The organism is Bradyrhizobium sp. 1(2017), assembly GCF_011602485.2.
In the GTDB taxonomy this organism is placed as follows: Bacteria; Pseudomonadota; Alphaproteobacteria; order Rhizobiales; family Xanthobacteraceae; genus Bradyrhizobium.
The window spans coordinates 5,382,795-5,612,881 of sequence record NZ_CP050022.2; the positions used below are offsets into that span (position 1 = coordinate 5,382,795).

The following is a 230,087-nucleotide window of genomic DNA, read 5'->3' on the forward strand; positions in this document are numbered from 1 at the left end:
AGTTGGGTTATAGGCTCACTCAGGACTGGCCGCGGATCGTCGCGGCCGGCCGGGATTGTTGGGGAGACGGGAATGGCCGTAGACGGCAACTGGAATCTGACCATGACGACGCCGATGGGCGAGCGCCAGGCGACGCTGACCTTGCTGAGCTCCGGCGGCACGCTGACCGGCACGCAGGGCGCCGATGGTAATTCCGCCGAGATTTTCGACGGCACCATCAGCGGCGACGCCATCAACTGGAAGGTCTCGATCACCAATCCGATGCCGTTGACGCTCGAGTTCATCGGAAAGGTATCCGGCGACAGCATGAGCGGCGAGATGGGCATCGGCCCCATGGGCAGCTTCCCGTTCACGGGCGCGCGGGCGTAACGCCTCACGCCGAATGACCATGCGTGCGCTCCGCCTCATCGCGGCGACGATCCTGTCTGTCGCGACACAAGCGGCGTACGCGGACGACATCGAACCGGCGTGGCGCGCAAGCGCGCTCGCCCTGGTGCCGGTGGGCTATGCCGCCGGCACGGCCTATCGGACCGAAAGCGCGACCGGTTACCTCGCCATCTATCCCGCGACATCGAACGATCCGAAGATTCCGGCCAGCGTGTTCGCTACGCGTCAGAGCCTCGTCGTAGCCCTCACCTCGGATGCGACGCGCGCGGTCACGGCCGAATTGAAGCCGCGCACCGAGCCGGCTCCGGACGGCGACGACACCGATTTCGCTGATCTGCACGCCGATCTCGCAGCAAAGCGCTCCAGCCTGCCCGAGGGCACCGAGCCCTGCGCGCTCGGCGCCTGGTCCATCGACAAGGACCCGCACGGCCTCAACGTGCGCGCCGAGCCCTCGGTGAAAGCGCGCGTGCTCGGCACCCTGCCGCCGCCATACCGGCTGAAGCTGGGCGGAGCCGAGAACACACCCGAGGGCGGCTGGCTGACGGAATTCCGCATCATCGGCTTTCGGGACGGTTGGTTCTTGATCGAAGGCGCGAAGCCACCGGGCCAGGACTACGAGGACGAGAAAAGATACCCGCGCAATGCGCCAAAGCCCTATGCCGGGCGCGGCTGGGTCGCAGCCAACAAGGTCGGCGCGAGCTATGCCAACGGCTCGACACGTGCCGGCGGCTTGTTTCAGGCCCCCTTCGTCGACGCCAAATGGATGCCCGCCCAGCGCGAGCTCGGCGGCCCGATCGACACCGACGGCGGACCGAAGCGGCTTCTCGCCTGCAGCGGATATTGGGGCCTCGTCGAGAGCCATGACGGCGTCCGCGGCTGGTGGCGCGCGCTGTGCTCGAACCAGGTCACGAATTGCAGCTAGAGCGGACGGATGCGTCCCCGATCACTCTGCGTCATACGCGGGGCTTGACCCGCGTATCCATCTTCTCACGAGCGATGGATGGCCGGGTCAAGCCCAGCCATGACAACTCAGCCCAGGTTCAACTCCTTGAAGAAGTCGTTGCCCTTGTCGTCGACGATGATGAACGCCGGGAAGTCGACGACCTCGATGCGCCAGATCGCTTCCATGCCGAGCTCGGGATATTCGAGCACCTCGACCTTCTTGATGCAGTGCTCGGCGAGGTTTGCCGCGGCACCGCCGATCGAGCCGAGATAGAAGCCGCCATACTTCTTGCAGGCCTCGCGCACGGCCGGCGCGCGGTTGCCCTTGGCCACCATCACCATCGAGCCGCCGGCGGCCTGGAACTGGTCGACGAAGGAATCCATGCGGCCGGCAGTGGTCGGACCGAACGCGCCGGAGGCATAGCCTTCGGGAGTCTTGGCCGGGCCGGCGTAATAGACCGGATGGTTCTTGAAATAGTCCGGCAGCGGCTCGCCCTTCTCCAGCCGCTCGCGCAGCTTGGCGTGCGCGGAGTCGCGCGCGACGATCATGGTGCCGGTCATCGAGACCCGCGTCTTGATCGGGTATTGCGAGAACGTCGCCAGGATGTCCTTCATCGGCTGGTTGAGGTCGATCTTGACGACCTCGCCGCCGAGCGACTGCTCGACCTCAGGCAGATATTGTGCCGGATTGTGCTCGAGCTCCTCGAGATAGACGCCGTCCCTGGTGATCTTGCCGAGCACCTGGCGGTCGGCCGAGCAGGACACGCCCAGCCCGATCGGTAGCGAGGCGCCGTGGCGCGGCATGCGGATCACGCGCACGTCGTGGCAGAAATATTTGCCGCCGAACTGCGCGCCGACGCCGAGCGACTGCGTCATCTTGTGGATTTCCTTCTCCATCTCGACGTCGCGGAAGGCGTTTCCGTCCGGCGAGCCCTGCGTCGGCAGCGCGTCGAGATAGCGCGCCGAGGCGAGCTTCACCGTCTTCATGCAGAGCTCGGCCGAGGTGCCGCCGATCACGATGGCGAGATGATAGGGCGGGCACGCCGCGGTGCCGAGCGTGAGGATCTTCTCCTTCAGGAAGGCGAGCAGCCGGTCCTTGGTCAGCACCGAGGGCGTGGCCTGGAACAGAAAGCTCTTGTTGGCGGAGCCGCCGCCCTTCGCCATGAACATGAACTTGTAGGCGTCATCACCCTCGGCATAGATCTCGCACTGCGCCGGCATGTTGTTGGCGGTGTTCTTCTCCTCGTACATCGAGAGCGGCGCGACCTGCGAGTAGCGCAGATTGCGGCGCAGGTAAGCATCGCGCGCGCCTTCCGAGAGCGCCGCCTCGTCGTCACCATCGGTGATGACGTTGCAGCCCTTCTTGCCCATGATGATCGCAGTGCCGGTGTCCTGGCACATCGGCAGCACGCCGCCGGCCGCGATGTTGGCGTTCTTCAAAAAGTCCAGCGCGACGAATTTGTCGTTCGGGCTCGCCTCGCCGTCCTCCAGGATCGCGCGGAGCTGCTTCAGATGACCCGGCCGCAGATAGTGGTTGATGTCGCCGAAAGCCGCCTCCGACAGCGCCCGCAGCGCCTCGCGCGACACCACCAGCATGTCCTTCCCTAAGACCTTCTCGACCCTGACGCCCTCGGACGTGATCTTCTTGTAAGGCGTCTCGTCCTTGCCCAACGGGAACAGCGGGGTGTGCTTGTAGGGCGGAACGGGTTTTGACTGGTCGGGAAAGGCGGTGGGAGCGTTCATGGGCAAATCTCGGGTTCTGGGGCCTCGCGGGCCCTCGGCATAGAAACGTTCTAAGCCCATTTTGGACGGAAAAGGAAGGGAGCGGTGCGCATGGGAGAGGTTGGCCAGGGCTTGGGAAAGCATTGGCACAGCACGTGGAAAGGCCGGTCCCCACCCTTGCGCTTCGCGCTCGCCGACGCTTGAATGTGCGCCCTAAGGGGCTTTTCATCATGACATTGAACTCGAACGTCCGCGGCGCGATCCTGGTCGCCGCCGCCATCACCGGCCTTGTGACCCTCGCCTCACCCGCGCGCGCCGACCGCTGCGACGACAGCGCGAAGGAGCTCGCGAGCCAGATCGATCGCCTCAAGGTGAATTTCCGTGCGGCCAACGTCGTTTACCTGACGCATCCGGCGGCCAAGGAGCTGTCGGTCGGCTGCCGCGGCGACAAATATTCCATCGAGCTTTTTGCCAAGGGCGATCGCAAGCCCAAGCCGGAGTTCTACGCGCTGGTGGGATCGATGGCGGCGATCGTCTTCACCGTGACGAAGGACGACACCACGACAGGCGCGACACGCTGCCTGAAACGGATGGGCCTGTTGCGCGGCGACAAGGTCACCATGCGCTACCGGCGGCTCAACATGGAATGCACGCGCACGAAGACGGATGCGTCCATCGCGATCACGCGCGGCAAGGACGAATAGGCGGAGCACTCGCTCTTTCTACGCGCTGGCAGCGTGCGTGTCGCAATGCCGTCCGCCCCACACTCCGTCATTGCGAGCGAAGCGACTTGTCCGCCGAAGCCTCGGCGAAGGCGGAAGCAATCCAGTCTGTTTCCGCGGACGGATTCTGGATTGCTTCGTCGCAAGGGCTCCTCGCAATGACGAGGTGAGAATCTCGTCTCTCCGACGCGCTGCGATGAGCACGAAACAGCGCCGCCCGCACCAAATCCCTCGCATTTTAGCGATTGCCTTGAAGGAAACTTCGTTCCTTGCAGGGCAGGCTCAATTGTTTCCATGTGTGAGGATTTGTGGATGAAAGTTTCCACCGTTGCGCCTCCGCCGATCGCGATCGTGGTTCCGAACTACGATACGACCAAGCAGCAGGACGAGCAGACCAAGGTCAAGGACGAGAATCCGACCTTCAAACCGCAGCCGGCCGCGCCGCTGCCGCCGGGTCAGGGCACGCGGATCGATCAGCTCGCCTGATCGCACCTGCCGAAGCTGAAGCGCCCGATCCGATCGATCGGGCCTTTCGCGCGTCCGGCCGCATCTTCGCCGGATAGCGGGACCAGTCTCGTGCGAGGCCATCCCGGGATCTGCGCATGATCGCACGCCTTCTGCTGCAGAACACGATCTTCGTCGTCGGCATGGGCGCGCTGCTGTTTGCGTCCGCCGGAACGCTGCACTGGCCATCGGCCTGGGTGCTTCTCGCCACCTCCGCGCTGCTTGGTCCGCTCTGTGGCTGGTGGCTCTACCGGATCGATCCGGCGCTGCTCGCCGAACGTCTGCGGCCGGTCCTGCAAAAGGATCAACCCGCCGCGGACAAGATGTTCATGGCGGTCTTCGTCGTGGCGATGCTGGCCTGGCTGGTCGCGATGGGCATCGACCGGCGCATTCGATCCTCCGAGATGCCGGTTGCGCTGCAGGTCCTCGGCCTCGTGCTGTTCCTGGCCTCGACGCTGTTCACGATGTGGGTCTTCCGCGAGAACTCGTTCGCCGCGCCGGTGGTGAAGCTGCAGGCCGAGCGCGCACAGCGCGTGATCTCGACGGGACCCTACGCCCATGTGCGCCATCCCATGTATAGTGGCATGGTCCTGTTCTTCACGGGCATGCCGCTGCTGCTGGGCTCGTGGTGGGGCCTTGCGATGGCGCCGCTCTTCGCCGCCCTGTTTGCGGTCCGCATCGGGATCGAGGAGCGCATGCTGCGCGAGGGCCTGCCGGGCTATTCCGACTATGCGGCGCGCGTGCGCTATCGCCTCGTACCGGGCGTTTGGTGAGGACGGATCACTCTGCCGTCCGCACCCGCTGACGCCCTTTTGTCTGGCGTGTTTTCTTCACGCGAACCGTTATCCACTTCGCTCGAGAACGCTCTAATCCAGCTCGCGATAGTGGCGGAAGATGCCCTGCTCGTTGAAGGGAATGCGGCGCTTGCTGTCGAGATAGGCCTTGATGTTCGGCCGCGCGGCGACGCGGTCATGCAGGCCGACGAGGCTCGGAATATCGGTCTCGAACGCCTTCATGCGCTTGGGGAAGGCATAGCGCAGGCCATCGACGATCTGAAACAGCGAGAGGTCGACATAGGTCAGCCTGCGGCCGGTGACAAAGCTGCCGCCATTGTCGATGAGAAGCTGCTCGAAATAGCCGAGAAATTTCGGCACACGCTCGCTCCAGAAATCGGCGGTGCGCTTCTTCGCCGGCGGCTTCTGGTCCTCGTAATAGAGCGAGGGCCCGAGCGGATGATGGGTGTCGTGGATCTCGACGACGAGATCCGTGATCGTGAGCTGGAGCTGGTGCACCCAGAGCCGGCCGGCTTCCGTCTTCGGTGCAAGCCCGTGGCGGCCGCCGAGATAGAGCAGGATGTTGGCGGTCTGGCCGATGACGAGCTTGCCCGCCTTCAGGAACGGGGGTGCAAAGGGCGGCGTGCCCTTCGCCTCCATCATCTTCATCATCATGGCTGTCCCGCGCGGTCCGCGCGCCACGTCGACGTAAGCGGCCCCCGCCTCCTCGAGCGCCAGCCGCACATATTCGCCGCGGCCCTGGATCTCGGGCCAGTAGTAGAGCTCGTATTTCATGGGACAGTCCTTTGAGACGCGCGCAGGACAAGCCTATCACGCGACGCAAGTTCCGTCGTTGCGGGGTGCAACACCGGCTCCACACGCGTCATTGCGAGCATAGCGACTTGTCCGCCGAAGCCTTGGCGAAGGCGGAAGCAATCCAGACGGCCGCCGCGGGACCATACTGGATTGCTTCGTCGCTCCAGCGCAAAATTGCTTCGCAATTTTGTCGCGGGCTCCTCGCAATGACGGCGGAGAGAACTCAGCGCTTCAATTCGCGGCAAAGCAATAGAGCAAGCCGTCGCCGCCGGTGCTCTTCAGATCAGCCTGCGAGCAGCCACCGTCGGGACCGCGCGAGGGGTGCGAGCTATTCCAGGACTTTGACGGCTCGTCGTCACGCAGGCCCCGGCGATCGAAGTGTCCGACCATCGCGGCGCCCTGCGTGCTCGACGTCCAGTTCTTGCAGGTGCGATCGTCCGGCCCGGCAAACGCGGTGCCGTCCGATTGCGATCCCGTGAGGATGTCATGGCGGTTCGGCTGGTCGCCGGCACCGGTGATCCCCTCACCCTTCTCGCTGAGCGCGGTCTGCTTGGTGAGGTTGTTGGCCGCGCCGTGCAGGTCGGCCACGTCCTTGGCGACCACCGTGCCCTTGGCGTTCTGCCACGGTCCCTTGCCGATGCGGTCCTTGGCGTTGACGGCCGGCTTGCCGTCGGCGGCCTGCGTCGAGAGATAGGCGCGCCAGGTCTTGGTGCCGGCACCAGCCGCCTGTGCAAGTTTCTGGCATTGCGCGTCGGCTCCCTCGAGGCCGCCGAGATCGGCGCCCTTCCCCGGACCGTTGGAGGTCACGAAGAACGTCATGTCGGCCGATTGCGCTTGGGCCGATGGCGCCGCCAGCAAGGCCATTGCCAGTGCGAGGCCTGAAATCGTCACGGATCTCTCGATGCGGATCATGTTGTCCTCCCGTTGTGCTTGTCGTTGGCCGCCTCATGTCAACCCGACGCGGGCCAGCTTATTCCGATGCGGCGATGCGAGATGCCCAAAAGAAAAGGGCGCCGTGCGCAAGCACGACGCCCTGATTTCTCATGTCGCGAGCGATCAGTTGGTCTGCTGGATCGCCGACAATTCCCAGCCGGCGCCCGGCCGGCGGGCGAAGGTCCAGATCTCGGTCGCCTCGCCCGGCTGCTCGCTTCCGGCAACGACGGCGCCGGTGTTGCGATCGAGCGTCTTGTCGGTGAGCGCGAAGCGCAGCGCCACCGTGGCGTAGTCCGTTTCGCCTTCGCGCCAGGATTCTGCGAGGTCGCCCTGCAACAGCTTGATGTTGGTCACCTTGTTGACGACATTGCGCGCGCGGTTCTGGGCGAGATCCTGCTCGAAATACGAGACCATCTCCGGCGTCGCGAGGGTGTGCAGCTTGGCCACGTCCTCGTTCGACCACGCCGCCTGGACCTCGCCGAGCAGGCGCTCGAACGACTCATAGTCGTCCGGCTTGATCTCGAGCGGTGCGTTGTTGGCGCCGAAGCCGAAGCCACCGAGACCGCTGCGATAGTTCGTCTGCGGTCCGGGACCCGGGCCCGCATCGGCGTTGGCATTGGCGTAGGCCGCCTGCGGGGTATGGCGGCGCTGCCACCAGGACATCGCCAGTCGCACCACCAGCACAACGAGCGCGATCTGGATGATCAGGCCCAGGATCGACGACAGGCCGCCGAGGCCGCCGAACAGGCCGCCGCCGAACAACATGCCAAGCAGGCCGGCGCCGAGGAAGCCGGCCGCAAGGCCGCCCATGAAGCCGCCGGCGCGGCCGAACATGCCGCCGCGCGCGGGCGCGGCTGCGGCCGAGTTCATGCCGGCGCCGGGCTGGGTGTAGCTGCGGTTGAACTGCGAGGTCGAGCCCGGCGCGGTCGTGGTCGACGGCGGGGCCGAATAGGTGCGCGAACCGCGCGAACCCGACGACATGCCGCCACCGGCGCGGGCGTCGGCAGCCGAGATCGTCAGCGCGGTCGGCAGCGCAAGCGCCAGCACGACGGCGATCGTCTTGAAGACACTGCGGGAGCGTTGCGAGAAAGTCATGTGCGTTTCCCAAATCCCCGGCATGGGGACGTGCCCCTAACATGGGCAGACTTCCCGAAAAGTGAAGCCGGTTTCGGAACTTGTGACTGCGGCCCTCAGTCGCGGGGATGTGGCAAAAGCCCATATTTGACGGAGGTTTGCCGGGAACCATGGCTCGCTGGTTACCGGCGGGTTTACGATCCGATTTCCGCTTTTCCCCGCGTCATCGCAAGCCCAGTTCGCTCTCACCACCCGTACTGCGAGGAGCCCTCGCGACGAAGCAATCCAGCGTCTTTTCGCGGAGAGATTCGGACAGAGAGGCCTTCACCCCTGCTTGGTCATCGTCTCCTTCACCGCCGCCACGAGCTGGCTGAGCGTGAACGGCTTCGGCAGGAAGTCGAACTGCTGGCCCTCCGGCAGGCTCTTCTCGAAGGCGTCCTCGGCATACCCGGACACGAAGATGAACTTGATGTCGGGATTCTTTTCCCGCATCGCCTTGAGCAGCGTCGGGCCGTCCATCTCCGGCATCACGACGTCGGAGACGACGAGATCGATCGCGCCGCTCTGCTCCTCGAGCACCTCCATGGCCTCGACGCCGTTCTCGGCCTCGACGACGGTGTAGCCGCGCGAGCGCAGGCCGCGCGCATTGAGGGCACGCAGGCCCTCTTCGTCCTCGACCAGCAGGATGGTGCCCTGGCCCGTGAGATCGGTGCGCGGCTTGGCTTCCGCCGGCGCGGCCTCCTTCGCGGCGCCATTGGTCGCGCTGACCACGGCTGCGGGCTGCTCGACCTGCGCCTCCGGCTCGGCATGATGGCGCGGCAGGAAGATATGGAACGAGGTGCCCTGCCCCGGCTCGGAATCGACGTAGATGAAACCGCCGGTTTGCTTGACGATGCCGTAGACGGTGGACAGCCCGAGCCCGGTGCCCTTGCCCACCTCCTTCGTCGAGAAGAACGGCTCGAAAATCTTGTCACGGATATCGGCGGGGATGCCGGTGCCGGTATCAGCGACCTCGATCCGCACATAGTCCGCCGCCGGCATACCCTTGTAGGCGAGCCTGGCCGCCTCCTCTGCGGTGACGTTCGCGGTGCGGATGATCAGCTTGCCACCGTCGGGCATGGCGTCGCGCGCGTTGACCGCGAGATTGACGATCACCTGCTCGAACTGGGAGACGTCGACCTTGACCGGCCAGAGGTCGCGGCCGTGGATGGTCTCGTGCTTGACCTTCTCGCCGATCAGCCGGCGCAGCAGCATGGCGAGGTCGGAGAGCGCATCGCCGAGATCGAGCACCTGCGGCCGCAGCGTCTGCCGCCGCGAGAAGGCGAGCAACTGCCGCACCAGCGTGGCGGCGCGGGTCGCGTTCTGCTTGATCTGCATGATGTCCTGGAACGACGGATCGGTCGGCTTGTGCGCGTTCAGCAGGAAGTCGTTCGCCATCATGATGGCGGAGAGCACGTTGTTGAAGTCGTGGGCGATGCCGCCGGCGAGCTGGCCGACCGTCTCCATCTTCTGCGACTGGTTAATCTGGTTCTCCAGCGCGCGACGCTCGGTGGTCTCGAGCATGTGAACGATGGCGGCTTCCGCCTCGTTCTCGGCCGCATCGACCGGGGTGACGAAGAACTGGCCCCAGCGCTCCTTGGTCCCTTCCAGCGCCACCTCGACGGGAGCGATGTCGGCCTGGCCCTCGGCGGCCTGGTTGATGGCCGCGATCAGCAACTGGCGGTCGCGCGAACTGACGGCGCGGAAGATCGACTTCGAGGCGCTGTCGAGCCCGAGGGCCTGTCCCAGCTTGGCGTAGCGTGCATTGGCGCGCACCACGTTGCCGCCGCGATCGACGGTCGCGATCGCCATCGGCGTGTGGTCGAAGAAGCGCATGAAGCGCACTTCGGCGGCACGATCGGGATCGCTGCGCTCGTCGCGCGCGCGGCTGATCACGAGCGTTCGCGACGGCCCGGGCGCGCCGTCGGCGCCGAAGGCGAGCTTGTGATAGAGCCTCACCGGCATGGTCTTGCCGGTGCGCATGCGCAAATCGATGTCGAAGACCTCGGTCTTCACCTCGCCCGGCACCGCCACGATCGAGGTCAGCAGCGAGGCGCCGTCGCCGGAGACAATGTCGGTCAGCTTGAGGCCGCCCGAGCCGATCTCGGCGAGGTCATAATCGAGCCAGTTCGCCAGCGTCGCGTTGACGTAAGCGAGCTCTCCGGCCGGATTGACCGAGAAGAAGCCGCAAGGGGCGTGATCGAGATATTCGATCGCGTGCTGGAGTTCCTGGAACACGTCCTCCTGGCGCTCGCGGTCGCGCGTGATGTCCGCAATCGACCACACCGCATATTTCGCCTCGCGTTTCCCGCTGCCGAGCGGGCGCACCCGCATGCGCAGCCAGCGGCCCTGGTTGCCGTCCTGGCCGGAGATGCGCACCTCCTCCTGCTGCCGCTTGCCTTCGCGGGCGGCCTTGAGCAGGCGGAACACGGCTTCGGAGACGTCGGGGTTGCCGATGAAGACCCGCTCGACGGGACGCACATCCTGTGGGCCGGTCGCGCCGGTCAGGGTCAGATAGGCCGCGTTGGAATAGACCACATGGCCGCGGGTGTCGGTGACCGCGAGCCCGTCGAACGCGTGATCGGAGATGCGGCCGATGACGGGATCATCGAGATTGCGGTCGGCGAAGCGGATGATGCCGGCGGCGAAGGCAAACAGGTTGAACAGGCCGACCATCGCCAGCACGGCGAGGATGCCGAGAATATAGGGCTGCGCCTGCGCACGGCCGAGCGTCATCAGGCCGACGGCGACCGCAACGAGGGCGGCGGCCACCAGCAGCACCAGCGCGATGCTGCCCGAGCGCGGCGACGGCTCGTGCGCCGCAACGGGCTCGCGTGACAGGTCGTGGTCGGTCTCAGCAGTCATTTTACGCTGGCGTAGCCTGTCGGCGGAGAATCACCGCGCCACGGGGCGCGCAGGGTCTTCCCTGCCTGAATCGGACCCAAGGGTGCAAGGGCGGCAGACGCGAAAGGTATGCTGATTCCCAGATTACGGCCATTTCCGGTACTTTCCGGGCATTTTATTCCCGCCCGGCGCCGAATCCGCGCTTCAGCCGCATGACGTAGCCGATCACCTCGGCGACCGCATGGTAGTGTTCGGTCGGGATTTCCTGGTCGATGTCGACGGTGGCGTAGAGCGCGCGCGCCAGCGGCACGTTCTCGACGATCGGAATGTCGTGCTCGCGCGCGATCTCCCGGATCTTGAAGGCGAGATTGTCGACGCCCTTGGCGACGCAGATCGGCGCGGACATGCCGCGCTCGTAGGACAGCGCCACCGAATAGTGGGTCGGGTTCGTAATGATCACGGAGGCCTTGGGAACCGCCGCCATCATGCGCTTCTTGGCGCGCTGGTGCCGCAGTTGCCTGATCTTGCCCTTGATGTGCGGGTCGCCTTCGGACTGCTTGTATTCTTCCTTGATCTCCTGGAGCGACATCTTCTGGCGCTGGAACCAGCTTCGGTACTGGAAGAAATAGTCCGCGATCGCGACGATCGCGAGCGCCGCGACCACTGCGCCGAGGAGATGGATGGTCATGCTGGTGGTGGCGCCGAGCATCGCGGCCGGATCGAGCCTGACCATCGCCTCCATGCGATGCCGCTCGGGCCACAGGATCATGGTCATGACCACGCCGAGCAGGACCAGCTTGCCGACGCCCTTGAGAAAATTGGCCGCCGCCTGCTTGCCGAAGATGCGCTTGAAGCCGGCGCCGGGCGAGATCTTGTCGAATTTGGGTTTCAGGGATTCCGCCGACCACACCAGCCGATGCTGGAGCATGTTGCCCGCAATGGCCGCCAGCATCAGCATCAAGAGGGGCACGCCGATCGCCGCGAGAATTGCGACCTCGATCTGCTGCATCAGCGCGAGCAGGGCCTTGCCGTCGGTCTTGATCATCCAGGAATTGGCGAGCAGGTTGCGCATCGGCGCCAGCAGGCCGCTGCCCACCGAGCCCGAGAAGGTCGACACCACGAGCGTGCCGCCCGCCATCATGAACCAGGTGTTGATCTCCTGGCTCTTGGCGACGTCGCCGCGTTCGAGCGCATCGTCGAGGCGCTTTTGCGTCGGGTCTTCTGTTTGACTCTCGGGATCGTTGTCTTCCGCCATCGGTCGATCCCCGTCACTTGAGCGGTATCATCTGGTGCATGACACCGATGAAGTAATCCAGATACGTGCCCATCATCGCCGCGAGCACCACGGCGAGGACCAGAAAGCCCGCGAAGATCGAGAGCGGCACGCCAACGAAATAGACCTGCATCTGCGGCATCAGCCGTGCCAGCACGCCGAGCCCGATATTGAAGACGAGGCCGAACACCAGAAACGGTCCGGAGAGCTGCAAGCCCAGGCTGAACGCGGCTGCGAAGGCGCGCGTTGCGAGCGAGGCGATGTCGCCGCTCGATACGGTCTCGCCCGGCGAGAAGATCCTGTAGCTATCGTTGAGCGCCGCGATCACGAGGTGATGGCTGTCGGTGGCAAACAGCAGCGTCACGCCCAGGATGGTCAGGAAGTTGCCGACCAGCACGCCCTGCTGTCCCTGCGTCGGATCGACCGAGGTGACGAAGCCGAGCCCCATCTGCTGCGCGATCACGGAGCCGGCGACCTGCAGGGCCGAGAGCGTCACGCGGGCGGTCGCGCCCAGCACGATGCCGATCGCGATCTCGTGCAGCATCAGGACCAGGAGCGGCGCGAGCGAGCCCATGTCGACCTGATAGGCGTTGCGGTGCAGGGGCAGGATGATGAGCGTGAGCAGCAGCGCGATCGACAACTTGATCCGCGTCGGAATGTTGGTCTCGCCAAGGCCCGGCAGCAGCATCACCATCGCTCCGACCCGGGCGAAGGCGAGCATGAAGGAAGCGGCAAGCGCCGGCAGCAGCGAGACGTCGATGCGCATGGTCGAATGCCCCGGCTCCAACATTCGCACGCCATCGCGGCAGGCGCTTTGCGAATGTCGGAGCCAAAGGGGCATTCGCAAAATATCAGTGGTCGTGCGGCCATCGGATTTGACATTCGCCATCGCAGGCCGCGGAAACGCCCTGGCGAATGTCAAATCCACCGCACGACGCATTGTGCCTCAGCCGCCGATGATTCGCGACGAGATCCGCATCATGTATGCGTGGAGCGAATCGGCCATGAACGGCAGCGCCAACAGCATTGTGGCGAAGATGGCCAGGATCTTCGGCACGTAGATCAGCGTCTGCTCCTGGATCTGCGTCAGTGCCTGGAACAGCGACACGATGACGCCGACCACGAGGCCGACCACCATCAGCGGCGACGACACGATCACGATGGTCCAGATCGCATCGCGCGCGACGTCGAGGGTTTCGGGTCCGGTCATTGCTTAGTTCCTACTCTGATTGTCTTTCGTCATTCTGGGGCGCGCGCAGCGCGAGCCCGGAATCCATCCAACGGCATCATCGGAGCACCATGGATTCCGGGCTCGCGCTGCGCGCGCCCCGGAATGACAGCACCTATCAGATCGGCATCTTCATGATGTCTTCATAGGCCGCGATGACCCGGTCGCGGACCGAGACCAGCGTCGACACAGCGACGTCGGTGTCGGCGACCGCCGTCACGACGTCCATCACGTTGGCCTTGCCGGAGGCCATCGCCACCGCCTGCGCGTCGGACTTGCGGCCGGACTCCATGACGCTGCCGACGGCGTCTTTCAGCAGAGCAGCGAAGGATTGCCCGTTCGGCTCGCTACCCTTGGCGGCGCCGCTGTTCTCCAGCACGCGGGCGAGGTTGGCGTAAGCATTGGCGGCGATTGTCGGTGATGCCATGGCTCAAATGTCCTGTTCAGCTCTTGAGGATGTCCAGCGTGCGCTGGATCATCCGGCGCGTCGCACTGATGATGTTGAGATTGGCCTCGTAGGACCGCTGAGCGTCGCGCATGTCGGTCATCTCGACCACCGAGTTCACGTTGGGATATTTGACGTTGCCGCTCGCATCCGCGGCCGGATTGTTCGGCTCAAATCTGACGCGGAAGGCGGACTCGTCGGGCTTGATCCTGCCGAGGGTGACGACCTGCGCGTCGAGCGTGCGGTCGAGCGCGGACGAAAAGGTCGGCACCTTGCGGCGGTAAGGATCGCCGCCGGCCGTCTGCGAGGTCGAATCCGCGTTCGCGATGTTCTCCGAGATCACCCGCATGCGCCCGGCCTGCGCACGCAGGCCGGAGGTCGCGATCGCCATCGAGCGGGTAAAGTCGCTGCTGTCATTCGCCATGAGCCGCCTCCTCTAACTCTCCTGGTTGCGATTGGTCTGGTCGCCTTTTCCGGATCATGCTCTAGGCCTTCCCGATCGCGGTCTTGAGCAGATGCAGGCTCTTCGAATAGAGCGAGGTCGCCGCCGCGTAGTCCATCTGGTTGTTGGCCGCCTTCATCATCTCCTCTTCGAGAACGACCGCGTTGCCCGCGGGGCGGGTTTCGAAACCCACGTTCTTGTTCTGGTCGAATGCGGAGGCAGCGCCTGACGGCGTCATGTGGGAACCGCTGGTGCGGGTGAGCGCCAGGGGCCCCATCGAGCCCGTGACGGCGCCGGAATTGTCGAGCTTGGGCTCGACCAGGTCGCGCGGCCGGAATTTGGGGGTATCGGAGTTGGAGACGTTCTCGGACAGGACGCGCTGGCGCTCCTGGTGCCACTGCATCTTGGTCCGAAGCGCCGACAGCAGCGGGAGGTCGTTGATGGACATCGTTGCGGCTCCTTCCGCCCCTTGCGGACTGTGAGGTCCGAAGCTAGGCAGAATTTGCCGCGTGTATGGTTAACGGGTGGTTAAGATAAGACGGGCACGTGTCCCCCGACGGGACACGAAAGCATGCCCCCCGTGATTCTACGCATCCAAAAGCAGCATTAACCCAACCGCTTGGCGGCCCATGCTCAGGGCAAGAAGTCGTTTTGGATCGGGCGATTCATGGGTTATTAAGAGTTGGGGACGGCAAAACTTGCCGTGGGACATTAAGAGATCGCAGTTTGGGGCATCGTCCGCCGGTGGTCGGCGCATCTGACCATGGGCACGAGAAAAGCGCCATTTGTCGGGGACAAGTATGCAAGGCAGCCCTATCACCTTCATCGTCGCGTTCATCGTCGTCCTGGCGTTGATCGGCGTCGCTGCATGGCTGGTTCGCCGATTCTCCAACAGCCGCCTGGGCGCCAACACCCAGCGTGGCAGGATGCCCCGGCTCGCCGTGATCGATGCGGCCGCGGTCGACGGCCGGCGGCGCCTGGTGCTGGTCCGGCGCGACAATGTCGAGCATCTCCTGATGATCGGCGGCCCCACCGACATCGTCGTCGAGCCCAATATCGTTCGCGCCGCGTCCGGCCGCGACCAGCTCCCGCAGCGTTCCAACGCCGCCGAGCCACCGCGCCTTGCCCCCATGCCCGATGCAGGTGGCTGGGCAGACGAAGCGCCGCGGCCCGAGCTGCTCGATCATCCCGAGCCGCAAATGCCCGAACCGCCACCGCGGCCCGCCCGTCCCTCCTTCGCCGACGAGGTGCGCCGGCCTGCGCCGGCGCTGGCCGAACGCCGCACCGAGTCGCCTTTGCCAGGCTTTCCGCCCGAGCCCCGGCCCGAGCGCGAACCGCGGCCCGAGCCCCTGCCGCCGCGCATTGGCCGCAGCGAGCCGCCGCTGATGCCGCGTCCGCCGCGCAACAGCGATCCCGTCAAGGTGCCGCCGGTGCGGGCCGAGCGCGCAGCAGCGCCGCCGCCTCCCCCCATTCCGCAGGCTCCGCCTGTTTCACCGCCGGCCCCGGCCGCCATCCCGTCGAGCGCCGAGCAGAATCTCGCCGAAATGGCCCAGCGGTTAGAGGCTGCCCTGCGCCGCCCGGCCGGTGAAACGGTCGCGCCTCCTGTTGCACCGGAGTCGCCGGCCGCGCCTCCGCGCGCGGCACGCAGCGAGCCGCCGGCACCACCGGCCCCGCCCGCAAAGCCGGCCGCGGAAAAGACCAGCTTTGAAAACCTTGAAGACGAGATGGCCTCCCTGCTCGGCCGTCCGAAGCCATCTTCGTGAGATTGCCGGCCCTCCCGCGTAGAGTTCTTTTCACTTCTGTCCTGATCGGCGCGGCTTCGTTCGCGGGCCTTGCGCATGCGCAGGACATCAGCATCAATCTCGGCGGCGGTCCGGGCGGCGGCGGCGTCACCGAGCGCGCCATCCAGCTCATCGCCCTGCTCACGGTGCTGTCGATCGCGCCGTCGATCCTGATCATGATGACGTCGTTCACGCGCATCGTGGTTGTGCTGTCGCTGCTGCGCACGGCATTGGGAACGGCGACCGCTCCGCCGAACTCGGTGATCATTGCGCTTGCGATGTTCCTCACCTTCTTCGTGATGGGCCCGGTCCTGCAAAAATCCTATGACGAGGGCATCCGCCCCCTCGTCGCCAACCAGATCGGCGTCGAGGACGCACTTCAGCGCGCCTCGGTGCCCTTGCGCGGCTTCATGCAGAAGAACGTGCGCGAGAAGGACCTCAAGCTGTTCCTGGATCTCTCCGGTGAGCCGCCGCCGGCCACGCCCGACGAGCTCGCACTTCGCATCCTCGTTCCCGCCTTCATGATCTCCGAGCTGAAGCGCGCCTTCGAAATCGGCTTCCTGCTGTTTCTCCCCTTCCTCATCATCGACCTCGTCGTCGCCTCGGTGCTGATGTCGATGGGCATGATGATGCTGCCTCCGGCAACGATCTCGCTGCCGTTCAAGCTGATCTTCTTCGTGCTGGTCGACGGCTGGTCGCTGGTGGCGGGCAGCCTGGTGCAGAGCTACGGGGGGTGAGGCGGACTCGAGGACAGCGTCAGCGATGCATCCTCTCCGCTCCCGGCGATCGCCTCCAGCCCCTCCCCGTCATTGCAAGGAGCTCTTGCGACGAAGCAATCCAGACTGCCGCCGCGGAGAGATTCTGGATTGCTTCCGCCTTCGCCAAGGCTTCGGCGGACAAGTCGCTTCGCTCGCCGGAGCACGAGCCGCGCCTCTCGCGGCACCGACGCCCTACCGCGTCATCTTGATCTGACGCACGACGGGAATCGTCGGTAGCGAGCCGGTGTGGTCGGACTCGTCCTTCGCCTGCGGCGCGGCCGGCGCGCGCGCGGTGGCGTCGGGGAAGCGCTGCTTCATCTCGCGCAGGAAGCCGTCGAGCGTATCGACGCTGGCAGCCAGCTTGGCGATCTCCGCGAACTCGGCGCTGGAGGCTGCGGCCGGCTTGCTCGCGATGTCGAAGGCGAGACGGTCGGCGCTCTCGCTCATCAGCGGCGCGTATTTCTCGCGGAAGCGTGACAGGCCGATCGAATCGTCGGCGAGTGCGTAGCCTACGGCCGCGCGGATGATGTCGCTCTTCTCGACCGCGTTGAGCGGCTTGAAGTCGCGGAAGCGCTCGCCGTAATAGAGCTCGATCTGCTCGGCGGATTCGCGCCAGCGCCGCGCCGCCCAGAAGATGTCGGAGCGCAGGCGCAGCACCTCGCGCCCGGAGACGTTGGAGACGATGTCGAGCGCGAGATCGTGACGGCCGACGTCGCTCTGCGCCCGCGCTTCCAGGAGCAAGCGCTGCTGCCTGAGCTCCCCGGAGAGGTCGCTGATACGGCTCGCGCGCAGCGCGGTGATCGCCATGTCGGGTCTGCGGTTGGCGAGATAGATCATGGCAAGGCGCGCGGCGACCTGGGCACGGGCGGCGCCTTCGAGGCGATGATCGACCTGATATTGCAGCAGCTCGGCAGCCTGGTCCAGCAGGTCGATCGAGGCGAGACGATCGGCGAGACGGCGGATCAGCTCGTCGCCGCGGCGGCCGATCGGCGTCAGCTCGCGGAATTCGTAGAACATCCCGAGTGCCTCGACCGGCGGCAGCTCGTCACCCTTCGGCCCCAGGAAGATCTGCGTGAACAGTTCGGAGGCGAGATCCTGCGCCTGGCGCGAGGCTTCCGCGTTCGGCTGGAGTTTCGTCGCGGTGCGCGCGGCCGTCAGCGCGTCCCGGTAGCGTCCGTTCTCGGCATATAGCCGCGACAGCATCTGCAGCGTCCTGACCTCGATCGCGTCGCCGCGCCAGGTCATCGAGAGCGTCTCGAGCTCGTGCAGCGCCTCGTCCTTGCCGATCTCGTCGCGCTTCTGACGCAGCGCGACCTCGAGCTGCTTGGCCTCAGCCGCCGCTGGCCGGTCGCTCGAGGCGACCGCGAGCTTGTAGTCGTCGAGCGCATCCTTGTCGTGACCGAGCGCCTCGGCGAGCCGGCCACGCAGCACGGCAAAGCCGGGCGCGGCCTCGGGCGAGACGCCCACCACCTCGAGCTCGCCGCGCCGCTTCGAGGCGCCGGCATAGTCCTTCACCTCGAGGGACGCCCGCATCGCATCCATCGTCACGATGCGCTGGATGTCGAGCGGCAGCGAAGCGATGGCGAACTCGACGTTCTTGAATTTCTCGCGCGCATCGGCCCATTTGCCCTGGCGCGCATAGGCCAGCGCCTTCCAGAGCTGGGAATCGTGGCTGTTGCCGATCACGGGATTGGCGAGGTCCTTCAGTCCCTGCGCCGGACGGCCGATCAGGATGCTCGCGATCGCATGCATGATCAGCGCGCCGCTCTCCTCCTTGTTGAGGGGATCGCTCAGCATCAATTCGGTGACGGCCTTGGCCTCGTGATACATGGCGCGCGACATGTAGAACTGCGCGAGGTCGAGCCGCGGCAGCGAACGCAGCGCGGGTTCGACGGCCGAGATCGCCGCGATCAGATCGCTCTGACGCGCCATGAAGTTTTCCGACTGACCCTTTCGCCAGCCTTCGGGGCTGAAGACCGGGCGCACCGCGGTCGGGGCGCGCTCGGCCGAGATGTCGACCGGTGACAGTGTCAGACCGCCCTTCTTGCCGAGAATGACCTTGTCGGCGCCGACCTCGACGCCGATCTCGTCGGAGTTCGGCCGGATCGCGATGCCGTGCGCGGATTCCAGCAGCGAGAGATCGACGAGATCCTGCCGCTTGATGAAGCCACGCACCGGCCGCTGCCCGGTAACGACATAGAGCGTGTCGCCGGCATCGGGATCGGTGAGCTTGTGCAGCAGGCCCGGATTGGCGAAGGGAATTGCGATGTTGGCAAGGGCAGGATCGGTGATGTTGCGCGACATCATCAGCGGCAGCGGCGTCGCCTGGATCTTGTCGGCGAGCGTCAGCAGCCAGTTGGTCTCCTTGCCGACCTCCTCGCTCGTCAGCGAATAGACCAGCGGACGGGTGAGACGGATGCGAACCGCCTGCCCCTTGTCGAGCGGCACGCGACCGACCTCGCCGATCATCGCGCCGCCCCTGCTGCGGATCGCCTCGACGTCGACCGGCTTCGGCGTGTCGAACACCAGCCAGACCGTGTCGCCGCGGCGGAACGCCGCCGCAGGGGTCGCGACCTGAATTGGAAACGTGACACGCAGGCCGTCGCTGTCCCGGCGCGCATCGACGCTGGCAATCGCAGGCTGCGGCGCGGCCGGCACCTCGGCGGGCGCGGCTTTGGCGGTTTCCTTGACCGGCTCCTTGACCAATTCCTTGGGCGCCTCGGCGATTGCGGGCTTGGCTGGCGCAATTTCGGCGACGGCTGGCGCTGGCTTTGGAGCGTCCTTGAGCGCCTCCTTGGGCCCTTCTGCGGCCGGCGCGGCTTCAGTGGCGGGAGCCGGCGCTGGCTTCGGTGCTTCGGCCGCCGGCATCACGGCCGGCGTTTCCGGCTTCGCGCCCGGCTTGACGTCGATCTTGGCCTCGCGCGCGATCGTCTCGGATGTCGGCGGCGCGATCTCGCGCTGGGCTTCCTTTGGTTTTTCAGGCGCGGGCAGCGGCACAGGTCCTTGACCTGCGGGCTTGAGCTGCGCGATCGCCGCCTCGGGCGTTGCGGCGGTCTTGCCCCTCTCCGGCTGGAAGGCAATGTCGACGACATAGTTCTTGTCGTCGCGGAAGGAGTGCACGTCGGAATCGCCGATCAGGGCGATCTCGACGCTGGTCTGGTCGATCTCGGCCTTCTGCTTGATCGAGACGACGTTCGGCGGCGCCGCGACGACCGCGTCGGCCAGATCGAAATTGAGGTTGGCGTTGAAGGCGAGCGTGAGCTTCTGCTCATTGAGCACGGAGGAGACGCCGACCCCGTCGGGCATCTCGAATACGAAACGCACGAAGGTCGGCTGCACCGAGGCGCGCACGCGGATTTGCGGACGCTTTTTGGCCTCGGCTGCGGCGCGCTGGGCGCGCAACGCCCGTTCGGCCACGCGTGCGCGTTCGGCCAATTCCTTGACGACGTCCATCGGCAGGCTCGGCGGCGCCCCCTTCCATCCCTCCGGCAGGAGGTCGATGAAGGTGCGCTCGCCCGCATTCATGGTGTTGACGGTGACGCGCCGCGCCAGCGACAGGCGGATGGCGCCGCCGTCGGGATCGCGCCGGGCGGAGTTGACGTAGTCGGGCGCGCCTTCGGGAACGCGATCAACGGGAACGTCGACGGGCCGGTCGAAACGGATGACGAGAATGGAGCCGGCCGTCGTCACCTCGGAGGGAACGTCCTCGCCGAGCTTGATCACGAGTCGGGCAAAGCCGCCGCCGGCGGAGAAAGTCGCCTCGCCCCTGACGGGATCGGCCGCCCGGGCAGGCGCGGCGAAGCCGATCACCAGGCAGGCCGCCAGCAGCGGCGCCTTGCGGACATGACGCTGTAACCCCTGCGCAAAGGCGCGGGCTCGCGACACAAATCCAGCGGCAGCCTCTCGCGCCATTGGCGGCATTTCTTCCGGTTCGGCGGTGCATGCCGGCACTGCTGCCGGCCCTGCCATCGATTTTAGGGTTTTGCCAATTAAGGACTTCTTAAGTATGAGCCCTCAATTCGGCTTTTGCGTCGGCCTGCCGTCGATCTTGGGCAGCTCGCCGGCCGAGGCGGACTGATCTCCGCCACCATTGGCCCGGCGGGCCATCTCGACCGTCAGCTTCTCGGCGGCCTCGGGCGACATCAGCCCCAGGATGTCCGACATCTTCCGCGGCGCGATGGCCGAGGCGATCTCGATCAGCACGCCCATCTCGAGCCGGTCGAACACCCGCGCGGCATCCTTCGGCTTCATGCCTTCATACATCGTGACGAGGCCCTTCATGCGCTGGGCTTCGGCGGCCTTCTGCTCGGCCTGCGTCGCGGTGATGCGGGTTTCCACCGCCTTCATCTCCTCGACCTTGTTCTCGATGCGCTTCTCGGCCGATTTCAACAGGCTCTCGCGGATGTCGATCTCGCGCTGGCGGGCCTCGATCTCCTGGCGGCGCGCCTGCAACCGCTCGAGGATCGCGCGCTCGGCGGCCGAGACCTGCGGCTGGGTTTCGTCGATCTTGACGACGGTGCCACCCTCCATCTTGGTCTCGGGCGCAGCCGGCTTCGGCGCCTCCTTCGGCGCGCCATGGGTCGATCCCGTGATATCGGGGTCTTCCCGTCCGGTCGGGAAGTTCAGATTCTCCTGCGCCCAGGATTTCTTGGCCTGGTTCTGCTTGTAGTCGAACACGTAGCCGCCATTGATCGCGAGCCCCGCCACCTTGAGCGTGGCGAGGCCTGCGACGGCCACCAGGACGACCGGAATGACGCGGATGTTACGAAACGACTTCATATCCCCGACTTCATGCGGCAAGACCGTTGGACCGTCGGCGCTCGAAGGCTTCGGCCGCAGCCGCCACCGCCTTCGCGGTGGAGGGCTGGGCCGCGGGGGCGGCAACCATTTCCGGATTCGCGACGGGGCGCGCGGCGATCGCGATCTTGGACAGGCGCCGCACCACGTTGTCGGCCTCGCCGAGCTGCTTGTAGAGCTGGTCGGACATCTGGGTCGCCGCCGCAAGCTGGCTGCCGAGGTTCTCGTTGACGTCGCGCACGGCGAGCTTCAGACCGCCGATCGCGCGCTCGGCGATCTCGGTCGCGGTGATCAGCTCGCCGATGACCGCCTTCAGCGAATGCTCGTCCGCCTTGAGTCGCCTCAGGCGCTTGTTGAGCATGACGCAGTAGACGATCGTCAGCATCAGCAGGATAGCCACCAGCGACTCGATCGCCATTCCCAGAGAGTGGTTCATGGGGCCTCCATCATCTTGTTCTGCTCGTCGACCTTTTCGAACATCGCAAGTGTCGTACTTGGCTTGCGCAAGGGTTTCGTCACGCGGATCGCGACGCGGTCGCCGACCCGGCCCATCCGTCCCTCGGTGAGCAAGACGTCGCCGCAGCGCACGGTCACGTTGGCATCGGCGCGCATGTCCAGCGGCAGCGTGTCGCCGACCTTGAGCCGCATCAGCTGCTTGAGCGGAATGTCGGCCTCGTAGAGCACGGCGTCGACGGCGATCTCGGCCTGCACGATCTCGGTGGCGAAATGGCCCTCCCAGATCGGGTCGCGGCCGAACTTTTCGCCCATGAACATCTGGAGCAGGACGCCCCTGATCGGTTCGATGGTCGCATAGGGCAGCAGCAGCTCGATGTTGCCGCCGCGGTCCTCCATGTCGATGCGCAGGCGCACCAGGATCGCGGCGTTGGCCGGACGGCTGATCGCGGCGAAACGCGGATTGGTCTCGAGCCGGTCGATCGTGAAAGTCACCGGAGAGAGCGGCCGGAACGCCTGCTCGGCGTCGGCCAGCACCACCTCGACCAGCCGCTTGACCAGTTCCGTCTCGATAGTGGTGTAGGGCCGGCCCTCGATGCGGAGCTGGCTGGTGCCGCGGCGGCCGCCGAGCAGCACGTCGATCATCGAGTAGATCAGGTTGGAATCGACCGTTGCCATGCCGAAGTTTTCCCACTCCTCGGCCTTGAACACCGAGAGCACGGCCGGCAGTGGGATCGAGTTCATGTAGTCGCCGAAGCGCACCGAGGTGATGCGATCGAGCGAGACTTCGACGTTGTCGGAGGTGAAATTGCGCAACGAGGTCGTCAGGAGCCGCACCAGGCGGTCGAAGACGATTTCGAGCATCGGCAGACGCTCGTAGGAGACCATCGCCGAATCGATGATCGCGCGAATGCCGGAATGGTCGTCGAGCGTGACGTCGCCGACGGTGAAGCCGAGGAGATTGTCGATCTCCTCCTGCGACAGCACCCGCTCGCCGGAATTCTTGCCGCTGCCGAGATCGCGGCTGCCGTCCTCGACCATGGCCGCCCATTGCAGGGCCATGGTCTCGGACAGTTCGTTCTCGGCGGCGGCCTTCGCGGCCTCCGCGGGATCCTCGGAATCGAGCGACGCCTCCCATTGGGCGGCAATCGCATCCTGGTCCATCTGCTCGTTGCCGGCCATGGCGCTAGCCCATTCCCCTCACTGCACCACGACTTCCTTGAACAGCACCGCGCTGACATGGACCGGAGCGACCGCCGCGTTGACGCGCTTGGTCAGCTCCTCCTTGAGGCGGAAGATGCCGGCGGAGCCGTTGAGGTCGGAGGGGCGCAGCTCGCGCACATAGGTCTGGAAGATGTCGGTGACACGCGGCATCGTCGGCTTGATCGCCTCGATCTGCTTCTCTTCCTTCAGTTCCAGCACGATCTTCAGCCGCAGATATTGCACGCGCTCGCCCGGTGAGCCCGCGAGGTTGACCATCAGGTCGGGGACGTCGACGAAGGCCGGCGGCTTCGGGGGCGGCGCCACCTCGGCGTGGTGCTCGTCGTGGCCGTGACGGAAGACGAAGAACCAGGTCGCGGCACCGCCGCCGAGAATGGCCAGCACGCCGACGGCGATGATGATGAGCTTGAGCTTGTTCTTCGGCGGAGCGGCTTCCGCGCCTTCGGCGGCTGCGCCGCCTTCTGCTTCATTCTCTGCCATAATCGCCGCGCCCGGATCTCTCAAAGGGGTCGAAAGAGCGAAGCCTCAGACAAAGACGCGATACAAATGCCCCGGCGCAATGCGCTCCTCTTCATGGCAAACGCTACGGTAATAATGGTTAACGGAACCTTTCGATTGGGCCTCCGCTAGGAAAAATCTGCCGGGCAAACATGGCTAACAGAACCTTTCTGCCGCCTTCCCGCACCCCTCCAGATTATTCAAACCATTGAAATTACGGTATTTTTTGAGTTGGCACGGCTTTCGCTGAGAAAGGGCCGAGACCCGACGGTTTGGGAGAACCAGACGGTCTCGTTCACGGGATCCGCCAAGGCGCTTGGGAGAGCGAGGTGGCAGATCCCACTCAGGGGAGATTTCCGATGCAGAACGCGCTTCTGATCGGCTTGTCACGGCAGATGACGTTGGAACGGCAGATGGATGTCATCGCCAACAACGTCGCCAATGCGAATACCAACGGCTTCAAGGCCGACCATTCGATGTTCGAGGAGTACCTCAACACGAATGCGCGCGAAGACAATTTCAGCGGCGCGGACCGGCGCGTCTCCTATGTGCAGGACCGCGGCACCTTCCGCGACATCGGCCAGGGTCCGATGGAGCCGACCAACAACCCGCTCGACGTGGCGATCGACGGCAACGCCTATTTCGCTGTGCAGGCCGCCGGCGGCGAGCGCTACACCCGCGACGGCAAGTTCTCGCTCAACAGCACCGGCCAGCTCGTCACCTCCGACGGTGCCCTCGTGCTCGGCACCGGTGGCCCGATCACCTTCCAGCCGACCGATCACGACATCAACATCGCCCCCGACGGCACCGTCACGGTGCTCGAGGGCACGGCAAGGACCGACTCGATCCGCGGCAAGATCCGCATGGTATCGTTCGACGATGCGACCAGGCTGACCAAGCTCGGCGCCAACCTCTACGACATCGGCTCCGCCGCCCAGCAGGCCGACACCAAGTCCACCGTGCGTCAGGGCTATGTCGAGAAGTCGAACGTCAATGCGGTCGGCGAGATGACCCGCATGGTCGAAGTCATGCGCAGCTACGCCTCCATCGCCAGCCTGCTCCAGCAGCAGAGCGACCTCCACAAATCGGCGATCGAGAAGCTCGCCGACGTTCCGGCCTGATTGAAGGAGAACTGACATGCAGGCGCTTCACACCGCAGCGACCGGAATGGCGGCACAGGAACTCAACGTTCAGGTGATCTCCAACAACATCGCGAACCTGCGCACCACCGGCTTCAAGAAGCAGACCGCGGCGTTCCAGGACCTGATCTACGAGCACGTCCGCCGCGTCGGCGCGCAGGCCTCCGACCAGGGCACCATCGTGCCCGTCGGCGTCGACATCGGCGGCGGCGTCAAGACCGTCGGCACGCCGCGCAGCATGACGCAAGGAACGCTGTCGCAGACCGGAAACGATCTCGACCTCGCCGTCTCGGGCGACGGCTTCTTCAAGATCCTGATGCCCGACGGGACATATCAGTACACGCGCGACGGCACCTTCCAGATGGACAATCAGGGCCGCGTCGTCACCGCGCAGGGCAACCCGGTGCAGCCGACGATCACCGTCCCGAACAACGCGTCCGGCCTTGCCGTCAACGAGCAGGGCCAGGTCTCGGTGACGCTGCCGGGCTCCTCGACCTCGACCATTCTCGGCCAGATCGGCCTGACCCGCTTCATCAACAAGGCCGGCCTCCAGCCCGTCGGCAGCAATCAGTTCACCGAGACGCCCTCGTCCGGCCCGCCCCAGGACGGCACGGCGACCGCCGAAGGTTACGGCAAGATCACGCAAGGCAGCCTCGAGCAGGCCAATGTCGACGTCGTCTCGGAGATGAGCGACCTGATCGCGGCCCAGCGCGCCTACGAGATGAACGCCAAGGTGATCAGCGCCGCCGATCAGATGATGCAATCGACCACGGCCCTGTTCCGCTGAGTGATGACGATGATCCGGACCACCCTCGCCACCATCTCCGCTCTGCTCGCGCTGGCGCTGCCGGCCGCGGCGGCCGACGATGTCATCGCAACGCCGACGCTGCGCGCGAGCGTTGCCGTGAGCTCGGACGTGGTGCGGGTCGGCGACCTCATCGACAACGCCGGATCGGCCGCACTGATCCCGGTCTACCGCTCGCCTGATCTCGGCACCACCGGCACGTTGACGGTCGGACAGGTGCTGTCGGTGCTGCGCGCGAAACAAGTGATCGGCGTGATGACCGGCGACATCAAGGAGGTCCAGGTCACCCGCCTCGCCCGCACACTCGCGAGCAAGGACCTCGAAACCGCGGTCGCCTCCGCGCTCGAGCGCCGCTTCGGCCTGGGGGACGCCGCCAACATCACGGTCACGTTCGATCGCGGCATCGCCGACATGCGGCTGGATGCCTCCAACACCGGCGCGCTGCAGCCGGTCGCAACCCGCTATGACGCCCGCGGCGGCCGGTTCGACGTCACCTTCGAGATCAACAACGACAACAGCCCGACGCCGACCAAGCTCCGCTTCACCGGAACCGCGATCGAGACGGTGGAAGTGGCCGTGCTGACGCGCGACATCGACCGCACCGAGCTCCTGAAAGCCTCCGACGTCTCGCTGGAGCGCCGGCCCAAGGCCGAGGTCTCCGGCGAGCCCGCCTCGCGTGATCGCACTCTCGGCATGCAGCTGCGCCGGCCGATGCGGGCGGGCATGCCGATCCGCGTCGCCGACATCGTCAAGCCCGACTTCGTGGTGCGCGATCAGGCCGTCACCATCATCTACCAGGTGCCCGGCGTCTACCTCACCACGCGCGGCAAGGCGATCGAGAGCGGCGCCGAGGGCGACACCGTCAGCGTGATCAATCTGCATTCCAAGCGCACGTTGACCGGAATCGTCACCGGCCGCGGCCAGGTGACGATCCAGGGAGCCAGCCAGTCCGCGCCGATGGCGCCTGCGGTCGAGCAGACCTCCTCGCTCAAGCGTGACGAGGTGCCGGCGGCCGCGGCCCTGGCGCAGAGCCTGATCCAGGCGCCGGCGTCTGGCGCCCACGTCGCACAAGCCCAGATCCCGCAAGTTCGCGTCTCGCAAGCTCCAGCCAAGTCAGAGTAAGTCATGTCCACGTTCAGTTCGGCTTTCCGTCTTCGTCGCATCGCGATCTCTGCCCTGCTGCTTGCAACTTGCGCGCTGGCGAGCGGATGCTCCTCGATCGACCGCCTGTCGCAGATCGGCGAGCAACCGAAGCTGTCGGCGATCGACAATCCGACGACGCAGCCCGGCTACAAGCCGGTGCAGATGCCGATGCCGAAGCCGGAAGTCGCCTCCTACAATCCGAACTCGCTGTGGCGCAACGGCAGCCGCGCCTTCTTCAAGGACCAGCGCGCCCGCCAGGTCGGCGACCTCCTGACCGTGACCGTGAACATCACCGACAAGGCCAACCTCTCCAACGAGACCCAGCGCAGCCGCACCGCCTCGGAAGATTCGGGCATTTCGGATTTTATCGGCAGCCAGACGATCACGCAGCCGCTCAAGGTCCTGCCCGGTCGCCTTCTCACCACAGACTCGACCTCCTCCAGCGACGGCAAAGGCTCGGTCAATCGGCAGGAAGCTTTGCAGACCAACGTCGCTGCCGTCGTGACTCAGGTGCTGCCGAACGGCAACCTCGTGGTCGAAGGGAAGCAGGAGATCCGCGTCAACTACGAGATCCGCGAGCTCATAGTTGCAGGCATCGTCCGCCCCGAAGACATCCAGAGCGACAATACCATCGACTCCTCCAAGATCGCCCAAGCACGCATCGCCTATGGCGGCCGCGGCCAGATCATGGACGTGCAACAGCCACGCTACGGCCAGCAGGTCATGGACGTGCTGCTGCCCTTCTAATTCTCTCCCGAGCTCCCACATCGTGTTCGCGAACCTAGGCGCGAACGACGATGTACTACGCGGCCCTCGCTAGCTCCCCTGGCGCGGGCCGCATGTATTTTGCAGTCGATGATCGCGCGGCCGTAGCAGGCTCGGTACAGACGCGGTTGCCCCAACCTCCGTCATTGCGAGCGCAATGAAGCAATCCAGATTCTGGATTGCTTCGTTGCATCAGCGCAAAATTGCTATGCAATTTTGTCGCGAGCTCCTCGCAATGTCGGCAGGCGCCGAAGCGCCGTACGCCCTCACGTAAATTTCGCCTCCACCACTCCCAGCCCGTCCAGCTCCATCCGCACCTTGTCGCCGGCCTTCAGCCAGAGCGTCTTGACCAGGCTACCGGTGAGGACCAGCTGCCCCGCATGCAGGCCCTTGCCCTCGGCGGCCAGATGGTTGGCGAGCCAGGCGAGCGCGTTGTGGGGGTGGCCGAGCACGTCGGCGCCGGTGCCGTGGCCGACCTCCTCGCCGTTGACGATGGCGCGGCCCTTCACGACCTTCAGATCCGGCACGGACGAGCGCGGAACCAGGGGTCCCAGCACGCAGCCGGCGGCGAAGAAATCGTCGGCGATCAGCGTTGGCGCGCCCATCGTCTCCCACTTCACGTAGCGATCGTCCACGATCTCGATCGCGGGATGGTAGGCCTCAACCGCCTCGCCGACCCATTCGGCCGTGAACGGCGCCTCGCCGGCGGCAAGGTCGCGCTTCAGCCGCACCGCGATCTCGCATTCGACGCCGACGCGGACATAATTCGAGGCGGCGAGCTTGGCTCCGCTCTGATGCACGCCCTTCTGGAACACGCCGCCGCCGCAGGGATGCGGGATGCCGATGTAATCCTGCATCACCTGGCTGGTACAGCCGATCTTGTAGCCGACGAGCGGCCCGAGATGGGGCAGCAGGAGATCGTGCAGGGCGCACTGGACCTGATAGCCTTCGTCTTCATCGGCGGGGGGACGCTCAAGCACCGCGAGCGGCGCATGGTTCCGCCGCGCCAGCGCGATCGCCTTTGCGGCTTCGAGAATCTTGTCCATCGGCCCCGCCTCCCACGCTACGCATTCAGGGACGGCACTTCAGCATCCCCGCTCCGGCCTGACAAGCGCGGGGGGGATTAGGCTCCGGCCTCCCGCCCGCGTTTAAGGAAATGTTGAGCTGGTCCGGGCTTTATGGCGAGGCGCCTTTTCATGGAGAAGCGCCTTGCGGTCTCGAAAACCTCGCGCGAGGCATGATTACAGCGACGCTTGATGCGGCTGTATCGATGCCTCAACAGTCGAGTCGATCCCGTTGATGCGACTCGCGAAATCTCCCGGACCTGAAGTTAAGGCTGCTTCTCATCGGAACTCACGTGAGCTCGAAGAAATAGAGTCTAGGTCCTTGATCGCGATTCGCTTTTCGCGATCAGGCTCACGCGCCGTCGATGCGCGGCAGCAAGCGGCAGGCAAAATGCCGATTATGGCGCCGAAAGGGCGCCTTGCGTTCCAAAAACAAAGAGCCGCAACTCTGCGGCTCGGGCTCTATTCGTCGCGGTAGACCTTCTCGCGCTTCTCGTGGCGCTCCTGCGCTTCCACCGAGAGCGTCGCGATGGGCCGGGCCTCGAGCCGCTTCAATGAGATCGGCTCGCCGGTATCCTCGCAATAGCCATAGGTGTTGTCCTCGATGCGCTGGAGCGCGGCGTCGATCTTGGCGATCAACTTGCGCTGGCGGTCGCGGGCGCGGAGTTCGATGGCACGGTCGGTTTCGGACGATGCCCGATCGGCGAGATCGGGGTGGTTCACGTTCTCCTCCTGCAGGGCTTGCAGGGTGAGCTTGGACTCTTTGAGGATCTCATCCTTCCAGGCAAGGAGCTTCAAACGGAAGTACTCCTTCTGCCGGTCGTTCATGAAAGGCTCTTTTTCGGTCGGTCGGTAGTTTTTCAACTTTTCCAAGGGCGGCCTATCTGTCTAAGCAACGACTCGCGAAACGGAACGAGGTCCGTTGAGCGGGGCCTTATATAGCGGCCACCTGTGACAGACAATATTTCCCTCACCGCTCCATCGCCGCCCCCAAGCCCTTGCACAGGAAGGTTTATCCGCAAAGGCCCGGGGGTGGCTGAAGGCTCAGTATCCGACCGTGAAACGCTGCCTCTGATGGGCCGGCCGCTCGATCTCGTCGGCGAGCGCAATGGCGTAGTCGGCGAAGGTGATCCAGCTCTTTCCGTTCGCATCTGCGAGAAGCTGATCGGTCCCGAGCCGGAACTTGGCCGTGCGCTCACCCTCGACGAACAGCGCGGACGGCGAGATGAAGGTCCAGTTCAGGTCCTTTTCCTGCCGCAGCAGGTCCAGGAAGGCGGAACCCTTTTCGGCCTCGGCCTTGTATTGGGCCGGAAAGCCCTCGGTTGTGACCAGCTTCACGCCCGGGGCGACCCCCAGGCTGCCGGCGCCGCCGACGACGAGGTAACGGGCCACCTTGGAGTCCTTCGCCGCGCCGATCAGCTTGATCGGGTCGCTAGCGAGGAAATGCACGGAACTGACGGCGACGTCGTGCCCGGCCCACAGCTTGGCAAGGCCCGCCTGATCGAGCACGTCGCCCCGGATGGGCGTGACATTGGGCAGCGCCGCGATCTTTTCGGGGTTGCGGGCTATGGCGGTGACGCTATGGCCGCGACGAGACAGTTCCTTGGTGATTTCCGACCCGGCCCGGCCTGAGGCGCCGGCGACTGCGATTCTCATGGAAGGCTCCTTTGCTCCTATAGTAACCAAAGGTGACTAGATATCGCAAAGAATGCTGGTGTTAAGAGAGCACTTTGTGCTTACCTGATAACGCTGGAGTAACCGGCATGCTTGTTGGCAACCGAGCCGAACGGAATCCGAGGCCCCGATGATGAGACCCGACGTCTACGCAGCGAACTGTCCGACGCGCCAGATCCTGGATCGCGTCGGCGACAAATGGGCGGTGCTGATCCTTCTGCTGTTGCGCGAGGAGCCGATGCGCTTCAATCAGTTGCGCCGCACGATCGAAGGCATTTCACAGAAGATGCTGAGCCAGGTTCTCAAATCGCTCGAGCGCGACGGCCTGATCAGGCGTCGCGCCATCGCAACCGTGCCTGTCACGGTGGAATATTCGATCATGCAGCTTGGAGTGACGCTGGCGGCAGCGGTCGATCCCCTGCGCGATTGGGCCGAGGAAAATCTGAAGGACGTGCTCGCCGCCCAGCGCCGCTACGACGCCCAGCAGAAGGTGGAAGCGGCGTAGGGGCATCGTTCGCAACGCGCGACTACGCCTGTCCGGCCTTCGCCAGTTCGACCTCGACGCGCAGCTCGATCTCGGAGAGCACGGCATCGAGACCAGGATCGCCGGAGGACGATTTCAGGTTCGCCGCCGCATCGCGCAGCCGCATCACCGTCGAGGCGTCGAGATTACCGGACAGAAGGCCCATCTTGAGATCGTCGAGCACGTCGAGCGCGGTCTTGCCGCGGGCGACCGAGCGCTTGCGGCGCTCGACCAGATCCTCCTCGACGCCTTGCAGCGCAAGCAGTGCATCGATGTTGGCAGCGGCCTTCGGCGCAGCAGCGCTCCGCGTCTCCTGCGCCGACGAGGTGTCGGGCAGGACGAAGGTGCCGGAGCCGGTTCGCTTGGCCTGGCTGGCCGGCGCTCCAAGCGTGGTGCCGTTCGGTCCGTAGATGCGCATCGCAGCAATCCGGGTGATCGATGCCTCACCTTCGCCGCTTTATGGTTAACGGGGCGTAAACAGCCCGGCAAAAACTGCCGACAGGCGGCAGTTTCGCTCCTCAGGGCGAACGCCCGCTGACACCAGTCGAAACAGATTTATTCAACCTATTCAGCCACCTACCCTTGCTGCCCTGGGTTGGCACAGCGCTCGCAAGGAAAGCGCCGGACCAGCTCGTCATGGGAGTGTCGCAGCCGGTCCTTCGATTTGAGGAGCCCTTTCGGGTACCCTTGGGGAGCAGAGGATGCCAGGCGTTCGTTGGGTGAGGATTGTTGGGGTGGCCTGCGCTGCGCTGTCAGCGCTGGCGCTCTCGGTCACGTCAGCGGCTGCGACCTCGCGCATCAAGGATCTCGCCAACATCGAGGGCGTGCGGCAGAACCAGCTCATCGGCTACGGCCTCGTCGTCGGCCTCAACGGCACCGGCGATACGCTCAACAACATCCCCTTCACCAAGCAGTCGCTGCAAGCGATGCTCGAGCGCATGGGCGTCAACATCCGCGGCGCCACCATCCGCACCGGCAACGTCGCCGCCGTGATGGTCACCGGCAACCTGCCGGCCTTCGCCACCCAAGGCACGCGCATGGACGTCACCGTCTCCGCGCTCGGCGACGCCAAGAACCTCCAGGGCGGGACCCTGCTCGTGACCCCCCTGCTCGGCGCCGACGGCAACGTCTATGCGGTCGCCCAGGGCTCGCTCGCAATTTCGGGTTTCCAGGCCGAGGGCGAAGCGGCGAAAATCGTCCGAGGCGTCCCGACCGTGGGCCGCATTGCCAACGGCGCCATCATCGAGCGCGAGATCGAGTTCGCGCTCAACCGCCTGCCGAATGTGCGCCTGGCGCTGCGCAATGCCGACTTCACCACCGCCAAGCGCATCGCTGCCGCCGTCAACGACTATCTCGGCGTCAAGACCGCCGAGCCGATCGATCCCTCGACGGTGCAGCTGTCGATCCCGCCGGAGTTCAAGGGCAACGTCGTCGCCTTTCTCACCGAGATCGAGCAGCTCCAGGTCGATCCCGATCTCGCCGCCAAGATCATCATCGACGAACGGAGCGGCATCATCGTGATGGGCCGCGACGTCCGCGTCGCCACCGTCGCGGTCGCGCAGGGCAATCTCACCGTCACGATCTCCGAGAGCCCCCAGGTGAGCCAGCCCAATCCGTTGTCGCGGGGCCGGACCGTGGTCGCACCGCGCAGCAGCGTCACCGTCACCGAGGACGGCAAGAAGCTGGCGGTCGTCAAGGACGGCGTGTCGCTCCAACAGCTCGTCGACGGCCTCAACGGCCTCGGCATCGGTCCGCGCGACATGATCAGCATCCTCCAGGCGATCAAGGCCGCCGGTGCGATCGAAGCCGACATCGAGGTGATGTGATGCAGACCAATGCGATCAACACTCCGCGCCTCGCCACCTCCTCGGCCTTCTCGGTCGAGAGCCGCAACGGCCGGCCGGACTTCGATCTCGCCGCCGCGTTGCAAAAGGTCTCGCCGCAGCAGCAGACCAAGGCGCAGAAGACCGCCACCGACTTCGAGGCGATGTTCCTCAACAGCATGTTCTCGCAGATGACCTCCGGCCTGAAGGGCGAAGGCCCGTTCGGCGACACGCCCGGCACCGGCGTGTGGCGCTCGATGCTGACCGAGCAATATTCCAAGAACTTCGCCAAGGCCGGCGGCGTCGGCGTCGCCACCGAAGTCTACCGCACCCTGATCATGCAGCAGGCGAAAACGATCCGCACGGCATAAGGTCAAACGAGATGAATCATTCCAACCTCTCACGTCAGCCGATGCAAGCGCAGCGCCCGAACACCGCGCCCGGTAGCGCCGAGGCGCGCAAGCTCGCCGAGGACCTGATGGATGCGATGAGCGCCCTGCTCGGGCTGATCGAGCGCGAGACCGAGCTCGTTCGCGCCGGCAAGGTCCGCGACGCCATGATGCTCGAGGGCAGGAAGCAGGAGCTGTCGCGCAACTATGTCGGCGCCGTCAGCCAGCTGAAGGCGAACCAGGCCCAGCTCGCGAAATCCGCGCCCGAGCTGCTCTCGACCCTGCATCGTCACCACGATGCATTTCGCGCGATGCTTCAGGTCAATCTCACCGTGCTCGCCACCGCGCACGCGGTGTCCGAGAGCGTCGTGCGCGGCGTCAATGCCGAGATCCAGAAGCGCAACGTACCGAACACCTATACGGCCGCAGGTCGTCGCGCCGCTCCCGGACCGCGCCACATCACGCCGCTCGCGGTCAGCCGCTCGCTCTGAGCGCGCTCGAGAACAAGAGACAATTTGACGAAAAACCGCGCGGCGAAATCGCCGCGCGGTTAGGCACGTTTCGTTACCAGGTCTTCAGTCCTGGTGTTCCATGCTTGCGCGATTAGAGGGGTTGGGATTTGACTCACGTGAGGCAACCAGGAGGCTGCCATGAGTACAGATTTCAGCATCAGGCCGGTGGGGATCCCGGCCCCCGTGCAGATCGTAGCGACGCCCAACGCGGCGGCGAACGAGGCCGTGCAAACTGATCTTCCGGTGAGGCAGACGGTCGCCGCGAGCGATACGAGCGCGCCGGTGCGCAATGATTTGCCGAACCACGAAAACATTTCGCGCCAAGTCGTGTTCGACCAGGCGGCCGCATCCTTCGTCTTCCAGGTCGTCAACGAGAGGACCGACGCGGTGGTCAATCAATTTCCCGACGAGGCGATGCTGCGCCGGAGGGCCTATTTCCACGCCCTGGATATGAAGTCCGAACCCTCGCGTCCGCTCAGCACCGACCGCAGCGCCTGACCATCAACGTCGCAACGGCAGTATCGGTTGCGCCGTTGCGCCCTGCCCTCTTCAGCGTGAACCTCTTGCGTGATCTACAACATGCTCGACCACGACGGAAGGCCGTTCACGGCCGTCCGGACAGACCCGCAGCGATGTTGCGGTTGATCTCGATCAGTGGGCGGAAATGATCGAACTGTGGGCTCATCTGGAGCGCCGCGGTCTGGCTCAGCACGAACACGCTGATGTTGGCGATCTTCTGCCGGACGTCGATCGGCTGCGGATTGTTGTCGCGCATCGCCTCGCTCAGGAAGATGGTCCAGAGCTTGCGGTTGAACATCAGGGCCTGCATGGTCTGCTCGCTGAGCGGATCGGCGTTGTTCACCGCATCCTGGAGCTTGTTCGCGGCCTTGAGCAGGGTCTGCGCCTCGATGTCGCGAGGAGATGCTGTGGTCGTTGCAACACGCGCGTAGGCCGAGGCAGCAGAATTCGACATCAATCACACCCTGGAAGTTTCCTAGCCCGTTGAAAGAGCTTAAGGATTTCTTTCCCAACCCTAGGCAGCACCGCTTAAGATTTGCTTACATGTGTGCTTGGAAGCACTCCGGATAAGTACGGGTCGCGGAGCTCTTCGTCAGCGCAAACGTTAGATCCACGCACACACGGTGTAAACGCACATCGCATGAGGCGTGTCGATCTGAGCTAATCTCGAGTTAGCGATCTCCCTCAAATGAACGGCGGAGCATTAGCCCCGCCGCGAAATCTCGAATAGCGATTCTGCACCGCGCGATTAGCGGAGCAGCTGGAGCACGCTCTGCTGCGACTGGTTGGCCAGCGACAGCGCGGAGACCGCGATCGACTGGCGCGTCGACAGCGCCTGGCTGTTGGCCGCTTCCTCGTTGGTGTCGGCGAGCGTCAGGTTGGACGAGCCGGTCTGCAGCACGTTGATCAGGTTCTTGGAGAAATCCTGACGCACCTGCACGATCGACAGATTCGAACCGAGCGTCGAACCTTGCGAGCGCAACGTGCTCGAGGCCGCGTTCAGGCTGGCCAGCACCTTGTTGGTGGCGCCGTTGTCGATGAAGTCGACGCCGTTGACGAGATTGCTGAGTCCGAGGCCCGCCGCGTTGAACACAACGCCGTTGATGCTCAGCGTGGAACTTCCGGTCTCGTTGAAGACGAGCTTCAGCGTGTCGCCGTTGAGCAGGTTGACGCCGTTGAAGGAGGAGTCCTGCGACGTCGTGTCGATCTGGGCCAGGATGTTGTTGAACTGGTTGACCAGGTTGGAGCGCGCGGTCTGCGCGACCGGATCCTGGACCGGCGGCTGCGCCGTGGTGAAGGCCAGAACACCGGTGATCGTGCCGCCGACTGCGCCGCCCGCGACGCTCGAGCCGAGCGTCGAAGAGGCGTATTCGTTGACGGTCGTCACCGTGAGCACGCCGTTGGCATCGATCGTCGCCGTCAGGTGATTGGCCTGAAGCTGCGCGTTGAGCTGGTCCAGCGTCTTGACGGTGCCGTTGGTGCCGTCGCCGAAGGTGACGTTGACCGGCGTGCCGCCGTTGAAGGAGGTGAAGGTCAGCGTCTTGCCGCTGATGCCGCCGACGCCCGAGGTGCGCGCCGCGGTGAAGGCGGTCGCCGTCCCGGTGTTGCCGCTGAGGCCGAAGGCGCTGAGAGCGTTGCCGGTGCCGGTGATCGACAGGTCTGAGTTGATGCCGGTCGAGAGCGCAAGCTGGCCGCTGCTGTTGACCGAGGACGGAATCTGGCCCGCGGTGGTCGACAGGGCCGCCGCGCCGTTGAAGATGCTGGCGGTCTTGACGCCGGTGGCAAGGTCGACTGCGTTGAGCAGGTCGGTCAACGTCGCGCTCTGGATATAGACCGTCGAGTTGCCGTTGCCGTCGGTGACGATGTTGCCGCTGACGCCGCCGGAGGTGACGCCCGCCGCCGATTGCGGCGTCTGCGCGTTCTTGAAGGTGATGGTCTTGCCGTCGATGTTCAGCGTCGAGCCGTCCTGGACCAGGGAGCCGAGCGAGCCGGCCGTGGTCGACCGGTTCGCGGTCACGTTCGCGTTGCCCGCGCCGGTCGCGGATGTCAGGCCGAGCGCCTTGAGGAAATCGGCCTTGCCCGTCACGCTGAGATCGGCGCCGGTCGAGCTCTTCAGCGTCACGGCGCCCGCCGTGATCGAGGATGCAACCTGAAGCGTGCCGACGGGACCCGCCGAACCGCTGACCGCGATGGTCGCCGCGCCTGCGCTGATGGTTGCGGTCTTGACGCCGCTGGCGAGGTCGATCGCAGTGAGGACGTCGTTGACCGTCGCCCCGGGCGCAGCCGCCGTTCCCTCGTAGACGATCGAATTGCCGTTGCCGTCCGTGGCAATGTGCCCGCTGGCATCGAGGCCCCAGCCGGTCGGCTGCGTGCTCGGAGCAACGCCGGTGCGGAAAGTGATGGTCTTGCCGTTCACCGTGATGGTGTCGCCGTCCGCGGGCGGCGTGCTGAAAGTGGCCGATGCCGTGGTGCCGAGCAGCGTGGCGGTGCCGGACAGTGCGGTGGTGCCGTCGGCGGCGAGCGCTGCCGTGCCGGTAAAGGTGCCGGCGCTCGAGCCGAGCGATGCGCCGAGCGCGGCAGTTCCGGTGACCGGGGTCGTGCCGCCGGCCGCACCGGTATAGAGCACGTTGCTCTTGGCGGTCGCGCTCGCATAGGAGGTCGTTCCGCGCAAATCGGCGGGCGTCGCCCCGGGAATCGTGGTGGAGACGTTCGACTTGGTGGAATAGCCGACCGTGGTCTGGAGCGCCTGGTTGGCGATCGATTTCGCGCTGTCGATCAGCTTCTGGAGCGAGGTGATGCCGGTGTTGGCGGCCTGGAGCACCTGCACACCGTTGTTGATGCCGTCGAGCAGGTTGCTGATGTCGCTCGCCCGGTTGTCCAAGCCCTGTGCCGTGAAGAAGTTGGTGGGATTGTCGAGCGCTGTATTGACCTTCTTGCCGGTCGACAGCCGTTCCTGCGTCGTGGCCAGCAAGTCGGCCGTCGACTGCAGCGACAACAGGTTCTGGCGAACGGACGCCGAGAGAACGATGTTGGACATTGGCGAGTCTTCCTCTTGAACCGGGTACGAATCGGCCGCGCGGTCTGGAGAGCGGGCTTTTGTCCAGTTTTAGGACGTGTCCTTTAAAGTATGGTTAACGCCGGTTTAAGCGATAGGGTTAATGGCGGGTGAAGAGCCCTGCCCGCCTCCGAACGCAAAAAAGAGCGGCGGGGCAAATGGCCCCACCGCTCGATTTTATTGAGTGATTTCAGTTACTTGTTAGCGGAGCAGCTGGAGCACGCTCTGCTGCGAGGTGTTGGCCAGCGACAGCGCAGAGACCGCGATGGACTGGCGGGTCGACAGCGCCTGGCTGTTCGCCGCCTCGACGTTGGTGTCGGCCAGCGTCAGGTTGGACGAACCGGTCTGCAGCACGTTGATCAGGTTCTTGTTGAAGTCCTGACGGATCTGCACGACCGAGAGGTTCGAGCCGAGGCTGGAGGCTTCCGAGCGCAGCGTGCTCGACGCCGCGTTCAGGTTGGTCAGCACCCTGTTGGCCGCGGCGTTGTCGATGAAGTCGACGCCGACGGTCAGCGCCGCGAGGCCCAGACCCTTGGAGTTGTAGGTCACGCCGGTGATGTTCAGGCTCGACTTGCCGGTCTCGTCGAACACCAGCTTGAGCTGATCACCATTGAGCAGGTTGACGCCGTTGAACGAGGAGTCCTGCGAAGTCGTGTCGATCTGGTTCAGGATGTTGTTGTACTGAGACACCAGGTTCGCACGAGCCGTCTGCGCAACCGCATCCTGGACGGGGGTGGAAGCCGTCGAGAAGGTCAGTGCCGAAGTGAGCGTGCCGCCGATTGCGCCGCCGGCGGCCGTCGAGCCGAGCGTCGAGGACGCGTAGTCGTTCGAGGCCGTGATCGTCAGCAGGCCGTTGGCGTCGATCGTCGCAGCCAGGTTGTTGGCCTGAAGCTTGTTGTTGAGCTGATCGAGCGTCTTGACCGTGCCGTTGGTGCCGTCGCCGAAGGTGACGTTTACCGCCGTGCCGCCATTGAAGGAGCTGAAGGTCAAGGTCTTCCCGGCGATGCCGCCGATGCCGGAGGTGCGGGCCGCGGTGAAGGCCGTTGCGTTGCCGGTGTTGCCGGCGAGGCCGAACACATTGAGCGCGTTGCCGGTGCCGGTGATCGACAGGTCGGCATTGACGCCGGTCGAGAGCTTGAGCTGACCGGACGTATTGATCGTGGAGTTCGACTGGCCCGTCGCGGTCGCAAGCGTCGCAGTGCCGTTGGCATTGATCGTCGCCGTCTGCACGCCGGTGGCAAGGTCGATCGCCTTCAGGACGTCGTTCACCGTGCCGGACTGCAGATAGACCGTCGAGTTGCCATTGCCGTCGGTGACGACCGCACCGTTCGCACCATAGCCGCTCGCAACGCTCGGAGCACCGGTCGTACCCGGGGTCGGCGCATTCTTGAAGGTGATGACGTGACCGTTGACGTTCAGCGTCGAGCCGTCCGTGAGGGTCGCCCCCAGCGAGGACGCAGTCGTGGTCCGGTTGACGCTCAGGCTGGCATTGCCCGCACCCGAGGACGTCGTCAGGCCGAGAGCCTTGAGCAGGTCGGCCTTGCCGGTGAGGCTGAGATCCGCACCCGTCGAGCTCTTCAGCGTGACGGCGCCCGCAGCAACGCTCGAAGCGGTCTGGTTGACGCTCGTGGCGATCGTCGCAGCACCCGAAGTGATGGAAGCGGTCTTCACGCCGCTGGCGAGATCGACCGCGGTCAACAGATCGTTGACGGTCGCAGCCGGGGTGCCGGCGGTGCCGAGATAGACGGTGGTGTTGCCGTTGGCATCGGTGACGAGGTTGCCGCTGACACCCGAGCCGGACGGAACCGCCGTCGACGCCGGCGCCGAGCCGCTGCGGAACGTGATGGTCTTGCCGTTCACGGTCAGCGTGTCGCCGTCGGCGGGCTGCGCGTTGCCGACGAGGCCGGTTGCGGTCGTGCCCGAGGTCGCGATCAGGGTGATGGTGCCGGTCAGGGCCGTGGTGCCGTCGCCGGCCGTTGCCGCGGTGCCCGTGAACGTGCCGAGGGTGGCGCCGAGCGAGGTGGTGCCGTTCGCCGCCGTGGTGCCGCCGGCCGTGCCGTTATACAGCACGTTGCTGCTCGCGGTCGCGCTGGCAAAGCTCGTCGTGCCGCGCAGGTCCGCCGCGGTCGCGCCGGCGATGGTGGTGGAGACGTTCGACTTGGTGGAGTAGCCGACGGTGGTCTGCAGCGCCTGGTTGGCGATCGACTTGGCGCTGTCGATCAGCTTCTGCAGCGAGGTCAGGCCGGTGTTGGCAGCCTGCAGCACCTGCACACCGTTGGCGATGCCGTCGAGCAGATTGTTGATGTCGCTGGCGCGGTTGTCGAGCGACTGTGCCGTGAAGAAGTTGGTGGGATTGTCCAGGGCCGAGTTGACGCTCTTGCCGGTCGACAGACGGTTCTGTGTGGTGGCGAGGAGATCGGCGGTGGACTGGAGAGAGAGCAGGTTCTGACGAACCGACGCAGAGAGAACGATACCGGACATGACTCTTACCCTTCTGGCTTACGCGTCTTCGTTCGATCGCTTCTGGATCGAGTGACGGGCACAGGGTGAGCTGACATGGCTAACAAAGGGTGAAACGAACATCGCCTGCCTAAGCGCCGGTTCACCATAAGCGCCTGGACGCGCTTGCAGCGTCAGGCAATCGCCCTGGAATCATTGGCTTTTCTCAGCGCTTACGCTCCATTAACCATAACCGCTGGTTACTTTCCCGGACCGTCGCCTGCGCTCTCGAACCTCGACTGACGAACGAAAAAAGACGGCGGGGCCAAGGCCCCGCCGCCGGATCTTGCTTGCGATGTCGTCCGCCAGTTAGCGGAGCAGCTGCAGCACGCTCTGCTGCGACTGGTTGGCCAGCGACAGCGCGGAGACCGCGATGGACTGGCGGGTCGACAGCGCCTGGCTGTTCGCCGCCTCGACGTTGGTGTCGGCCAGCGTCAGGTTGGACGAACCGGTCTGCAGCACGTTGATCAGGTTCTTGTTGAAGTCCTGACGAACCTGAACGATCGTCAGGTTCGAACCCAGAGCCGAGGCTTCCGAGCGCAGCGTGCTCGACGCGGCGTTCAGGTTGGTCAGCACCTTGTTGGTGGCAGCGTTGTCGATGAAGTCGACACCGCTGGTCAGCGCAGCAAGGCCCAGACCCTTGGAGTTGTAGGTCACGCCGGTGATGCTCAGGTTCGACTTGCCGGTCTCGTCGAACACCAGCTTGAGCTGGTCGCCGTTCAAGAGGTTGACACCGTTGAACGAGGAGTCCTGCGCCGTCGAGTCGATCTGGTTCAGGATGTTGTTGTACTGAGACACCAGGTTCGCACGAGCCGTCTGTGCAACCGCATCCGCGATGGGAGTGGAAGCCGTCGAGAAGGTCAGTGCCGAAGTGAGCGTGCCGCCGATCGCGCCGCCGGCGGCCGTCGAGCCGATGGTCGAGGACGCGTAGTCGTTGGTGGTCGAGATCGTCAGCAGGCCGTTGGCGTCGATCGTCGCGGACAGGTTGTTGGCCTGCAGCTTGGTGTTGAGCTGATCGAGCGTCTTGACCGTGCCGTTGGTGCCGTCGCCGAAGGTGACGTTGACCGCCGTGCCCGCGTTGAAGGCGGCGAAGGTCAAGGTCTTGCCGCTGATGCCGCCGACGCCGGAGGTACGGGCCGCCGTGAAGGCGGTCGCGGTGCCGGTGTTGCCGGCGAGGCCAAGCGCGTTCAGCGCGTTGCCGGTGCCGGTGATCGACAGGTCGGCATTGACGCCGGTCGAGAGCTTGAGCTGACCCGAGGCGTTGATCGACGAGTTGGTCTGGCCGGTGGCCGTCGCAAGCGTCGCGGTGCCGTTGGCATTGACCGTCGCGGTCTGCACGCCTGTGGCAAGGTCGATCGCCTTCAGGACGTCGTTGATCGAGCCGCCCTGCAGATAGACCGTCGAGTTGCCGGCGCCGTCGGTGAGGACGTTACCGCTCGCGCCAAAGCCGGTCGGAACGCTGGGAGCACCGGTCGTACCCGGGGTCGGCGCGTTCTTGAAGGTGATGACGTGACCGTTGACGTTCAGCGTCGAGCCGTCCGTGATCGTCGCACCCAGCGAGGTCGCGCTGGTGGTGCGGTTGACGCTCACGGTGGCGTTGCCGCCGCCGACTGCGCCGCTCACGCCGAGGGCCTTGAGCAGGTCGGCCTTGCCGGTGAGGCTCAGATCCGCACCCGTCGAGCTCTTCAGCGTGACCTGGCCACCAGCAACGCTCGAGGCGGTCTGGTTGACGCTCGTCGCGATCGTCGCAGCACCCGAGCTGATGGCGACCGTCTTCACGCCGCTGGCGAGATCGACCGCGGTCAACAGGTCGTTGACGGTCGCAGCCGGGGTACCGGCGGTGCCGAGATAGACGGTGGTGTTGCCGTTGCCGTCGGTGACGAGGTTGCCGCTGACGCCCGAGCCGGACGGGACCGCCGTCGACGCCGGCGCAGAGCCGCTACGGAACGTGATGGTCTTGCCGTTCACGGTCAGCGTGTCGCCGTCGGCGGGCTGCGCGTTGCCGACGAGGCCGGTTGCGGTCGTGCCCGAGGTGGCGATCAGGGTGATGGTGCCGGTCAGGGCCGTGGTGCCGTCGCCGGCCGTTGCCGCGGTGCCCGTGAACGTGCCGAGGGTGGCGCCGAGCGAGGTGGTGCCGTTCGCCGCCGTGGTGCCGCCGGCCGTGCCGTTATACACCACGTTGCTGCTCGCCGTCGCACTGGCGTAGGAGGTCGTGCCACGCAAATCGGCCGCCGTCGCGCCGGAGATGGTGGTGGAGACGTTCGACTTGGTGGAGTAGCCGACGGTGGTCTGCAGCGCCTGGTTGGCGATCGACTTGGCGCTGTCGATCAGCTTCTGCAGCGAGGTGATGCCGGTGTTGGCAGCCTGCAGTACCTGCACGCCGTTGGCGATGCCGTCGAGCAGGTTGTTGATGTCGCTGGCGCGGTTGTCGAGCGACTGTGCGGTGAAGAAGTTGGTGGGATTGTCCAGGGCCGAGTTGACGCTCTTGCCGGTCGACAGACGGCTCTGCGTGGTGGCGAGAAGATCAGCGGTGGACTGGAGAGAAAGCAGGTTCTGACGAACCGACGCAGAAAGAACAATACCGGACATTGAGTGTTACCCTTCTGGTACGCAACGCAACAAACTTCGATTAGGATTAATCGATGCCGGGACGGTGAACGCAGACGGCTAACAAAGCATGAAGCGTGTCGCGCCGAACCGTGCGCGGATTCACCATGCGAGCGATCGGAGCCGGATCGAGCTCGCTCATATCGCCATGATAGGATGATGCTTTTTCGCGCAGCGACCAGATGTTTGCGACTTGTCAACCATAACTCAGAGTGAGCAATTGGCTGCATCCGAATGCATCGTTCCACTTTGCCGATCGGCACTCTGAGGCCGGCGCAAAAAGAAAGCGGCGGGGCCGAAGCCCCGCCGCCGGATCTTGCTTGCGATGTCGTCCGCCAGTTAGCGGAGCAGCTGCAGCACGCTCTGCTGCGACTGGTTGGCCAGCGACAGCGCGGAGACCGCGATGGACTGGCGGGTCGACAGCGCCTGGCTGTTGGCCGCTTCGGTGTTGGTGTCGGCCAGTGTCAGGTTGGACGAGCCGGTCTGCAGCACGTTGATCAGGCTCTTGTTGAAGTCCTGACGAACCTGCACCACCGAGAGGTTCGAACCGAGGCTGGAGGCTTCCGAGCGCAGCGTGCTCGACGCCGCGTTCAGGTTGGTCAGCACCTTGTTGGTGGCAGCGTTGTCGATGAAGTCGACACCGCTGGTCAGCGCAGCAAGGCCCAGACCCTTGGAGTTGTAGGTCACGCCGGTGATGCTCAGGTTCGACTTGCCGGTCTCGTCGAACACCAGCTTGAGCTGGTCGCCGTTCAAGAGGTTGACACCGTTGAACGAGGAGTCCTGCGAGGTCGTGTCGATCTGGTTCAGGATGTTGTTGTACTGAGACACCAGGTTCGCACGCGAGGTCTGTGCAACCGTATCCTGGACGGGGGTGGAAGCCGTCGAGAAGGTGAGCGACGAGGTCAGCGTGCCGCCGATCGCACCACCCGCGGCGCTCGATCCGATGGTCGAGGACGCGTAGTCGTTGGTGGTCGAGATCGTCAGCAGGCCGTTGGCGTCGATCGTCGCGGACAGGTTGTTGGCCTGCAGCTTGGTGTTGAGCTGATCGAGCGTCTTGACCGTGCCGTTGGTGCCGTCGCCGAAGGTGACGTTGACCGCCGTGCCGCCATTGAAGGAGCTGAAGGTCAAGGTCTTGCCGCTGATGCCGCCGACGCCGGAGGTACGGGCCGCCGTGAAGGCGGTCGCGGTGCCGGTGTTGCCGGCGAGGCCAAGCGCGTTCAGCGCGTTGCCGGTGCCGGTGATCGACAGGTCGGCGTTGACGCCGGTCGAGAGCTTGAGCTGGCCCGAGGCGTTGATCGACGAGTTGGTCTGGCCGGTGGCCGTCGCAAGCGTCGCGGTGCCGTTGGCATTGACCGTCGCGGTCTGCACGCCGGTGGCGAGGTCGATCGCCTTCAGGACGTCGTTGACCGAGCCGCCCTGCAGATAGACCGTCGAGTTGCCGTTGCCGTCGGTGAGGACGTTACCGCTCGCGCCAAAACCGGTCGGAACGCTGGGAGCACCGGTCGTACCCGGGGTCGGCGCGTTCTTGAAGGTGATGACGTGACCGTTGACGTTCAGCGTCGAGCCGTCCGTGATCGTCGCACCCAGCGAGGTCGCGCTCGTGGTACGGTTGACGCTCACGGTGGCGTTGCCGCCGCCGACTGCGCCGCTCAGCCCGAGAGCCTTGAGCAGGTCGGCCTTGCCGGTAACGCTCAGATCCGCACCCGTCGAGCTCTTCAGCGTGACGGCGCCCGCAGCGACGCTCGAAGCGGTCTGGTTGACGCTCGTGGCGATCGTCGCAGCACCCGAGCTGATGGCAGCCGTCTTCACGCCGCTGGCGAGATCGACTGCGGTCAACAGGTCGTTGACGGTCGCAGCCGGGGTGCCGGCGGTGCCGAGATAGACAGTGGTGTTGCCGCTGCCGTCGGTGACGAGGTTACCGCTGACGCCCGAGCCGGACGGGACCGCCGTCGACGCCGGCGCAGAGCCGCTGCGGAATGTAATGGTCTTGCCGTTTACGGTCAGCGTGTCGCCGTCGGCGGGCTGCGCGTTGCCGACGAGGCCGGTTGCGGTCGTGCCCGAGGTGGCGATCAGGGTGATGGTGCCGGTCAGGGCCGTGGTGCCGTCGCCGGCCGTTGCCGCGGTGCCCGTGAACGTGCCGAGGGTGGCGCCGAGCGAGGTGGTGCCGTTCGCCGCGGTGGTGCCGCCGGCAGCGCCGCTAAACACGACGTTGCTGCTCGCCGTCGCGCTGGCGTAGGAGGTCGTACCACGCAGGTCGGCCGCCGTCGCACCGGAGATGGTGGCGGAGACGTTCGACTTGGTGGAATAGCCGACGGTGGTCTGCAGCGCCTGGTTGGCGATCGACTTGGCGCTGTCGATCAGCTTCTGCAGCGAGGTGATGCCGGTGTTGGCAGCCTGCAGCACCTGCACGCCGTTGGCGATGCCGTCGAGCAGGTTGTTGATGTCGCTGGCGCGGTTGTCGAGCGACTGTGCGGTGAAGAAGTTGGTGGGATTGTCGAGAGCCGAGTTGACGCTCTTGCCGGTCGACAGACGGTTCTGCGTGGTGGCGAGAAGATCGGCGGTGGACTGGAGGGAGAGCAGGTTCTGGCGAACCGATGCGGAGAGAACGATACCGGACATGACTCTGTTACCTTTCTGGTAAACGACGCTACTGTTACACGTCTGCTTGGATCGAGCGTGATCCAGCGACCGGCGGACCGTGGCGCTGAGACCTCTAACGAAGCATGAAATGAAACCGGCGCTTTTGCCCGGTCGCGCGTGATTCGCGCCGGGAAGCCGCTCGCAGGATTGCGCCCTCGCACAACGACAACTTTGAAAACGTTGAGCTTTTCCGTGCAAAGCCCGAGAATTTACGACTCGTTAACTCATTCCGAGCGAGAATCCTGCTTTGACGGACCGCAACGAACGCTCGGTTACGAAAGCGTTGATGGAGAACAGGCATGGCCCTCAAGGTCGAGCTCAGACCGCACGAGCGCATCATCGTCGGTAACTGCGTGATTACCAACACGGACCAGCGCGCCCGCCTCCTGATCGACGGCGACAACGTGCCGATCCTGCGCGAGCGCGACATCCTCACGCCGGAGACCGCGGACACGCCCGCCAAGCTGGTCTACCTGGCGGTCCAGCTCATGTACATCTCGCCCGATCCGCAGACCCAGCACGGCACCTATTTCAACCTGGTGCGCGACATCGTCACCGCGGTGCCGAGCGCCTGGCCAATCATCGAAGCCATCAACAACAACATCCTCAACGGCGACCTCTACCGGGCGCTGAAGGACGCCCGCAAGCTGATCGCATATGAAGAAAAGCTGCGCGATCAGTTCGAGGCCACGCAGCCCAAGGCGGAGAGCACCGCCGCCTGACCACACGCGATCGCAACGGCCGCGCGAGCGGCCGAGCCGCACAACGACAACAGCCCCGGATCATCTCCGGGGCCGTTGTCGTCTCAGGCCTGCATCGGCGCTACTGCGCGGCGAGCGGCGGCGCTTCGACCTCGATCACTCCGTCGCCGGCTCGGCGCCCGCCGAACTCCAGCACGGCCGCGACCAGCGCATCGATGTCGGTCTCGTCGGTGCGGTGATTGACGATCGCGGCGCGGATCGCGAACTTGCCGTCCAGCGTCGTGCTCGACGGGGCCGCGACACCGGCCTCCTGGATGTCGGCGACGATCTCGCGATTGACCGCATCATCGGCGCGGTAGCGGAAGCAGACGATGTTGAGATTGACCGGCGCCAGCAATTCCAGCCGCGGCTCGGCGACAATGCGCGCCTCCAGATATTTCGCGAGCGCGCAGCTTCGCGCGACCACCGCACCGAGCCGATCGGTGCCGAACGTCTTCAACGTGAACCAGGTCTTCAGCGCACGGAAGCCGCGCGACAGATCTGGACCGAGATCGCAGGGCCAGACTGCGCCCGCCGCAAGTCCCCTCGCCTCGCGGCGCAGATAGGCCGCGGGCTGTGCAAAAGCCTGCCGGTGCTGCTCGCCGTCACGCACCAGCAGGAAGCCGGCATCGTAGGGCACCTGCCCCCATTTGTGGAAGTCGAGCGCGATGGAATCCGCAAGCTCGATGCCGCCGAGCAGCGGCGCGAGTTCAGGCGAGAGGATGGCGAGCGCACCGAAGGCGCCGTCGACGTGAAACCAGATCCCTTCCTCGTGGCACAGCTCCGCGACTGCCTTGAGATCGTCGATCGCGCCGACATCGACCGTGCCGGCAGACGCGACCACCAGGAACGGCTTGAAGCCGACCTCGCGGTCAATAGCGATCTGCGCGCGCAACGCGGCAACATCGATGCGATGATCGGCATCGACACCGATCTTGCGCAGCGCATCCGTGCCGAACCCGGCAATGTCCATCGCCCTCGAGATGCAGCCATGTGCGGCGTGCGACGTATAGGCCGTGAGCACCGCGCCGTCATTGCCGAGGCCGTGTTGCCGCGCCAGCGTGCCGAGCGCGTTCGTACGGGCCACCAGCACCGCCATCAGATTGGCCATCGACGTGCCCGTGACGAAGATGCCGCTCGCACTATCCGGAAAGCCGAACAGGCAGCGCATCCACGCCACGATCTGGCGCTCGACCTCGATCGGCATGTGGTCGCGTCCGCCGAGATTGGCATTGAGGCCGGCTGCGAGCATTTCCGCGAGCATGCCGACCGCGGTGCCGCCGCCATGGACCCAGCCCATGAAGCCTGGATGGACGTTGCCGGTCGCATAGGGTGCGACATGCTCGCTGAATTCGCGATAGACGTCGGCGAGATCGTTTGCCTCGCGCGGCACGTCGGCCTTCAACGCCGCACGGGTCGCATCGGGGATCGGCTGCCACACCGGGCGCGCACGAACATTGGCGATGCCGTCAATCGCATCATCGAGCATACGATGAGCCAGTGCACGCAACTCGCTCCAGTCCTGCGGGTCGAGCGAGCTGTGGGTGACGGAGCTTTGCGCGTTACGGATGATCTCGTTCATGTCGCGCTTCCCTCGCCCGCTCGTGCATGCCGCGACAGCATCGCCGTGAACGCCGCAAATATCTTGCGCATCTGCGGCGGCTTGTACGGAAACACGACCGGCGAATCCATGTTGTGCACGACGGCGGTATTGTCGGCCTCGAACACCAGGAGCTCGCCATTCTGGTTCTCGGCGCAATCGACAATGAAATAGTCGAGGCCGACGCGCCTGCTCAGCTCATCGAGCGCGTGCTCGTGCCGAGCTGCGAAGGCGTGATCGAAGTCGAGCATGAAGACGGCCTCTTCAGCCCGCTTCTCCTCGCTGAACGCCATGTAGGCGTTGAGGTACCAGATGTCCCAGCGATCGGCGATCGCCATGTGGCAGGCGTAAGGTTTGCCGTCGACCATGGCGAGACGATATTTGCGGTAGAGTCCGTCGGGGCTGGCATAGTCGACGAAGCGTGCGACGAAGAAATCCTGCTCTTTGCGTGCGGCGAGATAGGCCTCGAGCGCCGCCGCGTCGTCGAGCTTCGCGAGCCCGACGCCGGCATGTGAGCCGCGCGGCCGCGCGATCATCGGAAAGTGCAATTCGTTCGCGATCGTCCCGCAGGCGATCCGCCCCTGCGCGAGATCCGACAATTGCGTGCGCGTAGCGTGGACGGTCGCGGGAATGTCGAGGCCGGGCACGCCCGCCAGCAGCCGATACAGCTTGTCGCGATCGAGGTTGCCGATCAGATCGGGGCGATTGAGCAGCGGACGGGGCCAGTGTGGCGCGGCCTTCTCGATCAGCGCGAGCGCGTCCCGGCACTCCTCCGAGTCGGACGCAACCACGATCGCAACGTCGTGGTCGGGCAAGCTCTCGGGCAGACCGACGCCCTTGACCACGTAGAGCGTCAACAGCTCGATGTCGGAGCCTTCGAGCAGGAAATCGATCGGCGTGTTGCCGCCCATGTCGATGTCGGCCGCAAGCGCGAGCAAGCGCAAGCCCGGCTTCGCGGCCGCGCTCGGCGTACGAAACAACTGATGGAAGGTGAGCACCTCCGACTGGATCGCAAGCCCCGCCTCCTTGTCGCCAAGGAGCTGGACGATCAGCGACAGATCGAGACCCTCGCCCGCCTGCGCCGTCCCCTCCGTGATCCGGACGACGAGTTGATCGCGCAAGGGCTGCAGATCGACACCTTCGAAGGCCTGGCGCGTCAGCTGCGCGAAGCCGATGCGGTCGGCATAATTGGCCGCGGAAACTGGCTGCTGCATCTCACACCTCGGACGCGGACGTTACCTGCACGGGCGCCGCGGCGCCGCGCCCGAGCAACAGCTCGATCTTGACCAGAACATGCGCAACGCGATCGAGGACCTCCTGCAGATTGCGTTGCGCTTCCACCGGGTCCGGGGACCAGGCCTCGGTCACGAGCCGTGCGCCGACGCAAAGGCGCAAGACGGCGAGCGGTGCCTCGTCCTGCCGTTCCAGCCGGACCGGTTGGCCGATCAGACAGCGCTGTGCGGCGACGTCCCGGTCGGCCGTGCTGCCGCCGATCTCCTCGTTCACGTCACGCGCGAGCGCCTGATGAACGGCACCGGTCTCCGCGATCGAGACCGGCTTGCCGTCGCGCAGCAGCAGAAACGGAAAGATCGTCCGCTGCGCGAACTCCTCGTCGTCCGCACCGGCCTTCTCCATCCCGGTTGGAGCGGGGAGAAGCGACGACGACAACGCGATCATGCTGTCGATGCCGGCGGCAAGCTCGGTCAGCGCCCTGGCGCGGAACGCGCCCGGCACCGCATGGTAGCTACCGATCTCGGCCAGCGCTGCCTCCCAGCGCAACCATTGGCCGAAATTCGGCCGGCGCGCGAAGCGCGAACGCAGCGCCGTCCACGCCATCGGCCAGTCGCAACGGCCGGCATAATCGAAGAAGCCCGGCGCGATCGCCTCGACCCGGTCGAGCGATCGGGAGAAGCCCTTCGGCACCAGCAGCGCGCCGCTGAAGGCCGGGCCGCCGAAGAATTTCGAGCCGGTGATCAGCACCAGGTAACCGCGGTCGAGATGGGCACGCAATCGGCGGCGGCCGAGCCGGGCCTGACAGGCATCGACGACGATCTGAACCTTGCGCGGCCAGCGCCGCGCGATCTCGTCGAGACAGGCTGCGCTCGGTGCGCGCCAGCCGAGCTTCGACATATCCATGATCTGAAGCAGCACCGGCGCGCCCTGCGCGATCGTGGCCTCGATTGCGCGCAGCACCGCAGCATCGATGTCCGCACGCATCGCGATCCCGGCCCCCGCCTCGCGCAACGGCAGCGCGATGCTGGCGCCGGCGAGACCCGCAACCGCTCCGTCCTTGCGGACGGCAAGGCCGTTCGCCGTCATGGAGCTGAAATGATGTCCACGCGCGGTATGGGTCGTCCCGCTTCCGGTCTGATCAGACCCGACCACGATCGTCACCGGCGGCGCGCCGAGCATCGTGCGCGCCACGAACAGGGCGTGGAGCTGGGAGTCCGTGCCGGACGGGGAGAACACGACATCGACGCGCGGCGGGAGCTGGAGCTGGCCGCGCAGCTCGTCGCGCATGTCCTCGCAGCGCGCATCGAAGACGAGCTCGACCTCGTCGAACAGGCATTTGTGCACCAGCTCTTCGCGCGCCAGCGCGGCCCGGTCATAGGCCGCTTGCGAGATCGTCGAGGCGGTCGAGGAGGCGAAATTCCAGACCGCAGGCTCGGGCGAGGCCGCGCAGCCATAGGCGTTGACGCGATTGCTGGCATCGAGCGTCAGCCGCGGATCTCCGCCGGAGACGAGCAGCGTGTCGAGCGGCGTGAAGAGGTCGCGCAGGCCGTAACGCGAGCCGTGGTCGGATGCGCGTTCCGGTTCCGACAGACGGGATGCGCCGCTGCTCATCCCGAAGGGCTCACGCCGCATCGGCCGCCGCCGCTGCGGGCGCCGGCGCGAATTGCGAGGCGATGTCGCCGTGGAACACCGACGGGCCGACGTGGTCGAGCGAGCTCTGGATGTCGGCCCAGATCTCGCCGCCGATGTCGGTCCAGCGCTTGCAGAAGGCGAAGTCCTCGGAAAGGTACGTGCCTGTCACGGGATCGATCATGCATTCGAACAGCGCGAACCGGTTCGGGCTCGCCGCCAGCGTATCGTGCGAATGCTCTCGGAAGAATTGCAACGCTGCATAGTCCGGGTAGCGGCACATCGCTTCCAGCACGTGGCGCCGGATCATCAGGAAACCCGTGCCCGCATACCGCACGCGGGTAAAGCCGTTGACGACCACGATGCGGTCGGGGTCCTCGATCTCGAGCACGTAGTCGAGCGAAGCGGCCGGCACGTCGGCGCGACCCGACTGGATGGCACGCGCGGCCTTGTCCCAATTGATCCGCTTGATCGGATAGCAGCCGGCGACGACGTCCGCGCCGCATTCGATCAGCCGGAACACCTGCTCCGGCTTGAAGCCGATGTCGGCATCGATGAACAGGAAGTGCGTCGCCTTGGGATCGTCCAGGAACATCGCGGCCAGATTGGCCCGCGCCCGCGTGATCAGTGCGTCACCGTCGCGCAAGAGCACCTTGAGCTCGAGATTGGACATGCCGTGCACGGCGCGCTGGAGCGCGAAGATCGAGCTCGCATAGATGCTCGACACCTGCCCGCCGAAGCACGGCGTGGCCACCACCAGTTGCATCTTGTCCGACATCGGCAGCTCCGCCCCGCTCCAATCCTCACCAAGAGGTAAAGAGGCATGGTTAACGGCGACTTAACGCGGCCCTACAGGAACTTGACGAGCGAGAGCTGTGCCAGGTTCGAGGTCACCTGGTAGGAGGCCTGGAGCGCGTTCTGGAGCGCCAGGATCTCGCTCGCGACCTGGTCCGGCGAGGCCGATTCCGCCTGGTCGATGATCGACTGGAGCTGCGCCTTGGCCTGGGTCTGGCGCGTGCTCGCGTCCTGCATCGTGTTCTGGGCCATGGCGATGTCGGTCTGGATGTCCTCGATGCGCTGCTGACCGGGCTGCTGGGTCAGCGCCTGCGTCACCCGCAGGCTCAGCGCGGACACCTGCCCGCCCGAATATTGGCCGGTCGGCGAGGTCGAGAAGGTCCCGAACACCGCGATCGCCTGCAACTGGCGGCGGATCGCATCTTCATTCGCCTGGGCGCCATACTGCACCGTGACGGCGTCGTCGACCCGCGCCATCGCGGTCGCGCGCGGCGAGCCGGGCCCGTCATTGCCCAGATACCATTTCACCGTGTTGGCCGAGCCGTTCACCAGCGTGGTCGCCGAGCTCGCCGGCGAGGTGCCGACGCGCAGCGGCGGTTGCGTGGCGGTCACGGGCGTCGAGCTGAAGCCGAGCGAGCTCAGCGCGCCCGTATTCGAGCTCGTGATGTTGAGGCTCGCCGCATCGTCGGTGTTGATCGTGATCGAGCCGCCATGGACGGTCGAGGGCTTCGACGTCCCCGTGATCGCGTCGATCTTGCTCATCAGCGTCTGGATGCTGTCGGTGACGTTGAGCTGGTTGCCGGTGGCGCCGGAGCTGACGAAAGTCAGCGTGGTGCCGTTGACGGTGATGGTGTCGCCGGCCACGAAGCCCGGCGAGATCGAGTCCGAGGGGCTTGCGCCGGACAGCGCCGTCGCGCCGCTGATCGGTGCGGGTGGCGCCGCCTGGTTGTTGACGGGCGTACCGATCGCCGAGCTCGCGCTGTTGAAGAAATTGTCGCCGGCGACGACCGCGGATGCCGCCACCATCGAGGTGTTGGCAACCTTCTGGATCGCTGTGTTCAGCGCCGTGTTGAGGTTCGCGGCCGTGTTGTCCGGGTTGACCGGAGTGCTCGCATCGATCGCGAAGCTGCCGAGCGGCGTCGGCGTCGCCGTCGAGGCGGTCAGGTCGATCTGCTCGGTCGTGCCGTCCGGCAGGGTGAACTGGACGCTCAGCTTGTCGCCATTGTTCGGGTTGACGCCGTTGAGATCGACCGAGAACGACACCGGCGAGCCGCTCGGGCCGGTGACGGTCGCGCCCGTCAGGGTCGAGGACACCGCCTTGAGCTTCAGCCCGAACGGCGATCCGGCGACGTCTTCCGACACCTGCACCGAGCTCGGCGTCGGCTGCGTCTGCACCAGGCGGCCCATGCCGTTGGCCCCAAGGTCGGCGGCCTGACGCTCCGCCATGACGGTCTTGAACCCCGCCTGCGTCGTGGTGCCGTTGATGATGTCGCCGGCATCCGCGACCGACTGGGTGTTGACCGCCGTTCCGGAGAACAGATAGCGGCTGCCGGTCTGCGTGTTGAGAACGCCGACCATCGAGCCGAACTGGGCGGCGGCGGTGTTCTGCGCGACCGTCTGGCCATTGACGTTGAGATCCTGCGCGGTCGAGGCCGAGCCGGTCTGCACGGTGTTGCGAATCTTCGTCAGCGACTGCAGCGCGGTGTTGGCGAGGTTGATGCTGACGTTGACGTTGGTGATCGTGTCGGTATAGGCGGCGATGTTGGAGAGCTGCGCGCGCCCGGCGATCGCAAAGCCCTCGTTGGTGCCCATGCCGGCATAGTTCTGCGACAGCTTGCCCGTCGAAAGCTGCGTCGACAGGTCGGTGAGCTGCTGATTGATGTTGCGAATCTGCGCGCCGAGAACCGACGAGGAATAGTTGATGCTGCTGATCGACATGTTTCAGAGCCCTGTTACTTTTTACCCTTGAGCCTGGAGCAACGTGTTCATCATGCTCTGCACCACCGACATGACGTGGGCGTTGGCGGCATAGGCATTCTGAAGCTGGATCAGGTTCGACATCTCCGAGTCCAGATTGACGCTGGAGGTCGAGTCGAACTTGGCCTGGAGCGTCGAGACCACGACGCTCTGGCCCTGCTGGAGCTGGGTCGCCTGGGTCGCGGCATTGGCCTGCACGCTCAGGAACTGCTGGAGATAGTTCGAGACGCTGCCCGTGAAAGGCTGGTTCGCCGAACCGAGACCGCTCTGCGGGGAATAGGAGAACACCGCATTGGTGAGCTGCGAATAGAGATAGTCCGAACGCGTGGTGTCGCCCGCGGGCGTCACCGGCGAGGTATTGTAGACCGACAGCCGGGTCGGATCGGAAACCAGCTGCGTGTTCACGGCGATGCGCCCGGCAAGGCCGGTCATCTGCGAGCCCGATCCCGTGATCGCGCCGGTATAGAGCGCTTGCCCGCCGTCGGTGAACACCGCCAGTTGCGGATTGCCCGAGGCCAGCGACGACATCGTCTTGGTGGTCGAGGCTGAATTGATCTTGGTGAGGCCGGTATTGTCGTCGGTCACCCGCAGCGTCGTCGCCGTCGCCGGCGACGGAGCCGCGGCGAACGACAGATGCGTGCCGGCAAGTGCGGTATTGAGCGCGGACGCGATCGCGCTCATGCCGCCGGCGAAGTCGACGCCGATCCGCATCGGGTTGGCGTTCGTCGCGTTCTGGAGCGGCAGCGCCGCCGGATCGGTGACGTTGACCAGCGTGATCTGGCGCTGGGTGTTGGTGGTCGTGTCGGTGTAGGTGATGTTGACCGTGTTGCCCGGCGCCGCCCCGGCGAGGTCGAGATCGAACCCGGCCGGCGGACCGGAGACCGTGCTGCCGGCCGTGGTCTTGTCGGACAGCGCGCTCGACATGGTGGCGGCGAGCTGATCGATCTGGTTCTGCGCCTGCACCAGCAGGTCGTCGCGCAGCTTCAGGTCGGCCGCGATCTGGCCGGACGACACCACGTTGTTGGCGACGACGTCGACCTGCGAACCGTTCGGAAGCTTGATGTTGAACGCGCCGACGCCGGACTTGGCCGGATCGATGTTGTAGAGCGAGGTCGCCGACAGCGCGCCGGCGGACGCAAAGGAGAATTCCGAGGCGAGCCCGGCGCCGACGAGCTGAATGCCGGTCGTGGTGTAGATGTTGGCCTGGTTCGAATTGTCGGTGGTGACGCGGACGTCGACATATTTCGACAGCGTGTTGATGGCCTGGTCGCGCTGGTCCATCAGCGTGGCCGCCGACGGGTCGTTGGCCGACAGGCCCTGGAGCTTGGTGTTGATGTCGGCGATCTGCTTCATCGCCGCATTGGCGGCTTGCGCCGAGTTGCCGAGATCCTGCTCGACGTTGGAGCGCAGCGACTGGATACCCGTCGTGGTGACGTTGAGCTGCCGCGCCAGCGCCTGCGCCGCGCCGAGCGCGACGGTCTGCGCCGAGGACGCGCCGGAACTGGTCGACAGCGCCTGCAGCGCGGTGGTGAATTTGTTCAGCGCATCTTCGAGCGTGCCGGAATTGCCGGGCGTGCCATAGACGTTCTGAAGCTGCTTCAGAATGTTGGCCATCTGGTCGGCGTAGCCGCTGCCGCCGACCTCGGTGCGCAGCTGGTTCAGCACATAGGTGTCGAGCTGGCGGCTGACGCCGGTCGTCATCGCCGTCGAGCCGAACTCGCCGGTGGTGACCTCGATCTGGTTCGGCGTCTGGACGACGTAACCCGGCGTCTGCGAGTTCGCGACGTTCGAGGAGACGATCGAGAGCGCGGCCTGGTTGGCACGCAGGCCGCTCATCGCACTGGCGAGGGCTGAACTCAAACCCATGTTACTTGCCGCCTTTGGTTATGTCACGCGCCGATCAGCGCAACACGTTCAAGAGGTCCTGCACCATCGAATTCGCGGTCGTGATCACCTTGGTGTTGGCCGAGTAGGCCTGCTGGGTCACGATCAGCTTGGTGAATTCGTCGGCGATGTCGGTGTTGGATCCTTCCAGCGACGAGCCGCTGATGGTGCCCGAAGCGCCATCGATGGCTTCGCCCGACTGCTCGGTCGCGGCATAGGCGCCGCCGTCCATCGCCTTCAGATAGTTGGTGCCGTTGAAGTGCGACAGCTGCACCTGGGCGAGGTTGAGGTTCTGGCCGTTGGAGAAGGTGCCGACCACGACGCCGTTGTTGTTGACGGCGACCGAGCGGAGCTGGCCGGCGGCATAGCCGTTCTGGGTGATGGTGTTGATCGTCACCGCGCCGCTGGTGCTGGCATATTGGGTCAGCCCGCCCGAGGAGATGTTGAAGGCGACGGAGCCGAGCGACTGGCCGCTGACGCTGACGTTGTTGATGGTGATGCCCGAGCCGCTGGGCGTGGTCAGCGAGCCGTCGGCGGCAAAGGTGAAGGTCTGACCGGTGTTGACCCAGCCCACCGTCGTGCCGGTCGCGTTCGGATCGGTCTGGTAGAACAGGTTCCAGCTGTCGGAATGACCCGCGCCCAGCGAGGCGCTGTCGGTCTTGGCCCAGCGCAATTGCAGGTTCACCGGCGTGCCGGCGGCATTGTAGGCGGTCACGGCGCCGCCGCTGATCGATTCCTTGGTGAAGGTGGCGATGTCGTTGCCGATCACGCCGCCGGTGCCGGCGGTGCCGCCGCCGTCGCGATTCCTGGTGATGGTCGAGGTGAAGCCGAGCGCCGAAAAAGCGGCGCTGTTGGAGCTCGACACCGACAGGTTGGAGACGGTGCCGGTGTTCAGCGTGATGACGCCGCCGCTGCTGATCGACGATCCCGACGCGCCCGACAGCGCGTCGATCTTGCCGAGCAGGGTCGTGATGTTGTCGGTGATGTTGATCTGGTTCGGCCCCGCCGCGCCCGAGGCCATGAAGGTCAGCGTCTGGCCGTTGACGGTGATGGTATCGCCCGCGGCGAAGCCCGATGTGAGCACCTGTGCGCCACCGGCGGTCGCGCTGCCGCTCAGCACCGTCGCGCCGGAGATCGCCGGCGAAGAGAGCACGTTGCCGCCGCGGGTCACGCTGCTGATGCCGAGCGCGGTGGCGGCCGTGCCGCTGCCAATCGCGACGTCCGTGCCGGTGCCGCTGGCAATCTGGATATTGCCGCTGACCGAGAGCGACGCGGTGACGCCCGCGCCGCCGGCGGTCTGGATCGCGTTCAGGATGCTGGCAACCGTGGCCGTCGTACCCGCACCGAGACCGATCGTGGTGTTGTTACCGGCCGTCGAGACCGTGGTGCTGCCGTCGAAAGTGATGGTGTTGCCGTTGATGGTCAGCGTCTGGCCGCTCAGGGCGGTGAGGATGCTGGAGGCGAGATGCGTGCCGGCGGCATTGTCGAGGGACGTGGTCGTCGAGGCCGCAGCCGAGGAATTGTTCTGGAGCGCAACCGTACCCGTGGCCGTCGTCGACGAATAGGCCGAGCGGATATTGCCGGTGGCGGCCGCGCCCGAGACCGTTGCGTTGGCATAGGGCGCAGGCGGTGTGCCGACCGGCAGCGGGTTGGCGCTGAAATCGGACGGGTTCAGCCCGCCGGCCGCCAGCAGCGTGCCGGTCGCCGCGGTCGCTTTCGCCACCGTGTTCGGCTGGGTCGGCAGGTTCGCGGCATACTGGATCGAGGTGGTCGCCTGCGCCGGAATGAAGTTGTTCTGGAACTGCAGGACGTTCGCGACGCTGCCGGTCGGGTTGCCGGTCTTCGGGTCGACCGTGACGCCCATCAGGTAATAGCCGGCGCCGTTGACCAGATTGCCGTTGGCATTGAGCTGGAAGTCGCCGCGCCTCGTGTAGTAGGTGACCCCGGTGAACACCGGCACGTTGTCGACGACGCCGCTCGCCTTCTGGATCGAGAAGAAGCCGTCGCCGGTGATCGCCATGTTGGTGGCGACGGTGGACGATGAGATCGTTCCCTGCGTCGTGATGGTGGCCTTCGCGTTGGCCGTCACGCCGCCTGCGACCTGCTTGCTCGGAACGGATGAGTCGGGGATGAGATCGACGAAGCTGGTGCCGATGCCCTTGTAACCGGTGGTGGACGAGTTCGCGATGTTGCCGGAAATGTTCTGAAGCGCGAAGGACTGCGCCTGCAAACCACCCACCGAGGTGTTCATTGCATCGAAGATACCCATAACTTTGTCTCCAAATCCGATCTCGGCGGCGCCCGAACCGTGGCCGCAATCGGCAGAGACAGTCGCAAGGGCCATGCCAATGCTTGTATCTTCGGGAAATCAATGGCTTAAACAAACATGCCCCGGCCGAATGACCGGGGCACAATTGCCGGGCCGGCAACAATTGCCGGGACACATCGTCGTTCCGGAGCGATGCGAAAGCATCGAACTCTGGTGCGCAATTGCGCGCCCGAGAACCTCGCGATTCCGGGTTCGGTCCTGCGGACCGCCCCGGAATGACGAGGAGAATGGCCTACGTCGCCGACGCCGCCGCCGGGTGGAATACCAGACCGAAGCCGTCGATGCAGTAGCGCAGGCCGGTCGGCTTCGGACCATCGTCGAAGACATGGCCGAGATGGCCGCCGCAGCGCCGGCAATGCACCTCGGTGCGGACCATGCCGTAGGCGCGGTCTTCGGTCTTGCCGACATTGCCCTCGATCGGCGCGTAGAAGCTCGGCCAGCCGGTGCCGCTTTCGAACTTGGTCTCGGAGGCAAACAGCGGCAGGTCGCAGCCGGCGCAGGCGAAGATGCCCTTGCGGTGTTCCTTGAGCAGCGGGCTGGAGCCGGGCCGCTCGGTGCCGTGGTTGCGCAGGATCTCATATTGCTGCGGCGTGAGCTGGGCACGCCATTCAGCCTCCGTCTTCACGATCTCGAATTTTTGCGCGGCCTTCTCGCCCGCCTCGGCCGGGGATGCTCTCAGCCAGCGGAAGGCCGAAAGGCCGAGCAGGCCGGCGGCAGTCGATAGCAGGATGCGACGGTCAAACATCTCATTCTCCGTGCATGGGGGTCCACGCCTGAGATACGTGCTCCAACGGCCGACGTTACACGTCCGGGCGGAATTTTTCTCAGGGTTATTGCGGGACGCCGTCCTCGTGCGAGGCCGGTTCCGCCGCCCGTTGCGGTCGCGGGGCCGCAGCTCTTGGCGGCGGAGCCGGCCGCGGCCGGACGCCGGGCGGCGGCCGGCGCGGGCCCGTGCCGGCCGCCCGGTTGGCTTCGGCGAGGCGCGCCTCGCGTTCCCTGTCCTTGGCCCTGGCACGCTCGCGGTAGCGGGCAAGCGAGCCGGCTGCGGCGGAACTCGCCCTGCCCCAGATCCCGACCAATTGTCCCGCAACGCGCCCGGTGGCCCCGCCCGCCCAGACCAGTTCGAACGGCGAGAACAGGCGCCAGCGATCGTCGCCCCACAGGATGCTGCGCGCGATCATCTGTCCGGCCATGGCGGAGGTGTTCATGCCCCGGCGGCCGAACCCGCTCGCCACCCACAGGCCTTTGCGCAACTGGCCGATCTGCGGCATGCCGTGCACGGTCTGGCCGGTGGCGCCGCCGAACGTCTCGGTGATCTCGACATTGCCGAGTTCAGGGAAGATCGTGCGGATCCGCCGCTTGACGGCGCCGCCGAAGCGCTGCGGCCGCGCCGCCCAGGTGGTCTCCGGACTTTCCCACATCAGCCGGTCGCCGTCGACGACACGGAAATGGTCGACGCCGTCGGAATCCATCACCGAGCCCTTGAAGGCGATGATCTCATGCAGGCGCTCGCCGAGCGGCGCGGTGATGCCGGCATAGCGCCAGACCGGCAGCAGCGTCTCCGACAGGCGCTTCAATGGCGCACCGAGATGGATGTTGCCAGCGAGTACGATATGGGTCGCGCGCAGCCGCGCCGAGGGCGTCACGATGCGCTTGCGGATGCCGGAATGATCGATGCTCACCACCGGCGTATCTTCGAAGATGCGGGCCCCTGCCCGCCGCGCCAATGCCGCAAGGCCGTGCACATATTTGCGGCCGTCGACCTGAAACGCTCTGGGGTAATGGACGCCATGGAAATAGCGATCGGTCTTGAGCGCCTCGCGGACGCGATCGACCTGCCAGCCCTCGACCTCGGTGTCGAAATCCTCGTTCAGCATCTGCAAGCGGCTGATCAGCCGGTCGCCCGCATCGACATTGGAGACCTCCAGCACGCCGTCGCGAAGGTCGATCCCCGGCATGTTCTCTTCCGTGGCGTTGGCGCGGACGAGCTCGGCGCCCTCCTTGGACAGCATCCACAATTTGCGCGCGTCCACGAAGCCGATGCGCTCGATCAGGTCCGCGAGCGGCAGCGCAAAGCCCGGCATCACGGTGCCGAACTGGTTGCCGGAGGCGTTCCAGCCGATATGGCGTCCCTCGAGCACCGCGACGCTGGCGCCGAGCCGGGCCGCCTCCAGTGCGATGGAGAGGCCGGCAAGCCCCGCCCCGATCACACAAATGTCGGCATCGAGATCGAATGACAGCCGCACGCGTTCGCGAAAGCCGGGTTCTTCCTGGGACACGCTTGTGAAAGTCTCGCTCATGTCGTTTCTTAGAGCATGATCCGGAAAACTGTGCAGCGGTTTTCCCAAAGGATCATGCTCGAAATAACAACCTAAAGCGCGATGACGATTCGTTCTAATCTCGGCGCGCTTCATCCCCAACTGGGCGCCTGTCACCTTGTCCTCAACGGGCGCCTGTAGATTATCCTGAACGTGGAACGATTCGAGAATGCCATGCGCCGTTTGATGCTGCTGCGTCACGCCAAGACCGAGACCGACGCGCCGAGCGGCCGTGACCAGGATCGCCGCCTCGACGACCGAGGCCACAAGGACGCGGCGCGGATGGGCGACTGGATCGCCGCCCATCCGCCCTTCCCCGAGACCGTGCTGGTGTCGCATGCCGTTCGGGCCCGGCAGACCTGGGACATCGCCTGGGGGGCGATGAAGGACCGCGTCGCAGCGCCGCAGGTCGAGGTCTTGCCGGAACTCTATGGCGCCGATCCAGCGCAGATCCTGGACTCCATTCGCACCGCAACAGCACCGGCAGACCCGAAGCAGTTGCTGCTGGTCGGCCACAATCCGGGCATGCACGAGATCGCGCTGATGCTGATGGGCGGCGGCGATCCGGCCGGGGCCAGGGCGCTCGGCGACAACCTGCCCACGGCGGGGCTTGCGATCTTCGACTTTGACGTGAAGGATTGGGATGACGTGGCCTACCGCCGCGGCAAACTGGTGCTGTTCATCAGCCCCAAGCTGCTTCGATCGGGATGAGACGCGCGGGCGCCGTCTCGACCGGTTGATTGAGCTTGGTCAATAGGGAGGCGCAGATGTTCAAGTCCATTCTCGTGCCCATCGACCTCGCCGATACCGATCTCGCCAAGCCGGCGATCGCGACCGCGGCGACGTTGTCGCAGACCTGGAGCGGCGCCGTGCGCCTGCTCAACGTGCTGCCGATGACGCCGGTGATGCTGGCCGAATACGTGCCGGCCGATTTCGACGAGCAGCAGCGCCAGACCTCCGAGGAAGCCCTCGCCATCGTCGCGCGCGAATCGGGCATCGAGGCGTCTCGCATCTCCAGCGTGGTGCGCCAGGGCGGCATCTATCACGAGATCCTGGAGGAAGCGGTGCACATGAAAGCCGATTTGATCGTGATGACCTCGCACCGGCCGGCGATGCGCACCTATTTCCTCGGCTCCAACGCCGGCCACGTCGTGCGCTATGCCAAGTGCTCCGTGCTGGTGGTCAGGCACTGAGGGTCATTCGTAGCCCGGGTGAGCGAAGCGATATACGGGACCGCTCGCGCCGGGAATCCCGGATATCGCTTCGCTCATCCGGGCTACAAGCCATTGTGCTACCCGTCGGGCAAAACACGCCAGCAGCGGGTCAATGCACGCCGTCGAAAATATTCCACTTTACCGAAATTCGGAATTGGCGGATAGTGCACGCACTCCGGCCCAAGGAAGAGGGGCGCATCGCGATCGTCACGAACGCGGGCCGGGCGGCGGTGGACGCGGGCCACATCGGCGCGAAGCGCTTCGCAGGGCGGGCAACCGTGAGCGAACGCGTCGCGCCAACGACAAATGGGGTTCGCGTACGGTCAAATCGTGTCGTCCTGGCGCCCGGGGTCTGTGCGCCAAGTCTTGCGGTGATGTCGCGGCCCGGCCGGGTTCGCAGCATCAGCCATCCGCAAGGCGACGGGGGCAATAGTGCATCGCTCCCCGGGGAGAGCACGACATAAGCCGTAAAACCACTGCGCAGGGAAGGCCGGATGTTTGGCTTCACCTGTATGCCGCTGTGCAGATTCTTGTTGCCACCTTTCGCACAGTGGACCGTGGGTGCCCGGCCGGCACCCGGTCTTCCCTGCGCCCTCTTTCAATCGAGGGTGAGGCGTTGAGGCAAAGCTCGGGCGAAACAAGCCGCGAGGATGAGCAGCCATGCTTATCGTTGAACAACAATCTCGTGCCCCGGACGCAGCGCATCGCGAAGCGGTGCGCTGCAGAGCCGGGGCCCATCTCGCCGCATCGTACTGTGCTGCTTTCTGGGTCCCTGTGTCTTGGAAGTCTGTCAGAATGGGGTTGGGCGGGAAGCCGTTGGGTCCTTGGCGCTTGACGCCGTGAGCCGGCTCGGCCTCCCGCCCGTTCCATTACCAACCTGAACAGTTGCACGAGGCTGCGCCAACAGACCTCGCATCACAGGGACAGGCATCGTGATCATACCCCTTCGTTGCGTCGGAATCGACGTCTCCAAACAATATCTCGATATCTTCGATGAAGGCTTGGCCTTTCCGGAGCGCATCGCCAACGCGACGCAGGCCATCACACAGATCGCGGCGCGTTGGCGATGCGATGTGCTGGTCGTCTTCGAGGCCACGGGCGTCTATGACCTCGAACTTCGCGAGGTGCTGAGCCAGGCCGGAATCCGCTTTGCCCGGATCAACCCGGCCCGGGCGCGCGACTTCGCACGTGCCAGCGGCCAGCTCGCCAAGACTGATCCGATCGATGCGCGGATGCTGGCAGCTTTTGCGCGAGCCATGCAGCCGGCCACCGAGCAGGTCGCCAATCCCGCCCGCAATGCCTTGGCAGGGCTTGCAAAACGGCGAGACCAGTTGGTCCTCATGCGCGCGCAGGAGAAGAACCGGCGAAGCGAGGCCGATAGCCACGCCATGGCCGATCGGATCGGCCGCCTCATTGAGGTCCTCGACAGCGAGATCGCCGAGATCGAGGCCGACATCAGCGCACTGATCAAGGCCGAGCCGGAGATCGCGGACGATGCGCGATTGATGCGCTCACTGCCTGGCGTGGGTCCCGTGGCCTGCATGCAGCTCATCGCGAAGATGCCGGAACTCGGGCATGTCGGAGCCAAGCAGATCGCGGCGCTCGCCGGCCTCGCCCCCTTCAACGTCGATAGCGGCGCTTTCCGTGGCAAACGCAAGATCGCCGGCGGCCGAAAGCGCGTCCGGGATGCCCTCTACATGGCCGCTCTCAACGCGGTCCGCCGGGCCGATCCGTTCAAGGTCTTCTACGCACGACTGCGACAGGCCGGCAAACCAGCCAAGCTCGCCCTCATTGCCGTAGCCAGGAAGCTGCTAACCGTGCTCAATGCCATGATGCGAGACAGGAAACCCTATCTGAAGGCCAAGCCGACATAACAGTTGCCGGCTCTGCGCCGCAACGCTTGCGCGATGCGTCGCGTCCGGGACACGAGAAGGACCCCTACAAATACCGCGACAACTCGGCCTTGAACTGCCCGTACACCGCGTCCTCGATCTGGCTGCGGTTGATCCCGATGTCGCGCAGGGCGCGGTCGTCGAGCTCGTTCAGCGTCTTGACGGCGGAGCGGCGCTCGAGGCGGTCGAACAGCGCCTGGACGGCATTGGCGAGCGTGCTGAAAAATCCGCCCGGCGAGGATGGGCGTAAACTCCGCCCGGCAGTTTGAGAAATCGTGGTCATTTTTCTTCTCCGGCCTGTTGTCCCGCGCGGCGAAGCCGATGCCGTTGGCGCGGACGCTGTCAGCGTCTGCACCTCATTTGCCGTCGGATTGCTCTCGCTCACCTCGGCTCAATCGCGGACCTTGATGGAACTTAAATGCTCCAGTACATTGCTCGGAGCAAGGAAAACATTGCTCTCGGTGCAATAATGTCCAAGTTCGAGTACGTGAAGCTTGCCGATGCCATTGCAGTCGATATCGCTAACGGCACGTTAAGGCCCGGCGACCGGCTGCCGCCGCAGCGCAATTTTGCCTATGACCGTGGCATCGCGGTCTCGACCGCGAGCCGGGTCTATACGGAGCTGCTCCGTCGCGGCCTCGTGGTCGGCGAGGTCGGCCGCGGCACCTTCATCTCCGGCGACATCAGGCGCGAGGTCGAGACGCTGAGCGAGCCGGCTGAGGCGCGCATCAATTTCGAGGTCAATTATCCGCTATTGCCACAGCAATGGACGATGATCGCCAAGAGCCTTGCCGGGCTCGAGCGCGTCGACGCGCTCGAATCCGCGCTGCGCGTCTCGACCAGCACCGGCACCAAGAGCGCGCGCAACGCGGCCGCCGCCTATCTGGCACGCAAGGATTTCGCGCCGCCGGCCGAGCAGATCGTCTTCACCGCCAACGGCAAGCAATCGCTCGCGGCAGCCCTCGCCGCGCTCGTTCCCGCCGGCGGCCGCTGCGGCGTGGAAGCGCTGACCTATCCTTACGTCAAGAGCATCGCCGCGCGGCTGGGCGTGACGCTGGTGCCGATTCCGATGGACGAATTCGGCGCGCGTCCCGACGCGATCCAGAAGGCGCATCGCGAGGCGCATCTGTCGGCGCTGTATCTGCAGCCCATCATCCAGAACCCGCTCGGCGTCACCATGAACGCGACGCGGCGCGCCGACATCATGCGCGTCGCCGAGAAGCTCGATCTCACCATCATCGAGGACGCGGTCTACGGCTTCCTCGCCGACGACACGCCGCTGGCCGCGCTGGGGCCGGACCGCTGCGTCGTGATCGACAGCCTGTCCAAGAAGGTCGCGCCGGGCCTCGCACTCGGCATTCTCGTCGCGCCGCCGCACTTGCGCGAGAGCGTGATGAGCGCGGTCCGCACCGGCGGCTGGATCGCTTCCGGCCATGCGCTCGCATCCGGCCAGCGGCTGATGGCCGACGGCACCGTCGCCGAGCTGACGCGCCTGAAGCGCATCGACGCCGTGCGCCGCCAGCAGACCGCGGCAAGGCTTTTGGCCGGCTACCAGCTCGCCGCCGATCCGCGCTCATACCATTTGTGGCTGACACTGCCGCCGCATTGGCGCTCGCAAACCTTCGTCGCGGCCGCAGCGAGGCGCGGCATCGCGCTGACGCCGTCCTCGACCTTCGCGATCGCCCATGGTCATGCACCGAACGCGGTGCGGCTCGCGCTCGCCCCGCCCTCGCCCGAGCAGCTCGATTCCGGCCTGCGCACGATCGTGTCGCTGCTCGGCACCAAGGAAGAGGATTTCGACTCGACGGAGTAGCGATCGCTCTATGGCAGCAGGGACCGGGGCAATTGATCGAAGCTGTAGCTCCGCGGCTGGTTGCGCCGGACGAAGCCGCCGACCTGCCAGGTGAACAGCGCGGCAAAGCCGAGGATGAACAGCACGCCGGCGAACTCCCCGGTCAGAAGCGCGCGGATCAGCAGCCCCGACATCGCCACCGTCAGCAGCGCCAGGCACGCCAGCACTGCCGCATAGGTCTTGCGGCCGAGGCCTGCGGTCAGCGTCGCCCGGCTACCCGCCTTCGCCATCCGCTCATGAAGCGCGACGATGAACTGGCGGAAGCCGTTGTCCTGCGGCGCCATCAGCGCCGCGGTCTGCCAGCTCGTCGACAGGATCGCGATGCGCCCGCCGCCGGTGTGGCTGATGTCGGCGCGAAAGCGGTGCTGCTGCATCGACGACGGGCGGAACGAGAGGCGGATCGCACTGATTTCGTCATAACGCCACAGGCCCGAGCGCCCGCCGATGTGCCAGGACAGCCCGTCCTCCGTCAGCTCGAAGCGACGCGCCGAGCCGATCAGCGACGCCTTGTAGGCATAGCTCGTGACTGGCTCAGCATCCAAAACCTGCATCTCGACGATCAATCCCGTGCGCGCAATCCCGTTCGCGATCCGCTTGCGCGAACGCCCTCGCCCATCCTACAAGCGTGGCATGGCTGAGACGACCTTTTTTCCGCGCCACCTGATTCTCGGCGCCGCAATGATCTCGGGCGTGCTGCTGGCGCTCGCGGTGCACATGCTGGGCGCGCGCTACGGGCTCGACCTCGGCGGCCTCTGGCGCTCCGACACGCACGAGTTCATGCCGGCTGGCGCGGCGATCGCCTGGTGGCTGATCGCGACCGTCGGCTTTTCCGGCGGCTATTTCACGGCGACCTTGATGCAGAGCGCCGTCTCCGGCCAGATCCCGCGACGGATGCGGCAATTCCTGATCGCGGTCGGCGTGCTCTTGCTGGCCGGCGCGGGCCAGGCGGCCTCGGCACCGAGCCCGATCCCGACCATCTCCGGCGTGCTCGCCGGCCTTGCCGCGCTGTGGCTCGGCGCGGTGATGGCATTCTGCGGTGCGCATTTCGCGCTGCGCCGCGGCTGACCCTTAAGCGGACACGCGCAGCCGCGGACCTTCCAGCATCATCGCCACTTCGGAAGCGGGCCGCGGCTTGCTGAACAGATAGCCCTGCGCCTGGGTGCAACCCTCGCGCCGGAGCAGCTCGAGCTGCGCGTCGTTCTCGACGCCTTCCGCGGTGGTGACGATGCCGAGGCTGCGGCCGAGGCCGGTCACGGCGCGGATGATCGCCATGGAATCCTCGCGCGTCGCCAGCTCCGACACGAAGGAGCGGTCGATCTTGATCTTGTCGAACGGGAAGCTGCGCAGATAGCTCAGCGACGAATAGCCGGTACCGAAATCGTCGAGCGAGATCCTGACGCCCATGGCACGCAGCTCGTGCAAGGTGGTCAGCGTCGCCTCGCTGTTCTGCAGCAGCACCGATTCGGTGATCTCGAGCTCGAGCCGGCGCGCATCAAGTCCCGAGACGGCCAGCGCCTCGGTCACGGATGCGATCAGGTTCGGGCTCTTGAACTGCACCGGTGACAGGTTGACGGCGACGTCGACATCGTCGGGCCAGGTCGCCGCGTCGGTGCAGGCACAGCGCAGCACGAATTCGCCGAGCTGGACGATGAGCCCGGTCTCCTCGGCCACCGGAATGAAGTTGATCGGCGCGATCAGCCCGCGCTGCGGGTGATTCCAGCGCAGCAGCGCCTCGAAGGCGACGACGCGACCGCTCGCGACGTCGCGGATCGGCTGATAGTAGGCTTCGAACTCGTCACGTTGCAGCGCCGCGCGCAGATCCATTTCCAGGAGGCGCCGCGCCTGCGCGCGCGCATCCATGCCGGTCTCGAAGAAGCGATAGGTGCCACGGCCGTCCGCCTTGGCGCGGTAGAGCGCGAGGTCTGCGTTCTTCAACAGCTCGTCCGGATTGTTGCCGTCCTGCGGCGACAGCGAGATGCCGATCGAGACGCCGATCACGATCTGATGGTCGTCGATCTCGTAAGGCGCCGAGACCACCTCGACGAGGCGCCCGGCGAGGGACCTCGCAGCGGTTTCCTCGGAACGTCCGATCTGGACCACGGCGAACTCGTCGCCGCCGAGCCGCGCCACCGTATCGTGCTCTGCGACGGTCGCCTTCAGCCTGCGGCCGACCTCCTTGAGCAGCGCATCGCCGATGGGATGGCCGAGCGAGTCGTTGATGTCCTTGAAGTGATCGAGATCGAGACAAAGCACCGCGAGCTGATCGCCCGACTTGGTCCGGCGCAGCCCCTGCTCGAGTTGTTCGTGGAACAGCACGCGATTCGGCAGGCTGGTCAGCGCGTCATGGCGCGCCATGTGCGAGATCTTGGCCTGCGCCTCCAGCCATTCGGTGATGTCCTCGAAGGTCGCGACCCAGCCGCCACCCTGCATCGGCTGGTTGACGACCCGGATCGAGCGGCCGAAGCGGTTGACGATATCGGTCGTGGTGCGGCCCTCGCGCGCGTCGGCAACGAGGCGCGCGAAGAATTCATCGGCGTCGCCCTGCCACTGGCCCTTGGCCTGCTCTTCCCTGAGCACGTCGACCAGCAGGCGGCCGGTGAGCAGGATGTCCGTGCGGCGGAGCATCGCGGCGTAGCGTTCGTTGAACAGGATGATCTTGCCGTCCGCGTCGAACATGCACAGCCCCTGCGACATGTTCTCCAGCGCGCTGTCCAGCACGATCTGCTGGCGGCCCAGTTCGCCCTTGGCGCGGCGGTCGAGCAATGCGGCCACGAGCGCAATCGCGATGATCGCGACCGCAGCGCTGGCGGTGAGGAAGGACAGCGAGGCCGGCGGGATGGAGAGCCCGCTGATCGCCAGCGTCGGATCCGGCGTCAGCAGCACCGCGCCCATGGCGGTAAAGTGATGCGCGACGATCGCGACCGTCAGCAGGGTCGTCGCCGTCAACGCGTGGAAGAGGTCGTCGCGCCGCGCGGCGACGAACAATGCGGATGCCGCAAAGACGATTCCGAACAGCACCGAGGCAACAACCGTGCTTGTAATCCAGTGCACCCGTGCCGGCATCTCCAGCGCCGCCATGCCGGTGTAATGCATCGCCGCGACACCCATGCCGACGACGGCGCCGCCGAGAATGATCCACAGCGGGCGCGAGGACGATACCGCGATGCTCAGCCCCACGAAGGTCACGGAGATCGCGAGGATCAGGGAGAGGATCGTCACCGGGATGTTGTAAGCACCGGCGCCGCCCGGCCCGTAGGCGAGCATCGCGATGAAATGCGTCGCCCAGATGCCACATCCGCTGACGGCGGCATCCAGGGCGATCCAGGACAGACGCCCGGGGCCATGCGTCGCGCGCGCGCGTTGAAACAGGCTGATCGCCGCCGCGCTGGCGAGCAGACACACGGCGCCGCCAAGGGCGACCAGTCGCCAGTCGTGCTCGTCGGTCAGACAGAAGAGAACTTGATACATTACCGGCCCCTATCGACCGGCACTTGACCCGACAGAGATGGACGATCGGTAACCGACTACAAACCCATTCCGGGAATGGTGAACGGGAGATGTGTGCGTTCGCTCACATTCACATTGTTCATCCGCGCGCCGGCGCGCCGAGGCCGATCGCACCGGCGGCGAGCAGCAAAACGGCCGCCGAAATGACCAGCGCCAGGTGCAGGCCCGTCATGAAGGCACGGTCCGACGCCACCAGGGAACCGAACAGGGCAACGCCGAGCACGCTGCCGGTCTGCCGCGTCGCGTTCAGGACGCCGGCCGCGATGCCGGAACGCCCCTTCTCCACGCTGCCGAGCAGGGTCGAGGTCAACGGCGGCACCAGGAGGCCGAGCCCGCCGCTGATCGCGATGGTCTGCGCGCAGATCGCCCAATAGCTGGTCCCTGCCTCGATCCAGAGCAGGCCGAGACAGCCGAGGGCCGAGATGCAGGCGCCGACGACGATGGTCGGGCACGGGCCGATGTGCTCGGCCAGGTGTGGCGCCAGCAGGTTGACCGGCAGCACCGCCGCCATCATCGGCACGAAGGCAAGCCCGGTCCACCACGCCGACAGCCCGTTGATCCGCTGGAAGTACAGGCTGAGCACGAAGATCAGGCCGTAGATCGCGATGTTCACCAGCAGTCCCACGAACGAGGTCAGCGTGAACAGCCGGTGGCCGAACAACGACAGCGGCAACATCGGCTGCGCCGCGCGATTCTCGCGCCAGACGAAGAGCAGGGCGAGAACGGCGGCTCCGACGAAGGCTGCGATCACGGCCGGATGATCCCAGCCGAGCGCCCCGCCTTCGATGATTGCGCCGGCGAGCGCGCCCAGCGCGCCGATCGCGGCCAGCTGGCCGGGCAGATCGATCTCGCGCGAGCGCGCCCGCGTGGTCTCGCTGGCATAGCGACAGCTCAACCACAGGCCGGCGAGCCCGATCGGCAAATTGACCAGGAAGATCGCGCGCCAGCCGACCAGCGTGATCAGCGTGCCGCCGACGAAGGGACCGGCGGTGAGCGCAAGGCTCGCGCCCGCGGCCCAGACCGCGACGGCGCGGCCGCGCTCGCGGTCATCCGGATAGGCATGATTGAGCAGCGCAAGCGAGTTCGGCACCAGGATCGCCGCCGCCAGGCCCTGAACCAGCCTTGCGGCGATCAGCACGACCGCGTTGGGCGACAGCGCGCAGGCGAGCGAGGCCGCGGTGAAGATGGCGAACCCCGCCATGAAGACGCGCCTGGCGCCGATCCGGTCGCCCAGCGCACCGGCGGTCAGGATGAAGGCCGCAAACGCGATGGTATAGGCGCTGACCACCCATTGCAGCTCGGCAACGCCGCCGCCGAGCCACTTTCCCATCGCGTCGAGCGCGGTGTTGACGATGGTGACGTCGAGCTGCACCACGCCATAGCCGAGGCTCATCGCGGCCAGCGTGAGAGAGGTTGCCAAACGCGAGCCGGCGCGCGGGCTCGATCGTCGAAGGCTTCATGTTTGATGGTATTGGCTCGCATGCAGCATCTCGATTGCAGCTCCATGCGAAATATACTCGTCCGGCCCGCCGTCATGTTTCGACAATGACCGAATGATGGATGTGTTATCGCCCGCAGGCGAGCGATCCAGTACTCCGAGACGGCAATGGTTGAACCGAAAAGCCGCGGAACACTGGATGCCCCGCCTTCGCGGGGCATCACAACTGAGAGAAGGCCCCGCGCGAATACCCCGCGCGCGGCCTTCGTCGTTACACCCTATCTAGCTCGCCGCGCGCAGATTCACCTTGCTCTCGGCGAGTGTCGTCAGCTTCTTGTCGGTCGCCTTTTCCTCCTCGAGTGTCTGGGCGAGCACGCTGGCGCAGTCGTTGCGGCCGAGCTGCTTGGCCCAGGCGATCAGGCTGCCGTAGCGAACGATCTCGTAATGTTCAGCGGCCTGGGCCGCATTGATCAGCGCCGCGTCGAGCACGGCCTTGTCGGCGACCTCGCCGGCGGTCTCGTCAGCTTCCTCGATGATGCCGTCGATGGCCGGGCAATCGACCGCCTTCACGGGGACGCCATGCATCTTGAACACTTCCTCCAGCCGCTTGACGTGCTGCTTGGTTTCTTCGAGGTGCGTCAAAAAGCCCTGTTTCAGTTGCGGATCGGTGGCCTTGCTCGCCATCTTCGGCAGCGCCTTGGTCAGCTGCTGCTCGGCGTAATAGATGTCCTGGAGTTGATGCACGAACAGATCGTTCATGGTCTTGATGTCTTTTGTGAACAGTCCCATCGTTCCGATCCTCTCGGTTTCGGGAACACGACGACACCGGCCCGCACGAAAAGGCCGTGTATTCCGTCATGTTCGATTGTTGATGGGGCGCTAACGGAGACGCGGCATCGACGTTCCAAAAGTGCACGTCTTGCTTGCGCTGGAACAACGCGGCGGCGCTGGAATTCCGCCATCATGTCAACACGTCGGCACGTCATCCGGGCTGGCCCATGCGACTCATGCTTAACGCGTGCCCGATGTGAACGACGTATGACGAAAGTAGCCGGTCCAGCGCAGAAGCTATCGTTGTCAAGGGCTGCACAAGTCGCCGTTTTTGCCTTAAATGAGCGACATCATGTCTAGCGATCGACGCCAACCTCTGGCGTGATCGGACCCGATCGGCCAATGCCTGGCTGGATCGGTCTTGCCCCCCGCCGGGAGGATGAATGCACGGACTGCTGCCCGCGCTGAAACGCGGCTTCAATAAATGGATCGGCTGGCGACGGCTCGGCATTGCCGCGAGCCTCTTCATCATCGCTTTCGCGATCGCCACGCTTGTGCGCACCCTCAACGGCATCGATACTGGCGTCATCCTGACCGCGTTAACCGAGATTCCGCGCGGGAATATCGGGCTGGCAGCGATCTGCGTCGTCTTCGCGTTCTGTACGCTGACCTTCTACGACTATTTTGCACTGCGAACGATCGGCAAGAAGCACGTGCCCTATCGCATCGCAGCGCTGTCCAGCTTCACATCTTATTCGATCGGCCACAACATCGGCGCCACCGTTTTTACCGGCGGCGCAATCCGTTTCCGGATCTATTCGGATTACGGGCTGAACGCGATCGACGTCGCAAAAATCTGCTTCCTGTCGGGCCTGACCTTCTGGCTCGGTAACATCTTCGTGCTCTCGATCGGCATGGCCATTCACCCGGATGCGGCGTCCGCGATGGATCAGCTCCCGTCGTCGCTCAACCGGCTGATCGCGCTCGGCGGCCTCGCCTCGATTGGCGCCTATCTGGTCTGGCTCTGCATGGGCGAGAAGCGCCGCGAGCTCGGCCAGAAAGGCTGGAAGGTGGTGCTGCCCTCGGCGCCACTGACGCTGGTGCAGATCCTGATCGGCGTGGTCGACCTCGGCTTCTGCGCCACCGCGATGTACCTTTTGATGCCGGCCAATCCGCCGATCGATTTCATGTCGCTCGCCGTCGTGTTCATCCTGGCGACGCTGATCGGCTTTGCCAGCCACGCGCCCGGCTCGATCGGCGTGTTCGATGTCGCCATGCTGGTGGCCTTGCCCCAATTCGGCCGCGAGGAGCTTCTGGCGACGCTGCTGGTGTTCCGCATTCTCTATTTCGTGATCCCGTTCGGCCTTGCCATCTCCATCATGGGCGCGCGCGAGCTCTGGATGAATGTGGTCGCGCCGTGGCAGGAGCGGCGGCGGCTGGCGGAAGCCTGCGCCCAGGGCAATCTGCCCACGCAAGTGGCCGCGATGGAGCGCGAACGGTCGCTGCGGCAGGCCGGGAAGCGGTAGGGCGGATCCCCAAACCCGTGAGACAAAGGTTGCAGGCGGGGGACTAATCCTCTCTTATTTCCGCCTCAACTTTGCCGTTGAACACGCGGGCCATGATCCCTCTCCCCCTTCGTACATTTTCCGCAGGCGCCCTGCTGCTTGCCGGGATTCTGACCGTCCTGGCGCCCGAGCGCGCTGCCGCGCAGGACGCCGGCGCCATGCGGATCAGCTGGGAGGTACGTAACCGCTTCCGCCTGTTCCGTGAAGAGCGCGACTTCCTGCTCCATGTCGAGAATGCGCGCAACCGCAACATCCTGGCCGCCGAGCAGTCGCTGGAGCTCCAGAGCGAGGGGCGCGGCTGGGCCCGCAACATGGTCAACCGGCTCTGCATCGACCTGCAGGGACGGGTCAACCAGCCCTGCACCCGCGACAACGTCAAGGAAAACTACATCACCCCGATCGACCACCCCGTCACCGTGCGCCTTGACGGCGCAGTGCCGGTCGGCGCCACCTGCGCCTGGTCGTTCGACGACGGCGACGGCCCGCAGACTTCGACCTTCGACTGCGCCGAGCCGATCAATCTGCGCGTCCGCTACGGCAAGCAGACGGTCGCGACCGTCGACGTCTCCTCCGGCTCCGATCCGACCCAGCGGGTCCAGACCGAGATCCAGGTCCGAGACATCTTCGTCGCCGGTCTCGGGGACAGCATCGCGTCCGGCGAAGGCAATCCGGACCGGCCGCTGGCGCTCTCGGACGAAGGCTTCTGCTTCCGCTCCTATCTCGGCACGGCCGGCGCGCAGTATTACCGGCCGAGCCGTCACGGCTTCAAGGGCGGCCGCGCCTGCGAGGCGCCGGATACGCTCGCCAACTGGCAGCGCTACAGCGCGCTCTGGTTCAACGCGCCCTGCCACCGCTCGCTCTACAGCTATCAGGCCCGCACCGCGCTGGCGCTCGCTGTGCGCTATACTCATATCGCGGTGACCTTCCTGCCGCTTGCCTGCACCGGCGCCAGCATCGGCGACGGGTTGCTCGGCTCGCAGCGTGCCCGCGAATGCCCGCCCGGCAAGACCGGCGTCTGCAACACCAGCGTGAACGCGCAGGTCGCCGAGCTGCGCGAAGCCCTCACTGCGGCGAAGAAGCGCCAGCCCGACCGCACGCTCGATCTCGTGCTGCTGTCGGTCGGCGCCAATGACGTCTACTTCTCCGGTCTCGTTGCCGACGTCATCGTCGACACCGCGACCGAGCGCGCGCTATTCCGCCGCTCCGGCGTGATGGCCAGCGTCGACGATTCCCGCGATGCGCTGACGCGCGAGCTGCCGCAGAACTTCGTCAAGCTGCGCGAGGCGCTCAAGCCGCTGGTCGGCGGCGACCTCTCGCACGTGGTCTATGTGTCCTACGCCAATCCGGCGCTCGCCGACGGCGGCGTGCCGTGCCGCGGCGGACGTGCCGGCTTCGACATCCATCCTTCCTTCAATGCCGATCCGCAACGCCTCGCCCGCGTCTCGACCTTCGTCGACACCGAATTCCTGCCGCAGCTGAAGGGGCTCGCCACCTGCACGCGCGGGGCGCTGTGCCGCGATCCGGAAGCCGACCGCATGACCTTCGTCGATGCGCACCAGAGCGCGTTCGCCGATCACGGCTTCTGCGCCCATTCGGGCAACGATCCCGAATTCGACCGCACCTGCTTTGCCGAGAACGGCCAGAGCTTCAATCCGGACATCGTGACGGCGGCGAGCCAGCCGATGCTGTGCGGCCGCGGGGCCTCGGAATACCGCGCCTATCTGCCGCGCGCGCGCTGGATCCGCGATGCCAATGACAGCTATTTTGCTGCGATGACTTATCCGCAAGGCCTGCCGGCCGCGAGCCAGCCGACCGACATTCACGACGCGACCTGGGGCGTGCTGTCCGCCGTCTATGGCGGCGCCGTGCATCCGAGCGCCGAAGGTCATGCCGCCATGGCGGATGCCGCACTGCCCGCCGCGAGCGCAGTGCTCGGCCTCGATGCCGTGCCACCCAACGTGACGCGCGGATTTCTGCCGCAGCTATTGCCGAGCGCGCGGCAGTAGCGCGGACGTCGTAGCCCGGATGAGCGCAGCGACATCCGTGACCGTTCTCCCCGCATATCGCTTCGCTCATGCGGGCTACGCGCTACCGCCACACCGTCACTCCGAGTGCAGCGAAGCAATCCAGACCGTCTCCGCGGTCCAGTACGCCGTGACCGCGGTGATCGAATCGAGACGCCTCGGCGGACTGGATTCCCCGCCTTCGCGGGGAATGACAATTGAGTGCGTCCCGCCAGCGCACTACCGCGTTCGCGACCTCAACGTATCGTTCCCCACACCCACCGTTCCATCAATCCAAAAACGGCATCGATCGATACTGCCTTGAACTTGGACACTTCGCCGCGCGCGCCTCTAGGACTCGTCTCGGGGAAACGGGGCGAGACTCAAGGGAGGCGCGTGATGAGCGCAGTGGTGTCCGCAGCGGATGTGAGGAGGTCTCGCGTCAGGCTGCTCATCGTGACCATGTTGTTTCTGGTCACCACCGTGAATTATGCCGATCGCGCCACGCTGTCGATCGCAGGCCCCGCGCTCTCCAAGGAGCTGCATCTCGATCCCGTCGCCATGGGCTGGATTTTCTCGGCCTTCGGCTGGTCCTATGTGCTCGCGCAGGTGCCGGGCGGCTGGCTGCTCGACCGCTACGGCTCGCGTCTCGTCTACGCCTTCAGCATCATGGTCTGGTCGCTGTTCACGCTGATGCAGGGCTGGGTCGGCTTCCTCAGCGCCGGCGCTGCCGTCGCTGTGCTGTTCGCGCTTCGCCTGCTCGTCGGCGTCGCCGAAGCACCCTCCTTTCCCGCCAACGCCCGCATCGTGGCGGCCTGGTTTCCGGGCAATGAGCGCGGCACCGCTTCGGCGTTCTTCAATTCGGGACAGTATTTCGCCACCGTGATCTTCGCGCCGCTGATGGGCTGGATCGCGCATGCCCATGGCTGGCGCTTCGTGTTCTTCGTGATGGGCGCGCTCGGCATCGTCATGGGCCTCGTCTGGCTCAAGACCATCTATGGCCCGAAGGAGCATCCGTCGATCAACGACGCCGAGTTCGAGTACATCAAGGCGGGCGGCGCGCTGGTCGATCTCGACGCGCCCAAGGACGTTCTGAGGCAGGCGCACGCGGCTCAATCCGGCTCCGGCTGGGACCACATCCGCCAGCTGCTCTCCAACCGCATGATGCTCGGCGTCTATCTCGGCCAGTACTGCATCAACACGCTGACCTATTTCTTCCTGACCTGGTTTCCGGTCTACCTCGTCAAGGAGCGTGGCCTGTCGATCCTGCAGGCCGGTTTCGTTGCAACGCTCCCGGCGCTGTGCGGCTTCATCGGCGGCGTGCTCGGCGGCGTCATCTCCGACGCGATCCTGCGCAGCACGGGCTCGCTGACCATGGCGCGCAAGATCCCGATCGTCGGCGGCATGCTGCTGTCGATGTCGATCATCGCCTGCAACTATGTCGATGGACAGGCCCTGGTGGTCGGCTTCATGGCGCTCGCCTTCTTCGGCAAGGGCATCGGCGCGCTCGGCTGGGCGGTTGTCTCCGACACCTCGCCGAAGGAAGCTGGCGGCGTCTCCGGGGGTCTGTTCAACACCTTCGGCAACCTTTCCTCGATCACCACGCCGATCGTGATCGGCTACATCCTGGCCGCGACCGGCTCGTTCAACGGCGCGCTGGTGTTCGTCGGCCTCAACGCGCTGGTGGCGGCGTTCGCCTACCTGGTGATCGTCGGCAAGATCGAGCGGGTGACGCTCAAACGTTCCTCCTGAGGGCTCCCATGGGAGCTTGACCAGGCAACTCAACGGCGGCTCACAAAGCCGCCGTCTTTGTTTTGGGGGTGATCGATGCTAGAAGTGCCGGGGAAACGCCTTATCCATCTAAGGCATGTATCGATGTTCGACCTCAACCAGCTCCGCTGTTTCGTCACGGTGGCGGAGGAACTGCATTTCGGCCGCGCCGCCGCGCGGCTGAACATGACCCAGCCGCCGCTGTCCCGGCAGATCCAGGTGCTCGAGCACATCATCGATGCGCCGCTGCTGGAGCGCACCAGCCGCTCGGTGCGCCTGACGCCCGCGGGGCGCAGCTTCCTGCCGGAGGCGCGGCGCATCCTCAAGCTTGCGGAAAGCGCCTCGCAGGTCGCCCGCCGCATCGCGCTCGGCAAGACCGGCTCGCTGAAAATCGGCTTCACCGCGGCCGCAGCCTACGGCTTCCTGCCCGAGCTCGTCGCCGCCTGCCGCGCGAAACTGCCGGAGGTCGATTTCTCGCTGAAGGAGATGGTGTCGGGCGACCAGTTCGAGGCGCTGACCTCCGGCCAGATCGACGCCGGCCTGCTCAGGCCGCCGATCGCGCGGCCCGAGCTTGCCAGCCGCCGCGTCGTTGCCGAGCCGCTGCTCGCGGCAATTCCCAAGAAGCATCCGCTGGCGAGCGCCGACAACATCACCATCAAGGATTTCGACGACCAGCCCTTCGTGATGTATTCGCCCTATGAGAGCCGCTACTTCCACGACCTCCTGGTGGCCCTGTTCACCCGCGCCGACGTGCTGCCGCGCTACGTCCAGCATCTCAGCCAGATCCACTCGATCCTCGCCATGGTCCGCGCCGGCCTCGGCCTTGCCATCGTGCCGGCCGCCGCGGCGAGCCTGAAGATCTCCGACGTCCGGCTGCGGCCCTTGAGGTTGCGCACGCGCGTTCCCGTCGAGCTGTTCATGGTCTGGCGCCGCGACGACGAGAACCCGCTGCTGTCTGCTCTCGTCAAAATCGCCGGTGAGCTGTCCTCTGCGGAGATCGCGGAGGATTGATGCTCAATCCGCATCGGTCGATATAGGCTTTGGCTTGGACGCGCATCGAACCGTCTCCTAAACCACGGCGCATGGACGCGCAGGCTTTCAGCTCGTGTCCTCCACAACACGCAAGAAGGGAGCCGCGCCCATGAGCAAGATGACCCCGCAGGAGATGGCCCAGAAGATCGGATCGGGCCTCCTGTCCTTCCCCGTCACGCCGTTCAAGGCTGACTATTCCTTCGACGAGCCGACCTATCGCGCCAACATGGACTGGCTGTGCGGCTATGACGTCGCGGGGTTGTTCGCCGCCGGCGGCACCGGCGAATTCTTCTCGCTGACGCCGACCGAGGTTCCGCAAATCGTCAAGATCGCCGTCGAGGAGACCAAGGGCCGCGTGCCCGTCCTCGCCGGCACCGGCTACGGCACCGCGATCGCCCGCGAGATCGCTGTTGGCGCCGAGAAGGCCGGCGCCGACGGCCTGTTGCTGCTGCCGCCCTATCTCACCCATGCCGAGCAGAACGGCCTTGCCGCCCATGTCGAGGCGGTCTGCGCCGCCGTGAAGATCGGTGTCATCGTCTACAACCGCGACAACGCCATCCTCCAGCCCGACACGCTCGCGCGCCTCGCCGAGCGCTGCCCGAACCTCGTCGGCTACAAGGACGGCATCGGCGACATCGAGCTGATGACCCGCGTCTACACCAAGCTCGGTGACCGCCTGACCTATATCGGCGGCCTGCCGACCGCGGAGACCTTCGCGCTGCCCTATCTCGACATGGGCGTGACCACCTATTCCTCCGCCGTGTTCAACTTCGTTCCGGAGTTCGCCACCCATTTCTACGCCGCGGTGCGCAAGCGCGACCATGAGACGATCCATGCCGGCCTGAAGAACTTCATCCTGCCGCTGATCGCGATCCGCAACCGCAAGAAGGGCTATGCGGTCTCGATCATCAAGGCCGGCATGAAGGTGATCGGCCGCGACTCCGGCCCGGTCCGCCCCCCGCTGACCGATCTCACCGAGCAGGAGATCGCGGAACTGACCGCGCTGGTGAAGAATCTGCCTGCCATCCGATCGACACAACAGGCGGCAGAATAACGGACGACAACCGGGAGAAGCTGCGATGGCCCAGACTGATCTTGCCGGCGCGCCAGTCGCCGGCGCACCGGTCGTCACGGCGATGCAGGTGATCCCGGTCGCCGGCCGCGACGGCATGCTCCTCAATCTGAGCGGCGCGCATGCGCCGTTCTTCACCCGCAACATCGTCATCCTCACCGACAATGCCGGTCACACCGGCGTCGGCGAGGTGCCGGGCGGTCAGAAGATCTGGCAAACGCTGCAGGACGCCCGCGATCTCGTGATCGGCAAGACCGTCGGCGCGATGAACAACATCCTCGCCGATATCCGCACCGCCTTCGCCGACCGCGACGCCGGCGGCCGCGGCAAGCAAACCTTCGACCTCCGCGTCATGATCCATGCGGTGACAGCGATCGAATCCGCGCTGCTCGATTTGCTCGGCCAGCATCTCGACCTGCCGGTCGCGGCCCTGCTCGGCGAAGGCCAGCAGCGCAAGAGCGTCGAGACGCTCGGCTATCTCTTCTTCGTTGGCGATATCAGCAGGTCAAAGCTCGACTACGTCAGCGGCGAGACCGGCAAGGCAGAATGGTTCAACCTTCGCCACCAGGAGGCGATGACACCCGAGACGGTGGTGCGGCTCGCAGAAGCCACCCACGACCATTACGGCTTCGCCGATTTCAAGCTCAAGGGCGGCGTGCTGCGCGGCGAGCAGGAAATCGCGGCCGTGACCGCCATCGCAAAACGCTTCCCGAACGCGCGCGTGACGCTCGACCCCAACGGCGCCTGGTCGCTCGACGAGGCTGTCGGGCTTTGCAAGGACATGCACGGCATCCTCGCCTATGCCGAGGACCCCTGCGGCGCCGAGGCCGGCTTCTCCGGCCGCGAGATCATGGCTGAGTTCCGCCGCGCCACGGGACTGCCGACCGCGACCAACATGATCGCGACCGACTGGCGCCAGCTTTCCCATGCGCTGCGCCTCGGCGCCGTAGACATTCCGCTGGCCGATCCCCATTTCTGGACGATGCAGGGTTCGGTGCGCGTCGCCCAGACCTGCCGCGACAACGGCCTGACCTGGGGCTCGCACTCCAACAACCATTTCGATATCTCGCTCGCCATGTTCACCCATGTCGGCGCCGCTGCACCGGGCAAGGTCACCGCGATCGACACCCACTGGATCTGGCAGGACGGCCAGGCGCTCACCAGGGAGCCGCTCCAGATCAAGGGCGGCAAGATCGCCGTCCCCGACAGGCCGGGCCTGGGCATCGAAATCGACAGGGCCGCCATCGACGCTGCGCATGAGCTCTACAAGCAGCATGGACTTGGCGCCCGCGATGACGCTATTGCCATGCAGGACCTGATCCCCGGCTGGACCTTCGACGACAAGCGTCCCTGCCTCGTGCGTTAGAAACTATCTCGGAGGACAACATGACTGCGATCCTGAAGAACTTCATCGGCGGCGAATGGGTCGACGGCTCCGGCGTCACCAGGAACATCAACCCCTCCAACACCAACGACCTCGTCGGCGAATACGCCAAGGCCGACAAGGCGCAGACCGAAAAGGCCATCGCCGCCGCCAAGGCCGCCTTCCCCGCCTGGGCGCAGTCGACGCCGCAGGTGCGCTATGACGCCCTGAACAAGATTTCTCTCGAGATCCTCGCCCGCAAGGAAGAGCTCGGCCGCCTGCTCGCACGCGAGGAAGGCAAGACCTTGCCGGAAGGCATCGGCGAGGTCGCGCGCGCCGGCCAGATCTTTGCGTTCTTCGCCGGTGAAGCGCTGCGGCTGATCGGCGAGAAGGGCGCCTCCGTCCGTCCCGGCCTCGACGTCGAGCTCACGCGTGAGCCGATGGGCGTCGTCGGCATGATCACGCCCTGGAATTTCCCGATCGCGATCCCCGCCTGGAAGATCGCGCCCGCGCTCTGCTACGGCAACACCGTGGTGTTCAAGCCGGCCGAGCTGGTGCCGGGCTCGGCGCATGCGCTGTCCGAGATCATCACCCGCTCCGGCATCCCCGCCGGCGTGTTCAACCTCGTGGTCGGCTCCGGCTCGGTGGTCGGCCAGACCCTGCTCGATCACCCGGATGTCGCGGCGATCTCCTTTACCGGCTCGGTGCAGACCGGCCGCAAGATCGCGCAGGCCTGCGTGCTGTCGAACCCGATGAAGAAGTTCCAGCTCGAGATGGGCGGCAAGAACCCGCTGGTCGTGCTCGACGACGCCGACCTGAAGACCGCCGTCGAGGTCGCCGTCAACGGCGCCTATTTCTCGACCGGCCAGCGCTGCACCGCCTCCTCCCGCCTGATCGTCACCGAAGGCATCCACGACCGCTTCGTCGCGGCGATGGCCGAGCGCCTGAACAGCCTGTCGGTGGACGACGCGCTCAAGGCCGGCGTGCATATCGGCCCTGTCGTCGACCAGAGCCAGCTCGACCAGGACCTGCGCTACATCAAGATCGGCCAGGACGAAGGCGCCAAGCTCGCCTTCGGCGGCGAGCTGCTCAAGCGCGAGACGCCCGGCCATTACCTGCAGCCAGCGCTGTTCACCGAAGCCAACAACAACATGCGCATCGCGCGCGAGGAGATTTTTGGCCCGGTCGCTGCCGTCATTCGTGCGAAGAATTACGAAGAGGCGCTGGCGATTTCCAACGACACCGAGTTCGGCCTCGCCTCCGGCATCTGCACCACCAGCCTGAAGTACGCCTCGCACTACAAGCGCAACAGCGAGTCCGGCATGGTCATGGTCAACCTGCCGACCGCCGGCGTCGACTATCACGTGCCGTTCGGCGGCCGGAAGGGCTCGAGCTACGGCGCCCGCGAGCAGGGCTCCTATGCCCGCGAGTTCTACACCACGGTGAAGACGGCCTATACGTTTCCCGGCTGATAGGCCGATATCGTAGGGTGGGTTAGCGCAGCGTAACCCACCTGTTCTGCCTCCAAGGATAAAGACATTGGTGGGTTACGCTGCGCTAACCCACCCTACAAATCCCGGAGTCCAGCATGGACCAGGACGTCGCAGCGAAAGAGCAGCCCCGCTACATCAAGCTCAACGAGCGCGACAATGTCGCGATCGTGGTCAACGATTTCGGGCTTCCCGCCGGCTCCCGCTTTGCCTGCGGGCTGACGCTGCGCGCCTTCGTCCCCCAAGGGCACAAGACGGCCCTGGTCGACATCGCACAGGACCAGCCGATCATCCGCTACGGCGAAATCATCGGCTACGCGCTCGCGCCGATCCTGGCCGGCGAATGGGTCGATGAAGCCCGCATCCGCATGCCGGAGGCCCCTGCCCTCGACAAGCTTGAAATCTCGACCGCCGTCCCTGCACCACTGCCGCCGCTCGAAGGCTTTACCTTCGAGGGCTACCGCAATCCGGACGGCTCGGTCGGCACAAAAAACATTCTGGGCATCTCCTCCTCCGTGCAATGCGTCAAGGGCACGATGGAATATGCGGTGAAGCGCATCCGCGCCGAGCTGCTGCCTAAGTACCCCAACGTCGACGACGTCGTGCCGCTGACGCACGCCTATGGCTGCGGCGTCGCCATCACTGCCTCCGACGCGGTGGTGCCGATCCGCACGCTGCAGAACATCGCGTTGAACCCGAATTTCGGCGGCGAGATCCTCGTCGTCGGCCTCGGCTGCGAGAAGCTCGCGCCCGAGCGGCTGGTGCCGGAAGGCATCAGTGACGCCATCGTGCGCATGCAGGACGAAGCCTTCGACGGTTTTGGCGCGATCGTCGATGCCATCCTGACCCAGGCCGAAGCGCGACTGAAGGTGCTCAACACCCGCAAGCGCGAGACCTGCCCCGCGTCCGAACTCGTCATCGGGCTGCAATGCGGCGGCAGCGATGCCTTCTCCGGCGTTACCGCCAACCCCGCTGTGGGCTTCGCCGCGGACCTACTGGTGCGCACTGGGGCCACCGTGATGTTCTCCGAGGTCACCGAGGTGCGCGACGCCATCCAGCTGCTCACGCGCCGCGCCATCAACGAGGACGTCGGCCGCGCGCTGGTGCGCGAGATGGCCTGGTACGATTCTTATCTGGCCCGCGGCGGCGCCGACCGCAGCGCCAACACCACGCCCGGCAACAAGAAGGGGGGCCTCGCCAACATCGTTGAGAAATCACTGGGCTCGATCGTCAAGTCGGGCTCGTCAGCCATCACCGGCGTGCTCTCGCCCGGCGAGAAAGCGACGCAGAAGGGCATGCTGTTCGCGGCAACGCCCGCGTCCGACTTCATCTGCGGCACGCTCCAGCTCGCCTCCGGCATGACGCTGCAGGTGTTCACCACCGGCCGCGGCACGCCCTATGGTCTTGCGGCTGCGCCCGTGATCAAGGTTGCGACCCGCAGCGAGCTCGCCCGCCGCTGGAAGGATCTGATCGACTTCGACGCGGGCGGCATCGCCACCGGCGCAAAGACCATCGAGGAAACCGGCTGGGACCTGTTCCGCCTGATCCTCGACGTCGCCTCTGGCCGCACCAAGCCGTGGTCGGACCGCTGGGGCATCCACAACGACCTCACGCTGTTCAATCCGGCGCCGGTGACCTGAGGCGACAAGCAGGCGGATCTGCAGGAGCGCCAAGCGCAGCGCATCCGCTCTTCCGCGAAACCGTCCGGAAACATTGGGACGAAAAACTTCGTCCTCGTTTCGCCCTTTCGCATCAGGCAACCAATATGTTCGCCGAAGGCGATGAGAATGTTCGTACACGAGCGAACCTGCTCCGGGATCGACGCGACCAAACCTCCGATTGACATCTTCCACGGAGATTTTCCAATGCGTGTCCTATCGATGATTGCCGTTGCCGGCGCCATGCTTGCGAGCTCCACGGCCGCCTTCGCCACCGAGCTTCCCTCTTACGAAGTGACGTCGTTTCCGATCTCGGCGACGCAAGTGCAGCTGCTCGGCGGCGCAGGCGTCGAGGAGCAATCGGCCATGCCCGCGATGATCGTCGCCGGCATGCCTGCCTCGCCCGCGCAGGTCTCTGTGCTGTCGCCGCGGGTCAAGCGGCTCGCGAGCGCGGGCTCGGACAGCGAAGCGCGTTGAGCGCCATCGTGTCATTCCCGGTTCGGCGCTCCGCGCCGACCGGAATGGTGCGCGTTCACGTCATGCTGCCCGGCATGAAGCAGCGCACGCGCGGATGACCGTCGACATAGTGCTTCCACACCATGGTACGGCCGATCTTGTTCGGCTCGGTGATGACGGCGCCGTCGGGCACCACGACCCACTCGTCGTCGAGACGCACGCGGTAGCGACCGCGGTCGGACTCCCAGTCGACATCGGCAATGACGTAGCCGTCGGCGTCCGAGCAGCACTGCCCGAATTGGCTGTGCAGGCTTTCGAACCAGGGTTTCAGCGGCGAGTTGGCGTAACGCCCGTCGTCGCGCGCCAGCGCCGATGTCGCCACGAGCGCTGTCAGGGCCAGCAATGGTGCCGTACACAATCTTGCAAGTCGCATGTCGTCTCCGCGGATCGATGTGATCGCCGCGAGGGACAACGCGCGCCGCCGCCTTCCGCGGCTCGGCGAAAGGCTTGAAGGACAGCGACTCGTTCCCCCAGCGGCTTTGCGGGTAGCTATGCAAATACGACGCCAGCACGCATTCCGGGCAACTACTGGAGCGGGCCCGCGGCGCGTTCGTCTTTCGGCGGATATGACCGCCGGAACTACAGCCGATCAGGTGCGCGACATGCGCCCTTACTGCTTGGGCGCCGGCGCCATCATCGCGCCGCCCTTCTTCGCCGCAGGTGGCGCCGGCTTCGCGGCGGCGGCGTGGGCGGGGAGATATTTGGCGACGATGGCGGGGTCGACCTGGGCGATGTTGGCATCCGGCAGGCGCGTCCAGGCCTCGTCCTTGCCGAGGAGCGAGATGCCGAGATAGCCCCGCAGCGTCAGGGTCTGGCCGTCAGGACTGACCTTCATGTTGGCCTTCCAGATCTGACCGTCACGCGGATTGAGCACGTTGCCGCCTTCGTACTTCAGGCCTTCGCGCTTCATGTTGCGGACGAAGGGGATGCCGAGCACCGGCGCGTTCTTGCGGTCGTCGGTGCATTTGGAGCAGACCTCGTTCGGATCATCGCCGGGGCGCGGGAAGGTCTTGGCAATCACGCCTTCGAAGACGCCGTTGCGGTCGACGAAGAGGAACCATCCGACCGTCTTGCCGTCTTCGACCTTCTGCCAGAGACCCGCGGCCGTGGGCTCTGCGGTTTGCGCCACGGACGGCGTTGCCGCGACCAGCGACAGCGCGAGGGCGACGAGGGGGAGCTGCCGAAAGCTGGAAATGAGAGTCCGCATTATCATCACCTTGCTGAGCCAATCACCTTGCCAAGCCGCGACCGGAATGGCCGCAGACTACGGCGATTTCGCGAACAGCTCCAGCACCAGAAACATGGGGCATCGCCTCCCCGCCTGGCGCCGTCAGCTGACACCGAGCTTCTTTTGCAGGCTGGAGGACGAGGTCGTGTACTGGAACACCAGCCGCTTATCCGGATAGACGTAACGATGGGCTTTTTGCGACATCAGCGCCCCCTCGTGGAAGCCGCACAGGATCAGCTTGATCTTGCCGGGATAGGTGTTGATGTCGCCGATCGCGAAAATACCGGGGACGTTGGTCTCGAACGCCGAGGTCTCGACCGGCACCAGGTTGTTCTCGAGCGCAATGCCCCAGTTCGCCACGGGGCCGAGCTTCATGGTCAGTCCGAAGAACGGCAGCATGGTGTCGCAGGAAATGTCCGTCATGGCGTTGTCGTTGCCCTTGACGGTGGCGCCGGTCAGCTGGCCGTTCGCGCCTGACAGCGCGGTGACCTGGCCGAGCCGCAAATCCATCTTGCCGTCCGCCACCAGCGCTCGCATCTGCTCGACGCTGTGGGGCGCAGCGCGAAAATCGTCGCGACGGTGCAGCAGCGTGATGCGCTTCGCCAGCGGATGCAGATTGAGCGTCCAGTCGAGCGCTGAATCGCCGCCGCCGACGATCAGCACGTTCTTGTCACGGAACGTCTCCATCTTGCGCACGGCGTAGTGCACAGAGCTGCCTTCATAGGCTTCGATCCCCGGCACCGGCGGACGCTTGGGCTGGAACGAGCCGCCGCCGGCTGCGATCACCACCACCTTGCACTCGAACACCTTGCCGGCATCGGTGGTGCAGCGAAAGCCGGGATCGCCGATCCTCTCCACCGTCTCGACCATCTCGCCGAGATGAAAGGTCGGATGAAACGGCTTGATCTGCTCCATCAGCGCGTCGGTCAGCCCCTGACCGGAGACCTGCGGAATGCCGGGAATGTCGTAAATCGGTTTTTCCGGATAGAGTTCCGCGCACTGGCCGCCGACCTTGTCGAGGATGTCGACGAAATGCGCCTTCATGTCGAGAAGGCCGAGCTCGAAGGCGGCGAACAGACCGCAGGGGCCGGCGCCAATAATCAGCACATCGGTTTTGATCACGTCGCTCATGTCGTCTCTTTATCGGTCGTTATCGGTTGGACGGCGCCCTTTGGGCAGAGGTGACCCTGCCTGTCTAGCCAACGGGGATGGATCAGGGAAGGCATAAAAGCGGGAGCGCCCCGCGGCCGTTCCCACTTGCCGGGTCAAGATAACTGGGCTGTAACGAGGAAGGATATGACGGAGATCAATCGGTGAACGCACCAAGCCGCCTCGACACGCCGCCGCGCCTGGAGGACTACCCCTACCGCCTCCGCGACAACGTCCGCTTCGGCGATCTCGATCCCAACCAGCACGTCAACAACGCCGTCTACGCCACCTATTTCGAGACCGGCCGTGTGACGCTGATGAAGCTTCCGGAGTACGGGCTGACGCCGCCGGGTCTGGCCTGGATCATGGTGCGGCTCGACATCCATTTCCGCGCCGAGCTGCACTGGCCGAACACGATCGAGCTCGGCCTCGGCGTGGTGAAACTAGGGCGAACGTCAGTGACCTTCGAGCAGGTCGTGTTCTCGCAAGGCAAGTGCATCGCGTCGGCGAATTCGGTCGGCGTGATGATCGACGAGGTGTCGCGGCGGCCGACGCCGCTCACTGCGGACGTGCTTGCGAAGCTTAGACCCTGGCACAAGCGCGGCATCGAGGTCGCACCGCCGAGCACGTAAGTTCAATCAGGAAGGATCAGGCCGGCAAGAACCAGCCTTGTCAGGATCAGGCCTGGCGTTCGGGCGTTGCGACGACGAGACCGTCGAGCTCGTCGGAGATCTTGATCTGGCAGGACAGGCGCGAGTTCGGGCGCACGTCGAAGCCGAAGTCGAGCATGTCCTCTTCCATCGGCGTCGGGCTGCCGACCTTCTCGCGCCAGGCTTCGTCGACATAGACATGGCAGGTCGCGCAGGCACAGGCGCCGCCGCATTCGGCCTCGATGCCGGGAATGCTGTTGCGGATGGCCGCTTCCATCACGGTTGCGCCGTTCTCGATTTCCACCGTGCGGGTTTCGCCCTTGTGGTCGACAAAGTGAATTTTGGCCATGTGTGCTCGTGCTGCCGCGGTGCTGGGAATGAAGGAGGGTCCGGGCTGTCCTATAACGGGTCGGTCAGCCCGGCGCCATAGCGTTTTGAAGCGATGTAGATCCCGCTTTGCGGGAAGAAAACCCATCAAAACAAACGCGTAGAACCCAGTTCTGACAGTCCGCGCTCAAGACTTCAGGATCGCCTCGATGGCGGCGCGGGTTTCGGTCACCGCCTCTTTCAGGGCTGCGAGGGCGTGGGGCCGGTCGTCGCCGGTCCGGATCGCGGCTTCCAGGTGCGCGGCGGCATCGGCCACTACAAAGGCGCCGATCCCGCGGGCCGACCCCTTGAGCTTGTGGGCGAGTGCGCCGGCCTCGGCCGGCACCGCCGCGATCGCCGCAATCAGGCGGACCGCCTGCTCGGCGAACATCGCCAGCACTTCCTGTTCCAGCTCGGCATCGCCGAGCGTCATCCGGGAGAGGTGATCGAGGTCGAGCGGGCTGTCGACGGGTGCAAGCGGGGGCGAGGGCATCCAGTCCATCCGTTGCAGTTCAGGCGTCATGACCCAAGGCCCCGGCATCGCGCGATGGTCCGCCGGTCCGGCGGTCAGGTTCCTCCCACCCAAGCATGGAAATGGTTAACGAAATGTTGGGGTTGCTTGACGCAGATATGCCCGCTTATTGACGAAAAGTTGCCGCAATCAGCCGAGTCCAGTGGAGAATTGCATTTATTGCTAAGGCGTTACGCCGTGATCCTGTTAACGATGATTAAGAATGTCTTAATCGCGGGCATTTCATTCGCGACGCTCTGCCAATAGGATGTTGCAGAAATTGGCGGACAAGCCGTTCGGGTGGGGACGGCTCGGAGATCCGCGCAAGCGGCATGATCCGGTCTGTGGGCTTGCGCAACGCGCAGGGCTCGCGGTGGGACGCGTACAAGTAACGAGGGCTCGGACTGAACATGGCGAACACTCCGAAGAAGGTCAAAGACCCCACAGAAGTTGCGCTTTCTGCGATCCAGGAAGCCCTCAACATCAGCGACACCACTGCGGATACCAGCCGCAACGCCGCGATGCGCAACGAAACGCCGCCTCCGGTGGCGCCGCCCGCGCCTCCGATCTTCGACGAGCCGAGCTTCGAGCCGCGACCCGCCGCCAACGAGCGCGCGAACGTGTTCGACCCGATCGAGGAGCCGCGCACCTCGCGCCGCGCCGCCAATGACGACCGCGAGACCATCGGTCAGCTGCTCCAGGCGCTTCAGAAGGGCCGCCCTGCCCGCAGCGTCTACACCTTCGCCACCATCTTCGCCGGCGTCTGGCTCGCCGCCTGCGCCGCGCTGACCTTCGGTTTCCTGCCCTCGATCCAGGCCGCCATGGGCCAGAGCGGCGGCGTGCTCGTCATTGCCGGCCTGATCGCGATGTTCTTCGCGCCGATCATGCTGTTCTACTTCCTGGCGAGCCTCGTCTGGCGCGGTCAGGAAATGCGCATGATCGCGCAGGCGATGGCGCAGGTCGCGATCCGCTTCTCCGAGCCGGAAGGCTCGGCCTCCGATTCCATGGTCACCGTCGGCCAGGCCATCCGCCGCGAGGTCGCGGCGATGGGCGACGGCATCGAGCGCGCCATCGCGCGCGCCGGCGAGCTCGAGACGCTGGTCGCCAACGAGGTCGCCGCGCTCGAGCGCGCCTATTCCGACAACGAGGTGCGCATCCGCGCCCTGCTCCAGGACATCGCGCATCAGCGCGACAATCTGGTCGGCCAGGCCGAGCAGGTCCGCAGCGCCATCTCCGGCGTGCAGATCGACCTGCGCCACGACATCGCGCTGATCTCGGACGCGATCGCCTCGCGCGTCGACGAGGTCGCCAAGTCCATCACCGGCGCGCTGGAAGAGCGTGGCGCGCACATCACCAGTGCCTTGAGCAATGCCGGCGACAACATGATCCTGGCGCTCGGCGAGCGCGGCGGCGACCTGCTCGACCGCCTCGAGGAGGCCAGCAACGAGACCACGCGCGCCGTGCTCGACGCCAGCGAGCGGCTGACCACCAGCCTCAACTTCAAGACCGGCCACGTCCACGACGAGTTCGTCGACCTCGCCGACCGCGTCCACGAGATGCTGAACGAGCGCATCGACCGCATCACCGGCGAGTTCGAGCAGCGCTCCGCCGCGATCGTCGACGGCATCTCCGAGCGCACCGAGCAGGTGCACGATTCCCTGAAGAATTCGTCGGACTCGCTGCTGCTCGAGCTCGAGCTGCGGTCCAGCGACATCTCCGCCAAGATCGACGACGCCGGCAACCGGCTCGCCGGCCAGATCCTGACGAGCGGCGACAAGGCGAGCGAGGCGCTCGACGCCACCGTCAACACGCTCGTCGCCAAGGTCGTCAGCCAGACCGAGACCGCGCACGATTCGCTGTCGCTGCAGATGAGCGCCTTCGACGAGCTGGTGCGCAACCAGGGCACCGAGCTGGTCGAGAAGTTCGCCCGTGACTCCGGCACGCTGGGCGCGCTGATCACGCGTCACATCTCCGAGTTCGACCGCACCGTGAAGACCTTCGGCGGCGAGATCGTCGAGCGCATGGGCCAGCGCACGCAGGACATCGCCGAGAGCCTGAAGACCTATGTCGACAATTTCGACACCCGCTTCACCGCGAACGGCGGCGCCATCACGGGCGTGCTCGACCAGCGCCTCGTGCACTTCGAGACCACCATCGGCGAACGCGTCAGCAACCTCGACGCCTCGCTGGACAATAAGATCGCCAGCCTCGACGGCACGATCGAAGGACATATCAGGAGCTTCGACGAGCAGCTCATCGGCCGTGTCGAAGCGCTCGAACAGTCGTTCGATACCCGCGCCAGGTCCATGAACGAGACCATCGACGGCCGTATCAACACGCTGGCGACGACGCTGACGGACGGCGCCGCGCAGGCGATCCAGTCGATCGACAACCGCCTCACCCACCTCACGACGTCGCTGACCGACGGCGCCTCGCAGGCCATCGAGACTATCGACGCGCGCCTCAACCACCTGACGAGCTCGCTGACGGACGGCGCATCCCAGACCATCCAGTCGGTCGATACACGGCTGACGCACCTCACGATGACGTTGACCGGTGGCGCAACGCAGGCGCTCGAATCCATCGACAGCCGCCTCACCCACCTGACCACCGCCGTGACCAGCAGCGCCTCGCAGGCCGTGCAGTCGATCGACACGCGCCTCACGCTGCTGACCTCGACGCTCACCGACGGCACGGCGCAGGCGATCGAGGCCGTCGACCGCCGCATCACCGGCGTCACCGAGATCATCGACGGCCGCAGCACGTATCTGACCGACACGGTCACTGCGCGTTTCCAGGAGATCCACCACACCATCGAGACCAAGGTGGGCTCGGTCGCGAGCGACATCGACGTGCGCGTGGCGCAGTTCGAGGACCTGCTCGGCTCGCGCGTCGAAGCCGTCGCCGGACGCATCGAGAGCAGCGGCCGCCAGGCCAGCGAGGACATGATGTCCCGCGCCGAGATGATCTCGACCGCGATCCGCTCGCATGTCGAGGACGCCGAGCGTTCGCTCACCAACCTCGTCGTCAATACCAGCGAGACCATCCAGACCGGCGCGCGCACCGCCCAGCAGTCGCTGATGACGGTCTCCTCCGACGTCAACGCCCAGCTCAAGATGACCTCCGCGGAGGTCGAGCAGGCGCTGACCGCGGTCGGCACCGGTGCCGCGAACTCGATCCTGACCAGCGCCCGTGAGGCGCAGTCGACCCTCGTCGCCGCATCGGGCGATGCGTCCAACCAGCTCAAGGGGCTCGCCTCCGACGTCGAACGCACGCTGTCCGCGGCGGGATCGGCGACCGCCGCCTCGATCCTGGCCGGCGCCCGTGAGGTGCAGACCACGCTCGTCACCGCCTCTTCGGATGCAGCCAACCACGTCAAGACGCTCACCACCGACGTGCAGCGCTCGCTGACGCTGGTCGGCACCACCACGGCCGAGTCGATCGTCGCCGGCGCCCGCGACGCGCAGGGCGCTCTCATCGCGGCCTCGGCCGAGACCGCTAACCAGATCAAGGCGCTGTCGTCGGACGTGCAGCGTTCGCTCACGATGGCCGGCACCTCGACCGCCGAGATCCTCACCAGCGGCGCGCGCGAGGCCCAGAACACGCTCGTTACCGGATCCACCGATGCTGCGGCGCAGGTCAAATCGCTCGCGGCCGACGTGCAACGCTCGCTCTCGATGGCCGGCACCTCGACGGCGGAAACCATCACCGCCGGCGCTCGCGAGGCCCAGAACATGCTGGTGACGGCGTCATCCGAGGCGGCGAACCAGGTCAAGTCGCTCGCGACCGAGGTTCATCGTTCGCTCTCGCAGGTCGGCCAGTCGACCGCCGAGACGATCACCACCAGCGCCCGCGACGCCCAGAGCACCCTGCTCACGGTTTCGGCCGAGCAGACCAGCCAGGTCCGTTCGCTCGCAGCCGAGATGCAGCGCGCACTGGCGACTGCCGGCGGCGCCACCATCGAGGCGCTCACCAGCGGCGTGCGCGAGGCTCAGGGGTCGCTGATCTCCGCCTCGACCGACGCGGCCAGCCAGATCAAGTCGCTGACCACGGACATCGAGCGCACGCTGACCGCGGTCGGCGCCGACACTGCCTCGACCATCCTCAACAGCGCCCGCGAGGCGCAGACCTCGCTGACCTCGACCTCGGCGGATGCCGCGAGCCAGATCCGCACCATCTCGACCGAGATCGAGCGTACGCTGAGCGCGGCGACCACGAACGCGACCAACGACATCCAGACCAGCGCGCTCAACGCCCAGAACGCGCTGATCTCCGCCTCCAATGAGGCGAGCTCGCGGGTCAAGACGAGCTCGGCCGACGTCGAGCGCTCGGTGCTCGCCGCCAGCAGCAGCTTCGGTCAGGCCATGACCGGCAAGACCGACGAGATCGTCACCTACGTGCAGCAGCAGGCCGACCGTCTGGCGAACATGATCGACACCAAGCGCGGCGCGCTGGTCGATGCGATCGGCTCCAAGACCAGCCAGCTCACGCTCGACATCGACCGCGTCACCTCCGACGCGCTGAAGTCGATCGAGACGCGCGGCCAGGCCTTCTCGCAGACCATGATGGGCAACGGCTCGGAAGTCGCCCGCGCCATCAATACGGCGAGCGAGATCGCCACCGGCGCGGTCGGCAAGTCGCTCAAGGATCTCGAGCAGGCCTCGCGCTCGGCGATCGACCAGTCGCGCCAGGTCTCGATCGCGGCCGTCACCGAGATGCAGGAGACCAGCAAGATCCTGCGCACCGACACGGTCGCCCTGTTCGAGCGTCTGCGCGAAGGCAACATCCTGCTGCAGGAGGTGCTGACCGGTGCGCACGACAACCTCAACTCGCTCGAGCGGGCGCTGGTGACGCGCGTTGCCGACTTCGTCTCGGCGATGAACGACGTCACCTCGCGTAACGGCGCTGCGACGCAGGGCCTCGAAGACCAGCTCAACGTCTTCAACAGCAAGACCACGAAGGCGCTGCAGGATCTCGGTGAGCTGTCGACCCAGTTCGATATGCACGGCAAGGCGCTCGTCGATGCCGCGCAGGTCGTCGAGCAGAGCAACAAGAACACCACCGCCTCGCTCGCCGAGCGCAAGCAGGCGCTGGAATCGCTCGTCACCACGATCGACCTGCGTACGGCCGATCTCGACCAGCGGCTGTCGCGCTTCACCGGCCTGCTCGATGAATCCCTGGCCGCCGCCGAAGAGCGTGCCCGCGACATCGCCCGCGTCGTCGCCGAGACCGCCGGCGCCGGATCGGCCGCGATCACCCGCCAGTTCGAGGCGGTGCGCGCGGCCTCCGAGGAGGAGCACCGCCAGACCATCGAGGCCATGCACGACATCTACCGCCAGACCACCGACGAGGCGGATACGATGTTCAAGCAGTCGACCGAGCGCTTCACCAACCTCGTCTCCAGCATGAAGCAGATGGCGCTCGAGATGCACAACGAGCTCGAGGCCACCCGCAACGAGCTGCGCCGCGGCGTGCTTGAGATGCCGCAGGAGGCCGCCGAGAGCACCGCGCAGATGCGCAAGGTGATCGTCGACCAGATCGAGGCCCTCGCCGAGCTCAACCGCATCGTGGCCCAGCACGGCCGCGGCCTCGACGTCTCCACGGCGGGCCGCACCAGCGTGCAGCGCCAGGACGAGCCGGTGCTGGCAGCCGTCGGCGGTCGCGCCACCGAGACCCGCGTGCGCGACACCGGCAGCGCCTCGACGCTGCCCCCGCCGGACCTCGGCATGCCGGCCGCCCGCCGCACCGAAGCGCCGCCGGTTGCCCCTGCCGGCAACGACCAGAGCCGCGACGGCTGGCTGTCGGACCTGTTGAACCGCACGGACGCCAACCAGGGCGCTCCGACCGGCCGTGAGGCTCCCCGTGGCCGCGTTGCCCCCGCTCCGCAGCCCGAGGCCGCGCAGGCCAGCAGCAATCCGCTGGAATCGCTGTCGCTCGACATCGGCCGGCTGATGGACCGCAACCTTGCCGCCGAGATGTGGGACCGCTACCAGCGCGGCGAGAACAAGGCCTTCACCAAGCGCCTCTACACGCCCGCCGGCCAGAAGGCCTTCGACGAGGTCGCCCGCAAGTATCGCGCCGACCGCAACTTCAAGAGCACGGTGGACCGCTATGTCGCCGAATTCGAGCGCCTGCTCGACGAAGTCGCCCGCGACGGCCGCGGTCCGCAGGAGCTGCGCAGCCACCTCACCTCGGAGACGGGGCTGGTCTACACGCTGCTCGCGCATGCGGCGGGACGGCTGGGATAAGCGAGAGAACGAGACGAATGGAAAAACGGAGGCCTCACGGCCTCCGTTTTTGTTTGAGCGCCGTCGCGCAATCAAGTTACTGCGCGCTGGGAAATTATGCGACCTCCACAAGCACCGTCATTGCGAGGAGCGAAGCGACGAAGCAATCTCCGCGGGGGCAGACTGGATTGCTTCGCTACGCTCGCAATGACGGAAGAGAGACGTCCGCATCCGACTAGGTGAATGCGCCCGGCCCACCCCAAGCGAATATCATTGACCGCAACTCTTCAAGGACAGATTCAAGTGTCAACAGCGTCGCACGACGCTCTTCACGCTGTCCCCATTTGGTCGGGCTGGAGGAATCAAGCGCACACGCGATCACAGTCACGTCGCCCTGAGCATTCGGTAGATCAAGCCACATCTGAGCCCGCGGATCGCCACGTCGGTCGAATACCCAGACCGAGCGCACATGATATTCGCGGTCCAGCTTAGCCACGCGTATGCCGTGCTTCCTTGCCCACGGCCCTAGGACGGGGTCCACAACAGCGTAAGGATCGTGCTGAGACTCAAATGGATCGCCGCCGTGCATCATTCTGCCCTATACGGCTGGCAATCGGAAACGGTCGCATCGAGACCTACTACTACCGCCTAGGCGCTGCTGCCGGCTTCGGCGGCTCGGGCGGCGGGGCTGCTTGCGATGAATTGCTGGCGCCGAACAGCACGCGGGTCGGGTTGCGGTCGAAATTGTTCACGGCGCGGCTGATGTCGCCGAGGGTGCGGCGGCCGTCGGCCATCAGCGCGCCGGAGCGCTTGTCGAAATCGTCGGCGAGCTCGCGGATCGACTTCACCGCCTGGAACAGCTCGCCGCCGTCCTTGCCACCGGCGAGCGTATTGAGGCCGAGCATGAGATTGTCGGCCTTGAGCATGACGCCGTCGACCTTGGCCATCACCCCGTCGATCTTCTCGGCGTTGCGCGCGAGCGAATTGGTGAAGGTCTCGAGGTTCTTCAGCGAGTTCTTCACCGATTCCTGATTGTCGGCGACGATCTTGTTGATGTTCTGCAGCGTGCCGCGGATCGCCTCGGTGACGTCCTGGAGCTTGTTGGGATCGGCCGTCAGCGTCGGAATGCCGTCCTGATCGAGCGGCGGCGGGGCCGCCGCCTCGTCGCCGCCCTTGAGCGAGATTGCGGCAACGCCGGTGAGGCCCTGGAACTCGAGGCCGACCAGCGTGTCCTTGCGGATCGGGGCGTTGTTCTCGATCATGGCGAGTGCGACAACCCGCCGCGGGTTGTCCAGCTTCACCGAGACCACCTCGCCCACCCTGATACCGTTGAAGTTGACGCTGCCGCCGTTGCGCAGGCCCGCCGCCGGGCCCTCGAACACGACGCGCAGGGGGCTGCGCTGCTTGGTGGTGTGCAGCGACTGAAACCACAGCACGAAGCCGATCGCGGCGGCGATCACCGCCAGCGTGAACGAACCGATCAACACGTAATTTGCCCGCGTTTCCATCAGGTGCTCCGGCTACTCAACCCATTACCGCGCGGGCGCGCTTGCCATGGAAATATTGCCTCAGCCAGGGATGCTGCGAGGCCTGCATGTCGGCGATCGACCCTGCCGCAATGATCTTACCGTTCCCTAAAACGGCGATGCGGTCACATGCTGTGTAAAGGCTGTCGAGATCGTGGGTTACCATGAAAACGGTCAGCCCCAAAGTGCGCTGCAGCGTCCTGACCAGCTCGTCGAAATCGCCGGCGCCGATCGGGTCGAGGCCCGAGGTCGGCTCGTCCAGGAACACCAGGTCCGGATCGAGCGACAGCGCGCGCGCGAGCGCCACGCGCTTGATCATGCCGCCCGAAAGCTCCGAGGGAAAACGCTCGGCGACCTCGGGTTTGAGGCCGACCATGGTCAGCTTGGCCATGGTGATCTCGTCCATCAGCCGCTGCGAGACGCGCAAATATTCGCGCATCGGAAACTGGATGTTCTGCCGCACCGTGAGCGAGGAGAACAGCGCGCCCTGCTGGAACAACACGCCCCAGCGCCGCTCGACGTTGCGGCGCTGCGCCGTGCTGGAAGAATCGAGATCGACGCCGAACACCTCGATGGAGCCCGCGACCTTCGGAACGAGGCCGATGATGGTGCGCGTCAGCACCGACTTGCCCGCGCCCGAGGGCCCGACGAAGCCGAGGATCTCGCCGCGCTTGACGTCGAGGTTGAGGCCGTCGAGCACGCGCGTTGCGCCGAACTGCACGGTGATGTCGCGGACGCGGATGATGGGATCCTGAATTTCGCTTTGAGCTTCTTTTGCCATCGTCACATCCCGATCGCGGCGAAGAAGATGGCGAACACGCCGTCCATCACGATGACGAAGAAGATGCCCTTCACGACCGAGGCCGTGGTGTGCTGTCCGAGCGATTCCGCGCTGCCTTGAACGGCGAGCCCCTCGACGCAGGCGACGATGCCGATGACGGCGGCCATCACCGGCGCCTTGACGATACCGACGATGAAATGATCGATCGAAATGGCGTCGCGCAGCCGCAGCAGGAAGGCCTCCGGCTGGACGCCGCCATAGAGCCAGGCGACCAGACCGCCGCCATAGAGCGCGGCCATCGCACCGAGGAAGGCGAGGATCGGCAGCGCCAGCACCAGCGCCATCATACGCGGCAGCACCAGCACCTCGATCGGATCGAACCCCATGGTGCGCAGCGCGTCGATCTCCTCGCGCATCTTCATCGAGCCGAGTTCGGCGGTATAGGCGCTGCCCGAACGGCCCGCGACCATGATGGCGACCAGGAGCACGCCGATCTCGCGCAGCACCAGGACGCCGAGCATGTCGACGACGAAGATGTCGGCGCCGAACCTGCGGAAATGGAAGATGCCCTGCTGGGCGATGATGCAGCCGATCAGGAAGGTGATCAGCACGATGATCGGCACCGCGCGCCAGCAGACCTGCTCCATGTGGTGCACGGTCGAGGTCAGGCGGAACGAGCGCGGATGGATCAGGACGCGAAAGCCCGCTGCGAGCACCGCGCCGAGCATGTCGACGAGGCCCGCGACCGTGCCGGCAACGCCGGCCACGGCCCGGCCGATCTGCTCCAGCATGCCGGTGATGGTGATGGGGCTGCGGTCGATCACGGGCGTCGCCCGCACCCGCCGCACCTCGTCCACCAGGCTCGAATAATTGGCCGAGAGGCCCGCGATCTGCGGCTCGACCGAGCCGCTGGTCAGGCTACGCCGCAGCCGCTCGATCAGCCAGGCGCCGAACGTGTCGAGCTTGGCGACCTCGGAGACGTCGATGAAGATGCTCTGGGGGCTGCCGGCGAGCTTCTCGGCATCGGCCACGATCCGCTCCAAAACCGGCGCGAAGCTCGCGGTCCAGGTTCCGGTGGCGCACAGTGCCAGCGCGTTGCCCTTGGCAATCCGCTCCAGCTTCGGATCGCCGGTCAAGATGTCCGCTCCCGTGCCGAAGCGCAGGAAACGGATGGAATCGGATGGTTGCGCACGCGCCCTTACCTAGAGAAGGTATCCCCAACTGGCCATTGTTAGTTGCTAGAGGTAACCAGCAGGTTCAGATTTCGCCAGAGTTCAAAATGACTTCCACGAAACTTGTGTCCCTGGCGGCGCGAATCGAGCGCTTCCCGATCGCCGGCAGCTTCACCATCAGCCGGGGCGCCAAGACCGAGGCCGCGACTGTCGTGGCGGAGGTCAGCCGGGACGGCCTGACCGGACGCGGCGAGTGCGTACCCTATCCGCGCTATGGGGAGACGCCCGAGGCGGCGCTGGCCGCTATAAACGCCATGCAGGAGGCCGTGACGGGTGGGCTGACGCGAGCCGCCCTCCAGGCCGCCATGCCGCCCGGTGCGGCCCGTAACGCGCTGGATTGCGCCCTGATCGACCTCGAGGCCAAGGCGGCCGGGTTGCGCGCCTGGAACCTGCTGGACCGATCGGCCCCGGGGGAGCGCACCACGGCGTACACGATTTCGTTAGGTACCCCCGCGGTCATGGCCGCGGCGACCGCCAAGGAAGCGCACCGGCCGCTGCTCAAGATCAAGCTCGGCGGCGACGGCGATCCCCAGCGGATCGCGGCGGTGCGCGAGGCTGCCCCGGAATCCGAGCTGATCGTCGATGCCAACGAGGCGTGGACCGAGGCCAATCTCGAGCACAATCTCGCCGCCTGCGCCGAGGCCGGCGTCACGCTGGTCGAGCAGCCGCTGCCCTCAGGCAAGGACGAGGCACTGGCGCGGATCAGGCGCCCGCTCGCGGTCTGCGCCGACGAGAGCGTGCATGACCGTTCCTCGCTCGCGCCGCTCCGCGCGCGCTACGACGCCGTGAACATCAAGCTCGACAAGACCGGCGGCCTCACCGAGGCGCTGGCCATGGCCGATGCGGCCCAGGCGCTCGGCTTCGAGATCATGATCGGCTGCATGGTCGCGACCTCGCTGTCGATGGCGCCGGCGATGCTGGTGACGCCGCAGGCGCGCTTCGTCGACCTCGACGGTCCCCTGCTGCTCGCGCGCGACCGCGATCACGGGCTGCGTTATGACGGCAGCCTGGTCTATCCGCCGGACGCTTCGCTCTGGGGCTGAGCCTTGAGCCGGTGCCGCGACGACCAGATCAGAAGCGCGCCCGCTGCAGCCATCGCCGCCATCACGTAGTACAGGCCATCGCCGATCCGGGCGTAGATCGCGCCTGACGCGATCGAGGTCGCAGCGCCCAATAGTCCGCTGCACGCGGCGTAATAGCCCTGCCCCCGTGCGATCTGGTGCGAGGGCACGCGCTGCACCAGAAGATTCATGGTGCCGAGGATGGTCATGCCGAAGGAAAGGCCATGGCCGAGCTGCACGACCGCGAGCAGCGCCAGCGGCGGCTCGCTCGCGGTGACGACCCAGCGCACCACGGCGCTCAGCCCGCCGATCGCGATCATCGTGGACGGATGCAGCGAGAAGCGCGGCGACAGCGCGAACACGACGATCTCGGCGATGACGCCGAGCGTCCAGAGCCCCGCGATCGTCAGCCCGCTGATGCCATGGAGCTGCCAGTTGATGGCGGAGAAGGTGTAATAGGCGACGTGGCTGCCCTGGATCAGCGCGGCCGAGGCGATGATCGCCCAGAAGCCGGCATCGCGCAGCAGCGCCTTGCCGGCATGCGTCTCGGCGCTTCTGCGCCTGACATCGTCGAGCGGCTGGAGCAGCAGGCTGGCAGCGACCGCGACGACGGCCCATGCGACGATGACCCAGATCAGATCGCGCGGCGCAATGACATCGACGAGATAGCCGCAGGCGAGCGAGCCGGCGGCAAAGGCCGCCGAGCCCCACAGCCGCAACGGTCCGTAATCGAGCCCGTAGCGCGCAACGCCGCGCAGCGCATAGGCGTCGGTGAGCGGGGTCGTCGGCGTCCACATCATGCAGGTCAGCGCATAGATCAGGAACAGCGCCAGCGGCTGCTGCTGCAAGCCGACGGCCGCAAAGCCGATCGCCGTCGCCAGCACCGACACCATCATGGCGCCGCGAATGGCCTGTCGCTTTTCGGCAAAGGCGGTCACCTGCGGCAGCGTGGTGAAGCGCGTGATCGCCGGCAACGCGTTGATCAGCCCGATCCACGCCGCGTCGATGCCGATCGCCTTCAGCCAGAGCGGAAAGAACGGCAGATGCGTGCCCGCGACCGCGAAGACGGCCGAATAGAACACGGCGAGGCTGACGGCGAATCGCCGCTTCTTCGCTGCTGCGATGGGGATTTGTGATTCGCCTGCCATCAAACCAATTGCGATTCGGTCGATATCGTGGTGATCGTTACAGTAACGCGCTCTGATTTGCGCGACGAGATTGTCATGGCCAACGAAGCATTCGCCCTCTCGCCCATGTCTGCCCGCGCGGCCGAGCCGAACGAGCAGGATTACGACGCGATCCGCGAAGCCTTCATGGAGACCGCGCGCGGCCGCTGGTTCCTCGGCGAATATGCCAAGCGCAACCGCAACGCCGACACGCGCATGGTGCTCGACGCGGTCGCGAAAATCGAAGAAACCCTTGCGGCACAGCGACAACCCGTCGTCGAGGACCGCCTCCCCGAGGCGCTGGTAGAGATCCGGCGCGCCATCCGCGAGGCCGAGACGATCGCGATCGCGGCGTTCGATCCCGCGGCGATCGAGGCGAGCCTCGCGCCGATCCCGCGCGGCGTGCGCATCATCAAGGAGATCTCCTGGCGCTGGCGCGAGATCGGCGCCGACGGGCGAATCTGCGACCTCATTGATTCGCAGCTGGCTTCGATCGAAGCCGCCTGCGGACAGATTTCGACCGTCGACCCTCGCGTCGAGCTCAAGGCCGCCTTCGATCTGCTGAGGGATCGGGTCGAGCAGCTCGACGGCGACGCAACGCCGCAGGCCGCGTCCGACGCGCCGGCTCCGAGGCAAGAGGCACCGTCGACGGCGGACGTGCTGCCTGCGGAGGTTGCAGCTGCGGAGGCCGGGCTTGGCGCGATGGCGAGCGAAGCCCCCGTGGCTTTCACGGAGACGTCGCCGGACAGCGCCGCAGTTCCCGAGATTGACGCGGCTGGCGTCCCCGATGCGTTCGCCGCTGCCGAGCAGGCCATGGACGCCGCCGTCGCGCCGGACATCGCGGCCGGAAGCCAGGCCGCTACTGAAAATACCGCGCGCGACAATGCCACGGGTGAAGACGTCGCGCTCGAAGCGCCGCTCGCTGAGCCCGAGCCGGCCGCCTTCGCCGAAGTGACCGACGAGGTCTCGCTCGACGCCGCCGCGGAAGCCGAAGACGAAGCCATCCTCGATGCGATCGCGCTGGAGATGGCCGCGCCCGATCCGGAGTTCGACGAGATCATCGAGCCGGTGGAGATGGAAGCGGTCGCCCCGGGACCGATGGCCGCGGAGATCGCAGCTCCCGTTGCAGCGGAGCCGCCGCAGCCGATCGCAGCTCGGCCGGTCGCCGCAGCGGTCGCAGACGAGCCCGCCGCGGACGCGCCGATCGCGATGGACTCGCTCGCGCGCCTCACCGATGCCATCGCGGAGGCCGCTGCCGAGGTGATGGAGCAGCAGGCGCCGGCCATGGCCGCGACGGCAGCGCTCGGAGCCGCGCCGAGCGCGACTCTGCCGATGCCTTCGCCCCTGTCCTCGCCCGAACCCTCGCTCGGCGCCACCATCCTCGCCAGCGGCATTTTGCAAAGGCCGCGCGCGGCGGCCAACGACCCGCTCGCACCGATCCGCCGCATGACCCAGGCCGAGAAGATCGCGTTCTTCTCGTAAGGCGGGCGCTGCGTACTCGCTCTCGCGTCCCGGACAAGCGAAGCGCAGATCCGGGACCCAGGAGCCACAACCTCATTCGCAACATGGGCCCAGCGCAGGGCTGCGTCCGAGGCACGAGGGCGAGATGCGGCGCGCGCTCGCTCCACGTCGTCATTGCGAGCGTAGCGAGGCAATCCAGAGTGTCTCCGCGGTGACATTCTAGATCGCTTCGCTATGCTCGCAAGGACGGCCCCTCGTGCATCGGACTTCGCGAACCATGTCCCCCACCGAAGACACCCTCACCCTCTGGCGTCCCGTCGGCCCGAAGGAGCTGGATCGAGCGGTCGGGCATGCGCGCGTTTCCGCCGCGCCTGCCGGACCAGCCGATCTTCTATCCGGTGCTGACCGAGGACTACGCCGTCAAGATCGCACGCGACTGGAATGTCCCGGCGAGCGGTTCGGGCTTCGTCACACGCTTTGCGGTCAAGCGCAGCTTCATCGGAAAATACGACGTGCAGGAGGCCGGCGGACGCTCACATCTGGAGTACTGGATTCCGGCCGAAGACCTCGATGCCTTCAACGCCGCAATCGTCGGCTTGATCGAGGTGGTCCGCAGCTTCCCGTAACCGCGCGAATGATCGCGGACTGAGCTTGCTCTAGTCGTCCAGCTTTTCAGACGTAACCAAACCGGTCCTGGGATCGGCGCGAAACTCCATCTTCCTCCCGTTGTTGAGGCCTTCTCCCTCCCAGTGACCCATCATCAGCCTCAAGCTTTCTCACTTCGGTTCGGTGTCGCCCGATCGCGTGAGCTTTGCCCTGACTTGCTCATTGGCATCCAGTCTGAGCGCGGCTGATCCGCTCTCGCTCCGGCCGATGCTGCAGTCAGTGCGCCAAGAACCACTGCGATTATCAGGGTGGCGGAGTGAGTTTATTCTGGCTGAGAATCAAGCAGTTCGATTCGCGACAGGAAAGGCCGGAAGAATCATGACTCGTGCGATCTTTGGTGCGATTTTGCTGCTGGCAGCAAACGGCTCGGCTGTAGCGGGCAGCGAAGTTGGGGATCCCCGTTTCTACGATAGCTTGCGAAGGCTTGATCCGATGACACGGCTCGACCAGATTTGCGACTACGAAGCCATGCTTCGCATCGATCGAGATCCAAATCCCTATCATCCGGATCGCGCCAAGGCGGAAGTTCTTTCAACGCCTCGCCGGACCGCCGATATGGTTGCGACCGATGGTGGCGCGTTCCGAAGCGACGGGCGTTGGTACGCGCTGTCTTACACCTGCAAGACAAGTCCCGATCATCTCAGAGTGACCCACTTCAGCTACCAGATCGGCAAGCTGATTCCGTCGTCTGAGTGGTCCAAATACGGTCTGTGGCGCTAGACGGGTACGTTCCAAAGCAACTCGATCCGCGACACCGGATCGAGAAGGTTCAATGCGATGATCGAGCTATGCTCGCTTATCGCACGAAACCACCCATCACCCGCAATTCCACACCGCCCCGATCGGCGTCCGCGTCCAGCACGGGCCGAAGCTGCCGCCATTGTAGCGGCCGCCGCCGAAGCCGGGACGGCCGAAATAGCGCCACTCGCCATTCCAACGGTAATACTGGGGAACTGGGTCGATGTACCAATGGCGGCGGTCGTTTCGCGCAAGACGCCGCATCGCGTCCTTCTGCTTGTAGAGCGGAATGCTGTTGCTCAGCGGCTGCCGATAGCCCGGCAGGAAGCCGTAGCCTTTCCACACCGGCTTCGGACGCTTCTGAACGGGCTCGGCGGGCGCGACTGCGGGCAGCAGAGACAGAAAGACAGCAACGAATAGACACATAAGGCGGGACATGGATCGACCATAGACAGGCGGATGCGAGAAGGCCACTCAAATCCGAGTGCGGGGCTTTTCGCCGCCTCGATCAATATTTCGCACACGCAGCCACGCCGGCTTTCGCGGAATCATTATGCTTGGCTCGCGGCGATCGTGCGGCTGGACCGATCCTGACGACGTCCCCGGCTGATCACGCCCATCCGAAACGCGGGGAAGCCCGACCATCGCGCAATAATTGATCCGACCTATCAGCACTCCGTTGCTGTACTGTCGCCCTGTCGGAAGGAGCGCGCATGTCCACGGCGATCTCGACACTCGGCGGGGTGGGTCTCTTCCTGCTCGGCATGACCGTGATGACGGAGGGCCTGAAGACGCTGGCCGGCTCTGCGCTACGCACGGTGCTCGGCAAGGCTGCGTCGACGCCGCTGCTTGGCTCGTTTTGGGGGGGCGTGGTCACGCTGCTGGTGCAGTCCTCCAGCGCAACGACCATGACAACGATCGGTCTCGTCAGTGCCGGCCTCTTGACCTTCCAGCAAGGGTTGAGCCTCGTCTTCGGCGCGAATATCGGCACCACCGGGACCGGCTGGCTGGTCGCGCTGATCGGCGTCCGCGTCTCGCTCACGGCCGCGGCGCTGCCGATGATCTTCGTCGGCGCGTTGACCAAGCTTCTCGGCAAGGGACGAATCTCCGGGGTCGGCGCCGCGCTCGCCGGCTTCGGACTTGTGCTGTTCGGCTTGACGACCCTGCAGCAGGGCATGAGCGGGCTGGCTGAACGATTGCACCCGGCGGACCTGCCCACGGTCCTCGGCAGTCCCGGGGTGTCGTGGTTGTCGGGGCTCTTCGGCGTGCTGGCGCTGGTCGTGATCGGATTGGTCATGACCGCGCTGATGCAATCGTCGACGGCCGCGATCGCGGTGACCCTGTCCGCCTATTTCGCAGGTGCGGTCGGGTTGGACCAAGCCTGCGCCCTGATCATCGGCCAGAACATCGGAACAGCGACGAGTTCCGCCCTGGCCGCGATCGGCGCGAGCCCGACCGCGAAGCGGCTGGCCGTCGCCTACGTTCTTTTCAAGCTGATTGCCGCACTCATCGCGCTGGTGGCTTTTCCCGTCGTAACGCCCTTGCTGCTGCGCGCCTCGGACACGATCGACGGCGTCACGCTGCTGGCCGGCTACCACACCGCCTTCAACGTCGTCGGCGTCGCGGTCCTGCTGCCGTTGATCAACCCGTTCACGCGATTGGTCGAACGGATTCTGCCCGAGCGCGGCTCGGCGCTGACGCGATGTCTCGATCCTTCGGCGCTGGCGACCCCGATCGTGGCGGTGGAGGCGGTACGGCGCACGATCGCGCGCGTGCTCTTGACGGTGTGCGGTTCGGTCGAAGCGAAACTGGCCGGCGACGCTGGATCGATACGCCTGGGAAAGGACGCTGTATCCGTAAAGGAGGCGGCCGATGCCGTGCACCAAGCACAAATATTCCTCTCGGATGTAGCTGGACCGCCTGACACCGACGACGAGCAACAGCGTCTGACGAGCACGCTGCACGCCCTCGACCACGCGTCCCGGCTGACGGACCTCGCAGGTGGAGGAAGCAATTTCGCTACGGTGGCAGGCGGACCGGAGGACATCCGCGCCGCAGAGCTATGTGCCGAAGTCATGCGAAGCGCGGCCGCGATTGCGCGCGGCGTGGCGGCGCCGCCCCGCGTCGACGGATCGCCGCACTCCGTACCCGCCTTGCGTGCCGGCGACGCCATGGCCGGTCCGCGCGCCGACCCAACCGACGAGGCGATCGCAGAGCTCGAGCGTTGTACGACACAGCTCGCCGAAATGCTGCGCACCCATCGCAGTGCGACGCTCGGTGCGGTGGCCAATGGTACCCTGACCGCCGACACTGCCCTGCTTCGTGTCGAGGCGGTGCGAAACCTCGAAGCTCTGTCGCAGCACGCCTGGCGCTCGGCGGCTCATCTGGTGGGACGGGGCTAGCGCGGAGATATGTTCAAACAGCAGCCTAAAGCGCGATCACCGTTCGCCCCATTCTCATCGCGATTCAGATCACACCCTTCCTGATCAGGAAGCACCCATAACCCCTGCTGTCGCCGACCTGCACGACGCCAAAGCCCGCTGCCGCCGCGCGATAAAAATCCGGCCGCGAGAGTTTTCCGGGCGCGACCGGTTGACCGACGGCGCGTTCGATCTCCACGAGCACCGCGCGCTGCACGTCAGGCACGCGGTCGGGATCGTCGACCGGCATCATCACGCGCACCGGATCGGGATCGAAATCGTCGAGCGGATAGAGCGTCATGATGGCGCGGACCGCCGTCTCCATGGTCATGCCCGGCAGGTGGATCAGGCGCTGCGACGAGGTCGTGGCCGCAATGCGGGTCGCCGGGTGGTTAGCATCGACGACCACGAGGTCGTCGCCGTGCCCCATGGAGGCAAGCAGCCAGAGCAGGTCGGGCGTGAGGATCGGATCGATCGATTTCAGCATGTGACGGACTATCCTCCCAATCGATCATTCACCATAGCAGGTTCCCAGCGTGATTCAGATCACGTCCGCCGCCATGGTGACGGGGATCACGGACCCCAGGCTCGAACGCGGTCAGGCTTGCCCGCAACCAATCTCGCATCGAGATGAGTGCCAAAGGAGCACGCCATGTTCCGCCTAAAGCCTTTCCTGATGACGGCCAGCCTGCTGGGAAGCCTGTTCGGCTTCACCTGCGGGCCCGTTTCCGCGCAAGTCGCCCCGGTTCAGCCGGCCCCCACCGCGCTGCAGGGCCCGGAGCAGCGCGTCGCGCTGGTGATCGGCAATGCGAACTACAAGAACGCGCCGCAGCTCGCGAATCCCGACGATGACGCGCAGTCGATGGCGCAGTTCCTGAACTCTGCCGGCTTCGAGGTGGTCTCGGCAACCGATCTGACCCAGAACGACATGCTTCGCGTCGTCCAGGACTTTTCCGCCAAGGTCGCTTCGCGCGGTCCGAACACGGTGGCGATGGTCTATTACGCCGGTCACGGCGTGCAGCTCGCCGGTGAGAATTATCTCGTTCCCGTCGACGCCAAGGTCTCGAGCCCGACCGAGCTCGTCAACAATTCGGTGCGTCTGGTCGACGTGATGTCGACGCTGGAGACGATCCCGAGCCGCATGCGCATCGTCATCCTCGATGCCTGCCGCAACAACCCGTTCCCGGAGGTCAACGACGCCGGCCGGGGCTTGGCCATCGTCGATGCGCCGAACGGCTCGATCGTCGGCTACTCGACCGCGCCGGGCGCCGAGGCGCTCGACGGCACGGGCGGTCACAGCCCCTACACGCAGGCGTTCCTGAACGTCGCGCGCGAGCCCAACGTGCCGATCGAGCAGCTGTTCAAGCGCGTGCGGCTCCAGGTGAACCAGACCACCAGCGGCGCGCAGATCCCGTGGGAGAGTTCGTCGCTGACCTCCGACTTCACCTTCTTCGGCGACACCGCAATTGCCGCCAACCGCGCGCCGGTGAATACGCCCGTCGTGCAGATGGCCTCCAACCTGCCAAGCCGCTCGACCCGGCAAGCCTATGACTATGTCGTGTCCGAGGGCCGGCCGGAGTACTATCAGGAGTTCATCCGGATGTACCCGCACGACCCGCTGTGCGACCATATCCGCTGGCTGCTCAACAACCTCCTGCTCACGCAGGCCTGGCACAAGGCGGTGCTCGCGAACTCCCCGCTCGGCTACAAGAGCTTCTATGACAGTTATGGCAACAGCCCCTATGCGCAAATGGCGCTGAAGCTGCAGGCGCAGCCGAAGCAGATCCCGTTGCTGCAGGCGACCAAGTTCCTGGCGCCCCAGAACATCGCTCCGACGCTCAAGATCGGCAATCTCGGCCAGCCCAAATACATGCCGCTGATGCCGCAGGGCAATGGCGGTGCGCAGATGGGCGGCAACCTGCCGGTCCTGCAGAAGCCGCTCGACGGCAAGCTCGGCAATGGCGGCCAGATCGTCAATCTGCCGGGCGGCAACAACCAGCCAAACGGCACGCCGTCGCAGGCCCCGGGCAAGATCGTCACCCTGCCGGCGCCGACCAACGCGACCAAGACCAACGGCGGCATTGGCAAGATCGTCACCTTGCCGGCGACCAACACCCCGAATGGCAGCAATGCCAACGGCAAGCCGGGCAAGATCGTGAGCATGCCCGTGAATGTCGGCAAGGGTGGCTCGAACATCGAGTCGAAGCCGGTCAACGTTCAGACGCAGAACCGCCCGATCCGCATCAACAACGGTGTGAAGATCACGAACAATCCGGCGACCAGGGTGCAGGTGCAGAACAACGTGCAGAACCATCGCCCGCAGGTCAACACGATGCCGAGCCGCATGGTCAGCAGCAACAACAACTTCCGGCAGTCGATGAACCAGGCGCCGAGCATGAATGGCGGCGGCAACCGTCGCGGCGGCTTCATGCGCTGATTGCGCAAGGCGCGCACGACAAAGGGGCGGAACAGCGATGCTCCGCCCCGTCTTCGTCTCAGCTCCTAACGGGTTCATTCCGGGATGCGCCGAGAGGCGCAGACCCGGAAATCCATTATGCGGCAGCGTCGGTGGGAAGATGGAGTCCGGGCTCTCGCTTCGCGAGCCCCGGAATGACGACTAAGCCACCAGCTCGGCGAACAGATCCGCGTCGACATTGCCGCCGGAGAGCACGATGACGACGTTCCTGCCGGCGACGTCGAGGCGTCCGGCGAGCAGCGCGGCAAGGCCGACCGCACCGCCGGGCTCCACAACGAGCTTGAGCTCGCGATAGGCAAAGGCGACGGCCGCGCCGACTTCCTTGTCCGATGCGGTCACGCCGCGCGCGAGCAGCTTGCTGTTGATCGCGAACGTCATCTCGCCGGGCATCAGGGCCATCAGCGCGTCGCAGATGGTGCGGCCCGCCGGCGGATGCGGCTCACGGTGGCCTGCGGTCAGCGAAATGCCGTGATCGTCGAACGCCTCGGGCTCGGCCACCACGATTTGTGCCTGCGGATAACGTGCCTTCACGGCGGTGGCGACACCCGCGATCAGGCCGCCGCCCGAGGCCGGCGCCACCACGATGTCGGGGGCAAGGCCGAGGCCCGCCATGTCCTCCGCGATCTCGCGGCCGGCCGTGCCCTGCCCCGCGATCACGAAGGGATCGTCATACGGCTTGACCAGCGTCGCGCCGCGCTTCTCGGCGATGCCGCGCGAAATCGCCTCGCGGTCGTCGCGGTCCCGATCGTACAGCACGACCTCGGCGCCATAGGATTTGGTGCGCTCGCGCTTCGACAGCGGCGCATCCGCCGGCATCACGATGGTCGCCTGCATGTCCAGGATCTTTGCCGCGGCCGCCACGCCCTGGGCATGATTGCCCGAGGAGAACGCGACGACGCCGCCGGCCCGCTTGTCCTGCGGGATCGAGAACACCTTGTTGAAGGCGCCGCGGAACTTGAAGGAGCCGGTGCGCTGGAGCATCTCCGGCTTCAGAAAGACCTTCGCCCCGACACGCTCGTTGAGCACGGGAAAGGACAACAGCGGGGTGCGGATGGCGTAAGGCGCGATCACCCGCGCCGCGGCATCGATGTCGGCAGGGCCGACCGGGAGGAGCTGTTCGGACATGGCGCAATGTTATCGCGGCCAATGAGGGCCGGGCAAGACACCTCCGCGAGAGGTTTCTTCCCGATCAGGCCACAAAGCGCGGCTGTTCCCCGCCGTGTCGGCCGGGCAGCACCGCGCCGGCCGCCTGGATGCTGTCGATAAAGACCCGGGCCGAGGCTTCCCAGGTGTAATTGGCGGCGAAGGCCACGCAGTCCTGACGGGAAATGTCGAGCGCGGCAAGGCAGGCGTTGCGGAGATCGTGATCGAGGGCGCCGACCGGTGCTTGGCCGATCACGTCGCGAGGCCCCTTCACCGGGAAGGCGGCGACCGGCAGGCCGCTCGCGAGCGCCTCCAGCAGCACGAGGCCGAACGTGTCTGTCTTGCTCGGGAACACGAAGACGTCGGCCGCGGCATAGATTTCCGCCAGCGCCTCGCCGTGCTTCTCGCCGAGGAAAATCGCCTCGGGATAGGCCTCTTCGAGCGCGGCACGCGCCGGTCCGTCGCCGACGATCACCTTGGTGCCGGGCAGATCGAGGTCGAGGAACGCCTCGAGGTTCTTCTCCACGGCGACGCGGCCGACCGACAGGAACACCGGCGCCGGCAGGCAGAGATCGATGGGGCGCGGATGGAACAGCTGGGTGTCGACACCGCGCGGCCACAGCACGACATTGTCGAAACCGCGCTCGGTCAGCTCGCGGGCGAGCGCGGGGGTCGCCGCCATCACGGCGCGGCTGGGGCTGTGGAAACGGCGCAGCGCCCGCCAGATCAGCGAGCCCGGCACCGGCACCCGGGCGCGGACATATTCGGGAAAGCGGGTATGGAAGCTGGTCGTGAAGGGCAGCTTGCGCTGGCGGCAGTAGCGGCGGACCATCAGGCCGATCGGCCCTTCCGTCGCAATGTGGATGCTGTCCGGGCGCGCTTCTTCGATCAGCCTCGCGATCCGCGCCGGGCGCGGCATGGCGAGACGCACGTCGCGGTAGCTCGGCATGGCGAAGGTGCGAAACGATTGCGGCGTCAGGAACGTGAACTCGACGCCGAGGCTCTTGCCGGCGTCGGCGAGCTTGGTCAGCGTCCGAACCACACCGTTGACTTGCGGGTGCCAGGCGTCGGTCGCGACCAGAATGCGCATCAAGTGGCCCTTGTCATGCAGCTCTGGCTGCGACCTGAGGGACTTGTGCCGGCTTCTGCGACTGATCCGCCCAGGTGATGATCTCGAAATGGCCGTCGTCGTGCTCGACCAGCGCGGTGCAGCTCTCGACCCAGTCGCCGCAGTTCATGTAGCGGATACCGCCCTCGTCGCGGATGACGGCGTAATGGATGTGGCCGCAGATCACGCCGTCGGCGTCGTGGCGTCGTGCCTCGGCAGCGAGCGCCTGCTCGAACGCACCGATATAGTTGACGGCGTTCTTGACCTTCTGCTTGGCCCATTGCGACAGCGACCAATAGGGCACGCCGAACAGGCGGCGGAAGAAGTTGACGAAGCGATTCATCTGGATCGCGAAGTCGTAGGCCTTGTCGCCGAGATGGGCGAGCCAGCGGGCGTTCTGCACCACGAGGTCGAAGATGTCGCCGTGGATGACGAGATAGCGCTTGCCGTCGACGCCGGTATGGACGGTGTTCTCGACGACGTCGATGCCGCCGAAATGAGTGCCGTAATAGTTGCGCAGGAACTCGTCGTGATTGCCGGGAATGTAGATGACCTTGGCGCCCTTGCGCGCCTTGCGCAGCAGCTTCTGGACGAGGTCGTTGTGCGATTGCGGCCAGTGCCAGCTCGATTTCAGCGCCCAGCCGTCCACGATGTCGCCGACGAGATAGATGGTGTCTGCATCGTGGTAGCGCAGGAAGTCGAGCAGAAGATCGGCTTGAGAACCGCGGGCTCCGAGATGAACGTCGGAGATGAACAACGTGCGAAAGCGCCGCTCCGGGCTCTCGTCACTCACATCGTAACTTCCCATGCGCCAGCCTGTAACAATGTCCCGTGACAGGGGGATGACCGATTGAACCCTTGAGGCACCCTCAGATACGAATCAAACCTCGCCTCGCCCTGCCCGCGAATATCAGTCGCATGCGACAATCAGGCGACATGGCGCCGCAGGGAGTGCCGTAAGAACCCCACCTCCCTTTGAGGGCGGTGGCCATCCTCAATAAAATCTGTGGAGATGATGGATCGGCCCGTGGCCGTGACCGACGCTGAAACGGTCAGCGGCACCGATCGCCGCGCTGATCCAGGCCTTGGCATGGCGCACGGCCTGCTCGAGGTTCTCGCCCTTGGCCAACCCCGCCGCGACCGCCGACGACAGCGAGCAGCCGGTGCCATGGGTATTCGCGGTGGCGATGCGGGGCGCAGCGAGCGCGATGGTGTTGTCGGCGTCGACCAGATAGTCGACGCTCTCGGCGCCCACCCCGTGCCCGCCCTTCACCAGGACGGCACGGCAGCCCAGCGCCAGCAGGCGGCGTCCCTGGCTTTCGATCGCGGCCTCGCTGGCCGCGACCGGCTCGTCGAGCAGCGCGGCGGCCTCGGGCAGGTTCGGCGTGATCACCGACGCCAGCGGGATCAGCCTCGTGCGGAGGGCCTCGACGGCCTCGGCGGCCAGCAGCCGGTCGCCTGATGTCGCCACCATCACGGGATCGAGCACCACGTGACGGGGCGCCCAGCGCGACAGCGCGGCCGCGATGGCTTCGATGCTCGCGACCTGCGCCACCATGCCGATCTTCACGGCGCCGACATCGAGATCGGAAAACACCGCGTCGATCTGCGCGGTGACGAACTCCGCCGGCACCGCGTGAATGCCCGTGACGCCGCGCGTGTTCTGCGCCGTCAGCGCCGTGATCGCGGAGGCGCCATAGACGCCGAGCGCGGCAAACGTCTTCAGGTCCGCCTGGATGCCGGCGCCGCCGCTGGAATCGGAGCCGGCGATGGTGAGTGCGACCGGGGTCGTCATCGCGGAACGCATTTGCTTGAGGACAAGGTCATGACCTGTCCTAGCGCGACCGTGGAACCCCAGCAAGCGTGAGGGGGCGCAGCAACGATGATTCGCGGCAGCAGCTGCGTCTGCGACCCGCGCGGCATGGCCCGCGCAATCGTACGGCCTTGAAAAATCGAGCCTCGCCATAGCCTTGCCAGCCTGCCCTTGGCCTCCACAGCGATGAGTGAGACGTTAGGTGGTGAAATCGTCCAGCGACGCCAATTGCGCGAGCCGCCCCCCGGCTCGCACGTTTTCCCGGGTGGAATTATGTGGGCCTTTCTTGAACGTCTCCTCGACTCCTCGATGCTGTCGCCGCACGGCATCTGCCTGTTGTGGGAACCCGAGCTGATCTGGCTCCATGTCGTTGCCGACACCTGCATCGCGGCCGCCTATTTTTCGATCCCGTTTGCCCTCGCGATCCTCGTTACCAAGCGGCGTGACCTCAAATTCGGCTGGGTGTATTGGGCGTTCGCGATCTTCATCATGGCGTGCGGCCTGACCCACGTGCTGTCGATCTACACGCTATGGGTCCCGATCTACGGCATCGAGGGCATCGTCAAGGCGGCCACGGCGGTCGCGTCCGTCTTCACCGCCGCTGCGCTCTGGCCGCTGCTGCCGAAGATTCTGACGATCCCTTCTCCGTTCGAGCTTCGGCAGGTCCAGGCCGCGCTCGAGGAAGAGGAGATCAAGAGCCGCGACGCGACGCTGCTGCTGCAGCAGGTCGGCGAGGCCCAGCGCGCGATGCGCGACAGCGTGGCGCGTCTCACCGCGATCGTCGAGACCGCAGTGGACGGCGTCATCCTGTTCGACGCGCAGGACCGCATCCTGCTGTTCAATCCCGCCTGCGAGCGCCTGTTCGGCTATCGGGCAAACGAGGTCATGGGCCGGAACGTCGGCATGCTGATGCCCGAGCCGGCCGCCGGGTCCGACAATCCCGCGCGGCATTTTGCGACCGGCGGCGAGGCAGTCGGCCAGCACAGGGATGGATCGACCTTTCCGATGGACCTGTCGGTGGGCAAGGCGCGGCAGGACGGCGAGCTGATCTTCGTCGGCATCATCCACGACCTGACCGCACGCAAGCTGACCGAGCAGCAGCTGCAGCAGGCGCAGAAGATGGAAACGGTCGGCCAGCTCTCCGGCGGCATCGCCCACGATTTCAACAATCTGTTGACCGTCATCATCGGCAACGCCGAGCATCTCAGCGAGCAGCTCAAGGTCAGGCCCGACCTCAAGCGGTTTGCCGACGACATCTGCCAGTCGGGCGAACGGGGCGCCGAGCTGACGCAGCGACTGCTCGCCTTCAGCCGCCGCCAATTGCTCCAGCCGCAGATGATCGATTGCCGCGGCCTGCTCGATTCCATGTTCAAGCTGCTCAAGCGCACCTTGCGCGAAGACATCGAGATCAGGACGAGCTCCGGTCCCGGCACGATCATGGCATTTGCCGATCGCGCCCAGCTCGAATCCGCCGTGCTCAATCTCGCGCTCAACGCGCAGGACGCCATGCCCGCAGGAGGGCATTTGACGCTGAGCACGGAGCTGACCGCGATCGACGACGACTATCGCGCCCTGCACCCCGAGGTTGCATCCGGCGCCTACGCATTGATCTCGGTCACCGACGACGGCGAAGGCATGACGGTCGACGTCATCGCACGCGCCTTCGAGCCGTTCTTCACCACCAAGGAGGTCGGCAAGGGCTCGGGCCTCGGCCTTAGCATGGTCTATGGCTTTGCCAAGCAGTCAGGCGGCCATGTCTCGATCTACAGTGAGCCGGGCCTCGGCACGACGGTCCGGATCTACCTGCCGCACGCCGCCGCGGGGGAATCGCAGGCCGACCTTGCGGAAGGCGAGGACACAGCGCCGCGCGGATACGAGACGATCCTGATCGCCGAGGACGATCCCTTCGTTCGCTCCTCCGTCATTCGCAGGGTGGAAGCGCTCGGATATCGCGTCGTTGCGGCAGTCAACGGCAAGGAGGCGTTACAGCAGCTGCGCACCGACCCCGGCATCGACATGCTGTTCACCGACATCGTGATGCCCGGGGGCATGAGCGGCTGGGAGCTTGCCGATCAGGCGCGGCGGATTCGCCCGGGCCTGCCCGTCCTGTTCACCTCCGGCTATGCGCTGGAGACCCTGGTCGAGCAGGGCCGCGCGCATGCGCAAGCGATCGTGCTGACCAAGCCCTACCGCAAGGCCGAGCTCGCGCAGCGGCTTCGGGACGCATTCGCCGCGGCGGCCCTCGCCTCCTGAGCGCTGGACCTGCGCCTGGCGGCTTGTGCAGGCGGCCGCCCGCTTGCTAAATCCGGGCGGGTTTGGCCTATTAGCCGGCCAGATATGCTTTCGGAGTGACCGCGATGGTTCCCTTTTTCGTCCAGATCAAATGCAAGCTCGGCCAGTCCTATGTCGTCGCCAACGCGCTCGCCGAAGCCGAGATCGCCTCCGAGATCTACTCCACGGCCGGCCAATACGACCTCCTGGTGAAGTTCTACGTCGACAAGGACACCGACATCGGTCACTTCGTCAACGAGAAGGTGCAGGTGCTGCCGGGCATCCAGGATACCCTCACAATCATCACCTTCAAGGCGTTCGGCACCGGCTAAGGTGTGCAATCACAGAGAGCCGAATGGGAAGTCCGCTTCCGAGACAGCACAGCGGACCAATTGCACTCAAAGCGAGCTCTTCGGATTCTTACAATCGCAGACATCATCCAGCAGGTGACGCCCTCTCCCGCTGGCAAGGCTCAACGCGCTGCATGGATGACGGTCGCGTCGAACTCCACGACAAATGCGGTCGAGCGATCAATCCGCGGCATCAACCCGCTTGCCCATCTCAGCCAAGTTCAGTCAAAAAACGAATGGTCTCCAAGTGGTTGGGACCATTGCATGGTAGCCCGGGCGCTCCGCGGAGGAACAATTCGGCGGCCCGATCGCGTGCACTTATGCCGCGCTCAAAATGTGAAATAGTTCATTGAACCGACCACCCTGGAATGCTCTTTTCGCATAGATCGTGAGCGCGGGGGGCGGGCAATGCCCAAAGGACCGCTTGTTTCGATAGCAGTTGCTGTCTGGGTGCTTTGCACAGGCGGCCTAGCATGGGCGGTTCGCCCAGCACCGATAGACCCCGCAGCCATCCTCCGTACCCAGGTCGACAAGATTGGTCCGGGTTCAGTTGGCCTAGATCCTTCGGAAATGAGGGTCGGCTATCGCGAGCCATTAGCCGTCCCGCCACTCCAACGTCGTGGCGTGGCTCAAACTGAACAGATCGAGGCTGGCAGCTTCATGCGGGCTCGCCCATTCGGCGAAGGATTCACGGCAACATCGGGTCGCGATGACCGGCAAGCCGAGCGGCTTTATGCCGAGCTTCCAGCGAAGTCGGGCGAGCAGACCGGTGCACCGCGCGACAAAATGTATCTCTTCGTTTCGCGAGTTCTGGGCAGCACGGAGGATGTGTGGGAGGCAATCTTCGCGTCCGATCGCCTAACTTATCGGCCACCCCGTCTCGTCCTGTACACAAGCGCCACCAACGCAGCCTGCGGCTTGGCCGAGAAAATCATGGGACCATTCTATTGTCCTGATGATCAGAAAGTCTACCTCGACCTTTCGTTCTTCCAGGAGATGCAGACTGAACTTCGCGCCTGCGATTCGAGCGGCGCCGACTGTCAACTTCCTCAGGCCTATGTGATAGCCCACGAAATCGGACACCACGTTCAGAACTTGCTGGGAATTCTTCCAAGGGTGCGCGAGCTTCAAGCGAGCATGGAAACGGAGGCGGAGAGAAACCGCCTGCAAGTACTTCTCGAGCTGCAGGCCGATTGTCTCGCCGGCATCTGGGCGCGCAAAATTAAAGAGAAAGCGAAGATCACCGCGAGCGACATAGCAGCGGCGATTCGAACGACAGAAGCCCTAGGCAATGATACGTTGCAAAAACGTGCCTTGGGGTACGTCATGCCTGACTCGTTCACTCATGGCAGCGCTGCGCAGCGCCGTCATTGGTTCGATGTCGGTTACACAACTGGATTGGTGAAGAGCTGCAACACCTTTGCTGGAGCACGGCAATGAGGCCCGGGCTTCCCAACCCTCAACAGTCGATGTCCGACGACTGCATGCTACCGAGCTGGACCGCTGGCGCTACGGAAGCCGCCGCTGGACCAGGAGAAACTCTGCGACGAACGCCTGCCCGATCTCTTGCATATTCAGTTTGAGGGGAGTGCCGTGCCTCAGCATTGGTCGAAATACCTGGCTGTTTGGTCAATTGCTTTCGCAGCGAGCTTCGGGAGCAGCCACGCGCAACCGATCATCGCCGAGCGAGACGTCCTTCAGATTTGCGAGGCGTTCTCGAGGAAAGCCCCGGAGCAAATGCCGACAATTGTCCGGCCGGACGCTGCCAGGAATTTCGTTGGAAGATACGCGCGCTTTTCGGACCGGCTACGAGGCTGCCTATCGGCATCGGAGCGCGAGCGCGAACCAAATAGCGTGACTTTCTTGATTCAGAACACTCAGTACGAGAGTTACTGGAGGTTCTTCACTGACTCCAACTCGGTTCAACGGATTTCCATCGAGAGGTTCAGGCCCGTCACGCTGGCGGATGATGAGCCATGGCGCGCGCCTTTTTCTGCGGCGTTAGCCCCGATCAGGCCGACGATTAAAACCGGCGGCATCAAAGTCGACCCGGACATCCGAGGCGGCGCGATTCAGAAAGGGGATCAAAAAACAGCGAATGAGGCTAAAGATACGGACAAATCCTCGGAGAACCCAGCGCAAGACTCCAGAACCGACACACGCATAGTCGAGTTTTTCTATGCAACGAACCGCAAAGAGTCGGATACTCCCCCCGATGTCGAAGGCAATCCCCAGCCCGCACTCACAAGCGATGGACCTCCTGTCTACAGCTTAAACGGTTGGACTGCTGTCGGCGGCTATACAGGCGAGCGCAACCCTGATCTGAGCGTCGGGATCGTTCGCGTCCGGGTGCCTGAGGGACACCACATCGGAAACCTGGAATTGCCCCCGAGCCTTAAGCTCTTCGGATTCAAGTTGAGAAGAGACACAACTGACCCAACCAAGCACTTTACGATTCGGAGCATCGAGAAAACAGACGAAGCGAAATGGATAAAGACGCTGGCATCAACAAAGAAGAAAAAGGCTCTCGTGTTTATCCATGGCTTCAACACCAAATTCCGCGACGCCGTCTTCCGGGCAGCGCAGATAACTTGGGACCTTCAGTTCAGAGGCACCACAATCCTATTCTCGTGGCCGTCTCGCGGAGACATCGCGGACTATCTCTATGACAAGGAAAGCGCGTTGGGTTCGCGCACGGCCTTTCTTCGCGTCATCGACGATCTTTACAAAGCCGGATATGACGACATCGATGTGATAGCTCACAGTATCGGGAACTTGATCGCAGTCGAGGCGCTATCAAACAGCGCCGCGACACGATCACCCAAAGCCATTGCGCAGTTGATCATGGTCGCGCCCGATGTGGACCGAGACATGTTCGTTCAAGGCATTTCCGGCGCTGCAAAGGTCACCAAGGGGCTCACACTTTACGCCTCCAAGAACGACAGGGCCTTGCAGCTATCGAAGCGTATTGCCGGGGGTGTCCCGCGCGCAGGGGACGTACCTGAAGCCGGTCCGGTCGTTTTGCCGGGACTTTGGACGATTGATGTCAGTCTCATTGGAGATGAATTGTTCGGGTTAAATCATAACACGTTCGCCACTACGCGAAATGTGCTCAACGATCTTGCGATACTCCTTATGGAAGGCAAGCCTCCACCACGGCTAATTGAAGTCCGGGGCTTCCCTGAGCCTCCCCAGAAAGCCGCGTACTTCCGCTACATACCCTAGACTAGCTCCCCTGCTTGCGCTTCGGCGGCGTCGGCCCATCCACCGGCGGCAGCGATTTGAGATAGTCCGCCATCGCTGCGAGATCTGAGTCCGGCAAGAGCGACGTGTTCTTGATCACGCGCGTCATCGCGCCGCCGACGCTGTCGCCATCGGGCAATTCGCCGGTCTTGAGGAAATAGGCGATATCCTTCGCGCTCCAGTCGCCGAGGCGTTTCTGGGTGATGTTGGGCACCCAGCCCTCGCCTTCCGGATTGGGGCCGCCGGCAAAGCGCTCGCCGGAGATGATGCCGCCGAGCGCATTGCGCGGGCTGTGGCACTCGGCGCAATGGCCGAAGCTGTTCACGAGATAGGCGCCGCGCTTCCATTCCGCCGACTTCGCGCCGTCGGCGACGACGACGGGCTTGCCGTCCATGAACAGAAATTTCCAGATGCCGATGTTGCGCCTTACGTCGAACGGGAAGCTGACGTCGTGGTCACGCACTTTTCCTGCAACGGCCGGCAGCGTTTTCAGATAGGCAAAGAGATCGAGCACGTCCTCGCGCCTGGCGCGCTGATAGGAGGTGTAGGGAAACGCCGGAAAGTAGTGCTGCCCGGACGGCGAGACCCCATGCATCACCGCATTGACGAAATCGGCGTCGGTCCATTTGCCGATGCCGTCGGCCGGATCGGGCGAGATGTTCGGCGCGTAGAACGTTCCGAATGGCGATTTGATCGCGACGCCGCCGCCCAGCTTCAGACGATCGGGCTGATTGGGAACCGCATGGCAGGACGCACAGCCGCCGGCGTTGAACATCACCTCGCCATTGGCAATGTCAGGCGCACGGGGCGGCGCGGTGCTCGCAGCCGCCACCACCGGCGCGCTGAGCCACCAATAGACGCCGGCAGCGGCGATCGCGACGAGCAGCGCCACGAAAATTGTTCGTTGCAACATGCTGATCCCATTTCTCGTGCGGCCAACCTATGACCGATCCGCGTGCGGCTCCAGCCACGAAGAATTTAGCCCGCCCTGGCCGGAAACGGGAATAAACTGAAATGCGGACTGTTGGAAGTTTATAGTCCGAAGGGGTTCAGCAGGGAGTACGTCATGAACAAGACCGTCATCGCCGTTTTGGCGCTGGGAGCCGTCGCATTTGCAGGCCCGGCCAGCGCCGAAAAGCTGAAAGCAACGCTCGACGGCAAGTCCGAGGTGCCGGCGACGACCACCAGCGGCACCGGAACGGCCGATCTCAACTACGATGCCGCCAGCAAGAAATTGTCCTGGACCGTCACCTATTCGGGCCTCTCCGGCCCTGCCACCGCCGCGCATTTCCACGGGCCCGCCGAGGCGGGCAAGAACGCCGGCGTTGCCGTCGCGATCCCGAATGCAGCCGCGAGCCCCGTCAAGGGCGAAGCGACGCTCACCGACGCGCAGGCCGCCGATCTGCTCGGCGGCAAGTACTACATCAACATCCACACGGCGGCGAACCCGGGCGGCGAGATCCGCGGCCAGGTGATGAAGTAGGCTGAAACGCCGCTTCGTCGCGGAAAGGCCGGACGCCCCGTTGGGAGCGGCCAGCCTTTTCGATTCCACACGCCGCGAGCTGGCGCGCGCGTTCATTCCGGCATGCCGGCAACCCGGAGCGCTTGAGCCAGCTTTTCGACGTCTTCCGGTCGGCGGTATCGCCACGCGTACGCATCGATACGTTTATTGGGAAATAGTTGCATCGCACGGTCGCAAATCCGCCGAGCTTCCCCAACCCGGTTTAACGCCGCATGGCACGCTGCCAGAATGAATAGCGCGGGCGGAAAGTTCGGCATCAACCTGATCGCCGCTGCCGCGCAAGCCAAGGCGTCATCGTTACGGTCAGCAAAAAAATGAGCGAAGGCCAAGCCCGTCTGGGCGTTGGCGCTTCCATGCGGATGAAGCGGATTCAAACGCAATGCGGTGCTGAATTGCTCGATTGCGGCGTCACCACGACCAAGCCAAAGTTGGCTCCACCCGTACCAATGTCGTGCGACAACGAGATTGGGATCCAGCTTTATCGCGCGCACGAGAAGAGCATCGCCTTCCTCGACTTCGCCTGCCACCAGGCAGAGCGCGTGTCCGGCCATCGCAAGAACCGACGGATCATTCGGGTCAAGCTCGACCGCCCGCCTCGCCAGCCGCTGGGCTTCGCCGCATTCGCGGGCCGTATCAGTGACCCAGTCGAAAACGTTCCTCAGGACATGACAACGGGCGCCGAGCGCATATGCGCGCGCAAATTCTGGATCGATGTCTCGGGCCGTCTTTGCGAGCTCCATAGCCTCGACGCTCGCCTCCTCCGTGAATCTGAAGAAGGCGGCGAACGCCCGGAGATAATAGTCGTAGGCCTGTAGGTTGTCTGTGGGTTTGCGCTGGGCACGCTCGATTTCGGCGCGTTCCAGTCGCGGGGAGATCGCGCCGATGACGCTGCTCGTCAGCCGATCCTGCAGGTCGAAAATATCTTCGGTCTCACTGTCAAACCGGTCTGTCCAGAGATTCAGGCCGGTCGCCGCGTCGATCAACTGACCGCCGATCCGGACTCGATTGCCGGCCTTGCGCACGCTGCCTTCGAGCACGTAGCGAACGCCCAGTTCCTGACCGATCTGTTTGACGTCGATCGCCCTGCCCTTGTAAGCCAGAGTCGAATGTCGTGCGATGACGAACAGAGACTTCGACCGCGACAGTCCCAAAATGATGTCCTCGACCATACCGTCGGCAAAATAGTCCTGCTCCGGATCCGGGCTCAGATTGACGAATGGAAGGACCGCGATCGAGGGCTTGTCGGGAAGCGAGAGCGCAGGTTTCGGCCTCTCGGCTCCGCCGTCGGCGACCGCTGTGCCCTCGGCGGCAAGGGTTTCCCGCACCGTACCGACGAAGCGGAAGCCTCTGCGTGGTAGTGTTCTTATCAGCCGCTGCTCTTCGCCGGAATCCCCGATCGCGCATCGCGCACCGTTGAGGCGGGTCGTCAGCGCAGCATCGGACACACAGCGCCCCTGCCAAATGGCATCGATGAGTTCATCCTTGCCTACAACGCGCTCCCGGTTGCGGATCAGGTAATCGAGCAGATCGAACACCTGTGGCGCAACCGAGATCCGATCCGCGCCGCGATGCAGCTCTCGCCGACCGGCGTCGAATGCATACTCCTCAAAGAGATAGCGCAAGGTGCGAATCCCTGGAGTGAGCCCTCCGGGGGCGACCCCGGGTGGGCGTTTTGGCCCGCTGGACGTCGCAAGAATAAGCCGCCGGTACGGAAAAAGTAAGCCGCTGGTCAAGCACGCGTGTCGGTCTTCGGGCACCTTCTCGGGCTGGAAAACTCCCTTGGAGGCGCTGCAATGACCATGATCCAAGGTACAATGTGGCCGGAGCGGACGTCCGTATCGACCCGGCGTGTCCACAGCCTGATCCGGAAGTATTGGGATGCCTTTCTGGCACATCGCGATCGCCGGAATTTGCGCGGCACGTTGTCCGGTTTGAGTGACCGCGAACTGATGGACATCGGCACGACGCGCGGCGAGATTGATTACGTTGTTTCCAACTGCGATATCGACCCACGAGACATCGTGAGCCATTCGCGCGCCGCGTAAGTGGGAGCCAAACGACCTGCCAGGAGATACCAGCCCGACCGACGGCCTGGCACGACCTCGTTGCGTTGTAGGCTCGCTTCGGCAATGTCGGGGCTACGCCTTCAAGCCGCGTTCAGCGCCTGCGCGAGGTCCGCGATCAGGTCCGACGGATTCTCGATACCGATCGACAGCCGGATCGTGGAATCGAGCACGCCGATCTTCTGGCGGATCGCGGCGGGAACGCCGGAATGGGTCATGGTCGCCGGCAGGCTGGCCAGCGATTCCGTGCCGCCGAGGCTGACCGCGAGCTTGAAGATCTGGAGCGCATTGAGAAATCTGACGGCCGCGTCCTTGCCGCCGACGATGTCGAACGAAAAGGTGGAGCCGGCCCCCAGGCACTGCTGCGCGAACACGCGTCCGGCGGGCGAGCTTTCCTCGTGGTGGCCGAGATAGTGGACCTTCGCCACCTTGGCGTGATCGCGCAGATAGTCCGCAACGAGACGCGCATTCGCGTCGGCCTTTTCCATGCGCAGGCTGAGCGTCTCCAGCGACCGGTTGATCATCCAGCACGAGTGCGGATCGAGCTGGGTGCCGATGGCGCCGCGCAGCGCCTTGATGCCTTTCATGAGCGCCTTCGAGCCGAGGGCGGCACCCGCAATCAGGTCGGAATGACCGCCGACATATTTCGTGAGCGAGTACAGGGAAATATCCGCGCCGTGCTCGATCGGCCGCTGAAACACCGGTCCGAGCAGCGTATTGTCGCAGGCGATGATCGGCGGGTCGCCTTGCGCCTTTCCGATCGCCTCGGCGACACGGCGCATCATCGCCACATCGACCAGCCCGTTGGTCGGATTGGCGGGGGTTTCGATCAGGATCATCGAAACCCGCCCCTTACCCATGGCGTCCTCCGCGGCCTGCTTGACTGCCGCCTCGTCGATGCCGTCGGCGAAACCGACGGCGCCGATCGACAGACGCGCAAGCGTGTTCGTCAGCAGGGTTTCGGTCCCGCCGTAAAGCGGCTGGGAATGCAGGATGACGTCGCCGGGGCGGACGAAAGCCAGGATCGTGGTTGCGATGGCCGCCATGCCGGATGAGAACAGCGCGCAGCTCTCGGTGCGTTCGTAGATCGCGAGCCTGTCCTCGACGATTTCGCTGTTGGGGTGATTGAAGCGCGAATAGACTAGGCCCGCGCCCATGCCTTCCGGCGGCTCGCGCCGGCCCGCGACGAAGTCGAAGAAGTCCTGGCCGTCATCGGCGGTCTTGAACACGAAGGTCGAGGTCAGGAACACCGGCGGCTTGATGGCGCCTTCCGACAGTTGCGGATCATAGCCATAGGTCAGCATCAGGGTTTCCGGATGCAGCATGTGGTTGCCGATGTGGGTCTTCGACGGGAACGGTTTTGCCATGGCCTGTCTCGCTGTTGATTCGCTCGCGGCGCTTTGATCTTTCGCGATGATGAAGCAATCTGAAGCGTAGGCGCTGGTTCCGACAGCTCACGTCAGCGCCGCGGCAACGACAGCAAAGATAGCCACTCCGCCTGCGAAACGTCAGACCCTGCGCACGGAATTCCCCGTTGACCTGCGGGCCGGCATCGACTGATCATGAGTCGTCGCCCGGATGAGCGAAGCACATCCGGCTCAATCCATCGGCTCGCTGGTCTCCCCGGATATCGCTTCGCTCATCCGGGCCAGGATCTGAGGCAACAGGAAGGGCGGCTGCTTCCGCAACCGCCCTTCCTGGATTCGAGGTCGCCCGACTTCCTCAGCCGTTCTTGATGCGATAGGTCTCGTGGCAGGCGCCGCATTCCTTGCCGATGGCGGGCAGGTTCGCCTTGAGCGAGTCGAGATCCTTGACCTTGCTCTTGGCTTCGCCGACGACCTTGGCAAAGCTCGCGATCTTGGCATCGAAGCCGGCCTTGTCCTCCCAGACTTTCGGCGAGGCGCTGTAATCGCCGTCGAGCTTCACGCCCTTGGCGCTGGCCGGAAACAGGTTCGGCAGTTTCTTGGCGGTATCCTCGAATTGCGCCAGTGCGCTGTTCACCGTGGCCTGGTCGTAGGGCTTCTCGCCCTTGACGATCGCGGACATCGCGCCGGCGTTCCTGCCGTTGCCCTTCATCAGGGTCTGAACCTCCTTGACGGAGTCCTGCTGCGCCCAAACGGCCCCCATACCAAGCAGGAGCGTGCCTCCGACGATCAACACTCGCTTCATCGCAAAATCCCTTTTCCTGAGCAGGATCGTGCCGACCCCTCAATGGGCGAACACCACCTGGCAGAGTTCATTCCATCCAAAGCGCGACGACAGATCGTCGCGCTTTGGATTGTTGGCTGAGCAGGGTGTTCCGCACACGCTCCGCGTTGCTTGGGAATCACAGGCTGTGGCGCCGGTGGTGCTCGTTGATCGCGATCCACACCCGCTCCGGGGTTGCCGGCATGTCGATGTGGTCGATCTTGTATTCGCGCCAGAGGGCATCGACGATGGCGTTGACGATGGCCGGACAGGAGCCGATGGCGCCGGCCTCGCCCGCCCCCTTCACGCCGAGCGGATTGGTTTTGCAGGGAACGTTGTTGGTCTCGAACACGAAGGCCGGCCCGTCCGCCGCGCGCGGCAGCGCGTAGTCCATGAACGTCGCGGTGATGAGCTGGCCGTCGCCGGCGCCATAAACCACCTGCTCCATCAGCGCCTGACCGATGCCCTGCATGGCGCCGCCATGCACCTGGCCGGCCAGCAGCAGCGGATTGAGCGTCTTGCCGAAATCGTCGACGATCACGTAGTTGACGATCTTGATGATGCCGGTGGCCGGATCGATCTCGACCTCCGCCAGATGCGTGCCGTTCGGATAGGTGCCGTCGGCACTGGCGAAGGTCGCGCTGCCGTTCAGCTTCGACGGATCGGCGCCGGGCCGCTTGGCGAGGTCGGCGAAGGAGATCGAGCGGTCGGTGCCGGCGATCCGGATCACGCCGTCGGTGATCTCGAGGTCGCCCGCGCTCGCCTCCAGCGCCTGCGCCGCGAATTCCTTCAGCTTCTTGCCGAGATCGCCCGCAGCACGCTCCACGCAGACGCCGCCGGTGGGAATCGAGGCCGAGCCGCCGGTGCCGAGGCCCGTCGCGATCTCGTCGGTGTCGCCCTGGCGGATATGCACGCGCTCCGGCGGCAGGCCGAACTGCTCGGCGACGATCTGAGCATAGGCGGTCTGGTGGCCCTGCCCGCTCGATTGCGTGCCGATCAGCACGGTGACATCGCCACTGGGATCGAGCCGGACATTGGCCGTCTCCTCGCCCATCACGCCGCAGATTTCGACATAACTCGCAAGACCGATGCCGCGGATCAGGCCGTTCTTCTTGGCCGCCTTGGCGCGCTTTCCAAACTCCTTCCACTCCGCGATCTCCATCGCGCGCTTGAGATGCGCGGCGAAGTCGCCGGAATCATAGACCTTGCCCGTGGCGGTCTTGTACGGCAGCGCCTTCGGCGGGATGAAATTCTTGCGACGGATCGCATCCGGCGTCGTGTCGAGCTTTCGCGCGCAGGCATCGACGAGACGTTCGATGACGTAGGCCGCCTCCGGCCGCCCGGCGCCGCGATAGGCATCGACCGGCACGCTGTGCGTGAAGATGGTGCGCACCCGGCAGTGGAAGGCCTGGATGTCGTAGAGGCCCGGCAGCATGCCGGCGCCGCCATGCGGGATGTAGGGACCGAAGGTCGACAGATACGCGCCCATGTCGCCCATCAGGTCGCAGTCCATCGCGAGGAACTTGCCGTCCTCGGCGAGCGCCATCTTCGCGGTGGTGACGTTGTCGCGGCCCTGCGCATCGCCCATGAAATGCTCGGTGCGGTCTGCCGCCCACTTCACCGCCTTCTTCAGCTGCCGCGCCGCGACCGCCATCAGGGCGTATTCGCGATACGGAAACAGCTTCGTGCCGAAGCCGCCGCCGACATCGGGGCAGATCACGCGCATCTTGTCGGTGGGGATGTTGAGCACGTTCTGGCAGAGGATGTCGCGCAGGCGATGGCTGCCCTGGCTGCCGATCGTCAGCGTCAGATGGTCGCGCTTGGCATCGTATTCGCAGACCGCCGCGCGCGTCTCCATGAAGCTCGCGACCACGCGCGGATTGACGATGGAGATTTCGGCCACCGCATGCGCCTTGGCGAAGGCCGCCTCGGTTGCCGCCTTGTCGCCGATCGAGACGTCGAACAGCACGTTGCCGGCCTTGTCCGGCCAGACCTGCGGTGCGCCGTTCTTCACGGCATTGACGACGCCGGTCACCGCCGGCAGCGGGCTCCATTTGACGTCGATCGCCTCGATCGCGTCGCGGGCCTGGTCGATGGTGTCCGCGACCACGAAGGCGATGGAATCGCCGACATGGCGCACCTCGTCCTTGGCCAGGATCGGGTAAGGCGGGCCGGTGAAGGGATCGGTCTCGAGATTGAACAGACAGGGCAGATTGCCGAGATCCTTGACGTCGTCGGCGGTCAGGATCAGCGCCACGCCCGGCAGGCCGCGGGCCCGGCTGACATCGATGGTGTATTTGGCATGCGCATGCGGCGAGCGCAGCATCAAGCAGCGAAGCGCGGCCTGCGGCGCGTAATCGTCGGTATAGCGGCCCTTGCCGCGGATGAGCGCGTCATCCTCCTTGCGCAACACGCTTTGGCCAACGCCGAACTTGATGGGAGCCGCCATTTTCTTTTCCCGTCCTATGGTTGTTTTGCGGACCATATTGCCGTGGAAAAAGTGGCAAGGCAAACGGGATTAGCCATGCACATTGGCTACAGGCCGGGAAAAGCCCCGCTGGATCGGTCATGGCAATGCCGCAGATTGCGCCGGCCTGCGGGGATCTCCGGAGCCCTGTGTCCGTTCCATCAGGTCCCGTAGAATGCCACTCTCTCTGCTGCAGGGCAGCGCTATGACGACCCGGCGTTTATCCTTGTCGAGATGCCGATCTTCGCGAAGCTCAGATCCGAGCTCGTCGACAAAGAATGCAATCGCCTCGTCATGGTCTCGGACGACCGACCGCGGTGAGGCTTAGAGGTTGACGCATGCAAGGTCTGCCAGATCGTTTTCCGCCGACGAGCAATTGGTCGGCCACCAATTGATGCATTCGGCTCCGCGGCGCTTGCACCCAAACGCCGTGCTCATAGCGTATCCCCGGCGAGCTAACGCTCCGCCGAGTATTCCGACGTCTTTGCCACTTTTTGGAGACTTGTGGCGCGGACCTTGTTCGGCGACACTGATCGGATTTCAGATGTTTGTTTGAAAGGGTACCCTCATGCCCGAAACATTGGAAAGCCTGCTATGGTGTGCCGCGCTGGCGACGTGGTTGATGCTCTTCTTCGGAATCGCAATTGAGCGCGTGAAGCCTCTCTCAAAATTCCTCGGCCATTTGCTCGAGGTTGCGTTCAAGCTCAAGGCGAAGTGACGCGATGAGGCGTCAAGCCAGCGGCTTCGCAGCAGCCAAGCTGCGGAGCCGTGCGTCGGGCTGTTGACGCCAAAGCGAACGGACAAGGCGCGCCATCATGCGGCAGCTCTCGCTCGCAACGACGAGAAAGGGCGACGGCGTGTTGGGCTGCCACGCTGAGCGCAGCGGCCGAAACGGGCGACGCTGCTAGCCTATTAGTCTTCGATCGAGGGAGAACCGGCCGCCTCCGGTGGCGAGGATCAACAGCGCCCCGCCCATGATCGAGATGTTCTTCAAAAAATGGTTGTACTGCCCAATCTGCTGCGAACCGGCGGGATATTCCCAGTAACGATGTGCGATGGCAGTGGCCGACAATACAAAAAGAAAAGTCAAAATCGCGCAGTAGCGCGTTCCAATGCCGAGGATCAAGCCGACCGACAGCAGGACTTCCAGCGCGACGGTCAACATCGTGAACAGGTAGGGGACTGGCAGGTTGAGCGACCGAAAATAGCCCACCGAGCCACTGAAATTAAGAAGTGCTCCGTATGCGCTTCCAACGAAGACCCATGCAAGCAGGATGCGGCCGATCAGGATCAACAGGTCTGCATTGCTGGTGGCGAATTGGTCTACCCGAGATGTTTGCCAAGGAGCGCGGAATGGCATGGCCACTGCCTCTTCGCCTTGTTGTCCGTGGGACGACACCTGAATTTTGGATGATCGTATCACGATCGGCGAACGGCACGAAGGGCTGCGGCATGATGCGCGTAGAATGCTTGATCCCTCGCAGGTCCGACAAGGTCTCGAGCCGCCGCCCCTACCCGCGCACCAGCGAGACCAGCCAGGCCCGACCGAACAGCGTCAGGATCGCGAGCGCATAAATGATCGTGCCACCGAGGGCCAGCAGCGCCAGCGTCACTTCGTCCCGGAAGGCGTGCATGGAGGCAAGAGCGGCCGGGCTGAAGCGCGCGATCAGCCAGAAGGCGGCGGCCAGGACCAGTCCGGTCAACAGGAATTTGGCGAGCGACAACAGCCAGGCGCGGTCGAGCACGAGAAAGCCTCGGCGCACGGCGAAGAACAGCACCAGCAAGAGATTGGTCCAGACGCCGACGGCGGTTGCCAGCGCGAGGCCGATCTGGGCAAGCGATCCCATCAAGGCGACCTTCAGCGCGACGTTGACGGCGATGCCGGTCAGCGACGCCCGAACCGGCGTCGCCGTATCCTTCCGCGCATAGAAGGTCGCGACCGCGCTGCGGATCAGCACGAAGGGGATCAGGCCGATGGCATAGGCCGCGAGCGTGGCGCCGGCGGCGGCGGCATCGGCTTTCGAGAACGCGCCGCGGGCGAACAGCGCGCGCATGATCGCGTCGGGCACGGTGATGAATGCAGCGACGAAGGGCACCGAGAACAACAGCGTGAAATCGAACGCGCGGCGCTGCGCCCTCATCGCACCGTCGTGGTCGTTGGCCGTGATCCGCCGCGACATCTCCGGCAGCAGCACCGTGCCGATCGCAATCCCGATGACGCCAATCGGAAGCTGGTTGAGGCGGTCGGCGTAATAGAGCGCCGAGAGCGCGCCGGCGGGCAGGAAGGTCGCGATGATGGTGTCCGCGAACAGCGCGACCTGCGTGCCCATCGAGCCCAGCGTCGCGGGGCCGAGCGCCTTGAAGAAGCCGCGGACGTCTTCATCCAGCTTCAACGGCGCAAAGCGCGGCAGGCCGCCATGGCGGGCGAGATCGCCGGCGAGCAGGAAGTATTGCAGGAAGCCGGAGATGAGGACGCCCCAGGCTGCGGCGTGGCCCGCGGTCGGAAACCAGACGGCCACCGCCAACGTCATCATCATCGCGACGTTGAGGAAGATCGAGGCGGCGGCGGCGCTGGCAAAGCGCTGCATCACGTTGAGCATGCCGCCATAGAGCGTGACGAGCGTGATCAAGAGCAGATAGGGAAAGGTGATCCGGGTCAGCTCGATCGCGAGCTTGCGCTGCTCGGCATCCTCACTAAAGCCGGGCGCCAGAATGCTCATGGCCTGCGGCATGAACAGCCAGGCAACGATCAGCAGCACCACTTGCGAGGCCAGCAGCAGCGTGAAGATGCGGTCGGCGAACAGGCGTGCGGCCGCCCCGCCCTTCTCGCCGTGGACATGCGCATAGGCCGGCACCCAGGCCGCGTTGAAGGCCCCCTCGGCGAAGATCGCGCGGAAATGGTTGGGCAGCCGCAGCGCCACGAAAAAAGCGTCGGCCACCGGGCCGGCACCAAGGATTGCCGCGAGCATGATGTCGCGGGCAAACCCCGTCACCCGCGAGAGCAGCGTATATCCGCCAACCGTGAAGATGCGTCCGAGCATGCGTCTGTTTTAGAGACTTATAAGCCTAACGATAAGGCTTTGAAGTTTGACGTGATCAAAAAAGACGGGCGCTCGGCTTGCGATGCGCATTACTGTGCCCTCTCCCCTTGTGGGAGAGGGCAGCGCCGCAGGTCGATACAAATTCAATAGGGTGAGGGGTCTCTCCCGGCACTTTCCGCGCGGAGAGAGACCCCTCACCCGGCTTCGCTTCGCGAAGCCACCCTCTCCCACAAGGGGAGAGGGAAAGAGCAGCAAAATGCCGAAATCAGGCCGAAATCGCGCCGCGCACGGCGGCGATGATTCGCTCCTGGTCGGCTTCCGTCAGGTAGGCGTGCATTGGCAGGCTGATGACGTCCTGCGACAGGCTCTCGCAAGCAGGCAGGCCGCCTTCTGCGACCGGATACTGCCTGTAGGCGGTCTGCTGATGCATCGACTTGCCGTAATAGATCGCGGTCGGCACGCCCTGGGCCTTCAGCGCGGCGGCAAAGCCGTCGCGGTTGGTGCCCTCAGGCAGACGGATGGTGTACTGCGCCCAGACCGAGGTGTTGCCGGGGCTGAGACGCGGCACGGTGACCACATTTCCGAGCCCGCGCGCATAGCGCTCCGCGACCCTGTTACGGGCGGCGATCTCGTCGTCGAAGATCTTCAGCTTCTCGATCAGGACCGCGGCCTGCATGGTGTCGAGCCGGCCAGTGAGGCCAAGGCGGACATTGTCGTATTTGTCGACGCCCTGCCCGTGCACGCGGATGCTGCGCAAGGTGACCGCAAGCTCGTCGTCATCGGTGAAGATCGCGCCGCCGTCGCCGAAGCAGCCGAGCGGTTTTGCCGGGAAGAAGCTGGTCGCGGTGGCGAGCCCGAAGGTGCCGAGCTTGCGGCCCTTGTAGCTCGCGCCAAACCCCTGCGCGGCGTCGTCGAGCACGAACAGGCCCTCGGCCTGGGCAATCTCGGCGATGGCGTCGTGATCGGCGGGCTGGCCAAACAGATCGACCGGAATCACCGCAACCGGCTTCAGCCCCGCCTTGCGGGCGCTCGCGATGCCGCGCCTGAGCGACTCCGGGCTCATGTTGAAGGTCGTCTCGTCGACGTCGACATAAACCGGCGTCGCGCCGGTCCGCGCCACCGGCGAGGCGGTCGCGATGAAGGTGAAGGACGGACACAGCACGGCATCGCCGGGGCCGACGTTCTTCGCCATCATCACCATCAGGATCGCATCGGTCCCGCTGGCGCAGCCGATCACGTGCTTGGCGCCGGAATAGGCCGCGAGCTGCTTCTCCAGCTCGGCGACCTCGGGGCCGTTGACGAACTGGCAATGATCGAGCACGCGCTTGACCGCAGCATCGAGCGAGGCGCCGAGACGGCGGCGCTGCGAGGCGACGTCGATGAAGGGAATGGGTTCGGAACGCAGATGCTGGTTCATGGTCTGGTTCTTGGCGCCTTCTTGCGTGGTCGACATGAAAAGGGGATCAGCCGGCGATGCGGCGCGGGCCCTTGCGGGCAACCGACGTCGCCGCGGGCCGCGACGGCGTTTCCAGGCACCGGGTGGCGATCTCGAGGCTGGCGACGCCCTCGTCGCCGGTGACCGCCGGCGTCTCACCGTTGCGCACCGCCTTCAGGAACGCGAGCAGCTCGGCGCGGAGCGGCTCGTCATGGCCGACCGGCAGATGTCGCATCGAATAGCTGCCGTCGGGCTTGAAGCCGAAGCATTCGGTGACCTGGCGCGTCAGCAGATCGCCCATCACGTATTTGTCGCGCGTCGCGACTGTGACGCTGCGGGCCTTGAACGGCGTCAGCCAGTTGGTGTTGATGTGGGCGAGCACGCCGTTGGCGGTGCGGAACTGCAACAGCGCGATGTCCTCGCGCTCGGCGACCGCACTCGACAATTGCGGCTGCACCTCGACGATGTCGGATTCGGTGAACCAGCGGATCAGGTCGATGTCGTGCACGGCGAGGTCGATGACGACGCCGACATTGGACATGCGCGGCGGGAACGGGCCGACGCGCGTGATCGCGATGGAGAGAATGTCCTCGCCCGCGATCGCCTGCTTGACGGCGGCGACCGCCGGATTGAAGCGTTCGACATGGCCGATCATCAGCGTGACGCCGACCTTCTGCGCGGCGGCGACGATCTCGCGGCCCTCTTCGACCGTGGACGCGATCGGCTTCTCGACCAGCACATGGATTTTCCTGGCGATGCAGGCGAGCGCGATCTCGTGATGCAGATGGGTGGGCGCCGCGATAGTGACGGCATCGACGCCTTCGGCGAGGAGCTGGTCGAGCGTCTCGAAGCCCGGGCAGCCCGCAAGCTCGGTGGTGCGCGTCCGGTGCGCCGGCGAGGGATCGACAATGCCGACCAGGCTGACGCCGGGTAGGCCCGCGAGCACACGCGCATGGTTGCTGCCCATCACGCCCGCGCCAATGACGCCGACGCGCAGGCCGGCCTTTGCCGACGCAAATCCTTTGGAACTCATCTGATGGAACCCCGATTCAATCCAAATCCCCGGCGCCGCTTCTAGCACGGGCGCCACATTTGTGGCGAATGCCCCGCTATCGGTCCGGACACGATTTGATTCAAAAAGTTACACGTTCCCCGGGCCTTAAGCCGGAAAGATACCGCTCTTCCGGCCCGGGTCGCGTGATTCGGAGCTTGCTGGTTACGACCTTTGGTAGTCGTCTTCAATCCGGATGATGTCGTCTTCCCCGAGATAACTTCCAGTCTGGACCTCGATCAGCTCCAGCATGATTTTCCCGGGATTCTCCATCCGGTGGACGGCGCCCATCGGGATGTAGATCGACTCGTTCTCGTGCACCGCCTTGACGGTGTCGTTGACGGTCACCTGGGCCGTACCTCGCACCACGATCCAGTGCTCGGCCCGATGGTGATGCTTTTGCAGCGACAGCCGGCCGCCCGGCTTCACCACGATGCGCTTGACCTGGTGGCGCTCGCCATTGTCGACGGACTGATAGCTGCCCCAGGGGCGGTGCACCTTGAGATGCTCCTCGGTGACCTTCGGCGCGACCGCCTTCAGCTTGGTCACGAGACGCTTCAGCCCGTTGGCATCCTTCTGGCGCGAGACCAGCACCGCATCCGCGGTCGCGACCACGACGAGATCGTCGACGCCTTCGAGCGCGACCAGCGCGGAATCGGTGGTGACGTTGCAGTTGCGGGAATCCTCGAACACCGCGGTGCCGTGTGCCGCGTTGCCTTGCGCGTCCTTCTCCGACAACTCCCACACTGCGAGCCAGGAGCCGACGTCGGACCAGCCGCACGACACCGGCACCACGGCGGCACGCGAGGTCTTCTCCATCACGGCATAGTCGATCGAGATCGCCTTCGCCGCGCCGAAGGCCTGCGGCTCGAGCGTGACGAAGCCGAGATCGCGGCCGGCATTGTTGACCGCATTGGCGATCGCCTCCACGCTGGCCGCATCGACCCTGCGGTATTCGTCGAGCAGGACCGCGGCCGGAAACATGAAGTTGCCGCTGTTCCAGAGATAGCCCGAATTGACGTAGTCGGACGCCTTCACCGCGTCCGGCTTCTCGACGAAGCGCGCGACCGCGTGCACCTCGCCGGTGATCGCCTCGCCCGGGTTGATATAGCCATATTCGGTCGCCGGCCGCTCCGGCTTGACGCCGAAGGTGACGATGCGTCCGGCATTCGCGGCCGCGAGGCCCTCGCGGCATGCGGCGACGAAGGCGGCATTGTCCCGCACCACGTGGTCGGCGGCGAGCGCGAGCACGATCGCCTCATTGGCGCGGTTTTGCGCGAACACCGCGCCGGCGGCAATCGCAGGCCCGGAATCGCGCCGCATCGGCTCGAGGATCACGTCGGCCTCGATGCCGATCTCGGCGAGCTGCTCCAGCACCATGAAGCGATAGGACGCGTTGGTGATAACGATCGGCCGGTCGAACAGCTGCGGATCGGAGACGCGCAGCAGCGTGTCCTGGAAAGTCGAGCGGGTGCCGAACAGCGGCAGGAATTGCTTGGGGCGCACCTCGCGGGAGGCCGGCCACAGGCGCGTGCCGGCACCGCCGCACATGATCAGTGGGATTATGCGTTTGTCCATCGTCATCTCAAACCTTGAAGTAGTCCCGATACCAGGTGACAAATTTATGGACCCCGTGCTCGATCGGCGTTGACGGCGCAAAGCCGGTATCGCGCATCAGGTCCTCGACATCCGCGAACGTTTCCAACACGTCTCCCGGCTGCATCGGCAGCAATTCTTTGATCGCCGTCCGGCCCAGCTCCCGTTCCAGAAGACCGACGACATGCATCAGTTCCTCCGGACGGTGATTGCCGACATTGTAGATCTTTGACGGCGCATTTGCGGCAGCCGGATCGTCCGCGGGCACACGATCGATCAGCCGGGATACTACATGGGTCACGTCATCAACATAAGTGAAGTCGCGACGCATCCTTCCATGGTTAAAGAGCCGGATTGGCCTCCCTGCCAAAATGGCATCTACAAAGAGAAACATGGCCATATCAGGCCGTCCCCACGGCCCGTAAATGGTAAAGAAGCGCAGGCCCGTGACCGGCAGCTGGTAGAGATGGCTGTAGGACTGCGCCATCAATTCGTTCGCCTTCTTGGTCGCGGCGTAGAGGCTCACCGGGTGATCGGTGCGGTCCGCAACCGCAAATGGCAGTTTTGTGTTGGCGCCGTAAACGGACGATGACGAGGCGTAGACGAGGTGACGACAGCCATTGTTGCGGCAGCCCTCGAGCACGTTGAGAAAGCCCCGGAGATTGGAATCGGCATAGGCGTGCGGCTGCTCGATCGAATAGCGCACGCCGGCCTGGGCCGCGAAATGCACGACCTCTGCAAAACGATGTTGCGCAAACAGCGCCGCGATCGTCCCGCGATCGGCGAGATCGGCCTCGACGAAGGAGAAGCGGCGTTCGTTCCGCAGCAGCGCAAGGCGCGCCCGCTTCAGCGCCGGATCGTAATAGGTGTTGAGATTGTCGAGCCCGACGACGGTCCGGCCTTCGCCCAGGAGCTGCCGGGCGACGTGGAAGCCGATGAAGCCGGCAGCGCCCGTGACCAAAATCGCCTGATCCGTCATCCTGTTCCCAAGGGATACTGAGCCCGCAGCGCCTGTTTAGCCGCGGCCCGGAGGGGGTCGCAATAGCCCGCCTCGCCTTTCATGACGGCCGGCATAAATGCCTTCATAACCGCTATTGCAAGATCGGCGCCAAAACCATACCAAAGCGGCCGAATTCGGCGCCTCGCGTCGGGTTGCCTCCCAATCTTCGCAAACCCTGTTGATGCGGGCGAGATGCGCCGAATCCTGCTTTCTGCGGCCAAGATCCTGATTTCCGCGGCGCTGCTCTATCTGGCGCTGCGCAAGGTGGACCTGTCCGAACTGTTTTCGCGCTTCACGGTGACCAGCCTGGTCTGGATCGGCGTGGCGATCGCGGTCACGTTCCTGCAGATCTTCGTCGGCGTGCTGCGCTGGCGGGAGATTAGCGCCGAATGCGGCGCGCCGCTCGAGCTCGCCCGCGCCATGCGCTACAACGTGATCGGCGCCTTCTTCAACCAGACGCTGCCGTCCGCGATCGGCGGCGATGCGGTCCGGCTGTGGCTGGTCGCGCGCGCCGGCGCCGGCTGGCGCGCCGCCACCTATTCGATCTTCGTCGATCGCGCCATCGGCCTGATCGCGCTCGCGATCCTCATCGTCGCCAGCCTGCCGTGGAGCTACACGCTCATCACCGATCCGCACGGGCGTTCGGCGCTGCTGCTCATCGATCTCTTGGCGCTCGCCGGCGGCCTCGGCTTCCTGATCTTCGGCGCCCTGAAATGGCGCTGGCTGAAAACCTGGTGGGCAACGCATCACATTCATGCGTGCGCGGTGATCGCCAATCGCGTGATCTTCAGCCCCACCCGCGGGCCGATCATCGCGGTCCTGTCGATCCTGGTCCACGTGCTGGCCGTCGTCATCGCCTGGTGCGTCGTGCAGGCGATTGCGGCCCCGGTCGGCTTCAGCGACGTCTTCCTGCTCGTCCCGCCCGTGATGCTGATCACCTTGATGCCGATCTCGATCGCCGGCTGGGGCGTGCGTGAAGCCACGATGAGCCTTGCATTCGGTTTCGCCGGGCTCGCCGCCAACGAGGGCGTCAACGTCTCGCTGCTGTTCGGCGCCGTGTTCTTCATCGTCGGCGCGATCGGCGGGCTCGTATGGATCCTCAGCGCGGAGAAAGCCGCGCAAGGATCGGCCCCGATCGGGGTGCCGGAGTGACGACGCTGGTCGCAGGTCCGGACCTTGCGGCCGGACTGGTGCTGTTTCTGCTTGCGCCGGCCGTGCTGGCCGCATTGATCTCCGCCTGCATCACCCGGCTGAGCATGCCGCTGCTGCAGCGTTATGCGCTGGCGCGGCCGAATGCGCGGTCCTCGCATCGCATCCCGACGCCGCAGGGCGCCGGGATCGCCGTCGTCGCAGCGACGCTGCTGGTCGCTGCGCCCTGGGCTGCCTGGACCCATGGCGCGATTCCCCTGGCCCTGATCGGCTCCGCCATGCTGATCGCGCTGGTCGGGCTTGTCGACGACATCAGGCCTCTGCCGGTCAGCGTACGGCTGTTGCTGCAGGCCGCGGCCGTGACCACCATCGTCCATGCGGCACCGGAGACGCTGCGGATCGTGCCCGCGCTGCCGCTTGCCCTGGAACGCGTCCTCATCGTCATCGCCGGCGTCTGGTTCGTGAACCTCGTCAATTTCATGGACGGGCTCGACCTGATGACGGTGTCCGAAGTGGTGCCGACGACCGCCGCGCTCGGGCTGCTCGGATGGTTCGGCGACCTCTCCCCGTCCGCCAGCCTGCTCGCGGCCGCCCTGTGCGGCGCCATGCTCGGCTTTGCGCCGTTCAACAAGCCGGTCGCACGCGTGTTCCTCGGCGATGTCGGCAGCCTGCCGATCGGCCTTCTGCTCGGCTGGTGCCTGCTCGATCTCGCCTGGCACGGGCAAGCCGCCGCGGCGCTGCTGCTCCCGGGCTATTACCTCGCGGATGCCACCATCACGCTGTTTCGCCGTATCCTGCGCCGCGAACAGTTCTGGTCGGCGCATCGCTCGCATTTCTATCAGCGTGCGACCGACAACGGCTTCACGGTCGCGCAGGTGATCGGCGAAGTATTCGTGCTCAATCTCGTGCTGGCATTGCTTGCCGTCGTCACCGTTCGCGCCGGTTCGACGGCGGCCGCGATCGCCTGTCTGCTCGCGGGCGCGATCGCGATCGCATTCGTGCTGCGGCGCTTCTCGCGCCCTCAAGTGTCCTGAGACGACAGCGCGAGGTGCAAACCCTCGTCGAGCGAGACCAGCGGCTGCCAGCCGGTCGCGAGCGCCTTCGAGATGTTGAGCTCGAGCGAGCCGATCAGGCTGTCTCGCGTGTTCTGGCGGCCGATCATCTTGAGAACCGCACCGAGCAGGGCCGGCGGCACGGCGAACAGGCGCGGGTGCTTGCCGGACGCCTTCGCCAAATGCGCGATGAATTCGGCGGTCGAGACCTGTTCCCTGTCGGCCACCAGGAATATCTCGAAATTGCTCACCGGGTCGGGACGGCCAAGCCGGTGCAGGATGAACGACGACAGGTTCTGCACGGCGAGAAAAGCGCGGTGATTGCGGATCGCCCCGAAGGGCAACGGCAGCCCGAGGTCCACTGCGCGCGTCAGCAGCGCGAAATTGCCCTTGGCGCCCGCACCGTAGATTAGCGGCGGCCTGATCACCGAAATATTCATGTCGTTGTCACGCGCCAGCGTCTTCAGGCCGGCCTCGGCCTCGGCCTTCGACAAGCCGTAGAGACCGCGCGGCGTCAGGACGTCGTCTTCGCTGAACGGCGCGCGCCGGTCATTGCTGCGTCCATGCACGAGGACGGTGCTGACGAAGATGAACTGGCGCACGCCGGCCGCCACCGCACAGCGTGCCAGATGCAGCGTGCCTGCGATGTTGACGTCGCGGTAGATCTGATCCGCATTCTTCTCGCGCGTGTGATGCACACGCGCGGCAAGATGGACGACGGCGTCGGCGCCCTCGAGCGCAGCTTGCCAGCCCGTCTCCGGGCCGATCGATCCGACCACGACCTCGTCGTCGATCCCTTTCGGGCTGCGGACTGCACGGCGAACCGACCAGCCCGCGCGTGCCAGGGCCGGCGTGAGATGGCGGCCGACGAAGCCGCTCGCTCCCGTCACCAGGACGACTGGTTTCTTCTCGCTCATCGTTGCTCCGCAAGGTCAGGGTTGCGCAACAATTCCTCGATCAGGCCGGCATAGGCGTCCATTGCGACGGTCCGGTCGAAGCGCGATGCCGCCTTCACCGCCCGCTCCGCCATGGCGCCGTCATCGGAACGGGACGCCGCGCGGATCGCGTCGGTGAGCCGATCGGCGCGGCCCGGCGTCACGACCCAGCCGAGCCCGTTCTCGACCACGGTCAACGCGGCCTCGGCCTCCGGCTCGGACACCAGCACCACGGGACGGCCGACCGCCAGCAGATTATAGAACCGGCTCGGCACCGACACCCCCGCAACGTCCTTCCGGTACGGAATGATCCAGAGATTGGCGGACGCCAGAAACGCCTCGAGCTCGGAATCGGCGACGCGCGTCACGAAGGAGACATTGGGCAGGTTCGCCTCGGCCTGCAACTGCTTCAGCCGCTCGAAGCCGATGCCCCAGCCGGACAGCAGGAAGTGAATGTCCGTATCGTCCTTCAAGAGGCGCGCGGCCTCGAACACGATCTCGGGATCGTGGGTGAAGCCGAGATTGCCTGATAGCCCGACGATGAAGCGCGCGGCGAGACCTTTGCGGAACGGATTGTCCTGCGACAAAGGACGCGGCCCGGGCACGAGCGTCGCCCAGTTCGGGATGAAGCGGATCTTGTTGCGCCTCATGCCGGAATAGCTCAGCAGCGGACGCTCGGCATCGCGGCCGATGGTGATGACGACATTGAGCGCACGGAACATGAGGCTATTGAGCACGCGCATCGTCCGCGTCACGAGCGAGCCGGGCTTCAGGAGCCCCGCCATCACCAGCACGTCGGGGAAGAGGTCGTGCATGATCAGCGCCGACCGCGCCCCCTTCAGCCTTGCCGCCGCCGCGACCGCGTAAGGCAGCATGAAAGGCGCGGTGACGGTGAGCACGACGTCGCCCCGCTTCAGCTCGCGGATCAGCGCCAGGAACGTGCGGCCTGCAAACAGCAGTTCGGACACGCCGCGCCGCACCAGCGCCGCCTTGCCCGCCATGCGGTTCTTGACCATGACGACGCGCGGCTTGCCCGGGCCGGCCTGCGAGGCCGGTAACGCGCCCGGCGAGCCCGACAGCACGACGACCTCGTGGTCTTCGGCGAGACGACCGGCGATCTCCGCCATGATCGACGCCGTCGTGCTCGCGTCGGGCGGGTAATGCTGGCTCGCGACGACGATCTTGCCTTGAGGTTGCATGGTCAGGCCGCGGTCGACCCGAATTCGGGAACTGCATCCTTCAGGATGGTCCTGATGGTGGCGCGGTCGTCGCGCGCGATCGCCTGCTCGAGCGCGGCAATCCATTTGCGCAGCGTCTGCATCGGCGGCTCGTTCGGCTGCGCGGCCATGATGCCGGCGACGCCGATCTCCCGGGTCGGCTCCTCGGAGGCGAACAGGATCTCGTGCAGGCGCTCGCCCGGCCGCATGCCCGTGAACACGATCTCGATGTCGTAGCCCGGCTGCAGGCCGGACAGGCGGATCATGCGTTCGGCAAGATCGACGATCTTCACCGGCTGGCCCATGTTGAGCACGTAGACCGAGACGTCCGAACGCTGCGTTCCGAGCGCGTGCGTGGCCGCCGTGATGACGAGATCGCAGGCTTCGCGAATGGTCATGAAATAGCGGACCATGTCCGGATGCGTCACCGTCACCGGTCCGCCGGCCTCGATCTGGGCCTTGAACTTCGGCACCACCGAGCCGTTCGAGGCCAGCACATTGCCGAACCGGACCGAGATCAGCCGCATCGGCGGCTTGGCGCCGTGCCCCGCGGCGGCGAGGTCGTGATCCAGCGCCTGGCAGTACATCTCCGCGAAGCGCTTGGTCAGGCCCAGCATCGACACCGGCTCGATCGCCTTGTCGGTCGAGATCATCACCATGGCCTCGGCGCCGGCGGCGAGCGCTGCGTCCGCAACGTTGATGGAGCCGAAGATGTTGGTCTTGACGCCCTCGCTCCAGTCGCGCTCGAGGATCGGCACGTGCTTGAGCGCCGCGGCATGGAACACGATGTCCGGCTTAAACTCGGCCATCAGGCGCATGATGCGCTCGCGGTCACGGATGTCGGCGATCCGCCCCTCGATCGCGGCCGTGGTGCCGGCGAGCGTCTCGGTGACCGCATAGAGCGCCGGCTCGGAATTTTCCACGATCAAGAGACGCGCGGCGCCAAAGGCGACGACACGCTCGCAGATCTCCGACCCGATCGAGCCGCCGCCGCCGGTGACGATCACCGCCTTGCCCCTGATCAGGGCTTCGAGGCGCGCATAGTCGATGGTCTCGCTGGGCCGCAGCAGGAGGTCCTCGACCGCGACGGCGGTGAGGCGCGGCGTGTCCCCGCTCTCGAGCGAAGGCATGCGGTTGACGATGACGCCGAGCTTTCGTGCCCGCATTAGGACCGATTCCGGATGCGCCTCCGGCTCGAACGCCGACGGCGTCATCACGATCCGCGCGATCGGCTTGTTGCGCTTGGCGAAGTCCGCGATGACGTCCTCGACATCGTCGATGCCGCCCAGCACCGGCACGTTGCGAATGAACTGGCCGCGGTCGGAGCTCGATGGCGACAGCACGCCGACCGGCCAGATGCGCTTGATCGCTCCGCTCTCGATCCCGCGCAACAGCACTTCCGCATCGGCGGCACGGCCGATCAGCAGCGTCGGGGCGGCATCATCGGTCCTCGCATGACGCCGCACCCGGGTATAGCGGAAATAGCGGTACGCCATGCGCGATGCGCTGAGGAAGGAGACCTCGAGGAACCAGTAGAGGATGATCGTCACCTTGCCGAGGAAGAAGGCACCGCGGACGTTGGGGGCGACGAAGATGTAGTCGAGGACGAGAAGGGCGACCGTCAGCACGGTAGCGACGCGGATGATGTTCAGCGCGTCCGGCAGCGAGATGAAGCGCCATTTCGTGGTGGTCAGGTTGAAGACGAAGAACACGACCACGCTGAAGGCGAGGAAATAGGGCAGGATCTGGATCAGCAGCGGCAGGCGATCGTAGAAGCCGTCGCCGCCCTCGAATCGCAGATAGAAGGCGACGAACAGCGCCGCCGTGGTCGCCAGCAGGTCGTGGAGCGCGATCAGGAAATTGCGCAAGGTGAGATGCGAAAGACGCGTCATCCGCCGACCGATGAAATCCCGTTAGGTGCAACCTGACCGGCTGATAGCCCATCTCGGCAAGACATGCCAGCTTGCCAGTCGAGGCAGCCGCGCCGGCCGTTCAGGAACCAGCTTCCCCCGCCTTGTCCTCGGCCCGTCGTGCCCGGATCACCATGCCGCCGGCAACGCCGACGCCGATGACGTACATCCAGCCCTCGTGAAAGTCGAACAAATGGGAGTTGAACAGCGAGGTGAAGACGTTCTGCACCACCACCAGGAGCCCGATCCAGTCGGCAAGCCCGTCGCCGCGAAACAACAGCAGATGCAGGATCCAGATCGCGTAGAGGATTGCGATGCCGATGACGCCCCATTGCACGGCGACGTTCAGCGTCTGGTTGTGCGGATTGCCGATCACCTCGGCGGACGCCTGGTATCGCCCGCTGGGCGTCGCGACGCGCTCGAACAATCCGCGGGTCGAGCCCGTGCCGTGCCCGACGATCGGCGCCTCCGCGAAGAAGCCGAGCGATTTCCGCCAGAATTCGAGCCGCAGGCCCAGCGAGGTCGGCTCCCCCTTTTCCGCATAGCGGGTGTAGTCGTCGGTAAATTTCTCGGCGGTCTGACGCAAATGCGGCGAGGTCTGCCAGGCGAGAACGGCGCCGGCAAGCAGGGCGGCGGCGACGATCGCGATGCTGCGCCACCTCAGATGAAGCAGCGCGAACACGCCGAACATGATCGGAATGGTGACGAGCGCCGTGCGCGACACCACCACGAAGGCCATGTTGACGAAGAAGCTGAGCGCCAGCGCCGTGAGCAGCCCGGCGAGCCAGTAGCGCTTTTCGCGCAGCAGCGTCACGATCGGATAGGCGAGCGCGACCGCGCAGAGCGTGAATTCCTGGCTCTGGTCGATGTAGTTCTTGACGAAGATGCCGCGTTCGGGCGGATCGGTCTTGAGCGCGAGGTTGGGATAGAAGGCGACCAGCCACGACATCACCGACAACAGCGCGCAGGACACCAGGAAGGCGACGAACACCCAATGCCCGCGTTGCGAGCGCTCGAAATGGTAGAGCAGGATGGGCAGCACGAGCAGCTTGACGGTCGGATTGACCGCATAGAGGCGCGCGCCCCAGGACGCGTCGGACCATAGCGTGCCGACCAGCGCGAGAACGACCAGTGCGATCGGCGCAATGCAAATCGGACGCTTCAGGAATTGCAGGAACGCGCGGACGTCGAGAAACGGCACCATGCAGAGCAGCATCAGTGCGTTGAAGATCCCCGCGAGCGACGTCGACCATGGCAGCGAAGCCGCGGTCAGGACCGCCAGGATGTCCACGGTCTCGCGCCAGGCTGCCGGGCTGCGCAGGCGCCGTCCGAGCATCTGGCCGGCCGTCCCGCGGGCGAGCGCCGTCACGTGCCCCCTCCCCGTGCGCGATGCACCAGCGCCGTGGTGCTGAAGCCCTGGAGGATGTCCACCAGCACGACGGTCCCGCCCGCGGCCTCGACGACCTCGTGACCGACGACCTGCTCGCGGGTGTAGTCGCCGCCCTTCACCAGCACGCCGGGCTTGATCCTGGTGATCAGCTCGATCGGCGTGTCCTCCTCGAAGATGACGACGAGATCGACCGCCTCCAGCGCAGCCAGCACCTCGGCACGCGCGCGCTCGTCCTGGACCGGCCGATCGGCGCCCTTCAGCCGTCGGACCGAGGCGTCGCTGTTGAGACCCACGATCAGGCGGTCGCAGGCGGCACGTGCTGCGGTGAGCACCTTGACGTGGCCGGGATGGAGGATGTCGAAGCAGCCATTGGTGAAGCCGACGCGCTGGCCCTGCCTCCTCCATTCGGCGAGCTGCGCGTCCAGTGCGCCCGGATCGAGCACGATCTTCTCCTCGGCGGCGCGATAGGCATGCGGCAGGATCTTTCGGCGCAGCTCGGCCGCGCTGACACTGGCGGTGCCCTGCTTGCCGACGGCGACGGCAGCGGCGGCATTGGCCATGCGCAGCGCCGTGTCCCAATCGGCGCCCGCCGCGAGCGCCACCGCGAGCGCGGCGGCGACGGTGTCGCCGGCGCCGGAGACGTCGCGCACCTTCACCGGGAATGCCGGAACATGGACCGCCTCGCCGCTACGCGGCACCAGCGTCATGCCGTGCTCGCCGAGCGTGACCAGGATCGCCTCGCAATCGGCGAGCCGCATCACGTCCTCGCTGGCGGCGACGATGCTCGGCGTGGTGTCGGCGCGGCTGCGCGTGGCTTCCGAGAATTCCTTGCGGTTGGGCGTGAGCAGCGTCGCGCCGCGATAGATCGCCCAGTTGAGGCTCTTGGGATCGACGATGACGGGCTTGCCGAGCTTTCGCGCCGCGTCGATGGTGTGGCGGATCACGCGCGCGGTCAAAACACCCTTGGCGTAGTCGGACAGCAGCACGATGTCGGCGCGCGCGAGCTGCGGCAGGATCGCCTCGATCAGCTTCGTCTCGATCGTATCGGAAGCCGGCAGCGCCTGCTCCCAATCGGCACGCAGCAGGTGCGTGGAAAAATGCTCGGAGACGAAGCGGACTTTTCGCGTGGTCGGACGCGACGGGTCGCACACCAGAACGCTGTCGATGCCGGCGTGCACCGCCAGCGCCGAGGCGAGCCGCCTGCCCGGATCGTCCTCGCCGATGAGGCCGACGAAGATGCAGCGCGCGCCGAGGGCGGCGACGTTGCGCGCGACGTTGCCGGCGCCCCCGATATGGATCTCGCTGCGCTGGGCCGAGATCACCGGCGCGGGCGCTTCCGGCGAGATCCGCGACACTTCGCCATAGACGAACTCGTCCAGCATGATGTCGCCGATGCACAGCACAGTGCGGCCTGAGATGGCTTGTGCGAGGGCATCGAAGTCGAGGATGGGTGTCGGCATGGTCGAGAGGCCTCAGCGGAAGCGGTCGGGCCGGTCGAGATAATCGCCGACATAGGCCTTCACCGCGTCCTCGAGCGTCGTGAAGCCGCCGTTATAGCCGGCGCGATGGAGGCGATCGACCTTGCTCTGGGTGAAGTATTGATAGCTGTCGCGGATGCTCTCGGGCATGTCGATGTATTCGATGTTGGGCTTTTTGCCGAGCGCGGCATAGGCCGCCAGCATCAGGTCCCTGAAGCTGCGCGCCTTGCCGGTCCCGACATTGAACAGGCCGGACACCGACGGCGTCGCGAGCAGCCACATGACGACGCGCACGACGTCGTCGACATAGATGAAATCGCGGCGCTGGTCGCCGTGCTCGATGCCGTCGCGATGCGACTTGAACAGCTGCACGACGCGGCCCGCCCTGACGTCGTCGAAGCGGCGCGCCAGCACGCTCATCATCGAGCCCTTGTGGTACTCGTTGGGACCGAACACGTTGAAGAATTTCAGCCCGGCCCATTGCGGCGGCAGCCGATCGCCATTCGCGACGCGCTCGGCAACGGCGAGATCGAACAAATGCTTGCTCCAGCCGTAGAGATTCATCGGCCGCAGCTTCTTCAGCGCCGGCAGCGAAGCGTCGTCGTCAAAGCCGTCAGCGCCGTCGCCATAGGTCGCCGCCGACGAGGCATAGATGAAAGGCACCGCATTCGCCGTGCACCAGTCCAGCAGGCGCATCGACAGGCGGAAATTGGTCTCGATCACGAGATCGCCGTCGGTCGCGGTGGTCTCGGAGATCGCCCCGAGATGGATCACGGCATCGAGCTTGCGGCCCTTCAGCCAGTCCAGCAGCTCGGCCGGGGGGACGATATCCACAACTTGTCGCTTGGCGAGGTTGCGCCATTTGCCCTCGGTCCCGAGCAGGTCGCAGACGACGACGTCGCTGCGGCCGGCCTCATTGAGCGCGGCGACGACATTCGATCCGATAAAACCGGCCCCACCGGTCACCAGCAACATTCCGAAATCCCTGCCCAAATTTTTGCGGCCCGATACCTGCCGTAGCGCATCGTCCGCCAAAGTGTAAGCGTTTTGGGACCGGCACTCTCCCGGCTTTACCTGCCGGTCCGGAGCAGGTAACCGAACCGCCACATCACATTGCCCGCTGAACCTTCAAAAAATGAATATAGATTCACAATTTAGTGGAGATCCAGACCGGGACGACACGCGCCCGATCCTGATCATTCCCTACATGTGGATCGGCGACTTCGTCCGGAATCACACCGTGGTGCGGGTCCTGAAGGCGCGTTGGCCGAACCGGCCGGTCGATCTCCTGACGACGTCGCTGTGCGCCCCGCTGGTCGATTACATGCCCGGCGTGCGCGAGGGCATCATCTGGGACTTGCCGCGTGGCCGCCTCGCCATGAGCCGCCAGTTCAGCCTGGCCAAGCTCTTGCGCGAGCGGAACTACGGCACCGCCCTGGTGCTGCCCCGGACCTGGAAGGCAGCTATCGCGCCCGCGCTGGCCGGCATCCCCGAACGGATCGGCTTCGTCGGCGAGTTCCGGTTCGGACTGCTCAATCGCTGGCGCTGGGGCGAAAAGAAGTTGCCCCGCTTCATCGACAAGAACGCCGCCCTCGCCCAGCCCGACGGCGCGCCCCTGCCGCCGGAATGGCCGGTGCCTCAGCTCCGCGTCCCCAGCGAGGACATCGTCCGCTGGCGACAGGCCAATGGGCTCAGCGCCGGCGCAGCCGTGGCGCTGGCCCCCGGCTCGGTCGGCGTCTCCAAGCGCTGGACGTACTACCCTGAAGCTGCCCGGCTGCTGGTCGAGCGCGGGCTGGAAGTCTGGGTGGTCGGCGGCCCCGCCGAAAAGGGCCTCGCCCAGGAGATCGTCGCAGCGGGCGGACGAGGGACCGCTGGCGGCCCAGGCGTCCGCGATCTCACCGGCAACGATTTGCGCAACGGCGTGCTCGCCATGGCCGCGGCCGGCGTCGCCATCTCCAACGATTCCGGCCTGATGCATATCGCCGCCGCCCTGGGCACGCCCACCATGGGCATCTTCGGCCCGACCAGCCCCTATCTGTGGGCCCCTCTCAACGGCCTCGCCGCGACCGTGGTGCTGGAAAAGGGCGTCCTCGCCTGCCAGCCCTGCCAAAGCACGATCTGCAAGATGAACGACCACCGCTGCATGCGGGATATCTCAGCCGAGGAGGTTGTGGGGATTGCGCAGCGCGTGCTCGGAGCGCGAACCCATTAGCACCATAGGGACGCGCCCTAGTGACGCCGACGTCTAATTGGCCGCCGGAGGATGCGGTGCCTGACGGGATTTGCCGAAGCGATTCTTCGCCGCCTCGCGCCATCGCTGGAAGGTCACGTACAGCAACGGCACCAGGAAAACGCCGATCGAGCTTGCCGCAAGCATTCCGCCGAACACCGCGGTGCCGACCGCGCGGCGGCTCAATTCGGCAGCTCCAGTTGCGACAACCAGGGGCACCAAACCGAGAATGAATGCGATCGATGTCATCATCACGGCGCGGAATCGCATTTGCGATGCCAGCACCGCCGCATCTTCCACCGATCGGCCGGCCTCGCGCTGCTCCTTCGCGAACTCCACGATCAGGATCCCGTTCTTCGCAGCGAGCGCGATCAACACGACGAGCCCGATCTGGCCGTAGAGATCGAGATTCAGCCCTGAGATCTTGATCGCCACATAGGAGCCGAGGACGCCCACGACAACGGCCAGCAAGACGGGGACGGGAATCGTCCAACTCTCATAGAGCGCCACCAGGAAGAGATACGCGAACAGCACCGCCAGGGCGAGGATGATTCCGGTTTGGCCCGACGCCGCCTGCTCCTGATAGGCGGTGCCGGTCCATTCGAACGAATAGCCCGCCGGCAACGTGGCCTTTGAGATCTCCGTCATCGCGGCAATCGCCGTGCCTGAGGAAACACCGGCGGCAGGCCCACCGTTGATGGTGACGGAGCGGTAGTTATTGTAGCGCGTGATCACCTGCGGCCCGGTCACGATCCTGATGTTCGCGATGGAGCGAATTGGCACCATTTCGCCGGTGCTGTTGCGAACGTAGATTTGCCAGATGTCCGAAACGTCACCGCGATTGGCCGCTTCGCCCTGCACATTGACCTGCCAGGTGCGGCCGAACAGGTTGAAGTTGTTGACATAGAAACCGCCGAGGGTCGCCTGCAACGCCGTGAACACGTCGCTCATGTTGAGGCCAAGGGCCTGGGCCTTGGCGCGGTCGATATCAAGATAGATCGAGGGATTGGTCGCGGTGTAGGTCGAGAACACGCGCGTCAGCCGCGGATCGCGGTTCGCCGCGCTGATCAAGCCACTCACCACGCTGCCGACGGCCGCGGGATCCTGTCCCTCGAGCGCCTCGAGTTGATATTCGAACCCGCCGGAGGTCGATAGACCGATAATCGGCGGCAGGTTGAATGGCAAAATGCTGGCCTCGCGGATTTGCGCCCCCGCGGCGAACACCCGCCGGATCGTCGCCTGCACCGAGTCTGCGGCCGCCTTGCGATCCTCGAACGGCTTCATTCGCACGACGATGAACGCCGAATTCGGCTGATTGCCGCCATCGAGCAGCGAGAAGCCGATGATCGAGAGCACGTGGTCGATTGCGGGAATTTGCTTGAGAAATGTCTCGACCTGCTTGGTCACTTCACTGGTACGCGCGACCGACGCGGCGTCGGGCAACTGGACTGAGATGAAGAACGCGCCTTGATCCTCCTCGGGCAGGAACCCGGTCGGCGTGATGCGCGACACCCCGAAAACTCCGCCTGCGAACACCAGCACCGCGGCAAGCGACAACAGCGCCATGCGCAGCAGGCGGCGCACGATGCCGGCGTAGCCGTCGCGAACCCAATCGATCCCGCCGAGCACGCGCGCCATGATGCCGTGCCGCGGCCCGCTGTGGCGCAGGAACACCGCACAGAGCGCCGGCGACAACGTCAGCGCGTTCAGCGCCGAGATCACCATCGCCGCACTGATCGTGACCGCGAACTGGCGAAACAACGTGCCCGAGATTCCCGGGATGAACGCGATCGGCACGAACACCGACAATAGCACCAGCGTGATCGCAATGATTGGCGCAGTGATCTGCGTCATCGCTTTCTTGGTCGCCTCGGCGGGCGAAATATCCGGCTCCTCCTCCATCACGCGTTCGACATTCTCGACAACGACGATCGCATCATCGACCACGATGCCGATCGCGAGCACCATCGCGAGCAGAGAGACCGTGTTGGCCGAATAGCCGAGCGCCAGGAGGACCGCGAAGGCGCCGATCAGGCTGACGGGAACCGCGACCGCCGGAATGATGGTCGCGCGCAAATTGCCGAGGAACAGGAAAACCACGAGCACGACGAGCAGAAAAGCCTCGCCCAGCGTCTTGAGCACTTCCTTGATCGTATCCGTGACGAAGGTCGTCGAATCATATTGGACGAGGTAGGACAGTCCGGGCGGAAACCGCTCCGACAATCTGGCGAGCGTCGCCTGCACGGCTTTCGCCGTCGTCACCGCATTTGCGCCAGGGGCAAGATAGATACCCATGGGTACGCCGGCCTGCCCATCGATCCGGGACTCGCTATCCATGTTTTGTGCGCCGATCTCGACGCGGGCGACGTCCTTGATCCGCAAGACCGAGCCGTCCGGGTTCGCGCGCAGCAATATGTCGCCAAACTGCGTCGAGGTGGTCAATCGCCCCTGCGTCTGCACGTTGAACTGGAACTGCTGGTCGTCACTGATCGGACGGGCCCCGATGCGGCCGACCGGCGCCTGCACGCTCTGTGCGCGGATCGCCGCGATCACATCCGACGGCGCCAGATTGAGGCTGGTCAGGCGCTGCGTATCGAACCAGATGCGCATGGAGTAGTTCAGCTTGGCGAACAGCGTCGCCTGGCCGACGCCGGCCGTGCGGGAAATCGCATCGAGAACGTTGATAATGGCGTAGTTGGTGATGAACAGCGGGTCCTGCTCAGCGTTCTTGCTGTACAGCACGATAAATTGCAGCACCGCCGAGGAGCGTTTCTGCACCGTCAGACCTTGCGCCTGCACCTCCGTTGGCAGTTGCGCAAGAGCGCTCTGCACGCGGTTGTTGACATTCACCGTGTTGATGTCGGGATCGGTGCCAAGCGCAAACGAGACGGTCAGCGTGTAGGTGCCGTCATTGCCGCTGGTCGACTTCATGTAGAGCATCTTGTCGACGCCAACGACCTGGGCCTCGAGCGGTTGGGCGACGCTCGATTCCACCACCTCGGCGGACGCGCCGGGAAAGTTGGCGCTGACGGTGACCTGCGGCGGCACGATGTCCGGGAACTGAGCCACCGGAATCTGAAAAAGCGCAAGCGCACCCGCGATCGTGATGACAAGGGCGATCACAATGGCAAGGCGTGGGCGATCTACGAAGACCGACGAAATCATGGATTTGTGCCCGTCGGTTTCGGCCCGATCCCGACGCTGCTTTTCTGGCTGCTGCCGCTATCCACACTCGCATTCATGCTCGACTGCAGCAGCTTGCTCGCGGATCCCGGCGCAACCGGCCGGCCAGCCTGCACCCGTTGCAAGCCCTCGACGATCACCTTTTCACCTGCCGAAAGCCCACTCGTCACGGATGCGATCGTCGCTGTTGATTGCCCGAGCTGAATTCGCCGCTGCTCGGCTTTGTTGTCGTCGCCGAGGACAAAAACATACTCACCCTGCTGATCCGAAAGCACGGCCGAGCGCGGGATCGCCACGACATCGACCGGCTGCACGCCTTCGAGCAGCACGGTGACGAACTCACCGTCGGTAAGCTCGCGCACGACGACGCGGTCGCCCGACAGATGCGGCAAGGGCGGATTGGGAATCGTGCCCCGCAGCGAGATCGTGTCGGTGCTCTGCGCGATCGTGTTATTGACAAAATTGAGCTTTCCGACCTGATCATACAGACGGCCGTCCGTTAGCCGAACGCGAATGACGACCGCGTTGAAGCCGCCCCGCGGGGCGTAGCGTTCGCGCAGATCCAGCGCTTCGCGGACCGACACCGGAAACGTGACATACATAGGGTCCTGACTGACGATGGTCGTGAGCACACCAGAACTCGGGCTGACCACGTTGCCGTCAGTGACTGCGGTGCGTCCAATCATGCCGTCGATCGGCGAGCGAATTTCGGTGTAGTCGAGATTGATCTTTGACAGATCGACCTGCGCCTGCGCCGCCTGCACTTGCGCTTCCAGGCTCTGCTGGTTCGCGACCGCAGCATCATAGGTGGATTGTTGGCCGGCAGGTCCGCCCAGGAGCGTCCTCGCCCGATCGGTTGTCAGCTTGGCGTTGACCAGAGTTGCCTGCAACTGCGCGACCTGCGCCTGCTTCGACTTCAGGTCGGCCTCGAAGGGACCGCGTTCGAGCGTGTAGAGGAGATCGCCGGTCTTGACCTCGGCGCCTTCCACAAAATGGCGCTGCTCCAGAAAGGCGGTGACGCGGGCGACGACGCTGACGCGATTGGTCGCTTCGATACGTCCCAGAAACTCGCTGGATTGAATGACGGGCCGCTTCACCGCTTCCATCACGCCGACGGCCGGAGGCCCTGCTTGCCCGACCTGCGCGTCGGCGCTTGCGATCGTCCCAAAACCGATGACCGCCAAGATCACGGCACCTATCAGCGCGCGGCTCACTGCTCTTTCAAGCTGCATGTTCGTGTACGCCTTCCACTTTTCGAGTCTCGATCTGCGGTCGCGGCGGTAGAGCGCAATCATATCCATAGCAGGACCGTAGCAAGACGTCGACGACCGGCCATTCGCCGCACGCAGGAACCAGGCTCCGGTCAGGTCCAGGACCAACCGGATGTTCCATTCCCTGCTGATGGTGCGGATCATGTCCAGCGTCGTCGGACGGACGCGCGGACGAGGACGTGAGTGCGCAAGTCAAAAATGTTTCTGCAGCCCCGCTGCTATTTCAGAACTACGTTCGCTGTGTAAAGGGCCGGCCGGGCTACGGGCCGGCCCATCATGACGATCATCAACACAGCTTATTTCGCCATCGCTGTCCTTGCCGCCTCGATTTTCGCCTTCACGGCATCGAGGTTGAAGCTCGCGCCCTTCTGCATCGGCGGAAACGCTATCGCGGTCATGGCCAGCTTCTCGACCTCCTGCTGAACGAACACGAAGCGCCAGAATTCATACTTGAACCAATCGAAATATTGCTGCGCGCCATATCAGGTGCCGTTATCGGGCCAGCCCGTTCGCTCGAACGGATCAAGGCGAAGGTTGGTCAAATAGGGCACGTCAACCTTGGCTTTTTCACCAAGCCATCCGCCGGGCTGGTCGATGAAACGATATTTGTAGTCGTCGATGCGAACGGCGCCGAGCTCGCTCTCACCGAAGTACCAGATTTCGTGCCGCTTCGACGGCCCCTTGCCGGTGAGAACTGCCGCCCAACAACAGATCGCAGCGTTTCAATCCAGCGCCGGTTGGCCGTGAATTGGTCTCGGGCTTCGCCGGAATCCTATCGTTACTCATGACATGATCCTTCCTGGCATGCACCTGAGCCGACATGGCTTGCGGAGGTCCCGACCGAGCATCGCGTGCGGCCGGACGATGGCAGCGGCTATGATCGAAAGAGCAAAGATGCCAGCCGCCTCGAGCACCTTGCGCACAACGGCCTATCTGGAGGCTCAAGTGCGTAGAGGCAGAGAGGCAAATTCAGGATTGATCCAGATCAAGAGAACACAGGCAGCGGCGCATAGTCCTGACGATGACAACCGGATGCCCGTCAGTCAGCACCATTGCCCCTTTTGTCGGAGAGTTTCATGAGGATCTTCAATCCCTTGGTGACGGCAATACTTCTCGTGACGCAATCAGCCTCGGTACAGGCTGCGGATTTGAATGGGGCCTGGTCGGTCGACGCCTCGGCCTGTGGCCAGATCTTCACCAGAGAAAACAACATCCTCGCTTTCAAGAAGGATGCCGATCTTCACGCGGGCGGTTTAATCGTCCAGGGAAGGCAAGTAACCGGTACATTTGAAAAATGTACCGTCAGATCATTGCGCGATGACGGACCGACTATGCGATTGACCGCATCGTGTTCGGATGGCGTCTCGATTTCAGACGTGACATTCGACGTGACGTTCTCCGGAGAGAACAATATCACGCTCAGCTCCAAGGCGCCGGTGCCGGTTCAAATGCCGTATGTGCGCTGCCCAATGTGACGTCGACCGCGGCAGCTTGAAAAAGCTGGATCTACGATCGCTCGGGCGCCGCCTGTACGCTCCATGAGCTGAGATCCGTCGAAGCTGCACTGACGATAACATCATGCCGGTGTTTTGCCCGACGAGTCAAATCGACTTCGCAAAATCAGCATTCCACCACATCCATCGGCAACCCATTGATTTCATTGGCACCGCCTACTGTGCATGGGGTTGTTTTCGCAGTATTTTGTTTGCGGTCCCTGAAAGTGCCGCTTTAGAGCAGCGGCCGGTAGACCTCGCCGATCCGCGCCGCCTCGGCATCGAGGCTGAATTTCTCGAGCACCCGCGCCCGCCCCCGCTCGCCCATTGCCGTCGCCACAGCGACGTCGCGCATCAGCGGCTCCAGCGCTGCTGCAAGCGTGTCGGCATCCCCGGTCGGGATCAGCACGCCGGTGAGGCCGTCCTCCACCACCAGTTCGGCAGCTCCAGCGCGCGCAGCAACCAGCGCGTTGCCGGCCGCCATCGCCTCGATCAGCGTCAGGCCAAAACCTTCGTTGCGTGAGGTGAAGGCATAGATCGTCAGCCGCTGATACCAGCGCTGCACCTCCTCGATCGGCAACTCGCCGGTGATGACGACGCGCGATTGCAGGCCGGCGGCCTCGATGCGCTGCTTCAGGTCGCTCGCAAACGGGGTTTGCTCGGGCGTGACCTGGCCGACGATCACAGCGGTGAAATCGGGATGGCGCGGCAGCAGGCGGCACATCGCATCGACGAACACATCGGTACCCTTCTGCGCGCGCACGCGGCCGAAGCAGCCGATCGCGTAGCGGCCCGGCAGCGCAGCTTCCGCGAACGCAGCAGCGCGATCTGCCGGCGGTGCGTAGACGTCGGTATCGACGCCATGCGGGATCACCGTCGCCTTCACTTTCAGGAACGATGCCGAGACGTCACTGGTTGCGATGATCGCATCCATGCGCCGGATCAGCCAGCGCGTGATCCAGCTGTGATGACGCTGCGCCGCCGAAGTGAACACGAGTTTCAGCGGCCAGCCGAGTGCGCGCAACGCGACGCCGGCGATCATCTCGTTGTTGCGCCGGGCATGCCAGATCAGCGGCGCCTTGCGGCGCCACAATTTCAGGAAATCCGCCACGCCGAGGCGTGCAATCCCCTCCGGCGCATCCGAGCCGAACCAGGCGGCGCGGTACAGCCTTGCCAGGTGCGGCGCCACCATCCGGTTGGTCGCGGTGACCCCGGAATAGCGCCTGTGCAGATTTGGCACGATCACATCGAGATCGCCGGGGAAATTTGCCACGTCACGCTCCGTTTCGCAAAGTCCTATACGCAACATTAAGCATAGTGACCAGTTCAGCGGCGCCGATACCCCCTCTTCACCACGCAAGCGTTAGCCTTGCGCGTTGATCGAAGACGGGTGAGATCATGACTGTGCTAGTCACCGGCGGGGCCGGCTATATCGGAAGTCACACGGTCCTGGCGCTGGCGGAAGCCGGCGAGGACGTTGTCGTGATCGACGATCTCTCCACAGGTTTCTCCACCTATCTGCCGGAAGGCGTGCCGCTGTTCATCGGGGACGCCGGCGACGAGAATCTGCTCGAGGGCGTGATCGCACAGCACGACATCGAGAGCATCATCCATTTCGCGGGCTCGGTCGTCGTTCCGGATTCGATGCGCGATCCGCTCGGCTACTACCGCAACAACTTCATGACCGCGCGCAATCTGCTCAACGTCGCGGTCAAGCGCGGCATTGGCCGCTTCATCTTCTCCTCGACCGCCGCCGTCTACGGCAATCCGGACCAGGTGCCGGTGCCCGAGCACGCGCCGACGCGGCCGCTGTCGCCTTACGGCTCGTCGAAGCTGATGACCGAGATCATGCTGCACGACGTCGCCGCCGCCTACGGCATGCAATACGTGACCTTGCGCTATTTCAACGTCGCGGGTGCCGATCCGCAGGCGCGCATCGGGCTAGCCACCGTCGGCGCCACGCATCTGCTCAAGATCGCGGTGGAAGCCGCCACCGGCCAGCGCGCCAAGATCGACGTGTTCGGCACCGACTATCCGACCCCGGACGGAAGCTGCATCCGCGACTTCATCCACGTCACCGACCTGTCGCAGGCGCATCGCTCGGCGCTGGCCTATTTGCGCAATGGCGGTGCCTCGACGACGCTCAATTGCGGCTATGGCCGTGGCTATTCGGTGCTGGAGACGATCGACGCGGTGCGGCGAGTCTCGGGCCGCAGCTTCGCCGTGCAGTACGCCCCGCGACGGCCCGGCGACATCATGACCATGGTCGCCGATACCAGCCGCATCCGCGGCCTGCTCGACTGGCGGCCGCAATACGAGGACCTCGAGACCATTGCGGCCCATGCCCTGGCCTGGGAGGACAAGCTGTTCCGCGAGCGCCATGGCGAGCTCCGCCATGCCGTCTCGGCCTAGAATCCTCCCCTGCGCAAGCCCTTAATTGGACTTGAAAAGCTTGGCTTTAGCGGGCACAGAGGCCCATCGATCCCTGACGCGCGGGCAGGCCTTGCCCTGCCCCGTCAATGGACTGCGGATGGCCCAGTTTCCAAAGAAAATCACCGACGATCCCTATGCGGCAGCGGTCCTGATTCGCCGCCTGGTCATGGAACAGGGGGTCGTCTACTGGCGGCGCTACCTCGTCGCCTTTGCGCTGATGGCGCTCGCCGCCGGCTCGACCGCAGGCGCGACCTATGTGCTCGGCCAGGTCATCAACCAGGCCTATGTCGACAAGAACATCCCGGGCATCGCGATGTTCTCAGGCATCACGGTGATTCTGCTCTTCATCAAGGGCGTGGCGACCTACGGCCACATGGTGATCCTGACCAAGATCTCCAACGCCATCCTCGCCACCAACCAGCGCCAGCTGTTCGCCAAGCTCATGCGCGAGAGTGTCGGCTTCTTCTCCGAACGGCATTCGTCGGAATTCCTGGCGCGGCTGACGGCCGGCGCCAAATCCATCACCGACGTCCTCAACATGCTGGTCAACGCCATCGGGCGCGACCTGTTGATGCTGCTCGCCATGATCGGCGTGATGGTGTGGCAGGACCCGCTGATGTCGTTCATCGGCCTCGTCGCGGTGCCGCCCGCGATGCTGGTGCTGCGCAAGCTGGTCAAGCGCATCAAGGGCCTCGCCTACAACCAGTTCACCGGCACCGCGGACATCATGGAGACGATGCAGGAATCGCTGCAAGGCATCCGCACGGTCAAGGCGTTCACGCTCGAAGGCACCATGCAGAGCCGCATCGACGAGAATATCGCGATCGTCGAGCGCAACGCCAACAAGATGGCGCGGGTCGCCAACCGCTCCAACCCGCTGATGGAGATGCTCGGCGGCTTCGCGGTCGCCGGCTGCCTGATGTACGGCGGCTACGCCGTGGTCGCGCTCAACGCCACGCCCGGCGCGTTCTTCTCGTTCATGACGGCCTTCCTGATGGCGACCGAGCCGGCCAAGCGGCTGGCCCGGCTCAACATCGACCTCAACAGCCAGCTCGTCGGCGCGCGGATGCTGCTCGAGATCATCGACAGCCCGGCGAGCGAGTATTCCGACGACGACAAGCCGGCGCTGAAGCTCTCCGCCGCCCGGATCGAGCTGCGCGACGTCAGCTTCTCCTATCGCGCCAATGAGACCGTGCTCAACCGCATGAGCTTCGTTGCCGAGCCCGGCAAGGTCACCGCGCTGGTCGGCCCGTCCGGCGGCGGCAAGTCCACCGTGCTGGCGCTGCTCTTGCGCTTCTACGAGGTGACGCAAGGCGACATCGTGATCGACGGCCAGTCGATCACCGCGGTCTCGCGCAAATCGCTCCGGGCGCAGACCGCCTATGTCGGCCAGGACGTCTATCTGTTCCGCGACACCATCCGCAACAACATCGCCTTCGGCCGGCCGGGCGCGAGCGAGGACGAGATCGTCGAGGCCGCGAAGGCGGCGTGCGCGCATGATTTCATCATGGGCTTCCCGCTCGGCTACGACACGCCGGTCGGCGAGCACGGCACGCAGCTGTCCGGCGGACAGCGCCAGCGCATCGCCGTGGCGCGCGCGCTGATCAAGAACGCGCCGATCATCCTCCTGGACGAAGCCACCGCCGCGCTCGATTCCGAATCCGAGCGGCAGGTGCAGGAGGCGATCGAGCATCTCTGCCGGAACCGCACCACCATCGTGATCGCGCATCGCCTGCACACGATCATGCACGCAGACAGCATCCTGGTGGTCGAGGGCGGCGAGATCGTCGAGCAGGGCCGGCACGACGAGCTGCTCCGCCGCGGCGGCCGCTACGCCTCGTTCTTCCGTCTGCAACACCATCATTCGGGCGCTCTGGCGCCGATCAGCGCAACCGCATAGAGTTCGTTCCACCCCACCAAGAGCAGCGAGACCGCTTCATGAACGCCGCCTCCTACGTCATCCCGCTTCCGCCCCAGGCTTCGCTTCCCGTCGTCGGCGAGAGCGGCCGTTACCCCGTGCGCCGGATCTGGTGCGTCGGCCGCAACTATCTCGAGCACATCCGGGAGATGGGCAATGACGAGCGCGCCCCGCCGTTCTTCTTCGCCAAGCACGCCGACATGCTGGTGCCCGACGGCGCCACCATCCCCTATCCGCCGCTGACCAAGGACCTGCATCACGAGGTCGAGCTGATCGTCGCGATGAAGAGCGGCGGCCTCAACATTCCCGCCGACAAGGCGCTCGATCACGTCTACGGCTACGCCGTCGGTATCGACCTCACCCGCCGCGATCTCCAGATCGCCTCGCGCAAGAAGGAGCGCCCGTGGGAGATCGGCAAGTCATTCGACGGCTCCGCGCCCTGCTCCGCGATTCAGCCGGCTTCGAAGATCGGCCATCCTGCCAAGGGCAAGATCTGGCTCACCGTCAACGGCAAGGAAGCGCAGAAGGGTGACCTCACCGAGCTGATCTGGAACGTGCCTGAGATCATCTGGCAGCTCTCGCAGCAGGTGAAGCTCGCCGCCGGCGACATCATCATGACGGGCACGCCGGCCGGCGTGTCGCAGCTCCAGCCCGACGACAAGCTCGAATGTGGCGTCGATGGCGTCGGTACGCTGAAGGTGAGCATCGGTCAGCCGGAATAGGTTGAGAGACACCCCGAAATCGAAAGGCCCCGGACACGTCCGGGGCCTTTTGCATTTCTACCAAGCCTTCACCGGCCGATTGGCGTGGCTCGCCTGCGGCACGCCGCGATTGAGCGACATGTGCGAATGCACGCACAGCCAACCATCGCCATTTCTTGAGAACACCATCGTCGCCCGGCCGGGGCGCGGAAACGCGCTGCCGTCGGGATGATAGCCCGTGCTCGTCCACGGCGCGATCACCGTTGCCATGGAGCCATCCGCGGGCGCCAGGACCGAGACCTGCTCAAGCACGAAACGGAAGTCGCTCGTCTTCGGCCAGACGTTGTCCCATTGCGTCGAGACCCATTGATCGAGGCCGGGGATGACATCGTTATGGGTGCCGAAGGCCAGCACGTCGGGATGGAAGAGCGGCCGCGCAGAAGCGTAGTCGACCTCGCGGACATAGCCCGCGAAGGTTTCAAGCCATTGGCGGAAGAACTGCACGATCTCCGTGCTCGCAAGTGGCAACGGGGTCATTGCCGGCTCCATGTTTGGCCGCTAAATCCCAGCTATCTTGTTGCCATGGACCGAACAGTACAGCAAGATTTGCAGGTTCGGACCGAAAGGTCCCGCCACAGAGATTGCATCAGAAAACGAGAGGATGTCTCGGATGTCGAACACGATGACGGAGCTCGAAGGGTTGCTGATGCAGCGCTCGCTGACCGACCCGCAGCTTGTGGCCGCAGCGGAGAAGGCTTCGGACTTCCGCATCCTGCCCGACGCCACCGTGATCAAGATCGGCGGGCAGAGCATGATCGATCGCGGCCGCGCTGCGGTCTATCCGGTCGTCGAGGAGATCGTCGCCGCGCGCAAGGCGCACAAGCTGCTGATCGGGACTGGCGCCGGCACTCGGGCGCGGCATCTGTATTCGATCGCAGCCGGGCTTCGCCTGCCGGCCGGCGTGCTGTCGCAGCTTGGTGCCTCGGTTGCCGATCAGAACGCCGCGATGCTCGGGCAGCTGCTTGCCAAGCACGGCATCTCCGCCGTCTCCAGCGCCGGGCTCTCGTCGGTACCGTTGTTCCTCGCCGAGGTGAATGCGGTGATCTTCAGCGGCATGCCGCCCTATAGTCTGTGGATGCGGCCCGCGGCCGAGGGCGTGATCCCGCCCTACCGCACCGATGCCGGATGCTTCCTCGTCGCCGAGCAGTTCGGCTGCAAGGCGATGATCTATGTGAAGGACGAGAACGGTCTCTACACGGCGAACCCGAAGACGTCGAAGAACGCCACCTTCATTCCGAAAATCTCGGTGGCGGAGATGAAGGCCAAGGGCCTGCAGGACTCCATCCTGGAATTCCCGGTGCTCGATCTGCTCACCGCCTCGCGCCACGTCCGCGAGGTGCAGATCATCAACGGCCTCGTCCCCGGCAACCTCACCCGCGCGCTGGCGGGCGAGCATGTCGGCACCATCATCACCGCGAGCTGAAGGGGCACACCGTCATGGCTGACACCAACCAGATCAAGCACGTCGCATCGCCGCTCGCGCGCCAGACCTTGCTCGACAGCGACCTCACCCGTCCCGTTGCCGGCAACAGCCCGATCAGGCTGCTGCCCTGGCTCCAGGTGATCAAGATCGGCGGCCGTATCATGGACCGCGGTCACGAAGCGATCATCCCGCTCGTCAACGAGTTGCGGTCCCTCCTGCCAGAGCATCGCTTGCTCATCCTGACCGGCGCCGGCATCCGCGCACGCCACCTCTACAGCGTGGGTCTCGACCTCGGCCTTCCCGTTGGATCACTCGCGCCGCTCGCGGCCAGCGAAGCCGGCCAGAACGGCCACATCCTTGCAAGCCTGCTCGCGCCCGAGGGCGTCTCCTACATTGAGCATCCTACCGTCGCGAGCCAGCTCGCGATTCATCTCAGTGCGGCCCGCGCGGTGGTCGGCAGCGCCTTCCCGCCCTACCACCATCATGAGTTCCCGACCTCGCGCATCCCGCTGCATCGGGCCGATACTGGCGCCTTCCTGCTCGCCGACGCGCTCGGCGCCGCCGGCCTCACGATCGTGGAGGATGTCGACGGCGTCTACAGCACCGACCCGAATGGCGCCGATGGCAAAAAAGCCGAGCTGCTCAAGGAAACCAGCTTCGCCGAGCTCGCAAAGCTCAAGGGCACGCTACCGTTCGATCCCGCGCTGCTGGAGGTGATGGCGAACGCACGGCACATTGCGCGCGTGCAGGTGGTGAACGGCCTCGTGCCGGGCCGGATCAGCGCGGCGCTGCGCGGCCAGCATGTGGGGTCGATCATCAACACCGGCGCCAAGGCGGTGTGAGGCCCGCGGCAGGGTCATGAAAAAGAAAACCCCGGAGCACGCTCCGGGGTTTTGGAAGGGCGGATTAGCGAAGCGTAATCGGCCAACGCATCGCGCCACAACATACGGCGGCAAATGTTGTTCAGTGGAATGGTGGATTACGCTTCGCTAATCCACCCTACGCACCTCGACGCTACCGCAACGCCGACAGCACTATGAGGCCAAGAACCAACGCCGTCAGCGAATACTTCAGCGTGTAGTAGACGTTGCGATTCCACTCCTTCACCTTGCGGCTGGCGAGATGGATCTCGTAGAGCTTGCCGAACACCTTGTTGAGCACGCCGACACTCTCGCCGTCGACGTTCTGGGTCGCCGACGCCTTGACGATGTGATGGCTGACCCAGCGGTTGATCGCGGTCAAGAAGCCGAATTTCATCGGGCGCTCGATGTCGCAGAACAGGATGATGCGATTGACGTCGGTCGCATTCTCCGCGCTGTGGATGAAGGTCTCGTCGAACATGAAGGCTTCGCCGTCGCGCCAGACGCATTCGACGCCGTCGACGAGGATCCGGCACTTGTTCGAGTTGGGCGTGACGAGACCGAGGTGATAGCGCAGCGAGCCTGCGAACGGATCGCGGTGGGCTCCCAGCTTGCCGCCGGGCGGCAGCATCGCAAACATCGCGCCGTGCACCGACGGAATCGCGTTGAGCAGCTCCACCGTCCTCGGGCACAGCGTGCGCGCCGAGGGCAGGAAGTCGTCGTACCATTTCAGGTAGAACCGCTTCCAGCCGCTCTTGAAGAAGGAGTAGAAACCCCAGTCGTTGTTCTTGGCGGCGACACGAATGAAGCCTTTGTCGAACAGGCGCACCGCTTCGTCGCGGATGGTCTCCCAATTCTCGCTCAGCGGCTTGAGCTCCGGAAACTGCTCGACTGAGATCACCGGCTTGTTCGGCACCGCCGAGCCCGCATACATCAGCACATTGTAGGGAGCGAGGTAGGTCGAGTGATCACCGAGCTGGCGCGCGAAGCGCAGCCGCTGCTTGCCGCGGAAGTGAACGTAAATCGTTGAGGCCGCCAGCACATATAGAATGACAAGTTGCGGCGCAAAAAGCTGTTTCAACATTTCCCCGTTCCCCAGTGACCCAGCCGGAGACGTGATCTACTCCTGCCCGCCGCAAGCAGCAAGATATTCACCTGCGGGTTGCAATCACGCTGGAGAGAGCGCTCGGACGGACCTCGGGGCCGATAGGGCCGAAACTAGCCCTAATCAAGCCCGGGACAGTGCCTGGAGCCCCTTGAAGGTCAGACGCTTGGGATCGGTGACGCCGGCGAGATAGAGTCGGCGGATGAACGCGATGACGGCGTCGCGGTCGCAATCGGTCAGCGCGACGACGGCGTCGACCGCGATTCTCTGGGCTTCCATTGGGCTCACCTCGGCCTTGCGAGTACCCCGGCCGAGACAGGCTAGGACTGATCCGTTAAATCGGCGTTAACCGTTTTGGAACCATCGCCGATTCATCCGGGCCGCCGTATACGCAAAACAACGCATTGCGGGGCGCGAAGCAGCTCAGCGCGCACTGATACTCTTCTTCAGTAGTGCAAACTGCTTCTTCAGCCTTGGCACGGCGAAGTCGGTGAAGGCGCGCACCTTCGACACCGAGAGCCGGCCCTGCGGGCAGATGAGATGTGCGGGCATTTCCGGATCCGCATCACCAGCCAGCACGATCTCGAGCTCGCCGCGCGCGACCTGCTCGGCCACCTGGTACGAATACATCCGCGCCACGCCGCGCCCGGCGACTGCCGAGGCCACCGCGGCATAGGTGCTGTTGACGACGAGCCGAGGCGTGAATTGCACAGTCCGCGCAGCCGATGAGCCGGCCCGCGGCGCAAAGGTCCAGGAATTCGGAAGGTGCGCCATCGCCACGATCTGATGTTTTGCCAGATCGCCCGGCTCATTGATGCGCGGATGCTGCTTCAGATAGCGCGGGGCAGCGACCACGACGCGGCTGATCTCGCCGACCCTCATCGCCACCATCGCCGAGTCCGCGAGAGGTCCGATCCGGAGCGCGATATCGATGCCCTCCTCGATCAGGTTGACCGCGCGGTCGAACAGCAACAGCTTCGCTGACACCGTCGGATAGGCATCGAGAAACCCATCCAGGATCGGCCGCAGCACCATCTCACCCGACACCACGGGAGCAGTGATCGTGAGCAGGCCACGCGGCGCGGTGCGCGGTCCGGCCGCGATGTCGTCGGCCTCCTCCAGCTCGGAGAGCACGCGGCGGCAGATCGCGACATAGCGCTCGCCCTCCTCGCTCAGCTTGATCGAGCGCGTGGTCCGGTGCAGCAGCTCGGCGCCGACACGCTCCTCGAGAAAGGCGATGGCGCGGCTCACCGCAGCCGGCGAGCGGCCGAGCTTACGGCCCGCGGCGGCCAGGCTGCCCTCGTCCACCGCGAGGACGAACACCTTCATCGCATCCAGACGATCCATGCGCTTCCCGCCGCCCCCTGAGATTCCGCCCGCAGGCTAGGCGTTCGCCGCTGCCGCGACAACCGGCTGGGATGCCGCGCCGCCATTCGCTCGCCGCGCGAAAGAATGTCTGCCGGACAGCGCGTATTCGCATCCGGGGCGCCGCGGCGTACGTCAATGGCCAAGCCAGCCGCTGCTGGCGCCAAATCTCAAAGGCAACAACAGGAGCCCGTCATGGGTATCGAGCAAAAGGTCGCCATCGTCACCGGAGCCTCGCAGGGCATCGGCGCCGCCCTGGTCCAGGGTTTTCGCGATCGCAACTATCGCGTCGTCGCAACGGCGCGCTCCATCAAGCCGTCGGGTGACGATGACGTCCTCGCCATTCCCGGCGACATTGCCGACCGGACCACCGCCGAGCGCGCGGTGTCCCAAGCCATCGCCCGCTTTGGCCGCGTCGACACGCTGGTCAACAATGCCGGCATCTTCGTCGCAAAGCCGTTCACCCAATACACGGCCGAAGATTATGCGGCGGTGATGGGCACCAACGTCGCAGGCTTTTTCCACATCACGCAGCTCGCGACCGCCGAGATGGAGAAGCAAGGCTCCGGCCACGTCGTCCAGATCACGACCACCCTGGTCGATCACGCCAACTCCAACGTGCCCTCGGTACTGGCCTCGTTGAGCAAAGGCGGGCTCAACGCCGCGACGAAATCGCTGGCGATCGAATATGCCAGGCGCGGCATCCGCGTGAACGCGGTTTCGCCTGGGATCATCAAGTCACCGATGCACCCGGTGGCAACGCATGCTCAGCTCGACGCGCTGCATCCCGTCGGTCACATGGGCGAGATGTCCGACATCGTCGATGCCGTGCTCTATCTCGAGGGCGCCTCGTTCGTCACCGGCGAGATCCTGCATGTCGATGGCGGCCAAAGCGCCGGCCACTGAACGAGGGAGAGACACATGCCCATCGTCACCATTCAAGTGACCCGCGAGGGATCGACGCCGGGAGCGGCGTCGATCACGGCGGAGGAGAAGGCCGCGCTGATCAAGGGCTCGAGCCAGCTCCTGCTCGACGTGCTCGGCAAGCCGCCGGAATCCACCTTCGTCGTGATCGAGGAAGTCGACACCGATAATTGGGGCTGGGGCGGCCTGCCCGTGCAGGAATTCCGGCGTCGCCGCGCTGCCCAGACCGGATGATCCGCGCGCCATTGCGCGCTGGAGGATGACATGACCAACGCAAATACCAAGCAGCACTTGAAGACCCGGCCGCACCGGCGGCCGGGATCAGACATACAACAGACCTCACAACGAACGTGGCGATACGCCGTGGCAGGCTTGGCCGCCTCGCTGGTTGGGCTCGGTCTTGCTCGCTTTTCGTACACGCCGCTGATCCCGGCCCTGATCGCCGCGAAATGGTTCAGTGCGTCCGACGTCGTCTATCTGGGCGCGGCGAACCTTGCCGGCTATCTCGCCGGCGCACTCGCGGCGCGCGCCGTCGCAATCCGGATCGGCGCGGTCCGCGCGCTGCGCGCAATGATGCTGCTCGCCACCCTCTCCTTCTTCGCCAGCTCGGCCCCGGTCTCGTTCACCTGGTTCTTCGCGTGGCGTTTTCTGTCCGGCCTCACCGGAGGCATCATCATGGTGCTCGCAGCGTCCGTCATTTTGCCGCACACCTCGGTCACCAGACGCGGCCTTGTCGGCGGCGTGATCTTTGCGGGCGTCGGCCTCGGCGTCGCCGCGTCAGGCACGCTGGTGCCGCTGTTGCTGCAGCAGGGCCTGCAGCAGAGCTGGTATGGCCTCGGCATACTCTCGGCCGTGCTGACGCTGGCGAGCTGGTGGAACTGGCCGGCCGACGTCAAGGCTGATGCGGCACCCTCGCATCAGCCGAAGCACCATCGCGCCTCGCCAGTCGAACGTGCACTGCTGATCCAGTACGGTCTCAACGCCGTGGCGCTGGTGCCGCATATGGTGTTCATCGTCGACTTCGTCGCACGCGGCCTCGGCCACGGCATTGCCGCGGGATCGCGCTATTGGGTGCTGTATGGCCTCGGCGCGATCGTGGGACCGCTCGTCACCGGCCATCTCGGTGATCGCTCCGGGTTTGGTCCGGCGCTGCGCGCGGCCTTCCTGATCGAGGCGGCCGCGGTGCTGCTCCCGACCGTCAGCACGGCACCTGCCTCGCTGATCGTGTCGAGCGTGGTGGTCGGAGCCTTCACGCCCGGCATCGTACCGCTGGTGCTCGGACGCATCCATGAGCTGATCCCGCACGCGACCGAGCAGCAGCGCGCGACATGGAGCCACGCCACCACCAGCTTTGCGCTGTTCCAGGCAGCCGCCGCCTACGGCTTCTCCTGGATCTACGCGCAAACCGGCGGCGATTATCTGGTCCTGTTTTCTCTCGGCGGCGGCGCCGTCGTCCTGGCGCTCGCGATCGACCTTGGCCTCGCGCTGACCACGCGCAAAGCGTAACCGCAGGCGGCGGCGCGATCAGGAATACTGCATCACGCCGTCGTCGATCCGGCCGAAGCGTAACGAGACGATGTCGAACGCATAGTTCTGATAAAGCCGCCATGGCCGCTTCGAGCCCTGTTTCGGCATTTTTGCCACCGAGCGCTGCACATAACCCGAGGTGAAATCGAGCGACGGCTGCACGGTGATCTCAGGATCGTCATTGTGCGGCATGCACTGGCGGAAATTGTGCCGGTCCATGTAGTTGATGAGCCGGCAGACATATTCGCAGGTGAGATCGCATTTCAGCGTCCAGGACGCGCTGGTGTAGCCGAAGGCCGAGGCCATGTTGGGCACGTCCGCGTACATCATGCCCTTGTAGGTCAGCGTATTGGCAAAATCGACGGTACGGCCATCGACGCTGATCTCGAGGCCGCCGACGACCTGGAGCACCAGCCCGGTTGCGGTGACGATGATGTCGGCTGCAAGCTCCCGGCCGTCCTTGAGACGAATGCCGTCGCGCGTGAACGTGTCGATTTCATTGGTGACGACTGAAGCGCGCTGCTCACGGATGGCCTTGAACAAGTCGCCATCAGGCACGAGGCACAGCCGCTGGTCCCAGGGATTGTAGCGCGGCGTGAAATGGGTGGCGACATCATAGCCGGGGCCGAGCGCCATCTGCACGCCTTTGAGGATCAGGTCCTTCACCTTCGCCGGCCGGCGCCGGCTGAGCTGGAAGAAGAACATCCCCCACATCACGTTGCGCCAGCGGATCAGATGATAGGCCAAGCGTGCCGGCAGATTGCGGCGCAGCTTGTTGGCGACGGGATCCTGCGCCGGACGCGACACTACATAGGTCGGCGAGCGCTGCAGCATGGTGACCTGCGCCGCCTTCTTGGCGAGCTCCGGCACCAGCGTCACTGCCGTCGCGCCCGAACCGATCACGACGACGCGTTTTCCCTCGTAGTCGATGTCATCGGTCCATTTCTGCGGATGCACGATATGGCCGGCGAAGTCTCCGACACCCTTGAACTCCGGGGTGTAGCCGGCCTCGTATTTGTAATAGCCCGAGCACATGAACAGGAAATTGCAGGTGAAGCGCACCAGCTCCGTCACGCCTCCGCCTGCCGTCCGCTCCGCCTCGACGGTCCAGCGCGCCTCAGATGTCGACCACGCGGCGCGCTTGACGCGATGGCGGAAGCGGATGCGCTTCTCGATGCCGTTCTCAGTCGCGGTCTCGCGCACATAGTCCAGGATCTGCGGCCCGTCGGCGATCGCCTTCGGATCGGTCCACGGCTTGAAGGAATAGCCGAGCGTGAACATGTCGCTGTCGGAGCGGATGCCGGGATAACGAAACAGATCCCAGGTGCCGCCGATGCAGTCGCGCCCCTCGAGGATGACGTAGCTCTTGGTCGGGCACTTCGTCTGCAAATGATAGCCCGCCCCGATGCCGGACAGGCCGGCACCGACGATGAGGACGTCGAAATGTTCTTTGGCTTCAGCCATGGCGCTTCTCCCCGACACAGGATGGGCGACGCCGGGCTGAATTGCAACCGTCAGGCGGTGGCAGCGCCGTAGACAAGGGCCGTGTCGAAATACTCGTAGAATTCGATCGCCTTGCCGTCCTTGAAGCGCCAGAAATCGACCTTCGGGGTCTCAGCGACCTTCCCGGTCCTTTTGTTGGTCCAGGCACACGAGCCGCGCGCGAAAACGGCGTCGCCCTGCGCGACGTATTCATTCATGGTGTAGTGCCGCATGCTCCAGTCAGCCAGCAGACCATCGAAATAGCCACGCAGCTTGGTGCGGTCGTCATAACACCTGGCAAAGGGCACCGCCGGAGCCCCCTGCGGCAGCGAGTCGAATTTGATCTGCGGGCCGATCACGCTGTCGAACCAATAATCGACGCTGCCGCCCTTGCTGTCGTTCCACCGCCGATAGGCTTCCTTGAGCAACTGAACGTTGGCTTCGCTGGACATCGCATTCCCTCCATATGCATTTGACAATGAACGTGGGAAACGCGGCCACCCGCTTCCGAAGTGGCGGGCTTGTTCTGGCTCTACCTGAAAGCGTACCACAGGGGGACGCAACAAAAAAAGCCCCGGATCGCTCCGGGGCCTTTGTCGCAACTGCGTACCGATCAGTAGCGGTAATGATCCGACTTGTACGGGCCTTCCTGCTTCACGCCAATGTAGTCGGCCTGGTCCTTGCGCAGCTCGGTGAGCTTCACGCCGATCTTGGCGAGGTGCAGGCGGGCGACCTTCTCGTCGAGGGTCTTGGGCAGCACGTAGACTTCCTTCTTGTACTTGCCGTCCCTGTTGTTGGCGAACAGCTCGATCTGCGCCAGCGTCTGGTTGGTGAAGGACGCCGACATCACGAAGGACGGGTGCCCCATCGCGTTGCCGAGGTTCACGAGGCGGCCTTCCGACAGCATGATGATGCGATGCTTGTCGGGGAACTCGATCTCGTCGACCTGCGGCTTGATGTTGGTCCACTTCAGATTGCGCAGAGACGCGATCTGGATCTCGTTGTCGAAGTGGCCGATGTTGCAGACGATGGCGCGATCCTTCATCGCGCGCATGTGCTCGATGGTGATGATGTCCTTGTTGCCGGTCGCGGTCACGAAGATGTCGGCGCGGGGCGCGGCGTCTTCCATGGTCACGACCTCGTAGCCTTCCATCGCGGCCTGCAGCGCGCAGATCGGATCGACTTCCGACACCATGACGCGGCAGCCGGCCTGGCGCAGCGAAGCCGCCGAGCCCTTGCCGACGTCGCCGAAGCCGGCGACCATCGCGACCTTGCCCGACAGCATCACGTCGGTACCGCGGCGGATGCCGTCGACCAGCGATTCACGGCAGCCATAGAGGTTGTCGAACTTCGACTTGGTGACGCTGTCGTTGACGTTGATCGCCGGCCACAGCAGCGTGCCGGCTTTCTGCATGTCATAGAGACGATGAACGCCCGTGGTGGTCTCTTCGGAAACGCCCTTGATGCTCTCGGCGATCGCGGCGAAGTAACCCTTCGGCTTCTCCTTGAGCTGCTTCTTCAGAAGCGCGAAGAAGATTTCCTCTTCCTCGGAGCCCGGCTTGTCGAGGAAGGCGGTATCACCCTTTTCGGCGCGCAGGCCGAGATGGACGTACATGGTGGCGTCGCCGCCGTCGTCGAGGATCATGTTCGGGTGACCGCCGCCGTGCCAGTCGAACAGCTTGGCGGTGTAGTCCCAATATTCGGTCAGGCTCTCACCCTTGACCGCGAAGACCGGAATGCCGGCGGCCGCGATCGCGGCGGCGGCATGGTCCTGCGTCGAATAGATGTTGCAGGAGACCCAGCGGATGTCGGCGCCGAGGGCTGCCAGCGTCTCGATCAGCACGCCGGTCTGGATCGTCATGTGCAGCGAGCCCGCGATACGCGCGCCCTTCAGCGGCTGCTTCGGGCCGTACTCCTCGCGGGTGGCCATCAGGCCGGGCATCTCGGTCTCGGCCAGCGAGAGTTCCTTGCGGCCGAAATCGGCGAGCGAAATGTCCTTGACGATGTAATCGGTGAAGCCGGGCTTCGCGTTCATGGCGAGTGTCCTGTTGTTGAACTCGTCATTCCGGGGCGCCTCGAAGAGCCGAACCCCGGAATCTCGATGTGACGGATGAGGATCCCGGGCGCGCTCGCGTAAGCGCCCCGGGATGTCGCGTAGATTAGAGCGCGCGCTTGAGCTGCTCGACGAGATCGGTCTTCTCCCAGGAGAAGCCGCCCTCGTTATCGGGCGTGCGGCCGAAATGGCCGTAGGCCGAGGTGCGCGCGTAGATCGGCCGGTTGAGATCGAGATGGCTACGGATACCGCGCGGGGTGAGGTCCATCGCCTTGGCGGCGGCCTTCTCGAGCTGGTCCTCCGACACCTTACCGGTGCCGTGGGTGTCGATGTAGATCGACAGCGGACGCGCGACGCCGATGGCGTAGGCGAGCTGCAGCGTGCAGCGGTCGGCAAGGCCGGCGGCGACGATGTTCTTGGCGACGTAGCGCGCGGCATAGGCCGCAGAGCGGTCGACCTTGGTCGGATCCTTGCCGGAGAACGCGCCGCCGCCATGCGGGGCCGCACCGCCATAGGTGTCGACGATGATCTTGCGGCCGGTCAGGCCGGAATCGCCGTCGGGACCGCCGATGTAGAACTTGCCGGTCGGGTTGATGTGCCAGATCGTCTTCGGCGTGATCCAGTCCTTCGGCAGCGCCTCGCGCACATAGGGCTCGACGATGTCGCGGATCTGCTTGGACGAGATGTCCTCGACCAGATGCTGATGCGAAACCACGATCTCGCGCACGCCGACCGGCTTGCCGTTCTCGTACTGCACGGTGACCTGGCTCTTGGAGTCCGGACCGAGCACCTTCTCCTTGCCGGAGTGACGGGCTTCGGAGATGAGGCGGAGGATCTTGTGGGCGTAGAAGATCGGCGCCGGCATCAGGTCGGGCGTCTCGTTGGTGGCGTAACCGAACATGATGCCCTGGTCGCCCGCGCCTTCTTCCTTGACCTCGCCCGGCTGCAGCGCATCGACGCCTTGCGCGATGTCGGCCGACTGCGGATGCAGCAGGATCTCGATGTCGCAGGTCTTCCAATGGAAACCGTCCTGCTCGTAGCCGATGTCCTTGATCGCGCCGCGGACCACGCTCTCGATCTGCTCGTTGGTCACCGACTTCGGACCGCGGGTCTCGCCGGCGATCACCACCTTGTTGGTGGTTGCCAGCGTCTCGCAGGCGGCGCGGATCTGCCAGGGGTCGATGCCCGCCTTCGGCCCTTCGCGATAGAACAGGTCGACGATCTCGTCGGAGATCCGGTCACAGACCTTGTCCGGATGACCCTCGGACACGGACTCGCTGGTGAAGAGATAGGACGCGCGCATCAGTAACCCCTTGTTCCGCCGCTAGCCGGCGGGCGTTTGCGATGTTTACTTTTGATGATGTCAATCACGCCGACGCGAGATGACGTAGGATTCGTCGAGAAACCAGAGCCCATTGTACTTTCGCAGCACGTCCCTGGCGGCATCCAGAGTGCGGCCGTTTTGAGTCATTTCTGTCAACCGGTCGTCCTCAATCTGAGCGACATACACCGCCGCATTCCACGCTGCAAAGGCCGTCGAGGTTCCGATGGTGCCAGTGACCTCGTTGGGCAGCGCTTCCATATCATACCTGAAGATCGAACGGTTATCCGCATAAGCATTAAAATTTAAGTCGCGGCCCACCGACCCAAGTTCATATTTAACGGCACGAAGTAGCTCATGACGGCTGACCGAGAAAGGATTTTCTCCGGGCCAGATCGCCTGGATCATTTCCATGCCCGGATCCTGGCCGTGGGAGTGGATTCCGATCAGCCTGCCCCCCGGCCGAAGCGCCCGGGCCAGGGGCGCAATGATCCGCTTGGCCCGGAAATTGACCGAGGACAGCGCCCGGTAGGGCTGGGATGCGATGACGAGGTCGAAATTGGCCTCGGTCTGGCCCGGACGCGGAATGGTCGAATCCAGCAGGAACCTGTGGTCCTCGCGATAGAGCACGAGGACGACCGGCCGCTCGTAGAGGGGCATGGCCGTGCGTGGGCTGATCGCCGCGCGCCAGTTCTGCTCCAGAAACGGCCTCAGCTCCGCGATTTGCTGCTCGAACTCGCCCGATGAGCCGCCACGCAGCGGCACCTCATGCCAGACGGTGGCGGCCGCCGCCGCAGGCGATGCCGGCGTGAGCCAGGGCGCCTCCGCGTAGAACATGTTGGTGAAGACGAACACCGATGCGGGATGCTCGAAAATGCGATCCGGCACCTTCTCCAGCGTCAGGCGCAGGTCCTCGAGACTGAGCTCCTTGCCCGCGACATAGAACGGCATGTGTGGGAAGCGCTGGTGAGTTGCGCGCAGCACCCGCGCCAGCACCGTGCCGTCGCCGACGCCCGCGTCGAACAGGCGCAGCGCCGGCGGGCGCGGATGGATGGAGGCGAGCTCCAGCGCAACCCGGTCCGCGATCACCCGTTTTTCGCTGCAGGTGTGGACGAACAGCAGGTATTTCTGGCGGTTCTCGAAGAAGCGGAAATTGCCACGCGGATCGCGCTTTTCCGGCGGGACCTGAAGTCCTCGCGGCGGCGGCACGCCGCCAGCCATGGAGGCGGCCATATAGGCCTGGATCCGCTCCAAGGTGTCGATGGTGATGCGCTTTCCCTCGCGCAGGCGATGCACCAGCTTCCCATCGTTCACCGCGCGGCGGCCAAAGGTCGATTCCGCCATATCCGCCTTGCGGCAGAACTCGGTGATTTGGCTCAGGATTTCGTCGTTCTTCATATGTGGGAAAGCGGTGGGCAGAAAGAATGGGACACATATCCTAGCAAATTCTGCCCACTGGGGAAATAGCGGATCAAGACAATCCCACCGCCTTTGCCGACACGACCGCGCCGGGCCGGGCCGCGCGCGACGGCGAAGGCGCGAACTCGCCGCTCACGCGCGCCATGACGGCGCGCCGAGGCTGGAGGTTCGGCAGATGCTGACGTGGATGCGGCTGAGCGGTGTCGGCCACGAACCAGAAGCAGGCGCCGCGGCCGAACTCTTCGTTGCCGGGCGTGGTCTATCTGGCCGAGCGAGCGGGCTGGTCGACGTGAGGCGGCGACCGCACCCTATCATGCCGCCCCGGCGAAAGCCGGGACGACACCCAGGGCGCAGCGAGACTTTCGGTCGCCGGCGCGACGAACAGTGCAGAGCTCAGTTGCCCCAAACTTCTTTCGCGATCTCGACCGCGAGGCTGAGCTTGGCCCATTGCTCCTCCTCGGAGAGGATGTTGCCCTCTTCCGTCGAGGCAAAGCCGCATTGCGGGGAGAGCGCGAGCTGCTCCAGCGGCGCAAACTTGGCGGCTTCTTCCAGACGGCGCTTGATGTCGTCCTTCTTCTCGAGCTCGCCGAACTTCGAGGTGATGACGCCGACCACGACGACCTTGTTGCCCTTGGGCAGGAAGCGGAGCGGCTCGAAGCCGCCGGCGCGGTCGCTGTCGTATTCGAGGAAATAGCCGTCGTAATTGGTGCCGGCGAGCATGGTCTCGGCGACCGGCTCGTAGCCGCCCGAAGAGATCCAGGTCGAGCGGAAATTGCCGCGGCAGACATGCGTCGTCACCACCATGTCGGCGGGCTTCTCGGCCAGCGCGTAGTTGATGACGCGGGCATAGATCTGCTGGAGACCGTCCGGATTGTCGCCGCGCTCGCGCGCCTTCTGCAATTCGTCCTGCGAGCAGAGATAGGCCCAGACGGTGTCGTCGAACTGGAGATAGCGGCAACCGGCGTCGTAGAACGCCTTCACCGCCTTGCGATAGGTCTTGCCGAGATCCTCGTAGAAGGCGTCGAGATCGGGATAGACGTCCTTGGAGATCGACTTGCGGCCGCCGCGGAAGTGCAGCACCGCGGGCGACGGGATCGTCATCTTGGCGGTGACGTGGGCCTGGTCGGCGGACTTCTTCAGGAAACGGAAATGGTCGAGCATCGGGTGGTCGTCGGGGAAGTCGAGCTTGCCGATCACGCGCACCGCATCGTGACGGGTCTGCACGCCGGTGAACTGGATGCCGGCGTCGGGGTGGAACAGCTCGCAGCCGGTGAGCTTGGCGAGAAAGTCGAAATGCCACCAGGAGCGGCGGAATTCGCCGTCAGTCGCGAGCTTGAGCCCGAGCGAGGCCTGCTTGTGCACGACCTTCTCGATCTCCATGTCCTCGATCTTGCGCAGATCGTCGGCCGAGATCTCGCCCTTCTCGAGACGGCTGCGGGCTTCCTTGATCTTGGCCGGGCGCAGAAGACTGCCGACCTCGTCGGCGCGGAAGGGGGCTTTGGTTCGCTGCATGTCTTACTCCCTGGACATTTTCGTCTAGTGGGCCGCTGCCCCGGCGACGCCGAGATGGCGTTCCAGCACCGAGGGGTCGGTTTTCAGCGCGGCGCTCGGCGCGTCGTGGACGATCGTTCCGCGCTCCAATATCACGACACGGTCGGCCAGCCCCAGAATCTTTTGGGCATTCTGCTCGACGATGATCGAGCAGATGCCGCCTGCCCGCGTGATGCTGCCGATCGCCTTGAGCAGCTCCTCGACGATGATGGGGGCAAGGCCCTCGGTCGGCTCGTCCAGCAGCAGCACTTTCGGATTGAGGGTCAGCGCGCGGCCGATCGCCAGCATCTGCTGCTCGCCGCCGGATAGCTGGTTGCCGAAATTGCTCCGCCGCTCCTTCAGCCGCGGGAACATCTCGTAGACCTTCTCGACGGTCCAGGGGCCGGGCTGCGCCACCGCGGTCATGTTCTCTTCCACCGTGAGCGAGCGGAAGATGTTGCGCTCCTGCGGCACCCAGCCGATGCCGGCGCGCGCCCGCTGGTCGGGCCGGAGCAAGGTGACATCCGTGCCGGCGAGCGCAATCGAGCCCGAGAAACGGCGGGTGACGCCGACGATGGAGTTGATCAGCGTGGTCTTGCCGGTGCCGTTGCGGCCGAGCAGTGCCAGCACCTGCCCTTCGGCGAGGCGCAGCGACATGTTCGGCAGCACCACCGCCTCGCCATAACCGGCGCGAAGCGAGTCGATCGCGAGCAGGTCAGACATTGACCGCCTCCTCGCCGAGATAGACCGCCTTCACTTGCGGATCTCGCGCGACCTGTTCGGGCGGGCCTTCGGTGAGCAGCGCGCCCGAGACCAGCACCGAAATGCGGTCTGCGAAGGAGAAGACGAGGTCCATGTCGTGCTCGATCAAGAGCACGGTTACGTCACGCGGCAGCGCGCCGACGACGGCAAGAATGTCGTGGCGCTCGCTCTCGGGGACGCCGGCGGCGGGCTCGTCCAGCAGCAGGACGCGCGGCTTGGCGGCGATCGCGACCGCGATCTCGAGCAGGCGCTGCTTGCCGTAAGGGAGCGTCACGGTCTGTTCGTTCATGACGTCGAGCAGATGGAAGCGCGCGAGCAGATCGGCGATCTCGCCATTGACGTCGCTGCGCGTGCCCATTCGCCGCCACCAGTCGCCGCCATGACCGAGGCGCTCGGAGACGGCAAGTCCGATGGTCTCGAGCGGGGTGAGATCCGGATAGAGCTGGTTGATCTGGAAGGTCCGCGACAGGCCGCGCAGCACCCGCTTGTGCACGGGCAGATCGGTGATGTCCTGGCCTTCGAGCAGGATGCGGCCGGAGTTCGGCTTGAGCACGCCGGTGAGCTGGTTGATGACCGTGGTCTTGCCGGCGCCGTTCGGGCCGATCAGCGCATGGCGGGCGCCCTGCTCGACCTTCAAGGACAGGTCGCGGGTGACGCGCAGGCCGCCGAAGGTCTTTTCGAGATTCCGGGTTTCGAGCGCGATGGTCATGCCTCGCTCTCCGGCACGGCGACGACGGCCTTGCGCCCGGCAAACTGCTTGATGATCAGGTTGGGGACATACAGCACCCAGCGGTGCAGGCGCTGACGGCCGATCAGCACGATCAGCACCAGCACGAGGCCGATCCAGAACTGCCAATATTGCGGCGTGATGGTGGAGAACAATTCCTGGAGCATGCGGAACACCACCGCGCCGATCAGCCCGCCATAGAGATAGCCGGTGCCGCCGATGACCAGGACCAGCATCAGGTCCGCCGAGCGCTCGAAGGCGAACACGTCGAGCGAGGCGATCGCGGTGGTCTGGGTGAACAACGCGCCTGCGATGCCGGCATAGAAGGCCGCGAGCGTGTAGATCGCGATCAGGCGGCGGTTGACGGGAATGCCGATCGCGGCGGCGCGCAGCGGATTGTTCTTGATCGCGCGCAGCGACAGGCCGAACGGCGAATGCACCACGCGGCGGGCGAACAGGAACAACAGGAACAGCACGGTCAGCGAATAGAAGAAGCCAGTCTTGCCGAACATGTCGAACGGAATCTCGCCGAAGATCGGCTGCATCTCGATGCCCTGCAAGCCATCGGTGCCGCCGGTAATGTTGGAGAAGCGTTCGGCGAGTGCTTCCAGCAGCAGCGCGATGCCGAGCGTGACCATCAAACGCGTCAGGTCGACGCCGCGGATCACCAGGAAGCTGGTGGCAAAACCGAGCACCATCGCGGCAAGGCCGGCGACGATCATCGCCAGCACGGGTTCCTTGACGATGCCGTGCAGCGCGAGGAGACCTGCGGCATAGGCGCCGACGCCGAAGAACGCGGCATGGCCGAGCGAGACGATGCCGGCATAACCGAGGATGAGGTCGAGCGACATCGTGAACAGCGCCAGCCGCAGGATGTCGGTCATGATCAGATAGCGCGTGGGAAAGAGAAAGCCGCAGGCCAGTACGATCAGCCAGAAGGCGATCTCGCCATAGTGCCAGCGCGCCTGGCGCTGGGCGTGATAACCGACGTCGGAAGCAGCGCTCATCGGCGGACTCACCGCGCGGCCGTGCGGCCGAACAGGCCGTTCGGGCGCCAGATCAGGATCACGATCATCATGGTGTAGATCACGAAGGGTCCCATCTTCGGCACGTAATATTTCCCGGCGACATCGCCGATGCCGAGCAGGAGGGAAGCCAGGAACGGCCCGGTGATCGAGGAGGAGCCGCCGACGGTGACCACGATCAGGAAGTAGATCATGAACTTCAGCGGGAAGTACGGGTCGAGGCCGAGGATCTCGGCGCTCAGCGCGCCGCCGAGGCCGGCGAGACCGCACCCGAAGGCAAAGGTGAAGGCGAACACCTGCGGCACGTTGATGCCGAGGCCGCTGGCGGCGCGGGGATCATCGACCGCGGCGCGCAGGCGGCTGCCGAAGCGCGTCTTCGCCAGCACCATCTGCAGGCCGATGGTGAGCAGGCCGCAGATCACGATGATCATCAGCCGGTAGCGGCCGATGCCGACGCCGAACACGTCGAACTGACCCTGGAGCGCGGCCGGCAAATTGATGAAGACGCGCGAGGAGCCCTGGATGTAGTCGACGGCCGCGACCGACATGAAGGTCAGACCGATGGTGAACAGCACCTGGTCGAGATGGCTGCGCGCATAGAGATGTCGATAGAGCGTACGCTCGAGCGCGATGCCGATGGCCGCCGCTGAGACGAAGGCGAGCGGCAGGGCGGCGAAGAACGGCCAGCCCATCCGGTTGACCAGCACCATGCAGATATAGCCGCCGGCCATGGCAAAGGCGCCATGGGCGAGATTGACGAAGTTCATCAGGCCGAGCGTGACCGCGAGCCCGCAAGCGAGCACGAACAGCAGCATGCCGTAGGCAACGCCATCGAACAAATTGGTGAGGATCGCGGTCATCGGGAGCGGGTGAACCTTGGTAATCACTCGTCATTCCGGGGCAGCGCGGAGCGCTGAACCCGGAATCTCGTTTCAACAATTTCGAGATCCCCGATGCGCGCTAAGCGCGCTCGGGGATGACGCGCTTTCGCGCGTCACTTCTTGGTCTTGCCGAGATCCTTGACGGCCTCGAAGGTCGCGAACTCGACATTGTAGAGCTCACCGTCGACCTTCTCGACCTTGCGGATGTAGATGTTCTGCACGATGTCGCGGGTCTCGGGGTCGATCGAGATCGGGCCGCGCGGGCTTTCCCACTTCTGGCCCTTCATGGCTTCGATCAGCTTGTCGCCGTTGGTGTCGCCGCCCGTCTTCTTCAGCGCTTCGTAGATCAGGTGAATGCCGTCATAGCCGCCCACGGCCATGAAGCCCGGGCGGGTGCCGAACGCCTTCTTGTAAGCGGCGACGAAATCCTTGTTCATCTGCGAGGGATGCGCCGCGGAGTAGAGGTGCGCGGTGACGGTGCCGAGCACGGCGTCGCCCATGTTGTTGAGCAGGTCGTCGTCCGTGACGTCACCGGGTCCGATCACCTTGATGCCGGCCTTGTCGAGGCCGCGCTCCGCATACTGCTTCATGAAGTTGCCGCCCTGGCCAGCGGGCACGAACACGAAGATCGCGTCCGGCTTGGCGTCCTTCATGCGCTGGAGGAACGGCGCGAAGTCCGGATTGGCGAGCGGCGTCTTGACCTCTTCGACCACCTCGCCGCCACCGGCGGTGAAATGCTGCTTGAAGAAGTTCAGTGCGTCATTGCCCGGCGCGTAGTCCGAGGTCAGGGTCGCCACCTTCTTGATGCCGTTCTTGACCGCCCAGTCGCCGATGATGGTGGAGGACTGCGCCAGCGTGAAGCTGGTGCGCACGATGTAGGGCGAACGCTCGGTGATGATCGAGGTGCCGGCCGCCATGACGACTTCCGGGATCTTGGCCTGGGTCGCGAGCGGCGCGGCCGCAAGCGCGGCGGGCGTCACGCCGAAGCCGGCGATGAAATTGACCTTGTCGTTGACGATCAGCTCCTGTGCGGCCGTCTTGGTCTTGTCGGGGATCGCCGCGTCGTCCTTGAGGATGATCTCGACCTTCTTGCCGGCGACGGTATCGCCCTTCTGCTGCATGTAGAGCTTGATCGCGTTCTCGATCTGCTTGCCGGTCGAGGCCTGACCGCCGGTCATCGGCAGGATCAGCCCGATCTTGACGGCGTCCTGCGCCTTCGCAGGCGCGACGGCAACGAGGCCGGAGATGGCAGCCACCGCAGCCGCCCAAGGAAATTGTTTGCGTACGAACATCAGACGTCCCTCCCCTTCATTCCTGACTCTTGTGCCCTGAACCGCGTGCCCGGTCCTTGCCGCGCTTCAACTTGCGGACAAGCCATGCCGTGCGGCCACATGGCGTCCTCTGCAACCCCGTTGTCAATCGAACCTTGGGCGACCATTGGGCGCAAGCGCAGTCCTGGTCGACGGCAGCAAGGATACATTTGTACGATTGTACAAAGAAAATGGACTTGTCAACGAAAAAGCCTTCGCTGCTCGCATCAGGTGTTCGCGAATGCCTTGAAGGGCGACTCTGGCGACGCGCCACCGGGCTGTGAATGGAGCATTCCGCCTCTGACTTGCAGAATGCCGACATTCCCGAAGGCATTCGCCGCTGAAGCTGTGAGGTTATGCCCGAAGGTTTCCCGCTGATGAATACGTTATGTATACCATATCAGCTGATGCAACCCTCTCAAGCACGAAAAAGTCTTACTACCGTACCTTTATGTATACAGAGGAATCCGTCTTCGAATAAGCCAATTTTACTTGTTGTGGACTACAGTCCACCGCCGCGCCATTCGGCGTCCCGTCACCCGCGCCCGACAGGGCACGACATAAAGATACTCATGCGCTTCCGTTCGTCGTCGATCGCTGCCGTCTTCGTTCTGCTGGCTTCGAGCCTTGCCGGCTGCGGCACCGTCAACGAAAGACTCTCATCCGGCGTGGGCGATTACGTCCCGCAATGGGCGGGCGGCCTGCCGGCCGATGCCCCGCCACGCCCGGGCACGCCGCAATACGACGCCTACATGAAGGAGCGCGAACGCAAGCGGCTGATGCCGGCGGCGGACCGCGAAAAAGAAGAGCAGGCGCAGAAGGGCGCGACGGGGTCTTCGTCGGCGGGCGCGGTGCGATAAGAGGCTAATGGCGAATAGGTAGCGAATAAGGAAACTACCTTTATCTATTCGCTACTCACCACTCACTAATCCACGAACACCACGGTCTTGCGGCCGTTGAGAATGACGCGGTCGTCGAGATGGTAGCGGATCGCGCGAGCGAGCACGCGGCGCTCGATGTCGCGGCCCTTGCGGACCAGATCTTCCGGCGTGTCGCGATGGCTGATGCGCTCGACGTCCTGGTCGATGATCGGGCCCTCGTCGAGGTCGCGAGTGACGTAATGCGCGGTGGCGCCGATCAGCTTGACGCCGCGCTCATGGGCCTGGTGATAGGGTTTTGCGCCCTTGAAGCCCGGCAGGAACGAGTGGTGGATGTTGATGCAGCGGCCCGACAGTTTCGCCGAGAGATCATCGGACAGGATCTGCATGTAGCGCGCGAGCACCACGAGATCGGTCTTGGTGTTGCCGACGAGGTCCATAATCTGGTCCTCCTGCTCCCGCTTGCTCTCCTTCGTCACAGGCAGGTGGTGGAACGGGATGCCGCCGAAATCGAGCCCGGAATAGACCTCGCGCGGATGGTTGGAGACGATCGCGGTCGGGATCATCGGCAATTCGCCGGTGCGCCAGCGATAGAGGATGTCGACCAGGCAGTGGTCGGACTTCGACACCAGCAGCATCACCTTGCGATGCGCAGCGCGGTCGCGCATCTGCCATTCCATTCCGAAACGCTCGGCGATCGCCGCAAAGCCTGTCTGGAGCGCCGACAGTTCCACGGCGAGATCGGCCGCGGTGAACACCACCCGCATGAAGAACTTCTTGGTCTCGACGTCGTCGAACTGCTGGGCGTCGAGAATGTTCTGTCCGTTATGGGCGAGGAATGTCGACACCGCCGAGACGATGCCAGGGCGATCCGGACAGGACAGGGTCAGGACATATTGGTGATCGGGCATGTTGATGAACAGGCTTGGCTCTTGATGAAGGATTGGGCAGAGGCTGCGAAGTCCAGCGATTTGCGCCCTGCTCTATCACCGACCCCGCCCTTGCGCCAATCCCGCACGCGGAGTCAGGATGAATCGACGATTGCGAATTTGACCGGAGCGCACCCATGGCCGACCGCTTGAACGGCACCCGCATCCTGATCCTGGAAACACGCGAGGAGGCGCAGTTTTCCAAGCTTCTGGCCGAGCAAGGCGCCGAAGTCGTGCAGTGCCCGATGTTCACCATCCAGGATGCGCCGGACCCGGCCTCGGTCGAGGCCTGGATCCGCCGCGCCGTCGACAAGCCGTTCGACGATCTCGTGCTGATGACCGGCGAAGGCCTGCGGCGGATCATGAAGCTCGCCGTCGCGCGTAGGCTCGATCAGGCTCTGGTGGCAGCGCTCGCGAAATCGCGAAAATTCACCCGCGGTCCGAAGCCCGGCAAGGCACTGCGCGAAATCGGCCTCGAGGCGCAGCAGACCACGGAAAAGCCGACCACCGATGGCGTGATCGAGATGCTTGGCAGGCTCGACCTGAAGGGCCGGCGTCTTGGCCTCCAGCTCTATCCGGACAAGGACCACAGTGCGCTGACCGGCGCGCTTGCCGCGCAAGGCGCCGAGGTCGATAGCGTGCTGCCTTATGCCTACGACTCCAAGGCGGCGGATGCCAACATCGTCGCCGCGATCGAGGACATGGCCGAGGGCCGGATCGATTCCGTCGCGCTGACCAATCTCGGCCAGGTCCGCCGCCTGGTTGAGGCCGCGAAGGCGCATGGCAGCGAGGCGCGCCTCCGCGCCGGCCTGGAGCGGACGCTGATCGCCTCGGTCGGTCCGGCCGTCTCCGGCGAGCTCGCCGCGCATGGCCTGCGGACGGACGTCTCTCCGCCGGAGGACGCCTATTTCATGCGCCCGCTGATCTCGGCGATGGCCGCAGCGTTGGCGGAGCGGAAGCCGGCGACGCACTGATCCGAGAGGGCGCTACATCGCGGCATTGCCCGCGAGCCGACCCGCGCGTCTGCGCAAACCGGTGACGCGCTTGCGGCGGGCCGGCGCGCCGAACCCGCCGTGCATGGCGGCATGCGGCAGCTTTGATTGACACAGGCATCGCCGGCGCTACGTTCTCGCGCAGAAGAAGAAACAAGAAGGAATCGCCGTGACACGCGTCAACGCGACGTGAGTGAAGTCGCGCGGTCTTCGGCGCTCGCGCCATTCCGCATCCGCAACTATCGCTTCCAGTGGCCATCCGACCTGCTCACCTCCTGGGCGTTCGAGGTCGAGACGCTGGTGCTCGGCTGGTACATCCTGGTCGAGACCGGCTCGGTGCTGCTGCTCACCGTGCTTGCTTCGCTCCAATTCGTCGGGACACTGGTTGCGCCGGTCTTCGGCATGATCGGCGATCGCATGGGTCATCGCGACCTCCTGGTCGCGATGCGTCTTGCATATACGGTGCTGTCGTCCACCATCATGGTCCTGGCGCTGACCGGTCATTTGTCGCCGCTGAGCGTCATGATCATCGTCGCGATCATGGGCCTGATTCGTCCCTCCGATCTCGGCGTCCGGGGCGCGCTGCTGGCCGAGATCATGCCATCCGAGCAACTGGTCGGGGCCATCAGCGTGGCGCGCACTACCCAGGACAGCGCCCGCATCGCCGGAGCATTGACGGGCGCCGGGCTGTTCGCCGTCCTCGGCATCGGCCTTGTCTATGTGGCGATCGCCTGCCTCTATTTCACTGCCGCGCTCCTCATGCTCTGCCTGACCAGGCCGAAGAGAACCGTCACCACGAGCGATCTTCCCGCGAACAGCCACGCCATTTCCCGGCTGTTCGGCGACCTCAAGGAGGGGGTCGTCTACGCCTGGAACGGCCCGGGAATGCGCGCGGCGCTCTGCGTCGCCTTTCTGGCCAATCTCACCGCGTTTCCTTTCACCGGCGGATTGCTGCCCTACATCGCGCGCGAGATCTTTCAGACCGACCAGACCGGCCTCGGCTATCTCTCGGCGAGCTTCGCCGTCGGCTCGCTGATCGGCTCCATCACGCTCAGCGTCGTCGGCGGACTTCGCATTGCCCGGCTGCTGATCGGCGCGACGCTGGCCTGGTACGCCATGCTGCTGGTCTTCGTCGAGGTCAGGACCATGCCGGTGGCGATGGCCTGCCTCGTCCTCGCCGGCATCGCGCAGAGCATGTCGATGATTTCGGCCGCCGTGATCCTGATGCGGACGGCGAGTGCCCATCTGCGCGGCCGCGTCATGGGCGTGCGCATGATGGTGATCTATGGCCTGCCGCTCGGCTTGCTCGCCGCGGGCAGCCTGATCGACATCATCGGCTATTCCGCCACGGGCTCGCTCTATGCCGCCTCGGGGATCGTCGCGATGCTGGCGATCGCAATCCGCTGGCGCGCCGACCTCTGGCCGGAGCACGCCCCGGCCAATGCGCGCTAGAGCCACGTTCCGATGAATTGGAACGGCTCTCTAGATCTTCGTCTTGACGCGTTTTCTTGACGCGAACCGTATCCACTTCGCTCGAAAACGCTCTAATCCCCGTAACCGCGCAACCGCTCGATATCGAGGATGGTGACGCCGCCATATTCGAGCCGCAGCAGTCCCTCTTTCTCCAGCCGGTTCAGCGCGCGGTTGGCGTTCTGGCGGGACATGCCGGAGAGCGCGCCGATCTCCTCCTGGGTGATCTCCAGATGGGCGGTCGATTCGGGATAGAGGATCGGGTTGAACAGCGAGGCGATGCTGCGCGCGAGGCGCGCGGTGGCATCCAGCGTGCGGTTGACCTCGAGCATGCCGATGAATTGGCCGAGCCGCTCGTTGAGCTGGCGCACCAGAAAGCGGTTGAAGCCGACGCTGTTCTCGAACAGCCACATGAAGGCGCTGCGTTCCATCAGCGCGACCCGGCTGTCGCGCAGCGCGACCACGTCATAGCGCCGCGGCTCGTTCTTGAGCACGCTGCCTTCGCCGAACCAGGCGCCTGCCGTCAGCCCGGCCAGACTCGTCTCCTTGCCGTCGCGCGACACCCCGCCCATCCGGGCGAGTCCGCCCACCATGCCGGCCCAATAGTCGAAGGTATCGCCGCGCATGAAGACGGTCTCGCCGGTGCCGTAGGACCGTTCGGTGATTCCACCGCGTGCGACCTCGATCTCCGCTTGCGTGAGCTCCCGCGACCAGGCGGCGATGCGCTTCAGTTGATCCTCTGAAATCATGATCTCGAAGCCAGCCGCACCGTTTCGTCACTCCACCCTTCTGTTGCACCGCAACACGATCGCCGCGGCGGCCATCCGACGAAAGATGAACGCCGTGCCCGCCCGAAAAACTTTGTCACCGAATTGTCAGGCCGAAGACATTTCAAAATAGCGCTTTCCCGTATTGAGAGCCACCTTGGGCGATGCGGCTTTTGATCCCTGACGGGAACGAAGGCGGCGCGGGTCCGGTCGAGACCAATGGCTGCATGGCCTGACGGGGACGACCGTACTAGGATTGCCCGAAAACAACGGATGAAGAGCGCCGATGAATGCGCCATCACCGGGAGGGATTTGTTTGGTGGCTACCAGTCTCGAAGTGCGCGGCGTGTCCTTGCGATTCGGTGGCGTCCGTGCGCTGACCGATGTCGGCTTCGCCATCAAGGAAGGCGAGCTGTTCTCGATCATCGGCCCCAACGGCGCCGGCAAGACCTCGATCGTGAACTGTATTTCCGGTCGCTACAAACCGACCGAGGGCCAGCTGTTCTACCAGGGCCGCGACATCACCGGCTTGACGCCGAATGCCCGGGCCTCGCTCGGCATCGGCCGCACCTTCCAGAACCTGGCGCTGTTCCACCACATGAGCGTGCTCGACAACATCATGGTCGGCCGCCATCACCTCCTGAAGAACAATTTCCTCACGGGCTCGCTGTACTGGCTCACCGGCGCACGCAAGGAGGAACTCGAGCACCGCCGCAAGGTCGAGGAGATCATCGATTTCCTCGATCTGCAGTCGGTGCGAAAGGCCACCGCCGGCACCCTCTCCTACGGCCTGCGAAAGCGCGTGGAGCTCGCCCGCGCCATGGCGCTGGAGCCGCGCCTCATCCTCCTCGACGAGCCGATGGCCGGCATGAATTTCGAAGAGAAGGAGGACATGGCCCGCTACATCGTCGATCTCAACGAGGAGTTCGGGATGACGGTCGTGATGATCGAGCACGACATGGGCGTGGTGATGGACATCTCCCATCGTGTCATGGTGCTGGATTTCGGCAAGAAGATCGCGGAGGGCGATCCCGCCGCCGTCCTCGCCGATCCCCACGTCAGGCGCGCCTATCTCGGCGAGGAGGACGAGGTGCTGGTCGATCCGGATGACGCCTCGCCCGCGCAGGAGAGCGCGGCATGATGGATTATGCGGGACGCGTCGCGCAGGCCGACACCTATCCCAAGATGCTCCGGCTCAACGCCAGGGAGCATGGCGGCGAGATCGCGCTGCGCGAGAAGGATCTCGGGCTTTGGCGCCTGTTCACCTGGAACGATTACCAGACTCGGGTGCGCGATTTCGCACTCGGTCTCCTCGAGCTCGGCCTTGGCCGCGGCGATGTCATCGGCATCATCGGCGACAACCGGCCGGACTGGGTCGCGGCGGAAATCGCGACGCATGCGATCGGCGGCCTCAGCCTCGGCCTCTATCGCGACGTGCTGAATGAGGAAGCCTCTTATCTGCTGACCTATGGCGAGGCACGGCTCGTCTTCGCCGAGGACGAAGAGCAGGTCGACAAGCTGCTCGCGCTCGCCGAGCGCGTGCCGAAGCTGAAGCACATCATCTATTCCGATCCGCGTGGAATGCGGAAATATGACGATCCCAGGCTGATGTCGGCGGAAAAGTTCGCCGACCTCGGCCGCGCGCGGGCCGCTCGCGAGCCGGAGCTTTACGATCGCCTGGTGGACGCGACCAAGGGCGAGGATGTCGCCATCCTCTGCACGACGTCGGGCACGACTTCGCATCCCAAGCTCGCGATGCTCGCGGCCGGCCGCGTGCTCGGCCATTGCGCGACTTACCTGGCCTTCGATCCGAAGGGACCCGACGACGAATACGTCTCGGTGCTGCCGCTGCCCTGGATCATGGAACAGGTCTACGTGCTCGGCAAAGGCCTGTTGTGCCGGATGAAGGTCAATTTCGTCGAAGAGCCGGATACGATGATGAACGATCTGCGCGAGATCGCGCCGACCTTCGTGCTGTTCGCGCCGCGCGTCTGGGAATCGATCGCCGCAGACGTCCGCGCCAAGGTGATGGACGCCACGCCCTTGAAGCAGCGGATGTTCGACGTCGGCACGAAGTCGGGTCTAACCGCGCTCGCGCAGGGAAAGCGCTCCGGTCTTGCCGACGCGATCCTGTTCCGCGCGCTGCGCGACCGCCTCGGTTTCACCCGCCTGCGTTCGGCCGCGACCGGCGGCGCGGCGCTCGGCCCTGAAACCTTCAAGTTCTTCCAGGCGATGGGCGTGCCGCTGCGGACGCTTTACGGCCAGACCGAGCTGTTAGGTGCCTACACCTTGCACCCCGAGGGCAAGGTCGACCCTGATACGACCGGCGTGCCGATGGCCGACAGCGTCGAGATCCGGATCGACAATGCCGACGTCCACGGCGTCGGCGAAATCGTCGTGCGGCATCCCAACATGTTCCTCGGCTATTACAAGAACCCCGAGGCAAGCGTCGCCGACATCAAGGACGGCTGGATGTTGTCGGGCGATGCCGGCTACTTCAACGAGAATAGGCAGCTCGTCGTCATCGACCGCATCAAGGATCTCGCCGAGACCTCGCGCGGCGAGCGCTTCTCGCCGCAATTCATCGAGAACAAGCTGAAATTCTCGCCCTACATCGCCGAGGCCGTGGTCCTGGGCGCCGGCCGCGACGCGCTCGCCGCCATGATCTGCATCCGCTACTCCATCATCTCGAAATGGGCGGAGAAGAACCGCCTTTCCTTCACTACCTACAGCGATCTCGCCTCGCGGCCCGAGGTCTATACGCTGCTCCAGAAGGAAGTCGAGACCGTCAACGCCACGCTGCCGCCGGCCCAGCGCATCTCGCGTTTCCTGCTGCTTTACAAGGAGCTCGACGCCGACGACGGCGAGCTCACCCGCACCCGTAAAGTGCGCCGCGGCGTCATCAACGAGAAGTACGCAGGGATCATCGATGCGATCTATCGCGGCGATGCCGACATCCCCGTCGACACCGTGATCCGCTTCCAGGACGGCACCACGCAACGTGTGCGCACCACGCTACGCGTCGTGGATCTCGGCGGGCACGGGCATATGGCGGAGGCGGCGGAGTGACACAGACGATCGTCATGCGCGGGCTTGACCCGCGCATCCATCCTCTTCCGAACAAGCTTCTTTCCACATCGATGGATTGCCGGGTCAAGCCCGGCAATGACGAGCTGGATCAACGGTCATGAACACCGCCTTCCTCTTCCAGCTCCTGGTCAACGGCCTCGTGGTCGGCACGCTCTATGGCGTGGTCGCGATGTCGTTCGTGCTGATCTACAAGGCGACGCAGGTCGTCAATTTCGCGCAAGGCGAATTGCTGCTGGTCGGCGCCTGGGTGTGCTGGGCTCTGCTGGCGAAATACCAGGTACCGTTCTGGATCGGCATGCCAATCACGCTGGTGTTCATGTTCGTGTTCGGCATCGCGGTCCAGGTCCTGATCCTGCGGCCGATGATCGGCGAACCGATCATCTCGGTGATCATGGTGACGATCGGTCTCTCTACCGTGCTCCAGGCGACGCTGAAATGGATGTTCGGCGTCAATCCGCAGCCGTTCCCACGCGTGTTCGAGAGCCAGTCGGTCGGCCTGTTCGGCCTCCAGATCCAGACCGTCTACGTCATGAGCCTCGTGGTGTCGGTCGCGATGATGATCGGCATGGCCTGGTTCTTCCGCGCCTCCAAATATGGCCTCGCGATGCGCGCCACGGCATTCAACCAGCAAGTTGCGCAATCGCTCGGCATTTCCGTCAAGAGCGTGTTCGCGATGGCCTGGGCGATCTCGGCAACCGTCTCGGCCGTGGCCGGCGTCGTGGTCGCGGTCGTGAACGGCGTGTCCTCGGGCCTTGCCGCCTACGGCATCAAGGTGTTTCCGGCGGCAATTCTCGGCGGGCTCGACTCCGTCGGCGGCGCCGTGCTCGGCGGCATCATCATCGGGCTGCTCGAGAACGTCGCGCAATATGTCGACAGCGAGTACCTGCACTGGGGCAATCTCTACGAGATCGCGCCGTTCTACGTCCTCATCATCGTGCTGATGATCAAGCCCTACGGCCTGTTCGGCACCCACGACATCGAGCGGATCTGACCCATGGCCGGCCCTGCCCTCATCCCCGCTGGTGATTTCCGCACCTCCTATGCCGCGGACACCACGATCTTCCCGACCACGACCAGCCGCAATTTTGCGATCGCAGGCGTGCTGCTGTTGTGCCTGGCACCCCAATTCTTCAGCGGCTACTGGCTGAGCATCCTGATCCAGATCGGCATCTTCTCGATCGCCGCGCTCGGCCTGAACATCCTGGTCGGCTTCACCGGCCAGATCTCGATCGGGCACGCCGCATTCTTCCTGCTCGGCGCCTTCACGTCGGCCTATATCTCGAACAAGGCCCCGATCCCGGTGTTCTTCGCGATCCCTCTCGCCGGCCTCGTCACGGCATTCGTCGGTCTGATCTTCGGCATTCCGGCGGCGCGGTTGAAGGGCCTCTACCTCGTCATCGCGACGCTGGCCGCGCAATATATCCTGCTCGACTTCTTCTCTCGGGCCGAATGGTTTTCGGGCGGATCGGTGCCGGCAAGCGCGGAGCCGTTCTCGATCTTCGGCTACACCCTGCGCGGCGACAAGCAATACTTCTACGTCGTGCTGGCCTATGTGCTGGCGAGCTACATCCTGGTCACCAATCTGATGCGCACGCGCGACGGCCGCGCGCTGGTGGCGATCCGCGATCATTATCTGTCAGCGGAGATCATGGGCATCAATCTCACCAAATACCGCACGCTGTCGTTCGGCCTCGCCGCCTTCTTCGCCGGCATCGCAGGCGCGCTCTATGCGCATTACCAGCTCGTGGTCTCGCAGGAAGGTTTCGGCATCGAGCGCTCCATCCTGTTCCTGGCCATGATCATCATCGGCGGCACCGGCTCGATCATGGGCACGCTGATGGGCACCGCGTTCGTCGTGCTGCTGCCCGAGGCGATGGAGTTCGTCAGCCACTATCTCAAAGGCGGCGCGATCGACAAGGCGCTCTCGCTCAACAACAACATCACCTTTCTGCGCGAGATCGCGATCGGGGTGATCATCATCGCATTCCTGATGTTCGAGCCTGATGGCCTTGCGCATCGCTGGCGACAGATCAAAGCCTATTGGAAACTCTACCCGTTCTCGCATTGAGCACGGCAACTTCACTTAAACAATAACAGGAGGAACCGACCATGACGATGAAGTCCCATTTGAGCACCGCATCGCTCGCGCTCGCGATCGCCGCATTCTCGGCCGGCGCGCAGGCGCAGATCGCGATCGGACATCTCGCCGATTATTCCGGCGGCACCTCCGACGTCGGCACGCCCTATGGGCAGGCTGTCGCCGATACCTTCGCCTGGGTCAACAAGAACGGCGGCGTCGGCGGCAAGCAGCTCAACGTCGACACCAACGATTACGGCTACCAGGTGCCGCGGGCCATCGCGCTCTACAAGAAGTGGTCGGCGCCGGACGGCAAGGTCGCCGCGATCATGGGATGGGGCACCGCGGACACCGAGGCGCTGACCGGCTTCCTCGCCCAGGACAAGATCCCCGACATGTCCGGCTCCTATGCCGCCGCCCTCACCGATCCTGAAGGCATCAGCGGCAAGGCCAAGCCTGCGCCTTACAATTTCTTCTACGGCCCGAGCTATTCCGATGCGCTGCGCGCGATGCTGATGTGGGCGGCCGAGGACTGGAAGGCCAAGGGCAAGTCCGGCAAGCCGAAATTCGTGCACATGGGCGCCAATCATCCCTATCCGAACGCGCCGAAGGCCGCCGGCGAAGCCATGGCGCAGGAGCTCGGCTTCGAAGTGCTGCCGCCGCTGGTGTTCGCGCTCGCACCGGGTGACTACAGCGCGCAGTGCCTCAGCCTGAAGTCGTCCGGCGCCAATTACGCCTATCTCGGCAACACCGCAGCTTCCAACATCTCGGTGATGAAGGCCTGCAAGACCGCCGGCGTCGAGATCCAGTTCCTCGGCAATGTCTGGGGCATGGACGAGAACGCCGCCAAGACGGCCGGTGATGCCGCAAATGGCGTGATCTTCCCGCTCCGCACCGCAGTGAGCTGGGGCGGTGATGCACCCGGCATGAAGACCGTGATGGAGATCTCGAAGATGTCCGACCCCACCGGCAAGGTCTATCGTCCGGTGCACTACATCGCCGCCGTCTGTTCGTCGCTGTACATGAAGGAGGCGATCGACTGGGCCGCCAAGAACGGCGGCGCCACTGGCGACAACGTCGCCAAGGGCTTCCACCAGAAGAAGGACTGGGTTCCGGCCGGGATGGAAGGCGTCTGCAATGCCTCGACCTGGACCGAGAAGGACCACCGCGGCACGCTGAAGGTCGATCTCTATCGCACCAAGGTCTCGGGCCCTACCGACGGCGACCTCAACGACCTCATGGCCAAGGGGACCATCAAGCTCGAGAAGGTCAAGACCGTCGAGTTGCCGCGCAAGCCTGAACTGCTCGGCTGGTGACTTGATCTCGGACGTCATGGCCGGGGCAGAAGCGCGTCTTCGCACAGATGTCCCGGCCGTCCACGCCTGACCCCTCGGCACGAAGTACGTGGATGCCCGGGACAAGCCCGGGCATGACGAGCGTAGCAAATTGGCACACAGAATGACCGACACCTTCGAAGCAACCCACGCCAAGCCGGCCGTCGTCCCCGCACCGCCCCTCCTCAACGTGCGCAACATCGAGGTCGTGTATGACGACGTCATCTTGGTGCTGCGCGGCCTCAGTCTCGACGTGCCCAAGGGCGCGATCGTGGCGCTGCTCGGGGCCAACGGGGCCGGCAAGTCGACGACCCTGAAGGCAATCTCGGGGCTGCTCAAGACGGAGGACGGCGAGGTCACGCGTGGCGAGATCCTGTTCGAGGGCGACCGCATCAACGGCATCGATCCCGACAAGATCGTGCGCCGCGGCATCTTTCAGGTGATGGAAGGCCGACGCATCGTCGCCGACATGACCTCGCTGGAGAATTTGAGGCTGGGCGCCTTCACCCGCCGGGACCGCGAGGTCGACGCCGATCTCGACATGGTCTTCAACTACTTCCCGCGCCTGAAGGAGCGCACCGGTCTTGCCGGTTATCTCTCGGGAGGCGAGCAGCAGATGCTTGCGATCGGCCGCGCGCTGATGGCGCGCCCGAAAATGATCCTGATGGACGAGCCGTCCATGGGTCTGTCGCCGCTGCTGGTGAAGGAGGTGTTCTCGATCATCCAGAAGATCAACCGCGACCTCGGCGTGACCATTCTGCTGGTCGAGCAGAACGCGCGCGCAGCGCTCTCGGTGGCGAGCCACGGCTACATCATGGAGCAAGGCAAGGTCGTGCTCGACGGCACTGCCGACGAGCTGCGCGACAACGAGGACGTCAAGGAATTTTATCTCGGCGGCGCCGGCGACCAGCGCAAGAGCTTCAAGAACCTCAAGAGCTTCAAGCGGCGCAAGCGCTGGCTGTGATCCCCAACGAGCCTAACCCAGCACCTGCTCCGCTTCCGTGACAGCGCAGAGAACATGATAGAACGACGACGCAGGAATGGTGTCGATCAGCGATTTGCCGTCGCGATCGAACTGATCGTACCAGCCGCCCCTCACGGGATGGCTGAGATAGTGCCGTTCCAGCCGCACCAGCGCCGCACGCGCTTCAGCCGCAGCGCCGGCCTCGCCGGACTCGGCCTGCGCGATCCACGCCTTCGCGATCTCGGTCTGCGGCCACAGCCGACGCGTGCTGCGGCGGATGTTGCCGGCGTCATCGCCCTCGTCGATCAGGCAGCCCGTCGCCGCATCCCGATAGCGCAACGAGGTCGCCAGCAGTTCGGCGCGCCGCTGTCCGGTCGGGCATCCCGTGATGCGTTCAAAGCCTTTCAGGAGCCAGACCCATTCCGCCTGATGACCGGGTTCGACGCTAACCGGCTCGATCTTCGACCAGTCCTCCTCGAAATACTCGCTGAGTACGCACTTCCGCTTGTCATAGAGGTTGGCGAGGAACAGCGCGAAGAACTCGCCGGCACGGTTCTGGAACGACAGATCGTGGGTCGCCTCGAAGCAGGCGATCATCGCCTCGAACAGATGCATGTGCGGGTTCTGCCGGCGCGGCAGCGAGACCGGAAGACCCTCATGGACGCCGCCATGCGGCGAACGCAGATGGCCATCGAGGAAGGCGAGCAGCGCATCGATCTCGGAGCGGACCTGGGCGTCCTGGTCCAGCGCATAGACGCTCGCGAGCGCGAACAGGATGAAGGCGTGGTCGTAGGCGTCGCGCCGGGCATCCAGCACCGCCCCCTCCGGCGTCAGCCGGTGCACGTAGCCGGGGCGGCCGTCCGGCGCCTTCGCTCTCGCCAGCAGATGCTCCAGCCCCTTGAGCGCGATGGCACGGCCCTCGGGGTACCAGCCCATCTGCGCAGCCTTGGCGTAGCACCAGATCTGGCGCGCCTGCACGAACACGCGCCGGGGCGCGGCTGGGTCTGCCGCGCCGTCGCGATGCAGCCTGTCGATGAAACCGCCCGCGGCATCGTCCCAGCCGACCGTCGACCACAGCGGCAGCGCCTCGTCGATCATGCGACCCTTCAGGCGCGCAACGACATCCGCCGCCTCGTCCGCCGCAATGCTTCCCTCGTCCGCCATCGCGTCCCCTTCCAGCCTTGCCAATGGCCGTCTGATACCGATGCCGGCGGCGGCGTGCAACGGACCATGCCAACCCGGAAAGACCAGCCATGACCGCCCATTACGACGCCCTCGAGACGCGGGACCACGGCGCGCGCGAGGCCGAGCTGTTTTCACGCCTCCCGGAGGTGCTGCGCGGCGCCATGGCCGCTCCAGCCTATGCCGAGCGGCTCTGGGGCCTCGACCCCGCCTCGGTGCGGTCCAGAGAGGCGCTGGCGGGCCTGCCGGTGCTGCGCAAGTCGGAATTGCCGGCGCTGCACAAGGCCTCCATGCCCTTCGGCGGCTTCGTGGCGGCCGCGCCGGGATCGTTCGCCCGCCTCTTTACCTCACCTGGTCCCATTTTCGAGCCGGAGGGGCGTCAAGCCGATCCCTGGCGGGGCGCACGGGCGCTGTTCGCAGCCGGGTTCCGGCCCGACGACATCGTGCTCAACACCTTCAGCTATCACCTGACCCCCGGCGGCTTCATCTTCGATGCCTCGGCACGCGCCCTCGGTTGCGCCGTGATCCCCGCGGGCCCCGGCAATACCGAACAGCAATTCGAGCTGATCGAGGCTTACCGGCCGGTCGGCTACAGCGGCACGCCGGATTTCCTGAAGATCCTGCTCGATGCTGCCGCCAGCTCGGGGCGCGAGGTCTCCTCGATCAAGCGCGCGCTGGTCTCGGGCGCGGCATTCCCGCCCTCCCTTCAGAGCGAGATCAAGGCGCGCGGCATCGACGCCTACCAAGCCTTCGGCACCGCCGATCTCGGCCTCATCGCCTTCGAGACCGAGGCCCGCGAGGGCATGGTCGTCAACGAGGACCTGATCCTGGAGATCGTCAAGCCCGGCACCGGCGATCCCGTGGCACCGGGCGACGTCGGTGAGATCGTCGTCACCTCGCTCGACCCGCACCATCCCTGGATCCGGCTCGCGCTCGGCGACCTCACCGCGGCCCTGCCCGGCACGAGCCCGTGCGGACGCACCAACACACGCATCAAGGGCTGGATGGGCCGCGCCGACCAGACCACCAAGGTCAAGGGCATGTTCGTCCGGCCCGAGCAGGTCGCCGAGATCGGCAAGCGCCATCCCGCGCTCGGCAGGTTGCGCCTCGTCGTCACGCGCGAGGGCGAGAGCGACGCAATGACGTTGAGAGCGGAAACGACGGCGGGAAGCGAGGCGTTGCGCGAAGAGATCGCCGGCACCTTGCGGGCCGTGACGAAGCTCGGCGGCACCGTCGAGCTGGTCCGCCCCGGCGTGCTGCCAAACGACGGCAAGGTGATCGCGGACGAGCGGTAGCGCCATGCTTGGCCAAGTCATGACAAGCCATCAGCGAGACCATGAGCAATAGCGGTGAACTTTTTTTGCGCCATACCGTGACAACATCAACGGCTCCTGCGTTTTTGGATCGCGCCCCGCTCTCAATCGCACTTGGCTGTCAGCAAATTCGACGCCATGTACGGCGCGCCCGACGCGTCAGGCTCGCGACGATGCCAACTAGTTGCCTCCGTCCTCCCAACTAGTTGCCTCCGCCCTCCCGACCAATCCGAAGACTGGTTAACATCGAAGAACGGCGGCTCGCGAAGAACCAGCGTTGAGCTGTGCGCCGTCCTCTTTGGCATCGCACACGACGACGAAGGACTTGCGCGCTCCACCGCTGGATGACGGAGGAACTCGCCGGGTCTGTGCACATGTCGATGTATTCGGGTACTGGCCCATCCGCCTTAGACGGTGGTGGTGGCAAATGGGACGGGATCAGGTCACTGCGACCCGGTCAGTCAGGACGCCTACCTTAGCCTCACTCTTGGGTGCAGTTGTTTGGCTCCATCTTTCTGTAATTGCGAGGAGAAATTGGGTTCGTTCTGCATAGATTGATAGCTCCGCAATCTTTGATTGCAGATATTGTATTATTCATCTCCACGCCAGCCTATTGAGGGCGGCGCGGCTTCAGCTTTCAATTGGAGTAATCGGATGACGCGATTGCGTCTGCTGATCGCACGAGCTTCGTAACGCTCAATTTTTGAGAGCTCCGGCAGGGCCCGCTCGACCGCCTCGGCCATGCGGTCTTGTTCGTCAAGCGGGAGAGTTTGGGATGGATCGTCTGGCGTGAGAGTCGGGGGCGCGGCGCAACCCACCGCCAATTCGCGCTGAATCACCCCTGTTTTGATTCGGCGGATACGAGCGAGATCGAATGTGGTGATTGCAGCCTCGCGGGCAAGCTCAAGCGCAAGACGCTCTGTGCTTGAGCCTGCGATTAGCTGCGCGAGCCTCTCAATGAGTTTGGCCTGCGATGCACTTACTTGGAATGGTGCCGACAAGCCATGGCGCAGGGCGTTCTTGCCGGCGCGTTTCTTACCGGCGGTCGAGCGTGGACCGGTGCTTTGGCGCGCGTTCCGCCGATTGGCTTCGATTTGGCTTCGACTCGCCATGATCACCGCCCTTGCTGACGCGCATCGAGTTGCGCTAGCGCAGGTTGAGCCGTCACGCGTTCCACCGCCGTCTGGACTCGAATAGCGAAGGCCGCACGATAATCCGTTATCGCAGCAAATGAGCGGAGCAGACGTGACTGCTGCGCCGAAATCATCCGGTCGAACCTCTCGAGCTGATCCCCCTGGCTGCTCATTGCGGCGGCTTCGATGGCACCTTCGTCGAGCTGAAAGACGGCGAGCCGTTTTGCGACTTCTTGCCGCGCTTCCGGCTTTGTAAACCAGTCGCGCTCTAGCGCGGTACGCGCTTCGCACTCGGCCACATCCTCAGCGGGGCCCAGGACCCGGTCCAACACCTCTCGAATGGCCTGACGGTAGGATAGGTTGACAATTCGATCTCTGCAACGCCGCAGCCTGATCGTCTCCCAAACGCTCGCCGCAACATCGGCAAGGAATATCTCCTCGACGATGTTCTTGGGCATTATCTCGCGCGCCAATTCGCGTTGCAGGAGGGCGAACGCTTCCCTGGATTCAGTGATGAGCAGAGAACTCTCCAAGATAGAAAGGTCGAAACGCTTGCCGTGATATCGCGGGATCATCGTTTGCTCCGAAACGTCGGCCGCAATGGCAGCAGCGTGCCCTTCCCTCCGCTCGGCCGCGGAGCGGAGTGAATACGATCCGTTGGCCCGGTGCTGACCGTGCTATGAACTTGTGCGGTATTTTTGAAGGTCGAAGTCTGGGCGGTCCGCCTTAACTTCGCTGCCTCGGATCCCGAGACGATGCGGACGACGTCGTCGCCGCATTAAAACTTTAACCCCGACACGAAGCCTTTTCAAGAGGCCTGCAGATGCCTCGTCCAAGATGCGCCGAAGAGATCGTCGGCAATCGCCGGGTTGCTCTTGCTGAAGAGCATTCGCAGTTTGAAGACTCTGCTTCTTCGTTGCTGTAGACTGGGTCGCAGTTCGTGTTAGAGGAGCGGCTTGGGCAATGGCTGGGAGGCGGTGATGTGGCGATGCCGACCAAGCCTTGATGCCGGTATCCTCTTTAGCCGGCGGATTCGTCGAGCGGCAGCGAGCATCCATCGCGACGCGGGACTAGATTTAGTACAATGTTATCGGCGCTTGTATTTGGAGGCTGATCATGGCGAGTTGGAAAAATATAGCGGCTGAGCTTCGCGAGATCCTTAGTTCCACGGTTGTTGTGCGAAGAGGATCGAGGAGCCAGAGCCTCTCGTTGCTCAGCGCGATCGTAGTGACCCAGGCGGACAAAGCATTGCGCGGCAACGATCGGGCGGCCAAAGCAGTGCTCGACGTCAGTAGGTGGCCTGGCGTTCTCGATGGTAGTTGTGCGGAACACTCGATCGACATCAACAAACTGACGTACGATGAATTGGATGTTCTCGAGCGGCTCATTGCGAAATCGCACATTCCATTGCGCGACGCTGTCGAGGACTAGCGATCGGCTCTCCGCAAATTAACGTGAACAAGCGTCGACGCTCCATATGACAGCAAGGGAGTCCAACGCCCGATGAGAGCTTGGTCTGGCGAAAGGTTGCAAAGGAGCTAATCTGGAAATTGGCGGCCTTTAGCACCGCCTCGCCAACACGTGGCCTTTCCGTTAACAGCGAGAAAATAATCGACTAAGTAGTTTGGTTCTTTGCTGCCGCACGAAGATCGGGACCGCTGCCATTTTGTTGGTCGAGAGTTCGACGACGGCGCTTCCAAATCCGCGACGGATCGCCTGATCATTTGTGGTTGTCAACGAAGAAGCTCATCGCTTCCAACCTACCCTGCGGTTCGTAGCAATTCCGACTGCTGACGCACGAGCAAGATCCTCAGCCGGGGCGGATCTCGCTCTTGTAGTTGAAACCTATGCGATCCTGTGCAGTGGAGTGCAGCAAAGGCTTCTTATATCCTGCAAGCTTTGAAGAAGCCGGCGCTCCATAGCGAATTGTCAGCTGAAGGTCTTTTTTTGGGAGAGCCGCACACCGGCACCACCTCCGTTCTCATGGAGAAACTCCACGCCGGCAGAACTGAGCGCCTTAACAATTTTTTCCCCCGTTTCCGCCCTCCCCCGAAGCGGCCCATCCAAGGCTTCGAGGCGCTTGATCGTTGGGCTGGATACACCCGCGGCTTTCGACAAATCCTCTTGCGACCAGCCCAGGAGTGCCCGCGCAGCCTTTATCTGCCGAATCGATACTTTTAGTATTGACAATATCACCTCTTTGGATACTATTGGTATCATTTACCGCCGGAAAGATTGGACCATGCACGGATTTCCGATTGATCGCCGGGGCTTCATAGGCGGTTCCGACGCCCGAATCGTCATGGGCGATCGCGAGGATAGCCTCATCCGGCTTTGGCGGGAAAAGCGAGGCGAAAGGGAACCAGAGGACTTATCGAGGAATCTCTTGGTGCAGTTGGGGAGGGCGACAGAGCAGGTCAACGTGGCTTGGTACCAGATGAATACAGGCCAGGTGGTCGTCGACGCGCAGCGTCGGATATTTCATCCGGTGCACCGTTGGATGGCTGCGACTCTCGATGGCCGCATTCAGGAAACGGGTGAGGTTTTCGAAGCCAAGTTCATGTTGCCATGGAATTTTTCGCAGGAAACCGCAGCCGAGAAACACATGGCGCAACTGCAACACAACATGTGGGTTGTCGCCGCCCGCTCCGCGGTCCTCTCCGTCATCACCGGGGGTGGCCAATGGATCGAGATCAAAATCCACGCCGATCCACTTTATCAACATCTCCTCCTCACCGCCGAAAAGAAGTTCTGGCGCTGCGTTCAAAGCGGAGAGCTTCCTGCTCTCTTCAATATCGAAACGCCGCGGCCGCGCCTGGAAGCGATCAAGGTCGTCGACATGTCCACGTCCAATCAATGGGCGGAGCTGGCCGGGACCTACCTTCGAACCCGAGACGCGCACGGTGAGCATGAGACCGCAAAGGCGGACCTGAAGAAGCTCATGCCGGAAGATGCCAAGGAGGCGACAGGTCACGGCATCAAAGCCAAACGCTCCAAGTCCGGCGCGATCAGCTTCGAGGCCCAGGGGACGGAGGGCTCCGATGCACCGGTCCAGTGAGCGGATCGGGACCATCGCAGCTGCCCTCGCCCGCGCCCAGGCCGAACTGGTGAACCCCGAGAAGACGCTGACCGCCGTGATCCGGTCGCCCTTCCCGCGGCAGGACGATCGGACTTTCCGCTACGCTTCGCTGGCCTCCGGGCTGGACATCGTCCGCAAGACCCTCAGCCGGCAGGAGATCGCCACGATCCAGACCACCCGGACCGAACAGGACACGGGCCAGATCCATCTCACCACCCTGCTTGCCCACGCCTCCGGCGAATGGATCTCCTCGGATCTCCCGGTCTGCGTCGCTAAGGAGGTCGAAGCTCCGCATCGGATGGGAGCAGCGCTGACCTACGCGCGCCGGTATGCTCTGTTTGCCCTGGTCGGAATAGCCGGGGAGGACGATTTGGACGCGCCTGATGTCGTTGCAGAATCTCCAGCTGCCACTGAGCAGATCGCGCCAGGACCGAAGGGAAAGCCTCCGAAGGGTGGCCTGCACCGCCCTCCTGTCTTACCCCCTGAACGCTCCGCCGAGCTCCTGGACCGCCTCTTGGGCGAGCTTACGCTCCAGGAGGGAGGCGACGGACTGCTTGCCTGGACCAAGGCCACGCTCCCCATCAAAAACACGCTCTTGGAGGCCGACGCCCACATTCTTGAGGCCGCCTACCAGAAGAAGTTCGAGCAAGCCGCCCTTCCCGAACTCAGTATACCTGAGCAAGATACAAAGTGGCCGACAGAGCAGCTAGCGAGTTCAACGCGCTCAGACAGCGCCCCCGCAGTCGACCTCCCTCTCAAACCGCCGATCGCGGACGCGCCGGGCGACCTCGCCTTTCCAAAGGAGCCGCTGCGAAAGCGCAGCAAGGAGCATCTCAAGTTCGTCCGCAGCCAAGCTTGCCTCGTCTGCAAGAACAGCCCCGCCGACCCCCATCATCTGAAGTTTGCTCAACCGCGAACGCTCGGGCGCAAGGTGAGCGACGAGTTCACCGTCCCGCTTTGCAGGTTTCACCATCAAGCCCTGCATCGGCATGGCGACGAGAGAGCCTGGTGGGCGAACCTGCAAATCTCGCCCCTCCTCATTGCCAAGAAATTGTGGGATGCGAGCCCGGTGCATGCGTCCGGGAAAGCGAGGGAAGTCATCCATTCCGATACCGAACCACCGCCTCGATCGGAGTCTCTTCGTCAATGAAGACCCTTCCGCAAGCGCACAATCGCCAGCTGTAGCGCGGACTCCGCAACCCGCGAAGTGGCTCTGCCATCGGAGCGCTGCAACAGGTTTCATCGCAGCCTAATTCCGTCAGGCTCCTTCATACCGGTGACACGTCGCCGATGGCTTACGATCTCGCCTACCACCCGCGGGAAGCCGTTCGAGCGAGACGCATGTCAAGCTGACGAAGGTCGAGCAAAACCGCCAGAACTCCGGCTTGTGCAAACATGCATCGGGAAGCAGCACAAGTCGATGCGCATTGAGCCCTATCCGCGAAGCGGATCGGCTTCACGATGCGCGCCGATCCGCTGCTTGGTCAGGGTATTGCTGCCGTGAGCGGCCCCACAATGCAAATTCGCAAATGCAGCAACGAAACCTGATAGCCCGCAGGAAATTCATCTTGCCGAGCCGAGAGCCAAGTAGTCCTCTAAAATGGCACTCGCGTTTTGATGAGGTGAAGAAATGAGTAATGCGCTCGTAGTTCACAAAGCTCATCTGCCAAAATCGATCCTCGGAGTTCGCGCGGCTCAATATGTCAGGATGTCGACCGACCGGCAGCAATACTCAATCCAAAATCAGGCCGCCGTGATCGCGGCGTACGCGCACGCCCGTAACTTTACACTTGTCCGCACCTACAAAGACGAGGGCGAGAGCGGGTTGCTCATTAAGAACAGAACGGGGCTTCTTCAATTGCTGGAAGATGTCGAAAGCAACCAAACCGATTTCGGCCATCTTCTGGTCTATGACGTAAGCCGATGGGGTCGCTTCCAGGACGTTGACGAAAGTGCTCACTATGAGTTCGTTTGTAGGCGAGCCGGTATCAAGGTTGCCTATTGCGCCGAGCAATTCGAAAATGATGGGAGCATGCTTGCGAGCATCGTCAAAAATATCAAGCGAGTCATGGCGGCCGAATACAGCCGCGAGCTTTCGGCGAAGGTCTACGCCGGTCAATGTCGCTTTGCGCGGCTCGGCTACAAGCCGTGCGGTCGCGCGGGCTACGCACTGGTGCGCGAGCTCGTCGACGAGAAGATGCAAACGAGAGGGGTAATGAGGACGGGCGACCGAAAGTACATCCTTACGGATCACATTCGAATCAGGCCGGGCAATCCGAGAGAAATAGCTGTCGTGAGGTGGATCTTCGATAGGTTCTTGGAGGTAAGATCTGAAACTGTGATTGCTTGGGAACTTAACCAGAAAGGACTGCTCTCGAGCACAGGCACGTCATGGACCCGCGGTGCCGTTGGTACTGTTCTTCGAAATGAAAGCTACATTGGAAATCTTGTCTTCAACCGCAAGTCGCGAAAGCTGCGACAGAATGCGATAAAAAATCCTCCCGAAGAATGGATCAGAAGCGAGGGCTGCATCAACCCAATCATTGATCGCGAAGTCTTTTTCAATGTCAGGAAGATTATCGAGGAACGGCGCGTTGATCTTTCAGAAGAAGAAATGCTGATTCGGTTACGACGAACTCTTCTGAAAGAGGGGCGTTTGACCCCCGCCATTATCGACCGAACTCCGGGACTTCCCTGCTCTGCAACCTGTCAAACCCACTTTGGCAATTTTCGAAATCTATATCGGCTGCTGGGTTATACGCCCAAGCGGAACTACGAATTTCTCGACTCGCGTCCGTTTTGGTCCGAGCTAAGAACAAAGCTTGTTGAACAGGCCGCAACTGCCATACGAGCGGCGGGCGGACGCGTTGGCTCGGGCGGCTGGAGTGATTGCTTACGCGTGAGTGGGGCAACCTGTCTTTCGGTCAGGGCTGCTCGCTGGACCCCCGGCCAAAAGCCAACCCATGCTCCGCTCTGGAGTATCGAACGCGAGGCGTGTCTTCCCGACGGCTGGATAGCTGCCATCCGACTATCGGAGCACAATAAGACCGTACTCGACTACGTGCTGTTGCCCACTGACGGCAAAGTGAAACGCACGATCCGCTTTTCCGAAGCAGCGCGAGCGCGGCGGGGAATTCTGCGCTTTAAGACGATCCATGGCCTTGTTCAAGCGATCATCCGGCGGCTCACAAAAGTACGCCCACCTTCCCAAGCCACGCCAGCGCCGCGGAACAAACGGCCGAGAGCAGCGCGGTCCAAAACCAGGGGCGCCCACGAGCGGCGCTGATGGAGCGTAGATAGAGGAAAGCTCCAAGCACCTTCCCATAGTTCTTTCGAAATTCACCGTTAAGCTTCGCTACTTCCGGCAGATCTGAGAGAACTTTGCACTCTTCGGCCATAAGCTGGACTCCATGTCTGGACGCGACCAGCACCCTATAAACCACTGTTTTGCCCGACGATGCAAGTTCCATTTTCGGTTTTTTCGATGCACTGGTGGGACACTGAGCCGGCACGGCCCTCGCCGAACCAAGGCAGCTGACGCAAGCAGCGGACGCCGCCCCCCGGTCAAATTCAAAGCGGTCGAGGATCTCACGGGCCGACGCCGAGACAAGCTGTGTCGCGAAAAGAAGCGATCTTGTGCTGGCCTTGCGGTTGAGCGTTGATGCTCGCTCTAGGATCCCTCCATTGCGAACGTCCGATCGATTGTAACGCGCTTCCCTTGAGACGAACGCACGATATCGCGCCTTCGGTCACTGATTGTTCAAGAGTCAGAGAGCATCGCTGCCGCGCATCTTTGGGCAGATTGCTGACATTGAACTGGAGCTTGCCGCACGTGTCTTCGCCTCTGCCAACCGAGGTCGCTGCTAGCTGTCTTGTGTTTATGATGATGACAGATATGGGCAACGGAGCCGCGGGGCCAGGCTGCTGCCAGCTCCCAATCCCAATATAAAGTCGCCGCATTGCTAGCGGATACGGCTCGTAGACTTCGAAAACTACGAGAGGTAGTCCGGCCGCTTCACAATGTTGACGCGCTATGCTAAGAAAACCCTGCGACCATTAGTTTGGACGCAATCTCAGCTACCTCCCGCCAGCTCCCTAGTTGGCGGGTTTTTCTTTGAGCTTGTGACGGGCGAGGTGGTCCGGTTCACGCTCGCGGTTAACTCTGCTTTAACACCTATTGTGCGGCAGCCTTACATTGGCTAGAAGGTAGCCACTATCAGCGTCGGTTGCGTCCCAGAGTCATGATCACGTACAAGCAGTATCAGATCCAGCGATTTGAGCGCGGGCATCAGCGGTGGATTGCGCGCATCAGCCGAGCGGATGGCCAGAACATCCGCACTATCCTGCCGGCTTCTGAGCATCCCTACCTCGACACGAAGCCCGCAGCGAGTGCTGAGGAGGCCGAGGAGCTTGCCAAGGAAGGCATCGACTTCGGTGGTGTGGTTTAGCTGGATCATCGAGAGTTTACGTCTCTTCACTGCGCCCGAGATCTCACGACAGTCCGAGGGAAATCGCTCGCCTGATCGCAATTTGTCTTGTCGCTCTGATGCTGGTTAGCCGCGATAGATATGCCGTGTACTGACCAGCCCGGCGCCGGAATAGGTCTTCATGAGGTACACGCAGGCATCGGCCATGTCGTCGACATAGAGGAACTCGCGCCGCGGCGTGCCGGTGCCCCAGACCTCGACGGTCTTTGTGCCCGACAGCTTGGCCTCATGGAAGCGGCGGATGAGCGCGGCAACGACGTGGCTCAATTCAGGATGATAATTGTCGCCGGGCCCGTAGAGGTTGGTCGGCATCACGCTGATGAATTCGCTGCCATACTGGCTGCGATAGCCCCACCCCTCCGGAGAATGAGTCTCTTCGACCTCTCGGTCTACGCCGCCAATAGGTCGAAGCATGGTCGGGATTGCCAGGGAGGACAATTTGGACGCGCCGGACCTCCTTATAGGACCTCTGACCGCCGCCCAACCGCAGATCGCATCCAAGCCAAAAGGAAAGCCTCACAAAACCGTACTGAACCGGCTCCCGGTATCGCCGCCCGAACAGTCGCGCGAGCTCTTAGAGCGCCTTTTGCGCGAGCTGGCCGGTCAGGCGGCTGGGCCAAAGTATCAGCCTCCCGCTCAAGAACACTCTCTGGCAGGCATACGCTCGTGTTGAGGCGGCCTACGAGAGGCGCACCGAGGACGTTGCCTACGTCGGTTTGGTTGGATTGAACCAGCCATCCGCCGCTAGCAATCTATCCGGCGGCGCCGGTGCTTCTAGGCTGTCTTGGGAAGGCGACCCAGCGTGTTCTTCGGGCTGGGTATCAGTCGATATTTGAATCTCGTTGGTTGCGGTTCTTAGCGCGACGCCGAAGCAAGGAACACCTTGCTTTCGTTCGCGGCCAAGGTGCCTTGTATGCCACAAGACACCAGCGGACGCGCATCACCCTGAAGTTCGCTCAGCCACGGACATTGGGGCGCAAGGTCAGCGACGAGTTCACCGTGCCGCTGTGCCGATCGCACCATCAAATCGCTTCACCGGCACGGCGATGAGCGAGCTTGGTGGGCGAACCTGCAAATCTCGCCTCTCCTCATCGCGAAAGAATTGTGGGATGCGAGCCCGGTGCAAGCCTCAGACCAAACGAGGGGAGTCACGGATCTTGGAATCGATTTGCTCTTGGGATAGGAACGCGGTGGCTCGCCATCCCAGCGCTAAAGGCTTGCAATCCTCCGCTGCTTGCGTCGTTCACCTTCTAATCTCATAGAATTTACCCCCCCCGATCGCCGGCTACACTTCCAGCAGCGAGCGCGACTTGGCGAGCTGCATTTCTAAGTGGAAAGAAGATCGCGCAAATCGTCAGAGACCCGGCCCGCGACGCGCTTTGAGGCGAGCGGCGCAAAATTTCGCTACGCATCTTCAAGCTTAAAGCAACACCATGAGCCTAATCTCGATACGACGATGAGCCGCTGACTACGACGGAGGGTTCTCATGAAAGTGAAGTCGGCTCTGATGGCCGAGCGACAATCTTTCGATTTGAGAGAGCTCATTGCGCCAATATGAAGGGTCGCACGCGCAAAGTGGCCCTGTGGCGGACCCAAACTATCCTGCCGCCCGCGGCGCGATAAGCGCCGGCTGTGTTGCCCGCCACTGCAGCCGGAGCAGAAGAGCCAGCAGGGCCATCATCGCGAAACCTCCGACGGAGGGTACGTCTACCCCGGTCAGGTCCGCTTCGTTGCCAAACTGCGCCGCAAGCCTCGCCGATTGTAGCATGCCATAGGCGCCCGCAAGCAGAATCAGCCCGTAGGCGAAGCTGCGCTCGCGCACGCTTGCCAGCCGCTCGAGGTCGGGAAGCATCAAGGCGAGGCCAATCCCGATGATCGGCAGGTCGTAGTCATAAGCGTAGGGACTGATCATCACCGAGACCATGGCGGCGACACCGGGCGCGAAGGCTGACGACGTTCTGCGCGTTGCGCCGAGCCAGACAGCAAGCACGACTGCAGACAGGGCGAGGCTCGCGGCGGCCGCCTGCGCGCAGAAGGCAATGCTCGGAGGAACGCCGGCTTGGCCGAGCGCGGCATAGGTCGAGACCATGCGGAACAGCGGGTAGAAGCCGCGGTCCAGGAAGATCGTCGATTCCCTGATAGCGCCGAGCCATGCCGGCCAGATCTGCCATCCGAACACCAGAGTGCAGACGAGCGAGCTTGCGAGCACGACGGTCGTCGCGGTCGCGAGAACCACCCATCGGCGCGTCGACAGCATGTAGGCGCCTGCCGCGATAGCCAGATGCGGCTTGATCACCATCGCCCCCAGAGCGAGGCCGGCGATGACCTGGCGCCGCTCAACATTGAGAGAGACGATGCCGATCAGGGTGCCCGTGAGCAAGCCGTTCTGTCCACAGCCGACGGTGATCGCAAGCGCAGGAAACATCACGACCAAAACGTGCGAGAAATCTTTGCCTGCGATGGTACGAAGCGTTAGGAGATAGGCAGTCAGTGTCGCCGTGATGAAAAGCAGATAAGCGATGCCCACCGGCAGGAGTGCAAATGGCGCCACAAACAGGTCAAACTGCGGCGGATAGGTCCAGGGCATGAAGCTGGCCGAACCTGTGAAGGCTTGCTGAAGCTTGACCAGCGACTCGAAGCGGTAGACCAAATCCAGCTCACCCTGCCAGACCTGCCGCGCTACGATGCAGAAGGCGTCGAAATCAGACAGTTCTCGGACTTGCCAGGGGCTCCATCGGCCGAACCTGAACGTCTTGAACAGCACCATCACCGCGAGCGTCGCGAGCACGAAGCGAATATAGATCGTCCGTTTCGACTGCGAGGATCGAACCGCTTCCAACGTTTCGGCAAGCATAACGACGACCTCGAACCGATCGATCGCGGCCGGCAGTTGATTCCGCGAATCCCCACCAAATTGCCACCAATGGTTTAAGGGAAGGTAACACCTGCGGGGTAATCTTGCCTCCGGCCTCCGCGTACGGGCTGCACGTCCATGAAATCGATTTGAAGATTTACGTCACAGCGCGGATTGCGCGGCATGAAACGCATCGTTCAGGGCCGCCGCCCACTGGTCCAACCCGCGTTGGCTTTTTCCCAAAGCTGACATTCGCCTGGGCGGTCGGCGGGTCAGCTAAGGGCCAGACGCTGAAATCGCCACGGCTTTTCCCCATCCCAATCCGAGCGCTGGTTTCCGCTCGTTGCAGCCGCCACTCGTTGCGAATGAGCCACAGAATTTTGGAGGCATGTCGCTGGAGGGGCGAAGCGGAATGCTTGAACTGCAGGAGGTACTCACTGCATCAGAAACAAAAAGCCCCGGACGACGCCGGGGCTTTGAGCGACTGGTTTGATCGAGTAAGCAGATTAGTATTTCGCGACCACCGGGCCGCCGAAGCGATAGCTGACACCTGCACGCACGGTGTGGAAGACTGGATCATGTTCGTACGAGAAGCCGGGGAACGCGGCGGTTGAGGCGTTCCGAAAGCTGCCGAAGGAACCCGATTGTTGATCCAACGATGGGTGCAAATTACTCCGAGTTGTGTAAAGATTCGCCTCCCCTCAACGCTGATACGACGCACGGTTCGGCAGTTCAGGAACACTCAAGCATTTGCCAGCCGCGGATGGAAAATGATGCCCGATCGAGTACTCGTGACCGGAGCGAATGGTTTCATCGGGCGTCATGTGACACTCGCACTAGGGCGTGAAGGATTGTCGGTCCGTCGCGCTGTCCTTCGCTCCGACTGCATAGACAATGAAGTGGTGGTCGGACCCATCGGGCCCAATACGGATTGGTCAGCTGCACTTGAGGGCATCGATTGCGTTGTGCATCTCGCCGCCCGCGTGCATCATAAACATGAGGAGTATGCAGTTCAACTTTACCGCGATGTCAACGTTGCCGGCACACTCCACCTGGCGGATTGCGCCGCAAGGGCAGGAGTGCACCACTTCATCTTCGTAAGCTCAGTTCTTGTGCATGGCCGCACGAGTGATGGCCGGGCGCCTTTCAGCGAGGATGATCTTCTCACACCAACAGGTCTCTACGGCAAGTCGAAGGCGACGGCTGAGGCTGGGCTGAGCATGCTGGCGCGCGAAAGCACCATGAATATCTCGGTGATTAGGCCACCGCTCGTTTATGGTGCTGGCGCGAAGGGCAACTTTGCACTTTTGAAGCAAGCGGTCAATTTGGGGCTGCCATTGCCCTTTGGAGCTATCCGCAATCGTCGCGCCTTCCTCGCTGTGCAAAATCTCTCGTCGTTCATCGTGTGCCGGCTCACCCATTTGCATCTAGAGAGCAGCTTCGAAATCTTTCTCGTGGCCGACCAGGAGCAGGTCTCGACCCCCGTATTCATTGAGCGCCTAGCAATGGCGGCCGGCAAGAAACCGCGATTGTTCAACGTATCGCCGGAACTCCTGAGTGCGTTCTTTCGAGTGGTCGGCCAGCAACGTTTGCACGACAGCCTGATCGGCTCGCTTCAACTTGACATATCGAGGGCAATCGCCACGGGATGGCGACCGCAAGTAGGGCTGGACGAAGGACTGCGGCTCGCATTGTCACCTGATCAGCAGCAAAATAACTGAACTGCCTCTCCAAATTGGCTCCTTCGACAATCTGGCATTTCCTAAATAGATTGCATCAATCTCGGAGCAATGATGCAGAGACTCGAGAGAGTGAGTTCACGGTGAGTTGCTCGTTCGTATTGAGCCGAGTATTAATTCGAACCGACAGGAAGTGGCTTTAAGAAGACTCCCCATTCGGCGGGCTTGCGCCAACCCCCGGTTTAGGTCCTGACATTCGAGGCACTTAGCAAGACAGTTGACGCCCGCGAGAAGAGCTAGGATCAAGAGGTACAGGAATTTGAACCTGATCCTGCATACAGTTTTGCCCGCCCGTCACCGCATTAATTCTTCCAACCGTTGCCCGACAAGAAATTTCGCCGCGACTTCTCGCCGAACTCCTATGATTTGTCTGATTGGCGTTGGAAAAACAAAGCGAAAACGCGGATCGGGCGTCAGTGCAAGAGTGATCTGCGACGCACCTGCCTGGAAGTCGGTTGTTACCGCCAACGCGCTATCTCCCATTGGGCGAGGATCAACAAGCACGGAGCCGAGCTGAATGCGCTGAACCCGCTTGGTTATCGACCTTCCAGCAAGAACGACGAGATATTTTCCGGACTGCGGCGCGACAAATGGAATCGTCAGAAAGGGGGCGGTGTAGGACGCTGCGCCAAAATGAAGCCGGTCCGGATCCGGCTTGGCCAAGCTTTGCCAAAGCATGCCGCCGTCCGCGTCATGAATGGGCGTCATGCCAAGAGTCCTAGCGCACTCAGCGAGGTAGCTATCTTGCGAACCACGGAAGGATGCAAGCAAATTGATCTTATAGAGTGAGAGGACGTCTAACCCGGGATTGGCAAGGATCAGGTCGGGCGCGATCTCCTTTGGAGTTTTGTCGCACAACCGCAGCGACGTATGCGCATCGATATGTTGATAGGCAGGGAAAAGGCTGCAGAACACTGCGACTCGATCCGCATATAGATCACTCCACATGATGTATCGCGGATCAGGGATAAAGCTTGGAGATCGTGAAACAGCGAGAAGCAAGCCGTTTCTGTAGGCTTGCTGTGGATACTCGTATTCCGGCGGCACGAGCAACCGGCTCCCTTTCGTCAATTCCGCCGTTTGAGTTCGAAGACTGTCCAGCAACGCGGAAGCTCCCTCCGGCAACGGAATTGCGCGACCAATATACGTGAAGGCGCCGACTGACTTGCCAACCAGATCGGGCAATGTGCCCGCTGTCGCCCACAGATTGCGGAGCACGCCCAGCATGAGAAGAGGCATCACCGCGAAGATTGCGATCCTGCGGCTGCCCGAGGGTGGAATCATCAGAATGAAACCCGAGACGACCGCAAATGGGAGAATGGCGTTAGTCAGAAAACGGTATTCATGGTTCTGAAACCCGAAGATCTTGCCGTAACCCATTCCGATCGAAACGATCAACATTGCGGCAATCCAGATCAAGGCATCGGAGCGCTTGAGCAGTGGCGCGTTCAGGAAAACCAGCAGAGCACAAAGGATGTAGGCTAGATAAAACAGAACGAACTCGGTTTTGGGCAGAGGCGAATCGTAGGACTGAAATGCACTGCCCTGCAACCCGAGCTGCCATATCTGAAGCAGATAGGGCGACGCAACAGCCAGGGCCGCAAGACCATAAACGGCGGCAAAGCGCAGACTTCTGAAATCCGTCAGCGAGATGATGAAGGAGAAGAACCAATAAACCGCGAAATTGACCATCGATACGCCGGTCCTCCGGCTCACGAGGGCAATAGCTGTTGTAAGCACCAGGATTGCCGCAACTCTCAAAAGAGCATCGATCGGTCGTCCTTCTCGGATACGGGCTGCAATCGTATCGAAAACCACATAGACACTTGCCGTCGTCGCAACCTGCAGAAACGTCAGCGTGTGGGCCAGACAACAGACGCCAAGCAGCGCTCCTGCGAACAAGGTTAGCAACACTCCGCCTTGCCGTCTCGCACGGTATAGCGTTGCAAGCGAAGGAAGAAACAATCCCCAACCGAAACCTTGCGAAGACGCAATGCCGATCGCCTGCGCTGGCGGTATCAACGTTTGGGTGGGCGAGCGCAGCCCGGAGAGCGGTTCGACCAAAGTATAGAGATAGTGAACGAACGGGGTCTCGGCCGACGCAAGCGCAAGAACGGCCGAGAGCAACGCCGCTCCCCGCCCCCCCCCGACTGCGCGGACGGAGAAGTAAGTGCCGAGAAAGAGGAATGCGATCAGAAACGGAACGTAGATCAGGACCTGAGCTGAATAGGCTGGGAGGCCGGTTGTCCACGCAAGTAGATTTATCAGCCAGTCGGAAAGAAAGTTATAGAAGGTTGGGAACTCGCCGGAATAGGCGTCCGTCACAAGGGCGATGCCATGAAAACGGCCATAAAGAGAGAGCGAAACCGACTCGGTCTGGCCCACGGTATCTACTTGTCCGTGCCACAGATCCAAGAACTGACGACCGGCAAAAACGCCGATGAAGATAATCAGGCAAACTAGAACCAGGGCGGGATAATGATTGGCGCGATTGGCTTGCATGCGCGCAATTTGCCCGTCTATGATTCTCCAGTAAACAAGGGATTTTGATCATCCACTCCCACCATCTCGACTGTGCGAAGAATCCGATGGGTACAAGCCAGTTCGTGGCAGCAGGCGGATCAACGCGCTTCTTTTCGCCTCAGCGCAACTGGACGAGCGCGTTGTTCGAGTGCACGTCATGACACCTCGGTTGCGCCGATCTCAGCGAACTACGTCATTGGGTCGGCTAGCTGGAATTGGAGATATCCGCTCCTTATGATTTCGACAGCCGATAAGGCCCGAGATACAGCACGTCCAGACCGGAGCAAAAATAGGTATGCAGAGCTTCCAGCGGTGCATTCACCGTTGGCTGCTCGTTGATGTTGAGGCTCGTGTTGATCAGCATGGGTAGCGACGTTGATTTTGCGAACTCGCCGAGCAGGCGGCCGTAAAGCGGATTGGTATCGACGTGGACGCTCTGGATGCGTGCGGTTTTGTCGACGTGAACGACCGCGGGTATCTTGTCGGCGACCTTCTCGTTGACCGGAAAGGTCACGACCATGAAGGGCGCATCGAACGTCTCCTCGAAATATTCGGCTTGCCGTTCGTACAGTACCGACGGGCAAAACGGACGGAACTCCTCACGATACTTGATTGTGAGATTGATGCGATCCTTCATGCTGGCATGGCGCGGATCAGCGAGGATCGAGCGATTTCCGAGCGCGCGCGGTCCGTACTCCATCCGCCCCTGGAACCAGCCGACCGTCTTCTGTTCAGCGAGATCCGTCACGCAGCTCGAGACAGGATCCTCCAACAGCTCGAAACGCGCACCGATCTTGCCGAGGGTCTCGCGAATAACGTCGTTGGAATATTCAGGTCCCCAATACGCGTGAGATAGCGGTGAGATCGCGTGGCCGGCCTCAGCACACTTCATCATCGCGGCGCCCAATGCTACGCCGGCATCGTGGGGCACCGGCGGAACGTAGAGACGCTTTACGGACGGCTCCGCTGCGATCTCCATGTTCATCTTGCAGTTCAGCCCGACGCCGCCGGCGATGCAGACATTACCGCAGCCAGTCTCGGCGATCGCTGACCTGATCACCTCCGTAGCGACGATCTCGAGCTGCTTCTGGCCGCTGGCTGCGACGTTGGTCATGCGCCGGTCGAGCGGCGCGCCCCGCAGCCGCCGCGGCCCGAGGATTTCCTCCATCTTCTCGGTGAAGATGCGCTCCTGCCGCGTCGAGAAATCGCTGGTGAAAATGTCCGCATCGCGCCGGCGCTTGTCGAGTTCGGGATCGAGCTCGTAATTGATGCCGTTCGGGCGCAGCAGCTTGGCGAACTTGTCGAGATATTCAGGGCTGCCATAGGAGGACAAACCCATGACCTTATATTCGTCATTGGTCATCTGGTAGCCGAGATACTGCGTCAGCATCCCGTAATAGAGGCCCAGGCTGTTGTGCCGGCCGAACCGCGTCAGCACGCGAAAATCGTTGCCGCGCGCATGCGCGACAAGTCCGGAGCTGGAATCGCCAGAGAAGTCGAAGCATGCTACTGTCGCCTCCGAAAACCCGGAGCCGTAGAACGAGCTCGCCGCGTGACAGAGGTGGTGGTCATAAAGCTCGATCTTCGGGCTATGGCCGAACTGGTACTTGAAATATTCGGTCAGCCGCTGCGCGTAGTTAGTGTAAGTCTTCAGCGGCGAGCAGATCCAGTCGACGTCGCGCATGGTGATACCGGCCTGCTTGAGGCAGAATCCGATCGCGCCACGCGGCAGCTCGCCCCGCGCGTGCTTGGCCAGCGTGAAGCGTTCCTCCTCGGCCGCGGCGATCAACTCGCCGTCGCGGAGCAGGACGGCGGCGCCGTCGTGATGGCCGTGCTTGATGCCGGAGCTGATCCCGATCACATACATTCGTGCATACCTCCAGTTGGCCTTCTTATATGAACTGAAGGCAATGTAAATCGCGGATCATCGTCGCGGCGCCACGTTCGACGCGCATCAAATACTTGCGTTGCAACGCTTCAATCGCAACTCCGCCTACACGCCGTCATCGGCAGATGCCAAAATGACCAGCGTCACCGAACCGGACAATCGATCCTGCGCGCGATGGTCGGAGCCTCTAGGACGATGACCGTTGTCAGGTTTGACCTGGCAGCTCTCGCGCAGAGCTGCATGTCTGTCGTCGGGGCAGAGCTTGCATCAGGCAGGTAGACGGGAGGAGAATAAAGGCCGCATTTCAGAGCAGATGGAGTGAGCCCCCTTAGCAGCGGGACGCCGATTATCGCCGAGGCAAAAAACGGGTTGCCGCGGCAATCCACATTAGTGCTCCAGAATGCCGAATTGTCGGGCGGAACGAAAACGGCAGCATGGCGATCCTGCGCCAGTCCTGCGGACAATAGCGTTTGCTTCGCTTGGCCTCCGGGTGTTCGCTTTACGTCGTCTGCCAACGCTGCACGAGCGGGATTGCCGGGCGCCAGGAGCTCAAGAAGTCCTTGCCATGTCTTGATGTCCGGGCCGACACTTTCTCCGTTCAGCATGCGCATGCGCGTCCTAAGATCTTCGAACTGGAGTGCAACTTTCTTGAGGCTGTTCCTCTTCTCGCCGGTGGCCAGCGCAACGAGAACGATAGCCAAAATGAGGATGCCGGGCGTCAAACGGCGTAGGCCATTTTCTCCAAAAATGGCCGGGCCATAGGAGCTCACGAACACTATGCAGCCCCACGTCCCTACGTTCACGAAATAGTAGGCGGTGTCGTAGATGTCGAGCAGCAAAGCCGGCACGAGACAACCGATCACAAGGATGACAAACGTTTCCGCAATTTTCCTGTCGCGCGCCGAGCCTGATAGCCACACCTTTGCTGCAGCGTATAGCAGCACGAGATGTGCCGCGATGTTCGGCCATGCGCCCCGCGGATATTCCACGACGAAGCGGAAAGGGCTGAACCCGCGAGAATATGAGCCTGCATCCGGCGAAAAGATCGCGGCCAGTGGCGCGACGAGGAGCAGAATTGGCACGGCCAGCGTGATCAGGTTCCGCAGTGTCAAGCCTTGCTGTCGCCAGAGCAAATAGCCGGTAGCGCTCCAAAAAATAACGCCTACGGAAACTTTCGAGAGCTGGATCAAGATGCCGGTGATGACGAGTGCCGCGATCTGCAAGCTGGGACGCAACCGAAAGTCGTCCGCAGCGATTTCTGCCAGCAACGGAAACGCGAGCAAAAGCAGGGTGATAGACAGACAATAAGACTCCGAGACGAGATAGGAGGTCCATCCCCAAAGGTCAGCAGTGACCAAGAGCAGCAGCGGAACCAACATGACGAATGCGCCATCAACCGATCTCGCTTGCGCTGGCCGCAGCAAGTGGACCGCCAAGGCCATACTGAAAAACAGCATTGGAATGGCAACGATCTGAGTGCCGATGTAGTAGGCGTCCAACGTGGGGACACGAAGCCAGATCCCGATACAACCCAGCCATATGTGCGAGAGCACATGGTATTTAATTGGGGTTAGCCCATCGAGACCGAAGCTGAGAGCGCCATACTTGAGCAGCATGTTGGCGATGGCAGCATGGAAGAAGGTGTCGAGATGCTGAGTACCGATCACGGCCTGTTCCGGGGTGAGAACGGTCGCATAGCCCTTTGAATTCACCACGAAGAAATAGCCAATGCCGGCGGCGCAGCCGCACATCATGGCCAGCATGAAGCGGCTGCCCGGCATAACGCGAGCAGCTGCGGCCTCTCGCACCCCGATTGCCACCAGTCCGAACAGCAACGGATAGGCCACAATGTCGGTCGCGGCCCCAATCAGCCAGGCTAGACACGGCAGAAAAAACACCGCAAGCGTGAACAGGAGCACCGGAGCATAACCACGACGCCGCTGTTCGACGAATCTGACGGACAGGATGGTCGCACAGGATATGATCGCGGCAGCCAGCAAGAACGCCTTGACGAAAACGAACCAATGAGGGCCGCCCAACGGCATGCGCACGACGGCGCACATGGCCGCCGATACCGCCGACATCGTCCAACCGAAGATGGCAGAGAAGTAGATGGGACTCGAGACCAGCGTAACGTGCGACTCGTCTCGGCCAAGCCTCGGGGCGAGCGCCCCGAACAATCGTTGAGTGATCGGCACGTTCGCGAGCCCATTCCTCATCTTTGCCGCGAACGCCAGCCGGCATAGCGCATAAACGCGGCCTTACTGAGCACCGTCTTGTGAGTTTGCAACCGTTGCAGCGTTCGTTCAGCCCATGACAGCTTGATACCGAACTCGTCGGCCAATGCATTGAACTGTAGCAAGCTCAAATGATAGAGCTTGCCGGTCGCATTGCCCCCTGAATATCGATTGTGAATGAGCTGCCGCGGCAGATGAAACAATGAACCGTGCTCGGCGCTCTTGGCCGAATGATACACGTCCGCAAGGTAGCTGAAATGGCCAGGATAAGTGATGGCGGCTCCCGCTGACCGGCGGTGTAGCAGCGGAATACCGAAGAGATTCCTGCCCGATATAATCGAGGCCTTCAGCGTGGCGGCGGCATCGAAGCGGCCGTCGCGGTCGAAGCGCCGTGTTGCAAGCGTCCTGCCCAGTGCATCGATGTAAAGCATGTCGCAATACACCGACACGACGTCAGGCTCATCCATCATCACCTTCAACGCGCTGCTCAGCGCATCGGGCGCGCCGAGACGATCGTCACTGCAAAGAAACATATAATAATCGGCAGTAACCAACTCGCCGAGACGATTGATGTTATTCATCATCCCCTGGTTCTCGCGATTGCGATGAACCAGGAGGCGAGGCTCGGTCGAGGCTACGTTTGCCAGCCATTCCGAGGTTCCATCGGTGCTTGCGTTGTCGCTGACAATCACCTCGACGTCGACATCCTGCTGCATCAACACGGACGCCACGGCGTCAGGCAGGAACCGAATATCGTTATAGACGGGAATATAGACCTGAATTGTCTTATTTGATCCAGCCATCCTAAACGATCTCGAGCTCGGGCACGGCGAACACGATTTTCGTGCCCTGCTCACGACGTGCCGCAAAGAGTTGCAACAATTCCTCTCGAAGATTCCACGGCAACACCAGCACGAAATCTGGGCGCTCACTGTCGAGAATGCTCGGCGCAAAAACCGGCACATGGACACCCGGGATGAGCAAGTCCTGCTTGCTGGGATTGCTGTCAACGGTGAACGGCAGCAGATGTTTAGTAATGCGCGCGTGATTCAGCAGCGTGGTCGCCTTTGCGGGAGCGCCGAAGCCGGCAACCTTGCGGCCTGAGCGACGCGCGTCGATAAGGAAGCGGCGCAAATCCTCACCGATGCGATCGATACGATCCCGAAAAGCGGCGGCATTCGAAATTGCCTCAGAGAAAACCGCCTGCTCGCGCAACAACGTCTCGGACAGGCACTGAGACGGCGCAAAGGACGCCGCCTCGCGGCAGACGTACAAGCGTATCGAACCTCCATGCGTCGGCAGAAATTCGACATCGTAGACGCGAAGACCATGCCGCTTGAAAAGCTCAACCGCGGCACGGACCGTATAGTAGCTGTAGTGTTCGTGGTAAAATGAATCGAACTGCGAATTCTTGATCAGCGAAAGAAAGTAATGCACTTCGACTGTCAGCACACTCCCGTCCTGCAAGAGCCGCGCGAAGCCCGCAGTGAAGTCGTTCAAGTCAGGAACATGCGCGAACACGTTGTTTGCCACCATCAATTTGGGCTTCAGCCCACCGGCCGCGAGCCGCTCAGCGGTTTGTAATCCAAAAAATGCGGTCTCGGTCGGGATGCCCTTCTGGCGTGCTGCGTTCGCGACGTTTGCCGATGGCTCGACGCCAACAACCTGCATCCCCCGGTTCTTGAAGAAATTCAGTAGATAGCCGTCATTGGAGGCAACTTCCGCGACGACATCTCCCTCCTGCAGGGAAAAGCGTCGAATGGCTTGGTCGGTAAACGCCTCGCAATGGGTCAGCCATGAATCCGAGAAGGACGAGAAATAGGCGTAGTTGCCGTGAAAGTGCGTATCGGCCGGAAGGTCTTCCGCGAGCTGGACCAATTGGCACGCGTCGCACGCCATGACTCGCAGTGGGTAGAATTTTTCACCCGAAGCGACGTCCTGCGGACGCAGCAGCGCATTGGAAATCGGCATCGCGCCAAAATCGATGATCTCCTGGCGCAGTTCCGCTCCACAGGAGCGGCAATGGCTAGATCGAAGTATGTGCGGGGGCAAGTCGATGCTCAATCTGTTGTTGGCAAAGCTCCAACGGGTCTTTGCCAGCATGGAAGGCTTTATACCAGGATATGCTTTCAGCGACAGCCTCTCGGGAGGACATGCGAGGTTGCCATCCCAAGACGCTGACGGCCTTGCGGGAGTCAAGTTGCAGGAGCTTGCTTTCCTTCATAGCACTATCGCCGGCAACGACGTGCCAGCTGAAGCGCTCGGGCCAGATTTCGGCAATCCAGTCGCAAACCTCCGAGACCGCTGCGCTGGGTTGATCGGGCAGCGGGCCGAAATTGTAGGCGGAGTCGTTGGGATCGGCGACGATCTGATTTTGTCGCATGCCATGTTCGATCAGCATCAGGTAACCGATCAGAGCATCGAGCACAAACTGCCAAGGCCGGGTCGATGACGGGCTTCGAACGCTCAATGGAGTTTGGTCAAACGCGGCGCGAACTGCGTCCGGGATCAGGCGGTCCTTGGACCAGTCGCCACCGCCGACGATGTTGCCGGCCCGCGCCACGAGTGAGACCACGCCACCAGGCCGCTGATAGGAGGCGCGATAGGAGGCGATGACCGCCTCAGTGGCAGCCTTGCTCGCGCTATAGGGATCGTGGCCACCCAAGCGGTCGCTTTCGACGAAGTGCCGCCCCAGCTCTTGATTGTAATAAACCTTGTCAGTCGTGGTCGTCAGAATCGCCTGCAACGATTTCTGTCCACGTAATGCTTCGAACAGATTGACCGTGCCCATCACATTCGTATCGAAGGTGACGGCAGGGAATTGATATGCGAAACGGACCAGCGACTGGGCGGCAAGATGGATGACGATTTCCGGGCCTTCTGCATCGACGATGGCCTGGATCTGCTTCGCGTCGCGCAAATCTCCCACATAATGGGCTTCGATGTGCTTTGCGAGCCCAGCCTGCTCAAACAGACTCGGTTGTTCGGCCTCAAGTGACACCCCTGCAACGCGCGCTCCGAGGCTACGGAGCAACATCGTCATCCACGCGCCCTTGAAGCCGGTGTGCCCCGTCAGCAGTATCTTTTTGCCGTTCCAGAAATGGCGATCCAGAATCGCGCTGGCTTCGATCATGATTTCCACATTCGCCAAGCGGCCCGATCCTCGGCCCACAACTGCTCGAGCAACTGCATCTCGCGGAAAGTGTCCATGCATTGCCAGAAGCCGCTGTGCCGATAAACGCTGACCTGGTTCTCCCGGGACAGCGTTTCGAGCACGGACGTTTCGAGAGGATCGTTGCCGTCATTTGCCAGCATTTCGAACGCCGACCGCTCGAAAACCATGAAGCCGCCGTTGATCCAGCCGGACCCCACTTGCGGCTTCTCGACGAAGCTCCGCACCGTATCCCCCTCGAGATCGAGTTCGCCGAACCTTGAAGATGGCCGAACCGCTGTGACCGTCACCATCCTGCCCGAGGCGAAATGATGCTCGAGCAGGCGATCGATGTCGATGTCAGCCACGCCGTCGCCGTAGGTCAGAAAGAAGCGCTCGCCATCGAGAACGCTAAGCGCGCGCTTCACGCGCGTTCCCGTCAAGGTCTCGATACCGGTATCGATCAAGGACACCCGCCAGTTCTCCACCCGTTCCTGGGCGCCGAGGTGTTCGACGTGATTGTCGGCCAGGTGGACCCGGTAGCTGCCGGTGTTCGATCGGTAGTTCAGAAAGTAGTTCTTGATGATTTCGGCCTTGTACCCCAGGCAAAGGTGGAAATCGTTGCAGCCGAAATGATTGTAGATCCGCATGATGTGCCAAAGGATCGGGCGCCCCCCGATGGTGACCATCGGTTTCGGTTTAAACTCAGTCTCCTCGCGCAGGCGCGTACCCTGCCCCCCGCAGAGGATTATGACCCCAAGGTCACTACTCTTCCCGGAACGCTTCATCGATCCTCCTATGCGGGCGTACCTTGACGTCAAAGGCAGTCCTCTATAACCATTTCCCCGGTCGCTCAAGCAAAACGCGTATTTTGGGCGCGGTCCCGGGGGGACTCGCAGGGCCGGATTGATCCAAGGGTGACATGAACGGTGCCAATCGAAACGCTGTACTGATTGGACACTCGGGCTTTCTCGGTACTGCGCTAAAGGCCGCAGTCGAGGCGCGGCCAGGAACTGACGCCGAGCTTGCAAGCCGTGACTTCGTGAGGCAGGTGCTGGAGGGAAACGGGGATCAAGCCGTCTCGTCCATGCTCGTGCCTGGCGTCGCCCAGGACTGGATTTGCGCGGTCGGCATCGTCAATCCAGGGGCCGATCCGGCCCTGATCGAGGCCATCAACGTCGAATTTCCGCGGCGCCTTCATGCTCTCCTCGGCGCCTTGGCGGCGCCAGACGGGGTACGTTTGGTGACAATAGGCTCGGTGCTCGAAAGTCACGGTGCGCTGGCGTCATCCAATGCCTATTTGGCGTCCAAGTCGCGCATGTTTGAGACCCTCTCCGGTGCAGGCGGCGCATTGCGCTGGCACCACATCCGACTGCACACGCTTTATGGTGGAAGCAAGAGGCCACATCCATTCATGTTCGCCGGTCAGATGTTCGACGCGCTCATTCGGAAGGAGCGGTTCAAGATGAGCGGCGGCACGCAGTTGCGCGAGTATCACCATGTCCAGGATATCGCGGAGAGCGTCTGGTCGTTTCTCTCCGTGGACGGTCGGGATCGAGTGATCGAATTGAGTTCCGCGGAGCCGATCCGCCTGCGTGAGCTCGCCTCCGCCGTGTTCGAACACTTCAACGAAAATGATCTGCTGGAAATCGGTTCCAAGATCCATTCTCATGGCGAAGTGTTCGAAAGTGTCTATCAGCGCTGTCCTTATCTTGCCGCGAGCCGTGATCCGATCGAGGGAGTCATTTGCTGGTTCAAGGAGCTGAACGTGGTGAGGTCCTGATGGCCGGCCTGGTCTCCATTATCGTTCCAGCCCTGAACGAAGAGGGAAACATCGAACCCTTGTTCCAGCGACTGACCGCGCTGGCACGGCGCATCCGCGAAGAGTTGGACATGGCAACCGAAGTCGTGGCCAACGACAATTGTTCTGTCGACAAGACGCTGGACGAACTCAAGCAGCAGGCGCTTCGGATCGACCCCAGCGTGCTCACTGTTCGGATCTTTCGCTTCTCGCGCAATATCGGATTCCAGAAATCCATTCTCGTCGGGTACCACAAGGCGCGAGGCGACGCGGTCGCGCAAATCGATGCCGATATGCAAGATCCACCCGAGCTTCTGCTCGAGTTCCTGCAGAAATGGAGGGAGGGATATCACATCGTCTACGGCGTGCGGCGGCGCCCCGAGGAGGATCTGCCGACGAAAGCCGCGCGGATGGCTTTTTATCGCCTCATCAACCACCTGAGCGATGATGCCCTGCCGCACGATGCCGGTGATTTCCGCCTGCTCGACCGGCAAGTCGTGGACGTAGTCTGCGCATTGCACGACAACGATCCTTATCTGCGCGGCACGATCGCCAGTCTTGGCCTGAAGCAGATTGGAATAACATACGAGCGTTCGTCGAGAGCACACGGGCAATCGAAGTTCGGTTTTTCACAGCTCTTGAAATTGGCGATCGATGGCATCACCAATCACACCACCATTCCGTTGCGGCTCTCAAGTTATCTGGGACTGATCCTCGTGGCTGCGGCAAGCGTGTTGGTGTGTGTTTATTTGTTCGCCTGGATCACGAGCGACAGGCCAATGCCGCTCGGCTTCATGACGCTGGCACTGCTTCAACTCGGAACGATGGCCACCGTGTCGTTTCTATTCGCAATTCAGGGATTTTACGTGCAGCGGATCTACAATCAGGTCAAGGATAAGCCGCTGGCAATTATTGAGCACTCCATTCAACAAGAGACCCATGGCGGCGCTGTGACCGTAAGCGGCCAGCCGATCGAGGTTCTCTGGACCGGAAATCATGACCGGCCTCATTATGACAGATTGGCCGGGAAATGACGCGATGATCAGTTGGACCGCCCGCCCTCGTGATGCGCGTGCATCCGATCGACCCCATCCTATCTTCATTCTTCAGAACCAGCTCGGTTTCGGAGCAAGCCATCATGGATACAGCCAAGCCATCGCGTGTTCTCTACACCAAACCCTCCATTACCGAGCTGGAAGTTCGATACGCTACGGACGCCGCCGCAAATGGCTGGGGCGAGCGCTGCTATGACTACATCAATCGCTTCGAAGCCGCGTTCAAGGCCCACCTTGGCACATCGTATGCGATTGCCACGTCCAGCTGCACCGGAGCGCTTCACATGGGAATGGCGGCGCTTGGGATTGGTCCCGGCGACGAAGTCATCATGGCCGATACCAACTGGATCGCCTCAGCCGCACCGATCACGCACCTCGGTGCCAAGCCGGTATTTGTCGACATCCGGCCGGACAGCTGGTGCATCGATCCCGATCTGGTAGAGGCTGCGGTTACGCCGCGGACGAAAGCTATCCTGGCCGTCCATATTTACGGCAACCTGTGCGACATGGACCGCCTCCTCGCGATTGGCGAGAAACATGCCATTCCCGTGATCGAGGACGCAGCGGAAGCGATCGGTTCATTGTATTTCGGCAAACGTGCGGGCAGCATGGGGGCGTTCGGAGCCTTCTCCTTTCACGGTACGAAGACGGTCACCACCGGTGAGGGTGGCATGTTCGTGACGAACGACGGCGCGCTTTACGAGCGGGTGCTGACGCTCTCAAACCACGGCAGATCGCGCACGCAAACCAAACAGTTTTGGCCCGACATCGTCGGATTCAAGTACAAGATGTCAAACGTTCAGGCCGCCATGGGCTGTGCCCAGATGGAGCGCATTGCCGAGTTGACCGGTCGCAAGCAACAGATCTTCCACTATTACCGGGACCGCCTGCAAGATTTGCCCGGTGTGCGGATGAATCCGGAGCCGACCAACATCATCAATGGCGCCTGGATGCCTACCGTCGTGTTCGACGCGTCAAGCGGAGTCACACGTGAAAAGCTTGTTGCGGCGTTTGCAGCGAACAACATCGACGCCCGCGTCTTTTTCTACCCGCTATCGGGCCTCTCGATGTTCGAGGAAGTGCCAGACAACAGGCATGCGCACGACGTCCCCGGCCGTGCGATCAATCTGCCGAGCTATCATGACATGACGCGAGAGGACCAGGATCGCGTGATTTCGGTGGTGCGCGCAATGTTGCGGGAGGAGTGAGACGTTGATCAAACTCTTGCTGTTTGCGGACGGCCATGTCGGCTCTGAAGTCGCCCGCTGGCTGATCGCCCATTATAGGAGCGATATCGCGCTGGTGGTCACCACCGCCGACAACGATATCGCTGCAAGTGCCCGCAATGCCGAGCTGCGCACGCTGGTGTTCGAGTCTTCCGAGCAGATCTTGCGCTTTGCCGCAAGTGAAGGGCTCTCCTTCGATCTCGGTCTGCTGGCGTGGTGGCCGAAAATCATCCGGCAGCCGCTGCTCTCGCTGCCACGGCGCGGCTTTATCAACACCCACCCAAGTCTGCTGCCTTACGGCAGGGGCAAGCACTACAATTTCTGGTCGATCCTCGATCGCGTGCCCTTTGGCGTCAGCCTCCACATGGTCGACGAAGGGGTAGACAGCGGCGATATCGTCGCGCAGCTCGAAATTCCCTACGACTGGGAAGATACCGGCGGATCGCTGTACCGCAAGGGGATTGATGCAATGCTGATGCTGGTCCAAGAAACCTATCCCCGGCTGCGCAACGTGAATTTCGAGACTCGGCCGCAGAACCTCGCGATCGGCACGTTCCATCGCGCATCCGAGCTGGAACCGGCGAGCTCGATCGTCTTGGACCAGACCTGCGAGGTGCGCGATCTGCTGAACCGGCTTCGCGCCCGTACGTTTCCAGGCTATCCCGCGTGCACTTTCACGGACGGAGACGATGTTTATGAAGTCCGTGTCGACATCAAAAGGAAATCGCGATGAGCGAGCACGAGAAATTCAAGCGAGAATGCGCCGATGAGATCACCAGCATGGGCAATGATCACGAGCTCGCCGCGGCCACGAGGTCGTGGATGGACCGCGCCAATCGCGCAAAATATTCGTACCATTTCGAATGGATGGGACGTCCCGTCATCCAATATCCGCAGGACGTCCTCGCCCTTCAGGAAATCATCTGGTCGGTCAAGCCGGATCTCGTTATCGAAACCGGCATCGCCCATGGCGGTTCGCTCATTTTATCAGCGTCGATATTGGAGCTGAACGCGATTTCGGGCGGACCGCAAGACGCGCACGTGTTGGGTATAGACATCGACATCCGCGCGCACAATCGTGCAGCGATCGAAGCCCATCCGTTGGCACGACGCATTTCCACGATCGAGGGCTCAAGCGTAGCGCCCGAAGTGATTTCTGCGGTCAGAGCGAGGGCTGCCGGCAAACGCAGCGTGCTCGTCATACTCGACAGCAACCACACACACGAACACGTGCTTGCCGAGTTGGAGGCCTACGCGGACCTGACGACGGTTGGAAGCTATTGTATCGTGTTCGATACCGTCATCGAGGATATGCCGGAAGACGCCTTCATCGATCGTCCCTGGGGCAGAGGCAACAATGCAAAGACTGCGGCGTGGGACTTCCTCAAGCGCCATCCCGAGTTCGAAATCGACAAGAGCATCCAGAACAAGCTACTGATCACCGTGGCTCCAGACGGGTATCTGAAGCGGATCCGTTGAGCTTCAAAAGGCCGCATGGCCGCCCACTCGCATCGTCGACAAACCAATGTTCGGTCGCCAAAACGCCTGATGCTGAAAGGTTGTGGCTCTTCACTTATCGTGCATCGCGCCATGTCTTCAATGTCGGCAGCAAGCGGTCCTTTGCTGACATGACAATCGGTTCGAATGGCCAGCTAACTTCAAGTTCGGGATCATTCCAGACGATGCCCGCCGCCGATGTTGGAACGAAAGGATCGGCCATCTGGTAGAGTAGCTCCGTATCATCCGTGAGGGTCATGAATCCATGCGCAAAGCCGGCGGGAACATAGAGGCTACGACCGTTCTCCTCGCTCAAATGCACTGCATGCCAGCGGCCATAGCTGGCTGAACCATCGCGAACATCGACGATGACGTCATAGACTTGGCCGCGAACGCAGCGGATCAGCTTGGTTTCACCGTGGGGCTCGCGCTGCAAGTGCAGTCCGCGGAGGGTGCCTCTGCGCATATTGAACGAAGTCGAACACTGCAGGCTGCAGTCTTTCAAGCCTTGCGCCAGAAATGTTTCCCGGCAGTAGGTGCGCGCGAAGTGGCCCCGCTCGTCGATGTGACGATCCGGATGGATCAGCAGCGCCCCATCAAGCATCAGTCTTTCGAATATCATCGGAGTTGCCCCTTCACGTCGACAACGGTTGGCATTCTTCCACTTGGGTGGCGCAACGGGTTTTCTCTACTTTGGGTTATCAGTTCTACCATTCGCGGAAAGCCGGTCGGGAAACCTTATCAAAAGGTGGCATTCGGGCCACGGATTTGCTACGTGCCTTCTCGCTCCAAATTACGTGAGAATTCAGAGCTGTATCGCAGATATCGAAGAGCGGGCTCTAAACAGCTTTGACGCCAGGATGAGAAATGTGACCCGCAATCAACCTACCCTCGTTTGGGCTTGCCTGTTTGCTCTCGTTTGTCTCTTTATTTTCATCTTCGCCGGACCGCAAATCACGGACTTTTGGCACGGCAATGCCAACACCGTTCGTCACATTGAATCGGTCTCCCTATCGCTCTACGGCCGATTCCATGGCACGGCCTTCGTCACCGACGCATATTCGGGAGAGTTTCCGACTTACTACAATTTTCTCTCCGACTGGCTAATCAATCTGATTGCCCACGTGACTGGCCTACCTCCCTTTGAGGCCCAGGCCGTTATTTATGTTCCGCTTCTGCTAACGCTGTTGCTTCTCGGAGCTTATTTGTCCATGCGCGCGCTCGACATTGAGCGAAGCGTTGCGTTGTTCATGGCGCTGCTAGTGGTCGGAGCTGGAGAAACACCATTCGTTCAGCACTTCTATCGTGTTTTTCAGCGCTTTTCTGGCGTGTCACAGGCGAGCGGCAACTTGATCCCTCCTGCGGAGAGCATGGGAGTTGCATCCTCTCAGGATTTGGGATGGGTGCTGTTTCTTCCAGTGCTTGCATCTCTTTACTGCGCAAAGAGGGGTGACCGCGCGATTACTACCATTTTCGCCGGCGCTCTGCTCGGCGTAGCCTGCCTTGCCCACACCCTAACCTTTCTTCAACTTGCAACCACCGTAAGCGTTTGTGTCGCTGCCGACGGCATCGCCAGCCTGGTTCGGGCCGGACGAATTGGGAATGCGATCGCTCGAGCAAGCGTGATCGTCATCGTCCTCGCCTTGATGATCATGCGCGGCAATGTGGTTGGGCTCTCCATGCTCAGCTTCGTGGTGTTCTGGTCCACCTGCTTCCTGACTTCGTTGGTGGATGCGCGCAGTTTGCGATTCACCGCCATCTACGGCGTCAGCGCCGCGATCGTGGCATCACCCTATGCCCTTCAAGTTTGGCAGCTGTCACTGCAAGCCGGGCGCTTCGAGGAAGTCGATTCCTACGCCAGGGTCCCGACGATTGAATTTATCCTGTTTCATCTCGTCTATATCGCGTCAGTCGCGATCGTACTTCTGAACGCTCGCAGGCTTGGCAGGCCGGACCTGCTGATCTGGTTGTCGGTAATGCTGCTCGTTTCCGTGGGCATGGGCCTCGGAGCGTTCGGACTCAACAGCCATGCCTACCGATTTTGGACCAATGCCATCATTCCGTTTGCCCTGTTTGCCGGTTTCTCGCTTACCGTTCCACCCTCCCCGAGCCGCAAGATGGTGCTGGGCCTGATCGTTCCGCTTTTGCTGATTGGCGTCGTCAGGAATTTGTGGGTCGTGCGTTATCCGTTGCCTGAGGCGATCAGCCGAACCGTCGGCTCCGTCGAGAGCTACAACGGAGCACGCCCCTTGCCAACAGGGGCATCGGCGTTGCTCGACCAGCTTCGAACGCAGACCGCCCCGCTTCCCTCCGGCAGCCGGGTGCTCGTGCCTCCGGAATACGACTACCCGCAACAGGCATACAGAAATGGCCTGATGTTGGCTGTATCAAGCATTTCCAGCTTCGTACCCGACCCGCGCTATATCATGTGGCACGACCTTTACGCGGATCGCGTCGCCGTCTTCTGCAGTCTGTTTCCCGCTTATCCGCACTACGACTTGCATACGAAGGCGAGGCTCTGTGACCAGACGCCGAAGCAGCTCGCTCCGGGGCACCTCGACCTGATCGACGTCCGCGCCGCTCCCGATGTGCTCGCGCTCTATCGCGTCAGATTGCTTGCCCTGCTTCAAGGCCCTCCGGCCGATACCATGATCGAGCAAGCTCAGCGGCTGGGCCTGAAGCCGATCTACGACGGTGGCGGCAGCATGATTTGGGACACAAAGTCCCAACCCGATCCGGACAGAATTTCCTTTGGCCCTGCGACATATCGCGAGCCAGAGCTGTCGATTCCAATGGTGGCGCCGCAGGCGGGACGCTACATCATCGTTCTGGCCGGAAGGACAATTGCGAGCAACGTTCGTCAACTTCGGTCGGGTCAGGCACCGGCTGAGCTTCATCCGCTCGGAGCTGACGCCATTGCCGTGGCGATGGATCTGCCTGCCGGAGCATCTGAGATGACGCTCACCTTGTCGCTCGACAGCCGTTTGCGGACTGTGTTTCCCACTCCGATCCGATTGATCGTGGGAGTCAAGCAAGAAGCCGCTCAGAAGGTAATCGCCGGCCCATCGCTCCAACAATTGTTGCGGTGACAACTCGTAGCGAATCACCACTTGATTGGTCAGGGTGTGCGGCGACGCGAGGGCATCGCACAAGGCGGCAATTCACGCAGGCTGGACCGCTCCGCCACCCGATCTCGGGAGGCGCATCGTCGCTGAATGACGGGGACGGCCGGATAGCTATTCAGGCACCGCGATTCATGCGCCGCTCCAAAGAACCCCAACGCGGAAACGCCGAGCAAGTCATGTCGGCATTCGAGTGCCCCATCGGGATTACCCCCCCTCGCAACAACTTGCATCGTGCGCCTGCCTTGGCGTATTTAGGGGCCTTATCTGACCTTTGCTAGCGAACGGCGCCGGGGTAAGTACCGGAATTGCCTCAGCTTTTGGACTTTGGCCTTGACCACCGCGAGCCTTGTCACCATCGCCGAGACCGAGACCATTGAGGAAGCCTTCCGGCGCCTGAATGTGAACATGCTCGGCATCCTGTTCGCGCAGGACGCGAGCGGACGGATCGTCGGCGCGGTGACCGACGGCGACATCCGCCGGCGCATGCTGACCGGTAGCACGATCCACGACTCGGTTGCGACCTGCATCAATCGCAACTTCGTCTGGGAGCGGACCGGAGCACCGCGCGAACAGATCCTCAAGCTGCTCGACCAGCGCGTGCACGTGGTGCCGATCCTCGACGGCGAGGGACGACTGGTCGACGTGTTCAGCCGCGAGCTGTTCAACCTGTCGGAAGAGAGCGAAGTGTTCGCGCGGGCCCGCTCCCCGGTGCGGATCAGCTTCTCCGGCGGCGGCACCGACCTGACGCATTATTTCGTGGCGAATGACGGCGGCGCAGTGATTAGCGCCACCATCAAGATGTACGCCCATGCGACGCTGCGGCGCCGGAACGATCCCGGCATCCGGATCTATTCGCACGACTTCCGTCGGACGGTGGAGGCCGACGATCTCACCGACCTCGGAACGGGGGGAGATCTCGCGCTGATCAAGTCGGTCGTGCGCCTGATCAAGCCGACTTACGGATTCGAGCTCGAAGTGTCCGCCGACTTTCCGGTCGGTTCGGGCCTCGGCGGCTCGGCGGTGGTCTCGTCGGCCATCATCGGCTGCTTCAACGAATTCCGCAGCGACCAGTGGGACCGTCACGAGATCGCGGAGATGGCGTTCCAGGCCGAGCGGCTGATGCTCAACATCCCCGGCGGCTGGCAGGATCAATACGCCACCGTGTTCGGCGGGTTCAACCACATGGAGTTCTTCTCCGACCAGAACACCATCGTGCCGCTTCGCCTCGACCCCAACATCATCGCCGAGCTCGAGGAGAGCCTGGTGCTCTGCTACACCGGCTCGGGCCGCGATTCCGGCGCCATCCACCGCGACCAAAAGGCACAGCACGAGACCAGCGACGCCGTCGCCGCGGCGGCCAAGCAGAAGGAGGTGACGCGGCACATCCGGCGGCATCTCCTGCGCGGCCAGTTGCTGGAATGCGGCCGGCTCATCGACGAGGCCTGGCACGCCAAGCGGAAGCTGAGCTCGAAGATCTCCTCTGGAGCGATCGATGCGATCTATGATTTTGCCAAGCAGCATGGCGCAGTCGGCGGCAAGCTGCTCGGCGCCGGCGGCGGCGGGTATTTCATCTTCTTCGTGCGCCCGTTCGAGCGCTACCAGCTGATCGCGGCGCTGGAGCAGCAGGGGCATAGCTGTTCACGCATCATGTTCGAGGAGAACGGGCTGCGGACATGGAAGTCGCGCTTTCCCTCTTCGTCCAGACCGGACGCTGTCGAAGCCGTCCGTCCAAGGGACCGTTGATGCAGTGGCAAACAAAGGCGCGCGCGTTTACCGTGCTCTCGGCCGTCCCGTTCGGGGAGGACCTGCACTACGCGCTGCAACGCTATGTTACGCGGCGGTTGCCACGTCCGGAAAGGCAGGTCCGGTCGATCCATAGTTTTGCCCAGCAACTGCTCCGGACATATTCCGAATACACCGATCGGCCACCGCAGGCGTCGACGTTCTTCGAGTTCGGCGCCGGCCGCGACCTGATCATTCCGCTCGCCTTCAGCGCCCAAGGCGCCAAACGCTTCATCACCGTCGACATCGAGCGGCTGTCCAAGCTCGACCTGATCCGCTCCAACGCGGCGATCATTTCCAAAGCGAGCGGGTCCGATCCCCCTGGACTAAACTCCTGGGACGACCTCGAGCGCCTCTGGAATATCGAGTACCACGCGCCCGCCGATGCTCGTGCAACGGATCTGCCGGCAAACTCCATCGACTGCGCGGTCTCGGTCGAAACCCTCGAACACATTCCGAAGGCCGACATTGCGGCGATCCTCAAGGAGCTGCGACGCATCCTCCGCCCGGACGGCGTGGCGCTGATGCAGATCGACTACGGCGATCATTTCAAGGGATTCGATCCCGCCATCAGCTCATTCAACTTCCTGACGTACTCCGACGAGGAATGGGGCCCATTTCAGTCGCGCTTCCAGTACGTCAACCGCCTGCGCCACAGCGAGTATCTGCAACTCTTCGAGGACGCCGGCTTTAAGATACTGAGCGACCGGCCCGACTGCAGGTCGCCCGAGCCCGCGATCCTGGCGCGGTTGGCACCGCAATTCCGCCAGTTTTCGGAACGGGATTTGTTCACGCTCGGCTCATTGATCGTGGCGAGGCCGATAGGTCCGGAGAAAGATGTTGAGGGGATCAGAGCGAATGGCTGACGCATCAGTTCGCATCGGCGACCGCCTTCTGGGAGACGGCAAGCCCTGCTACCTCATCGCCGAGGTCGGCAACAACCACAATGGCGACTTCGATCGTGCCATCGCGCTCGTCGATGCGGCGGTGGCCGCCGGCGCGGACTGCGCCAAATTCCAGATGCGCAAGCTCGACGAAGTCTACCGCGCCTCCTCGCTTTCCGGAAAGGACGACGACCTTGCGGTCGAATACACGCTCGACCTCTTGCGCCGTTTCGAGCTCACGGCCGAGCAGCAGAAGAAAATCGCCGGTCATTGTGCCTCGAAAGGCATTGAATATCTCTGCACGCCCTGGGACGCCAGGAGCCTGGCGGTGCTCGAAGGGTTTGGCACGACCGCCTACAAGGTCGCGTCCGCCGATCTCACCAACCTGCCCCTGCTCGCCAAACTCGTCGCAACCGGCAAGACGTTGATCGTCTCGACCGGCATGAGCACGACCGACGAGATCAAGACAGCCGCAAGTTTTCTCGATGAGCGCGACGCAAGTTACGTGCTCCTGCATTGCCAAAGCACCTATCCGGCTGCGCTTCACAACATCCATCTGCGCTTCATGGAAACGTTGCGCGAGATTCATCCCCTGGTCGGTTACTCCGGACACGAGCGCGGCGTTGCCGTGTCAATGGCAGCAGTGGCGCTCGGCGCCGTGGTCATCGAACGCCACATCACCCTCGACCGCGAGATGGAGGGCCCCGACCACGCCGCGAGCCTGGAGCCGGAGGAATTCAAGACGCTGGTTTCGGGCATCCGCGAGATCGAGGCCGCGCGCGGCGAGAAACTGGCCGAACGCGCGTTGAGCCAGGGCGAGCTGATCAACCGGGAGAACCTCGCGAAAAGCCTGGTGGCTGCGCGCGACCTTGCGCCCGGCACCGTGATCTCCGAAAGCGACATCGCAGTGAAGAGCCCCGGGCAGGGCCTGTCGCCCCTGAAGATGCCGGCACTGCTCGGCCGCAAGCTGAAGCGGACGATGGCGGCCGACGACTATTTCTTCCAGAGCGACCTCGACAAAGGCGTCGCAAAGGCGCGGCGCTACCGCTTCGACCGTCCCTGGGGCGTGCCGGTGCGCTATTACGACATCGAGCGCTTCCTGGAGATCTGCGAGCCCGACATCATCGAATTCCATCTCAGCTACAGCGACATGGAGCGCGATCCGGCGGCATATCTTTCCGGCACCTACGATCTTGGCTTCGTCGTGCATGCGCCGGAGCTGTTTGCCGGCTCCAAGCTGATGGATCTCGCGACCCCCGACGAGGCGTTGCGGCGCTATTCGCTCGAGCAGACGCAGACGGTGATCAACATCACCCGTCGGTTGAAGAAATTCTTCCCCAAGACCAAGCGGCCGCCGATCGTCGCCAATATCGGCGGCTTCACCATGGACGCGCCACTGTCCGCGGAGGAGAAATCCGAACGTTACCGCATCTTCGCGCAGAGCCTGAAGGAGCTCGACATGGACGGCGTCGAGCTGACGCCGCAGACCATGGCGCCGTTCCCCTGGCATTTCGGCGGCCAGCGCCACCAGAACATCTTCATCTTCCCGGAGGAGTCGGCGGCCTTCTGCGCCGAGCATGATCTGCGCATGTGCGTCGACATCTCGCACACAAAGCTCGCCGCCAATCATTTCGGCTTCGACTTCGCCCAAGGCCTCGCCCAGCTCGGTCCCCACACCGCGCATCTGCATTTCGGCGACGCCAAAGGGCTCGACGGCGAAGGCGTTCAGATCGGCGAAGGCGAGATCGATTTCGACGAGGTCGGACGGGTGCTGCGCAAACATGCGCCGACCGCCTCGTTCATTCCGGAGATTTGGCAGGGCCACAAAAACATGGGCGAAGGCTTCTGGATCGCGCTCGAGCGTCTCGAGGGACATATCTGATGGCGCGCAAGACACTGGCCGTGATCGCCGCACGCGGAGGCTCGAAAGGCATCCCCCACAAGAACCTGCTCGATCTCTGCGGCAAGCCGCTGATCGGGTGGACGGTCGAGCAGGCCTGCGCGGCGCGCGGCGTCGACGTGGTGGCGGTCTCTTCCGACAGCGACGATATCCTCGCCGCGGCCGAAGCCGCCGGCGCGGTCGGCGTGCGGCGGCCGGACGACATTTCGGGCGATCTCGCCTCCTCGGAATCGGCCTGGCTGCACGCACTCGACGCGATCGACGAGCGGATGGGACGCTTCGAGCGCATCGTCGCGCTCCAGGCGACCTCGCCGATCCGCGAGCCCGCGGACATCGAGAGCGCGCTTGCGACCTTCGATCGCGAACAGCTCGACAGCCTGCTCTCGGTCTGCGAGGTCGAGGACTACTTCAACTGGCGGATCGGCGCAAACGGGCCGGAGCCGATCAACTACGACTTCCGCAATCGCCGCATGCGGCAGCAGATCGAAAAGCGCTATCTCGAGAACGGCTCGTTCTACGTCCTGATCCCATCACTCCTGCGTGGGCAGAGCAATCGCCTCGGCGGCAAGATCGGCTTTCACGTGATGGAACGCCACAAGATGTTCCAGATCGACCGTCCCGAGGACGTCAAGCTTTGCGCCGCCATCATGCGTAGTTACGGCTATGCCTAATCCCAGCATGTTCTCTCTCGCCGGCAAGATCGCGATCGTCACCGGCGCCTCGCGCGGCATTGGTGCCGCCATCGCGTCCGGGCTGCAGGATGCGGGAGCGGCGGTGTTCGGTCTCAGCCGGTCGGGGACCGCGCCGCAAGGCGTGAGCGCCATTTCCTGCGATCTCGCCGATGACCGAGCGATCGAGACCGCATTCCGCACTATCACGGCAAAGAGCGACCGCATCGACGCACTCGTGAATGCCGCCGGCATCAGTCTTCCGGCCCAGAGCGGCGAAAGCGAGCTCGCGCGCTTCCGCGCCACGGTCGCGACCGACCTCACCGGCGTGTATGCCGCCATCCTTGCAGCCTGTCCGCTGTTGAAGAAGGCAGGCTCGGCTGCGATCGTCAACGTCACCAGCATCAATTCTGTCCGCGGCTTTCCCGGCAATCCCGGATACGTGGCGGCGAAAGCCGGCCTTGCCGGATTGACGCGTGCGCTCGCGGTCGACTATGCGGCCGACGGTATCCGCGTCAACGCCCTCGCGCCGGGTTATGTCGCGACCGAGATGACCGCGAAGAGCTTTGCCGATCCTCTCATGCACGAGGATCGGCGTCGCCACACCATGCTCGGCCGCTGGGGACAGCCCGCCGACATGGTTGGAGCCGCCATATTCCTGGCGTCGGATGCATCCGCTTACGTGACCGGCCAGGAGATCTTCGTCGACGGCGGCTGGATCGCCAAGGGCCTCGCCATCAGTTCGGAAAGCAAATCGTGACCGCAACGCTGCAACGCATTGGCTTCATGCAAGGACGCCTGTCGGCTCTCGTCGACGGCAAGATCCAGGCATTCCCCTGGGACGCGTGGCGGGACGAGTTTCCGCGCGCGAAAGAGCTCGGCCTGACGCGGATGGAATGGACCATCGACCAGGAAAGGCTGCGCGAGAATCCGCTGATGACCGAGCAGGGACAGCAGGAGATTCTGGCGCTGTCGCGCGAGAACAGCGTGCGCATCCCGAGCCTGACCGGCGACTGCTTCATGCAGGCGCCGTTCTGGAAGGTCGATGCCGTCGTCCGCGATGCACTCGTCGCCGACCTCGACCTCCTGATCGCCGCCTGTAGCCGCATCGGCATCGAATTCGTCGTGATCCCGCTGGTCGACAACGGCAAGATCGCGCGGGAGAGCGAGAGCGACACCTTGAAGCGCGTGCTGCTCGCGCGCTCGGAGACGCTTGCCAGGCGAAACGTCAAGATCGTGTTCGAATCCGATCTGCCCCCGCGCGAGCTCGCCCGGTTCATGGACGCGTTTCCGGGCGAAATCTTCGGCATCAACTACGACAGCGGCAACAGCGCCTCGCTCGGTTATGACAGCGACGAGGAGATCGGCGCATACGCGCTACGCATCCTCAATGTGCATATCAAGGACCGCCTTCGGGGCGGTACCACCGTCCCGCTGGGCACCGGCAGTGCCGACCTCGCCAAGACCATCCGGCTCATCGAGCGCTCCGGCTACAAGGGCCAGTACATCCTGCAGACCGCGCGTGCCGCCGATGGCGACCATGCCGGCGCGCTCGCCAGATACCGGGACATGACGATCGGCTGGATCGAGGACGCCGCGCGATGAAGCTCGAGCTGAACGATCGGGTCGCTCTCGTCACCGGCGCCAGCCGCGGAATTGGGCTTGCCATCGCGGCAACGCTCGCCGCCGAGGGCGCAAAGGTGGCACTGGCCGCGCGCGGCGCTGATGCTCTCAATGCCGCGCGGGCCGCGGTCGGCGGCAGCACGTCGGTGCACCTGGCCGACGTCGTCGACCCAGCCGCCGCCGCGACGCTGGTGCACGATGTCGAGCGGCAGTGGGGCGGGCTCGATATCCTGATTTGCAACGTGGGCAGCGGCGCCTCCGTGCCGCCCGGCAAGGAAACCGCGGCGGAATGGTCGCGAATGATCGACCTCAATCTGTTCGCCACCACCAACATGATCGAGGCTGCCCGGCCGCTGCTGGCGCGCGGCAGCGGCGACCGGGCCATCGTCTGCATCTCTTCGATCGCCGGCATGGCGGCGCTTGGTGCGCCCGTGGCCTACTACGGTGCAAAGGCGGCCGTGAACGCGACCGTGCGCGGACTGGCGCGCCCGCTGGCGCTGGACGGCATCCGCATCAATGCCGTCGCCCCCGGCAACATCCTGAGCCCGGACGGCACCTGGGCGCGCAAGATCGCTGAAAACAAGCCGGCGGTGGACGACATGCTCCAGCGCGAGGTGGCGCTGCGCCGGCTCGGCACCCCCGAGGAGATCGCCGACGTCGTGGCCTTCCTTGCTTCGCCGCGCGCCGCCTTCATCACCGGCAGCGTCGTGGTGGCCGACGGCGGCCAGCTCAGAAGCTGATACAGGAGCCTCTCGATGGCGAATCCCTCCTCCCGCTACGACCTGACCGGACGCACCGCACTCGTGACCGGCGCCGGCGGCTTCCTGGGCAGGCAGCATGTCACCGCGCTCGCTGAAGCGGGTGCACGCGTGGTCGTCACCGATGTGGGATTGGCGCAAGCCGAAACCGCGGTCGCATCGCTGAAACAGGTCGCACCGCCAGCCGATCTGATCGCGCTCGAGATCAATGTCACCTCACTCGATTCGGTACGCGCGGCACACGAGCAGCTTGCCCGCCGGGGCGTCACGGTCGACATCCTCGTCAACAACGCGGCAATCGACCCCAAGGTGACCTCGGCACCGGGCGTGATGCACTCGTCGCGCTTCGAAGCTTTCCCTGTTCCGCAATGGCAGGCCGAGATCGCCGTCGGCCTGACGGGCGCGATGCTGTGCGCGCAAGTGTTCGGCGGCGAGATGGCCAAGCGCGGCCGCGGCGTGATCCTCAACATCGCCTCCGATCTCGGCGTGATCGCGCCGGACCAGCGGCTCTACCGGCAGCCGAACGTGTCGCGCGAGGAAGAGCAGCCGGTGAAGCCGGTGACCTACTCCGTGATCAAGCACGGTCTGATCGGATTGACCAAATATCTGGCAACCTACTGGGCCGATCAGGGCGTACGCGTCAACGCGATCTCGCCGGGCGGCGTCTTCAACAACCAGGATCCCGCGTTCGTCGAACGGCTGACACGCTTGATCCCAATGGGCCGCATGGCCGATGTCGACGAATACCGCGCGGCCGTGCAATTCCTCTGCTCGGATGCCTCGAGCTACATGACCGGGCAGAACCTGATCATGGACGGCGGCAGAAGCGTATGGTAACCAGCACCATTCCCCTATTCCTGCAAACGACGGCCCGACGCAAGAGCAAACATGTTCAACGATAAAGCCATTCTGATCACCGGAGGCACAGGATCGTTCGGCAAGAAGTTCGTCGGTTGTCTCCTGAAGAATTTCAAGCCGCGTCGCGTCGTCGTCTATTCGCGCGACGAGCTGAAGCAGTACGAGATGCAGCAGGAATTCGGTCAGCCTGAAATGCGATACTTCATCGGCGACGTGCGAGACGGCGAACGCCTGCGAACGGCCATGAAGGGGGTCGACTATGTCGTCCACGCCGCCGCGCTGAA

192 protein-coding genes and 4 pseudogenes (1 of these 196 only partly in view) are annotated in these 230,087 nt (G+C 64.0%); 90 read left to right on the forward strand and 106 right to left on the reverse strand.

Going from position 1 to position 230,087, the window contains the following annotated elements; all coding sequences use genetic code 11:
• Positions 1 to 72: 72 nt before the first annotated feature.
• Together HAP40_RS25710 and HAP40_RS25715 are read left to right on the forward strand one after the other, a co-directional pair.
• Positions 73 to 369: a hypothetical protein gene (locus HAP40_RS25710; protein ID WP_092213418.1), complete on the forward strand. Its 297-nt coding sequence runs from the start codon at positions 73 to 75 to the stop codon at positions 367 to 369.
• A gap of 19 nt (positions 370 to 388) precedes the next feature.
• Complete coding sequence (locus HAP40_RS25715) at positions 389 to 1,309, forward strand: SH3 domain-containing protein (protein WP_166815116.1); 921 nt, start codon at positions 389 to 391, stop codon at positions 1,307 to 1,309.
• A 107-nt stretch (positions 1,310 to 1,416) separates the two neighbouring features.
• On the opposite strand, the gene HAP40_RS25720 is transcribed toward HAP40_RS25715, so the two are convergent.
• Positions 1,417 to 3,072 carry a fumarate hydratase gene (locus HAP40_RS25720; RefSeq protein ID WP_166815115.1) on the reverse strand — a complete coding sequence of 552 codons (1,656 nt, stop codon included), beginning with the start codon at positions 3,070 to 3,072 and terminating at the stop codon, positions 1,417 to 1,419.
• 209 nt (positions 3,073 to 3,281) lie between these two features.
• On the opposite strand from HAP40_RS25720, the gene HAP40_RS25725 reads away from it, so the two are divergent.
• The 3 genes from HAP40_RS25725 to HAP40_RS25735 all read left to right on the forward strand — a co-directional run bounded on the left by HAP40_RS25725 (position 3,282) and on the right by HAP40_RS25735 (position 5,050).
• The gene (locus HAP40_RS25725; protein ID WP_166815114.1) at positions 3,282 to 3,755 is read left to right on the forward strand and encodes a hypothetical protein; all 474 of its coding nucleotides are present in this window, start codon (positions 3,282 to 3,284) and stop codon (positions 3,753 to 3,755) included.
• Between the two features lie 330 nt (positions 3,756 to 4,085).
• A complete protein-coding gene (locus tag HAP40_RS25730; RefSeq protein ID WP_166815113.1) occupies positions 4,086 to 4,259 on the forward strand; it encodes a hypothetical protein in 174 nt (57 codons plus the stop codon).
• A 116-nt stretch (positions 4,260 to 4,375) separates the two neighbouring features.
• Positions 4,376 to 5,050 (forward strand): methyltransferase family protein, encoded by a 675-nt coding sequence (locus HAP40_RS25735; protein ID WP_166815112.1) that lies wholly within the window; start codon positions 4,376 to 4,378, stop codon positions 5,048 to 5,050.
• Between the two features lie 93 nt (positions 5,051 to 5,143).
• Here the strand turns inward: HAP40_RS25735 and HAP40_RS25740 are convergent, their stop codons facing one another.
• From HAP40_RS25740 to flgB, 10 genes are all read right to left on the reverse strand, one after another.
• Complete coding sequence (locus tag HAP40_RS25740; RefSeq protein ID WP_166815111.1) at positions 5,144 to 5,845, reverse strand: glutathione S-transferase; 702 nt, start codon at positions 5,843 to 5,845, stop codon at positions 5,144 to 5,146.
• 252 nt (positions 5,846 to 6,097) lie between these two features.
• The gene (locus HAP40_RS25745) at positions 6,098 to 6,778 is read right to left on the reverse strand and encodes a lectin (protein WP_166815110.1); all 681 of its coding nucleotides are present in this window, start codon (positions 6,776 to 6,778) and stop codon (positions 6,098 to 6,100) included.
• Positions 6,779 to 6,922: 144 nt separating this feature from the next.
• A complete protein-coding gene (locus tag HAP40_RS25750; RefSeq protein WP_166815109.1) occupies positions 6,923 to 7,918 on the reverse strand; it encodes a Tim44 domain-containing protein in 996 nt (331 codons plus the stop codon).
• A gap of 279 nt (positions 7,919 to 8,197) precedes the next feature.
• A complete protein-coding gene (cckA, locus tag HAP40_RS25755) occupies positions 8,198 to 10,777 on the reverse strand; it encodes a cell cycle histidine kinase CckA (protein ID WP_166815108.1) in 2,580 nt (859 codons plus the stop codon).
• Positions 10,778 to 10,931: 154 nt separating this feature from the next.
• Positions 10,932 to 12,011 (reverse strand): flagellar biosynthesis protein FlhB, encoded by a 1,080-nt coding sequence (gene flhB / locus HAP40_RS25760; protein WP_166815107.1) that lies wholly within the window; start codon positions 12,009 to 12,011, stop codon positions 10,932 to 10,934.
• A gap of 13 nt (positions 12,012 to 12,024) precedes the next feature.
• Positions 12,025 to 12,795: a flagellar biosynthetic protein FliR gene (gene fliR / locus HAP40_RS25765; protein ID WP_166815106.1), complete on the reverse strand. Its 771-nt coding sequence runs from the start codon at positions 12,793 to 12,795 to the stop codon at positions 12,025 to 12,027.
• 180 nt (positions 12,796 to 12,975) lie between these two features.
• Positions 12,976 to 13,239 carry a flagellar biosynthesis protein FliQ gene (gene fliQ / locus HAP40_RS25770; RefSeq protein ID WP_166815105.1) on the reverse strand — a complete coding sequence of 88 codons (264 nt, stop codon included), beginning with the start codon at positions 13,237 to 13,239 and terminating at the stop codon, positions 12,976 to 12,978.
• A gap of 136 nt (positions 13,240 to 13,375) precedes the next feature.
• Positions 13,376 to 13,684, reverse strand: coding sequence for a flagellar hook-basal body complex protein FliE (gene fliE / locus HAP40_RS25775; RefSeq protein ID WP_166815104.1), 309 nt, complete (start codon positions 13,682 to 13,684; stop codon positions 13,376 to 13,378).
• Between the two features lie 16 nt (positions 13,685 to 13,700).
• The gene (gene flgC, locus HAP40_RS25780) at positions 13,701 to 14,126 is read right to left on the reverse strand and encodes a flagellar basal body rod protein FlgC (protein WP_166815103.1); all 426 of its coding nucleotides are present in this window, start codon (positions 14,124 to 14,126) and stop codon (positions 13,701 to 13,703) included.
• Positions 14,127 to 14,187: 61 nt separating this feature from the next.
• Positions 14,188 to 14,592, reverse strand: a complete 405-nt coding sequence (gene flgB / locus HAP40_RS25785) for a flagellar basal body rod protein FlgB (RefSeq protein WP_166815102.1) — start codon at positions 14,590 to 14,592, stop codon at positions 14,188 to 14,190.
• A 352-nt stretch (positions 14,593 to 14,944) separates the two neighbouring features.
• On the opposite strand from flgB, the gene HAP40_RS25790 reads away from it, so the two are divergent.
• Both HAP40_RS25790 and fliP read left to right on the forward strand, forming a co-directional pair.
• On the forward strand, positions 14,945 to 15,907 hold the full coding sequence (locus HAP40_RS25790; protein ID WP_166815101.1) for a flagellar biosynthetic protein FliO: 963 nt from the start codon (positions 14,945 to 14,947) through the stop codon (positions 15,905 to 15,907).
• Positions 15,904 to 16,662, forward strand: coding sequence for a flagellar type III secretion system pore protein FliP (gene fliP / locus HAP40_RS25795; protein WP_166815100.1), 759 nt, complete (start codon positions 15,904 to 15,906; stop codon positions 16,660 to 16,662). Before HAP40_RS25790 ends, fliP begins: the two co-directional genes overlap by 4 nt.
• 213 nt (positions 16,663 to 16,875) lie before the next feature.
• On the opposite strand, the gene HAP40_RS25800 is transcribed toward fliP, so the two are convergent.
• The 5 genes from HAP40_RS25800 to fliL form a co-directional block, all read right to left on the reverse strand.
• Positions 16,876 to 20,595: a tetratricopeptide repeat protein gene (locus HAP40_RS25800; protein WP_166815099.1), complete on the reverse strand. Its 3,720-nt coding sequence runs from the start codon at positions 20,593 to 20,595 to the stop codon at positions 16,876 to 16,878.
• 102 nt (positions 20,596 to 20,697) lie between these two features.
• Complete coding sequence (locus HAP40_RS25805) at positions 20,698 to 21,462, reverse strand: MotE family protein (protein ID WP_166815098.1); 765 nt, start codon at positions 21,460 to 21,462, stop codon at positions 20,698 to 20,700.
• 10 nt (positions 21,463 to 21,472) lie between these two features.
• Positions 21,473 to 21,916 carry a DUF6468 domain-containing protein gene (locus HAP40_RS25810; protein WP_166815097.1) on the reverse strand — a complete coding sequence of 148 codons (444 nt, stop codon included), beginning with the start codon at positions 21,914 to 21,916 and terminating at the stop codon, positions 21,473 to 21,475.
• A complete protein-coding gene (fliM, locus tag HAP40_RS25815; protein WP_166815096.1) occupies positions 21,913 to 23,115 on the reverse strand; it encodes a flagellar motor switch protein FliM in 1,203 nt (400 codons plus the stop codon). Before fliM ends, HAP40_RS25810 begins: the two co-directional genes overlap by 4 nt.
• 18 nt (positions 23,116 to 23,133) lie before the next feature.
• Positions 23,134 to 23,634, reverse strand: a complete 501-nt coding sequence (fliL, locus tag HAP40_RS25820) for a flagellar basal body-associated protein FliL (protein ID WP_166815095.1) — start codon at positions 23,632 to 23,634, stop codon at positions 23,134 to 23,136.
• 377 nt (positions 23,635 to 24,011) lie between these two features.
• On the opposite strand from fliL, the gene flgF reads away from it, so the two are divergent.
• Genes flgF through flgH form a run of 4 tightly spaced genes read left to right on the forward strand, consistent with a single transcriptional unit; the run spans position 24,012 to position 27,486 of the window.
• A complete protein-coding gene (gene flgF, locus HAP40_RS25825; RefSeq protein ID WP_166815094.1) occupies positions 24,012 to 24,773 on the forward strand; it encodes a flagellar basal-body rod protein FlgF in 762 nt (253 codons plus the stop codon).
• Between the two features lie 16 nt (positions 24,774 to 24,789).
• Positions 24,790 to 25,578: a flagellar basal-body rod protein FlgG gene (gene flgG / locus HAP40_RS25830; RefSeq protein WP_166815093.1), complete on the forward strand. Its 789-nt coding sequence runs from the start codon at positions 24,790 to 24,792 to the stop codon at positions 25,576 to 25,578.
• Between the two features lie 9 nt (positions 25,579 to 25,587).
• Positions 25,588 to 26,718, forward strand: a complete 1,131-nt coding sequence (flgA, locus tag HAP40_RS25835) for a flagellar basal body P-ring formation chaperone FlgA (protein ID WP_166815092.1) — start codon at positions 25,588 to 25,590, stop codon at positions 26,716 to 26,718.
• 3 nt (positions 26,719 to 26,721) lie between these two features.
• A complete protein-coding gene (flgH, locus tag HAP40_RS25840) occupies positions 26,722 to 27,486 on the forward strand; it encodes a flagellar basal body L-ring protein FlgH (protein WP_166815091.1) in 765 nt (254 codons plus the stop codon).
• 284 nt (positions 27,487 to 27,770) lie between these two features.
• Here the strand turns inward: flgH and HAP40_RS25845 are convergent, their stop codons facing one another.
• From HAP40_RS25845 to HAP40_RS25855, 3 genes are all read right to left on the reverse strand, one after another.
• Positions 27,771 to 28,550, reverse strand: coding sequence for a 2-keto-4-pentenoate hydratase (locus HAP40_RS25845; RefSeq protein ID WP_166815090.1), 780 nt, complete (start codon positions 28,548 to 28,550; stop codon positions 27,771 to 27,773).
• A 480-nt stretch (positions 28,551 to 29,030) separates the two neighbouring features.
• Positions 29,031 to 29,396 (reverse strand): RNA polymerase-binding protein DksA, encoded by a 366-nt coding sequence (gene dksA / locus HAP40_RS25850; RefSeq protein WP_008554760.1) that lies wholly within the window; start codon positions 29,394 to 29,396, stop codon positions 29,031 to 29,033.
• A gap of 216 nt (positions 29,397 to 29,612) precedes the next feature.
• The gene (locus tag HAP40_RS25855; protein WP_166815089.1) at positions 29,613 to 30,224 is read right to left on the reverse strand and encodes an NAD(P)-dependent oxidoreductase; all 612 of its coding nucleotides are present in this window, start codon (positions 30,222 to 30,224) and stop codon (positions 29,613 to 29,615) included.
• Between the two features lie 151 nt (positions 30,225 to 30,375).
• Between HAP40_RS25855 and HAP40_RS25860 the strand changes: the two genes are divergently transcribed.
• Positions 30,376 to 30,747 (forward strand): winged helix-turn-helix transcriptional regulator, encoded by a 372-nt coding sequence (locus HAP40_RS25860; RefSeq protein WP_414645408.1) that lies wholly within the window; start codon positions 30,376 to 30,378, stop codon positions 30,745 to 30,747.
• A gap of 22 nt (positions 30,748 to 30,769) precedes the next feature.
• Here HAP40_RS25860 and HAP40_RS25865 read toward each other — a convergent pair whose 3' ends face one another.
• Positions 30,770 to 31,183 (reverse strand): flagellar assembly protein FliX, encoded by a 414-nt coding sequence (locus tag HAP40_RS25865; protein WP_166815087.1) that lies wholly within the window; start codon positions 31,181 to 31,183, stop codon positions 30,770 to 30,772.
• A 283-nt stretch (positions 31,184 to 31,466) separates the two neighbouring features.
• On the opposite strand from HAP40_RS25865, the gene HAP40_RS25870 reads away from it, so the two are divergent.
• The 4 genes from HAP40_RS25870 (at position 31,467) to HAP40_RS25885 (ending at position 33,987) form a co-directional block, all read left to right on the forward strand.
• Complete coding sequence (locus HAP40_RS25870) at positions 31,467 to 32,591, forward strand: flagellar basal body P-ring protein FlgI (RefSeq protein WP_166815086.1); 1,125 nt, start codon at positions 31,467 to 31,469, stop codon at positions 32,589 to 32,591.
• A complete protein-coding gene (gene flgJ, locus HAP40_RS25875) occupies positions 32,591 to 32,959 on the forward strand; it encodes a flagellar assembly peptidoglycan hydrolase FlgJ (protein ID WP_166815085.1) in 369 nt (122 codons plus the stop codon). Before HAP40_RS25870 ends, flgJ begins: the two co-directional genes overlap by 1 nt.
• Positions 32,960 to 32,970: 11 nt before the next feature.
• The gene (locus HAP40_RS25880; protein WP_166815084.1) at positions 32,971 to 33,468 is read left to right on the forward strand and encodes a hypothetical protein; all 498 of its coding nucleotides are present in this window, start codon (positions 32,971 to 32,973) and stop codon (positions 33,466 to 33,468) included.
• A 159-nt stretch (positions 33,469 to 33,627) separates the two neighbouring features.
• Positions 33,628 to 33,987, forward strand: a complete 360-nt coding sequence (locus tag HAP40_RS25885) for a hypothetical protein (protein ID WP_166815083.1) — start codon at positions 33,628 to 33,630, stop codon at positions 33,985 to 33,987.
• Positions 33,988 to 34,093: 106 nt separating this feature from the next.
• On the opposite strand, the gene flaF is transcribed toward HAP40_RS25885, so the two are convergent.
• The 5 genes from flaF to HAP40_RS25910 all read right to left on the reverse strand — a co-directional run bounded on the left by flaF (position 34,094) and on the right by HAP40_RS25910 (position 44,788).
• Positions 34,094 to 34,462, reverse strand: a complete 369-nt coding sequence (gene flaF / locus HAP40_RS25890; protein ID WP_008554779.1) for a flagellar biosynthesis regulator FlaF — start codon at positions 34,460 to 34,462, stop codon at positions 34,094 to 34,096.
• Between the two features lie 294 nt (positions 34,463 to 34,756).
• Positions 34,757 to 37,045: a DUF1522 domain-containing protein gene (locus HAP40_RS25895; RefSeq protein WP_166815082.1), complete on the reverse strand. Its 2,289-nt coding sequence runs from the start codon at positions 37,043 to 37,045 to the stop codon at positions 34,757 to 34,759.
• A gap of 219 nt (positions 37,046 to 37,264) precedes the next feature.
• Positions 37,265 to 39,544, reverse strand: coding sequence for a DUF1522 domain-containing protein (locus tag HAP40_RS25900; RefSeq protein ID WP_166815081.1), 2,280 nt, complete (start codon positions 39,542 to 39,544; stop codon positions 37,265 to 37,267).
• A 327-nt stretch (positions 39,545 to 39,871) separates the two neighbouring features.
• Positions 39,872 to 42,151 (reverse strand): DUF1522 domain-containing protein, encoded by a 2,280-nt coding sequence (locus tag HAP40_RS25905; protein WP_166815080.1) that lies wholly within the window; start codon positions 42,149 to 42,151, stop codon positions 39,872 to 39,874.
• A 357-nt stretch (positions 42,152 to 42,508) separates the two neighbouring features.
• Complete coding sequence (locus HAP40_RS25910; RefSeq protein ID WP_166815079.1) at positions 42,509 to 44,788, reverse strand: DUF1522 domain-containing protein; 2,280 nt, start codon at positions 44,786 to 44,788, stop codon at positions 42,509 to 42,511.
• Between the two features lie 320 nt (positions 44,789 to 45,108).
• Between HAP40_RS25910 and flbT the strand changes: the two genes are divergently transcribed.
• Entirely contained in the window at positions 45,109 to 45,531 is a 423-nt protein-coding gene (flbT, locus tag HAP40_RS25915) for a flagellar biosynthesis repressor FlbT (protein WP_166815078.1), read from the forward strand.
• A 100-nt stretch (positions 45,532 to 45,631) separates the two neighbouring features.
• Here the strand turns inward: flbT and HAP40_RS25920 are convergent, their stop codons facing one another.
• The 9 genes from HAP40_RS25920 to HAP40_RS25960 all read right to left on the reverse strand — a co-directional run bounded on the left by HAP40_RS25920 (position 45,632) and on the right by HAP40_RS25960 (position 59,296).
• Complete coding sequence (locus HAP40_RS25920; RefSeq protein ID WP_166815077.1) at positions 45,632 to 47,131, reverse strand: pyridoxal phosphate-dependent decarboxylase family protein; 1,500 nt, start codon at positions 47,129 to 47,131, stop codon at positions 45,632 to 45,634.
• A complete protein-coding gene (locus tag HAP40_RS25925; RefSeq protein WP_166815076.1) occupies positions 47,128 to 48,363 on the reverse strand; it encodes an ATP-grasp domain-containing protein in 1,236 nt (411 codons plus the stop codon). The genes HAP40_RS25920 and HAP40_RS25925 overlap by 4 nt, the downstream gene beginning before the upstream one ends.
• Before the next feature lies 1 nt (position 48,364).
• The gene (locus HAP40_RS25930; protein WP_166815075.1) at positions 48,365 to 50,014 is read right to left on the reverse strand and encodes a hypothetical protein; all 1,650 of its coding nucleotides are present in this window, start codon (positions 50,012 to 50,014) and stop codon (positions 48,365 to 48,367) included.
• On the reverse strand, positions 50,004 to 50,789 hold the full coding sequence (locus tag HAP40_RS25935; protein ID WP_166815074.1) for a hypothetical protein: 786 nt from the start codon (positions 50,787 to 50,789) through the stop codon (positions 50,004 to 50,006). Before HAP40_RS25935 ends, HAP40_RS25930 begins: the two co-directional genes overlap by 11 nt.
• 71 nt (positions 50,790 to 50,860) lie before the next feature.
• On the reverse strand, positions 50,861 to 52,744 hold the full coding sequence (locus HAP40_RS25940) for a flagellar protein (protein WP_166815073.1): 1,884 nt from the start codon (positions 52,742 to 52,744) through the stop codon (positions 50,861 to 50,863).
• 21 nt (positions 52,745 to 52,765) lie between these two features.
• Complete coding sequence (flgK, locus tag HAP40_RS25945) at positions 52,766 to 54,649, reverse strand: flagellar hook-associated protein FlgK (RefSeq protein ID WP_166815072.1); 1,884 nt, start codon at positions 54,647 to 54,649, stop codon at positions 52,766 to 52,768.
• Positions 54,650 to 54,683: 34 nt separating this feature from the next.
• Complete coding sequence (locus tag HAP40_RS25950) at positions 54,684 to 56,936, reverse strand: flagellar hook-basal body complex protein (protein WP_166815071.1); 2,253 nt, start codon at positions 56,934 to 56,936, stop codon at positions 54,684 to 54,686.
• 292 nt (positions 56,937 to 57,228) lie between these two features.
• Positions 57,229 to 57,741 carry a peptide-methionine (R)-S-oxide reductase MsrB gene (gene msrB, locus HAP40_RS25955; protein ID WP_166815070.1) on the reverse strand — a complete coding sequence of 171 codons (513 nt, stop codon included), beginning with the start codon at positions 57,739 to 57,741 and terminating at the stop codon, positions 57,229 to 57,231.
• A gap of 85 nt (positions 57,742 to 57,826) precedes the next feature.
• Positions 57,827 to 59,296, reverse strand: coding sequence for an NAD(P)/FAD-dependent oxidoreductase (locus HAP40_RS25960; RefSeq protein WP_166815069.1), 1,470 nt, complete (start codon positions 59,294 to 59,296; stop codon positions 57,827 to 57,829).
• Between the two features lie 192 nt (positions 59,297 to 59,488).
• On the opposite strand from HAP40_RS25960, the gene HAP40_RS25965 reads away from it, so the two are divergent.
• The 3 genes from HAP40_RS25965 (at position 59,489) to HAP40_RS25975 (ending at position 62,402) form a co-directional block, all read left to right on the forward strand.
• Positions 59,489 to 60,025, forward strand: a complete 537-nt coding sequence (locus HAP40_RS25965; RefSeq protein WP_166815068.1) for a SixA phosphatase family protein — start codon at positions 59,489 to 59,491, stop codon at positions 60,023 to 60,025.
• A 56-nt stretch (positions 60,026 to 60,081) separates the two neighbouring features.
• Complete coding sequence (locus HAP40_RS25970; protein WP_008554848.1) at positions 60,082 to 60,507, forward strand: universal stress protein; 426 nt, start codon at positions 60,082 to 60,084, stop codon at positions 60,505 to 60,507.
• 953 nt (positions 60,508 to 61,460) lie between these two features.
• Complete coding sequence (locus HAP40_RS25975; RefSeq protein WP_166811307.1) at positions 61,461 to 62,402, forward strand: IS110 family transposase; 942 nt, start codon at positions 61,461 to 61,463, stop codon at positions 62,400 to 62,402.
• 64 nt (positions 62,403 to 62,466) lie between these two features.
• On the opposite strand, the gene HAP40_RS25980 is transcribed toward HAP40_RS25975, so the two are convergent.
• Positions 62,467 to 62,703, reverse strand: coding sequence for a DUF1127 domain-containing protein (locus HAP40_RS25980; RefSeq protein ID WP_166815067.1), 237 nt, complete (start codon positions 62,701 to 62,703; stop codon positions 62,467 to 62,469).
• 186 nt (positions 62,704 to 62,889) lie between these two features.
• Here HAP40_RS25980 and HAP40_RS25985 point away from each other — a divergent pair, with 186 nt between their 5' ends.
• Positions 62,890 to 64,233, forward strand: coding sequence for a PLP-dependent aminotransferase family protein (locus HAP40_RS25985; RefSeq protein WP_166815066.1), 1,344 nt, complete (start codon positions 62,890 to 62,892; stop codon positions 64,231 to 64,233).
• An 8-nt stretch (positions 64,234 to 64,241) separates the two neighbouring features.
• Here HAP40_RS25985 and HAP40_RS25990 read toward each other — a convergent pair whose 3' ends face one another.
• On the reverse strand, positions 64,242 to 64,823 hold the full coding sequence (locus HAP40_RS25990) for a hypothetical protein (RefSeq protein WP_166815065.1): 582 nt from the start codon (positions 64,821 to 64,823) through the stop codon (positions 64,242 to 64,244).
• A 79-nt stretch (positions 64,824 to 64,902) separates the two neighbouring features.
• Here HAP40_RS25990 and HAP40_RS25995 point away from each other — a divergent pair, with 79 nt between their 5' ends.
• The gene (locus HAP40_RS25995) at positions 64,903 to 65,337 is read left to right on the forward strand and encodes a hypothetical protein (protein ID WP_166815064.1); all 435 of its coding nucleotides are present in this window, start codon (positions 64,903 to 64,905) and stop codon (positions 65,335 to 65,337) included.
• A gap of 3 nt (positions 65,338 to 65,340) precedes the next feature.
• Here the strand turns inward: HAP40_RS25995 and HAP40_RS26000 are convergent, their stop codons facing one another.
• The 3 genes and pseudogenes from HAP40_RS26000 to HAP40_RS26010 form a co-directional block, all read right to left on the reverse strand.
• On the reverse strand, positions 65,341 to 67,740 hold the full coding sequence (locus tag HAP40_RS26000; RefSeq protein WP_166815063.1) for a bifunctional diguanylate cyclase/phosphodiesterase: 2,400 nt from the start codon (positions 67,738 to 67,740) through the stop codon (positions 65,341 to 65,343).
• 118 nt (positions 67,741 to 67,858) lie between these two features.
• Positions 67,859 to 69,261 (reverse strand): annotated as a pseudogene (locus HAP40_RS26005) (MFS transporter).
• A 238-nt stretch (positions 69,262 to 69,499) separates the two neighbouring features.
• Entirely contained in the window at positions 69,500 to 70,006 is a 507-nt protein-coding gene (locus HAP40_RS26010; RefSeq protein WP_166815062.1) for a ferritin-like domain-containing protein, read from the reverse strand.
• Between the two features lie 425 nt (positions 70,007 to 70,431).
• Here HAP40_RS26010 and HAP40_RS26015 point away from each other — a divergent pair, with 425 nt between their 5' ends.
• The 9 genes from HAP40_RS26015 (at position 70,432) to HAP40_RS26055 (ending at position 82,418) form a co-directional block, all read left to right on the forward strand.
• Positions 70,432 to 71,514, forward strand: a complete 1,083-nt coding sequence (locus HAP40_RS26015; RefSeq protein WP_166815061.1) for a lysylphosphatidylglycerol synthase transmembrane domain-containing protein — start codon at positions 70,432 to 70,434, stop codon at positions 71,512 to 71,514.
• Between the two features lie 92 nt (positions 71,515 to 71,606).
• The gene (locus HAP40_RS26020) at positions 71,607 to 73,559 is read left to right on the forward strand and encodes a hypothetical protein (protein WP_166815060.1); all 1,953 of its coding nucleotides are present in this window, start codon (positions 71,607 to 71,609) and stop codon (positions 73,557 to 73,559) included.
• Positions 73,560 to 73,955: 396 nt separating this feature from the next.
• Positions 73,956 to 75,308, forward strand: coding sequence for an MFS transporter (locus HAP40_RS26025; protein WP_166815059.1), 1,353 nt, complete (start codon positions 73,956 to 73,958; stop codon positions 75,306 to 75,308).
• A gap of 123 nt (positions 75,309 to 75,431) precedes the next feature.
• The gene (locus HAP40_RS26030; RefSeq protein ID WP_166815058.1) at positions 75,432 to 76,337 is read left to right on the forward strand and encodes a LysR substrate-binding domain-containing protein; all 906 of its coding nucleotides are present in this window, start codon (positions 75,432 to 75,434) and stop codon (positions 76,335 to 76,337) included.
• Between the two features lie 130 nt (positions 76,338 to 76,467).
• Positions 76,468 to 77,412 carry a 5-dehydro-4-deoxyglucarate dehydratase gene (gene kdgD / locus HAP40_RS26035; protein ID WP_166815057.1) on the forward strand — a complete coding sequence of 315 codons (945 nt, stop codon included), beginning with the start codon at positions 76,468 to 76,470 and terminating at the stop codon, positions 77,410 to 77,412.
• Positions 77,413 to 77,437: 25 nt separating this feature from the next.
• Entirely contained in the window at positions 77,438 to 78,796 is a 1,359-nt protein-coding gene (gene gudD, locus HAP40_RS26040) for a glucarate dehydratase (RefSeq protein WP_166815056.1), read from the forward strand.
• Between the two features lie 20 nt (positions 78,797 to 78,816).
• Complete coding sequence (locus HAP40_RS26045; RefSeq protein WP_166815055.1) at positions 78,817 to 80,265, forward strand: aldehyde dehydrogenase family protein; 1,449 nt, start codon at positions 78,817 to 78,819, stop codon at positions 80,263 to 80,265.
• 116 nt (positions 80,266 to 80,381) lie between these two features.
• Positions 80,382 to 81,923 (forward strand): galactarate dehydratase, encoded by a 1,542-nt coding sequence (garD, locus tag HAP40_RS26050; protein WP_166815054.1) that lies wholly within the window; start codon positions 80,382 to 80,384, stop codon positions 81,921 to 81,923.
• 225 nt (positions 81,924 to 82,148) lie between these two features.
• Positions 82,149 to 82,418 carry a hypothetical protein gene (locus HAP40_RS26055; RefSeq protein ID WP_246741317.1) on the forward strand — a complete coding sequence of 90 codons (270 nt, stop codon included), beginning with the start codon at positions 82,149 to 82,151 and terminating at the stop codon, positions 82,416 to 82,418.
• 55 nt (positions 82,419 to 82,473) lie between these two features.
• Here HAP40_RS26055 and HAP40_RS26060 read toward each other — a convergent pair whose 3' ends face one another.
• From HAP40_RS26060 to HAP40_RS26070, 3 genes are all read right to left on the reverse strand, one after another.
• Positions 82,474 to 82,830, reverse strand: coding sequence for a hypothetical protein (locus tag HAP40_RS26060; RefSeq protein WP_166815052.1), 357 nt, complete (start codon positions 82,828 to 82,830; stop codon positions 82,474 to 82,476).
• A 237-nt stretch (positions 82,831 to 83,067) separates the two neighbouring features.
• Entirely contained in the window at positions 83,068 to 83,664 is a 597-nt protein-coding gene (locus HAP40_RS26065; protein WP_166815051.1) for a DUF2147 domain-containing protein, read from the reverse strand.
• 123 nt (positions 83,665 to 83,787) lie between these two features.
• Positions 83,788 to 84,816, reverse strand: coding sequence for an NAD(P)/FAD-dependent oxidoreductase (locus HAP40_RS26070; protein ID WP_166815050.1), 1,029 nt, complete (start codon positions 84,814 to 84,816; stop codon positions 83,788 to 83,790).
• 182 nt (positions 84,817 to 84,998) lie between these two features.
• On the opposite strand from HAP40_RS26070, the gene HAP40_RS26075 reads away from it, so the two are divergent.
• On the forward strand, positions 84,999 to 85,466 hold the full coding sequence (locus HAP40_RS26075) for an acyl-CoA thioesterase (RefSeq protein WP_166815049.1): 468 nt from the start codon (positions 84,999 to 85,001) through the stop codon (positions 85,464 to 85,466).
• A gap of 46 nt (positions 85,467 to 85,512) precedes the next feature.
• Here HAP40_RS26075 and HAP40_RS26080 read toward each other — a convergent pair whose 3' ends face one another.
• Both HAP40_RS26080 and HAP40_RS26085 read right to left on the reverse strand, forming a co-directional pair.
• Positions 85,513 to 85,833 (reverse strand): 2Fe-2S iron-sulfur cluster-binding protein, encoded by a 321-nt coding sequence (locus tag HAP40_RS26080; RefSeq protein WP_060736572.1) that lies wholly within the window; start codon positions 85,831 to 85,833, stop codon positions 85,513 to 85,515.
• 165 nt (positions 85,834 to 85,998) lie between these two features.
• Entirely contained in the window at positions 85,999 to 86,373 is a 375-nt protein-coding gene (locus tag HAP40_RS26085; RefSeq protein ID WP_208024891.1) for an Hpt domain-containing protein, read from the reverse strand.
• Between the two features lie 398 nt (positions 86,374 to 86,771).
• Between HAP40_RS26085 and HAP40_RS26090 the strand changes: the two genes are divergently transcribed.
• The gene (locus HAP40_RS26090; protein WP_166815048.1) at positions 86,772 to 92,609 is read left to right on the forward strand and encodes a negative regulator of septation ring formation; all 5,838 of its coding nucleotides are present in this window, start codon (positions 86,772 to 86,774) and stop codon (positions 92,607 to 92,609) included.
• 620 nt (positions 92,610 to 93,229) lie between these two features.
• Here HAP40_RS26090 and HAP40_RS26095 read toward each other — a convergent pair.
• Genes HAP40_RS26095 through HAP40_RS26105 form a run of 3 tightly spaced genes read right to left on the reverse strand, consistent with a single transcriptional unit; the run spans position 93,230 to position 96,031 of the window.
• Positions 93,230 to 94,096: an MlaD family protein gene (locus HAP40_RS26095; protein ID WP_166815047.1), complete on the reverse strand. Its 867-nt coding sequence runs from the start codon at positions 94,094 to 94,096 to the stop codon at positions 93,230 to 93,232.
• Positions 94,097 to 94,112: 16 nt separating this feature from the next.
• Complete coding sequence (locus HAP40_RS26100) at positions 94,113 to 94,895, reverse strand: ABC transporter ATP-binding protein (protein WP_166815046.1); 783 nt, start codon at positions 94,893 to 94,895, stop codon at positions 94,113 to 94,115.
• 2 nt (positions 94,896 to 94,897) lie between these two features.
• On the reverse strand, positions 94,898 to 96,031 hold the full coding sequence (locus HAP40_RS26105; RefSeq protein WP_166815045.1) for an MlaE family ABC transporter permease: 1,134 nt from the start codon (positions 96,029 to 96,031) through the stop codon (positions 94,898 to 94,900).
• A gap of 143 nt (positions 96,032 to 96,174) precedes the next feature.
• On the opposite strand from HAP40_RS26105, the gene dgcA reads away from it, so the two are divergent.
• Positions 96,175 to 97,170 (forward strand): N-acetyl-D-Glu racemase DgcA, encoded by a 996-nt coding sequence (gene dgcA, locus HAP40_RS26110; protein WP_166815044.1) that lies wholly within the window; start codon positions 96,175 to 96,177, stop codon positions 97,168 to 97,170.
• On the opposite strand, the gene HAP40_RS26115 is transcribed toward dgcA, so the two are convergent.
• Positions 97,140 to 98,336, reverse strand: a complete 1,197-nt coding sequence (locus HAP40_RS26115; protein ID WP_166815043.1) for an MFS transporter — start codon at positions 98,334 to 98,336, stop codon at positions 97,140 to 97,142. The genes dgcA and HAP40_RS26115 overlap by 31 nt on opposite strands.
• Before the next feature lie 75 nt (positions 98,337 to 98,411).
• Between HAP40_RS26115 and HAP40_RS26120 the strand changes: the two genes are divergently transcribed.
• From HAP40_RS26120 to HAP40_RS26130, 3 genes and pseudogenes are all read left to right on the forward strand, one after another.
• The gene (locus HAP40_RS26120; protein WP_166815042.1) at positions 98,412 to 99,836 is read left to right on the forward strand and encodes a hypothetical protein; all 1,425 of its coding nucleotides are present in this window, start codon (positions 98,412 to 98,414) and stop codon (positions 99,834 to 99,836) included.
• Between the two features lie 256 nt (positions 99,837 to 100,092).
• Positions 100,093 to 100,441 (forward strand): annotated as a pseudogene (locus HAP40_RS26125) (ADP-ribosylation/crystallin J1).
• Between the two features lie 358 nt (positions 100,442 to 100,799).
• Positions 100,800 to 101,201 carry a DUF930 domain-containing protein gene (locus HAP40_RS26130; protein ID WP_208024890.1) on the forward strand — a complete coding sequence of 134 codons (402 nt, stop codon included), beginning with the start codon at positions 100,800 to 100,802 and terminating at the stop codon, positions 101,199 to 101,201.
• 96 nt (positions 101,202 to 101,297) lie between these two features.
• On the opposite strand, the gene HAP40_RS26135 is transcribed toward HAP40_RS26130, so the two are convergent.
• Positions 101,298 to 101,657, reverse strand: a complete 360-nt coding sequence (locus HAP40_RS26135; RefSeq protein WP_166815040.1) for a hypothetical protein — start codon at positions 101,655 to 101,657, stop codon at positions 101,298 to 101,300.
• 275 nt (positions 101,658 to 101,932) lie between these two features.
• On the opposite strand from HAP40_RS26135, the gene HAP40_RS26140 reads away from it, so the two are divergent.
• Positions 101,933 to 103,621 (forward strand): Na/Pi cotransporter family protein, encoded by a 1,689-nt coding sequence (locus HAP40_RS26140; RefSeq protein WP_166815039.1) that lies wholly within the window; start codon positions 101,933 to 101,935, stop codon positions 103,619 to 103,621.
• 64 nt (positions 103,622 to 103,685) lie between these two features.
• Here HAP40_RS26140 and HAP40_RS26145 read toward each other — a convergent pair whose 3' ends face one another.
• Positions 103,686 to 104,126 carry an RbsD/FucU family protein gene (locus HAP40_RS26145; protein ID WP_166815038.1) on the reverse strand — a complete coding sequence of 147 codons (441 nt, stop codon included), beginning with the start codon at positions 104,124 to 104,126 and terminating at the stop codon, positions 103,686 to 103,688.
• 165 nt (positions 104,127 to 104,291) lie between these two features.
• Between HAP40_RS26145 and HAP40_RS26150 the strand changes: the two genes are divergently transcribed.
• Positions 104,292 to 106,076 carry a caspase family protein gene (locus tag HAP40_RS26150; RefSeq protein ID WP_166815037.1) on the forward strand — a complete coding sequence of 595 codons (1,785 nt, stop codon included), beginning with the start codon at positions 104,292 to 104,294 and terminating at the stop codon, positions 106,074 to 106,076.
• 180 nt (positions 106,077 to 106,256) lie between these two features.
• Here HAP40_RS26150 and HAP40_RS26155 read toward each other — a convergent pair whose 3' ends face one another.
• The 4 genes from HAP40_RS26155 to thiD form a co-directional block, all read right to left on the reverse strand.
• Positions 106,257 to 107,240 (reverse strand): threonine/serine dehydratase, encoded by a 984-nt coding sequence (locus HAP40_RS26155; protein WP_166815036.1) that lies wholly within the window; start codon positions 107,238 to 107,240, stop codon positions 106,257 to 106,259.
• 64 nt (positions 107,241 to 107,304) lie between these two features.
• Positions 107,305 to 108,348, reverse strand: coding sequence for a glycosyltransferase family 4 protein (locus HAP40_RS26160; RefSeq protein ID WP_166815035.1), 1,044 nt, complete (start codon positions 108,346 to 108,348; stop codon positions 107,305 to 107,307).
• A 13-nt stretch (positions 108,349 to 108,361) separates the two neighbouring features.
• Positions 108,362 to 109,174, reverse strand: coding sequence for a UDP-2,3-diacylglucosamine diphosphatase (locus HAP40_RS26165; RefSeq protein ID WP_166815034.1), 813 nt, complete (start codon positions 109,172 to 109,174; stop codon positions 108,362 to 108,364).
• 186 nt (positions 109,175 to 109,360) lie between these two features.
• Positions 109,361 to 110,161 carry a bifunctional hydroxymethylpyrimidine kinase/phosphomethylpyrimidine kinase gene (thiD, locus tag HAP40_RS26170; RefSeq protein WP_166815033.1) on the reverse strand — a complete coding sequence of 267 codons (801 nt, stop codon included), beginning with the start codon at positions 110,159 to 110,161 and terminating at the stop codon, positions 109,361 to 109,363.
• A gap of 291 nt (positions 110,162 to 110,452) precedes the next feature.
• On the opposite strand from thiD, the gene HAP40_RS26175 reads away from it, so the two are divergent.
• The 4 genes from HAP40_RS26175 (at position 110,453) to HAP40_RS26190 (ending at position 116,025) form a co-directional block, all read left to right on the forward strand.
• Complete coding sequence (locus tag HAP40_RS26175) at positions 110,453 to 112,432, forward strand: PAS domain S-box protein (protein ID WP_166815032.1); 1,980 nt, start codon at positions 110,453 to 110,455, stop codon at positions 112,430 to 112,432.
• 104 nt (positions 112,433 to 112,536) lie between these two features.
• The gene (locus tag HAP40_RS26180; protein WP_061878884.1) at positions 112,537 to 112,782 is read left to right on the forward strand and encodes an Lrp/AsnC ligand binding domain-containing protein; all 246 of its coding nucleotides are present in this window, start codon (positions 112,537 to 112,539) and stop codon (positions 112,780 to 112,782) included.
• A 588-nt stretch (positions 112,783 to 113,370) separates the two neighbouring features.
• Entirely contained in the window at positions 113,371 to 114,240 is an 870-nt protein-coding gene (gene ypfJ / locus HAP40_RS26185; protein WP_246741316.1) for a KPN_02809 family neutral zinc metallopeptidase, read from the forward strand.
• A gap of 153 nt (positions 114,241 to 114,393) precedes the next feature.
• Positions 114,394 to 116,025: an alpha/beta hydrolase gene (locus tag HAP40_RS26190; protein ID WP_166815031.1), complete on the forward strand. Its 1,632-nt coding sequence runs from the start codon at positions 114,394 to 114,396 to the stop codon at positions 116,023 to 116,025.
• Position 116,026: 1 nt separating this feature from the next.
• Here HAP40_RS26190 and HAP40_RS26195 read toward each other — a convergent pair whose 3' ends face one another.
• Positions 116,027 to 116,956: a c-type cytochrome gene (locus HAP40_RS26195; RefSeq protein WP_166815030.1), complete on the reverse strand. Its 930-nt coding sequence runs from the start codon at positions 116,954 to 116,956 to the stop codon at positions 116,027 to 116,029.
• Between the two features lie 153 nt (positions 116,957 to 117,109).
• On the opposite strand from HAP40_RS26195, the gene HAP40_RS26200 reads away from it, so the two are divergent.
• A complete protein-coding gene (locus HAP40_RS26200; RefSeq protein WP_166815029.1) occupies positions 117,110 to 117,526 on the forward strand; it encodes a CHRD domain-containing protein in 417 nt (138 codons plus the stop codon).
• 92 nt (positions 117,527 to 117,618) lie between these two features.
• Here the strand turns inward: HAP40_RS26200 and HAP40_RS26205 are convergent, their stop codons facing one another.
• Positions 117,619 to 119,187, reverse strand: coding sequence for a winged helix-turn-helix domain-containing tetratricopeptide repeat protein (locus HAP40_RS26205; RefSeq protein ID WP_166815028.1), 1,569 nt, complete (start codon positions 119,185 to 119,187; stop codon positions 117,619 to 117,621).
• A gap of 171 nt (positions 119,188 to 119,358) precedes the next feature.
• Between HAP40_RS26205 and HAP40_RS26210 the strand changes: the two genes are divergently transcribed.
• The gene (locus HAP40_RS26210) at positions 119,359 to 119,610 is read left to right on the forward strand and encodes a DUF1127 domain-containing protein (RefSeq protein WP_166815027.1); all 252 of its coding nucleotides are present in this window, start codon (positions 119,359 to 119,361) and stop codon (positions 119,608 to 119,610) included.
• Between the two features lie 101 nt (positions 119,611 to 119,711).
• Here HAP40_RS26210 and HAP40_RS26215 read toward each other — a convergent pair whose 3' ends face one another.
• The 3 genes from HAP40_RS26215 to HAP40_RS26225 all read right to left on the reverse strand — a co-directional run bounded on the left by HAP40_RS26215 (position 119,712) and on the right by HAP40_RS26225 (position 124,264).
• Complete coding sequence (locus HAP40_RS26215; RefSeq protein WP_166815026.1) at positions 119,712 to 120,995, reverse strand: cystathionine gamma-synthase family protein; 1,284 nt, start codon at positions 120,993 to 120,995, stop codon at positions 119,712 to 119,714.
• 355 nt (positions 120,996 to 121,350) lie between these two features.
• The gene (locus HAP40_RS26220) at positions 121,351 to 121,797 is read right to left on the reverse strand and encodes a c-type cytochrome (protein ID WP_166815025.1); all 447 of its coding nucleotides are present in this window, start codon (positions 121,795 to 121,797) and stop codon (positions 121,351 to 121,353) included.
• Between the two features lie 157 nt (positions 121,798 to 121,954).
• Positions 121,955 to 124,264 carry a xanthine dehydrogenase family protein molybdopterin-binding subunit gene (locus HAP40_RS26225; RefSeq protein ID WP_166815024.1) on the reverse strand — a complete coding sequence of 770 codons (2,310 nt, stop codon included), beginning with the start codon at positions 124,262 to 124,264 and terminating at the stop codon, positions 121,955 to 121,957.
• 586 nt (positions 124,265 to 124,850) lie between these two features.
• Here HAP40_RS26225 and HAP40_RS26230 point away from each other — a divergent pair.
• A complete protein-coding gene (locus tag HAP40_RS26230; RefSeq protein ID WP_166815023.1) occupies positions 124,851 to 125,000 on the forward strand; it encodes a hypothetical protein in 150 nt (49 codons plus the stop codon).
• 186 nt (positions 125,001 to 125,186) lie between these two features.
• On the opposite strand, the gene HAP40_RS26235 is transcribed toward HAP40_RS26230, so the two are convergent.
• The 6 genes from HAP40_RS26235 to HAP40_RS26260 form a co-directional block, all read right to left on the reverse strand.
• On the reverse strand, positions 125,187 to 125,642 hold the full coding sequence (locus tag HAP40_RS26235) for a DoxX family protein (protein WP_166819361.1): 456 nt from the start codon (positions 125,640 to 125,642) through the stop codon (positions 125,187 to 125,189).
• A gap of 151 nt (positions 125,643 to 125,793) precedes the next feature.
• Positions 125,794 to 127,323 carry a murein biosynthesis integral membrane protein MurJ gene (gene murJ / locus HAP40_RS26240; RefSeq protein ID WP_166815022.1) on the reverse strand — a complete coding sequence of 510 codons (1,530 nt, stop codon included), beginning with the start codon at positions 127,321 to 127,323 and terminating at the stop codon, positions 125,794 to 125,796.
• 265 nt (positions 127,324 to 127,588) lie between these two features.
• Positions 127,589 to 128,776, reverse strand: a complete 1,188-nt coding sequence (locus tag HAP40_RS26245; protein WP_305793610.1) for a DegT/DnrJ/EryC1/StrS family aminotransferase — start codon at positions 128,774 to 128,776, stop codon at positions 127,589 to 127,591.
• A gap of 10 nt (positions 128,777 to 128,786) precedes the next feature.
• Positions 128,787 to 129,791 carry a Gfo/Idh/MocA family protein gene (locus HAP40_RS26250; protein WP_166815021.1) on the reverse strand — a complete coding sequence of 335 codons (1,005 nt, stop codon included), beginning with the start codon at positions 129,789 to 129,791 and terminating at the stop codon, positions 128,787 to 128,789.
• 183 nt (positions 129,792 to 129,974) lie between these two features.
• Entirely contained in the window at positions 129,975 to 131,387 is a 1,413-nt protein-coding gene (locus HAP40_RS26255) for a mannose-1-phosphate guanylyltransferase/mannose-6-phosphate isomerase (protein WP_166815020.1), read from the reverse strand.
• Positions 131,388 to 131,394: 7 nt separating this feature from the next.
• Positions 131,395 to 132,384, reverse strand: coding sequence for an SDR family NAD(P)-dependent oxidoreductase (locus tag HAP40_RS26260; protein WP_166815019.1), 990 nt, complete (start codon positions 132,382 to 132,384; stop codon positions 131,395 to 131,397).
• A gap of 213 nt (positions 132,385 to 132,597) precedes the next feature.
• Here HAP40_RS26260 and HAP40_RS26265 point away from each other — a divergent pair, with 213 nt between their 5' ends.
• Both HAP40_RS26265 and HAP40_RS26270 read left to right on the forward strand, forming a co-directional pair.
• Complete coding sequence (locus HAP40_RS26265) at positions 132,598 to 133,557, forward strand: lysylphosphatidylglycerol synthase transmembrane domain-containing protein (protein ID WP_166815018.1); 960 nt, start codon at positions 132,598 to 132,600, stop codon at positions 133,555 to 133,557.
• Complete coding sequence (locus HAP40_RS26270) at positions 133,554 to 134,588, forward strand: glycosyltransferase family 4 protein (RefSeq protein ID WP_334270712.1); 1,035 nt, start codon at positions 133,554 to 133,556, stop codon at positions 134,586 to 134,588. Before HAP40_RS26265 ends, HAP40_RS26270 begins: the two co-directional genes overlap by 4 nt.
• Here HAP40_RS26270 and HAP40_RS26275 read toward each other — a convergent pair.
• The 6 genes from HAP40_RS26275 to rfaD form a co-directional block, all read right to left on the reverse strand.
• Positions 134,576 to 135,523, reverse strand: a complete 948-nt coding sequence (locus HAP40_RS26275; protein ID WP_166815016.1) for an NAD-dependent epimerase/dehydratase family protein — start codon at positions 135,521 to 135,523, stop codon at positions 134,576 to 134,578. The two genes, HAP40_RS26270 and HAP40_RS26275, sit on opposite strands and share 13 nt — an antisense overlap.
• Complete coding sequence (locus HAP40_RS26280) at positions 135,520 to 136,740, reverse strand: glycosyltransferase family 4 protein (protein ID WP_166815015.1); 1,221 nt, start codon at positions 136,738 to 136,740, stop codon at positions 135,520 to 135,522. Before HAP40_RS26280 ends, HAP40_RS26275 begins: the two co-directional genes overlap by 4 nt.
• Before the next feature lie 2 nt (positions 136,741 to 136,742).
• Positions 136,743 to 138,650 carry a nucleoside-diphosphate sugar epimerase/dehydratase gene (locus HAP40_RS26285; RefSeq protein WP_166815014.1) on the reverse strand — a complete coding sequence of 636 codons (1,908 nt, stop codon included), beginning with the start codon at positions 138,648 to 138,650 and terminating at the stop codon, positions 136,743 to 136,745.
• 100 nt (positions 138,651 to 138,750) lie between these two features.
• Positions 138,751 to 140,037: an O-antigen ligase family protein gene (locus HAP40_RS26290; RefSeq protein WP_166815013.1), complete on the reverse strand. Its 1,287-nt coding sequence runs from the start codon at positions 140,035 to 140,037 to the stop codon at positions 138,751 to 138,753.
• Complete coding sequence (gene rfaE1, locus HAP40_RS26295; protein WP_166815012.1) at positions 140,034 to 141,518, reverse strand: D-glycero-beta-D-manno-heptose-7-phosphate kinase; 1,485 nt, start codon at positions 141,516 to 141,518, stop codon at positions 140,034 to 140,036. The genes HAP40_RS26290 and rfaE1 overlap by 4 nt, the downstream gene beginning before the upstream one ends.
• 12 nt (positions 141,519 to 141,530) lie before the next feature.
• Positions 141,531 to 142,511 carry an ADP-glyceromanno-heptose 6-epimerase gene (gene rfaD, locus HAP40_RS26300; protein ID WP_166815011.1) on the reverse strand — a complete coding sequence of 327 codons (981 nt, stop codon included), beginning with the start codon at positions 142,509 to 142,511 and terminating at the stop codon, positions 141,531 to 141,533.
• A gap of 160 nt (positions 142,512 to 142,671) precedes the next feature.
• Between rfaD and waaF the strand changes: the two genes are divergently transcribed.
• Entirely contained in the window at positions 142,672 to 143,748 is a 1,077-nt protein-coding gene (gene waaF / locus HAP40_RS26305) for a lipopolysaccharide heptosyltransferase II (protein ID WP_166815010.1), read from the forward strand.
• A gap of 33 nt (positions 143,749 to 143,781) precedes the next feature.
• On the opposite strand, the gene HAP40_RS26310 is transcribed toward waaF, so the two are convergent.
• The 3 genes and pseudogenes from HAP40_RS26310 to HAP40_RS26320 all read right to left on the reverse strand — a co-directional run.
• Positions 143,782 to 146,931: an efflux RND transporter permease subunit gene (locus HAP40_RS26310; RefSeq protein ID WP_166815009.1), complete on the reverse strand. Its 3,150-nt coding sequence runs from the start codon at positions 146,929 to 146,931 to the stop codon at positions 143,782 to 143,784.
• Complete coding sequence (locus HAP40_RS26315) at positions 146,928 to 148,181, reverse strand: efflux RND transporter periplasmic adaptor subunit (protein ID WP_166819359.1); 1,254 nt, start codon at positions 148,179 to 148,181, stop codon at positions 146,928 to 146,930. The genes HAP40_RS26310 and HAP40_RS26315 overlap by 4 nt, the downstream gene beginning before the upstream one ends.
• A 335-nt stretch (positions 148,182 to 148,516) precedes the next feature.
• Positions 148,517 to 148,915: pseudogene (locus tag HAP40_RS26320) on the reverse strand (arylsulfatase); the annotation flags it as partial.
• Between the two features lie 381 nt (positions 148,916 to 149,296).
• Between HAP40_RS26320 and HAP40_RS26325 the strand changes: the two are divergent.
• Complete coding sequence (locus tag HAP40_RS26325) at positions 149,297 to 149,695, forward strand: hypothetical protein (RefSeq protein WP_166815008.1); 399 nt, start codon at positions 149,297 to 149,299, stop codon at positions 149,693 to 149,695.
• 253 nt (positions 149,696 to 149,948) lie between these two features.
• On the opposite strand, the gene HAP40_RS26330 is transcribed toward HAP40_RS26325, so the two are convergent.
• A complete protein-coding gene (locus HAP40_RS26330; protein ID WP_166815007.1) occupies positions 149,949 to 150,986 on the reverse strand; it encodes a glycosyltransferase family 4 protein in 1,038 nt (345 codons plus the stop codon).
• A gap of 125 nt (positions 150,987 to 151,111) precedes the next feature.
• Between HAP40_RS26330 and galE the strand changes: the two genes are divergently transcribed.
• From galE to HAP40_RS26345, 3 genes are all read left to right on the forward strand, one after another.
• On the forward strand, positions 151,112 to 152,125 hold the full coding sequence (galE, locus tag HAP40_RS26335) for a UDP-glucose 4-epimerase GalE (RefSeq protein ID WP_166815006.1): 1,014 nt from the start codon (positions 151,112 to 151,114) through the stop codon (positions 152,123 to 152,125).
• A 118-nt stretch (positions 152,126 to 152,243) separates the two neighbouring features.
• Positions 152,244 to 154,046 (forward strand): ABC transporter ATP-binding protein, encoded by a 1,803-nt coding sequence (locus HAP40_RS26340; RefSeq protein WP_166815005.1) that lies wholly within the window; start codon positions 152,244 to 152,246, stop codon positions 154,044 to 154,046.
• A gap of 38 nt (positions 154,047 to 154,084) precedes the next feature.
• The gene (locus HAP40_RS26345) at positions 154,085 to 154,786 is read left to right on the forward strand and encodes a fumarylacetoacetate hydrolase family protein (protein WP_166815004.1); all 702 of its coding nucleotides are present in this window, start codon (positions 154,085 to 154,087) and stop codon (positions 154,784 to 154,786) included.
• 57 nt (positions 154,787 to 154,843) lie between these two features.
• On the opposite strand, the gene HAP40_RS26350 is transcribed toward HAP40_RS26345, so the two are convergent.
• Complete coding sequence (locus HAP40_RS26350; RefSeq protein WP_166815003.1) at positions 154,844 to 155,302, reverse strand: YybH family protein; 459 nt, start codon at positions 155,300 to 155,302, stop codon at positions 154,844 to 154,846.
• A gap of 133 nt (positions 155,303 to 155,435) precedes the next feature.
• On the opposite strand from HAP40_RS26350, the gene HAP40_RS26355 reads away from it, so the two are divergent.
• Both HAP40_RS26355 and HAP40_RS26360 read left to right on the forward strand, forming a co-directional pair.
• A complete protein-coding gene (locus HAP40_RS26355; RefSeq protein WP_166815002.1) occupies positions 155,436 to 156,248 on the forward strand; it encodes a uridine kinase in 813 nt (270 codons plus the stop codon).
• 14 nt (positions 156,249 to 156,262) lie between these two features.
• Positions 156,263 to 157,090, forward strand: a complete 828-nt coding sequence (locus HAP40_RS26360; protein WP_166815001.1) for a molybdenum storage protein subunit alpha — start codon at positions 156,263 to 156,265, stop codon at positions 157,088 to 157,090.
• A 172-nt stretch (positions 157,091 to 157,262) separates the two neighbouring features.
• Here the strand turns inward: HAP40_RS26360 and HAP40_RS26365 are convergent, their stop codons facing one another.
• The 3 genes from HAP40_RS26365 to HAP40_RS26375 form a co-directional block, all read right to left on the reverse strand.
• Entirely contained in the window at positions 157,263 to 158,192 is a 930-nt protein-coding gene (locus HAP40_RS26365) for an aspartyl/asparaginyl beta-hydroxylase domain-containing protein (RefSeq protein ID WP_166815000.1), read from the reverse strand.
• Between the two features lie 144 nt (positions 158,193 to 158,336).
• The gene (locus tag HAP40_RS26370; protein WP_007612486.1) at positions 158,337 to 158,492 is read right to left on the reverse strand and encodes a hypothetical protein; all 156 of its coding nucleotides are present in this window, start codon (positions 158,490 to 158,492) and stop codon (positions 158,337 to 158,339) included.
• 144 nt (positions 158,493 to 158,636) lie between these two features.
• Positions 158,637 to 159,560, reverse strand: a complete 924-nt coding sequence (locus HAP40_RS26375; protein WP_166814999.1) for a LysR family transcriptional regulator — start codon at positions 159,558 to 159,560, stop codon at positions 158,637 to 158,639.
• A 213-nt stretch (positions 159,561 to 159,773) separates the two neighbouring features.
• On the opposite strand from HAP40_RS26375, the gene HAP40_RS26380 reads away from it, so the two are divergent.
• From HAP40_RS26380 to HAP40_RS26390, 3 genes are read left to right on the forward strand one after another with little or no spacing between them, the layout of a single operon-like run.
• A complete protein-coding gene (locus HAP40_RS26380) occupies positions 159,774 to 160,484 on the forward strand; it encodes an SDR family NAD(P)-dependent oxidoreductase (RefSeq protein ID WP_166814998.1) in 711 nt (236 codons plus the stop codon).
• A gap of 15 nt (positions 160,485 to 160,499) precedes the next feature.
• A complete protein-coding gene (locus tag HAP40_RS26385) occupies positions 160,500 to 160,736 on the forward strand; it encodes a tautomerase family protein (protein ID WP_166814997.1) in 237 nt (78 codons plus the stop codon).
• Positions 160,737 to 160,766: 30 nt separating this feature from the next.
• Positions 160,767 to 162,008, forward strand: a complete 1,242-nt coding sequence (locus tag HAP40_RS26390) for a YbfB/YjiJ family MFS transporter (protein WP_166814996.1) — start codon at positions 160,767 to 160,769, stop codon at positions 162,006 to 162,008.
• Positions 162,009 to 162,026: 18 nt separating this feature from the next.
• Here the strand turns inward: HAP40_RS26390 and HAP40_RS26395 are convergent, their stop codons facing one another.
• The 11 genes from HAP40_RS26395 to HAP40_RS26445 form a co-directional block, all read right to left on the reverse strand.
• Positions 162,027 to 163,493, reverse strand: coding sequence for a flavin-containing monooxygenase (locus tag HAP40_RS26395; RefSeq protein WP_166814995.1), 1,467 nt, complete (start codon positions 163,491 to 163,493; stop codon positions 162,027 to 162,029).
• 50 nt (positions 163,494 to 163,543) lie between these two features.
• Positions 163,544 to 163,963, reverse strand: coding sequence for a nuclear transport factor 2 family protein (locus tag HAP40_RS26400; protein ID WP_166814994.1), 420 nt, complete (start codon positions 163,961 to 163,963; stop codon positions 163,544 to 163,546).
• 161 nt (positions 163,964 to 164,124) lie between these two features.
• Positions 164,125 to 165,546, reverse strand: a complete 1,422-nt coding sequence (gene ahcY / locus HAP40_RS26405; protein WP_166814993.1) for an adenosylhomocysteinase — start codon at positions 165,544 to 165,546, stop codon at positions 164,125 to 164,127.
• A 124-nt stretch (positions 165,547 to 165,670) separates the two neighbouring features.
• Positions 165,671 to 166,867 carry a methionine adenosyltransferase gene (gene metK / locus HAP40_RS26410; protein WP_166814992.1) on the reverse strand — a complete coding sequence of 399 codons (1,197 nt, stop codon included), beginning with the start codon at positions 166,865 to 166,867 and terminating at the stop codon, positions 165,671 to 165,673.
• Positions 166,868 to 166,927: 60 nt separating this feature from the next.
• Positions 166,928 to 168,283: a hypothetical protein gene (locus HAP40_RS26415; protein ID WP_166814991.1), complete on the reverse strand. Its 1,356-nt coding sequence runs from the start codon at positions 168,281 to 168,283 to the stop codon at positions 166,928 to 166,930.
• Between the two features lie 414 nt (positions 168,284 to 168,697).
• Positions 168,698 to 169,816: a cobalamin-independent methionine synthase II family protein gene (locus HAP40_RS26420; RefSeq protein WP_166814990.1), complete on the reverse strand. Its 1,119-nt coding sequence runs from the start codon at positions 169,814 to 169,816 to the stop codon at positions 168,698 to 168,700.
• Positions 169,817 to 169,840: 24 nt separating this feature from the next.
• Complete coding sequence (locus tag HAP40_RS26425; RefSeq protein WP_166814989.1) at positions 169,841 to 170,557, reverse strand: ABC transporter ATP-binding protein; 717 nt, start codon at positions 170,555 to 170,557, stop codon at positions 169,841 to 169,843.
• Positions 170,550 to 171,305, reverse strand: a complete 756-nt coding sequence (locus HAP40_RS26430) for an ABC transporter ATP-binding protein (RefSeq protein WP_166814988.1) — start codon at positions 171,303 to 171,305, stop codon at positions 170,550 to 170,552. Before HAP40_RS26430 ends, HAP40_RS26425 begins: the two co-directional genes overlap by 8 nt.
• Positions 171,302 to 172,330 carry a branched-chain amino acid ABC transporter permease gene (locus HAP40_RS26435; protein WP_166814987.1) on the reverse strand — a complete coding sequence of 343 codons (1,029 nt, stop codon included), beginning with the start codon at positions 172,328 to 172,330 and terminating at the stop codon, positions 171,302 to 171,304. Before HAP40_RS26435 ends, HAP40_RS26430 begins: the two co-directional genes overlap by 4 nt.
• A gap of 8 nt (positions 172,331 to 172,338) precedes the next feature.
• Positions 172,339 to 173,208, reverse strand: coding sequence for a branched-chain amino acid ABC transporter permease (locus HAP40_RS26440; protein WP_166819358.1), 870 nt, complete (start codon positions 173,206 to 173,208; stop codon positions 172,339 to 172,341).
• Between the two features lie 134 nt (positions 173,209 to 173,342).
• Positions 173,343 to 174,521 (reverse strand): ABC transporter substrate-binding protein, encoded by a 1,179-nt coding sequence (locus HAP40_RS26445; RefSeq protein WP_166814986.1) that lies wholly within the window; start codon positions 174,519 to 174,521, stop codon positions 173,343 to 173,345.
• 590 nt (positions 174,522 to 175,111) lie between these two features.
• On the opposite strand from HAP40_RS26445, the gene HAP40_RS26450 reads away from it, so the two are divergent.
• Positions 175,112 to 175,399, forward strand: coding sequence for a hypothetical protein (locus tag HAP40_RS26450; protein ID WP_166814985.1), 288 nt, complete (start codon positions 175,112 to 175,114; stop codon positions 175,397 to 175,399).
• 65 nt (positions 175,400 to 175,464) lie between these two features.
• Here HAP40_RS26450 and purU read toward each other — a convergent pair whose 3' ends face one another.
• Entirely contained in the window at positions 175,465 to 176,328 is an 864-nt protein-coding gene (gene purU / locus HAP40_RS26455) for a formyltetrahydrofolate deformylase (RefSeq protein WP_166814984.1), read from the reverse strand.
• Positions 176,329 to 176,483: 155 nt separating this feature from the next.
• Here purU and HAP40_RS26460 point away from each other — a divergent pair, with 155 nt between their 5' ends.
• Both HAP40_RS26460 and HAP40_RS26465 read left to right on the forward strand, forming a co-directional pair.
• Complete coding sequence (locus tag HAP40_RS26460) at positions 176,484 to 177,320, forward strand: uroporphyrinogen-III synthase (protein ID WP_166814983.1); 837 nt, start codon at positions 176,484 to 176,486, stop codon at positions 177,318 to 177,320.
• 207 nt (positions 177,321 to 177,527) lie between these two features.
• Complete coding sequence (locus tag HAP40_RS26465; protein WP_166814982.1) at positions 177,528 to 178,790, forward strand: MFS transporter; 1,263 nt, start codon at positions 177,528 to 177,530, stop codon at positions 178,788 to 178,790.
• Between the two features lie 92 nt (positions 178,791 to 178,882).
• On the opposite strand, the gene HAP40_RS26470 is transcribed toward HAP40_RS26465, so the two are convergent.
• Positions 178,883 to 179,557, reverse strand: coding sequence for a Crp/Fnr family transcriptional regulator (locus HAP40_RS26470; RefSeq protein ID WP_166814981.1), 675 nt, complete (start codon positions 179,555 to 179,557; stop codon positions 178,883 to 178,885).
• 304 nt (positions 179,558 to 179,861) lie between these two features.
• On the opposite strand from HAP40_RS26470, the gene HAP40_RS26475 reads away from it, so the two are divergent.
• From HAP40_RS26475 to HAP40_RS26505, 7 genes are all read left to right on the forward strand, one after another.
• Positions 179,862 to 180,716: an ABC transporter ATP-binding protein gene (locus HAP40_RS26475; RefSeq protein ID WP_414645343.1), complete on the forward strand. Its 855-nt coding sequence runs from the start codon at positions 179,862 to 179,864 to the stop codon at positions 180,714 to 180,716.
• Entirely contained in the window at positions 180,713 to 182,644 is a 1,932-nt protein-coding gene (locus HAP40_RS26480; RefSeq protein ID WP_166814979.1) for a long-chain fatty acid--CoA ligase, read from the forward strand. The genes HAP40_RS26475 and HAP40_RS26480 overlap by 4 nt, the downstream gene beginning before the upstream one ends.
• Positions 182,641 to 182,766: an ABC transporter gene (locus HAP40_RS26485; protein ID WP_246741314.1), complete on the forward strand. Its 126-nt coding sequence runs from the start codon at positions 182,641 to 182,643 to the stop codon at positions 182,764 to 182,766. Before HAP40_RS26480 ends, HAP40_RS26485 begins: the two co-directional genes overlap by 4 nt.
• Positions 182,763 to 183,656: a branched-chain amino acid ABC transporter permease gene (locus HAP40_RS26490; protein ID WP_166814978.1), complete on the forward strand. Its 894-nt coding sequence runs from the start codon at positions 182,763 to 182,765 to the stop codon at positions 183,654 to 183,656. The genes HAP40_RS26485 and HAP40_RS26490 overlap by 4 nt, the downstream gene beginning before the upstream one ends.
• Positions 183,657 to 183,659: 3 nt before the next feature.
• The gene (locus HAP40_RS26495) at positions 183,660 to 184,733 is read left to right on the forward strand and encodes a branched-chain amino acid ABC transporter permease (RefSeq protein WP_166814977.1); all 1,074 of its coding nucleotides are present in this window, start codon (positions 183,660 to 183,662) and stop codon (positions 184,731 to 184,733) included.
• A 41-nt stretch (positions 184,734 to 184,774) separates the two neighbouring features.
• Positions 184,775 to 186,058: an ABC transporter substrate-binding protein gene (locus tag HAP40_RS26500; RefSeq protein ID WP_166814976.1), complete on the forward strand. Its 1,284-nt coding sequence runs from the start codon at positions 184,775 to 184,777 to the stop codon at positions 186,056 to 186,058.
• 142 nt (positions 186,059 to 186,200) lie between these two features.
• Entirely contained in the window at positions 186,201 to 187,040 is an 840-nt protein-coding gene (locus tag HAP40_RS26505) for an ABC transporter ATP-binding protein (protein WP_166814975.1), read from the forward strand.
• Positions 187,041 to 187,052: 12 nt separating this feature from the next.
• On the opposite strand, the gene HAP40_RS26510 is transcribed toward HAP40_RS26505, so the two are convergent.
• A complete protein-coding gene (locus tag HAP40_RS26510; RefSeq protein WP_166814974.1) occupies positions 187,053 to 188,204 on the reverse strand; it encodes an AGE family epimerase/isomerase in 1,152 nt (383 codons plus the stop codon).
• 89 nt (positions 188,205 to 188,293) lie between these two features.
• Between HAP40_RS26510 and HAP40_RS26515 the strand changes: the two genes are divergently transcribed.
• On the forward strand, positions 188,294 to 189,517 hold the full coding sequence (locus tag HAP40_RS26515; protein ID WP_166814973.1) for a phenylacetate--CoA ligase family protein: 1,224 nt from the start codon (positions 188,294 to 188,296) through the stop codon (positions 189,515 to 189,517).
• A gap of 608 nt (positions 189,518 to 190,125) precedes the next feature.
• Here the strand turns inward: HAP40_RS26515 and HAP40_RS26520 are convergent.
• Both HAP40_RS26520 and HAP40_RS26525 read right to left on the reverse strand, forming a co-directional pair.
• A complete protein-coding gene (locus HAP40_RS26520; RefSeq protein ID WP_166814972.1) occupies positions 190,126 to 190,647 on the reverse strand; it encodes a hypothetical protein in 522 nt (173 codons plus the stop codon).
• 2 nt (positions 190,648 to 190,649) lie between these two features.
• Positions 190,650 to 191,243 carry a hypothetical protein gene (locus HAP40_RS26525; protein ID WP_166814971.1) on the reverse strand — a complete coding sequence of 198 codons (594 nt, stop codon included), beginning with the start codon at positions 191,241 to 191,243 and terminating at the stop codon, positions 190,650 to 190,652.
• A gap of 541 nt (positions 191,244 to 191,784) precedes the next feature.
• On the opposite strand from HAP40_RS26525, the gene HAP40_RS26530 reads away from it, so the two are divergent.
• Entirely contained in the window at positions 191,785 to 192,099 is a 315-nt protein-coding gene (locus HAP40_RS26530; RefSeq protein ID WP_166814970.1) for a hypothetical protein, read from the forward strand.
• Positions 192,100 to 192,597: 498 nt separating this feature from the next.
• On the opposite strand, the gene HAP40_RS37280 is transcribed toward HAP40_RS26530, so the two are convergent.
• Positions 192,598 to 192,888, reverse strand: coding sequence for a helix-turn-helix domain-containing protein (locus HAP40_RS37280; RefSeq protein WP_166814969.1), 291 nt, complete (start codon positions 192,886 to 192,888; stop codon positions 192,598 to 192,600).
• 22 nt (positions 192,889 to 192,910) lie between these two features.
• On the opposite strand from HAP40_RS37280, the gene HAP40_RS26535 reads away from it, so the two are divergent.
• The 4 genes from HAP40_RS26535 (at position 192,911) to HAP40_RS26550 (ending at position 198,195) form a co-directional block, all read left to right on the forward strand.
• The gene (locus HAP40_RS26535) at positions 192,911 to 193,726 is read left to right on the forward strand and encodes a YqaJ viral recombinase family protein (RefSeq protein ID WP_166814968.1); all 816 of its coding nucleotides are present in this window, start codon (positions 192,911 to 192,913) and stop codon (positions 193,724 to 193,726) included.
• Complete coding sequence (locus tag HAP40_RS26540; RefSeq protein ID WP_166814967.1) at positions 193,710 to 194,897, forward strand: ERF family protein; 1,188 nt, start codon at positions 193,710 to 193,712, stop codon at positions 194,895 to 194,897. Before HAP40_RS26535 ends, HAP40_RS26540 begins: the two co-directional genes overlap by 17 nt.
• A 480-nt stretch (positions 194,898 to 195,377) precedes the next feature.
• Entirely contained in the window at positions 195,378 to 197,033 is a 1,656-nt protein-coding gene (locus tag HAP40_RS26545; protein WP_166814966.1) for a recombinase family protein, read from the forward strand.
• A gap of 955 nt (positions 197,034 to 197,988) precedes the next feature.
• Complete coding sequence (locus HAP40_RS26550; protein ID WP_166814965.1) at positions 197,989 to 198,195, forward strand: hypothetical protein; 207 nt, start codon at positions 197,989 to 197,991, stop codon at positions 198,193 to 198,195.
• 129 nt (positions 198,196 to 198,324) lie between these two features.
• Here the strand turns inward: HAP40_RS26550 and HAP40_RS26555 are convergent.
• Both HAP40_RS26555 and HAP40_RS26560 read right to left on the reverse strand, forming a co-directional pair.
• Positions 198,325 to 198,582 (reverse strand): annotated as a pseudogene (locus HAP40_RS26555) (NAD-dependent epimerase/dehydratase family protein); the annotation flags it as partial.
• Positions 198,583 to 199,831: 1,249 nt separating this feature from the next.
• Entirely contained in the window at positions 199,832 to 201,088 is a 1,257-nt protein-coding gene (locus HAP40_RS26560) for a glycosyltransferase family 87 protein (protein WP_166814964.1), read from the reverse strand.
• Between the two features lie 770 nt (positions 201,089 to 201,858).
• Between HAP40_RS26560 and HAP40_RS26565 the strand changes: the two genes are divergently transcribed.
• Positions 201,859 to 202,809 carry an NAD-dependent epimerase/dehydratase family protein gene (locus HAP40_RS26565; protein ID WP_414645344.1) on the forward strand — a complete coding sequence of 317 codons (951 nt, stop codon included), beginning with the start codon at positions 201,859 to 201,861 and terminating at the stop codon, positions 202,807 to 202,809.
• Positions 202,810 to 203,121: 312 nt separating this feature from the next.
• On the opposite strand, the gene HAP40_RS26570 is transcribed toward HAP40_RS26565, so the two are convergent.
• The 7 genes from HAP40_RS26570 to rfbF form a co-directional block, all read right to left on the reverse strand.
• Positions 203,122 to 205,329 (reverse strand): hypothetical protein, encoded by a 2,208-nt coding sequence (locus tag HAP40_RS26570; protein ID WP_166814963.1) that lies wholly within the window; start codon positions 205,327 to 205,329, stop codon positions 203,122 to 203,124.
• Between the two features lie 253 nt (positions 205,330 to 205,582).
• Entirely contained in the window at positions 205,583 to 207,217 is a 1,635-nt protein-coding gene (locus tag HAP40_RS26575; protein ID WP_166814962.1) for a carbamoyltransferase family protein, read from the reverse strand.
• Positions 207,218 to 207,381: 164 nt separating this feature from the next.
• Positions 207,382 to 209,322 (reverse strand): hypothetical protein, encoded by a 1,941-nt coding sequence (locus HAP40_RS26580; protein WP_166814961.1) that lies wholly within the window; start codon positions 209,320 to 209,322, stop codon positions 207,382 to 207,384.
• 131 nt (positions 209,323 to 209,453) lie between these two features.
• Positions 209,454 to 210,278 carry a glycosyltransferase family A protein gene (locus HAP40_RS26585; RefSeq protein WP_166814960.1) on the reverse strand — a complete coding sequence of 275 codons (825 nt, stop codon included), beginning with the start codon at positions 210,276 to 210,278 and terminating at the stop codon, positions 209,454 to 209,456.
• 1 nt (position 210,279) lies between these two features.
• Positions 210,280 to 211,578, reverse strand: coding sequence for a class I SAM-dependent methyltransferase (locus HAP40_RS26590; protein WP_166814959.1), 1,299 nt, complete (start codon positions 211,576 to 211,578; stop codon positions 210,280 to 210,282).
• A complete protein-coding gene (gene rfbG, locus HAP40_RS26595) occupies positions 211,502 to 212,617 on the reverse strand; it encodes a CDP-glucose 4,6-dehydratase (RefSeq protein ID WP_246741354.1) in 1,116 nt (371 codons plus the stop codon). The genes HAP40_RS26590 and rfbG overlap by 77 nt, the downstream gene beginning before the upstream one ends.
• Positions 212,605 to 213,414, reverse strand: coding sequence for a glucose-1-phosphate cytidylyltransferase (gene rfbF, locus HAP40_RS26600; protein WP_166814958.1), 810 nt, complete (start codon positions 213,412 to 213,414; stop codon positions 212,605 to 212,607). Before rfbF ends, rfbG begins: the two co-directional genes overlap by 13 nt.
• A gap of 134 nt (positions 213,415 to 213,548) precedes the next feature.
• Here rfbF and HAP40_RS26605 point away from each other — a divergent pair, with 134 nt between their 5' ends.
• From HAP40_RS26605 to HAP40_RS26625, 5 genes are all read left to right on the forward strand, one after another.
• Positions 213,549 to 214,409, forward strand: a complete 861-nt coding sequence (locus tag HAP40_RS26605; protein WP_166814957.1) for an NAD(P)-dependent oxidoreductase — start codon at positions 213,549 to 213,551, stop codon at positions 214,407 to 214,409.
• Positions 214,409 to 215,461 (forward strand): glycosyltransferase family 2 protein, encoded by a 1,053-nt coding sequence (locus HAP40_RS26610; protein ID WP_166814956.1) that lies wholly within the window; start codon positions 214,409 to 214,411, stop codon positions 215,459 to 215,461. Before HAP40_RS26605 ends, HAP40_RS26610 begins: the two co-directional genes overlap by 1 nt.
• A 104-nt stretch (positions 215,462 to 215,565) precedes the next feature.
• Entirely contained in the window at positions 215,566 to 216,690 is a 1,125-nt protein-coding gene (locus tag HAP40_RS26615) for a DegT/DnrJ/EryC1/StrS family aminotransferase (protein ID WP_166814955.1), read from the forward strand.
• Positions 216,691 to 216,694: 4 nt separating this feature from the next.
• Positions 216,695 to 217,441: a formyltransferase family protein gene (locus HAP40_RS26620; protein ID WP_208024887.1), complete on the forward strand. Its 747-nt coding sequence runs from the start codon at positions 216,695 to 216,697 to the stop codon at positions 217,439 to 217,441.
• On the forward strand, positions 217,438 to 218,187 hold the full coding sequence (locus HAP40_RS26625) for a cephalosporin hydroxylase family protein (RefSeq protein ID WP_166814954.1): 750 nt from the start codon (positions 217,438 to 217,440) through the stop codon (positions 218,185 to 218,187). The genes HAP40_RS26620 and HAP40_RS26625 overlap by 4 nt, the downstream gene beginning before the upstream one ends.
• 94 nt (positions 218,188 to 218,281) lie before the next feature.
• On the opposite strand, the gene rfbC is transcribed toward HAP40_RS26625, so the two are convergent.
• The gene (gene rfbC / locus HAP40_RS26630) at positions 218,282 to 218,827 is read right to left on the reverse strand and encodes a dTDP-4-dehydrorhamnose 3,5-epimerase (RefSeq protein WP_166814953.1); all 546 of its coding nucleotides are present in this window, start codon (positions 218,825 to 218,827) and stop codon (positions 218,282 to 218,284) included.
• Positions 218,828 to 219,074: 247 nt separating this feature from the next.
• On the opposite strand from rfbC, the gene HAP40_RS26635 reads away from it, so the two are divergent.
• From HAP40_RS26635 to pseB, 10 genes are all read left to right on the forward strand, one after another.
• Positions 219,075 to 221,294, forward strand: coding sequence for a hypothetical protein (locus tag HAP40_RS26635; RefSeq protein WP_166814952.1), 2,220 nt, complete (start codon positions 219,075 to 219,077; stop codon positions 221,292 to 221,294).
• A gap of 366 nt (positions 221,295 to 221,660) precedes the next feature.
• Entirely contained in the window at positions 221,661 to 223,073 is a 1,413-nt protein-coding gene (locus HAP40_RS26640) for a CBS domain-containing protein (protein WP_166814951.1), read from the forward strand.
• Positions 223,004 to 223,978 (forward strand): class I SAM-dependent methyltransferase, encoded by a 975-nt coding sequence (locus tag HAP40_RS26645; protein WP_166814950.1) that lies wholly within the window; start codon positions 223,004 to 223,006, stop codon positions 223,976 to 223,978. The genes HAP40_RS26640 and HAP40_RS26645 overlap by 70 nt, the downstream gene beginning before the upstream one ends.
• On the forward strand, positions 223,971 to 225,878 hold the full coding sequence (locus HAP40_RS26650) for an N-acetylneuraminate synthase family protein (protein WP_166814949.1): 1,908 nt from the start codon (positions 223,971 to 223,973) through the stop codon (positions 225,876 to 225,878). The genes HAP40_RS26645 and HAP40_RS26650 overlap by 8 nt, the downstream gene beginning before the upstream one ends.
• On the forward strand, positions 225,878 to 226,567 hold the full coding sequence (locus HAP40_RS26655) for an acylneuraminate cytidylyltransferase family protein (RefSeq protein ID WP_166814948.1): 690 nt from the start codon (positions 225,878 to 225,880) through the stop codon (positions 226,565 to 226,567). Before HAP40_RS26650 ends, HAP40_RS26655 begins: the two co-directional genes overlap by 1 nt.
• Positions 226,568 to 226,574: 7 nt before the next feature.
• Positions 226,575 to 227,324: an SDR family oxidoreductase gene (locus HAP40_RS26660; protein ID WP_246741313.1), complete on the forward strand. Its 750-nt coding sequence runs from the start codon at positions 226,575 to 226,577 to the stop codon at positions 227,322 to 227,324.
• Complete coding sequence (locus tag HAP40_RS26665; protein ID WP_166814946.1) at positions 227,321 to 228,169, forward strand: sugar phosphate isomerase/epimerase family protein; 849 nt, start codon at positions 227,321 to 227,323, stop codon at positions 228,167 to 228,169. Before HAP40_RS26660 ends, HAP40_RS26665 begins: the two co-directional genes overlap by 4 nt.
• Positions 228,166 to 228,927, forward strand: coding sequence for an SDR family NAD(P)-dependent oxidoreductase (locus tag HAP40_RS26670; protein WP_166814945.1), 762 nt, complete (start codon positions 228,166 to 228,168; stop codon positions 228,925 to 228,927). Before HAP40_RS26665 ends, HAP40_RS26670 begins: the two co-directional genes overlap by 4 nt.
• A 15-nt stretch (positions 228,928 to 228,942) precedes the next feature.
• Complete coding sequence (locus HAP40_RS26675) at positions 228,943 to 229,782, forward strand: SDR family oxidoreductase (protein ID WP_166814944.1); 840 nt, start codon at positions 228,943 to 228,945, stop codon at positions 229,780 to 229,782.
• A 51-nt stretch (positions 229,783 to 229,833) separates the two neighbouring features.
• Positions 229,834 to 230,087 carry the start of a UDP-N-acetylglucosamine 4,6-dehydratase (inverting) gene (gene pseB, locus HAP40_RS26680; protein WP_166814943.1) on the forward strand. It continues 748 nt past the right edge of the window, so only the first 254 of its 1,002 coding nucleotides appear in the window; the start codon lies at positions 229,834 to 229,836; the stop codon falls past the right edge of the window.

Excerpts from the sequence above, each read along its gene's own strand:
- cckA (WP_166815108.1), bottom strand. The coding sequence starts at position 10,777 with ATGACTGCTGAGACCGACCACGACCTGTCACGCGAGCCCGTTGCGGCG.
- rfaD (WP_166815011.1), bottom strand. The coding sequence starts at position 142,511 with ATGTTGCTGGTGACCGGTGGGGCCGGTTTTATCGGATCGAATGTCGTC.
- HAP40_RS26450 (WP_166814985.1), top strand. The coding sequence starts at position 175,112 with ATGCGCTTCCGTTCGTCGTCGATCGCTGCCGTCTTCGTTCTGCTGGCT.
- HAP40_RS26315 (WP_166819359.1), bottom strand. The coding sequence starts at position 148,181 with ATGCAGCTTGAAAGAGCAGTGAGCCGCGCGCTGATAGGTGCCGTGATC.
- flbT (WP_166815078.1), top strand. The coding sequence starts at position 45,109 with ATGGCCCTCAAGGTCGAGCTCAGACCGCACGAGCGCATCATCGTCGGT.
- HAP40_RS26225 (WP_166815024.1), bottom strand. The coding sequence starts at position 124,264 with ATGGCGGCTCCCATCAAGTTCGGCGTTGGCCAAAGCGTGTTGCGCAAG.
- HAP40_RS25980 (WP_166815067.1), bottom strand. The coding sequence starts at position 62,703 with ATGACCACGATTTCTCAAACTGCCGGGCGGAGTTTACGCCCATCCTCG.
- HAP40_RS26355 (WP_166815002.1), top strand. The coding sequence starts at position 155,436 with ATGTCGAACACGATGACGGAGCTCGAAGGGTTGCTGATGCAGCGCTCG.
- flgA (WP_166815092.1), top strand. The coding sequence starts at position 25,588 with ATGATCCGGACCACCCTCGCCACCATCTCCGCTCTGCTCGCGCTGGCG.
- HAP40_RS26590 (WP_166814959.1), bottom strand. The coding sequence starts at position 211,578 with ATGCTGGCAAAGACCCGTTGGAGCTTTGCCAACAACAGATTGAGCATC.
- HAP40_RS25940 (WP_166815073.1), bottom strand. The coding sequence starts at position 52,744 with ATGTCGATCAGCAGCATCAACTATTCCTCGTCGGTTCTCGGCGCGCAG.
- HAP40_RS26490 (WP_166814978.1), top strand. The coding sequence starts at position 182,763 with ATGAACACCGCCTTCCTCTTCCAGCTCCTGGTCAACGGCCTCGTGGTC.
- HAP40_RS25920 (WP_166815077.1), bottom strand. The coding sequence starts at position 47,131 with ATGAACGAGATCATCCGTAACGCGCAAAGCTCCGTCACCCACAGCTCG.
- HAP40_RS26030 (WP_166815058.1), top strand. The coding sequence starts at position 75,432 with ATGTTCGACCTCAACCAGCTCCGCTGTTTCGTCACGGTGGCGGAGGAA.
- garD (WP_166815054.1), top strand. The coding sequence starts at position 80,382 with ATGGACCAGGACGTCGCAGCGAAAGAGCAGCCCCGCTACATCAAGCTC.
- HAP40_RS26370 (WP_007612486.1), bottom strand. The coding sequence starts at position 158,492 with ATGGAAGCCCAGAGAATCGCGGTCGACGCCGTCGTCGCGCTGACCGAT.
- HAP40_RS26610 (WP_166814956.1), top strand. The coding sequence starts at position 214,409 with ATGGCCGGCCTGGTCTCCATTATCGTTCCAGCCCTGAACGAAGAGGGA.
- galE (WP_166815006.1), top strand. The coding sequence starts at position 151,112 with ATGACTGTGCTAGTCACCGGCGGGGCCGGCTATATCGGAAGTCACACG.
- msrB (WP_166815070.1), bottom strand. The coding sequence starts at position 57,741 with ATGTTTGACCGTCGCATCCTGCTATCGACTGCCGCCGGCCTGCTCGGC.
- HAP40_RS26540 (WP_166814967.1), top strand. The coding sequence starts at position 193,710 with ATGCACCGGTCCAGTGAGCGGATCGGGACCATCGCAGCTGCCCTCGCC.
- HAP40_RS25855 (WP_166815089.1), bottom strand. The coding sequence starts at position 30,224 with ATGAGAATCGCAGTCGCCGGCGCCTCAGGCCGGGCCGGGTCGGAAATC.
- HAP40_RS26675 (WP_166814944.1), top strand. The coding sequence starts at position 228,943 with ATGGCGAATCCCTCCTCCCGCTACGACCTGACCGGACGCACCGCACTC.
- HAP40_RS26280 (WP_166815015.1), bottom strand. The coding sequence starts at position 136,740 with ATGCAACCTCAAGGCAAGATCGTCGTCGCGAGCCAGCATTACCCGCCC.
- dksA (WP_008554760.1), bottom strand. The coding sequence starts at position 29,396 with ATGAACGACCGGCAGAAGGAGTACTTCCGTTTGAAGCTCCTTGCCTGG.
- HAP40_RS26115 (WP_166815043.1), bottom strand. The coding sequence starts at position 98,336 with ATGGCAGGCGAATCACAAATCCCCATCGCAGCAGCGAAGAAGCGGCGA.
- HAP40_RS26530 (WP_166814970.1), top strand. The coding sequence starts at position 191,785 with ATGGCGAGTTGGAAAAATATAGCGGCTGAGCTTCGCGAGATCCTTAGT.
- HAP40_RS26350 (WP_166815003.1), bottom strand. The coding sequence starts at position 155,302 with ATGACCCCGTTGCCACTTGCGAGCACGGAGATCGTGCAGTTCTTCCGC.
- HAP40_RS26440 (WP_166819358.1), bottom strand. The coding sequence starts at position 173,208 with ATGACCGCGATCCTCACCAATTTGTTCGATGGCGTTGCCTACGGCATG.
- HAP40_RS26235 (WP_166819361.1), bottom strand. The coding sequence starts at position 125,642 with ATGCCATTCCGCGCTCCTTGGCAAACATCTCGGGTAGACCAATTCGCC.
- HAP40_RS26575 (WP_166814962.1), bottom strand. The coding sequence starts at position 207,217 with ATGTATGTGATCGGGATCAGCTCCGGCATCAAGCACGGCCATCACGAC.
- HAP40_RS25740 (WP_166815111.1), bottom strand. The coding sequence starts at position 5,845 with ATGAAATACGAGCTCTACTACTGGCCCGAGATCCAGGGCCGCGGCGAA.
- HAP40_RS25860 (WP_414645408.1), top strand. The coding sequence starts at position 30,376 with ATGAGACCCGACGTCTACGCAGCGAACTGTCCGACGCGCCAGATCCTG.
- HAP40_RS26625 (WP_166814954.1), top strand. The coding sequence starts at position 217,438 with ATGAGCGAGCACGAGAAATTCAAGCGAGAATGCGCCGATGAGATCACC.
- HAP40_RS26160 (WP_166815035.1), bottom strand. The coding sequence starts at position 108,348 with ATGCGCATTCTGGTCGCGACCGACGCCTGGCACCCGCAAGTCAACGGT.
- HAP40_RS26390 (WP_166814996.1), top strand. The coding sequence starts at position 160,767 with ATGACCAACGCAAATACCAAGCAGCACTTGAAGACCCGGCCGCACCGG.
- HAP40_RS26150 (WP_166815037.1), top strand. The coding sequence starts at position 104,292 with ATGTTCCGCCTAAAGCCTTTCCTGATGACGGCCAGCCTGCTGGGAAGC.
- HAP40_RS26265 (WP_166815018.1), top strand. The coding sequence starts at position 132,598 with ATGCGCCGAATCCTGCTTTCTGCGGCCAAGATCCTGATTTCCGCGGCG.
- HAP40_RS26375 (WP_166814999.1), bottom strand. The coding sequence starts at position 159,560 with ATGGATCGTCTGGATGCGATGAAGGTGTTCGTCCTCGCGGTGGACGAG.
- HAP40_RS26570 (WP_166814963.1), bottom strand. The coding sequence starts at position 205,329 with ATGCAAGCCAATCGCGCCAATCATTATCCCGCCCTGGTTCTAGTTTGC.
- HAP40_RS26425 (WP_166814989.1), bottom strand. The coding sequence starts at position 170,557 with ATGTCTGACCTGCTCGCGATCGACTCGCTTCGCGCCGGTTATGGCGAG.
- HAP40_RS26025 (WP_166815059.1), top strand. The coding sequence starts at position 73,956 with ATGAGCGCAGTGGTGTCCGCAGCGGATGTGAGGAGGTCTCGCGTCAGG.
- HAP40_RS26470 (WP_166814981.1), bottom strand. The coding sequence starts at position 179,557 with ATGATTTCAGAGGATCAACTGAAGCGCATCGCCGCCTGGTCGCGGGAG.
- HAP40_RS25895 (WP_166815082.1), bottom strand. The coding sequence starts at position 37,045 with ATGTCCAACATCGTTCTCTCGGCGTCCGTTCGCCAGAACCTGTTGTCG.
- flgB (WP_166815102.1), bottom strand. The coding sequence starts at position 14,592 with ATGTCCATCAACGACCTCCCGCTGCTGTCGGCGCTTCGGACCAAGATG.
- flaF (WP_008554779.1), bottom strand. The coding sequence starts at position 34,462 with ATGTCGAATTCTGCTGCCTCGGCCTACGCGCGTGTTGCAACGACCACA.
- purU (WP_166814984.1), bottom strand. The coding sequence starts at position 176,328 with ATGCCCGATCACCAATATGTCCTGACCCTGTCCTGTCCGGATCGCCCT.
- HAP40_RS26380 (WP_166814998.1), top strand. The coding sequence starts at position 159,774 with ATGGGTATCGAGCAAAAGGTCGCCATCGTCACCGGAGCCTCGCAGGGC.
- flgF (WP_166815094.1), top strand. The coding sequence starts at position 24,012 with ATGCAGAACGCGCTTCTGATCGGCTTGTCACGGCAGATGACGTTGGAA.
- HAP40_RS26070 (WP_166815050.1), bottom strand. The coding sequence starts at position 84,816 with ATGAGCGACGTGATCAAAACCGATGTGCTGATTATTGGCGCCGGCCCC.
- HAP40_RS26010 (WP_166815062.1), bottom strand. The coding sequence starts at position 70,006 with ATGGGACTGTTCACAAAAGACATCAAGACCATGAACGATCTGTTCGTG.
- HAP40_RS26535 (WP_166814968.1), top strand. The coding sequence starts at position 192,911 with ATGCACGGATTTCCGATTGATCGCCGGGGCTTCATAGGCGGTTCCGAC.
- HAP40_RS26545 (WP_166814966.1), top strand. The coding sequence starts at position 195,378 with ATGAGTAATGCGCTCGTAGTTCACAAAGCTCATCTGCCAAAATCGATC.
- HAP40_RS26395 (WP_166814995.1), bottom strand. The coding sequence starts at position 163,493 with ATGGCTGAAGCCAAAGAACATTTCGACGTCCTCATCGTCGGTGCCGGC.
- HAP40_RS26210 (WP_166815027.1), top strand. The coding sequence starts at position 119,359 with ATGACCATGATCCAAGGTACAATGTGGCCGGAGCGGACGTCCGTATCG.
- HAP40_RS25725 (WP_166815114.1), top strand. The coding sequence starts at position 3,282 with ATGACATTGAACTCGAACGTCCGCGGCGCGATCCTGGTCGCCGCCGCC.
- fliQ (WP_166815105.1), bottom strand. The coding sequence starts at position 13,239 with ATGACCGGACCCGAAACCCTCGACGTCGCGCGCGATGCGATCTGGACC.
- HAP40_RS26085 (WP_208024891.1), bottom strand. The coding sequence starts at position 86,373 with ATGACGCCTGAACTGCAACGGATGGACTGGATGCCCTCGCCCCCGCTT.
- HAP40_RS25845 (WP_166815090.1), bottom strand. The coding sequence starts at position 28,550 with ATGGACAAGATTCTCGAAGCCGCAAAGGCGATCGCGCTGGCGCGGCGG.
- HAP40_RS25880 (WP_166815084.1), top strand. The coding sequence starts at position 32,971 with ATGAATCATTCCAACCTCTCACGTCAGCCGATGCAAGCGCAGCGCCCG.
- waaF (WP_166815010.1), top strand. The coding sequence starts at position 142,672 with ATGAATATAGATTCACAATTTAGTGGAGATCCAGACCGGGACGACACG.
- HAP40_RS26515 (WP_166814973.1), top strand. The coding sequence starts at position 188,294 with ATGACCGCCCATTACGACGCCCTCGAGACGCGGGACCACGGCGCGCGC.
- HAP40_RS26340 (WP_166815005.1), top strand. The coding sequence starts at position 152,244 with ATGGCCCAGTTTCCAAAGAAAATCACCGACGATCCCTATGCGGCAGCG.
- HAP40_RS26145 (WP_166815038.1), bottom strand. The coding sequence starts at position 104,126 with ATGCTGAAATCGATCGATCCGATCCTCACGCCCGACCTGCTCTGGCTG.
- HAP40_RS26255 (WP_166815020.1), bottom strand. The coding sequence starts at position 131,387 with ATGGACAAACGCATAATCCCACTGATCATGTGCGGCGGTGCCGGCACG.
- HAP40_RS26155 (WP_166815036.1), bottom strand. The coding sequence starts at position 107,240 with ATGTCCGAACAGCTCCTCCCGGTCGGCCCTGCCGACATCGATGCCGCG.
- HAP40_RS25965 (WP_166815068.1), top strand. The coding sequence starts at position 59,489 with ATGCGCCGTTTGATGCTGCTGCGTCACGCCAAGACCGAGACCGACGCG.
- HAP40_RS26400 (WP_166814994.1), bottom strand. The coding sequence starts at position 163,963 with ATGTCCAGCGAAGCCAACGTTCAGTTGCTCAAGGAAGCCTATCGGCGG.
- HAP40_RS26345 (WP_166815004.1), top strand. The coding sequence starts at position 154,085 with ATGAACGCCGCCTCCTACGTCATCCCGCTTCCGCCCCAGGCTTCGCTT.
- HAP40_RS26360 (WP_166815001.1), top strand. The coding sequence starts at position 156,263 with ATGGCTGACACCAACCAGATCAAGCACGTCGCATCGCCGCTCGCGCGC.
- HAP40_RS26500 (WP_166814976.1), top strand. The coding sequence starts at position 184,775 with ATGACGATGAAGTCCCATTTGAGCACCGCATCGCTCGCGCTCGCGATC.
- HAP40_RS25730 (WP_166815113.1), top strand. The coding sequence starts at position 4,086 with ATGAAAGTTTCCACCGTTGCGCCTCCGCCGATCGCGATCGTGGTTCCG.
- ahcY (WP_166814993.1), bottom strand. The coding sequence starts at position 165,546 with ATGAACGCGAAGCCCGGCTTCACCGATTACATCGTCAAGGACATTTCG.
- HAP40_RS25790 (WP_166815101.1), top strand. The coding sequence starts at position 14,945 with ATGCAAGGCAGCCCTATCACCTTCATCGTCGCGTTCATCGTCGTCCTG.
- HAP40_RS25735 (WP_166815112.1), top strand. The coding sequence starts at position 4,376 with ATGATCGCACGCCTTCTGCTGCAGAACACGATCTTCGTCGTCGGCATG.
- HAP40_RS26045 (WP_166815055.1), top strand. The coding sequence starts at position 78,817 with ATGACTGCGATCCTGAAGAACTTCATCGGCGGCGAATGGGTCGACGGC.
- flgG (WP_166815093.1), top strand. The coding sequence starts at position 24,790 with ATGCAGGCGCTTCACACCGCAGCGACCGGAATGGCGGCACAGGAACTC.
- HAP40_RS26195 (WP_166815030.1), bottom strand. The coding sequence starts at position 116,956 with ATGTTGCAACGAACAATTTTCGTGGCGCTGCTCGTCGCGATCGCCGCT.
- rfaE1 (WP_166815012.1), bottom strand. The coding sequence starts at position 141,518 with ATGCCGACACCCATCCTCGACTTCGATGCCCTCGCACAAGCCATCTCA.
- HAP40_RS25950 (WP_166815071.1), bottom strand. The coding sequence starts at position 56,936 with ATGGGTATCTTCGATGCAATGAACACCTCGGTGGGTGGTTTGCAGGCG.
- fliR (WP_166815106.1), bottom strand. The coding sequence starts at position 12,795 with ATGCGCATCGACGTCTCGCTGCTGCCGGCGCTTGCCGCTTCCTTCATG.
- HAP40_RS26460 (WP_166814983.1), top strand. The coding sequence starts at position 176,484 with ATGGCCGACCGCTTGAACGGCACCCGCATCCTGATCCTGGAAACACGC.
- HAP40_RS26565 (WP_414645344.1), top strand. The coding sequence starts at position 201,859 with ATGATGCCCGATCGAGTACTCGTGACCGGAGCGAATGGTTTCATCGGG.
- HAP40_RS26260 (WP_166815019.1), bottom strand. The coding sequence starts at position 132,384 with ATGACGGATCAGGCGATTTTGGTCACGGGCGCTGCCGGCTTCATCGGC.
- flgJ (WP_166815085.1), top strand. The coding sequence starts at position 32,591 with ATGCAGACCAATGCGATCAACACTCCGCGCCTCGCCACCTCCTCGGCC.
- HAP40_RS26055 (WP_246741317.1), top strand. The coding sequence starts at position 82,149 with ATGCGTGTCCTATCGATGATTGCCGTTGCCGGCGCCATGCTTGCGAGC.
- HAP40_RS25870 (WP_166815086.1), top strand. The coding sequence starts at position 31,467 with ATGCCAGGCGTTCGTTGGGTGAGGATTGTTGGGGTGGCCTGCGCTGCG.
- HAP40_RS26250 (WP_166815021.1), bottom strand. The coding sequence starts at position 129,791 with ATGAGTTCCAAAGGATTTGCGTCGGCAAAGGCCGGCCTGCGCGTCGGC.
- HAP40_RS25925 (WP_166815076.1), bottom strand. The coding sequence starts at position 48,363 with ATGCAGCAGCCAGTTTCCGCGGCCAATTATGCCGACCGCATCGGCTTC.
- HAP40_RS25800 (WP_166815099.1), bottom strand. The coding sequence starts at position 20,595 with ATGGCGCGAGAGGCTGCCGCTGGATTTGTGTCGCGAGCCCGCGCCTTT.
- HAP40_RS26385 (WP_166814997.1), top strand. The coding sequence starts at position 160,500 with ATGCCCATCGTCACCATTCAAGTGACCCGCGAGGGATCGACGCCGGGA.
- HAP40_RS26655 (WP_166814948.1), top strand. The coding sequence starts at position 225,878 with ATGGCGCGCAAGACACTGGCCGTGATCGCCGCACGCGGAGGCTCGAAA.
- HAP40_RS26000 (WP_166815063.1), bottom strand. The coding sequence starts at position 67,740 with ATGTATCAAGTTCTCTTCTGTCTGACCGACGAGCACGACTGGCGACTG.
- flgK (WP_166815072.1), bottom strand. The coding sequence starts at position 54,649 with ATGGGTTTGAGTTCAGCCCTCGCCAGTGCGATGAGCGGCCTGCGTGCC.
- ypfJ (WP_246741316.1), top strand. The coding sequence starts at position 113,371 with ATGAGGGTCGGCTATCGCGAGCCATTAGCCGTCCCGCCACTCCAACGT.
- HAP40_RS25935 (WP_166815074.1), bottom strand. The coding sequence starts at position 50,789 with ATGTCGGACAAGATGCAACTGGTGGTGGCCACGCCGTGCTTCGGCGGG.
- HAP40_RS25900 (WP_166815081.1), bottom strand. The coding sequence starts at position 39,544 with ATGTCCGGTATCGTTCTCTCTGCGTCGGTTCGTCAGAACCTGCTCTCT.
- HAP40_RS26095 (WP_166815047.1), bottom strand. The coding sequence starts at position 94,096 with ATGGAAACGCGGGCAAATTACGTGTTGATCGGTTCGTTCACGCTGGCG.
- HAP40_RS26520 (WP_166814972.1), bottom strand. The coding sequence starts at position 190,647 with ATGGCGAGTCGAAGCCAAATCGAAGCCAATCGGCGGAACGCGCGCCAA.
- HAP40_RS26580 (WP_166814961.1), bottom strand. The coding sequence starts at position 209,322 with ATGTCGGCGGTATCGGCGGCCATGTGCGCCGTCGTGCGCATGCCGTTG.
- HAP40_RS25715 (WP_166815116.1), top strand. The coding sequence starts at position 389 with ATGCGTGCGCTCCGCCTCATCGCGGCGACGATCCTGTCTGTCGCGACA.
- HAP40_RS26065 (WP_166815051.1), bottom strand. The coding sequence starts at position 83,664 with ATGCGGACTCTCATTTCCAGCTTTCGGCAGCTCCCCCTCGTCGCCCTC.
- fliM (WP_166815096.1), bottom strand. The coding sequence starts at position 23,115 with ATGGCCGGCAACGAGCAGATGGACCAGGATGCGATTGCCGCCCAATGG.
- HAP40_RS25865 (WP_166815087.1), bottom strand. The coding sequence starts at position 31,183 with ATGCGCATCTACGGACCGAACGGCACCACGCTTGGAGCGCCGGCCAGC.
- HAP40_RS26480 (WP_166814979.1), top strand. The coding sequence starts at position 180,713 with ATGATGGATTATGCGGGACGCGTCGCGCAGGCCGACACCTATCCCAAG.
- HAP40_RS26415 (WP_166814991.1), bottom strand. The coding sequence starts at position 168,283 with ATGAAGAACGACGAAATCCTGAGCCAAATCACCGAGTTCTGCCGCAAG.
- HAP40_RS25810 (WP_166815097.1), bottom strand. The coding sequence starts at position 21,916 with ATGAACCACTCTCTGGGAATGGCGATCGAGTCGCTGGTGGCTATCCTG.
- HAP40_RS26325 (WP_166815008.1), top strand. The coding sequence starts at position 149,297 with ATGAGGATCTTCAATCCCTTGGTGACGGCAATACTTCTCGTGACGCAA.
- HAP40_RS26245 (WP_305793610.1), bottom strand. The coding sequence starts at position 128,776 with ATGTCGACCACGCAAGAAGGCGCCAAGAACCAGACCATGAACCAGCAT.
- rfbC (WP_166814953.1), bottom strand. The coding sequence starts at position 218,827 with ATGATATTCGAAAGACTGATGCTTGATGGGGCGCTGCTGATCCATCCG.
- HAP40_RS26215 (WP_166815026.1), bottom strand. The coding sequence starts at position 120,995 with ATGGCAAAACCGTTCCCGTCGAAGACCCACATCGGCAACCACATGCTG.
- HAP40_RS26015 (WP_166815061.1), top strand. The coding sequence starts at position 70,432 with ATGCACGGACTGCTGCCCGCGCTGAAACGCGGCTTCAATAAATGGATC.
- HAP40_RS25970 (WP_008554848.1), top strand. The coding sequence starts at position 60,082 with ATGTTCAAGTCCATTCTCGTGCCCATCGACCTCGCCGATACCGATCTC.
- thiD (WP_166815033.1), bottom strand. The coding sequence starts at position 110,161 with ATGACGACCCCGGTCGCACTCACCATCGCCGGCTCCGATTCCAGCGGC.
- kdgD (WP_166815057.1), top strand. The coding sequence starts at position 76,468 with ATGAGCAAGATGACCCCGCAGGAGATGGCCCAGAAGATCGGATCGGGC.
- flgH (WP_166815091.1), top strand. The coding sequence starts at position 26,722 with ATGTCCACGTTCAGTTCGGCTTTCCGTCTTCGTCGCATCGCGATCTCT.
- HAP40_RS26230 (WP_166815023.1), top strand. The coding sequence starts at position 124,851 with ATGCCCGAAACATTGGAAAGCCTGCTATGGTGTGCCGCGCTGGCGACG.
- HAP40_RS25805 (WP_166815098.1), bottom strand. The coding sequence starts at position 21,462 with ATGAAGTCGTTTCGTAACATCCGCGTCATTCCGGTCGTCCTGGTGGCC.
- HAP40_RS26130 (WP_208024890.1), top strand. The coding sequence starts at position 100,800 with ATGACTCGTGCGATCTTTGGTGCGATTTTGCTGCTGGCAGCAAACGGC.
- fliE (WP_166815104.1), bottom strand. The coding sequence starts at position 13,684 with ATGGCATCACCGACAATCGCCGCCAATGCTTACGCCAACCTCGCCCGC.
- HAP40_RS26140 (WP_166815039.1), top strand. The coding sequence starts at position 101,933 with ATGTCCACGGCGATCTCGACACTCGGCGGGGTGGGTCTCTTCCTGCTC.
- HAP40_RS37280 (WP_166814969.1), bottom strand. The coding sequence starts at position 192,888 with ATGATACCAATAGTATCCAAAGAGGTGATATTGTCAATACTAAAAGTA.
- HAP40_RS26670 (WP_166814945.1), top strand. The coding sequence starts at position 228,166 with ATGAAGCTCGAGCTGAACGATCGGGTCGCTCTCGTCACCGGCGCCAGC.
- HAP40_RS26615 (WP_166814955.1), top strand. The coding sequence starts at position 215,566 with ATGGATACAGCCAAGCCATCGCGTGTTCTCTACACCAAACCCTCCATT.
- HAP40_RS26100 (WP_166815046.1), bottom strand. The coding sequence starts at position 94,895 with ATGGCAAAAGAAGCTCAAAGCGAAATTCAGGATCCCATCATCCGCGTC.
- HAP40_RS26020 (WP_166815060.1), top strand. The coding sequence starts at position 71,607 with ATGATCCCTCTCCCCCTTCGTACATTTTCCGCAGGCGCCCTGCTGCTT.
- HAP40_RS26645 (WP_166814950.1), top strand. The coding sequence starts at position 223,004 with ATGGAAGTCGCGCTTTCCCTCTTCGTCCAGACCGGACGCTGTCGAAGC.
- HAP40_RS26505 (WP_166814975.1), top strand. The coding sequence starts at position 186,201 with ATGACCGACACCTTCGAAGCAACCCACGCCAAGCCGGCCGTCGTCCCC.
- HAP40_RS26660 (WP_246741313.1), top strand. The coding sequence starts at position 226,575 with ATGTTCTCTCTCGCCGGCAAGATCGCGATCGTCACCGGCGCCTCGCGC.
- HAP40_RS26605 (WP_166814957.1), top strand. The coding sequence starts at position 213,549 with ATGAACGGTGCCAATCGAAACGCTGTACTGATTGGACACTCGGGCTTT.
- HAP40_RS25960 (WP_166815069.1), bottom strand. The coding sequence starts at position 59,296 with ATGAGCGAGACTTTCACAAGCGTGTCCCAGGAAGAACCCGGCTTTCGC.
- HAP40_RS25985 (WP_166815066.1), top strand. The coding sequence starts at position 62,890 with ATGTCCAAGTTCGAGTACGTGAAGCTTGCCGATGCCATTGCAGTCGAT.
- HAP40_RS25930 (WP_166815075.1), bottom strand. The coding sequence starts at position 50,014 with ATGCGGCGTGAGCCCTTCGGGATGAGCAGCGGCGCATCCCGTCTGTCG.
- HAP40_RS25905 (WP_166815080.1), bottom strand. The coding sequence starts at position 42,151 with ATGTCCGGTATTGTTCTTTCTGCGTCGGTTCGTCAGAACCTGCTTTCT.
- fliL (WP_166815095.1), bottom strand. The coding sequence starts at position 23,634 with ATGGCAGAGAATGAAGCAGAAGGCGGCGCAGCCGCCGAAGGCGCGGAA.
- HAP40_RS26220 (WP_166815025.1), bottom strand. The coding sequence starts at position 121,797 with ATGAAGCGAGTGTTGATCGTCGGAGGCACGCTCCTGCTTGGTATGGGG.
- HAP40_RS26420 (WP_166814990.1), bottom strand. The coding sequence starts at position 169,816 with ATGCAGCGAACCAAAGCCCCCTTCCGCGCCGACGAGGTCGGCAGTCTT.
- HAP40_RS26275 (WP_166815016.1), bottom strand. The coding sequence starts at position 135,523 with ATGAGCGAGAAGAAACCAGTCGTCCTGGTGACGGGAGCGAGCGGCTTC.
- HAP40_RS26120 (WP_166815042.1), top strand. The coding sequence starts at position 98,412 with ATGGCCAACGAAGCATTCGCCCTCTCGCCCATGTCTGCCCGCGCGGCC.
- dgcA (WP_166815044.1), top strand. The coding sequence starts at position 96,175 with ATGACTTCCACGAAACTTGTGTCCCTGGCGGCGCGAATCGAGCGCTTC.
- HAP40_RS25885 (WP_166815083.1), top strand. The coding sequence starts at position 33,628 with ATGAGTACAGATTTCAGCATCAGGCCGGTGGGGATCCCGGCCCCCGTG.
- HAP40_RS25995 (WP_166815064.1), top strand. The coding sequence starts at position 64,903 with ATGGCTGAGACGACCTTTTTTCCGCGCCACCTGATTCTCGGCGCCGCA.
- HAP40_RS26365 (WP_166815000.1), bottom strand. The coding sequence starts at position 158,192 with ATGTTGAAACAGCTTTTTGCGCCGCAACTTGTCATTCTATATGTGCTG.
- HAP40_RS26560 (WP_166814964.1), bottom strand. The coding sequence starts at position 201,088 with ATGCTTGCCGAAACGTTGGAAGCGGTTCGATCCTCGCAGTCGAAACGG.
- HAP40_RS25710 (WP_092213418.1), top strand. The coding sequence starts at position 73 with ATGGCCGTAGACGGCAACTGGAATCTGACCATGACGACGCCGATGGGC.
- HAP40_RS26080 (WP_060736572.1), bottom strand. The coding sequence starts at position 85,833 with ATGGCCAAAATTCACTTTGTCGACCACAAGGGCGAAACCCGCACGGTG.
- HAP40_RS26285 (WP_166815014.1), bottom strand. The coding sequence starts at position 138,650 with ATGACGCGTCTTTCGCATCTCACCTTGCGCAATTTCCTGATCGCGCTC.
- HAP40_RS25910 (WP_166815079.1), bottom strand. The coding sequence starts at position 44,788 with ATGTCCGGTATCGTTCTCTCCGCATCGGTTCGCCAGAACCTGCTCTCC.
- HAP40_RS26435 (WP_166814987.1), bottom strand. The coding sequence starts at position 172,330 with ATGAGCGCTGCTTCCGACGTCGGTTATCACGCCCAGCGCCAGGCGCGC.
- HAP40_RS26175 (WP_166815032.1), top strand. The coding sequence starts at position 110,453 with ATGTGGGCCTTTCTTGAACGTCTCCTCGACTCCTCGATGCTGTCGCCG.
- HAP40_RS26135 (WP_166815040.1), bottom strand. The coding sequence starts at position 101,657 with ATGTCCCGCCTTATGTGTCTATTCGTTGCTGTCTTTCTGTCTCTGCTG.
- rfbF (WP_166814958.1), bottom strand. The coding sequence starts at position 213,414 with ATGAAGCGTTCCGGGAAGAGTAGTGACCTTGGGGTCATAATCCTCTGC.
- murJ (WP_166815022.1), bottom strand. The coding sequence starts at position 127,323 with ATGCTCGGACGCATCTTCACGGTTGGCGGATATACGCTGCTCTCGCGG.
- HAP40_RS26550 (WP_166814965.1), top strand. The coding sequence starts at position 197,989 with ATGATCACGTACAAGCAGTATCAGATCCAGCGATTTGAGCGCGGGCAT.
- HAP40_RS26445 (WP_166814986.1), bottom strand. The coding sequence starts at position 174,521 with ATGTTCGTACGCAAACAATTTCCTTGGGCGGCTGCGGTGGCTGCCATC.
- HAP40_RS26495 (WP_166814977.1), top strand. The coding sequence starts at position 183,660 with ATGGCCGGCCCTGCCCTCATCCCCGCTGGTGATTTCCGCACCTCCTAT.
- HAP40_RS25720 (WP_166815115.1), bottom strand. The coding sequence starts at position 3,072 with ATGAACGCTCCCACCGCCTTTCCCGACCAGTCAAAACCCGTTCCGCCC.
- HAP40_RS26310 (WP_166815009.1), bottom strand. The coding sequence starts at position 146,931 with ATGATTTCGTCGGTCTTCGTAGATCGCCCACGCCTTGCCATTGTGATC.
- HAP40_RS26165 (WP_166815034.1), bottom strand. The coding sequence starts at position 109,174 with ATGGGAAGTTACGATGTGAGTGACGAGAGCCCGGAGCGGCGCTTTCGC.
- metK (WP_166814992.1), bottom strand. The coding sequence starts at position 166,867 with ATGCGCGCGTCCTATCTCTTCACCAGCGAGTCCGTGTCCGAGGGTCAT.
- HAP40_RS26430 (WP_166814988.1), bottom strand. The coding sequence starts at position 171,305 with ATGACCATCGCGCTCGAAACCCGGAATCTCGAAAAGACCTTCGGCGGC.
- gudD (WP_166815056.1), top strand. The coding sequence starts at position 77,438 with ATGGCCCAGACTGATCTTGCCGGCGCGCCAGTCGCCGGCGCACCGGTC.
- flgC (WP_166815103.1), bottom strand. The coding sequence starts at position 14,126 with ATGGCGAATGACAGCAGCGACTTTACCCGCTCGATGGCGATCGCGACC.
- HAP40_RS25745 (WP_166815110.1), bottom strand. The coding sequence starts at position 6,778 with ATGATCCGCATCGAGAGATCCGTGACGATTTCAGGCCTCGCACTGGCA.
- HAP40_RS26180 (WP_061878884.1), top strand. The coding sequence starts at position 112,537 with ATGGTTCCCTTTTTCGTCCAGATCAAATGCAAGCTCGGCCAGTCCTAT.
- HAP40_RS26090 (WP_166815048.1), top strand. The coding sequence starts at position 86,772 with ATGGCGAACACTCCGAAGAAGGTCAAAGACCCCACAGAAGTTGCGCTT.
- HAP40_RS26475 (WP_414645343.1), top strand. The coding sequence starts at position 179,862 with ATGAATGCGCCATCACCGGGAGGGATTTGTTTGGTGGCTACCAGTCTC.
- HAP40_RS26585 (WP_166814960.1), bottom strand. The coding sequence starts at position 210,278 with ATGGCTGGATCAAATAAGACAATTCAGGTCTATATTCCCGTCTATAAC.
- HAP40_RS26510 (WP_166814974.1), bottom strand. The coding sequence starts at position 188,204 with ATGGCGGACGAGGGAAGCATTGCGGCGGACGAGGCGGCGGATGTCGTT.
- HAP40_RS25990 (WP_166815065.1), bottom strand. The coding sequence starts at position 64,823 with ATGCAGGTTTTGGATGCTGAGCCAGTCACGAGCTATGCCTACAAGGCG.
- HAP40_RS26060 (WP_166815052.1), bottom strand. The coding sequence starts at position 82,830 with ATGCGACTTGCAAGATTGTGTACGGCACCATTGCTGGCCCTGACAGCG.
- flhB (WP_166815107.1), bottom strand. The coding sequence starts at position 12,011 with ATGGCGGAAGACAACGATCCCGAGAGTCAAACAGAAGACCCGACGCAA.
- HAP40_RS26200 (WP_166815029.1), top strand. The coding sequence starts at position 117,110 with ATGAACAAGACCGTCATCGCCGTTTTGGCGCTGGGAGCCGTCGCATTT.
- HAP40_RS26650 (WP_166814949.1), top strand. The coding sequence starts at position 223,971 with ATGGCTGACGCATCAGTTCGCATCGGCGACCGCCTTCTGGGAGACGGC.
- HAP40_RS25750 (WP_166815109.1), bottom strand. The coding sequence starts at position 7,918 with ATGCCGGGGATTTGGGAAACGCACATGACTTTCTCGCAACGCTCCCGC.
- HAP40_RS26525 (WP_166814971.1), bottom strand. The coding sequence starts at position 191,243 with ATGATCCCGCGATATCACGGCAAGCGTTTCGACCTTTCTATCTTGGAG.